Annotated in this window: 158 protein-coding genes and 1 pseudogene; 78 read left to right on the top strand and 81 right to left on the bottom strand. The window is 65.7% G+C overall.

All coding sequences use genetic code 11. The features are described 5' to 3' along the window. Nucleotides 1–519: 519 nt before the first annotated feature. Nucleotides 520–801, top strand: coding sequence for a hypothetical protein (locus ACF8LI_RS27295; RefSeq protein ID WP_392414600.1), 282 nt, complete (start codon nt 520–522; stop codon nt 799–801). A gap of 246 nt (nt 802–1,047) precedes the next feature. Here ACF8LI_RS27295 and ACF8LI_RS27290 read toward each other — a convergent pair whose 3' ends face one another. From ACF8LI_RS27290 to ACF8LI_RS27250, 9 genes are all read right to left on the bottom strand, one after another. Beyond that, nucleotides 1,048–1,803 carry a 5'-methylthioadenosine/adenosylhomocysteine nucleosidase gene (locus ACF8LI_RS27290; RefSeq protein WP_392414599.1) on the bottom strand — a complete coding sequence of 252 codons (756 nt, stop codon included), beginning with the start codon at nt 1,801–1,803 and terminating at the stop codon, nt 1,048–1,050. A 103-nt stretch (nt 1,804–1,906) separates the two neighbouring features. Further along, the gene (locus ACF8LI_RS27285; protein ID WP_034363548.1) at nt 1,907–2,704 is read right to left on the bottom strand and encodes an aspartate dehydrogenase; all 798 of its coding nucleotides are present in this window, start codon (nt 2,702–2,704) and stop codon (nt 1,907–1,909) included. A gap of 54 nt (nt 2,705–2,758) precedes the next feature. Further along, nucleotides 2,759–3,565, bottom strand: a complete 807-nt coding sequence (locus ACF8LI_RS27280) for an IclR family transcriptional regulator (RefSeq protein ID WP_392414598.1) — start codon at nt 3,563–3,565, stop codon at nt 2,759–2,761. A 22-nt stretch (nt 3,566–3,587) separates the two neighbouring features. After that, a complete protein-coding gene (locus ACF8LI_RS27275) occupies nt 3,588–4,418 on the bottom strand; it encodes an alpha/beta fold hydrolase (RefSeq protein ID WP_338498806.1) in 831 nt (276 codons plus the stop codon). A 188-nt stretch (nt 4,419–4,606) separates the two neighbouring features. Further along, complete coding sequence (locus ACF8LI_RS27270; protein ID WP_016449821.1) at nt 4,607–5,137, bottom strand: cupin domain-containing protein; 531 nt, start codon at nt 5,135–5,137, stop codon at nt 4,607–4,609. 199 nt (nt 5,138–5,336) lie between these two features. Continuing rightward, nucleotides 5,337–6,533, bottom strand: coding sequence for an MFS transporter (locus tag ACF8LI_RS27265; RefSeq protein ID WP_392414597.1), 1,197 nt, complete (start codon nt 6,531–6,533; stop codon nt 5,337–5,339). 22 nt (nt 6,534–6,555) lie between these two features. After that, entirely contained in the window at nt 6,556–7,440 is an 885-nt protein-coding gene (locus ACF8LI_RS27260; RefSeq protein ID WP_141830764.1) for an NAD(P)-dependent oxidoreductase, read from the bottom strand. 136 nt (nt 7,441–7,576) lie between these two features. Further along, nucleotides 7,577–8,167 carry a TetR/AcrR family transcriptional regulator gene (locus tag ACF8LI_RS27255; protein WP_013804518.1) on the bottom strand — a complete coding sequence of 197 codons (591 nt, stop codon included), beginning with the start codon at nt 8,165–8,167 and terminating at the stop codon, nt 7,577–7,579. Nucleotides 8,168–8,248: 81 nt separating this feature from the next. Continuing rightward, nucleotides 8,249–8,740: an Lrp/AsnC family transcriptional regulator gene (locus tag ACF8LI_RS27250; RefSeq protein WP_016449824.1), complete on the bottom strand. Its 492-nt coding sequence runs from the start codon at nt 8,738–8,740 to the stop codon at nt 8,249–8,251. A 143-nt stretch (nt 8,741–8,883) separates the two neighbouring features. Between ACF8LI_RS27250 and ACF8LI_RS27245 the strand changes: the two genes are divergently transcribed. Continuing rightward, nucleotides 8,884–10,329 (top strand): transporter, encoded by a 1,446-nt coding sequence (locus ACF8LI_RS27245; RefSeq protein WP_392414596.1) that lies wholly within the window; start codon nt 8,884–8,886, stop codon nt 10,327–10,329. A 235-nt stretch (nt 10,330–10,564) separates the two neighbouring features. Continuing rightward, nucleotides 10,565–12,016: a Fic family protein gene (locus tag ACF8LI_RS27240; RefSeq protein ID WP_392414595.1), complete on the top strand. Its 1,452-nt coding sequence runs from the start codon at nt 10,565–10,567 to the stop codon at nt 12,014–12,016. Nucleotides 12,017–12,076: 60 nt separating this feature from the next. Here the strand turns inward: ACF8LI_RS27240 and ACF8LI_RS27235 are convergent, their stop codons facing one another. Next, nucleotides 12,077–13,756 (bottom strand): long-chain-fatty-acid--CoA ligase, encoded by a 1,680-nt coding sequence (locus ACF8LI_RS27235; RefSeq protein ID WP_126311140.1) that lies wholly within the window; start codon nt 13,754–13,756, stop codon nt 12,077–12,079. A 158-nt stretch (nt 13,757–13,914) separates the two neighbouring features. After that, entirely contained in the window at nt 13,915–14,736 is an 822-nt protein-coding gene (dkgB, locus tag ACF8LI_RS27230; protein WP_392414594.1) for a 2,5-didehydrogluconate reductase DkgB, read from the bottom strand. Nucleotides 14,737–14,876: 140 nt separating this feature from the next. Here dkgB and ACF8LI_RS27225 point away from each other — a divergent pair, with 140 nt between their 5' ends. Beyond that, entirely contained in the window at nt 14,877–15,770 is an 894-nt protein-coding gene (locus tag ACF8LI_RS27225) for a LysR substrate-binding domain-containing protein (protein ID WP_392414593.1), read from the top strand. Nucleotides 15,771–15,871: 101 nt separating this feature from the next. On the opposite strand, the gene ACF8LI_RS27220 is transcribed toward ACF8LI_RS27225, so the two are convergent. The 3 genes from ACF8LI_RS27220 to tkt form a co-directional block, all read right to left on the bottom strand. Further along, the gene (locus ACF8LI_RS27220; RefSeq protein ID WP_209672472.1) at nt 15,872–16,231 is read right to left on the bottom strand and encodes a tRNA-binding protein; all 360 of its coding nucleotides are present in this window, start codon (nt 16,229–16,231) and stop codon (nt 15,872–15,874) included. Between the two features lie 151 nt (nt 16,232–16,382). Beyond that, a complete protein-coding gene (gene gap, locus ACF8LI_RS27215) occupies nt 16,383–17,384 on the bottom strand; it encodes a type I glyceraldehyde-3-phosphate dehydrogenase (RefSeq protein ID WP_012202871.1) in 1,002 nt (333 codons plus the stop codon). Between the two features lie 109 nt (nt 17,385–17,493). Then, a complete protein-coding gene (tkt, locus tag ACF8LI_RS27210; protein WP_016449833.1) occupies nt 17,494–19,539 on the bottom strand; it encodes a transketolase in 2,046 nt (681 codons plus the stop codon). A 117-nt stretch (nt 19,540–19,656) separates the two neighbouring features. Here tkt and ACF8LI_RS27205 point away from each other — a divergent pair, with 117 nt between their 5' ends. Together ACF8LI_RS27205 and ACF8LI_RS27200 are read left to right on the top strand one after the other, a co-directional pair. Next, nucleotides 19,657–20,445: an NDP-sugar synthase gene (locus ACF8LI_RS27205; RefSeq protein ID WP_392414592.1), complete on the top strand. Its 789-nt coding sequence runs from the start codon at nt 19,657–19,659 to the stop codon at nt 20,443–20,445. A gap of 132 nt (nt 20,446–20,577) precedes the next feature. Continuing rightward, on the top strand, nt 20,578–21,414 hold the full coding sequence (locus ACF8LI_RS27200; protein WP_392414591.1) for a TSUP family transporter: 837 nt from the start codon (nt 20,578–20,580) through the stop codon (nt 21,412–21,414). 58 nt (nt 21,415–21,472) lie between these two features. Here ACF8LI_RS27200 and fba read toward each other — a convergent pair whose 3' ends face one another. From fba to ACF8LI_RS27185, 3 genes are all read right to left on the bottom strand, one after another. Beyond that, the gene (gene fba / locus ACF8LI_RS27195) at nt 21,473–22,537 is read right to left on the bottom strand and encodes a class II fructose-bisphosphate aldolase (protein WP_013804528.1); all 1,065 of its coding nucleotides are present in this window, start codon (nt 22,535–22,537) and stop codon (nt 21,473–21,475) included. Between the two features lie 129 nt (nt 22,538–22,666). After that, nucleotides 22,667–24,052: a two-component sensor histidine kinase gene (locus ACF8LI_RS27190; RefSeq protein WP_016449836.1), complete on the bottom strand. Its 1,386-nt coding sequence runs from the start codon at nt 24,050–24,052 to the stop codon at nt 22,667–22,669. Beyond that, a complete protein-coding gene (locus ACF8LI_RS27185; protein ID WP_026062623.1) occupies nt 24,049–24,747 on the bottom strand; it encodes a response regulator transcription factor in 699 nt (232 codons plus the stop codon). Before ACF8LI_RS27185 ends, ACF8LI_RS27190 begins: the two co-directional genes overlap by 4 nt. Before the next feature lie 93 nt (nt 24,748–24,840). On the opposite strand from ACF8LI_RS27185, the gene ACF8LI_RS27180 reads away from it, so the two are divergent. Then, the gene (locus ACF8LI_RS27180) at nt 24,841–25,617 is read left to right on the top strand and encodes a phosphatase PAP2 family protein (protein ID WP_392414590.1); all 777 of its coding nucleotides are present in this window, start codon (nt 24,841–24,843) and stop codon (nt 25,615–25,617) included. Between the two features lie 12 nt (nt 25,618–25,629). Further along, nucleotides 25,630–26,214 (top strand): phosphatase PAP2 family protein, encoded by a 585-nt coding sequence (locus tag ACF8LI_RS27175; protein WP_392414589.1) that lies wholly within the window; start codon nt 25,630–25,632, stop codon nt 26,212–26,214. Nucleotides 26,215–26,352: 138 nt separating this feature from the next. Here the strand turns inward: ACF8LI_RS27175 and pyk are convergent, their stop codons facing one another. After that, entirely contained in the window at nt 26,353–27,789 is a 1,437-nt protein-coding gene (gene pyk, locus ACF8LI_RS27170) for a pyruvate kinase (protein WP_016449840.1), read from the bottom strand. A gap of 466 nt (nt 27,790–28,255) precedes the next feature. On the opposite strand from pyk, the gene ACF8LI_RS27165 reads away from it, so the two are divergent. Next, nucleotides 28,256–29,527 (top strand): TIGR03118 family protein, encoded by a 1,272-nt coding sequence (locus ACF8LI_RS27165; protein WP_392414588.1) that lies wholly within the window; start codon nt 28,256–28,258, stop codon nt 29,525–29,527. 39 nt (nt 29,528–29,566) lie between these two features. On the opposite strand, the gene ACF8LI_RS27160 is transcribed toward ACF8LI_RS27165, so the two are convergent. From ACF8LI_RS27160 to ACF8LI_RS27145, 4 genes are all read right to left on the bottom strand, one after another. Further along, on the bottom strand, nt 29,567–30,385 hold the full coding sequence (locus tag ACF8LI_RS27160) for a hypothetical protein (RefSeq protein ID WP_016449842.1): 819 nt from the start codon (nt 30,383–30,385) through the stop codon (nt 29,567–29,569). Then, a complete protein-coding gene (locus ACF8LI_RS27155; RefSeq protein WP_016452064.1) occupies nt 30,378–31,760 on the bottom strand; it encodes an aminopeptidase P N-terminal domain-containing protein in 1,383 nt (460 codons plus the stop codon). The genes ACF8LI_RS27160 and ACF8LI_RS27155 overlap by 8 nt, the downstream gene beginning before the upstream one ends. A gap of 100 nt (nt 31,761–31,860) precedes the next feature. Beyond that, a complete protein-coding gene (locus ACF8LI_RS27150) occupies nt 31,861–32,391 on the bottom strand; it encodes a rhodanese family protein (RefSeq protein WP_017404647.1) in 531 nt (176 codons plus the stop codon). A 25-nt stretch (nt 32,392–32,416) separates the two neighbouring features. After that, complete coding sequence (locus tag ACF8LI_RS27145; protein WP_047217864.1) at nt 32,417–32,734, bottom strand: helix-turn-helix transcriptional regulator; 318 nt, start codon at nt 32,732–32,734, stop codon at nt 32,417–32,419. An 81-nt stretch (nt 32,735–32,815) separates the two neighbouring features. Between ACF8LI_RS27145 and ACF8LI_RS27140 the strand changes: the two genes are divergently transcribed. Next, nucleotides 32,816–33,712 carry an MBL fold metallo-hydrolase gene (locus ACF8LI_RS27140; RefSeq protein ID WP_392414587.1) on the top strand — a complete coding sequence of 299 codons (897 nt, stop codon included), beginning with the start codon at nt 32,816–32,818 and terminating at the stop codon, nt 33,710–33,712. Between the two features lie 57 nt (nt 33,713–33,769). After that, nucleotides 33,770–34,180 carry an OsmC family protein gene (locus tag ACF8LI_RS27135; protein ID WP_047473446.1) on the top strand — a complete coding sequence of 137 codons (411 nt, stop codon included), beginning with the start codon at nt 33,770–33,772 and terminating at the stop codon, nt 34,178–34,180. A gap of 81 nt (nt 34,181–34,261) precedes the next feature. Here ACF8LI_RS27135 and ACF8LI_RS27130 read toward each other — a convergent pair whose 3' ends face one another. Then, nucleotides 34,262–34,558 carry a hypothetical protein gene (locus tag ACF8LI_RS27130; protein ID WP_016449848.1) on the bottom strand — a complete coding sequence of 99 codons (297 nt, stop codon included), beginning with the start codon at nt 34,556–34,558 and terminating at the stop codon, nt 34,262–34,264. A gap of 191 nt (nt 34,559–34,749) precedes the next feature. Between ACF8LI_RS27130 and ACF8LI_RS27125 the strand changes: the two genes are divergently transcribed. Then, nucleotides 34,750–35,688: a pirin family protein gene (locus ACF8LI_RS27125; protein ID WP_209672462.1), complete on the top strand. Its 939-nt coding sequence runs from the start codon at nt 34,750–34,752 to the stop codon at nt 35,686–35,688. 97 nt (nt 35,689–35,785) lie between these two features. Here the strand turns inward: ACF8LI_RS27125 and ACF8LI_RS27120 are convergent, their stop codons facing one another. Then, entirely contained in the window at nt 35,786–36,166 is a 381-nt protein-coding gene (locus ACF8LI_RS27120) for an HPF/RaiA family ribosome-associated protein (RefSeq protein WP_016449850.1), read from the bottom strand. A gap of 371 nt (nt 36,167–36,537) precedes the next feature. Between ACF8LI_RS27120 and ACF8LI_RS27115 the strand changes: the two genes are divergently transcribed. Next, nucleotides 36,538–37,419 (top strand): gamma-glutamyl-gamma-aminobutyrate hydrolase family protein, encoded by an 882-nt coding sequence (locus tag ACF8LI_RS27115; protein WP_012202849.1) that lies wholly within the window; start codon nt 36,538–36,540, stop codon nt 37,417–37,419. Here the strand turns inward: ACF8LI_RS27115 and ACF8LI_RS27110 are convergent. After that, a complete protein-coding gene (locus tag ACF8LI_RS27110; RefSeq protein WP_392414586.1) occupies nt 37,321–38,340 on the bottom strand; it encodes a LysR family transcriptional regulator in 1,020 nt (339 codons plus the stop codon). The two genes, ACF8LI_RS27115 and ACF8LI_RS27110, sit on opposite strands and share 99 nt — an antisense overlap. A 76-nt stretch (nt 38,341–38,416) precedes the next feature. Here ACF8LI_RS27110 and ACF8LI_RS27105 point away from each other — a divergent pair, with 76 nt between their 5' ends. Together ACF8LI_RS27105 and ACF8LI_RS27100 are read left to right on the top strand one after the other, a co-directional pair. Next, nucleotides 38,417–38,758 (top strand): protocatechuate 4,5-dioxygenase subunit alpha, encoded by a 342-nt coding sequence (locus ACF8LI_RS27105; protein ID WP_016449852.1) that lies wholly within the window; start codon nt 38,417–38,419, stop codon nt 38,756–38,758. 47 nt (nt 38,759–38,805) lie between these two features. Next, nucleotides 38,806–39,651 carry a class III extradiol dioxygenase family protein gene (locus tag ACF8LI_RS27100; protein ID WP_392414585.1) on the top strand — a complete coding sequence of 282 codons (846 nt, stop codon included), beginning with the start codon at nt 38,806–38,808 and terminating at the stop codon, nt 39,649–39,651. Nucleotides 39,652–39,738: 87 nt separating this feature from the next. On the opposite strand, the gene ACF8LI_RS27095 is transcribed toward ACF8LI_RS27100, so the two are convergent. Both ACF8LI_RS27095 and ACF8LI_RS27090 read right to left on the bottom strand, forming a co-directional pair. Continuing rightward, the gene (locus ACF8LI_RS27095; protein WP_034399899.1) at nt 39,739–40,209 is read right to left on the bottom strand and encodes a peptidylprolyl isomerase; all 471 of its coding nucleotides are present in this window, start codon (nt 40,207–40,209) and stop codon (nt 39,739–39,741) included. A gap of 111 nt (nt 40,210–40,320) precedes the next feature. Beyond that, on the bottom strand, nt 40,321–41,223 hold the full coding sequence (locus ACF8LI_RS27090; RefSeq protein WP_043825400.1) for a LysR family transcriptional regulator: 903 nt from the start codon (nt 41,221–41,223) through the stop codon (nt 40,321–40,323). Nucleotides 41,224–41,324: 101 nt separating this feature from the next. On the opposite strand from ACF8LI_RS27090, the gene ACF8LI_RS27085 reads away from it, so the two are divergent. Genes ACF8LI_RS27085 through ACF8LI_RS27075 form a run of 3 tightly spaced genes read left to right on the top strand, consistent with a single transcriptional unit; the run spans nt 41,325 to nt 44,218 of the window. Further along, nucleotides 41,325–42,350 carry a Bug family tripartite tricarboxylate transporter substrate binding protein gene (locus tag ACF8LI_RS27085; protein ID WP_392414584.1) on the top strand — a complete coding sequence of 342 codons (1,026 nt, stop codon included), beginning with the start codon at nt 41,325–41,327 and terminating at the stop codon, nt 42,348–42,350. A 16-nt stretch (nt 42,351–42,366) separates the two neighbouring features. Next, on the top strand, nt 42,367–43,749 hold the full coding sequence (locus tag ACF8LI_RS27080; RefSeq protein ID WP_392414583.1) for a lyase family protein: 1,383 nt from the start codon (nt 42,367–42,369) through the stop codon (nt 43,747–43,749). A gap of 16 nt (nt 43,750–43,765) precedes the next feature. Continuing rightward, on the top strand, nt 43,766–44,218 hold the full coding sequence (locus ACF8LI_RS27075; RefSeq protein ID WP_392414582.1) for a carboxymuconolactone decarboxylase family protein: 453 nt from the start codon (nt 43,766–43,768) through the stop codon (nt 44,216–44,218). A 16-nt stretch (nt 44,219–44,234) separates the two neighbouring features. Here ACF8LI_RS27075 and ACF8LI_RS27070 read toward each other — a convergent pair whose 3' ends face one another. From ACF8LI_RS27070 to ACF8LI_RS27060, 3 genes are all read right to left on the bottom strand, one after another. Beyond that, nucleotides 44,235–45,281, bottom strand: a complete 1,047-nt coding sequence (locus ACF8LI_RS27070) for a pirin family protein (protein ID WP_012202840.1) — start codon at nt 45,279–45,281, stop codon at nt 44,235–44,237. A 132-nt stretch (nt 45,282–45,413) separates the two neighbouring features. Beyond that, entirely contained in the window at nt 45,414–46,136 is a 723-nt protein-coding gene (locus tag ACF8LI_RS27065) for a glutathione S-transferase C-terminal domain-containing protein (RefSeq protein WP_013804547.1), read from the bottom strand. Between the two features lie 236 nt (nt 46,137–46,372). Continuing rightward, nucleotides 46,373–46,822 carry a DUF1439 domain-containing protein gene (locus ACF8LI_RS27060; protein WP_223275342.1) on the bottom strand — a complete coding sequence of 150 codons (450 nt, stop codon included), beginning with the start codon at nt 46,820–46,822 and terminating at the stop codon, nt 46,373–46,375. A 497-nt stretch (nt 46,823–47,319) separates the two neighbouring features. Between ACF8LI_RS27060 and yjjJ the strand changes: the two genes are divergently transcribed. Then, nucleotides 47,320–48,672: a type II toxin-antitoxin system HipA family toxin YjjJ gene (gene yjjJ / locus ACF8LI_RS27055; protein ID WP_392414581.1), complete on the top strand. Its 1,353-nt coding sequence runs from the start codon at nt 47,320–47,322 to the stop codon at nt 48,670–48,672. A gap of 200 nt (nt 48,673–48,872) precedes the next feature. Further along, nucleotides 48,873–49,520 carry a DUF924 family protein gene (locus tag ACF8LI_RS27050; RefSeq protein ID WP_392414580.1) on the top strand — a complete coding sequence of 216 codons (648 nt, stop codon included), beginning with the start codon at nt 48,873–48,875 and terminating at the stop codon, nt 49,518–49,520. 80 nt (nt 49,521–49,600) lie between these two features. Here the strand turns inward: ACF8LI_RS27050 and ACF8LI_RS27045 are convergent, their stop codons facing one another. The 3 genes from ACF8LI_RS27045 to ACF8LI_RS27035 all read right to left on the bottom strand — a co-directional run bounded on the left by ACF8LI_RS27045 (nt 49,601) and on the right by ACF8LI_RS27035 (nt 52,700). Next, a complete protein-coding gene (locus ACF8LI_RS27045) occupies nt 49,601–50,749 on the bottom strand; it encodes an acyltransferase (RefSeq protein ID WP_016449864.1) in 1,149 nt (382 codons plus the stop codon). A 494-nt stretch (nt 50,750–51,243) separates the two neighbouring features. Continuing rightward, nucleotides 51,244–52,092 carry a tRNA-uridine aminocarboxypropyltransferase gene (locus ACF8LI_RS27040; protein WP_392414579.1) on the bottom strand — a complete coding sequence of 283 codons (849 nt, stop codon included), beginning with the start codon at nt 52,090–52,092 and terminating at the stop codon, nt 51,244–51,246. After that, nucleotides 52,089–52,700: a class I SAM-dependent methyltransferase gene (locus ACF8LI_RS27035; RefSeq protein WP_016449866.1), complete on the bottom strand. Its 612-nt coding sequence runs from the start codon at nt 52,698–52,700 to the stop codon at nt 52,089–52,091. The genes ACF8LI_RS27040 and ACF8LI_RS27035 overlap by 4 nt, the downstream gene beginning before the upstream one ends. A 368-nt stretch (nt 52,701–53,068) precedes the next feature. On the opposite strand from ACF8LI_RS27035, the gene ACF8LI_RS27030 reads away from it, so the two are divergent. Together ACF8LI_RS27030 and ACF8LI_RS27025 are read left to right on the top strand one after the other, a co-directional pair. Beyond that, a complete protein-coding gene (locus ACF8LI_RS27030; RefSeq protein ID WP_016452080.1) occupies nt 53,069–53,710 on the top strand; it encodes a peptidoglycan recognition family protein in 642 nt (213 codons plus the stop codon). 32 nt (nt 53,711–53,742) lie between these two features. After that, nucleotides 53,743–54,144, top strand: coding sequence for a hypothetical protein (locus tag ACF8LI_RS27025; protein ID WP_016449868.1), 402 nt, complete (start codon nt 53,743–53,745; stop codon nt 54,142–54,144). A 139-nt stretch (nt 54,145–54,283) separates the two neighbouring features. On the opposite strand, the gene ACF8LI_RS27020 is transcribed toward ACF8LI_RS27025, so the two are convergent. Further along, nucleotides 54,284–54,670, bottom strand: a complete 387-nt coding sequence (locus tag ACF8LI_RS27020) for a VOC family protein (protein WP_012202828.1) — start codon at nt 54,668–54,670, stop codon at nt 54,284–54,286. A gap of 135 nt (nt 54,671–54,805) precedes the next feature. Between ACF8LI_RS27020 and sbcD the strand changes: the two genes are divergently transcribed. From sbcD to ACF8LI_RS27000, 4 genes are all read left to right on the top strand, one after another. Next, nucleotides 54,806–56,083, top strand: coding sequence for an exonuclease subunit SbcD (sbcD, locus tag ACF8LI_RS27015; protein ID WP_209672453.1), 1,278 nt, complete (start codon nt 54,806–54,808; stop codon nt 56,081–56,083). Beyond that, nucleotides 56,080–59,577, top strand: coding sequence for an AAA family ATPase (locus ACF8LI_RS27010; protein WP_392414578.1), 3,498 nt, complete (start codon nt 56,080–56,082; stop codon nt 59,575–59,577). Before sbcD ends, ACF8LI_RS27010 begins: the two co-directional genes overlap by 4 nt. A gap of 82 nt (nt 59,578–59,659) precedes the next feature. Then, a complete protein-coding gene (locus ACF8LI_RS27005) occupies nt 59,660–60,598 on the top strand; it encodes a GSU2403 family nucleotidyltransferase fold protein (protein WP_026062422.1) in 939 nt (312 codons plus the stop codon). Nucleotides 60,599–60,804: 206 nt separating this feature from the next. Then, nucleotides 60,805–61,413 (top strand): hypothetical protein, encoded by a 609-nt coding sequence (locus ACF8LI_RS27000; protein ID WP_392414577.1) that lies wholly within the window; start codon nt 60,805–60,807, stop codon nt 61,411–61,413. Nucleotides 61,414–61,515: 102 nt separating this feature from the next. Here the strand turns inward: ACF8LI_RS27000 and ACF8LI_RS26995 are convergent, their stop codons facing one another. The 3 genes from ACF8LI_RS26995 to ACF8LI_RS26985 all read right to left on the bottom strand — a co-directional run bounded on the left by ACF8LI_RS26995 (nt 61,516) and on the right by ACF8LI_RS26985 (nt 63,768). Continuing rightward, nucleotides 61,516–61,974, bottom strand: a complete 459-nt coding sequence (locus tag ACF8LI_RS26995; RefSeq protein ID WP_047217847.1) for an RDD family protein — start codon at nt 61,972–61,974, stop codon at nt 61,516–61,518. A gap of 113 nt (nt 61,975–62,087) precedes the next feature. Then, nucleotides 62,088–63,152, bottom strand: coding sequence for an asparaginase (locus tag ACF8LI_RS26990; RefSeq protein ID WP_392414576.1), 1,065 nt, complete (start codon nt 63,150–63,152; stop codon nt 62,088–62,090). A gap of 109 nt (nt 63,153–63,261) precedes the next feature. Then, nucleotides 63,262–63,768: a glutathione peroxidase gene (locus ACF8LI_RS26985; protein ID WP_013804566.1), complete on the bottom strand. Its 507-nt coding sequence runs from the start codon at nt 63,766–63,768 to the stop codon at nt 63,262–63,264. Between the two features lie 232 nt (nt 63,769–64,000). Here ACF8LI_RS26985 and ACF8LI_RS26980 point away from each other — a divergent pair, with 232 nt between their 5' ends. Together ACF8LI_RS26980 and ACF8LI_RS26975 are read left to right on the top strand one after the other, a co-directional pair. Further along, a complete protein-coding gene (locus tag ACF8LI_RS26980) occupies nt 64,001–64,570 on the top strand; it encodes a bacterioferritin (RefSeq protein ID WP_016449875.1) in 570 nt (189 codons plus the stop codon). Nucleotides 64,571–64,733: 163 nt separating this feature from the next. Continuing rightward, nucleotides 64,734–67,259 carry a penicillin-binding protein 1A gene (locus tag ACF8LI_RS26975; RefSeq protein WP_212645195.1) on the top strand — a complete coding sequence of 842 codons (2,526 nt, stop codon included), beginning with the start codon at nt 64,734–64,736 and terminating at the stop codon, nt 67,257–67,259. Between the two features lie 620 nt (nt 67,260–67,879). Here ACF8LI_RS26975 and ACF8LI_RS26970 read toward each other — a convergent pair. Next, nucleotides 67,880–68,659, bottom strand: a complete 780-nt coding sequence (locus ACF8LI_RS26970; protein WP_016449410.1) for a tyrosine-protein phosphatase — start codon at nt 68,657–68,659, stop codon at nt 67,880–67,882. Nucleotides 68,660–68,877: 218 nt separating this feature from the next. Further along, complete coding sequence (locus tag ACF8LI_RS26965) at nt 68,878–71,793, bottom strand: DNA topoisomerase III (protein WP_034368856.1); 2,916 nt, start codon at nt 71,791–71,793, stop codon at nt 68,878–68,880. A gap of 128 nt (nt 71,794–71,921) precedes the next feature. Here ACF8LI_RS26965 and ACF8LI_RS26960 point away from each other — a divergent pair, with 128 nt between their 5' ends. The 3 genes from ACF8LI_RS26960 to ACF8LI_RS26950 are packed head-to-tail and all read left to right on the top strand — an operon-like array spanning nt 71,922 to nt 74,165. Then, entirely contained in the window at nt 71,922–72,572 is a 651-nt protein-coding gene (locus ACF8LI_RS26960) for an SET domain-containing protein (protein ID WP_026062805.1), read from the top strand. Then, on the top strand, nt 72,569–73,399 hold the full coding sequence (locus ACF8LI_RS26955; protein ID WP_016449407.1) for a biotin--[acetyl-CoA-carboxylase] ligase: 831 nt from the start codon (nt 72,569–72,571) through the stop codon (nt 73,397–73,399). Before ACF8LI_RS26960 ends, ACF8LI_RS26955 begins: the two co-directional genes overlap by 4 nt. Before the next feature lie 34 nt (nt 73,400–73,433). Beyond that, nucleotides 73,434–74,165, top strand: a complete 732-nt coding sequence (locus tag ACF8LI_RS26950; RefSeq protein ID WP_047218929.1) for a hypothetical protein — start codon at nt 73,434–73,436, stop codon at nt 74,163–74,165. A gap of 74 nt (nt 74,166–74,239) precedes the next feature. Here ACF8LI_RS26950 and ACF8LI_RS26945 read toward each other — a convergent pair whose 3' ends face one another. Both ACF8LI_RS26945 and ACF8LI_RS26940 read right to left on the bottom strand, forming a co-directional pair. After that, nucleotides 74,240–75,172 carry an N-formylglutamate amidohydrolase gene (locus ACF8LI_RS26945; RefSeq protein ID WP_047218928.1) on the bottom strand — a complete coding sequence of 311 codons (933 nt, stop codon included), beginning with the start codon at nt 75,170–75,172 and terminating at the stop codon, nt 74,240–74,242. Between the two features lie 175 nt (nt 75,173–75,347). Further along, nucleotides 75,348–76,316, bottom strand: a complete 969-nt coding sequence (locus ACF8LI_RS26940) for a tripartite tricarboxylate transporter substrate binding protein (protein ID WP_026062916.1) — start codon at nt 76,314–76,316, stop codon at nt 75,348–75,350. A 109-nt stretch (nt 76,317–76,425) separates the two neighbouring features. Here ACF8LI_RS26940 and ACF8LI_RS26935 point away from each other — a divergent pair, with 109 nt between their 5' ends. Further along, complete coding sequence (locus tag ACF8LI_RS26935) at nt 76,426–77,406, top strand: LysR substrate-binding domain-containing protein (RefSeq protein WP_392414575.1); 981 nt, start codon at nt 76,426–76,428, stop codon at nt 77,404–77,406. On the opposite strand, the gene ACF8LI_RS26930 is transcribed toward ACF8LI_RS26935, so the two are convergent. The 3 genes from ACF8LI_RS26930 to ACF8LI_RS26920 form a co-directional block, all read right to left on the bottom strand. Beyond that, entirely contained in the window at nt 77,390–78,889 is a 1,500-nt protein-coding gene (locus ACF8LI_RS26930) for a sensor histidine kinase (RefSeq protein WP_392414574.1), read from the bottom strand. The two genes, ACF8LI_RS26935 and ACF8LI_RS26930, sit on opposite strands and share 17 nt — an antisense overlap. A gap of 95 nt (nt 78,890–78,984) precedes the next feature. Continuing rightward, nucleotides 78,985–79,659 (bottom strand): response regulator transcription factor, encoded by a 675-nt coding sequence (locus ACF8LI_RS26925; RefSeq protein ID WP_012202808.1) that lies wholly within the window; start codon nt 79,657–79,659, stop codon nt 78,985–78,987. A 100-nt stretch (nt 79,660–79,759) separates the two neighbouring features. Next, nucleotides 79,760–80,260, bottom strand: coding sequence for a MarR family winged helix-turn-helix transcriptional regulator (locus ACF8LI_RS26920; protein ID WP_016449401.1), 501 nt, complete (start codon nt 80,258–80,260; stop codon nt 79,760–79,762). 147 nt (nt 80,261–80,407) lie between these two features. Here ACF8LI_RS26920 and recA point away from each other — a divergent pair, with 147 nt between their 5' ends. Both recA and recX read left to right on the top strand, forming a co-directional pair. Then, complete coding sequence (gene recA / locus ACF8LI_RS26915; protein ID WP_016449400.1) at nt 80,408–81,511, top strand: recombinase RecA; 1,104 nt, start codon at nt 80,408–80,410, stop codon at nt 81,509–81,511. A 202-nt stretch (nt 81,512–81,713) separates the two neighbouring features. After that, nucleotides 81,714–82,193, top strand: coding sequence for a recombination regulator RecX (gene recX / locus ACF8LI_RS26910; RefSeq protein ID WP_016449399.1), 480 nt, complete (start codon nt 81,714–81,716; stop codon nt 82,191–82,193). On the opposite strand, the gene yddG is transcribed toward recX, so the two are convergent. From yddG to argC, 3 genes are read right to left on the bottom strand one after another with little or no spacing between them, the layout of a single operon-like run. After that, nucleotides 82,190–83,110, bottom strand: coding sequence for an aromatic amino acid DMT transporter YddG (yddG, locus tag ACF8LI_RS26905; protein ID WP_151019364.1), 921 nt, complete (start codon nt 83,108–83,110; stop codon nt 82,190–82,192). The genes recX and yddG overlap by 4 nt on opposite strands. Before the next feature lie 22 nt (nt 83,111–83,132). Next, a complete protein-coding gene (locus ACF8LI_RS26900) occupies nt 83,133–84,992 on the bottom strand; it encodes a hypothetical protein (protein ID WP_151019365.1) in 1,860 nt (619 codons plus the stop codon). 20 nt (nt 84,993–85,012) lie between these two features. Continuing rightward, nucleotides 85,013–85,945 carry an N-acetyl-gamma-glutamyl-phosphate reductase gene (gene argC, locus ACF8LI_RS26895; protein WP_017405114.1) on the bottom strand — a complete coding sequence of 311 codons (933 nt, stop codon included), beginning with the start codon at nt 85,943–85,945 and terminating at the stop codon, nt 85,013–85,015. A gap of 435 nt (nt 85,946–86,380) precedes the next feature. On the opposite strand from argC, the gene sucC reads away from it, so the two are divergent. The 10 genes from sucC (at nt 86,381) to ACF8LI_RS26845 (ending at nt 96,565) form a co-directional block, all read left to right on the top strand. Further along, entirely contained in the window at nt 86,381–87,541 is a 1,161-nt protein-coding gene (sucC, locus tag ACF8LI_RS26890) for an ADP-forming succinate--CoA ligase subunit beta (protein ID WP_016449395.1), read from the top strand. A 20-nt stretch (nt 87,542–87,561) separates the two neighbouring features. Continuing rightward, nucleotides 87,562–88,455 carry a succinate--CoA ligase subunit alpha gene (gene sucD / locus ACF8LI_RS26885; protein WP_016449394.1) on the top strand — a complete coding sequence of 298 codons (894 nt, stop codon included), beginning with the start codon at nt 87,562–87,564 and terminating at the stop codon, nt 88,453–88,455. Between the two features lie 165 nt (nt 88,456–88,620). After that, nucleotides 88,621–89,313 (top strand): TerC family protein, encoded by a 693-nt coding sequence (locus tag ACF8LI_RS26880; RefSeq protein ID WP_016449393.1) that lies wholly within the window; start codon nt 88,621–88,623, stop codon nt 89,311–89,313. A 294-nt stretch (nt 89,314–89,607) separates the two neighbouring features. Further along, on the top strand, nt 89,608–90,390 hold the full coding sequence (locus tag ACF8LI_RS26875) for a PP2C family serine/threonine-protein phosphatase (protein WP_017405117.1): 783 nt from the start codon (nt 89,608–89,610) through the stop codon (nt 90,388–90,390). A gap of 248 nt (nt 90,391–90,638) precedes the next feature. Continuing rightward, the gene (locus ACF8LI_RS26870) at nt 90,639–91,349 is read left to right on the top strand and encodes an FHA domain-containing protein (protein ID WP_017405118.1); all 711 of its coding nucleotides are present in this window, start codon (nt 90,639–90,641) and stop codon (nt 91,347–91,349) included. Nucleotides 91,350–91,572: 223 nt separating this feature from the next. Next, nucleotides 91,573–92,007, top strand: a complete 435-nt coding sequence (locus tag ACF8LI_RS26865; protein WP_338498913.1) for a pilin — start codon at nt 91,573–91,575, stop codon at nt 92,005–92,007. A gap of 95 nt (nt 92,008–92,102) precedes the next feature. Then, nucleotides 92,103–92,525 carry a pilin gene (locus tag ACF8LI_RS26860; protein ID WP_338498916.1) on the top strand — a complete coding sequence of 141 codons (423 nt, stop codon included), beginning with the start codon at nt 92,103–92,105 and terminating at the stop codon, nt 92,523–92,525. Nucleotides 92,526–92,569: 44 nt separating this feature from the next. Continuing rightward, complete coding sequence (locus ACF8LI_RS26855; RefSeq protein ID WP_392414573.1) at nt 92,570–94,603, top strand: hypothetical protein; 2,034 nt, start codon at nt 92,570–92,572, stop codon at nt 94,601–94,603. Then, entirely contained in the window at nt 94,600–95,481 is an 882-nt protein-coding gene (locus tag ACF8LI_RS26850; protein ID WP_338498922.1) for a glycosyltransferase family 2 protein, read from the top strand. Before ACF8LI_RS26855 ends, ACF8LI_RS26850 begins: the two co-directional genes overlap by 4 nt. 37 nt (nt 95,482–95,518) lie before the next feature. Continuing rightward, nucleotides 95,519–96,565, top strand: coding sequence for a glycosyltransferase family 2 protein (locus ACF8LI_RS26845; RefSeq protein ID WP_392414572.1), 1,047 nt, complete (start codon nt 95,519–95,521; stop codon nt 96,563–96,565). A gap of 4 nt (nt 96,566–96,569) precedes the next feature. Here ACF8LI_RS26845 and ACF8LI_RS26840 read toward each other — a convergent pair whose 3' ends face one another. The 12 genes from ACF8LI_RS26840 to moaC form a co-directional block, all read right to left on the bottom strand. Then, nucleotides 96,570–98,054 carry a lipopolysaccharide biosynthesis protein gene (locus ACF8LI_RS26840; RefSeq protein ID WP_392414571.1) on the bottom strand — a complete coding sequence of 495 codons (1,485 nt, stop codon included), beginning with the start codon at nt 98,052–98,054 and terminating at the stop codon, nt 96,570–96,572. A 17-nt stretch (nt 98,055–98,071) separates the two neighbouring features. Then, nucleotides 98,072–98,752, bottom strand: coding sequence for a cephalosporin hydroxylase family protein (locus ACF8LI_RS26835; RefSeq protein ID WP_392414570.1), 681 nt, complete (start codon nt 98,750–98,752; stop codon nt 98,072–98,074). A gap of 40 nt (nt 98,753–98,792) precedes the next feature. Beyond that, nucleotides 98,793–99,956 (bottom strand): class I SAM-dependent methyltransferase, encoded by a 1,164-nt coding sequence (locus tag ACF8LI_RS26830; RefSeq protein ID WP_392414569.1) that lies wholly within the window; start codon nt 99,954–99,956, stop codon nt 98,793–98,795. After that, entirely contained in the window at nt 99,949–100,839 is an 891-nt protein-coding gene (locus ACF8LI_RS26825) for an NAD(P)-dependent oxidoreductase (RefSeq protein ID WP_338498935.1), read from the bottom strand. Before ACF8LI_RS26825 ends, ACF8LI_RS26830 begins: the two co-directional genes overlap by 8 nt. Beyond that, complete coding sequence (locus tag ACF8LI_RS26820; RefSeq protein WP_392414601.1) at nt 100,836–102,080, bottom strand: class I SAM-dependent methyltransferase; 1,245 nt, start codon at nt 102,078–102,080, stop codon at nt 100,836–100,838. The genes ACF8LI_RS26825 and ACF8LI_RS26820 overlap by 4 nt, the downstream gene beginning before the upstream one ends. A gap of 2 nt (nt 102,081–102,082) precedes the next feature. Beyond that, a complete protein-coding gene (locus tag ACF8LI_RS26815) occupies nt 102,083–102,649 on the bottom strand; it encodes a dTDP-4-dehydrorhamnose 3,5-epimerase family protein (RefSeq protein WP_392414568.1) in 567 nt (188 codons plus the stop codon). Then, nucleotides 102,646–103,737 carry a CDP-glucose 4,6-dehydratase gene (rfbG, locus tag ACF8LI_RS26810; protein WP_392414567.1) on the bottom strand — a complete coding sequence of 364 codons (1,092 nt, stop codon included), beginning with the start codon at nt 103,735–103,737 and terminating at the stop codon, nt 102,646–102,648. Before rfbG ends, ACF8LI_RS26815 begins: the two co-directional genes overlap by 4 nt. Beyond that, nucleotides 103,719–104,489 carry a glucose-1-phosphate cytidylyltransferase gene (gene rfbF / locus ACF8LI_RS26805; protein WP_338498944.1) on the bottom strand — a complete coding sequence of 257 codons (771 nt, stop codon included), beginning with the start codon at nt 104,487–104,489 and terminating at the stop codon, nt 103,719–103,721. Before rfbF ends, rfbG begins: the two co-directional genes overlap by 19 nt. Nucleotides 104,490–104,502: 13 nt before the next feature. After that, nucleotides 104,503–105,519 (bottom strand): glycosyltransferase family 4 protein, encoded by a 1,017-nt coding sequence (locus ACF8LI_RS26800; RefSeq protein ID WP_392414566.1) that lies wholly within the window; start codon nt 105,517–105,519, stop codon nt 104,503–104,505. Between the two features lie 219 nt (nt 105,520–105,738). Next, complete coding sequence (locus ACF8LI_RS26795) at nt 105,739–106,920, bottom strand: glycosyltransferase family 4 protein (protein ID WP_392414565.1); 1,182 nt, start codon at nt 106,918–106,920, stop codon at nt 105,739–105,741. 375 nt (nt 106,921–107,295) lie between these two features. Next, on the bottom strand, nt 107,296–108,618 hold the full coding sequence (locus ACF8LI_RS26790; RefSeq protein WP_338498953.1) for a nucleotide sugar dehydrogenase: 1,323 nt from the start codon (nt 108,616–108,618) through the stop codon (nt 107,296–107,298). Nucleotides 108,619–108,731: 113 nt separating this feature from the next. Continuing rightward, complete coding sequence (gene moaC, locus ACF8LI_RS26785) at nt 108,732–109,208, bottom strand: cyclic pyranopterin monophosphate synthase MoaC (RefSeq protein ID WP_392414564.1); 477 nt, start codon at nt 109,206–109,208, stop codon at nt 108,732–108,734. A 152-nt stretch (nt 109,209–109,360) separates the two neighbouring features. Here moaC and ACF8LI_RS26780 point away from each other — a divergent pair, with 152 nt between their 5' ends. Continuing rightward, a complete protein-coding gene (locus tag ACF8LI_RS26780; protein WP_392414563.1) occupies nt 109,361–110,986 on the top strand; it encodes a M48 family metalloprotease in 1,626 nt (541 codons plus the stop codon). On the opposite strand, the gene ACF8LI_RS26775 is transcribed toward ACF8LI_RS26780, so the two are convergent. The 3 genes from ACF8LI_RS26775 to ACF8LI_RS26765 form a co-directional block, all read right to left on the bottom strand. Then, nucleotides 110,960–111,307 carry a phage holin family protein gene (locus ACF8LI_RS26775; protein ID WP_012202791.1) on the bottom strand — a complete coding sequence of 116 codons (348 nt, stop codon included), beginning with the start codon at nt 111,305–111,307 and terminating at the stop codon, nt 110,960–110,962. The two genes, ACF8LI_RS26780 and ACF8LI_RS26775, sit on opposite strands and share 27 nt — an antisense overlap. 152 nt (nt 111,308–111,459) lie before the next feature. After that, nucleotides 111,460–111,918: a hypothetical protein gene (locus ACF8LI_RS26770; RefSeq protein ID WP_016449386.1), complete on the bottom strand. Its 459-nt coding sequence runs from the start codon at nt 111,916–111,918 to the stop codon at nt 111,460–111,462. Nucleotides 111,919–112,052: 134 nt separating this feature from the next. After that, nucleotides 112,053–112,793 carry a TerC family protein gene (locus ACF8LI_RS26765; RefSeq protein WP_016449385.1) on the bottom strand — a complete coding sequence of 247 codons (741 nt, stop codon included), beginning with the start codon at nt 112,791–112,793 and terminating at the stop codon, nt 112,053–112,055. A gap of 508 nt (nt 112,794–113,301) precedes the next feature. Between ACF8LI_RS26765 and ACF8LI_RS26760 the strand changes: the two genes are divergently transcribed. The 3 genes from ACF8LI_RS26760 (at nt 113,302) to ACF8LI_RS26750 (ending at nt 114,800) form a co-directional block, all read left to right on the top strand. Beyond that, the gene (locus tag ACF8LI_RS26760) at nt 113,302–113,733 is read left to right on the top strand and encodes a DUF3717 domain-containing protein (protein ID WP_047474569.1); all 432 of its coding nucleotides are present in this window, start codon (nt 113,302–113,304) and stop codon (nt 113,731–113,733) included. Nucleotides 113,734–113,790: 57 nt separating this feature from the next. Beyond that, the gene (locus ACF8LI_RS26755; protein WP_016449383.1) at nt 113,791–113,970 is read left to right on the top strand and encodes a hypothetical protein; all 180 of its coding nucleotides are present in this window, start codon (nt 113,791–113,793) and stop codon (nt 113,968–113,970) included. 140 nt (nt 113,971–114,110) lie between these two features. After that, nucleotides 114,111–114,800: an N-acetyltransferase gene (locus ACF8LI_RS26750; RefSeq protein WP_392414562.1), complete on the top strand. Its 690-nt coding sequence runs from the start codon at nt 114,111–114,113 to the stop codon at nt 114,798–114,800. 29 nt (nt 114,801–114,829) lie between these two features. Here ACF8LI_RS26750 and ACF8LI_RS26745 read toward each other — a convergent pair whose 3' ends face one another. Next, a complete protein-coding gene (locus tag ACF8LI_RS26745) occupies nt 114,830–115,390 on the bottom strand; it encodes a YaeQ family protein (RefSeq protein ID WP_017404069.1) in 561 nt (186 codons plus the stop codon). Nucleotides 115,391–115,494: 104 nt separating this feature from the next. Continuing rightward, complete coding sequence (purB, locus tag ACF8LI_RS26740) at nt 115,495–116,874, bottom strand: adenylosuccinate lyase (protein WP_016449379.1); 1,380 nt, start codon at nt 116,872–116,874, stop codon at nt 115,495–115,497. 114 nt (nt 116,875–116,988) lie between these two features. Here purB and ACF8LI_RS26735 point away from each other — a divergent pair, with 114 nt between their 5' ends. Next, nucleotides 116,989–117,609, top strand: coding sequence for a glutathione S-transferase family protein (locus ACF8LI_RS26735; RefSeq protein WP_016449378.1), 621 nt, complete (start codon nt 116,989–116,991; stop codon nt 117,607–117,609). 352 nt (nt 117,610–117,961) lie between these two features. Here the strand turns inward: ACF8LI_RS26735 and glnE are convergent, their stop codons facing one another. Continuing rightward, a complete protein-coding gene (glnE, locus tag ACF8LI_RS26730) occupies nt 117,962–120,703 on the bottom strand; it encodes a bifunctional [glutamate--ammonia ligase]-adenylyl-L-tyrosine phosphorylase/[glutamate--ammonia-ligase] adenylyltransferase (RefSeq protein WP_016454244.1) in 2,742 nt (913 codons plus the stop codon). A gap of 133 nt (nt 120,704–120,836) precedes the next feature. Here glnE and ACF8LI_RS26725 point away from each other — a divergent pair, with 133 nt between their 5' ends. Genes ACF8LI_RS26725 through ACF8LI_RS26710 form a run of 4 tightly spaced genes read left to right on the top strand, consistent with a single transcriptional unit; the run spans nt 120,837 to nt 128,569 of the window. Next, the gene (locus tag ACF8LI_RS26725) at nt 120,837–124,973 is read left to right on the top strand and encodes a YhdP family protein (RefSeq protein WP_392414561.1); all 4,137 of its coding nucleotides are present in this window, start codon (nt 120,837–120,839) and stop codon (nt 124,971–124,973) included. Next, nucleotides 124,970–125,785, top strand: coding sequence for a carbon-nitrogen hydrolase family protein (locus ACF8LI_RS26720; protein WP_016454246.1), 816 nt, complete (start codon nt 124,970–124,972; stop codon nt 125,783–125,785). Before ACF8LI_RS26725 ends, ACF8LI_RS26720 begins: the two co-directional genes overlap by 4 nt. Beyond that, nucleotides 125,782–127,905 (top strand): nitrogen regulation protein NR(II), encoded by a 2,124-nt coding sequence (locus ACF8LI_RS26715; protein ID WP_392414560.1) that lies wholly within the window; start codon nt 125,782–125,784, stop codon nt 127,903–127,905. Before ACF8LI_RS26720 ends, ACF8LI_RS26715 begins: the two co-directional genes overlap by 4 nt. 34 nt (nt 127,906–127,939) lie before the next feature. Next, nucleotides 127,940–128,569 (top strand): response regulator transcription factor, encoded by a 630-nt coding sequence (locus ACF8LI_RS26710; protein WP_012202778.1) that lies wholly within the window; start codon nt 127,940–127,942, stop codon nt 128,567–128,569. Nucleotides 128,570–128,574: 5 nt separating this feature from the next. Here ACF8LI_RS26710 and ACF8LI_RS26705 read toward each other — a convergent pair whose 3' ends face one another. The 3 genes from ACF8LI_RS26705 to ACF8LI_RS26695 all read right to left on the bottom strand — a co-directional run bounded on the left by ACF8LI_RS26705 (nt 128,575) and on the right by ACF8LI_RS26695 (nt 130,999). Beyond that, on the bottom strand, nt 128,575–129,849 hold the full coding sequence (locus tag ACF8LI_RS26705) for an amino acid deaminase (protein WP_392414559.1): 1,275 nt from the start codon (nt 129,847–129,849) through the stop codon (nt 128,575–128,577). 105 nt (nt 129,850–129,954) lie between these two features. Next, nucleotides 129,955–130,683 (bottom strand): OmpA family protein, encoded by a 729-nt coding sequence (locus ACF8LI_RS26700; RefSeq protein WP_016449372.1) that lies wholly within the window; start codon nt 130,681–130,683, stop codon nt 129,955–129,957. A gap of 145 nt (nt 130,684–130,828) precedes the next feature. Further along, nucleotides 130,829–130,999 (bottom strand): hypothetical protein, encoded by a 171-nt coding sequence (locus tag ACF8LI_RS26695; RefSeq protein WP_016449371.1) that lies wholly within the window; start codon nt 130,997–130,999, stop codon nt 130,829–130,831. Here ACF8LI_RS26695 and ACF8LI_RS26690 point away from each other — a divergent pair. Further along, nucleotides 130,998–132,182 (top strand): murein transglycosylase A, encoded by a 1,185-nt coding sequence (locus tag ACF8LI_RS26690; RefSeq protein WP_392414558.1) that lies wholly within the window; start codon nt 130,998–131,000, stop codon nt 132,180–132,182. The genes ACF8LI_RS26695 and ACF8LI_RS26690 overlap by 2 nt on opposite strands. 207 nt (nt 132,183–132,389) lie before the next feature. Here ACF8LI_RS26690 and ACF8LI_RS26685 read toward each other — a convergent pair whose 3' ends face one another. Next, the gene (locus tag ACF8LI_RS26685; RefSeq protein ID WP_374006324.1) at nt 132,390–134,150 is read right to left on the bottom strand and encodes an MFS transporter; all 1,761 of its coding nucleotides are present in this window, start codon (nt 134,148–134,150) and stop codon (nt 132,390–132,392) included. A 159-nt stretch (nt 134,151–134,309) separates the two neighbouring features. Further along, on the bottom strand, nt 134,310–134,813 hold the full coding sequence (locus tag ACF8LI_RS26680; protein WP_016449368.1) for an Lrp/AsnC family transcriptional regulator: 504 nt from the start codon (nt 134,811–134,813) through the stop codon (nt 134,310–134,312). A 188-nt stretch (nt 134,814–135,001) separates the two neighbouring features. Between ACF8LI_RS26680 and ACF8LI_RS26675 the strand changes: the two genes are divergently transcribed. The 5 genes from ACF8LI_RS26675 to ACF8LI_RS26655 all read left to right on the top strand — a co-directional run bounded on the left by ACF8LI_RS26675 (nt 135,002) and on the right by ACF8LI_RS26655 (nt 144,689). Continuing rightward, a complete protein-coding gene (locus tag ACF8LI_RS26675; RefSeq protein ID WP_047328048.1) occupies nt 135,002–138,583 on the top strand; it encodes an indolepyruvate ferredoxin oxidoreductase family protein in 3,582 nt (1,193 codons plus the stop codon). Between the two features lie 332 nt (nt 138,584–138,915). Next, on the top strand, nt 138,916–139,251 hold the full coding sequence (gene yajC, locus ACF8LI_RS26670; protein ID WP_016449366.1) for a preprotein translocase subunit YajC: 336 nt from the start codon (nt 138,916–138,918) through the stop codon (nt 139,249–139,251). Between the two features lie 91 nt (nt 139,252–139,342). Then, on the top strand, nt 139,343–141,265 hold the full coding sequence (gene secD / locus ACF8LI_RS26665; protein WP_016454252.1) for a protein translocase subunit SecD: 1,923 nt from the start codon (nt 139,343–139,345) through the stop codon (nt 141,263–141,265). Between the two features lie 13 nt (nt 141,266–141,278). After that, nucleotides 141,279–142,229 carry a protein translocase subunit SecF gene (secF, locus tag ACF8LI_RS26660; protein ID WP_017404054.1) on the top strand — a complete coding sequence of 317 codons (951 nt, stop codon included), beginning with the start codon at nt 141,279–141,281 and terminating at the stop codon, nt 142,227–142,229. 39 nt (nt 142,230–142,268) lie between these two features. After that, the gene (locus ACF8LI_RS26655) at nt 142,269–144,689 is read left to right on the top strand and encodes a DUF1631 family protein (RefSeq protein WP_392414557.1); all 2,421 of its coding nucleotides are present in this window, start codon (nt 142,269–142,271) and stop codon (nt 144,687–144,689) included. A gap of 143 nt (nt 144,690–144,832) precedes the next feature. Here ACF8LI_RS26655 and dprA read toward each other — a convergent pair whose 3' ends face one another. Then, entirely contained in the window at nt 144,833–146,038 is a 1,206-nt protein-coding gene (gene dprA, locus ACF8LI_RS26650; RefSeq protein WP_392414556.1) for a DNA-processing protein DprA, read from the bottom strand. Nucleotides 146,039–146,063: 25 nt separating this feature from the next. Further along, the gene (locus ACF8LI_RS26645) at nt 146,064–147,269 is read right to left on the bottom strand and encodes a LysM peptidoglycan-binding domain-containing protein (RefSeq protein WP_392414555.1); all 1,206 of its coding nucleotides are present in this window, start codon (nt 147,267–147,269) and stop codon (nt 146,064–146,066) included. Nucleotides 147,270–147,468: 199 nt separating this feature from the next. Between ACF8LI_RS26645 and def the strand changes: the two genes are divergently transcribed. The 8 genes from def to ACF8LI_RS26605 all read left to right on the top strand — a co-directional run bounded on the left by def (nt 147,469) and on the right by ACF8LI_RS26605 (nt 153,368). Then, entirely contained in the window at nt 147,469–147,981 is a 513-nt protein-coding gene (gene def, locus ACF8LI_RS26640) for a peptide deformylase (protein ID WP_016449360.1), read from the top strand. Further along, nucleotides 147,978–148,511, top strand: a complete 534-nt coding sequence (locus ACF8LI_RS26635) for a hypothetical protein (protein WP_392414554.1) — start codon at nt 147,978–147,980, stop codon at nt 148,509–148,511. The genes def and ACF8LI_RS26635 overlap by 4 nt, the downstream gene beginning before the upstream one ends. A 36-nt stretch (nt 148,512–148,547) precedes the next feature. Further along, nucleotides 148,548–149,531 (top strand): methionyl-tRNA formyltransferase, encoded by a 984-nt coding sequence (gene fmt / locus ACF8LI_RS26630; RefSeq protein WP_126311108.1) that lies wholly within the window; start codon nt 148,548–148,550, stop codon nt 149,529–149,531. Further along, nucleotides 149,528–150,391: an AzlC family ABC transporter permease gene (locus ACF8LI_RS26625; protein ID WP_392414553.1), complete on the top strand. Its 864-nt coding sequence runs from the start codon at nt 149,528–149,530 to the stop codon at nt 150,389–150,391. Before fmt ends, ACF8LI_RS26625 begins: the two co-directional genes overlap by 4 nt. After that, entirely contained in the window at nt 150,391–150,726 is a 336-nt protein-coding gene (locus ACF8LI_RS26620; protein WP_012202761.1) for an AzlD domain-containing protein, read from the top strand. Before ACF8LI_RS26625 ends, ACF8LI_RS26620 begins: the two co-directional genes overlap by 1 nt. A 192-nt stretch (nt 150,727–150,918) precedes the next feature. After that, nucleotides 150,919–152,112: a phosphoglycerate kinase gene (locus ACF8LI_RS26615; RefSeq protein WP_026062985.1), complete on the top strand. Its 1,194-nt coding sequence runs from the start codon at nt 150,919–150,921 to the stop codon at nt 152,110–152,112. 120 nt (nt 152,113–152,232) lie between these two features. Beyond that, complete coding sequence (locus ACF8LI_RS26610) at nt 152,233–152,772, top strand: hypothetical protein (protein ID WP_016449355.1); 540 nt, start codon at nt 152,233–152,235, stop codon at nt 152,770–152,772. Then, entirely contained in the window at nt 152,769–153,368 is a 600-nt protein-coding gene (locus ACF8LI_RS26605; RefSeq protein ID WP_017407706.1) for a FlgO family outer membrane protein, read from the top strand. The genes ACF8LI_RS26610 and ACF8LI_RS26605 overlap by 4 nt, the downstream gene beginning before the upstream one ends. 74 nt (nt 153,369–153,442) lie before the next feature. On the opposite strand, the gene ACF8LI_RS26600 is transcribed toward ACF8LI_RS26605, so the two are convergent. Beyond that, the gene (locus ACF8LI_RS26600; RefSeq protein ID WP_026062986.1) at nt 153,443–154,324 is read right to left on the bottom strand and encodes a DMT family transporter; all 882 of its coding nucleotides are present in this window, start codon (nt 154,322–154,324) and stop codon (nt 153,443–153,445) included. A gap of 88 nt (nt 154,325–154,412) precedes the next feature. Between ACF8LI_RS26600 and pyrF the strand changes: the two genes are divergently transcribed. The 4 genes from pyrF to ACF8LI_RS26580 all read left to right on the top strand — a co-directional run bounded on the left by pyrF (nt 154,413) and on the right by ACF8LI_RS26580 (nt 158,290). Continuing rightward, nucleotides 154,413–155,240: an orotidine-5'-phosphate decarboxylase gene (gene pyrF / locus ACF8LI_RS26595; RefSeq protein WP_016449352.1), complete on the top strand. Its 828-nt coding sequence runs from the start codon at nt 154,413–154,415 to the stop codon at nt 155,238–155,240. Between the two features lie 20 nt (nt 155,241–155,260). Next, on the top strand, nt 155,261–156,166 hold the full coding sequence (locus tag ACF8LI_RS26590; RefSeq protein WP_392414552.1) for a LysR family transcriptional regulator: 906 nt from the start codon (nt 155,261–155,263) through the stop codon (nt 156,164–156,166). A gap of 155 nt (nt 156,167–156,321) precedes the next feature. Beyond that, entirely contained in the window at nt 156,322–157,305 is a 984-nt protein-coding gene (locus ACF8LI_RS26585; RefSeq protein WP_374006328.1) for a Bug family tripartite tricarboxylate transporter substrate binding protein, read from the top strand. 7 nt (nt 157,306–157,312) lie between these two features. Further along, entirely contained in the window at nt 157,313–158,290 is a 978-nt protein-coding gene (locus tag ACF8LI_RS26580; protein ID WP_392414551.1) for a succinylglutamate desuccinylase/aspartoacylase family protein, read from the top strand. A 21-nt stretch (nt 158,291–158,311) separates the two neighbouring features. On the opposite strand, the gene ACF8LI_RS26575 is transcribed toward ACF8LI_RS26580, so the two are convergent. Next, a complete protein-coding gene (locus ACF8LI_RS26575; RefSeq protein WP_043790914.1) occupies nt 158,312–159,466 on the bottom strand; it encodes an FAD-binding oxidoreductase in 1,155 nt (384 codons plus the stop codon). 8 nt (nt 159,467–159,474) lie between these two features. Then, nucleotides 159,475–162,582 carry an excinuclease ABC subunit UvrA gene (gene uvrA / locus ACF8LI_RS26570; protein ID WP_016449348.1) on the bottom strand — a complete coding sequence of 1,036 codons (3,108 nt, stop codon included), beginning with the start codon at nt 162,580–162,582 and terminating at the stop codon, nt 159,475–159,477. A 273-nt stretch (nt 162,583–162,855) separates the two neighbouring features. Here uvrA and ACF8LI_RS26565 point away from each other — a divergent pair, with 273 nt between their 5' ends. The 7 genes from ACF8LI_RS26565 (at nt 162,856) to ACF8LI_RS26535 (ending at nt 168,522) form a co-directional block, all read left to right on the top strand. Next, nucleotides 162,856–164,031, top strand: a complete 1,176-nt coding sequence (locus tag ACF8LI_RS26565; RefSeq protein ID WP_034348262.1) for an MFS transporter — start codon at nt 162,856–162,858, stop codon at nt 164,029–164,031. A gap of 159 nt (nt 164,032–164,190) precedes the next feature. Next, nucleotides 164,191–164,757 (top strand): single-stranded DNA-binding protein, encoded by a 567-nt coding sequence (gene ssb, locus ACF8LI_RS26560; RefSeq protein WP_016449346.1) that lies wholly within the window; start codon nt 164,191–164,193, stop codon nt 164,755–164,757. Between the two features lie 86 nt (nt 164,758–164,843). Beyond that, nucleotides 164,844–165,341, top strand: a complete 498-nt coding sequence (locus ACF8LI_RS26555; protein ID WP_392414550.1) for a hypothetical protein — start codon at nt 164,844–164,846, stop codon at nt 165,339–165,341. A gap of 55 nt (nt 165,342–165,396) precedes the next feature. Then, nucleotides 165,397–165,543, top strand: coding sequence for a hypothetical protein (locus ACF8LI_RS26550; RefSeq protein ID WP_289086934.1), 147 nt, complete (start codon nt 165,397–165,399; stop codon nt 165,541–165,543). A 124-nt stretch (nt 165,544–165,667) separates the two neighbouring features. Next, nucleotides 165,668–167,122 carry a SulP family inorganic anion transporter gene (locus ACF8LI_RS26545; RefSeq protein ID WP_227472475.1) on the top strand — a complete coding sequence of 485 codons (1,455 nt, stop codon included), beginning with the start codon at nt 165,668–165,670 and terminating at the stop codon, nt 167,120–167,122. A 396-nt stretch (nt 167,123–167,518) separates the two neighbouring features. Next, a complete protein-coding gene (locus ACF8LI_RS26540) occupies nt 167,519–167,827 on the top strand; it encodes a hypothetical protein (protein ID WP_392414549.1) in 309 nt (102 codons plus the stop codon). A 2-nt stretch (nt 167,828–167,829) separates the two neighbouring features. After that, nucleotides 167,830–168,522 (top strand): hypothetical protein, encoded by a 693-nt coding sequence (locus ACF8LI_RS26535; RefSeq protein ID WP_016449342.1) that lies wholly within the window; start codon nt 167,830–167,832, stop codon nt 168,520–168,522. 33 nt (nt 168,523–168,555) lie between these two features. Here ACF8LI_RS26535 and paaE read toward each other — a convergent pair whose 3' ends face one another. The 6 genes and pseudogenes from paaE to ACF8LI_RS26505 form a co-directional block, all read right to left on the bottom strand. Then, on the bottom strand, nt 168,556–169,653 hold the full coding sequence (gene paaE / locus ACF8LI_RS26530) for a 1,2-phenylacetyl-CoA epoxidase subunit PaaE (RefSeq protein ID WP_392414548.1): 1,098 nt from the start codon (nt 169,651–169,653) through the stop codon (nt 168,556–168,558). Further along, on the bottom strand, nt 169,650–170,219 hold the full coding sequence (gene paaD / locus ACF8LI_RS26525) for a 1,2-phenylacetyl-CoA epoxidase subunit PaaD (RefSeq protein WP_047218903.1): 570 nt from the start codon (nt 170,217–170,219) through the stop codon (nt 169,650–169,652). Before paaD ends, paaE begins: the two co-directional genes overlap by 4 nt. Continuing rightward, nucleotides 170,219–171,001, bottom strand: coding sequence for a 1,2-phenylacetyl-CoA epoxidase subunit PaaC (gene paaC, locus ACF8LI_RS26520; protein WP_392414547.1), 783 nt, complete (start codon nt 170,999–171,001; stop codon nt 170,219–170,221). The genes paaD and paaC overlap by 1 nt, the downstream gene beginning before the upstream one ends. 13 nt (nt 171,002–171,014) lie before the next feature. Then, nucleotides 171,015–171,320, bottom strand: a complete 306-nt coding sequence (gene paaB / locus ACF8LI_RS26515; protein ID WP_012202743.1) for a 1,2-phenylacetyl-CoA epoxidase subunit PaaB — start codon at nt 171,318–171,320, stop codon at nt 171,015–171,017. Further along, the gene (paaA, locus tag ACF8LI_RS26510; protein WP_012202742.1) at nt 171,317–172,339 is read right to left on the bottom strand and encodes a 1,2-phenylacetyl-CoA epoxidase subunit PaaA; all 1,023 of its coding nucleotides are present in this window, start codon (nt 172,337–172,339) and stop codon (nt 171,317–171,319) included. Before paaA ends, paaB begins: the two co-directional genes overlap by 4 nt. A gap of 45 nt (nt 172,340–172,384) precedes the next feature. Then, nucleotides 172,385–172,794: pseudogene (locus ACF8LI_RS26505) on the bottom strand (phenylacetate--CoA ligase); the annotation flags it as partial.

The following is a 172,794-nucleotide window of genomic DNA, read 5'->3' as shown; positions in this document are numbered from 1 at the left end:
CCGCGACCCCTGCGCTTGGCTCCGGGGCAACCTGCGTCGTGGCGGTTGCGGGGTTCGCTGCGGAACTCGCTGCGTTCACTGCGTGAACTCCGCTCAGACAACCGCAGCGAGTCAGTTGACGAAGCAGTCCTGTCCTTCGGCAGGACTGCAACCCCGCAACCACCACGCCGCAGGCGCGTTCATACGGGGAGTGGATGCGGGCCGTCGCTTCGCTCGGCCTGGGGTTTGAGGCAGGGTTGTGGAATGCCTCTATGATTTCGGTGGCCCCCTGTTCCGGGGCTGGTGCTTCAAAACACCTTCTCTCAAAGCGGTGCGGCCTCTCCGTTAACGAGGCCTTGTCACGTCTGAATCACTGGACAGTGGGCGCATGCCCACGTCCCTGCGGTTACGGGCGGGATGGGGCTACCCGTAAGGGCGTCCGCACGGCTTTGAGCGTGTTTTGAACATCCCGTCCACCTTCTTCGTGCGTCAAAACGCGGATTTGGTGGTTTCACGTCTCTCTCAAAGGAGCACGGAAACATGAGCGATCAACAGCATCCTCTGCCCGCCCACGCCAGCATCGAGCAACTGGCCCGCACCCTCTCCGAAACCAATAGCTGGGTCCGCGAGGGCTGCAATGAGATAGGGGCTCTGGCCCAACTGGCCCTAGCCAGCCTGCATGCGCCGGAGGACTACCAACGCCCGCAAGCCCTGGCCCACGCCCTGCGCACCATCCGCGACGCCGCCGAGTCCCTGACTGACTACGTGCAAGGCGAAGCCAGAGCCGCAGGCTGCGACGCCACGTACCGCGCCAGCACATAGCCAGGCCGAGCGCAGCGAAGGCTCCGGCTGTTGGCTGCCCCTCAGCCTCCCCCCTTCTGCCAACGCAGGTCGCCCGTAGCGAAGCGAAGGGTCGTGGGCAGTGCGGGGCGCGCTTCTTTACCTACTTTCTTATGGCCGGCACTCCGGTCGCGCGATAAGAAAGTAGGTCGGCCGCCGGGCCGAACCCCGGCCTCGAAAAACACCCCCCCCGGCAGGGTCAAAAAACGCCCCCACCAGCGTCAAAAATCAAACAGCAAGCCGCCGCAAAAACCCATCCACCACCCGCAACGCATACCGACTCGCCACCACCCTCACAAACTCCGCAAAGTCCACATGCGCACTGTCATCCGCCCGATCGGAAACCGTCCGCATGGCCGCAAACGGCACGCCATAGTCCAGGCAGGCCTGCGCCACGGCGGCGCCTTCCATCTCCACCGCCAGCACCTCATGCCCTGCAGCACGCAGGCCCTGCGCCAGGGCGCAAGAAGCGCTCGCCGTGCCCACGAACTGGTCACCGCTGGCAATCAGCCCCTGGTGCGCGCGCGGCGCCGTGGTGGCGTGGGCGGCGCGCAGGTCTTCGCCCGCCTCGGCCACGCAGGCCTGGGCAGCCGCCAGCAGCGCGGCGGTCATTTCAGGGTCGCAGGGCAGGCGCGTGCGTCCGTAGCCGGGCATTTCCCAGCGCGGGAAGATGGGCGAGGCGTCCAGGTCGTGCTGCAGGTATTCGTCGGCCACGACGACATCGCCCACGCGCACGCCTTCGCCCAGGCCGCCGGCGACGCCGGTGAAGGCGATGCGGCGCACGCCGAAGCGCTCGATCAGCGCCGTGGCCGTGGTGGCGGCCGCCACCTTGCCTATGCCCGACAGCGCGCAGACCACGTCGTGCCCGTGCAGGCGCCCGCGCCAGAACATGCGGCCGGCGTGGGCCGTGCCCTGGGCGTCGGACAGGGCATGGACCAGGCCTTCCTGTTCCTGCGGCAGGGCACTGAGGATGGCGATGGTCATGGTGGCTTCTCTTTCAACGGCACAGGGAAAAAGCAAAGGCGGCCCGGGGGCCGCCTGCGGGGCGAAAGCGCCCATTGTGCCGCGAGCCTGTGCCCGGCGCGGCTCAGATGGCGATGGCCGTGGCCTGGTTGAGCACGGCGCGCACCACGCTGTAGACGGTGAGGGCCGAGGTCTTGGGGTTGGCCGCCAGCGGCTTGCCGCGCATGGTCAATTCCATGGATCCGAAGGCGCCGCGCGCGGCCACATGGTGCACGTTCTCGTCCACGCCCGGGTCGGCGTACAGGCGCACCGTGGTGCGGTCCAGGCCCATGCCGGCCAGCGACAGGGTGGCGGCCACGTTGGCGTTCTTGGGGTAGAGCTGGGCGGCCTCGCGTGCGCTGCCTTCGAAGATGCAGAAGGCTTCCTTGAGGCTGGCGAGGTCGCAGCGCTGTTCTGCGGGCGTGCCGGTCCAGGCCAGGGGCGGCTTGCGGCCGGTGTAGACCACTTCATCCAGGCCGCCGATGCGCGCAGCGGCCAGCGCATCCACGCCGCCGATGGCACCCGACAGCAATTGCACCTGGGTGCCTCCGGCCTCGGCCGCCGCCTGCACGGCCTCGGCCATGCCCGGGGCGCTGAGTGCACCGATGGAGGCCACGACGGCAGGAATGCCGCGCCGCAGGGCGGGCAGCACATGCTCCTCGATGGCGGCATGGCCCGCGCACTCCACGATGAGGTCGGGCCGGTCTTCGGCCGCCAGCGAAGGCACGGCACGCGCCTGGGGCGCATGCAGGGCCAGGGTGGCGCGCACGGCGTCGGTCACTTCCGGCACAAGCACCCAGCCCACCTGCACGGCGGCATGTCCCTTGAGCAGTTCTAGCACGCTGGCGCCAATCGCACCGCAGCCAATCACAGCAATCTTCATCGTCATATCTTTCTGGGAAGGAATGCGCTGGCGGCCGGTGTGCCCACCATCCGTTCAGCGCAGAAAACCGGGATGCTGGGTGCGCAGGTGGCCGGCCAGCTCATCGGCGGCGGCACGTACCTGCTCCACCCAGTCGGCCATGCGGCCGGGAGCGATTTCGGTGAAGGCCACGGCCATGCCCAGGCCCGCCACGATGCGCCCCTGCGCATCGCGCACGGGCGCGGCGATACTGGAGACGCCGGGCTCGTAGAAGCCCTCGCCCATGGCGTAGCCGCGTTCATGGTCCTGCTGCAGCAACTGCAGCAACTGCTCCACGCTGCGCGGCGTGCTTTCCGAGAACTGGGGCAGTTCGCTGCCGCCGAACAGGGCGCGCAGCTGGTCCGCGTCCATGTCCTGCAGCAGTGCCCGGCCCAGCACGGTGGCATGGGCCGGCAGCCGCGAGCCCACGCGCACGGCACCCTGGAAGGCGCCGGCCGGCGCAATGCGCGCCACGTAGACCACGGAGGTGCCGTCCAGCAGCGCCAGGTTGGTGGTGAAGCCCAGCCGGTCGCACAGCGCCTGCAGCACGGGCTCGGCCAGTTGGGCCAGCGGCTGGGTGGACAGGTAGTCGTAGCCCAGGCGCAGCACGGCCAGGCCCAGCCGGTATTCGGTGCCCGAGCGTTGCAGATACCCCATGCCCTCCAGCGTCGTCAGCATCCGGAACACCGTGGACCGGGGCAGCGCCAGGGTGCGCGCCAAGTCGGGCGCGCTCCACACGGGCTGCGAAGGCGTGAAGCAGGCCAGCAGGCGCAGGCCGCGCTCCAGCGCGGGAACGGTGTAGCGGTCGTTGTCGGTGGAGAGGGTTTCGGAGGTATCGCTCATCGCAATTCGGGCAGGTAGGCCATCAGGTCAGCAGGGTGGCCAGCCTCTGTGCGACATCCGCAGGTTGTTCGACGACAGAGGCATGGCCGGCTGCCGCAAGCGTAACGTACCGCGCCCCCAGTCTTGCGGCCCAGGCCGCGCAGGCAGCCGGCGGCGTGACCACGTCGTGCTCTCCCACCCAGACCTCGACCGGCATGGCAAGGCGCCCCGCCGCCTGCCCCAGGTCGCTGCCGCACAGCAGTTCCACGGCCTGGGCGTAGCCTGCGGCATGCAGGCGCGCCGTGTTCCAGCGCACCCATTGGCGCACGGGCTCGGGCGCGGCGGGCGAGACCAGGCGCTGGTCGATGGCGGCGGCCAGGCCTTCGATGCCTTTTTCCTGCAGGGCCGCAAGACGGCCCTGGCGTACCTTGGCCTGCTGCTCGCCCATGCCGGGTGCGCCATAGCCGCCAGCGGGGCTGATCAGCACCAGTTGCTGCACGCGCCCGGCACCGGCCTGCACCGCCCAGGGCGTGCCCATGAGCGCACCCAGCGAGTGGCCCACCAGCAGGCAGCGGCGCACGCCCAGCGCCTGCAGCGACTGCTCCAGCACGCGGGCGTAGTCGGCGCCCGTGGGCGCGGCGGGTGCCAGCGGCGTGGAGCGGCCATAGCCGGGCGCGTCCCAGGCCAGCACGCGCGTGCGCGGCGCCAGCGCCAGGGCCACGTCCATCCAGGACGCGGCGCCCGAGCTGATGCCGTGCAGCATCACCACGGCAAAGTCCGAGGCCGTGTCGCCGGCCTCACGCCAGGCGACCTGGGCGCCCCCGGGCAGGGCGATGAGGTGTTCGGGAAACTGCGCCTGAAGGCGCTGCTCCATGCATGCTGTTACCGAGGGGGTCATTTCAGTTATCCATGGCGATGGCATGGCCCTTCAGCCATGAGACTGGCACGATCCACGCCAGGGACAGCAAGCGAGGGCCTGCGCCGGCTGCACCGCCCCGCCGCGAGGCTGTCGTCCCCCTTTCAAGGGGGAAGGCGCGAAGCGCCTCAGGGGGTGCTCCATTTCTAGCGTTTGATTTTTGCCAGAGGGTGCTCGGGCGGGTATGTGGGCGTGATGGGCTTCTTGGCACCCAGCATCACGCACATCAGCGCGTCTTCGTCGCCGATGTTGATTTCCTCGCGGTACACGCCGGGCGGCACGGAGACCACGTCGCGGTCGGTGAGGATGGTCTCGAAGCGCTGGCCGTCCTTCTCCAGCACGAGCTTGAGCTTGCCGCGGATCAGGAAGAAGACTTCCTCCACATCGGTATGCAGGTGCGATGGGCCTTCATTGCCGGCCGGGATGACCATGGTGGAGAAGGTGAAGTGCTCGGCCGGGATGGTGTTGCTGTCCGCAGCCACGCCCGTGCCGCCCGTGCCGATGTAGCGCATCTGGCCACGGCGGTACTTGGGATCGAAGTCGGCCTGGAACTTCAGCGCGTCGAAGTCGTACTTGCGCGTGGAAAACCGCGCCACGCGCGATTCCATCCATTGTTCGAAGCTGGAGCCTTCGGGCTGGTCCCAGGTGCGGGGCGTGTTCTGAGCGGATTCGGACATGTGTCTCTCCATCAACGTCGGTGGATCATGGCGGGGAAGGTGCCATTTGTTTTATCCATGAATCACAGTTCATGGGGTAAAACAATTATAGGAAGATTGATCGCACGCAACAAGGGCCACATGCGCAGCGGCATGTGGCCCCTTTGCTGCCCCGTCTGTTAGGGAACAGCGATGCGGGTGCAACAGCGATGGCCGTGCCTCAGGCAGCCATGCTGCGCCGCCCAGGCCGAAAGCCCGCCTGGCTGGCCGGCCAGACCACGGACAGGCAGGCCAGCGCCAACACCCCCAGCGCCCAGGGCAAGGCGCGGGCACCCAGCCAGCCCAGCAGCAGTCCGCCGGCCACGCCGCCGCTCGCCACGGCCAGGTTGAAGACCGTCACCAGCATGGACTGGGCCACGTCGGCGCCCTCGCCTGCCGCGTCGGCCAGCGCGGTCTGCAGCAGCGTGGGCGCGCCGCCAAAGCTCAGGCCCCAGGCCGCAACGCCGATCAGAACGGCCACGGCCGACTGCCCGGCCAGGCCCAGCACCAACGCAGACATGGCGAACAAGGCCAGGCTCAGCACGGTGAGTGCGCGCAGCCAGCGGTCCACCAGCAGGCCCGTGAGCCAGATGCCGGCAATGGCCGCAAGGCCGAACAGCAGCAGCACCACATCCACCCTTTGCCCCAGCCCTGCAGAGACCAGGAAAGGCGCGATGAAGGTGTAGAGCATGTTGTGTGCGAGCATCCAGCCGAACAGCGCCAGCAGCACGGGGCGCACGCCGGGCATGAGCAGGATGCGCGCCACGGGCAGGCGCTGCTGCGCCGTCTGCCCGGCGTAATCCGGCACACCCAGCCGCACCCAGGCCAGCAGCAGCAGGCACAACGCCGACAGCGCCCAGAACACGCCGCGCCAGTCGAACAGGCTGCCCAGCCAGGCGCCCAGCGGCACGCCGGCCGCCAGGGCCAACGGCTGGCCCACGCCCGCCACGGCCAGTGCACGCCCCTGCAGATGCGGCGGCACCATGCGCCGCGCATAGCCAGCCACCAGCCCCCAGATCACGCCCGCAGCCATGCCTGCGGCAAAGCGGGCGACCAGGGTCAGGCCGTAGTGGCCGGACAGCGCGGTGAGGCTGTTGAAAAGCAGCAGCCCGCCCACCGCCGCCATGAACAGCGGCCGGCGCCTGAGCCCGCGCGTGGCGGCCACGACGGGAATGGCGGCCAGTACCGAACCCAGCGCGTACAGCGTGACCATCTGGCCGGCCATGGCTTCGGACACTGCCAGTCCCGTGCCGATCTGCGGCAGCAGGCCGGCCGGCAGGGTCTCGGTCATGATGGCCAGAAAGCCTGCCATCGCCAGGGCCAGCAGCCTGCCCAGCGGCAGGCCCGTGTCGCCGGAGGTGTCCATGGGCTGGTTCATTGCCTTTTCCTTGCTGCGCATCTCAGGCATGGGAGGCTGGATGGGATGCCAGGTGGGATGCCGCCATGTCCTTGTCGCCATGCCCGGCGGCCAGCGCGCGCTCGAAGCGGCGCAGCCCGGCCTGGGCGCCATCCAGCAGCAGGCCTGCGCCGGCTGCGGCATCGGCCACCAGTTGCGCGTCCTTGACGGCATTGGCCACGGTGAAGCTGGCGTCGTAGCGGCCTGACAGCATGGCAGCGGCCTTGGCCTGGAAGAAGCCGCTGTCCATGGGCCCGCCCGTGACGGCATCGACCACCAGGGCCGGTTCTATGTCCAGCCCCTTGGCCAGCGCCAGGCTTTCGGCCAGGCCATGCGTGAGTGCGAAGGCCCAGTGGTTGAGCGCCAGCTTGAGCCGGCTGGCGGCGCCTGCCTGCTGCGCAATCCACAGGCTGCGTTTGCCGATGGCATCGAACACCGGCTGCGCCTGGCCGCGCTGCGCCAGCGGGCCTGCGGCCAGGATGACCAGCTGGCCCTGCTCGGCCGGCTGGCGCGTGCCCTGCACGGGGCAGTCGTAGAACACCAGGCCATGCCGATCGGCGAACTGCGCCAGCGGCGCGATGGCGTCCACACCCACCGTGCTCAGTTGCAGCCACAGTGTGCCCGGCTGCAATGCGGGCGCTGCAGCCTGCATGGCCTGCAGCACGGCCGGCCCGTCCTTGAGCACAGTGACGACGATGCGGGCGCCACGCACGGCGTCGGCCGCATCGCCACAGGCCTGAACGCCGTCGGCCGCAAGGGCCTGGGCCTTGGCGGCCGTCCGGTTCCAGGCGCGGACGGTGAAGCCCTTGCGTTGCAGGTTGCGCGCGACGGGCGCACCGATCAGGCCCGTGCCGAGCACGGCAATGGTGGTTTGAAGGTTTGAATGCATGGGAACTCCTGGGTGATGAGAGAGTGGAACAGACACGGAAAACTGAGATCCGCATTACTGGAACGATCATTCCAATTCAAGGAAAATAAAAACCCGCAACGGCACGACATGCGCGCGGCGGGTGGCGGGTGGCCGGCTATTGCGCCTGCAGCGCCATGTCGACCACGTCGACCACATCCATCAGGCACTGGCGGCGCTGCGGCGCGCTGCTGCCCTTGCCCAGCACGCGCAGGCCCTGCACGGTGTTCAGGACGAAGCGCGCCAGGGCGCGCGGCTTTTTGCTGTCGGTGATATCGCCTTCCTGCTGGCCGCGCAGGATGAGCTTTTCCAGCGCCTTTTGCAGGCGCTGGAAGTTGCCGGCCACCCTCTCGGCCACGGCCTCGTCATGGCCGGCCAGCTCCAGCGCGGCATTGGCGACCAGGCAGCCCCGGCGCCCGGCATCGCTCAATTCGTCCTGCACGATGCGCAGCAGCAGCTGCCGCACCAGGTCCCGGGCGCGTCCCGGGCCGGACAGCAGTTCCACGTTGGAGGTGGTCACGGCCTCATAGCGGCGCAGCGCATGCTGGAACAGCCCCTGCTTGTTCTCGAAGGTGCCGTACAGGCTGCTGCGCGACAGGCCCGTGCCGTCCACCAGGTCCTGCACCGAGGTGGCCGCGTAGCCGCGCTGCCAGAACACCTGCATGGCGGCGTCTGCGATGTCATCGGGGTCGAAGTCCTTGGTGCGCATGGTGGCTCATTGAATTGGAACGATCATTCCATTCAATGTAGGCGGCCGTTTGGCGGCTGTCAAGATTGCGCTAAATGGCCTTCACTCGCAGGGAATTTCCAGCCCGACCTTCACGCGGTCCAGCGCCACGATGGTCTTGAACCATTTGACGTTGGGGTTCTCGGCAAACAGGCGCCGCGCCAGGGCCTCGTACTCCTGCATGGTGGCCACGGTGAGGACGAGCACGAAGTCCACCTCGCCCGTGACGTAGTAGCACTGCTGGACCTCGGGCACGGCGAAGTGCGATTTCATGGCGTTGAGCGCATCGATGCTGGTGCGCTCGGTCATGACCTCCACGATGATGGTGATGGGCCGGCCCACGCGCGTGGGGTCCACGGTGGCGGCCTGGCCGGTGATCACGCCTTCGGCCTGCATGCGCTTGAGCCGGCGCTGCACGGCGGCCGTGGACAGGTTGACCTGCTCGGCCAGCAGGCGCAGCGGCACCGTGCTGTCGCGCTGGACGATGGCCAGGATGGCGCGGTCGAAGCCGTCCAGATCGGCCAGGTGTGCAGGGTGGGCGGTGTGCTTGGTCATGGGAAGCGAGGACTTTTGGAGGGTGAGAAATTTTCTCGCAAACACCCTCAATTCAGAGACCAAAAAACAGGTGCCGCGAAATAGTATTTCGTCGTTTTCCGCATCCAACGCATGCGGACCTGCCTGCCGAGAAATCCCATCCCATGGCCACCCTGCTCCACCTGTCTCCCGTGTTTCTTGTGATGTCCATGCTCATGGTTTTGCGCCGCCCGCCTGTGCAGGCGGCCATGGCCGGGGCGGCGCTGGTCGCCCTGCTGTGGCTGGTCGATGCCTGGATGGCGAAGGGCACCGCCGCTTCCGGCGCCGCCCTGGCCGCAGCGCGCGACACGGGCGTGCTGTTCCTGAGCACGGCCTTCGTGATCGTGCCGGGCCTGGGTTTCGTGATCCTCATCGAACGCATGGGCGTCAACCAGGCGCTGAGCCAGTGGGTGCGCTCGCTGGGCCTGGGGCCGGCCGATCAAGTGGTGTTCATCGTGCTGGGCCTGGCGCCGCTGCTGGAGGCGATGACGGGCTTTGGCGTGTCGCTGATCGCCACCGTGCCGCTGCTGCTGAGCCTGTTCGAGCGGCGCGCCGCACTGCGCATGGCGCTGGCGGGCATGGCCATCATGCCCTGGGGCACGCTGGGCCTGGCCACGGTGATCGGAGCCTCGCTGGCCCATGTGGATGCGGCGGCGCTGGCCGCTGTGTCCTCGCTGACCAGCGCGCCGGTGTTTCTGGTGCTGGGCGCCCTGTCCCTGCACCTGGCAGGCGAGCGCGGTGCGCGGGCCTGGCTGCTGCTGGGCGGCTTTGGCCTGCTGTTCGTGGGCGTGCTGCATGGCATCAGCCGCTGGCTGGGTCCCGAGGTGGCGGGCGTGGGCGCAGGCTTTGCGGTGGCGCTGGGCATGCTGGTACGCGCACTGCTGCTGCGCGGCACGGCCCAGGCGGCACCCGGCTGGCCGCGACAGGCCTGGCCGTATCTGGCGCTGGCCCTTGCCATCGTGCTGCTCAAGCTGCTGGCCCTGGCCACGCAGTGGGACCAGCGCTGGATCGTGCAGGGCGCCCAGGTGGCCTGGAAGCCGCTGGCCTCCCCGGGCGTGGCGCTGACCCTGGTGCTGGCCCTGCTGCTGGCGCGCGGGGCTGGCCGTGGCGTTGCCCTGGCTGGTGCACTGGCCGCCCGCGCCAAGCGCCCGCTGCTGACCATCTTCTTCTTCCTGGCGATGTCCCAGATGATGGTCAAGGCCGGTTTCCTGTCCGGCCTGGTGCAGATGCTGGCCGAACTGGCGCCTGCGGCCCTGGCGCCGATCGTGGCCGCCTTCGGTGCGCTGGCCGGCTACATGACGGGCTCCAACGTGGGCGGCAACGCGATCTTCATGCCCGCCATCGCCCTGCTGCCCGAGTCCTCGCGCCTGCTGCTGGCCGCCGTGCACAACAGCGCCGCCGGGCATGCGGCGCTGGGCTCTTTGTCCATCGTGATGCTGGTGCTGGGCCTGGCACGGACCACCGCGCAGGAAGAAGGCGAGCTGGTGCGCTTCGGCTTTGCGCTGGCGTGTGCCAATGCGGCTTTGGTGGCGTTGGCGGCTTTGGTTGTGGGTGGGATGGGGGTGGCTTGATACTCGTTAAACAGTATTTTCCCGTCAATAAATCCAATAATTTTGAGAATTTACGTCAATTCTGTCTGTTCATTTGCACAAGCTTCCAGTTTTCCGACAAGCCTTGTGCCTCGCCAATGCATGGATTATCGAAGTTTCGCGACATTTATTTAAGTAAATGCAATAATTTCCGTCAATCATCCAAGCGCTGGTCCACCAAACCATGAAGAAAACGTCAATCCTCGATGACACGCTTTTGCTCAACGCGGAGCTAACGGCTGCGCAGCAGCGAACGGTGCAGCGCCGGGTGGCAAACGGCGAGCTATTCCGGATTCGCGCGGGCGTGGCCACCTCCATCGGCAAAGAGTCGGAATGGCCTGCGCTGCTGAGCCGCAACCTCACGCGGATCGTGGCGGCATTTGCACCTCAAAGCGTGCTCAGCTTCAACACTTGGTTCACTGGCGGCCGCACGGTCCGTGGGGAAGTCCACCTGGTGGGAGAAGCGCGCAAGACGGTGAGGCTGCCCGGCCTGACCCTTCAGGTCTGGCAAGGGGCGCCTTGCCAACCCGGCGATGTGCCCATGAGCGGCCGCCCTGTCTACTTCGCTTCGCAAGAACGAGGGCTGCTGGAGAACCTGTGGCGCAATGTGGGCTCCAGGGCTGCCGGCAAGGCCGGAGTGGAAGAGAAGCTTCTGGAAATCTGCGATGCGCGGGGCGAGAAAGCGCTGAACCAGCTGCGAGACCAAGCTCGCGCGATTGCGCCTGCGCTGGGTCGCCAGGCAGAGATGGCAACGCTGGAGAACCTCATCGGAGCGATTTTGAGCACACGGTCACCCGCCCATCTTCTGACGGACAAGGCCAAGGCGCGCCGGGCAGTCCCGCCTTACGACAGCGACCGCATGGGCCTGTTCGAGACTCTGGCTGCGCATCTGCGCAGCACGGAATTTCCCCGCATTCCTTCGGTCGCACGCAGCGATGCCGCAAAACGCCATTTCGCCTTCCTGGAAAGCTACTTCTCCAACTTCATCGAAGGCACCGAGTTCGAAGTCTCTGAAGCACGCGGCTTCGTGCTGCAGGGCGTTCCCATCGAGCACAGGCCCCAGGACTCTCACGACATCATCGGGGTCTACGAGCAATGCCTGAGCCCCAGCTGGTCGACCCTGACCTTGCCGGCCGGCGAGCCCGTGCTGCAGCAATTGCAGGATCGCCATGCCTTGCAGATGAAGTACCGCCCCGAGGTCGCCCCAGGCGCTTTCAAGCTCAAGGCAAACCAGGCTGGCAACTCTGCCTTTGTGCTGCCCGGGCTCGTGCGCGGGACCCTGATCGAGGGCAGCAAGCTGCTTGCCAGCATTCCGGAAGGCTTGGCGCGTGCGCTGTTTTCCATGTTCCTGGTGGCCGAGGTCCACCCCTTCGACGACGGCAATGGCCGGCTGGCGCGTCTGGTCATGAACGCTGCGCTGACCTTGGTCGATGAATGCCGGATCATCATCCCGACGCTGTACCGGGAAACCTATCTGGACTGCCTGCGCCGCCTGACCAGAGAGGCCGACCCTGTGCCGTTCGTGAAGGCCATGACGCACATCCAAAGCTGGACCAGCCGCTTCGACTATGAAGACATGGACCAGGTCATCGCGGCGATGCAGTCGTGCAACGCCTTCGAGCGTTCGCTGACGCAATACAAGCTCAACATGCCTGCGTCACGCGAGTAAGAACTCCCAATGAAAAGAGGCGCCGCAGCGCCTCTTTGCAAACACGGCAAGCCGCCCGCGTTACTTGCTGTCGCGCAGCTCCCGGCGCAGGATCTTGCCAACCGGGGTCTTGGGCAGTTCGGTGCGGAACTCGATCACGCGGGGCCGCTTGTAGCCCGTGAGGTTGTCGTGGCAGAAATCGCGCACGGCCTGCTCGGTGAGGCTGTCGTCCCTGCGCACGATGACCAGCTTGACGGCCTCGCCGGTCTTCTCGTCGGGCACGCCGACCACGGCGCATTCGAGCACGCCGGGGCAGTTGGAGACCACGTCCTCCACTTCATTGGGATAGACGTTGAAGCCGCTGACCAGGACCATGTCCTTCTTGCGGTCCACGATCTTGAAGTAGCCGCGCTCGTCCATGGTGCCGATGTCGCCGGTGCGAAAGTAGCCGTCGGCGGTGAACACCTTGGCGGTTTCGTCGGGGCGCTGCCAGTAGGCGGCCATGACCTGCGGGCCCTTGATGGCGACCTCGCCGCGCTCGCCGATGGTGGTCACGTCGTTTCCTTCGTCATCGACGAGCTTCATCCAGGTGCTGGGCAGGGGCACGCCGATGGTGCCCGAGAACTCGGTGGAGGTGACGGGGTTGCAGCTGGCCGAGGGACTGGTCTCCGACAGGCCGTAGCCCTCGCAGATGGGACAGCCGGTCTTTTGCAGCCACAGCTGGGCCACGGCGCTTTGCACCGCCATGCCGCCGCCGACCGAGACCTTCAGGTGCGACCAGTCCACGGTGTTGAAGTCCGGGTGGTTGGCCAGGCCGTTGAACAGCGTGCTCACGGCCGGGAAGCTGTGAAAGCGCTGCGTGGACAGTTCCTTGAGCGTGGCCTTGAGGTCGCGCGGATTGGGAATCAGGATGGTTTTGCCGCCCGTGCGCATGGACAGCATCATGTTCACCGTGAAGGCGAAGATGTGGTACAGCGGCAGCGCGCAGATGCTGGTGGGCTGCTCGCCGGCCGGCACCTTGCCCATGGCGGGCTGGTTCCAGGCCTCGGACTGCAGCACGTTGGCGATGATGTTGCTGTGCAGCAGCACCGCGCCCTTGCTCACGCCCGTGGTGCCGCCCGTGTACTGCAGCAGGGCCATGTCGGAGGCCTGCAGCTGCGGCGCCTGGAAGGGCGAGCGCATGCCCTTGGCCAGCGCGTCGTTGAAGCGCACGGCCCCCGGCAGCGAGAACGGCGGCACCAGCTTCTTGACCTTGCGCACCACGTAATTGACGATGGCGCCCTTGAGCATGCCCAGCTGGTCGCCCATGGTGCACAGCACCATGTGCTGCACGGGCGTGGCGGCCTTGCAGGCCTGCAGCGTATGGGCGAAGTTCTCGATGATGACGATGGCCTTGGCGCCCGAGTCCTTGAGCTGGTGCTCCAGTTCGCGCGCCGTGTACAGCGGGTTTACGTTGACCACGACGAAACCGGCGCGCAGCACGGCGGCCACGGCCACGGGGTACTGGGGCACGTTGGGCATCATCAGCGCCACGCGGTCGCCGCGGGCCAGGCCCAGGCTCTGCAGATAGGCAGCGAAGGCGCGGCTTTGCGCATCGACCTGGGAGTAGGTCAGCTCCTTGCCCATGAAGGAATAGGCCACACGGTCCGCGTAGCGGCTGAAGGCCTCCTCCATCAGGGCCACCAGCGAAGGGTATTGGGAGGGATCGATGTCGGCGGGCACACCTGCCGGATAGGCACCCAGCCATGGGCGGTCACTCATGCTGCTTGTCTCCTGGTTGTCTCGACTAATCGTGCATTCTCATAAAAAGCACGGTCGTTCGATACTGTGATAACCCTAGTACTACCCCTAGGGTCCGCATTGCGTTGCTCCAGGTCAAAGCTCGCCGGGCCGCCCAGGCCCTCCGTCACGATCGCGGTTCAATCCCAGGCCGGAGCCAGCCCGTCTGGGCTGACCTGGCGGTCGCCGCGCTCCAGCGCGGCGATGCGCTGCATGTCTTCGGCGCCCAGCACCAGCTGGCAGCTGTCCAGGTTGGCCTGCAGGTGGGCGCGCTGGGTGGACGAGGGAATGACGGCATAGCCCATGGCCATGGCCCAGGCCAGCGCCACCTGGGCGGGCGTGGCGCCGTGGGCGGCGGCGATGTCGGCCAGCACGGGATCGGCCAGCAGCTTGCCGTAGCCCAGCGTCATGTACGAGGTGGTGTGAATGCCCTGCTGGCGTGCGAAGTCGGTGACGGCACGGTTTTGCAGATAGGGGCTCAGTTCGATCTGGTTGGTGGCGATGTTCGCGGCGCCCACGGCGGCAATGGATTGCTGCAGCAGCGCGATGTTGAAGTTGGACACGCCGATGTGGCGCGTCAGCCCCTGCTCCCTGGCGCGCATGAGGGCGCCCAGGCTGTCCTCCAGCGGCACGCTGCGCGAAGGCCAGTGGATCAGCGTCAGCTCCACATGGTCGGTGCGCAGGGCTTCAAGGCTGCGCTCCAGGCTGGGGATCAGCGCGTCGGCGGACAGGTTCTCGGTCCAGATCTTGGTGGTGAGGAACAGCTGATCGCGCGGCACGGCGCTGGCGGCGATGGCGGCCCCCACATCGGCCTCGTTGCCGTAGATCTGGGCGGTGTCGATGGCGCGGTAGCCTACTTCCAGGGCCTGGCCCACGGATTGGCGCACCACCTCATCCTTGAGGCGGAAGGTGCCCAGGCCGAAGGCGGGCACCACGGAAGCGAGAGAGGCAGTCGATGTCATGCAGGTCTTTCAAAAAGCAAATAAGGCGCGGAACCACGCCCCGAAGACTGCAGTCTGGCGGGTTAACGCTTGCAGATAAAGCCTGGTATCAGCAGAAAATATTTGACGCTGCAGCAACAATTGCGCCAAGCTGGCACCCCATGAAAACCACGCTGGACGAGTTGCAGGCCTTTCGCGCCGTGATCGACTGCGGCAGCATCACGGCGGCGGCCGAGCAGTTGGGACAGACCACCTCGGGCATCAGCCGCAGCCTGTCGCGCCTGGAGAAAAAGCTGGCCACCACCTTGGTGCGGCGCACCACGCGCAGCCTGGAGCTGACCGAGGAAGGGGCGCGCTTCCTGGCCCGCACGCGCGAGGTGCTGCAGGCCCTGGACGCGGCCGAGGAGGAACTGGCCGCGCGCCGTGAGGCGCCGGCCGGGCTGCTGCGCGTCAATGCGGCCTCGCCCTTCATGCTGCATGCCATCGTGCCGCTGGTGGGTGAGTTCCGCGCGCTCTATCCGCTGATCACGCTGGAGCTGAACACCGATGACCTGCACATCGACCTGCTGGCCCAGCGCACCGACATCGCCATCCGCATCGGCGAGCTGCGCGACTCCACGCTGCATGCGCGGCTGCTGTGCCACAGCCTGCTGCGCGTGCTGGCCAGCCCCGCCTACCTGCAGGCCCATGGCCCCGTGGCGAGCGTGGCCGCGCTGGCGCGCCACCAGCGCATCGGCAACAGCCAGGTGCCGGGCCTGAACCACTGGCCGCTGCGCACGCCCGAGGGCGGCGACCGCTGGGATTCCGCGCCCCAGCTCACGGCCTCCAGCGGCGAGACCATGCGCCAGCTGGCCCTGGCCGGCCAGGGCGTGGTCTGCCTGGCCGACTTCATGACCGTGCGAGACCGCGCCCAGGGCGAGCTGGTGCAGGTGCTGGCGCGCGAGACCTTGCAGCAGCGCCAGCCCATCCACGCCGTCTACTACCGCAACACGGCGCTGGCCGCGCGCATCACGGCCTTCCTGGACTTTCTCACGCAGCGCATGGCGGCAGGTTGAGAGGTGGCGTCGCATTCCGGCGCCGCCCCGGGAACGACTGGGAGGCAGCCGGCCGCATCGTCAAGGCGGCCGGCGCGCGCATCGAATAGTCCGCAAGGCCGTCACAGCAGCTTGGTGCCCAGCGGCACCTCGCGGTCGGGCACGCACAGCGCGACCTCGCCGTTCTCGTTGTGGAATCCCGTGACCAGGCATTCCGAGCGCATGGGACCGATCTGCTTGCTGGGAAAGTTCAGCACGGCCACCACCTGGCGGCCTATCAGTTCCTCGGGCCGGTACAGCGCCGTGATCTGGGCGCTGGACTTGCGCAGGCCCAGTTCGGGGCCGAAATCGACCTGCAGCACATAGGCCGGGCGGCGCGCCTCCTTGAACACCTGGGCGTCCACGATGCGGCCCACGCGCAGCTCCACCTTGAGGAAGTCGTCAAAGCCAATGGTCTCGTGCAATGCGGATGAAGTAATCATGCGGCCATGATGCCGCGCCGCCGGTGCCGGCTTTGTCGAGCAACGCTTGCAGTGCCGGGGCACACTGTCCGCCATGAAAAAGGCCGGCATCGCGTCCGATGCCGGCCTGGTGCGGGGCCCTCGACAGGCCCCGCAGGGGTTCGCGCCAGGATTACTTGGCGGCAACCACGCGCACCATTTCCAGGCACTTGTTGGAGTAGCCCCACTCGTTGTCGTACCAGGAAACGACCTTCACGAAGGTCTTGTCCAGGGCGATGCCGGCTTCGGCATCGAACACCGAGGTGCAGGACTCGCCACGGAAGTCCGTGGCCACGACCTTGTCTTCGGTGTAGCCCAGCACGCCCTTGAGCGCGCCTTGCGACTGGGCCTTCATTTCGGCGCAGATCTCTTCGTAGCTGGCTTCGCTGTTCAGCTCCACCGTCAGGTCGACCACCGACACGTCGGAGGTGGGCACGCGGAAGGACATGCCGGTCAGCTTCTTGTTGAGCTCGGGAATCACCACGCCCACGGCCTTGGCTGCGCCCGTGCTGGAGGGAATGATGTTTTCCAGGATGCCGCGGCCGCCGCGCCAGTCCTTGTTGCTGGGGCCGTCCACGGTCTTTTGGGTGGCGGTGGCAGCGTGCACGGTGGTCATCAGGCCGCGCTTGATGCCCCACTTGTCGTTGAGCACCTTGGCCACGGGAGCCAGGCAGTTGGTGGTGCAGGAGGCGTTGGAGATCACGTCCTGGCCAGCGTAGGTCTTGCAGTTCACGCCGAAGACGAACATCGGGGTGCTGTCCTTGGAAGGCGCGGACATGATGACCTTCTTGGCGCCGGCAGCCAGGTGCTTGCGTGCGGTCTCGTCGGTCAGGAACAGGCCGGTGGCCTCGATCACGATGTCGGCGCCGACTTCGTTCCACTTCAGGTTGGCGGGGTCGCGCTCCTGCGTCAGGCGGATGGTCTTGCCGTTGACGATCAGGTTGGAGCCCTCCACCGAGACCTCACCCTTGAAGCGGCCGTGCACGCTGTCGTACTTGAGCATGTAGGCCAGGTAGTCGGGCTCGAGCAGGTCGTTGATGCCCACGACTTCGATGTCGCTGAAGTTCTGCACGGCAGCGCGGAACACCATGCGGCCGATGCGGCCGAAGCCGTTGATACCGATCTTGATCGTCATATTTGCCTCTTGGATTGACGGATTGCGAAAAACGGAAAAACTGAAACGGTGAGGGCCAGGCCGGGCCTGGCGGGCGGCAAAAAGGGGCCACAGGCCCCTTCTCGCAGCTTTACTTGCCGGCGCGCTGCAGCGCAGCCTGCACGGTGTCGGCCACGTTCTCGGCCGTGAAGCCGAAGTGCTTGAACAGCACGGGCGCTGGAGCCGATTCGCCGTAGGTGTCGATGCCGACGACAGCGGCGCAGCCGTACTTCCACCAGAAGTCGGTCACGCCCATTTCCACGGCGATGCGCGGCAGGTTGGCCGGCAGCACCTGGCTCTTGTACTTGGCGTCCTGCTTGTCGAAGGTGGTGGTGCTGGGCATGGAGACCACGCGCACGGCGACCTTGCGCTCGGCCAGCAGCTTCTGGGCGGCCAGGGCCAGCTGCACTTCGGAGCCGGTGGCGATGATGACGGCCTGGGCCTTCTTGTTCAGGCCGACGGCCTTGGGCTCGGACAGCACGTAGGCGCCGCAGGCGATGTCGTCCAGCGCGTCTTCGGTCTTGGCTGCGTAGGCCAGGTTCTGGCGCGACAGCAGCAGGGCCGTGGGCTTGTTCTTCTGGCTCAGGGCCACGGTCCAGGCGACGGCGGTTTCCGTGGTGTCGGCAGGGCGCCAGACATCCAGGCCCGGGATCAGGCGCAGAGAGGCGGCGTGCTCGATGGACTGGTGGGTGGGGCCGTCTTCGCCCAGGCCGATGGAGTCGTGCGTGAAGACGTGGACCACGCGCTGCTTCATCAGCGCGGCCATGCGGATGGCGTTGCGGCTGTAGTCGCTGAAGGTCAGGAAGGTGCCTGCGTAGGGGATGTAGCCGCCATGCAGGGCGATGCCGTTCATGATGGCGGCCATGCCGAACTCGCGCACACCGTAGTTGATGTGGCGGCCGATCTTGCCGTCTTCGGTCAGGACCACGGCACCCTTGTCGTCCACGCGCAGCGAAGGCGTGCTCTTGGTGTTGGTCAGGTTGGAGCCGGTCAGGTCGGCCGAGCCGCCCAGCAGTTCGGGCAGGGCGGCGGTCAGGCCTTCCAGGGCCAGCTGGCTGGCCTTGCGGCTGGCCACGGTGGCGCCTGCGTCATGCGCGTCGGAGGCGATCTGCGCGGCGATCTCGCCGAAGTTGGCAGGCAGGTCACCGGCCATGCGGCGCTTGAATTCGGCAGCCAGTTCGGGGAAGGCCTTGGCGTAGGCGGCGAACTTCTTGTTCCAGGCCGCTTCGGCCTTGGCGCCGGCGGCCTTGGCATCCCAGTCGCCGTAGACGCTGGCGGGGATGTCGAAGGGGCCGTGCTCCCAGCCCAGGGCCGCGCGGGTCAGTGCGATTTCCTCGGCGCCCAGGGGCTCGCCGTGGGCCTTGGCCGTGTCCTGGCGGTTGGGCGAGCCCTTGCCGATGCTGGTCTTGCAGCAGATCAGCGTGGGCTTGTCGCTGCTCTTCTTGGCGGCAGCGATGGCGGCATCGATGGCCTGCACGTTGTGGCCGTCCACGTCGCGCACCACGTTCCAGCCATAGGCTTCGAAGCGGGCGGGCGTGTTGTCGATGAACCAGGGGGCGACCTTGCCGTCGATGGAGATGCCGTTGTCGTCGTACAGCGCCACCAGCTTGCCCAGCTTCCAGGCGCCGGCCAGGGCCGCGGCCTCGTGGCTGATGCCTTCCATCAGGCAGCCGTCACCCAGGAACACGTAGGTGTGGTGGTCGACGATGGCGTGGCCTGCGCGGTTGAACTCGGCAGCCAGCAGCTTTTCGGCCAGCGCGAAGCCCACGGCATTGGTGATGCCCTGGCCCAGCGGGCCGGTGGTGGTTTCCACGCCGGGGGTGATGCCCACTTCGGGGTGGCCGGCCGTCTTGCTGTGCAGCTGGCGGAAGTTCTTGAGCTCGTCGATCGGCAGCGCATAGCCCGTGAGGTGCAGCAGCGCGTAGATCAGCATGGAGCCGTGGCCGTTGGACAGGATGAAGCGGTCACGGTCAGCCCATTGCGGGTTGACGGGGTTGTGCTTGAGGTGACGGCTCCACAGTGCCACGGCCATGTCGGCCATGCCCATGGGGGCGCCGGGGTGGCCGGAGTTGGCTTGTTGAACGGCATCCATTGCGAGTGCGCGGATCGCATTCGCCATTTGTTGAGTGTTGGCCATCAGGGCGCTCCGTGAAGGAGGGGGTAATCAGAGTAAGCCGGCTATTTTAAAGGACGCGGGTTTTCGGCTCCCGCGCGCGGGGCAATGGCCGCTGGCAATGGTCTACAGTTGCGCTCCATGACCGCCTCGCCCATCCAGCCGTTCCCCGCCGCCAAGGCGCTTTTCCTCACCGAGCAGCCACCGGCCATGCTGCTGGCCGCAGGCCGTGGCGAGCGCATGCGGCCGCTGACCGACACCTGCCCCAAGCCGCTGCTGCAGGTGCAGGGCCGGCCGCTGCTGCAGCACCACCTGCAGGCCCTTGCGCAGGCCGGCGTGCGCCGCGCCGTGGTCAACACGGGCTGGCTGGGCGAGCAGATTCCCGCGCGCTTCGGGGAGCGCTTCGCGCCCGACACAGGTGGCGAGCCGCTGCATCTGGCCTATTCTCCCGAGCCCGAGCAGGCGCTGGAGACCGCAGGAGGCATTGCGCGCGCGTTGCCGCTTCTGGACACGGTGTTCTGGCTGGCGGCCGGCGATGTCTACGCGCCCGACTTCGATTTCCCGTTCGAGGCGGCCCGCGAATTTGCCGCCAGCGGACGGCTGGCCCATCTGTGGCTGGTGCCCAACCCCGAGCACCATCCGCGTGGCGACTTCGGCGTGGACGAACTGGGCCTGGCCTGCGACTGGCCCGAGGGCGATGCCCGCCCGCGCCAGACCTACGGCACCATTGCGCTGCTGCGCGCCGAGCTGTTTGCCGCGCCCTGGTGCGACATCCCGCCCGGCAACCCCGACGGTTGGCGCATGCCGCTGGTGGCGCTGCTGCGCCGGGCGATGGCCGCCGGCCAGGCGAGCGCCAGCCTGTATGCCGGGCGCTGGACCGACGTGGGCACGCCCGAGCGGCTGCAGCGGCTCAACACGCCAACCGCCTGAGACGTCGGACTGACACGCCGGCCTGGCACGTTGGCCTGGGGCGCCCGCTGGTGACTTCGCCGCCCGGGCAGGCGAAGGCGCTCCGTGTTAGCGTCGCCGGTTCGGCGCAGCGGCGCGCCAGAAAGCCTTTCGATGAGCGTGATCCAGTATGTGATGTTCCTGGCCCTGGTGGGCCTGGCGACGTTTTGCCAGAACCTGACGGGCTTTGCCTTCGGGCTGATCTTCGTGGGCGTGGCCGGTGCAACGCACCTGATGGGCATTGGCGATGCGGCCAACGTGGCCTGCCTGCTGTCCGTGGTCAACGGCGTGGCCTACCTGCGCGCCCACCGCCAGGTGCCGCAGTGGTCCCTGCTCAAGCCCATGCTGATCAGCAGCGTCATCGGCGTGATCGGCGGCGTGCTGCTGCTGCAGTGGCTCAGCGGCAATGCGCTGAGCGGGCTGCGCATGCTGCTGGGCCTGGCCATCGTGGCCTGCGCGCTGTTGCTGTTGCTGCAAAAGCAGGTCAACGCGCAGGTGTCGGGGCCGGTGTCGCTGTGGGTGGCCGGTGTGGCCTCGGGGCTGCTGGGCGGGCTGTTTGCCACGCCGGGCCCGCCCATGGTCTACCACCTGTACCGCCAGCCGCTGGACCGCCTGGTGGTGCGCCAGTGCCTGTTTGCCATGTTCCTCACCTGCGCGCTGCTGCGCCTGGCGATGGTGGCCTGGGAGGGCGAGATCACCGCCAGCGTGCTGCTGGCCGCAGCCCTGGCCTTTCCCGTGGTGACGGTGGTGACCTGGCTGCACATGCGCCATCCGCCCGCCCTGCCCAAGCGGCTGGTCGAATGGATGGTCTGCCTGCTGCTGGTGCTGTCGGGCACCAGCCTGCTGGTGTCGGGCTGGAACGCCAGCCACCCCCAGCCCGTGGTGCCCGATGACGAGATGGCCATGGCCGTGCCCCAGCGGTCCCAGGCTGCGGCCCCCGCGCCGCACTGACAACAAAAAAGCCCGCCGGGCGGACCGGCGGGCTTTTTTTGAAGGGGGAAGGAACCGATCAGTTCACGACCTGCTGCAGCGAACCGGCAGCGTACTTGGCGGCCATCTGCTCCAGCGTGTAGCCCTTGATCTTGGCGCCCTGGCCTTCGCAGCCGAACTCGATGTAGCGGGCCTTGCAGATCTGCTTGGCGGCTTCGCGGGCAGGCTTGAGCCATTCGCGGGCATCGAACTTCTCGGGGTTCTCGGCCAGGAACTTGCGCACGGCGCCGGTCATCGCCAGGCGGATGTCGGTGTCGATGTTGATCTTGCGCACGCCGTGCTTGATGGCTTCCTGGATTTCCTCGACGGGCACGCCGTAGGTTTCCTTCATGGCGCCGCCGTACTGGCGGATGATTTCCAGCAGTTCCTGGGGCACGGAGGAGGAGCCGTGCATGACCAGGTGGGTGTTGGGCAGGCGCGCGTGGATTTCCTTGACGCGCTGGATGGACAGGATGTCGCCCGTGGGCTTGCGCGTGAACTTGTAGGCGCCGTGGCTGGTGCCGATGGCAATGGCCAGCGCGTCCAGCTGCGTGGCCTTGACGAACTGGGCCGCTTCCTCGGGGTCGGTCAGCAGGGCCGAGTGGTCGAGCACGCCTTCGGCACCCACGCCGTCTTCCTCGCCGGCCATGCCGGTTTCCAGCGAGCCCAGGCAGCCGAGTTCACCTTCGACGGTGGCGCCCAGCTTGTGGGCCATTTCCACGACCTTGCGGGTCACGTCCACGTTGTATTCGAAGGAGGAAGGCGTCTTGCCGTCTTCCATCAGCGAGCCGTCCATCATCACCGAGCCGAAGCCCAGGTTCAGCGCGCCCTGGCAGATGGCGGGCGAGGTGCCGTGGTCCTGGTGCATGACCAGGGGGATGTGGGGATACTGCTCGGCGGCGGCCTGGATCAGGTGCTTGATGAAGGGCTCGCCGGCGTACTTGCGGGCGCCTGCGCTGGCCTGCAGGATGACGGGCGCGCCCACTTCGTCGGCGGCCGACATCACGGCTTGCACCTGCTCCAGGTTGTTGACGTTGAAGGCGGGAAGACCGTAGCCGTTTTCGGCAGCGTGGTCCAGCAGTTCGCGCATCGAAACGAGAGGCATGTGTAGGGTCCGTATCAAGTTGTTGAGAGGGGGATGCCCCTGCCGCATGGCGGCCGCCGCTGCGTCATGGGTTCGCTGCGGGGCTGCGGCCGGGGGATCGCGGCAGTAACCGCTTGGTAACTGGCGATTTTAACCAGCTGCCGCCAACCCTGTCCCGGGCATTCCCATGCGGTAGCAGGTCGTGAAGCCTTCGGGCGGCGCGGCCTCGCCAAAGCTTCCCTGGTGGGCGCGCAGCACGCGCGCCACGATCTCGTGGCCCAGGTGCAAGCTGTCCACGGGCGCTGCCGCGCGCTCTGCGCCGTCACGGCGGCCGTCGCTACGGCGGCCGTCATCGCAGACCTGCAGCCAGACCTCGCCATCCGGCCCCTGCCCGGCCTGCACCTCGATCTGCGTGCCGTGCGGTGTGTGCTTGAGGGCGTTTTCCACCAGGTTGCGCAGCGCCAGCTCCAGCAGCACGGCATTGCCCATCACGCCCAGTGCCTCAGGCGCCTGCACGGACAGGCTGCAGCCGCGCTGCCAGGCCGCCTGCGCATGGGCGGCCACCACCTGGCGGGCCAGCGCGGCCAGGTCCACGGGCACGGGCGGGTCGGCCAGCATGGCGCGTCCTGCGCGCGCCAGTGCCAGCAGCTGGCTGAGCACATGGCCGGCGTGCAGCGCGTCCTGGCCTATGCGCGCCAGCGCGGCGCGCTGGGCCGGGGCATCCATGGCGCCGGCCGGCGCATCGCCCAGGGCACGCGCCTGCAAGGCGATGGAGGCCAGCGGCGTGCGCAGTTCATGGGCCACTTCGTTGGCCAGGCTGCGCTCGCGTTCCAGCGCCTCCTGCTGGCGGTCCAGCAAGGTGTTGATGGAGTTCACCACGGGCATGAATTCCCGCAGCGCGTGGCGGTGCGAGACGCGCTCGGCCTGGGCCAGGTCCAGGCGCTCGACCTCGCGCGAGAGTTCGTTGAGCGGCCGCATGCCGCGTCGAATGGCCAGCCCCAGCGCCAGCGCGACCACAGGCAAAAGCCACAGGCCCGGCTCGATCATCTGGCCCGCGATGTCGTCGGCCAGTTCGTCGCGCTCCTGCAGCTCGATCATCACGCTGACCTTGCGTGCATGGTCGCGGCTCCACTGGGTGAAGCTGCGCCAGGCCCGATGCTCGGGACCCAGGCGCAGGGTGGCAAAGCCCTGCTCGGTGTCGAAGGCGGGCTCGGGCGCATCGCCCGTGCGCGAGATCAGCCGCCCCGCGCCATCCCACAGGGCCACGCTCAGCGACTGCTGGTAGTCGTGGGCCATGAGGCCGGGGGGCTCATGCACGGGCGTGGCTGCTCCCTGGCCTACGGCGCCTGCGACTTCCAGGTTGAGCACCAGCGCAGCGACGCCGGCCAGGTGGCCGTCGGTCAGCTCGTCTGCCTCGTGCACGCCGGTCTGGTAGCCCAGTGCCACGAAGCTGGCCCAGACCACGACCAGCGCGCCCAGCATCCAGGCCATCAGATGCCAGATCAGCGAGGGGCGGCGCTGCTGCGCGGTGCTCATGGGTTCTCCGCAGGAAGAAAGTAGCCCACGCCGCGCATGGTGACGATGCTGGCATTGCCCAGCTTCTTGCGCAGGTGGTGGATATGGACCTCGACGGCATTGCTTTCCACGGCCGTGCCCCAGCTGTAGAGGTGCTCTTCGATCTGCTGGCGCGAGAGCACGCGCCCGCGCGCCTGCAGCAGCACCCAGAGCACGGAGAACTCGCGCGGCGACATTTCCACCAGCTTTCCGTCGCGGCGCACGGTGCGCGCGGCCGGGTCGACCTCCAGCTCGCCATGGCGGATCACGGGTGCCGCCTGCCCGCCTGCGCGGCGCAGCATGGCGCGCAGCCGCGCCTCCAGCTCGTCGATGTCGAAGGGCTTGACCAGGTAGTCATCGGCACCCAGGTCCAGCCCGGCGATGCGCTCGCGCACCTGGTCGCGCGCGGTGAGGATGAGCACGGGCGTGTTGGGGTCCGGCAGGGCGTGGCTGTCGCCACCCGGGCGGCGCGGGCTCCGCAGGCGGCGCAGGATCTCGCTGCCATCGCCATCGGGCAGGCCCAGGTCCAGCAGCACGGCGTCGAAGCGCTCCATCTCCAGCGCATGCCAGGCATCGGCCACGGTGGAGCAGACGTCGACCGCATAGCGGCGCTGTTGCAGATTGGCCTGCAGGCCTGCGGCAATGCCCGCGTTGTCTTCGACGACCAGTATTCGCATGCGCGCATTGTGCAATGGCCGCTGCCGGCTGCGGCGCCAGACGATGGCCGCACGCCGGGGCATGCGTTAAGACGGGTTTAAGCCGCGCTTCTCATGCTGCCGGCCATGCCGACACCTGAACCCCGAGATTTTTCCGCCGCCCCTGCGCAGGGCCCCTCCTTCAAAAGCACCCTGCTGTGGACCCTGGCGGCGCTGGCCGTGGTCCTGGCCTGGGATGCCGGCGCCCTGGACCTGGCCATGGCCCGCTGGTTTGGCGACGCCGATGGCTTTGCGCTGCGTTCGGACTGGTTCTTCGTGAACATCGCCCACGAAGGCGCACGCCGCCTGGCCTGGCTGGTGGTGCTGGGCCTGACGCTGTGCGTCTGGCGGCCCATCGGCCCGCTGCGCCTGCTGCCTCACGGGCGGCGCGTGCAGCTGGTGGCGGGCATCTTGCTGTCGCTGGCCCTGATCTCGCTGCTCAAGTACACCAGCGCGACCAGCTGCCCCTGGGACCTGGCCGAGTTCGGCGGCGTGGCGCGCCACGTCTCGCACTGGTCGCTGGGCCTGGCCGACGGCGGGCCGGGCCGCTGCTTTCCCGCAGGCCACGCCTCGGCAGGCTTCGCCTTTCTGGCCGGCTATTTCGCGCTGCGCCGCCATGCACCCCGCGCAGCCTGGATCTGGCTGGCCGTCTCGCTGGCCGCAGGCCTGTCGATGGGCCTGGCCCAGCAGATGCGCGGCGCCCATTTCATGAGCCACACGCTGTGGACCGGCTGGCTGTGCTGGACGGCGGGCTGGCTCTTCGACCTGGCGGTCACGCGTGCGCTGCGCACCCGGGACAGCGCGCCTGACTCCCTGTGGCCCGCCGCCAGCCTTCCGCCTTCCACTCCCTGATCAAGCGTTGCCATGCTGCCCCTGGACCCCGCCCTGTTCACGCTGCTGAAGGCCAACGCGCAAACGCCCGCCATCTCGATCGAGGCGGCGCGCGCCATCTCCTCCTGGCTTCCCTCGCTGTGCGCCCTTCCCGTGATGGCCGGGTTGCTGCGCGGCTCGCCCGCCCTGCGCCGCACGCTGGTGCTGGCCCTGCTGTCCATGCTGGCCGCCTGGGCCGTGGCACGGCTGGTCCGCTGGGGCTTCCCCGCGCCGCGTCCTGCCCAGCTGGGCATGGGCGTGCAATGGGTGGAACACACGCTGCGGTCCAGCTTTCCGAGCATGCACGCCACGGGCGCCTTTGCCCTGGCCCAGGCGCTGACCCTGGGCTGCACGCTCCACCGCCGCTGGGTCATGGTGTCCGCCTGGTCGCTGGCCCTGGGCATGGGCTGGAGCCGCGTGCACCTGGGCGTGCACTTCCCGTCCGATGTGGTCGGCGGTGCCATCGTGGGCATCTGCAGCGCCACCCTGGTCTGGCATGCTGCGCTGTGGCGCCGCCTTGCCGTCATGCCCAACCTGCTGCCCTACAACGCACGAACCCACTCAGGCAGGCCCCAATAGACCATGGCGAAGGCATAGCGCACGGCACATAAAACTGGCGCCCCCCAGAACGAGGGACACCGAGCAAGGGCCGTCCCGCCGCGAGGGTGTCGTCCCCCCGCGTAGCGAGAGGGGGAAGGCGCGAAGCGCCTCAGGGGGTTAGTTCACACGACATATCTTCAGCATGTTCGTGCCACCGGGCTGGCCCATGGGCTCGCCGCAGGTGATGGCATAGACATCGCCGCTTTGCACGATGTTGCGCGCGCGCAGATGGCCTTCGGCCTGGTCCAGCGCGGTGTCGCGGTCGGCGCTGGTGTCCATGAGCAGGGGGCGCACGTTGCGGTACATGGCCATCTTGCGCTGCGTGGAGATCTTGGGCGTGAGCGCGTAGATGGGGATGTGGATGCGGTGGCGGCTCATCCACAGCGCGGTGGAGCCGCTGTCCGTCATGGCGACGATGGCCTTGGCGCCCAGGTGGTGGGCCGTGAACAGCGCGCCGATGGCGATCGACTGGTCGATGCGCGAGAACTGGCGGCCGGTGAACTCGGCATCGCTGTCCGGGTCTTCGGCCGCTTCCGCGGCGGCGCAGATCTTGGCCATTTCCTGCACGGTCTCCAGCGGGTACCTGCCGGCGGCGGTCTCGGCGCTGAGCATGACGGCGTCCGTGCCGTCCAGCACGGCGTTGGCCACGTCGCTGACCTCGGCGCGCGTGGGCACGGGGTTGGTGATCATGCTCTCCATCATCTGCGTGGCGGTGATCACGAACTTGTCCATGTCGCGCGCCATGCGGATCATCTTCTTTTGCAGCGCGGGCACGGCAGCGTTGCCCACTTCCACGGCCAGGTCGCCGCGCGCCACCATGATGCCGTCGGAGACATGCAGGATCTCTTCCAGGCGCGGAATGGCCTCGGCGCGCTCGATCTTGGCGATCAGGCCGGGCTTGTGGCCGTACTGGGCCGCAGCCACGTTGCACAGCTGGCGCGCCATCTCCATGTCGGTGGCGTTCTTGGGAAAGCTCACGGCCACGTAGTCGGCCTGGAAGCTCATGGCGGTCTTGATGTCCTCCATGTCCTTGGCCGTCAGCGCCGGGGCCGTCAGGCCGCCGCCCTGCTTGTTGATGCCCTTGTTGTTGGACAGCTCGCCGCCGAGCTTGACGGTGGTGTGCACCTCGTCGCCGCGCACATGGTCCACGGTGAGCACGATCAGGCCGTCGTTGAGCAGCAGCACGTCGCCGGGCTTCACGTCGCGCGGCAGTTCCTTGTAGTCCAGGCCCACGCCGTTGATGTCGCCGGGCTCGGTGCGCGACGCGTCGAGCACGAAGCGCGCGCCGGGCTCCAGCATGACCTTGCCTTCGGCGAACTTGCCGACGCGGATCTTGGGGCCCTGCAGGTCGGCCATGATGGCCACCTCGCGGCCTGCGCGCTGGGCCGCCTCGCGCACCATGGTGGCGCGGTCGATGTGGTCCTGCGCCTTGCCGTGGCTGAAATTCAGGCGCACCACGTTGACGCCTTCGCGCACCATCTGTTCCAGCAGTTGCGGGTCGCTGGAAGCGGGGCCCAGGGTGGCGACGATCTTGGTGGCACGGCTCACTTGCATGGAATGTCTCTCGCTCAGGGTTTGTAATCGGGTTTCAATTCTCACACGAATGCGGTTACATGAAGGCAACATTCCGGCATGCGGTGCGGGCCTGAAGACCCCGCGTCCCGAGCCTGCGCAAGGGGGCGGCCGGATGCCGTTGCCATCGCCGAACACTGCGGTGCACTGCCTTTGCCGCTATTGCTTTTGATGCTGCACGGCAGCATTTCCGGCAAAGGCGCTGTGCCATGCCGGCCTCCTGTGAAAGCAGTTTTGCCCGCCGCGTTCGCAATGCTCACCGCGCCGCAGGACACCACAGAATCAGACTGGTCCACATTGACGCGGCCCGCCCCTGCTTCCTAGCATCGCCTTCATATTCCTGTGGTCCACCCGGCCCGCAGGCCGCAGCCAGAACATACGGTTCCCCTTGGTTTCGCATGCTCAGCCAGTCCATCCACAGCTTTGCCATGCCACCAGGAAATCCACCATGCTTGACCGCAGACGCTTTGTTCTGACCACCCTGGCCTCCCCGGCGCTGACCGCCTGCGGCGCGGGTGGCGATGTTGCCGCCAACCGCTATGTCCAGACTCCCCTGCTCGCCAGCCATGCGCGCTACGGCGCGCGCTTCACGCAGCCCGGCTTCGTCAACGGCTGGGGCATCGCCATCCGCCCGGCCGGCGCGGGAGGCCATTTCTGGATTGGCGGCGGGGGCACGTCCTGGCAGTTCATCGGTGACGTGGCTCGCTCGGCCGATCCCGGGATGCGCGCCCTGCACCAGGACGGCCTGCGCGAAGTGGCCGTTCCGCGCTCCGATGCCCTGACCGGCGATGACAGTGCCGGCAAAGTCACCGGCGTGGTCTACAACGGTGCGCCCCTGGACCAGCAGCTGCTGCGGGTCCGGCAGCAGCCTGCCGCCGGACGCCTGCTCGAGGGCTCGGCCCGCTTCGTCTTCGTGACCGACAGCGGCAGCGTCAGCGCCTGGACGGAGCGCGATGCGCAGACGGGCGCCATCGTCCGGGTGGATGGCCCTGCGGTGGAAATGTTCAATGGCGCCGACCAGGGCATGGCTTTCTTCGGGGCCGCCATCCACACGGGCCGCTGGGACCGCGTGTGGATGGCCGACTTCGGCGCCCGGCCCCAGATCCGCACGCTGGACGCGCAGTGGCAACTGGTGCCCACCCAGGGCTTCGCCAACCCGTTCGCATCAGGCGCGGCAGGCGAGGCCCGGCCCGGTGATCCGGTGCCCTTCAACATCCAGGTCGTCAACGACGGCCGCCGCGACCGCGTGTTCGTGCTCTATGCGATCAGCCAGCCCGACCCGGACGATCCCCTGGCGTTCCATGCCGGCGAGGAGGATGCGCTGGACGCAGCCGCAGAAGCGGCCAGCGGCAACCGGCCTGCGCGCGGCAGGCTGGCCGAGTTCGACCTCGACGGCCGCCTGCTGCGCATCTATGAGGACGATGGACGCCTGAATGCGCCCTGGGGCGTGGCCATCGCTCCTGACGGCTTCGGCGCACTGGCGGGGCACCTGCTGGTCGGCAACTTCGGGGGAGAAGGCCGCATCTGTGCCTTCGACCTGTCCACGGGCCGCTATGTGGACGATCTGCGCGACGCGCAGCACCGCCCCGTGGCCATCCCCGGCCTGTGGGCCCTGCAGTTCGGCAACGGCGTGGCCCTGGGCGACAGCGACGCGCTCTACTTCGCCGCCGGCCCCGAGGACGAGACCGAGGGCCTGTTCGGCTCGCTGAGGCTTCTGTGACGCTTCATCCTGGCGGTGTCATTGCGCAGACGCCAGGCCTCACACCAGTCCGTGCGAGAGCAGGTAGGTGATGGCATGGGCCACCATGGCCGCCTCCAGGCCATAGCGCCAGAACAGGAAGCCGCCCACGGCGCCGTGGACGACCTCGAACAGCAGCAACTGCAGCACCAGCGCGTCCGACAGGCCGCCCCAGGTGCTCCAGGCCAGGGCCAGCTGCAGCATGCCCCACAGCAGGGCCGACAGCATGACGGACCACCAGCCCAGCGTCCATCCCGGGCGGCGGTCTGTGCGCCCGCTCAGCCGCCACAGCAGCCACATCACCAGCGTCATGCCGCCCAGCCGCATCACCAGCTCGGCCGTGATGCCCGCGTACAGCATCTTGGCGCCCAGCGGCATGGCGTAGACGGGGTCGATCAGGGTCAGGTCGTCGGGCCAGGCCAGGGCCAGGGTCACCAGCCAGGCCGCGCCGACCACGCCGCCGGCCAGCCCCGGCAGCGTGAGGTAGCGCACGGCGCGCTGGGGCGAACGCCCGGCCACCCAGGTGGTCAGCAGCGGTGCGGACAGGCCCAGCCGCGGCCCCAGCCACACGCCCACGCCCACGGGCAGGGCCAGCAGCGCGGCCATCACGCCAATGCCGGTGAGCGGCGTGACCAGCGGCTCCACGGGCAGGCCCAGCATGCGCATCCAGTCGGGCAGCACGAACCAGGCCATGGCCGCCACGCCGGGCAGCCCCAGCAGCCAGAGCACCGTGAAGATGCGCCAGCTCAGCCGGGGCAGTGCGGGTGCGGCATAGGCCGATGGGGCGGGCATGAGAGTGGACACGGGGCCGGTGGTGGGCAGGCTGGCGTTGTCAGTCACGCATCAAGGCTTCTATCTCGTCGGGCTCCACGGGCACGCCGCGCGTGATCAGCTCGCAGCCGGTCTCGGTGACGATGGCATCGTCCTCGATGCGGATGCCGATGTTGTGGAACTGCTCGGGCACGCCGGCCGCAGGGCGCACGTAGATGCCCGGCTCGATGGTGGTGCACATTCCCGGACGCAGGATGCGGCTGGGGCGGTTGGTGATGGTCTCGCCCGACAGCGGGTCCTTGCGCTCGTGCGACTGGCCCAGCTCCGAAGGCTCCACATAGCTGCCGCAGTCATGCACGTCCATGCCCAGCCAGTGGCCGGTGCGGTGCATGTAGAACTGGAAGAAGGCGCGCTGCTCGATCACGTCCTGGGCATTGCCATAGACCTTTTTGTCCAGCAGGCCCAGATCCAGCATGCCCTGCGCCAGCACGGCCACGGTGGCGTCGTGCGGATCGTTGAAGCGCGCGCCGGCCCGTGTGGCCGCCACGGCAGCCTTCTGGCTTTCCAGCACCAGCTCGTAGAGCGCGCGCTGCGGGCCGGTGAAGCGGCCATCGGCGGGGAAGGTGCGCGTGATGTCGCTGGCGTAGCCGTCGAGCTCGCAGCCGGCGTCGATCAGCACCAGTTCGCCCGCGCGCACGGGGGCCTTGTCGGCCTGGTAGTGCAGCACGCAGGCATTGGCGCCGGCGGCCACGATGGAGCCGTAGGCCACGTACTGCGAGCCCTGCTGGCGGAATTCATGCAGCAACTCGGCGTCCAGGTGGTATTCGCGCACCTCCTGGCCTGCGCGCAGCATGCGTGCCGAGCGCTGCATGGCGCGGATATGGGCCTGGGCGCTGATGGCGGCGGCGCGGCGCATGATGTCCTGCTCGTGGGCGTCCTTGACCAGGCGCATCTCGTCCAGCAGCGTGCACAGGTCGCCCTGCTCGGACGGGCACAGCGCGCCAAAGCGCACGCGTGCGCGCACCTGGCCCAGCCAGCCTTCCACGCGCACGGCCAGCCCTTCATGCGTGGCGAACGGATACCAGAGGCGGCCCCGGTTCTCCAGCAGGCGCGGCAGGCGCGTATCGATCTCGGCGCTGGAGAACGCCTGGCTCACGCCCAGCGTGGCCACGGCAGCCTCGGGGCCCAGGCGGATGCCGTCCCAGATTTCGCGCTCCAGGTCCTTGGGCTGGCAAAACAGCACGCTGGTGCCATCGGCGGCCAGTACCAGGCAGGCATTGGGCTCGGCAAAGCCGGTCAGGTAATAGAAATAGCTGTCGTGGCGGTACAGATAGCCGGTGTCCCGGTTGCGCTGGCGCTCGGGAGCGGTGGGAATGATGGCGATGCCGCCGGCGCCCAACTGGGCGGCCAAGCGTGCGCGGCGTTGGGCATAAACAGATGTCATGCAGCTATCGTACTGCCGTCCGGGGTTCTCCACAGTCCCCGGAACAGGGGAAGGAGGGGGGCAGCCGGCCGGCGTCAGGTGGACTTCAGCGCAGACACCGTCACTGCCCCAGGGCGCGCCGATTCCAGGGCGCCTTCATCAGCATGCGCGCCAGTCCGCAAAAGCCGGTGGCACCCGCCACGATCAGACCGCAGCCCACGAAGGCCGAAAGCAGGTGCCACCACGGTGAAACCGTGGCACCGAGCACGGCGCCCAGCAGTGCCAGCCCGCCCGCACCCAGTTGCACCTGGCGCTGCAGCTCCAGCGGCTGGCGGCTGTCGTGCAGCACGGGCAGGCCTTCGGCCTTCCAGGCGTCCAGGCCTCCGTCGAGCACATGGCCGGCACAGCCGGGCGGCAAGGCAGCCGCCAGGGCCTGGGCGTTGAGCCGCGTGCGGTTGCCGGAGCGGCAGTGAAAGACCACGGCGGCCGGCGCATCGCCCCAGGCCTGGGCGCCCAGGCGCTCCATGGGCATGCTGCGGGCGCCTGCCATGCGTTCGCGCGCATGTTCGTCGGGCGCGCGGATGTCGATGAGCCAGGCGCCTTGCGCCTGCAACTGGCGGGCGGCCTGGGCCGAGATGAGGGGAAGGGACATGGGACGACTCCTGGGGTGGGGGTTTTCAGGGACAGAAGATGCTCTTGAGTGCCGCCACCAGCTTTTGCGCATCGGGATCGGCGATGCGGTAGTACAGGGTCTGCGACTCGCGGCGGTAGGCGACCAGGCCCTCATCGCGCATGCGCGCCAGATGCTGGGACAGGGCCGACTGGCTCAGCGGGATGCGCTCCAGCAGCCCGCCCACCGACAGCTCGCCATGCTCGATCAGCAGGCACAGCACCAGCAGGCGCCTCTCGTTGCCCACGGCGCGCAGCAGGGCGGCGGCGCGCGCCGCACCCTGCTGCAGGAAAGCCTGTTCGGAGGAGAGGATGGGTTGGTTCATGATTAAGAAAAATCTAATTTAGCAAATTCTAATATACTTGCCGGCAGGCTGCACTGGAGCCATCGACAAAGGAGTGCTTTCATGACCTCGCCGCTGCGCATCGCGCCATTCTTCGACGAAGCCACCCATACCGTGACCTACCTGGTCTGGGATGCGAACACGGGCGAGGCCGCCGCCATCGACCCCGTGCTCGACTACGACCATGCCAGCGGCCAGGCCCACACCGGCTCGGCCGATGCCGTGCTGGCCGCCGCGCAGGCCCAGGGCCTGCGCCTGCGCTGGATCCTGGAAACCCATGCGCATGCCGACCACCTCAGCGCGGCCCCGTACCTGCGCGAGCGCACGGGCGCCCCGATCGCCGTGGGCGAGCACATCCGCGAGGTGCAGCGCATCTTCCGCCCCGTCTTCAACCTGCCCGCGTCCGGCGGCGACCAGCCCTTCGACCGGCTGCTGGCAGACGGCGACAGCCTGCCCCTGGGCGGGCTGCGCATCGAGGTGCTGCACACGCCCGGCCATACGCCCGCCTGCGTGTCCTACCGCATCGAGGACGCGGTCTTCGTGGGCGATACGCTGTTCATGCCCGACTACGGCACGGCGCGCGCCGACTTTCCGGGCGGCGATGCGCGCACGCTGTTCCGCTCCATCCAGCGCCTGCTGGCCCTGCCGCCCGCAACACGCCTGTTCATGTGCCATGACTACAAGGCGCCGGGCCGCGACCGCCACGCCTGGGAAACCACCGTGGCCGACCAACGTGCCGGCAACGTGCATGTGCACGCGGGCGTGGACGAGGCCAGCTTCGTGGCCATGCGCAACCGGCGCGACGCCACGCTGTCGGCGCCCGCCCTGCTGCTGCCCGCCATCCAGGTCAACATGCACGCAGGCCATTGGCCCGAGGCCGAGGCCAACGGCGTGCACTACCTCAAAATTCCGCTGCGCATGAAGCATCGGCCCCAGGCAGCGGACGCGAAGCAGGCGTAGAGTCGTCCGTTGGCTCCCCCACCCCTCTTGCGACACCCCCAGGACAAAGGACCTTCCATGATCCACAGCGCCCATGCCACCAGCACGGACACCCCCTATCGCGTCACGCTTGGCGACCCCCAAGGCCACAGCTGGCATGTGGACGAGCCCGCGGACAAGGGCGGCGGCGACACGGCGCCCAACCCCCTGCAGCTGCTGCTGTCGGCCCTGGGCGCCTGCACCACGGTCACGCTGCAGATGTATGCGGCGCGCAAGCAGTGGAAGCTGGAGCAGGTGGATGTGCAATTGCGCCTGAACCCCGAAGGCACGCCGGCCAGCGGCAATCTGATCGAACGCCAGATCACCCTGCAAGGCGACCTGGACGACGAACAGCGCCAGCGCCTGCTGCAGGTGGCCGAGGCCTGCCCCGTGCACAAGCTGCTGGCCGGCGAAGTGCGCATCCAGACCGCGCTGCAGTTGCCCGCCTGAGCGAAGGACTGGCCACCATGCAAAAGGCCCTGCGGCAGGTATGCCGCAGGGCCTTCGGAGTGGACGGGGACATGGCCGGCGTCAGGCTTCGCTGACCTCGATCTCCCCGGTATCGACATAGAGCTCGAACTCCCGCTTGGCCAGCGACACGGTGATCGGCTGATCCTCCTGGGTCCAGGACAGCACATAGCTTCCGATGGCCGTGGCCACCTGCACACGGGTGCCACGCGGAATGTCTTCCAGTTGGCCATCGCCTACCCGGTGCTGCACATTGCCGGTGACCGTGGCTTCGAATTTCTCGGGGAATCGCTGGACTTCCACGGCGCTCTGGACCGCCTCTTCAGCGGCTTCGGCGTGCGTCTGTACGGATGTATTCATGGCGTTTTCTCCTGTAAGAGTGAGGCCGGCGCCCGCCAAAAGGACGGGCGCCGGGCCGTTCCTCGAATGTAAACAATGTTCCTGAGAATGCGCTGTCAGCGAACAGGCCCAATATCTGCGATCCTGGTTTGCCTGCTGCGCCGAGCTGCACGACACTGGTGGCCTCCCCCACGAACCAGGCCGATCCGCCCATGTCCGACACGTCCCCACCCAACTCCCAGCCCCAGCACCTTCCCACCCGCACCGCCGACGTGGGCGGCATTCCCATCCAGCGCGCCATTCCGCAGCGCGCCCTGCGCAAGGTCGGTGCCTGGTGCTTTCTCGACCACGCCGGCCCCGCCGATCCCGCGCCGCCCGGCATGCAGGTCGGCCCGCATCCCCATATCGGCCTGCAGACCTTCACCTGGATGATCCGCGGCGAAGTGCTGCACCGCGACAGCCTGGGCAACACCCAGATCATCCGGCCCGGACAGGTCAATCTGATGACGGCAGGCCACGGCATCGCCCATTCCGAGGAAAGCCAGACGCCCTCGCACATCCACGCCGCCCAGCTGTGGATTGCGCTGCCCGAATCGCACCGCAACGGTCCGCCCCGCTTCCAGCACTACCCCGCGCTGCCCAGGACCACGGTGGGAGACTTCACGGCCACGGTGCTGGCCGGCGAGGCGCTGGGCCTGACGTCGCCCGCCGAGGTGCACACGCCCCTGATGAGCGTGGACCTGCATGCGGACAGCGCACGCAGCGCCAATGCCGTCGCCACGTTGCCGCTGCGCGCCGATTTCGAGCATGCCGTGCTCAGCCTGGAAGGCGACGTGCGCGTGAACGGCCAGCCGCTGCCGGTGGAGGAATTGCTCTACCTGCCCCTGGGCACGCCCTCGGTCGCCATCGAAGCGGCGCCCGGCAGCCGCCTGCTGGTCATTGGCGGCGAGCCCATGGATGAAGCCATCTTGCTGTGGTGGAACTTCGTGGCGCGCACGGGAGAGGAAATCGCCGAGGCCCGCGCGCAGTGGGAGGCCGAGACCCGGCAGCCCGCCACTGCGGCGCGCCGCTTCGGACCGCCGCTGGCTTCGCCCCTGGCGCCGCTGCATGCGCCTTCGCTGGACGGCGTGGTGCTGCGCGCCTCGCGCTGAAACGCGCCGTACCGCAGTCTTCGCGGCGATCGCTGCCCCAGCAAAAAGGCGCCCCGAAAGGGGCGCCTTGCCGTTGATGTTGCGGGAGTTTCGAGGGTCAGGCCGGGCTGGCCGCATCCACCTCGGTGCCATCTTCCACGCCGCGCACGCTCTCGCGGCCATGCTTGTCCTTGAGCTTGCCCAGATCGGTTTCCACCGCCCGCTTCAGCTTATCGATGGCGGCATTGAAGGCGTCCTTGACCTTCTCGGCCTCGGCGTTCACGGCGATCGGCGGGCGTCCATTGGCCCGGGTCTCCAGAACGCAGCGCTTGCCGGGAGCCCCCGAGGTCTTGAGCGCATCGACACCCGTGAGGAACACCTCCACGCGCACCACATAGTCCTTCAATCTCGCCAGCTTGGCGTTGATTTCTTCCTGCGCCCATTGCGCCAAGGACTCGCCACCCTGGATCGAATCGTCGGCATGAACCTGAACTTGCATGCATATCCTCCTAGTCGCCAAAAGCCGCACCACCGGCGCGGCGGGGTTGTCGGGGCCATTGATGAACTGGCGAAACCATCGTAACGCCATGCGGGCTGCCTGCACAGCAAGTCGCACCCTGCGTCGTCAGGTTTTTCGCACTGCAGCATCCGCAGTCCCCACCCTGCCTACAGGCTACACCCAGAGGGGCGACGCCGGGTTCAGCGCGCTGAAGAAGCTTGAGATGCCTCAAGACAACTCTTGCATTCACCTACACCTATTTGCGGTGATGGCCCTGCGCCGGTCGCGGGCGTTCAACCCCTTCCTACAGGTCGCAGGCACGATTGGGCTTACAACGTGACCATCAGGACTTTCCCCTTGCCCACCACCCCATGAGCCCACTTGCCTCACGCCGCCTCAAGATCGGCCTTTCGGCCTGTTTCTCCCATGCGGACCCGCAGCGTCCGCTTTTCACGGGCAAGACGCTGCAGTACGTGGAGCAATCGATAGCGCACTGGATCATGTCGGCCGGCGCCATGGTGGTGATGGTGCCCTGCCCCACAGGCGAGACCGCACGCGGCGACGTGACGCTGGAGCACTACGCCGAATGGCTGGATGGGGTGGTCATGCACGGCGGCGCCGATGTCTGGCCCGGCAGCTATGGCGAGGAACCCATGCGTCCCGAATGGCTGGGCGACCGCGTGCGCGACCTCTACGACCTGGCCGTGGTCGAGGCGTTTTCCCAGGCCGGCAAGCCCATCTTCGGCGTCTGCCGCGGTCTGCAGCTGATCAACGTGGCCTTCGGCGGAACGCTCTACCAGGACATCGAGACCCAGGTGCCCGGCTCGCAGCTGCACCGCAATCCCACCGAGTACGACCGCCACTACCACGACATCGCCATCGTGCCCGGCAGCCGGCTGGAGGCGCTGTATCCCACGCTGGACCGCGCACGCGTCAACAGCATCCACCACCAGGGCATCAAGGACGTGGCGCCAGAGTTCGATGTCGAAGCCTGGAGCCTGCCCGACCGCATCCCCGAGGCCATCTTCCGCAAGCCCGGCACGCTCAAGAGCTACATCGCGGCCACGCAGTGGCACCCCGAATTCCAGTTCCGCAACCCGGACACCAGCACGCTGGATGACAGCGTGCTGCTGCGCGACTTCCTGGCCGCCTGCTCACGCGCCCGCGTGAGCCCGGCCGTGAGCCACAGCCCCTTCCAGATCCGCAACCGCGCCGCGCGCCTGCTGCGCCGCGCCTTGCTTCGCAGGCATTGACGGCCCGGCGCCGCCAAGCGCCTGCGCCACCACCTGCTGCAACTGCCCGCGCAGCCACGCATGGGCGGGATCGGCCTGGTGGCGCGCGTGCCAGATCATGAACATGGGCAGCGGCGGGCAGTCCACGGGCACCGCAACGCTGGCCAGCGATGACAGGGCCGTGCGGCCCAGCAGCGATGGCGCCGTCGCCAGCAGCGGCGTGCCGCGCACGAAGGCGGCCAGCGCCGCAAAGCCCGGCACGCGCACGGCAAAGCGGCGCTCCAGCCCGCGCGCCTGCAGTTGCAGGTCCAGGTCCAGCGCCTGGCGGTCGGCATAGGCCACGGTGGCGTGGTCGGCATGCAGATAGTCGGCCAGGCTGGCCGGCGGCTGTCGCACGGCGCTGTCATAGAAGACGGCGTACTCATCGCTGAACAGGCGCTTTTGCACGATGTCCGTGGCATCGGGCGGGCGCGGGCTGATGGCCAGCAGGCAGGCGTCCGAGCGCAGCAGTTCGGCATCGGGCGCGCCGCTGTCGATCACGCGCAGCACCGTCCGGGGCGCGGCTGAGCGCAGGCGCCGGGCCAGCGCCGGCAGCAGCAGCTCGCGCTGCAGGTCGTTGGCGGCAATGGTGATCTCGGCACGCCAGTGCGCGGGGTCAAAGCTGGGCCCTCGGCCGAACTGCTGCATCTGCCGCAGCAGCTCGCGCGCAGGGTCCTGCAGCGCCAGTGCATGGGCCGTGGGCGCAATGCCCCGCCCCTGCCGCACGAACAATCGGTCGCCCGTGATGGCGCGCAGCTTGTCCAGCAGATGGCTGACGGCCGATTGCGTCACGCCCAGGCGCTGCGCCGCCGCCGTGACGCTGCCGGTCTCCAGCACGGCCAGCAGCAGTTGCAGCAGCCTGCCATCGAGCTGCGATCCATCGATTTGTCTCATGCGTTCCATGATTGGCCGCCGCTTTATCTTTGGCAACGCGCGCCGGACACTGCCGCTGATCCAACGCAAATACCGGAGACAAAACATGGCCGATCAGCCGCAGATTCCCGGCACCACCCTGTTCGACGGCAGGCAGGCCCGCAAGGGCTATGCGCTCAACAGCATGTGCTTTTCCTTCAACGAGCTGGCCAACCGCCAGGCCTTCCTGGCCGACGAAGAGGCCTATATGCGCAGCTACGGGCTGAACCAGGAGCAGGCCGAGGCCGTGCGCGCGCGCAACGTGCTGCAGATGATCGCGGCCGGCGGCAACGCTTACTACCTGGCCAAGCTGGCCGGCATCTTCCACCTGGACATGCAGGACATAGGCGCCCAGCAGACCGGCATGACCAAGGCCGAATTCCAGGCCCTGCTGCGCTCGCACGCCTGAGCCCCGCCGCAGCCCACACGCAAGACACAGCACAGGAGACACCCACCATGGCACATCTCATCGGCGGCCTCGGCACCTCGCACATTCCCGCCATCGGCAACGCCATCCACAAGGGCCTGCAGAACGAGCCGTACTGGAAGCCCTTCTTCGACGGCTTCCCGCCCATCCGCGAATGGCTGGCCGCCCAGCGCCCCGACGTGGTGGTGGTGTTCTACAACGACCACGGCCTGAACTTCTTCCTCGACAAGATGCCTACCTTCGCCGTGGGCGCGGCCGAGCGCTACTGCAACGCCGACGAAGGCTGGGGCATTCCCACGCTGGCACCGCTGCGCGGCCACGCGGAGCTGTCATGGCACCTGATCGAGTCCCTGGTGGGGGAGGACTTCGATGTGGTCAGCTGCCAGGAGATGCTGGTGGACCATGCCTGCACGCTGCCGCTCAAGCTGTTCTGGCCCGAGGGCGACTGCCCTGTGGCCGTCGTGCCGGTGTGCATCAACACCGTGCAGTTCCCGCTGCCCTCGGCGCGCCGCTGCTATGCGCTGGGCCAGGCCGTGGGCCGGGCCATCGCGCGCTGGAACAGCGACCAGCGCGTGGCCGTCATTGCCTCAGGGGGCCTGTCGCACCAGCTCGATGGCGAGCGCGCGGGCTTCATCAACAAGGCCTTCGACCTGCAGTTCCTTGAAAGCATGGCCACCAATCCCGAATGGGCCACGCAGTTCAGCGTGCATGAACTGGTGGAAAAGACCGGCACCCAGGGCGTGGAACTGCTGATGTGGCTGGCCATGCGCGGCGCCCTGTCAAGCGCCGCGCCCGGCGTGCGCCGCGTGCACGGCAACTACCACATACCGATCTCCAACACCGCCACGGCGCTGCTGGCGCTGGAGGCGGGCTAGTCGGAAAACACAAAGGCCGCCGGGCATGCCAGGCGGCCTTTGTGCTTTGCGGGGCCGTGCGGACCGGGCGTATCCCGGCCCTGCCTCTCAATGGTGGTGGCCGTGGCCGCCGTGCACGTGGCGGTGCTCGATTTCCTCGGGCTTGGCCGCGCGCACTTCGGTGACCTTGCAGGCAAAGTGCAGCGCCATGCCGGCCAGCGGGTGGTTGCCGTCCAGCAGCACCACGGGACCCTTGATCTTGACCACGTGGTAGATCTGGGGCTGGCCCTGGTCATCCGTGCCGCGCAGCTGGCCGCCGACCTTCACGCCGGGCGGGAACTCGCCCTTGGGAATGGTGCGCGTCAGGCTCTCGTCGCGCGCGCCGAAGGCGTCTTCCACGGCCAGGTCCACGGTCAGCGTGTCGCCCACGGCCTTGCCGTCCAGGGCGGCTTCCACCTTGGCGAAGATGTTGTCGTAGCCGCCGTGCAGATAGGCCACGTCGCCCTTGTCGAGCAGTTTGCCCAGCTTGTCGGTGATCTTGTAGTTGATGGTGACGGCGGTGTCTTTGGTGATGTTCATGGCAAAGGCCTTGGAAAACCGCAGCGCAGAAGGCGCGCCGCGCAAAGCTGCCATTGTCGGCGACCTGGGGCATTCCAGCGTCGCGGCCGTGGGTTCACCGGCCGCCCGACCTCAAGCCAGGCACTCGCGCGCGCATTCGAGCAGGCTGCGCGCCCAGCGCGCGCGGGCCGAGGTGTTGAGCCACAGCAGGCCCACCTTGCGCGCATCGGCGGGGCGGGAGCCGGCGCCGTCCGCAGCAGCGCCCTGCTCCGGCAGCGCCAGCACACGCACGTCGCGGCCCTGGGAGAGCACGGGGCCGATGTCGGGCACCAGGCCCACGCCCAGGCCCTGGTCCACCATCATGGCCACGGCCAGCACCGAGTTCAGTTCCATGCGCTCCAGCGGCGCAATGCCCTGGGCGCGCAGGTAGCGGTCGGCCAGCCGGCCACCGGCCAGGGAACGGTCGTAGCGCACCAGGGGCCGGGTGCGCAGCAGGGCCAGCGGGTCCTGCTGCGCATCGCGGGCGCGGCACAGCACGACCAAAGGCTCCTGGCGCAGCTCGGCCCAGCACACGGTCTTGGGCAGGTCGAACGAGGGTTGCAGGCAGATCAGCACGTCCAGCTCGGACTGGACCAGGGCCGTGTACAGCTCGGGCGTGAGGCCGGCGCGCACGCTGATGCGCACCTCGGCGTGGCGCGCCACGAAAGCCCGCATCACGGCGGGCACAAAGCCGTGCAGCGCCGTGTTCACGGTGCCCAGCCGCAGCTCGCCGCCGTCCGCGTCCGAGGCCACCCATTCGCGCAGGCCCTCGAAGTCCTGCAGCAGCTGGCGGCCGCGCTCGAACAGCCGCTCGCCCGCCTCGGTGGCGCGCACGCTGCGGCCATGGCGCACCAGCAGCGGCGCACCCAGCTCGCCTTCCAGCACGCGCATCTGCTGGGCAATGGCCGAGGGGCTCAGATCCAGCTGGCGAGCGGCTTCGGACATGGAGCCGGTGTCCACTACTCTCAAGAAATTGTGTATGTATCTCACGTCCATTTCACACATTTTCTTGAATCACAACGCAGATGCAACTGCTGTTTTCCCAGGCTGCGCTGCACCACACTGCGTGACAACGACTATTTCCAGGAGACAGACGCATGGATTCCCGGCCCACCGCTCAAACCTCTCAAACCGCTCAAACCTCTCAGAACTCTTTGCCGCGCCGGATGTGGCTGTCCGCCGCCGCCGCCGCGCTGGCCGCCTGTGCGCTGCCGGCCTGGGCCCAGAAGCGCGGCAGCCGCCTGGTGGTGCCGTTTGCGCCAGGCGGCGGCAACGATGTATTTGCGCGGCAGATGGCGCACGGCCTCAACGAGTCCTTCGGCTACGGGATGATCGTGGAGAACAAGGCCGGCGCGGGCGGCAACCTGGGCACGGAAGCCGTGGTGCGTGCGGCCGGCGACGGCGGCACCTGGCTGCTGGGCCATACGGGCACGGTGTCCATCAATCCCTCGCTGTACCCGGGCCTCAAGTTCAATGCGGCCACCGATCTGCAGCCGGTGGCCATGTTCGCCTCGTCGGCCCTGCTGCTGGTGGTGCCGGCTTCCTCGCCCGTGCGCAGCGTGGCCGACCTGGCCGAGCAGATGCGCAAGCGCAGCGGCGAGATGAACTACGCCTCCAGCGGCTCGGGCACGGGCGGCCACCTGACGGGCGAGATGTTCGCCCACGCGCTGGGCGCCAAGGCCATCCACGTGCCATACAAGGGCACGGCCCCGTCGCTGACCGACCTGGTGGGCGGCAATGTGGACTTCAGCTTTGGCGTGATTCCCGCGGCCATGGCCCTGGTGAAGGCCGGCAAGCTGCGCGCCCTGGCCGTGACTGGCGCCAAACGCCAGCCCCAGCTGCCCGACGTGCCCACGGTGGCCGAGTCCGGCGTGCGTGCGCTGGCCGACTTCGAGAGCTCGCTGACCTACGGCATCCTCGCGCCCAAGGGCACGCCTGCCGAGACGGTGCGCGCGCTGGGGCGCGACGTCCTCAAGGTGGCGTCTGCCGAATCCTTCCAGTCGCGCCTGGGCATCGAGGGCGCCGTGCCGCTGCTGGGCGATGGCGCGCAGTACGCGGCCCGCATCCAGGTGGAGAGCGCCAAGTGGGCCGCCGTGATCAAGGCCTCGGGCGCCACGGCCTGAGACCGGCAAGGACAGCATGTCATTGGTGAAGGACTATCTGGGCCCGGCCGACAGCGGCCACTGGTTTGCAGACGCGCGCTGGCTGGACGCGCTGCTGCGCTTCGAGAGCGCGCTGGCCCAGGCCCAGGCCGACTGCGGCCTGGTGCCGCGCCCGGCCGCCGAGGCCATTGCGCGCGCCTGCGCGCAGGCGCCGCTCACGTGCGAAGGCGTGGTGGAGCAGGCGCGCGCCAGCGGCGCGCTGGGCCTGGCTGTGGTGCGGCCGCTGCAGCAGTGGCTGCAGGCCCACGCCCCGGAAGGCCTGCCCTGGCTGCACTGGGGTGCGACCACGCAGGACGCCGTGGACACGGCGCAGGCCCTGCTCACGCAGCAGGCCCTGCAGGCGCTGCTGGCCGAGCTGGACGCGCTGCAGTCCGCACTGCAGGCCCTCGCCCGCACGCACGCGGCCACGCCCATGCTGGCGCGCAGCCTGCTGCAGCCCGCGCAGATCACCAGCTTCGGATTCAAGTGCGCGCAGTCGGCTGCCGCCGTGCAGCGCAGCATCGAACAGTTTGAACGGCTTGCCACCGCTGCGCTGTGCGTGCAATTGGGCGGCGCCGTGGGCAATGGCGCCGTGCTGGGAAGCCACCGTGCCGAGGTGGAGCAGGCACTGGCCCGGCGCCTGGGCCTGTCGGCCTGCGGCCGCAGCTGGCATACGCAGCGTGACGACTGGATGCGCCTGGCCATGGAAGCGGCTGTGTGCGGCGGCAGCCTGGCCAAGCTGGCCCGGGACTGGTCGCTGATGGCACAGTACGAGGTGGGCGAGATCGCCGAGGCGCCGCGCGGCAGCACCTCCAGCGCCATGCCGCACAAGCGCAATCCCGTGCACCTGATGCAGGCGGTGGCACAGGCCCAGGCCATCCCCCAACTCGCGGCCCTGCTGCTGGGCTGCATGGCCCAGGCCCATGAACGCGCGCTGGGCGAGTGGCAGGCCGAGGTCGCGCACTGGCCCGACCTGTGGCGCCATGTGCATGGCGCCGCCGCCGCATTGCGCCAGGCCGCGCAGTCGCTGCAGGTGCATCCGCAGCGCATGCTGGGCCATGTGCGGGGCCTGCACGGACTGGTGTTTTCAGAGGCCTGCGTGCACGCCATGGCGCACTGGACAGGCAAGCCCGAGGCCCTGGCCGCCGTGGAGCTGCTGGCCCCGCAGGCGCTGGAGCAGGGACGCGAGCTGCGCCTGCTGCTGGCCGAATGGGCCGCGCCCCGGCTGGACGCAGCAGCCCTGCAAGCGCTGCAAGATGCGCTGGCCCGGGCCTGCGACCCGGCACGCGCCGTGCAGGCATCGCATGATGCGTGCCTGGCGCTGCTGGCAGCGCCGCAGACCCACGCCAACGCCAACGCCAATGCCCATGCCCATGCCTGACACAGGACCCCCCGCCATGACCGAATCTTCCTCCGACGCCCTGCAGCGCGGCCTTGCCAACCGCCGCCGCGTGCTGGGTGATGAATGGGTGGACCAATCCGTGGCGCGCGCCAACGAACTGAATGTGGAGTTCCAGCGCATGATCACGGCCTATGCCTGGGACGGCATCTGGAGCCGCCCCGGCCTGGAGCGCCGCACGCGCCGCATCATGGTGCTGGCCATCACGGCCTCCATGGGCCGCTGGGAAGAGTTCGAGCTGCACATCCGCACAGGGCTGCTGGCCGACCCGGCCGATGCCGAGGCCGCGCCGCTGGACCTGGACACCATCCGCGAAGTGCTGCTGCAGACCGCCGTCTATGCCGGCGTGCCCGCAGGCAACACCGGCATGGCCATCACGCTGAAGATCCTCAAGGAGCTGGGGCGCACGCCCGCGCCGGCCAGCTTTCATCCACCCGCAGACACGGCCTGACGCGGCCTGACCGGACTCAGGCGGCCGGCGGCTGTTCCTCGGCCGCAGCGCCCGGGTAGCGCGCAAAGCGCCGGTTCTCTGCGCCATGCACCGGGTCCTGCTCGGCCCAGGGCCATCCGCCGAACTGGGTGCGCCGGTAGTCCTGCATGGCCTGCATGATTTCCTGCTGCGTGTTCATCACGAAGGGGCCGTACTGCGCCACGCTCTCGCCAATGGGGCGGCCCTGCAGCACCAGGCATTCCACGGCGTCGGCGCCGCTGTTGTGCAGCTCCCAGTCCTGCGTGGCATCCACATGCAGGGCCGCATGCTGGGCCAGGGCCGTGGGCCCGACCTGCAGTGCCTGGCCCGCAAAGAAATACAGCATGCGTTGCGTGTCCGCACCGGCTGCGCGCGGCAGCGTCCAGCGTGCGCCGGGCTCCAGGCGCAGCGTCCAGATGGCCACGTCGCCCTCGGGTTGCGAGGCCCAGGATTCGGGCGGCGGCGGCAGGGCGGCCGCCGTGCCGGGCAGGCTGCCTGCGACCACGGTGACCACGGTCCTGCGGCCTGCGGCGTCTGCGTGCTCCAGGCGCGGGATGCGCTCGTTCCAGAACATGGTGAAGTGCGGCTCCACCATCTTGGAGCGCGCAGGCAGGTTCAGCCAGATCTGGAACAGTTCCAGCGGATTGGGCGCGTCGCTGTTGAGCAGCGGGAACATCTCCGAATGCTGGATTCCCTTGCCGGCCGTGAGCCACTGCACGTCGCCGCCGCCAAAGCGCGCGGCCGCGCCCAGCGAATCGGAATGGTCGATCAGGCCCTTGCGCACCAGGGTCACGGTCTCGAAGCCGCGGTGCGGATGGCCGGGAAAGCCCGGCACGCCATCGCCGTGGTACATGGAAAAGCCGTCCTTGCGGCTGAAGTCGCTGCCCATCTGGCGGCCTTCCAGGTCCACGGCCTGCACGCCCAGGCGGCCATCGCTGGGCGGATAGGCATCGTCATGGTGGGCACAGAACAGGAAGGGGTCCATGGTGGGCCACAGCGGGCCCAGCGGCTGGCTCTGGAGGACGGGGGTGGTGGCTGCGGTCATCGTGGCTCCTGTGAGGCTGCGCCCGCAAGAAAAAAGGGGGCGCTGCATTCTCGGACAGATGCGGCCCCCGCGCCGGTTTTGAAAGCCACCATGGCTGGGACAGTGCGGCCCAGGAATGCAACGCCCGCCGGGTCAGTTGCGCGGCGGCGTCACCAGGCCCTTTTGCACGGCCGGGCGCGCCACGAAGGCGGCCAGCACGCGCTGCAGCTCGGGAAAGCGCTCCCAGCCCAGCAGTTCGGCCGCGTTGTAGCCCTGCTCCACCACCATGTTGCGCACCCAGGGCCACAGGGCGATGTCGGCAATGGTGAATTGCTCGCCCATCACCCAGGCGCGGCCTGCGAGGCGGCGCTCCAGCACACCCAGCAGGCGCACGGACTCGTTCACGTAGCGGTCGCGCGGGCGCTTGTCCTCGAAGTCCTTGCCCGCGAATTTGTGGAAGAAACCCAGCTGGCCGAACATGGGGCCGACGCCACCCATCTGGAACATCAGCCACTGCAGCGTTTCATAGCGCGCGGCCGGGTCGGCGGGCAGCAGCGGGCTGCCGGACTTCTCGGCCAGGTAGACCAGGATGGCGCCCGACTCGAACAGCGCCAGCGGCTTCCCGCCCGGACCCTGCGGGTCCAGGATGGCCGGGATCTTGTTGTTGGGAAAGGTGTCCACGAACTCGGGCGAGAGCTGGTCATTGCTCTCGAAGCCCACGCGGTGCGCCTCATACGGCAGGCCCATCTCCTCCAGAGCGATCGACACCTTGACGCCGTTGGGCGTGGGCAGGGAATACAGCTGGATGCGGTCCGGCTGCGTGGCCGGCCACTTGCGCGTGACGGAAAAGGCGGAAAGCGGATTCTGTGGAGTCATGGGGCACCTTGAAGGCTGGACGGGTTCGCCAAGAAATCGATGGCCGCTGCATCGTAGCGTTCGGCGCCCAGCCATGCTTGGCACGCCAAATAATGGCGGCCCGACCCTGCCGCCGGGTCATGACAACCCACGCAGATTGCATGGCCAGTCTCCCCGCTCGCCGCCATGCACCGGCTACCGAGGCGCTCGGATGGAGGCGCACGGCTGAACCGAGCACCGCCCGCACGGCGCAGCTCTCAGCGCGGCGCGACGGGCTTCTGGACCAGGGCCACGCTCAGGCCGTCCGGCGTCACCGTGATGGCGCCGGGCTCCATGTTCAGAGAGTCCATCAGGGCCAGGTCCTTGTCCTGCAGCTGGTAGAGCACGAGCTGGCCCAGCGCCTGCTCGGCCAGGGCGCTGGCGTACGTGGTGATCATGTCGCTCATGGCGGGGGCCAGGTCGTTGATGACCAGGCTGTTGACCTTGATCTGGTGGGCGCGCAGCGTGCGGTCCGTGGGCTCGTAGCGCAGCGCGAAGTCCAGGTTCAGATGGCCGCCATAGGCTTGCTTGAGCACGGGTCCCGACAGATCGGCCTGCAACACCGCATTGAGCGCGTTGCGCTCGGGCAGCAATCCCAGCACCGGCGAATGCAGCTTGAGCTGCAGCATGCCGGCCACGGGGAATTGCCGTGGAAAGCGCTGGGCCACCACCTCCTGCAGCCTTTGCCGCGAAATCGAGACATTTCCAGGCCCGGACTTTCCCGAACATCCGGTCGCAGCCAGGCTGCAGCCCGCGGCCAGGACCATCAACAAAAAGCGGCGATTCATCACGACAGCACAAGCCCCAGAAAGCCCGACACGAAACCCTGAAGCGCCATGCATGCCATACGCATGGCGCTATGTTTTTTGAGATCGGCATTGTCCCGCCAGGGGCTATTCCCTGTCCCTGCAGTGGGTGTTGCCCGGCACCTGCGCGAAGGCGCTTCACAGCGAGCGCCCATCAGACATAGGCAGTACCGCCACCCGTACGGAAACATCACCCAATCCTTCTGGCCGGCCCTCCCGCCCGCCCAGCTTTGCCGCGGCCTTGGGCACGGCCCTCCACCGGCGCATGAATCTATTCATATATTCATTCATTGTTTTGCATAAATCATTGATTTTTAATAAATTACCCCTTATTTTTATTCATTCATCAATTGATTCCCATGGCCTTGGAAGACCTCTCCACCCAGGTACTGGCGGCACTGCGCCGCCAGGGCGGTGCGCTGGCGGCGCGCGAGCTGCAGCAGATGCTGGGCGTGAGCCAGCCCACCGTGTCGCGCGCGCTGGCGCCGCTGATCCGGTCGGGCCAGGTGCGCAAGGTGGGTGCGGCGCGCACGCAGCGCTATGTGCTGCCGCGCCAGGTGGTGGGCGTGGGCGCCGAGGTGGCCATCATGCGCGTGGATACCGAAGGCCACGCATCGCCCTTCGGCCGCATGATCGCGCTGCACGGCGGCGGCTTCTGGGTGGACGAGGCCGATGGCCTCAGCGAGCAGCACGACGGCCTGCCCTGGTTCCTGGACGACATGCGGCCCCAGGGCTTCATCGGCCGCACGTTTGCGCACAGCCATCCCGAACTGCAGTTGGGCGGCGACCCGCGCCAATGGGGCGAGGACGACGTGCTGCGCGCCCTGGCCCGCTTCGGCGAGGACCTGCCGGGCAACCTCATCGTGGGCGAAGCCGCGTTCGAGCGCTTCCACACCCTGCCCGCCCGCGCGCTGCGCGCCGAGTCGCCGGCCGAGTATCCGCGCCTGGCCATGCAGGCCATGCAGGGCACGCATCCGGGCTCGTCGGCGGGCGGCGAGCAGCCCAAGTTCTGCTGCACCACGGCCGGGCGCAGCGTCATCGTCAAATTCTCCCCGGCAGGCGACGCGCCGGCCGAGCAGCGCATACGCGACCTGCTGGTCTGCGAGCATCTGGCGCTGCAGACCCTGGCCGAAGACGGCCTGCCCGCCGCGCGCACGCGGCTGTTCATTGATGGCGGCCGGGCCTTTCTCGAATCGGAGCGCTTCGATCGCAGCCAGCCCGAGCCGGGCTGCGCACCGCCGCCGGACCGCAACCCCGGACGCATAGGCATGGTCTCCCTGCAGGTGCTCAATGCCCAGTACGTGGGCGAGGTGGACAACTGGGCCGCCACGGCCAGCCGCCTGGCGGCGCGTGGCCTCATCACCGAGACCGATGCGCGCAGCCTGCGCCTGCTCGAGGCCTACGGCCAACTCATCGCCAACACCGACCGGCACTACGGCAACATCTCCTTCGTGCTGCCGCAGCCGCAGGGCGACTGGGCGCTGTCGCCCACCTACGACATGCTGCCCATGCTCTACATGCCCATCAATGGCGAGATCGTGGAGCGCGACTTCAGCGCCCAGCCCCCGCGCCCCACGGCCGCCACGCTGGCCGAATGGCCGCGCGCCCAGGCACTGGCGCGGCGCTTCTGGCGGGCCGTGGCGCAGGATGCGCGCATCTCCGGGGAATTCCGCAGTATTGCCGAAAGCAATCTTGATGCCCTTGCCGCCTGATTTCCAAGCACCTCCAATGGAATCAATGACGCCACCTGTTGATAACCAATAGAAATTCTCTTGAAAAATCTGTGCATATTGGTTGGAAAAACCTCTGCACAAACTGTTATCCATCTGCGGAGAACCGGCCATCCACAGCCTCGGCCCGCCACCGCCTGCACAATCGAAGCTTTCCTCATCCGACCAGACACGGGCCCCCGATGACCAGCATTGCACCCTCCTCCGCCGCAGCCCCCCGCATTGCCGACGTGCTCGGCTACTGGCTGGGCTCCACCCGCCCCGACAATGCAAGCGCCCTGGCCTGCAAGAACCTGTGGTTCATCAAGTCCGATGCCACCGACAACCAGATCCGCGAGCGCTTCGGTGCCCTGGTCGAAGACGCGCTGGCCGGCCGACTCGACGCCTGGGCCGGCACGGCGCTGGGCAGGCTGGCGCTGATCGTGCTGCTGGACCAGTTCACGCGCAACCTGTTCAGGGGCACGGCGCGCAGCTTTGCGGGCGACCCGCAGGCGCTGCAGCTGGCGCTGGACGGCATCGCCCAGGGCCATGACCGGCATGCCGACCTGCCCGCCGTGGCCCGCATCTTCTGCTACCTGCCGCTGGAGCATGCCGAGGACCTGGCCCTGCAGAACCGCAGCGTGGCCGCCTTCCAGGCACTGGCCGACCAGGCCGGTGACACTGGCGGCGAGGGCGTGCGCGAGTTCCTGGCCGGCACGCTGGACTACGCCCACCGGCACCGCGACGTCATCGTGCGCTATGGCCGCTTTCCGCATCGCAATGCCATCCTGGGCCGCACCAGCACGCCCGAGGAACTGCAGTACCTGTCCCAGCCCGGCGCAGGGTTCTGAGAGCGCAGCAGATCTCCTTCACCCACAAAAAAAGGGAACGTGCCAACGTTCCCTTTTTGCTTTCGGCGCCCTGCCGGCATTCAGGCCGGCTGCGCCTGCGGCTGGCGCTCGCCGCCCTTGCGCTCGCCATCACGCATGCGCAGCGCCCAGCGCTCGATGGTGTAGAAGGACAGCGCCGACAGCACCACCGAGATCGCCAGGCCCAGCACCACGACCACGGGCCACGAGAAGTCGGCGCGCAGATAGCGCACCACCGGGTAGTGCCAGAGATAGACGCCATAGGACAGGCGTCCCAGCTTCACCAGCATGGGCGACGACAGCATGTCGTAGACCAGGCCCGAGCCCTGGCTCACCGCCACCAGCAGCACAACGGCCGCGCACTCCACCACGGTGATGCCCCAGACCATGGCGTCCTGGTTGTCCCATTGCAGCGCCATCAACAGCGGCACGGCCAGCGGCACCCACATGGCGTGGTGCATGCGCGCCTTCAGCGCAGCGATGAAGTCCGGGCGCTCGATCATCAGCGCCGCCAGCAGCGCACCGGCGAACAGGCCCGAGGCGCGGGTATCGAAGCGGAAGAAGATCTCATAGAAGTGCTGACCCTGGTCCACCCAGTACACGCGCCACAGCCAGCTCAGCGCCCACAGCAGGGCAATCGGGCGCCACAGGCGGCCCGGCTTGGAAAAGCGCAGCAGAAGCACCAGCAGCGGCGGCCAGATCAGGTAGAAGTGCTCCTCCACCGACAGCGACCACATGTGCAGCAGCGTGTCCGGGCTGTCGAAGAAGGCGATGCCGTAGTCGGCCAGATAGAGGATGGAGACCAGCGCATCGGAGTAGATGTCGTTCAGGTCCGGCCACAGCATGGGCGCGAAGATGCAGTACGCGGCCAGAAACAGGGCCAGCGCCGGCATCAGGCGGAAGAAGCGGCGGCGGTAAAAGCGCCAGAAGCCGATGCGGCCCTCGGAATCGTTTTCCATCAGCAGCAGCGAAGTGATCAGATAGCCGCTGAGCACGAAAAACAGGTCGACCCCGAAGAACGCGCCATCAAACAGAGGCGCATGGGAGTGCGACAAGATCACCAACAGGATCGCCACGCCCCGCAGCCCGTCAAGGGCGGGGTTGTAGCGCAGTTTGAAATCCTTGACCACCAAAACCGGACACCTTTCCAACGCCGGAGCAATGGGCCCCGAGCCATGAACAAACCCCAAGAAAATGGAGCACGCGGCCATGGCGCAGCCGGCCCCGAAGGGTGCAACGCATGGTCCAGCGCGATAAGAGAGACGGCACGTCCCAAGGTTCCCGGCGGATGCGGTGAACAGCAATCCGCGTGCCGCGGTGCGGCGCGCCCTGAGGATGCGGGCCACCTCGACGGACAGCCCTGCGTGCACGAACAAGCCCCGCTTGAGCGGGGCCAGGCCGATGAATTTCAGCGAAATCCAATTCTAGCCATCACCGCCCGGGGACGAGGTTCGATGGACATTCAGCCCGGGATCCGATGCCCCCGCCCTGCCGTCCACCCGCCTTTCTTCGCACGCCGCGAGTATGGGAGGCGCCCTGCAGCCAGAACGTAACAGGAGGTTTGTGCTGGCGCCGCTGCACCCTGGCCCATTCCACCCCGTGAAGCCGCCGGCGCGCACCGGGCCTGGGCGATGGATGTGCCGTCAACAATTTGGAACAAAACGACGCCAATCCCAATGAACACAAGCGTTTACCGCTATCGTTTTTATTCTTCAGGCGTACAGCGGGATGAGACGGCGTCCTGCAGACCCCGGTGCGCGGCACTGTCTGCCTGCACCGGCTGCTGGTTCTTGGCGCGCAGATAGTGCTCGGTGAACAGCGCCAGGTAGCTCTCCAGCGCGCGGCCCGCGCGCCGGTCGCCCGCATCGCCCGTCAGCTCCAGGCACAGGGCGGCCACCTCGCTGGTGCAGAAGTGGTCTTCGCGCTGGGAGCGGCGCAGGCGGTACTGCGAGACCTGATCCGGGTGCAGGCTCAGCACCGGAAAGCGGTCCAGGTAAGGGCTCTTTCGGAACATCTTGCGCGCCTCGGGCCAGGTCGCATCCAGCAGGATGAACAGCGGGCGCCGCTCCTGGCCCGGCACGACCGCGGCCTGGGGCACCGGCAGCGTGTGCACCACGCGCTGCGGCGGCTGTACGAACTCGCCCGGAAACACCACATAGGGCTGCCACTGCGGATCGGCAAGCAGCGCCAGCAGGCCCGCATCGGCCTCGGTGCGCGCCCAGCCGAAGGCGTGCGTCTGCTCCACCACATCGGCGATCAGCCAGCCCGTGTTGCTGGGCTTGAGCGGCTCTGCATCGTGCATCAGCAGGCAAAAGCCTGCCCGCGTCGGCAGCATGGGCCGCAGCGCGCAGATGCAGTGCGAAGGCCGCAGCCGGCAACCCTCGCAGCGCTCACCACGCGGCCCGCCGCGCGACAGGAACGGCCGCGTGCTGCGCGCCAGCCGCTGCGTGCGCAGGCGCGACACCGCATGCGGCGCCACGCCCGAATCCACGCCACGCAAATAGGACAGGGGCACCGGAGACACCGGCGCCTGGGCAGGCAGCTCCATGCTCATCCCACGCTTTCCAGCTCGAACAGCGGCAGCTCGGCGCGGCGGCTCAGCCACACGCCGCCGCCCAGTTCCTTGAAATGCTCGGCCAGCCCGCGCCGGTACAGATCGGCCCGGTGGCGGAACAGGCGCGGATCGGTCAGATCCTCATCGATCACGCCGCGTTCGTAATCCTCGCGCGCCACTGCCTCCACATACAGGCCGCCTCGGCTCAACCGCCCCAGATTGGCCAGCGCGCGCTTGAGATCCGGCGGGCTCAGATAGGGCAGCACGCCCTGGCAGATCACCAGATCGAAGGGCTCTGCAGGATCATGCGCCGCATAGTCCACCACCGAGCCGCGCTCCCAGCCGAAGCGTCCGCACAGGTACTCGCTGAACTCCACGCCGTGGTAGCTGGCACCGGGGAAGTGGCGCTGCACCGCCTCGCGCCACAGACCGATGCCGCAGCCCACATCCAGCACGCGGCGCACCGGCACCCGCACATAGTTCAGATAGGAACACACGAAAGCGCCCAGCCGGTTCACATGCTCGGTGTCGACCACGCTGGTCTTCTTGTCGAAGTAGTAGCGCTGGTAGTACGCCTCGTCGAACCACTGGTCACTTGCTGATTGCACGCATTCTCCTTGGGGGTGAGCGCCCGGTGGGCGCGTTCGGGCGGGAGTATGGCGCAGAGGGCAGTGGGTATGGGAACGCGTGTTTTTTGCCCCTGCCGGGTGATGCTTTTTTCCGAGGCCGGGCCTGTCCGGTTGTCGACCAATTTCTTGATCGCCCGCATAAGCCAAGACAGTTGCTACTCCGCAAGACAGACTGATTTGCATATCAGATCACAACAACAGCCGCCCAAACATCTAAAAAACTGCGAGATATGACAAAAAGATCAGGATTGCATAATTTTACAAATTCAACCCAACCACTCAATACCCATCATGGCTAACATATCAACGGCAATTACGATATCCAGCAAAATACCAAATTAACACCCATGGGCCATCGGCAGGCCTACATCATTGGTACTAAAATGCTAATAATTGATAGAAATGGAATAGCAATCCACTCCCTTATAAAGCGAGCCATCGCACCCACCATTGAACGTGGTGAAATGAAGGAAATTCATGGCATCATTGTTCATCAAACTGGAGGATCGACAGCACAGTCTTCAATTGATAGTTACAAAAACCCATCAGCAAATGGAGCACATTTCCTGATAGAGAAAGATGGAACAATATATCAAACCGCTTCCCTTTACAAACAAACATGGCACATTGGCAAAATAAAAGCGCGTTGTTTACTGGAAAAGCGATGCACGCCAGTTGAATTAAAATCGTTACAACGCTTCAATCCAACCCAAGAGAACAAGCGCGAGATGCTGAAAAAGGTTCCAGCACGATTTCCGGCCAACCAAGACAGCATTGGCATTGAATTGGTAGGTGAAGCACTTCCTCGTGGCGGGAACATACCAGACGAAAAGAAAACTTATCAGGCCGTTACAAGCGAGCAGAACAATGCACTACAGTGGCTTATCGCGGAATTAACGCTGACACTAAGAATATCTATGAGCGAAGTTTTCAGGCACCCAGAAGTCTCTAGAAAAAATCCTACGGAAGCGATTTCAGCAAAATGGTGAGATCACTATTAACCTTACCCCTGCTAGTTGTTATGGCTAGCACCGCCTCCGCCGCCAATCAATGCACAAAAGGCTCAGAGTTCGAGCCGCCACTGTGCCCACTGATACTTCCCAAGATCAGCCAGATCACCATCCAGGAAAACGCGGCCAAATCGCCCGTCGAAAAAGACCCAGCGGTGAGTTGCGCCAACTTTGTCCTGACCATCTCCCAGGTGCGCCGTTATTTTCAACAGGCAAAAACCACCAACGAAAACGACGCACACTACACGCTAGACTGGTCGCCCTGCTATGCAAGCGGCGAAATCGCATTCAGCGATGGCAGCCGTGGAAGTTGGAGCATCAACCAGTTCCGGGGCGGTGCGCTGTTCCTGGAGGGCAGGGACAAGACGGTATTGCACTGCCCAAAATGCAAGTTCAAGCCATTTCAATGGTGATTGTTCTGGCGCGGCACCACGTTGGCCAATCGCAATAAAAACAGCCGAGTGCAGCTATGGCACATCGGCTATTTGCATTTTGGCGTTTCGACGTCAGGGCTCCAGCCCCGAAAAAACACCGTCCGGCACGGTCAGAAACTTAGGCCTTCGGCGGCCGATGCAACAGGCACAGCTTGTTGCCATCCAGATCCCGCACATAGGCCAGGTACAGCCGGCCACCGGGCGAAGCCTCGCGCCAGCCGGGCGGATCCTCGCAGGTCACGCCCCCGGCTGCCACGGCGGCGGCATGGGCCGCGTCGGCCTGCTCGGGCGACTGCGTCGCAAAGCCGATGGTCGCGCCATTGCCGTGGCAGGCGGCCTCGCCGTTGATCGGTGTGGAAATGGCAAACGTGCCGCCCGCGCTGCGGTAGAAATAGCGGTTCTTGTTGGCCATGCCCGGCGCAATGCCGAGCGCGCCCAGGAATGCGTCGTAGAACTGCTTGGATTTTTCGAGGTCGTTGACCCCGACCATGACGTGGCTGAACATGCCTGTGTCTCCTTGGTTGATGCGAACCGGGATGTTAGCTGCGGCAAGCCGTCCTGCTGTCACCCATGCGCGCCAGCGACCATACTGTCGCCCCCGCCAGAGCCGGCGGACATTGGACCCCGCGATACCGAAACCATGCGCCTTCTTCACACTTCCGACTGGCATCTGGGCCAGCACTTCATGGGCAAGAGCCGCCAGGCAGAGCATGCCGCGCTCATCGACTGGCTGCTGGAGCAGGTCGATGCCCAGGCGGTGGATGCCGTGCTCATCGCGGGCGATATCTTCGACACCGGCGCGCCGCCCAGCTATGCGCGCGAGCTGTACAGCCAGCTCGTGGTGCGCCTGCACGCGGCGGGCGTGGCCCTGCTGCTGCTGGGCGGCAACCATGACTCCGTGGCCACGCTGGCCGAAAGCCGCGAGCTGCTGGCCTGCCTGGACACCACCGTGGTGGCCGCCGTGGGCGAGACGGCCAGCCACGTGGTGGAGTTGCCGCTGCGGCGCCGGCCGGGCCAGCCTGCCATGCCTGGCTGCATCGTCTGCGCCCTGCCCTTCATGCGCCCGCGCGACGTGATGCTGAGCCAGGCGGGCCAAAGCGCCGAGCAAAAACAGCAGGCGCTGCAGGCCGCCATCGAGGCCTGCTACCGCAACGTGCACGACGCCGCCATCGCTCGCCGTGATGCGCTGGCCGCCACACGCGGCGAGCGCCTGCCCATCGTCGCCACGGGCCACCTCACCACCGTGGGCGCCAGCAGCAGCGAGTCCGTGCGCGAAATCTATGTGGGCTCGCTGGACGCCTTCCCCACCTCGGCCTTTCCGCCCGCCGACTACGTGGCCCTGGGCCACATCCACCAGCCGCAGAAAGTGGGCGGCCTGGAGCACATCCGCTACAGCGGCTCGCCCATTGCGCTGAGCTTTGACGAGGCCCGCCAGTCCAAGCAGATGCTGCTGGTGGACCTGGGCCCCGAAGGGCTGCAGGCCGTCACGCCGCTGCCCGTTCCCTGCTTTCAGCCCATGGCCTCGGTGGCAGGCAGCCTGACCGCCTTGCCGGATCTGATGCGCGCCACCGCCCAGGCCGGCAGCCCTGCACGGCCCGTGTGGTTGGAGGTGGTGGTGGAGCAGGACGACTACCTGCTCCAGCTCACCGACCGCGTGCAGGCCTTGGCCGACGAGCTGCCCGTGGAACTGCTGCGCGTGCGGCGCCAGCGCGGCCGGGCGGTGGCCGGCATGGCCGCCGCCGCTGGCGAGTCGCTGCACGAGATCAGCCCCGCCGACGTCTTCGAGCGCCGCCTGGCGCTGGAAGCACTGGAGCCTGGCATGGCCCAGGCCCTCACCCGGCGCTACCAGGAGGTGGTGGCCGGGCTTGATGCGCCCCACCCAGGCGCCGGCGAACACGGCGAGGAGGCCCGCGCATGAAGATCCTTACGCTGCGGCTCAAGAACCTCAACTCGCTCAAGGGCGAATGGCGCATCGACTTCACGCAGGCACCGTTCGCGGGCAACGGCCTGTTCGCCATCACCGGGGCCACGGGCGCGGGCAAGTCCACCCTGCTCGATGCCATCTGCCTGGCGCTGTACCACGAGACACCGCGCCTGAAGACCATCTCGGCATCCGCCAACGACCTCATGACGCGCCACACGGCCGACTGTCTGGCCGAGGTCGAATTCGAGGTCAAGGGACAGGTCTACCGCGCCTTCTGGAGCCAGCGCCGCGCACGCGACAGGGTGGATGGCGCGCTGCAGGCGCCCAAGGTGGAACTGGCCCGGGGCGACGGCAGCATCCTCAGCAGCCAGACGCGCGACAAGCTGGAGCAGACCGCCGCCATCACGGGGCTGGACTTCGATCGCTTCACCAAGTCCATGCTGCTGGCCCAGGGCGGCTTTGCGGCTTTTCTGCAAGCCAATGCCAATGAGCGCGCCGGCCTGCTGGAAGAGCTGACAGGCACCGAGATCTACGGCCTCATCTCGCAGAAAGTCTTCGAACGCGCCCGCGATGCGCGCCAGCGCCTGGACCAGCTCAAGGCCCAGGCCGATGGCGTGGAGTTGCTGACGCCCGAGGCGCGCGATGCCCTGCAGGCCCAGGCCGACAGCCTGGTGACGGAGCAGGCCACGCTGCAGGCCGACTACCTGCGCGCCCAGGCCCAGCACCAATGGCAGCAGCAACTGGCCCAGGCCACCCAGACACTGCAGTCCGCCCGCACCGGCTGCGCAGACGCCGCCCAGGCACTGGAGCAGGCCACGCCCGAACTGGAAAGACTGGCCAACGACGAGCCTGCTCAAGCGCTGCAGCCGCTGCACCAGGCCTGGCAGCGCAGCACCGCCGCCTGCGATGACAGCCGCCAGCAACTGCAGCAACTGCGCGAGCACGAACAGCAGACCCAGACCCGCCTGCTGCTGCAGCACCGCCATGCCCAGGCCCTGTCCGCCCGCCTGGCCCAGGCTGCGCAAGACACCCTGGCCCGCCAGCAGGCCGAGCACCAAACGCTGGAACAGTTCTGCACCCACCATGCAGCCCATGCCCTGCTGGGCGAGCGCCTGGGCAGCTGGCGCCAGCAGTTCAAGCTGCGCGCCAGCCAGCAACAGCAGGCGGCCCACCAGCAGCAGGCCCTGCGCAAGCTGGATGCCGAACAGGCCCGCATGGCGCAAAGCGTCGAAGCCGGCGCGGCCCAGGTCCAAGCCGCCACCGATGCCCAGGCCCGCGCCAGCGCCGCACTCCAGCACGCGCAGGACGAACAGGCGCAGCGCCTTCAAGGCAGCGGCGGCATGGCCGAGCTGCGCGCGCGCGAGCAGGCAGAGCAGGACCGCCTGCACCTGTGGCGCCAGGCAGAAACCCAGGCCGCGCAGCGCCGCGAACTTGCGCGCCAGCAACAGACACTGGCCCGGGAATTGCGCGAAGGAACAGCACTGGCGCAGCAGCAGACGGACACCTGGCAAGCCCTGCGCACGCGCTACATAGACGTGCGAGAACAGGTCCGTGACAAGCAAAAACTGCTGGCCCAGGAGCAGCGCATCCAAAGCCTGTCCGAGCACCGCCACGCCCTGCAGCCCGGCCAGCCCTGCCCGCTGTGCGGCGCGCAAGAGCACCCGGCCGTGGCCGCCTACGAAGCGCTGGACGCCTCGGCCACCGAAGCCGCGCTGCGCCGCAAGCAGGAGGAACTCGACGCCCTGCAAACCCAGGGCGAAACCGCCCGCGCCACGCTGGCCGCCACCACGGCCGCGCAGGCGGCGCGCCAGCGCCAGGCCGACGAACTGGAACAGGACATCGCACGCTGGCACGACACATGGAACGACACATGGCAGGGCCTCACGCAACCCCTGCAACTCGCGCCAGACAGTTGGCAACAGGCCGACACCCTCGCCGCATCGGCCCAGGCCTGCGCCCGGCAGCTGGACACGCTCAAGCGCGCCGTGCAGGCCGCCGAGCAAGGCGAGCAGGCCGTGCAACAGGCCAAGGACGCCGCCCAGCACAGCCGCCAGACACTGCAGACCGCGCAAGGCCAGCTTGCGCTGCAGCAGCAGGCCCTGGCCGACCACAGCGCACGCCGCGAAGAACTGCAGCAATCCATCGCCGGCCTGCAGGCCGAAGCCCAGGCGCTGAACGCGCAGTTGCAGGCTTCGCTCGGCGAGGCCGGCCACACCCTGCCCGACGACGCCCAGCCCTGGCTTGAAGCGCGCGAAGCCGAATGGCAGCACTGGCAGCAGGCCCGGCACGACCTGCAGCAACTGGCCCAATCGATGGCCTTGCAGCGCAAGGAATGCGAGGCGGCCGAGGCCGATGCGCAGCGCTGGAAAAAGCAGTCGGAAACACAGTGGGAGGCACAGTGCGAGGTGCAGAGAACGGCGCAGCACCATCCCGTCGATACGGCTGTGGCAGAGCCGCCTTCCCTGCCCTTGCCGCCCCTGGAACAGCTGCCGCAGGCCCTGGCCGAATGCGCCAGCGACATCGCCGCTCTCACGCGGCAGCAGGATGCCCTGCAAGGCCAGCAGCAACAGGCCCAGGCCACGCTGGCCCGCCAGCGCGAGGAAGCGGCCCAGGCCGAATCCGCATGGCAGGCCGCCCTGAGCACCAGTCCCTTTGCTGACGAGCCCGCCTACCTGCAGGCCCTGCTCCCCGCACCCGAACGCCAGCGCCTGGTCGCGCTGCGCCAGCAACTGCAGGCGGCACAACAGCGCGCTGCCACCCTGCTCGAAGCCGCACAGCGCGAGCACGCGCAACTGCAGGCCCAGGCCCTGACCGAGGCGGCGCCCGAAGAAATCCAGGCCCGCCTGCAAACGCTGGAGGAACGCCGCAACGCACTCAGCGAACAACTGGGCGGCGCCCGCACCCAGCTGGCCGACGACCAGCGCCGCCGCCAGGGCCAGCAGGCCCTGTTCGAGCGCATTACGGCCCAGGCCAGCGACAGCGAGCTGTGGCAGCACCTGGACGGCCTCATCGGCTCGGCCAAGGGGGACAAATACCGGCGCTTTGCCCAAGGCCTCACGCTGGACCACCTGCTGCACCTGGCCAACCTCCACCTGTCGCGCCTGCACGGCCGCTACCTGCTGCGCCGCAAGCCCGAGGGCGAGCTGGAACTGGACATCGTCGACAGCTGGCAGGGCGACACCCCGCGCGACACGCGCACGCTATCGGGCGGCGAGGCCTTCCTCGTCAGCCTGGCCCTGGCCCTGGCGCTGTCCGACCTGGTCAGCCACAAGACCTCCATCGACTCCCTGTTCCTCGACGAAGGCTTCGGCACGCTCGATGCCGACACGCTGGAGATCGCACTCACCGCGCTGGACCGGCTCAACGACAGCGGCAAGATGATCGGCATCATCAGCCACGTGGAGGCGCTCAAGGAACGCATCGCCGTGCAGGTGCGGGTGGAGAAAGGCGGTGGCGTGGGGCATTCGAGGCTGGTGGTTTCTTCGTGATCCGAAGCGTTTCAAAATCTCTTAGGCTGTTGTTTTTAAAAGAATTTCGGTATAAAAGAGAAATTCTCAAAAAAATACCGAAATGCAAGACCTCCAGCCATCAGCGGCCCGCCAGTACATAGACGCCGTATCCACCTTCGAAGCCCTGGAAGAAGCCCGGGATGAAGGGGCTCAAGTACGCGGTGGCATGTATTGGCATGCGGGTCCGGCGTCGTCTCCTCAATCCAGCTACCTGATCCGCACCACGCCTGCGGGCGCCGAAACCAGCCTCGGTCTTCGCACGCCGGAAACCGAAGCCATCTATGAACGCTTCATGCAGCGCAAACAGGAAAGCGCCGAGCGTTTGGCCGGGCTCAAGGCCGCATTGGCCCAGCACCAGCGACTGAATCGTGCGCTGCGCGTAGGCAGGGTGGACCCGCTGGTGGTGGAGCTGCTCAACCGTCTGTCGATCACCGGGCTGAGTCCGCACTTTCGCGTGGTAGGAACGCATGCGCTTTACGCGTACGAGGCAGCAGCCGGCTTGCGGCTACAGGCAGATGCCCTGGCCACGCGCGACATGGACCTGTTGTGGGATACCCGCAAGCGGCTGCAATTTGCCACGCAACTCGCCCGCGTAGACAGCTCCATGCTCGGCGTACTGAAGAAGGTGGACAGCACGTTCCGCCTGCGCAAAAGCCAGCTCTACACGGCCGTCAACAAAGACGGTTTTGAAGTGGACATCATCCGTCGCGAACGTGTGGCAGACGATCCCCACCCCATCAAACTCAGCGACGCCGAGGAAGACTTCTGGGTGGCCCAGGCCAGGCGTGCCAACGTGCTGCTGGATGCGCCACCGTTTTCAGCCGTCATCGTCGCCAGCAATGGAGCCATGGCGCGCATGCATACCGTCCACCCGGCAACCTTCGTCGCGTTCAAGCGATGGATGGCCGGCCTGCGCGAGCGAGAGGCCATCAAGCGCAGGCGGGATGTACTGCAAGCGGACGTGGTGCAAGCGCTGGTGGACGGGTACTTGCCTCTATGAGTGCTTTCGGATACGTCTGAGACCTGTGCAATGTGTGAGCAGGCAGGCCTGGGTTCAACGCACATATGGGAAGTCATTGCGTGCCACTGCTTTGCTCTGTTCTGCAGCTCAATACAGAACTGTCACCAAACTGCCTCCCAACGCCTGCACCATCCTGCGGGCACGGCCTGCGTGGCCGCCGTTCACTCCTTCTCAAGGACCGTTCCATGCAAGTGCGCTTTCCCAATCCCTTCGGCCTGGCCCTGCCCGACGCCCAGGCGGTGCGCGACTACCAGGCCGCGCAAGGCTTCTCCGACGCCTACGCGCAGTTCCTGATCACGCAGAACGGCCTGGACTTCGACCGGCTCGAAGCGGCGCCCGACCGCGAGGACTACCTGCAGGCCGACGACGAGACCGGCGACAACCACGCCTGGCTGCGCACCCTGCACCACTTCCGCGCAGGCTCGGAGCACTACGACGTGGAGGACCACCAGCGCGAGAACCTGTTTGCCGCGCACTTCATGGTCATTGGCCAAGACCCCGGCGGCAACCCCTTCGTGGAAGTGCTGCACGGCGCCTTCAAGGGCCGCATCGGCAGCCTGGACCATGAGCTGTTTGCGGGCTGCGAGGACCTGGAGCAGTTCCTCGAAGAAATGGAACTGAGCGGCTTTGCCGCCGCCAGCGTGGACGAACAGACCGACATGCTTTGCGACGAAGACCAGGGCCTGATCTGGTTCCACGCGCGCAGCCTGGACAGCTTCTTGCAGCAATGCGTGTTCTGCGACGAGGACGGCTCGGGCTTCGTGGTGGACGAGCCGGGGTTGGAAGAGGATTGAGCCACGGGGCGGGCCTTGCCCGCAACCTGGCAGACAGCCAGAAGGCGTTGAAGCAGGCCGAGGCACAAACGGCCAGCGCGCTGGAGCAGTGCGATATGGATATCAGTGGAACTTCACCGGCTGCACGCCCCGGTGCTTGGGCCTGACCACCACGGTGCCCGCAATCTTGTCGTGCCAGCCTTGCTTGCGCGGGTCAAAGGCCACCCAGATCAGCCCCAGGCACAGCGGGATGATGGACACGAAATAGGCTAGGTAGCGAATGACGGCCTGCCGTGTGCTCATGTCCGCGCCGGTCTGCGCGTCCACGATCCTGGCGGAGATGATCATCTTGCCCGGCGTCGCCTGTTTCTTGATCCAGAAGATGACGACGGCAATGGCAGGCAGCACCCAGGAGATGACGAAATCGGCCGGGCCGTGCAGCAGTTTTTCGGATTCCAGGTATTCCCATCCGTAGATGGAGATCAGGGCCGGCAGCATGAGCACGAGCAGGATCACGGTGTCGATCAGCGCGGCGCCGGTGCGGGCCCAGAAGCCTACGTATTCGAGATCGTCATCCTGCATGGTGCGCCCTGGTTGGCATATGGGGCTGCCAGTGTGCCACCTCGGTGCCCCGCCAGAAATGCCGCGCAAGGCCAGGGCCTGCGCGGCAGGGTTGCGGCGGCCTGTCGGTCGAACTAGCGATCGAATACTGCCTGCAGGTCCTTCTGCCCCGTCACGCCGGACTGCAGCGCCAGCATCAGCAGGATCCGTGCCTTGGGCGCGCGCAGATCGTCGGCCATGACGGCGCCGGCCTCGAACGAGGTCTTGCCGCCGCCCTCGAAGCCGTAGCTGGGCATGACGCGGCCGTTGTGCACGCGCGTGCTGACGACCACGGGCACGTTCTTCCCGATGGCGTACTTGGCGGCATCGAGCATGGCGACGTTCATGTTGCCCATGCCCAGGGCGTCGATGACGATGCCCTTGACGCCACGGTCCACCGCCTGGCGAACGGCCTGGCCGTTGGCGCCGCCGTACATGGGGAAGATTTCCACCTCGGGCATGGTCTGCGCCTGGATGGGCAGGTGCTGGTGGCGCGCGGGGGCGGAGGCGAAGCTGACGCGGTCCGGGTAGACCTCGCCCAGAAAGCCGAATTCACCCGAGCGGAAGGTCTCCACGTTGGCCGTGTGTGTCTTGGTAACGTAGCGCGCGGCGTTGATCTGGTTGTTCATGGCCAGCATGGCGCCCTTGTCGCGCGCCCTGGGGTCCACGGCGATGCGCACGGCGTTGAGCAGGTTGCGCGGGCCGTCGAAGTCGGACACCGAGGCATTGCGCTGCGCGCCGATGAGCACGACGGGCTTGGACGACTGCACGGTCAGGTCCAGCCAGAAGGCGGTTTCCTCCAGCGTGTCCGTGCCGTGCGAGACGATGGCGCCAGCCACCTCAGGGCGGGCCAGCGCGGCCTGTACGGCCTGGGTAAGCTGCACCCAGCGGGCCGGGTCCATGTAGTCGGAGGGCACGTTGGACAGGTTGTTGACCTGGATGCGCGCGTACTTGCCCACGTCGGGCACGGTGGCCAGCAGGTCGTCGCCCGAGATCGCGGGCACGGGCGCGTTCTTGACCGGGTCGATCTTCATGGCAATGGTGCCGCCCGTGGCGATGAACTGGACCACGGGCTTGTCCTGGGCGGCGGCGCTGGTAGCAATCATGGGCAGGGTGCAGGCAGTGAGCAGGGCGAGGGCGGTGCGGCGGAAGGCTTTCACGGGTGTTGTCTCCTTGTTGTGATGTCAAGGAGCATGCTAACCATGGCGTGCGGCCGGCCCGCGCTGCCGGCCCTGCGTGAAACCCTGATGGACAGGCGCGGTCAGCGCATCAAAGCGCCAGCGCGGCCTCGATGTCCGTGGACAGCTTGGCCGGCGCATCCTGCGGCGCATAGCGGCGGATGACCTGGCCGTCGCGGCCGACGAGGAATTTGGTGAAGTTCCACTTGATGGCCTTGGTGCCCAGCACGCCCGGCGCCTCGGCCGTGAGCCAGCGGTACAGCGGGTGGGCGTTGGCGCCGTTGACGTCGATCTTGCCCATGAGCGGGAAGCGCACGCCAAAGTTCAGGTCGCAGAAACTGGCGATTTCCGATTCGCTGCCCTTTTCCTGGGAACCGAACTGGTTGCACGGAAAGCCCAGCACCACCAGGCCGCGCTCGCCGTACTGCTCATGCAGCGCCTGCAGTCCCGCGTACTGCGGAGTGAAGCCGCAGGCGCTGGCGGTGTTGACGATGAGCAGCACCTTGCCGCGGTAGTCCGACAGGGGGACGGCCTGGCCCGTGATGGAGGTGGCCTCGAAGTCGTAGGCCGAGCGGGGCGCGGCGGCGGTGTCATTCATGCGGTGCTCCTGGAGTGGAGCATCCATGGTAGCGCCGGGACACCCGGGGGCGCGCTGGCCGGGCATGGGGATGCGGACTTGTCTCACAGACAGCAGGCGGCCAAAAACTTACCTTGGAAGGCAACAGGCGGGCACAGCGGCCCGCCTGGTCCCGTTTCGCTGGCAGGTGTTTACAAGCCGCATAGGCGCATGCCTGCCGTAGTTTCCGTCCCACGATGAAGAGACCACCTGTATGAACACCAACAGCACCCCCACGAAGCAAGCCAAATCCAACCCCGGCAACGGCCACCTGGCGCTGGACCCCAAGGCCCTGGAGGCTGCCAAGCGCAGCCTGGACGATGGCGCCGTGACCCCGCATTTCGGGCCCTGGCGCGAGGACATCATCAAGCTGCTCAATGACTCGCTGGCCACCGAGCTGGTGTGCGTGATGCGCTACAAGCGCCATCACTTCACCGCCGTGGGCCTGGCCTCGCCGGCCATCGCCGACGAGTTCCTGGTCCATGCCAACGAGGAAATGGCCCACGCCGACAAGCTGGCCCAGCGCATCGTGCAGCTGGGCGGCGAGCCCGACTTCAACCCCCAGACGCTGACCCAGCGCAGCCATGCCGACTACAACGGCGAGACGGACCTGAAGGCCATGATCCGCACCAACCTGATCGCCGAGCGCGTGGCCATCGAGGCCTACAGCCAGATGATCGACCTGATCGGCGACAAGGACCCGACCACGCGCCGGCTGATCGAATCCATCCTGGAGCAGGAGCAGGAGCATGCGGACGAGCTGTCCGACTGGCTGGAGAAATAAGCACTTCCCGCCAGTACACGCCAGCCCGACAATACCGGGGCTTGGCCCATAGGCAAGGCACCCCGCGCGAGCGGGGTGCCGTTTTTTTGGGCATTCTCTAGCCTTCGCGGAATGGTCCCGCCCTATCGGCCCTGATGTCCTGTCATCAGGGCCGTCTTGCAATATGCGCTTTTCTTTCAATGACTTGAAGCTGCCCGACGCTGTGCTCGCAGCCTGGCAAAGGCTGCTGGCCAGCCGCATCGGCCAGCGCGTGGCGGCCCTGCCCTGGTGGCACCGCTGGCCCACCCGGCGCGAATGGCTGCTGTTCGCCGCTGCGCTGCCGCTGCTGTTCGCGCTGTATGTGCTGGCCCTGATCCCGTTCACGCCCGGCATCCGCGACATACGCAAGGCCAAGCTGGAGCAGCCAGCCCAGATCATGAGCGCGGATGGCAAGCAGCTCGCGCAGTTCAAGCGCAGCAACCGGCAGTGGGTGAAGCTCGACGAGATGTCGCCCTCGGTGATCAAGGCGCTGATCGCCACCGAGGACCACCGCTTCTACGAGCACCACGGCATGGACTGGCGCCGCACGCTGGGCTCGGTGGTGCACACGCTGCGCGGCGATCCGCAGGGCGGCTCCACCCTCACCCAGCAGCTCGCACGCAACCTGTACCCGACCGAAATCGGCCGCGCGCCCACGCTCAACCGCAAGCTCAAGGAGGCGATCACGGCCTTCAAGATCGAGGCGCTCTACACCAAGGACGAGATCCTCGAGACCTATCTGAACACCGTGCCCTTCCTCTACAACGCCTTCGGCATAGAGATGGCGGCGCGCACCTATTTCGACAAGCCGGCCGCGCGGCTGACGGTGCTGGAAAGCGCCACGCTGGTGGGCATGCTCAAGGGCACGAGCTACTACAACCCCGTGCTCAACCCCGACCGCGCGCTGTACCGCCGCAACACGGTGCTGTCGCAAATGGTCAAGCGCGGCGTGCTGCAGGAGGCCGAGTTCGCCCAGCTCAAGAAGCGCCCCATGCGCATCAACTTCGAGCGCCAGGAAGAGCCCCTGGGCATGGCGCCGCACTTCGCGCAGCATCTGCGCAAGTGGCTGATCGACTGGGCCGACCGCAACGACTACAACATCTACACCGATGGCCTGGTGGTGCACACCACCATCGACTCGCGCCTGCAGAACTGGGCCAACCAGGCCGTGGCGCGCCAGACGCGCACGCTGCAGGGCGTGGCCAATGGCGCCTGGAGCCAGCGCGACGGCTGGAACGCCTCCAACCCGCTGGTGCAGCAACTCGTGCGAGAGACCCCCGCCTGGCGTGCCGCGCGCAAACGCGCGGACAGCCAAGGCAAGGACAAGGCAACGGACAAGGACAGCGAGGAAGATACCCTCAAGGCCCTGCTGGCCGACAAGGCCTTCATGAAGCAGCTGCGCGAGGACAAGACCCGCGTGCAGGCAGGCTTCGTGGCGCTGAACCCGGCCACCTCCGAAGTGCTGGCATGGGTAGGCAGCCGCGACTTCACGCAGGACGCCTACGACCACGTGCAGCAGGCACGGCGCCAGCCCGGCTCCACCTTCAAGCCCTTTGTCTATGGCGCCGCGCTGCAGCAGGGCGCCACCCCCGACGACAAGCGCGTGGACAGCCCCGTGGAAATCCAGCTGGCCGGCGGCGAAGTCTGGCGCCCCACCGACGCCACGCCCCCCACGGGCCGCGAGATGACGCTGCGCGACGCCCTGGCCTACTCCAAGAACACCATCACCGCCGAAGTCATGCAGTCCGTGGGTCCCGCCCGCGTGGCACGCCTGGCCCGCGCCCTGGGCGTGCGCCAGAGCCCGCTGGACGAGGTTCCCGCCCTGGCCCTGGGCAGCAGCCCGGTGTCACTGCTGGAGATGGTCAACGCCTATGCCAGCCTGGCCCACGGTGGCCGCTGGCTGCCACCCATGATGGTCACGCGCATCGAGGACGCCGACGGCAAGGTCATCGCCGAGTTCAGCCCGCCCAAGCCCGAGCGCGCGCTGGACGAAGGCCACGCCTACGCCCTGGTGGACATGCTGCGCGCCGTGGTGGACAAAGGCACGGCCGTGGCCGTGCGCCAGCGCTACGGCATCCACGCCGACGTGGCCGGCAAGACCGGCACCACCCAGGGCAATGCCGATGGCTGGTTCATCCTCATGCACCCGGAAATCGTCACCGGCGCCTGGGCCGGCTTCAACGACGCGCGCATCACCCTGCGCAGCGACCGCTGGGGCCAGGGCTCGCGCAGCGCCCTGCCCATGGTGGGAGACTTCATGTCCCGCGCCCTGCGCAGCCCCGTCATCGACGCCAAGGCCCGCTTCGAGCCACCCGAACAAAGCCACTGGTGGTCCGACATGGTCGGCCGCCTGCGCGAACGCATGCAGGGCTGGTGGGCCGACCAGCAGCCGCCCGCACAGCCCGGCCAACCCGCCACCCCGGAGCCGGCTCCGACCCCTGAACCCGCACCCGAGCCCACGGAGCCACCCGGCCCGGGCCTGTCGCCCGGCGAGGAAATCATAGAAAGCACCCCCGCCCTGCCCGCCCCCAACATCCCCCTCACCCAGGGCACGCTGGGCCCCACGGACCAGCGCGCAGTGCAGGAAGCCACCCCCGCCACGCCCGCCCTGCCCGGCGGCGAAGACGCCCCCGCAGGCACCGGCGTGGTGATCACGCCGATCCAGCCCTGACCCGGCTGGCTGTTGGCTGTTGGCTGTTCCCCAGCCTCCCCCCCTTCTGCCCACGCCTGCGTTGGGCGGGATGCGGGGTGGCAAGCCTGCCGAAGGACAGGCTTGCTTCGTTGTCTAGCTCGCCGTGAGTTTTGAGTGAAGCGCGCAGCGCGCAACGAGTTTCACGGCGCACCCCGCATCCCGCACAACGCAGGTCGCCCGCAGCGAAGCGAAGGGTCGTGGGCAGTGGGGCGCGCTTCTTTGCCTACTTTCTTATCGCGCGATAAGAAAGTAGGTCGGCCGCCGGGCCGAAACCCGGCCTCGAAAAACAACCACCCGGCAGGGACAAATCCAGCGAAAGAACCAAAGCACAAAGAGTCACCGCGAAGTCCGCGTATGACTCACATTGGCATCCACAGTCCCAAACACCGTCACCCCACTGCCACTGGACGCCTGGCTCCCCGCAACATCCCCAGGCACCCCGCCCGCACAGCCAGCCAGCCCCACACTCAGGGCCACCAGCACCATCGCGGCCAGCTCACGCATGCCGTATTTCATCGCAATCTCCTTGAACTCCGGCGCAACCGACCGGCACAGCCCATGTTAGCCGCGCCACCCTGCCGCCCCGTGAGCGAAGGTAATCACCCTTCGAGGTAAAGCGCGGCCAGCCGCTCGCGTGCCGCACTGTCGATGCCCAGCGCATCCCGCAGATACCCTTCCATCCCCCCGAAGTCGGCCCGCACCATGTCGGTGGCGGCCGCAAGGTAGGAGGCCTGCACGCGCCACAGCACATCCATCACTTCGGCTGGCATGGGGGCGAAGGTGGTAGCGGGCCGCTGGTAGAGCTGGTTGGTCAGCAGGTAGTCCTGCATCACGGTGTCCTCGTCCACGCCCAGCGCGGTGAGCAGCAAGGCGGCAGCCCAGCCCGTGCGGTCCTTGCCGGCCGTGCAGTGGAAGACCAGCGGATCCTGGCTGTCCAGCAGCAGCTGGAACAACTGTGCAAAGCGCGGTGCGTAGGCGTGCACGAAGCTGCGGTAGGTGTCCTGCATCAGCTCCTCGGCATGGGCGGCCGTGAGGTCGTTGCCTGCGGCGATCAGGGCACTGGCGCGCTGCACCACGGTGGGCTCGACGATGAGCGCATGGCGGGCAATGCCCGGCCATTCGTAGGCCAGGTGGGCGCTTTCCATCTTGCCCCGGAAGTCCGCGCTGCGCGCGAGCTTCAGGCCCTGCAGCACGTCCAGGTCCGCTGCGCTGAGGCCAGCCAGGTGGTCTGCACGGAACAGCGTGCGCCAGCGCACGCGCCGGCCATCCAGGCCCGCGTAGCCACCGAGGTCTCGGAAGTTGGAGGCGCCGTCCAGGCGGATGGAGCGCGAGGGCGCCGGGGAGGAAGCAGCGGCGGCAGCTGCTGCCGGGGTGAGCATTTCGGTATCCATGCCCGCTAGATTAGCCCAAGCATGTGTTGCCCCCATGTCAGGCCGGCGACCCGCTGGCGTAGAGCTCAAACACTGCCCTCAAAACTGGCGCGCCCCAAAGCCAGGGACACCGAGGAAGGGCCTAAGCCGGCCGCGCCGCCCCGCACCGAGGGTGTCGTCCCCCTCCCTCGCGGAGCGAGTAAAGAGGGGGAAGGCGCGTAAGCGCCTCAGGGGGTGAGATGTTTCCCCACGATGCCGGCCAGCTCGAACATGTTCACGCTGTCCTTGCCGAAGACGGGCCGCAGCTTGTCGTCGGCGCGGATGACACGCTTGTCCTTGGGGTCCTGCAGGTTCTGGGCCTTGACGTATTCCCACAGCTTCTTGACCACCTCGGTTCGCGCCACCGTGCCTTCGCCGATGACGGCGGCCAGGGCCGCGCTGGGCTGCAACGTGCCGGCGGCCGGCTTGCGCGCAGTCTTGGTGGCGGTCTTTGCCGTGGTCTTGGCCGCGGCCTTCTTGGCAGGTGCCTTCTTGGCCGGCGCGCTCTTGGCGGCCGCTGTCTTGCGCGGCGGGTATTTGCTGTCGCGCTGCTCGAACTCGAAGTTCACCTTGCCGGCCGCGCCGTCCCACACCAGGAAGGCCTTGAAGCTGCGCCGCGTGCGGTTGGAGACGAACTTGTCCAGCAGGTCGGTCTTGCCGGTCTGCAGCAGCTTTTGCATCTGCTCGCGCTCTATGGGCTGCTGCAGGATGATCTGCCCGCTCTTGAAGTCGCAGCTGGGCGTGGCCTGGGCCAGCGTGGGCACGGCCTTGGCGCAGACGTAGTTGCTGCCGTGCTCGAAGACGGGCGCGCCGCACTTGGGGCAGGGGCCCAGCGATTGCTGGCTGGCGAAGTCCACCAGCTCGCCCGTGTCTTCGGAAGCGGCGTCGTCGCCGAAGTCGAACTCGAGCTTGTAGTTGCCGCCTTCCTCATCGTGCACGATGGTGACCTCGGCCACGAAGGGCCAGCCTGCCTTGGAGCGAAAGCCGTCCAGAGGGCCCAGGCGGCGGTCGCGCAGCAGTTGCTCGGCCTCGGCCGTCTCGAAGGTGCGGCCTGCAGGCGACTTGGTGAACGAGAAGCCGCAGCCCGCGCCCTGGCCGTCGCTGCCCGTGCAGCCGTAGCGGCGGTAGTTCTCCTTGACCACGCCGCCGCAGTTGGGGCAAGGCGTGGACAGGGTGGCGTAGTCGCCGGGCACGGTGTCTCGGTCGTATTCCTTGGCCTTCTTGACCAGCTTTTCCGTCATGGACTGGATCTGCTGCATGAAGGCATCGCGCGAGAGCTGGCCCTTTTCCATCTGGGCCAGCTTGTATTCCCATTCACCGGTGAGGTCGGCGCGCGAGAGCTCTTCCACGCCCAGGCCGCGCAGCAGCGTCATGAGCTGGAAGGCCTTGGCCGTGGGAATCAGCTCGCGGCCTTCGCGCAGCATGTACTTTTCGGTCAGCAGGCCTTCGATGATGGCCGCGCGCGTGGCAGGCGTGCCCAGGCCCTTTTCCTGCATGGCCTCGCGCAGCTCGTCGTCCTCGACCTGCTTGCCGGCGCTTTCCATGGCGCCCAGCAGCGTGGCTTCGGAGTAGCGCGCGGGCGGCTTGGTCTTGAGGCCCTTGGGATCGACCTGGCCGGCGCGCGGCTGCTCGCCGGGCTGCACCGCGACCAGGGGCTGGCCCTTGTCGCCGTCCTTGCCGCCTTCGACCTCGTTGGCGGCCTCCTTGCCGTAGATGGCCAGCCAACCGGGCTTGACCAGGATCTTGCCTTCGGTCTTGAAGCTGTGCTGCTCGACCTTGCTGATGCGCGTGGTCACCTGGTGCTCGGCACTCGGGAAGAACACGGCCATGAAGCGGCGCACGACGAGGTCATAGAGCTTTTGCTCGGCCTCGGACAGGCCGCTGGGCGCCTGCGTGGTCGGGATGATGGCAAAGTGATCCGACACCTTGCTGTTGTCGAAGATGCGCTTGGTCGGGCGCACATAGTTCTCGTCCAGCGCCTGCTGGGCAAAGGGCGCCAGGTGGCGCATGCCGCTGCCGGCCAGCATGGCGAAGGTCTGGTGCGCCACGGGCACGTAGTCCTCGGGCAGGGCGCGCGAGTCGGTACGCGGGTAGGTCAGGGCCTTGTGGCGCTCGTACAGGCTTTGCGCCAGCGCCAGCGTGGTCTTGGCCGAGAAGCCGAACTTGCCGTTGGCCTCGCGCTGCAGGCTGGTCAGGTCGAACAGCAGCGGGCTGGCCTGGGACGTGGGCTTGGACTCCTCGGTGACCTGGGCTGGCTTGCCGCGCACGGCGTCGGCGATGGCCTGGGCGTCGCGCTGGTTCCAGATGCGGTCGGCGCGGGCTTCCGCATCCTCGCTCTTCTTCCATTGGGGATCGAACCACTTGCCCAGGTACTGGCCGGCCTGAGCGTCGAAGGCGGCATGCACTTCCCAGTAGTCGCGGCTGACGAACTTGCGGATCTTTTCCTCGCGCTCCACCACCAGGGACAGCGTGGGCGTCTGCACGCGGCCCACGGTGGTCAGGAAGAAGCCGCCGTCGCGCGAATTGAAGGCCGTCATGGCGCGCGTGCCGTTGATGCCCACCAGCCAGTCGGCCTCGGAGCGGCTGCGCGCCGCGCTGGCAAGGCCCTGCATCTGGCTGTCGCTGCGCAGGTTCTGGAAGCCGTCGCGGATGGCCTGCGGCGTCATGGACTGCAGCCACAGGCGCTTGACCGGCTTGCCCAGGCCCTTGCCGTCCGGCTTGGCGCCTGCAGCGTACTGCTCGATCAGGCGGAAGATCAGCTCACCCTCGCGGCCCGCGTCGCAGGCGTTGATGAGTTCGGTGACGTCCTTGCGCTTGGCCAGCTTGACCACGGCATTGAGCCGGCTCTTGGTCTTGTCCACGGGCTTGAGGTCGAAATACGGCGGGATCACCGGCAGGTTGGCAAAACTCCATTTGCCGCGCTTGACGTCGAATTCCTCGGGCGCCTGGATTTCCACCAGGTGGCCCACGGCGCTGGTCACGACGTAGTGCTCGCTCTCGAAGTATTCATCGTGCTTGTCGAATTTGCCCGCCACCGGAGTCAACGCGCGGACGATGTCCTGCGCGACCGAAGGCTTCTCAGCAATCACCAGGGTCTTTGTCATTGTGTGTACTCGTCATTCCCCGCAGGAGCTGCATGTCGCATGCCTGCGCTTCTACAATCCATGGCTCACGCGTGTACGTACGTGTACGCGCACGCGCATGTGTGCCTATTCAAGTTATCAGAGAAAACATGCCCCGCACAGCTTTGGCCCCTTCCGGCGGCCGCCGTATCCAGACCCGCCGCTCGGGTGTCCATGGCAAGGGCGTCTTCGCCGTGCAGGATCTTGCCGAAGGCGAGGTCCTTGTCGAGTACGTAGGGGAAATCGTCAGCTGGCAGGAAGCCCAGGACAGGCACCCGCACGACCCCAGCCAGCCCAACCATACCTTCTACTTCCACATCGACGAAGACCGCGTGATCGATGCCAACTACGGCGGCAATTCCTCGCGCTGGATCAACCACAGCTGCGCGCCCAACTGCTACACCGACGAGCGCGATGGCCGCATCTTCATCGTCGCACTGCGCAACATCGCCGCCGGCGAGGAGCTGAGCTACGACTACGGCCTGATCATCGACGAACCCTACACCAGGAAGCTGAAGGCCGAGTATCCCTGCTGGTGCGGTGCGGCCACCTGCCGCGGCACGCTGCTGGCGCCCAAGCGCGGCTGGCGCCCGCCCATGCCCGGCGATGCGTTGCCGGCCGGCGCAAAGCCGAAATCGGAAAAGTCTGAAAAGGCAAAGCGGCCCCAAAAACAGCAGGCCCAAGCGCCAAAGCCTTTGGGCAAACCCACCCAAAAGCCGAAGAAGAAATCCGGCACATCCTCGACAAAGGCGGGCGCATGATGGCTTCGTCCCCCATCCACTGGCCTGCGGAGTCGCTGTGGCAGGCCATCGAGCCGCAACTGCCGGGCTTTTCCGTGGAGATCGTGCCCAGCATCGGCTCGACCAATACCGAGCTGATGGCACGCGCCCGCGATGGCCGCAACGAACCCGTGCTGCTGGTGACCGAAGTGCAGACCGCCGGCCGGGGCCGGCTGGGCCGCCAGTGGACCAGCGGCGTGGGCGATTCGCTGACCTTCTCGCTGGGCATGCCGCTGGCGCCTGCCGACTGGTCCGGCCTGTCGCTGGCCGTGGGCCTGAGCGTGGCGCAAAGCCTGCAGCCGCAATTGCCCGCCCCGGGCTCGCAGCGCCCGCGCATCGGCCTCAAATGGCCCAACGACCTGTGGATCGACGGCGACCGCAAGCTCGGCGGCATCCTGATCGAGACCGCCAGCTTTGTCGGCAGCGCCGCGCATGAGCCCGGCACGCCGCGCTACGTGGTCGTGGGCATCGGCCTGAATGTGCGCCCCCGCCCCGGCGACGGCATGCGCACGCCGCCGGCCAGCCTGCTGGAACTGGACGAGCGCCTGGACGCGCCCACCGCCCTGGCCTGCGTGCTGCCGGGACTGGTGTCCGACATCCAGGCCTTTGCCGCCCAGGGCTTTGCGCCGCTGGTGGACCGCTTTGCACAGCGCGACCTGCTGCGCGGGCGCGCCGTCAATCTCAGCGACGGCGAAAGCGGCATGGCCGAAGGCGTGGGCCGCGATGGCGCGCTGCTGGTGCGCACGGCGCGCGGCCTGCAGGCCATCACCAGCTCGGAAATCAGCGTGCGGCCGGCTGCTGTAGGCTAGAGCGATTGATGCACTAGGCCCGCCGAGAAACGACATGCTGCGAATTGCCTTTCTGCTGCTGGTGCTGGCCAATGCCGGCTACTACCTCTGGAGCCACGGCCAGCTCCAGGCCCTGGGCCTGGCCCCCCCGTCCACGACCGAGCCCGAGCGCCTGGCCCAGCAGGTGCGCCCCGAGGCGCTGAGCCTGCTGAGCGTGGACAACGCATCCACCACGCCCTCGCCGGCCGCCGCCCCGTCCACGCCAGCGCCGGCCCCCACCCCGGCAGGCGGCGAGGAGCCCGCCCCTGCACCCAGGCCCGCCCAGGCTGCAGGCCAGCCCACCAGCTGCCTGGTGGCCACGGGCATCGAAGACCGCCATGCCGAGGCGCTGCGCCGCGGCCTCATCGCCCAGGTCGCCAGCGACCAATGGGACCTGAGCAGCACGCACCAGCCGGGCCGCTGGATGGTTTACATGGGCAAGTTCCCCGACGCCGAATTCCTGGAACGCAAGCGCGCCGAACTGCGCGCCCGCAAGATCGATTTCGACCGTGCGGGCGGCGCGCTGGAGCCGGGCCTGTCGCTGGGCCGCTTTTCCACCGAGGAAGCGGCCACGCGCGAGCTGACCAACTTCGCGCGCCAGGGCGTGCGCACGGCCCGCGTGGTGCAGGAGCGTCCCGACATCACGCTCTACACCCTGCGCCTGCCCCAGGCCACGGCCGCACTGCGCAGCCAGGTCGAGGCCATGGGCGGCAAGGCCTTCGAGGGCAAGCCGTTCAAACCCTGCTGAACCCGTTGGGCATGCCATGCGAAAAGGCCCGCGATCACAGGATCGCGGGCCTTTTTCATTTCAGCCGCCGCGGGTCAGAGCGCGCGCGGGTCGGTGGCCATGAGCTGCTCGACCAAGACCTTCAGATCGGTGGTCAGGCGCAGGTAGCCGGCCTGGTCCAGTTCCAGGGTCTGCTCGTTCATGTAGAGCTTGCGGTTGATCTCGATCTGGATGCTGTGGCGGTGCTCGGCAGGCTTGCCGTAGCGGCGCACCAGCTCCACGCCCTTGTAGGGATGGTTGTAGTCCACGCTGTAGCCGCGCTCGCGCAGGAAGGCGCAGATGCGCTCGGACAGCGCGGGGCTGGCCGTGCTGCCGTCGCGGTCGCCGATGACGAAGTCGGCATGCACCAGGCCCGGGTGCAGCGTGGCATGGCTGGCGGCGACGGAAGGCATGGAATGGCAGTTGATGTGGATGCTGTAGCCATGGCGTGCATGGGCCGCGTCAATGGCGCGCTCCACGGCGGCGTGGTAGGGCTTCCAGCAGCGCTCGATGCGCTGCAGCAGCTCGGAGGCCGGCAACTGGCGGTCGTAGATGGGCACGCCCTCGTCGGTGAACTTCCAGATCAGGCCCTTGCCCAGGCGCACCTTCTGCAGCACGACCTGGTCGGTGGTGACGGGCAGCGGCCAGTCGCCTTCGATCATGGTGGTGTCGATCTCGGTGGTGTCGCGGTTGGCATCCAGGTAGATGCGCGGGAAATGCGCCTCCACCCAGCCCACGCCCATGCCTGGCGCAAAGGCATAGATCTTCTCCACATGCGTGTCCTCGGCCTGGCGCAGCGTGGCCAGCGGCAGGCAGGAGCCGAAGTCCTGCGGGTAGACCGTGCCGCTGTGCGGCGAGTCCAGCACCACGGCGCTGGTGCCGGCCACGCTGGTCACCATGGGCTGCGCGGCATCGGCCGCGCCGGAGCCTGCCGCACCGGGCAGGGATTGCAGGAAGTTCTGACTGATCAGTCGCAGGACGGGATGCATGAGGAAGTGGTCTATCTCGGTTACGCATTGCACCGCTGCGCTGCGGCCAGCCCGCCATGAAACTGGCGCGTCCCAGGCCAGGGACGCCGAGCAAGGGCCGCCCCGCAGCGAGGGCGTCGTCCCCCTCCCGCGAAGCGAGAGAGGGGGAAGGCGCGAAGCGCCTCAGGGGGAGCCTTTAATCCAGCTGGATCTGGGCCGTGGCGGCAATCTTCTTCATCTTGGCCACTTCGCTGGCGATCTGCTTGGTGAAAGCATCGCTGCTGGTGCCGGAGATGTACAGGCCCTGGGCAGCCATGCGCTTTTGCACGGCCGGGTCCTTGAGCGCGGCCGCGATGGCCTTTTGCACGCGGGCGATCTGCTCGGGCGGCGTGCTCTTGGGGGCCACGAGGCCGAACCAGGAAGGATCGTTCAGGTCGGCGTGGCCGGCTTCGGCATAGGTCTGCACATCGGGCAGCACGTCCAGGCGCTCATGCCAGGACACGGCCAGGGCCTTGACCTTGCCGCCCTTGATGTGGGGCAGCGAGGACGCGACCTGGTCGAAATACACGGGCACCTGGCCGCCGAGCACGTCGTTGATGGCCGGGCCTGCACCACGGTAGGGAATGTGCTGCATCTCGGTGCCCGTGCTCTTCATGAACTGGGCGCCCCACATGTGGCCGATGGTGCCGTTGCCGGGCGTGGCGAAGCTGACCTTGCCGGGGTTGGCCTTCAGGTACTTCACGAACTCGGCAAAGTTGTTGGCAGGCACCAGCTTGGGGTTGATCACGATCACGCCGGGCGCCTTGACGATCTCGGTCACGCCGACAAAGTCGTTGATGGCGTCATAGGGCAGCTTCTTGAACACGGCGGGGTTCACGCCATGGGTGGACAGCGTGGCAATGCCGAAGGTCACGCCGTCGGTGGCACGTGCCACTTCGGCCATGCCGATGGAGCCGCCGGCGCCGGCCTTGTTCTCGATCACCACCGCCTGGCCGCCCAGCAACTTGGGCAGCACGTCCTGCATGTTGCGCGGGACCATGTCGGTGGAGCCACCAGCAGGGAACGGAACGACGATGCGCAGGGGACGGGTGGTTTCCTGGGCGAAGGACATTCCAGGAACGACAGAAGAAGCGGCGATGGAAGCAAGGAAATGGCGTCGTTGCATAGGATCTTTCTTACAAACAAGGTCAGATTAAAAGAAATCTGCTCACAAAAAAAGCAAATACTGTGCCTGTTAATATTCCGAACAGGAATAGTTTCATCATATCCCTGTCATGAGTTTGCGCCGCCTCAACCCGCCCATACATCTGCTGCGCGCCTTCTCCACCGTGGTGCGCTTCGGAGGTGTCTCGCGCGCGGCCGAAGCCTTGCACTTGACGCAAAGCGCAGTCAGCAAGCAGATCCAGGAGCTGGAGAAGTGGGTGGGCGTGCCGCTGTTCGAACGCGAGCGCAAGCGCTTGAGCCTGACGCCTGCGGGCGAACGCTACGAGCGCGCCGTGCGCGCCCTGCTGGGCCAGCTGGAGGCGGCCACCCTCGAACTCATCACCAGCGATGACAGCCGAGGCGCGCTGCACCTGTCATCGCTGCCGACTTTCGCGGCCAAGTGGCTGATCCCCAGGCTGCCCCAGTTTCAGCAGCGCTATCCACAGATCACGCTGCACTTTGTACCCTACGTACACAGCTACCAATTTGACAGTCCGGGGCTGGACTGCGCAATTTTGTTTGGCGACGGGCACTGGAATGGCGCGCATGCCCACTATCTGGTGGGCCGCCAGGTGGCGCTGATCGCACCGCCGCGCGGCGCGGGCCCCGAGGCACGCATCACCACCCCACAGGACGTGGCGCGCTGCACCCGGCTGCGCCACGTGACCATTGCCGACGCCTGGGCGCGCTGGAGCGAGGCCCACGGCATCCACGGCATAAGCCCGCTGGCGGGCCCGCAGTTCGACCAGTTCCAGACCATCATCCGCGCCGTGATGGCGGGCATGGGCATCGCCCTGGTGCCACGCTGCCTGGTGCTTGACGAGCTTGCCGCCGGCCTGGTGAACGAGCCCCTGCCCCAGCACGGCTACCAGAGCGCCCTGGGCTACTGGCTGTGCTATCCGGCCGACCGTGCCAACCATGGCACGCTGGGCATCTTCCGCAACTGGTTGGTGGACCATGCGGCGCAGACACCGGGACGGGTGGCGATGGCCCCTGTAGCCCCCGATGCCCCTGCGGCAGCCGGTCAGGCGCCACCTATGCCGCAGGCTTAGGCGGCGGCGGCGAGCGCAGTGCCGTGAAGCGCACGCTGAAGCGTGCGCCCGGTGGCTGCTGGCCCGGATGCGCATCCTCCAGCACCACCTGCCCGCCATGCTGGCGCGCAATCTCCAGCACGATGGGCAGGCCCAGGCCCGAGCCATCGGCCTCCGAGCCCAGCACGCGGTAGAACGGCTGGAACACCAGCTCGCGTTCGGCCTCGGGCACGCCCGGCCCCGAATCCTCCACCTGCAGCAGCAGGACCTGACCAAAAGGATCGGCCAGCACACGCACGGTGACCATGCCCGGCCGGCTGCTGGTGGAAGGCGTGTAGTTGATGGCGTTGTCCACGAGGTTGCGCACCAGCTCGGTCAGCAGCGTGGCATTGCCCTGCAGCCAGACGCCGGCGGCCGAGGACTCGGCGCCGTCATAGCCCAGGTCCACATGCTTGTCCATGGCGCGCGGCAGGCAGTCGCGCACCACGTCGGTGACGATGCGCACCAGGTTGCACGGCTGCATGGCCAGGCCCCGCCCCAGGCCCGCGCTCTCGGCACGCGCCAGCGCCAGCAACTGGTTGACGGTGTGCGTGGCACGGATGCTGGAGCGCGCGATCTGGGCCAGGGACTGACGCAGCTCGCCCGTACTCACGCCTTCGCGCTGGGCCAGTTCGGCCTGCATGCGCAGCCCGGCCAGCGGCGTCTTGAGCTGGTGGGCCGCGTCGGCCAGGAAGCGCTTTTGCGTGGCCAGCGAGTCGCCCAGGCGGCCCAGCAGGTCATTGACCGAATCCACCAGCGGCACGACTTCCAGCGGCACGTCCTTGTGGTTGATGGGCGAAAGGTCCTCGGGCCGGCGCGCGCGGATGCGCTCCTCCAGCCGGTGCAGCGGCTTGATGCCGCGCGCCAGCGCCAGCCACACCAGCAGCGCGGCCAGCGGCAGGATGACGAACTGCGGCAGCATCACGCCCTTGATGATTTCCGTGGCCAGCACGCTGCGCTTTTCGCGCGTCTCGGCCACCTGAACCAGGGCCTGCGGTTCGCCCGGCAGGGGCATGCGCACCCAGACATGGGCCACGCGCAAATCGATGCCGCGAAATTCCGCATCGCGCAGCTGCACGGTGCCGCCGGACGGCAAGCCTGGAGGCGCCGCGCCAGTCAGAGCCTCGTCGGGCTCGGACGGCGGCGGCAGGTCGCGCTCGCCGGCCAGGTATTCGCCCTTCACGCCCAGCACCTGGAAATACACGGTGTCCGACTCGTCGGCACGCAGGATCTCGCTGGCCGACTGCGGCAGGTTGAACAGCACCTTGCCGTGCTGCACCATCACCAGTTGGGCCAGCGCCTGGGCGTTGTATTCCAGCGCGCGGTCGAAGGGCTTGTTGGCCAGGCCCTGGGCCACCAGCCAGGTCAGCGCCAGGCTCACGGGCCACAGCAGCAGCAGCGGCGTGAGCATCCAGTCAAGGATCTCGCCGAACAGGGAGCGCTGTTCACGCTGGAAGATTTTCATCGGCGGGCAGCCCCTTACGGCGGGTTCACGGCCCCGCGGCAACCACCACTATGCGCAGGCAAGCCAACCCGGGCCTGACAGCCACGGCAGCGGCCTCAGGACGCGATCTTCTCAAGGCAGTAGCCCAGGCCGCGCACGGTGGCGATGCGGATGGGGCCGCGCTCTATCTTCTTGCGCAGCCGGTGGATGTAGACCTCGATGGCGTTGTTGCTGACTTCGTCGCCCCACTCGCACAGGCGCTCGACCAACTGGTCCTTGCTGACCAGCCGGCCGGCCCGCTGCAGCAGCACTTCCAGCAGGCCCAGCTCGCGCGCCGACAGCTCGACCATCTTGCCGTCGATGGTGGCCACGCGGCCGGCCTGGTCGTAGACCAGCGGGCCGTGCTTGATGGTGCTGCTGGCGCCGCCCATGCCGCGCCGCGTGAGGGCGCGCACGCGCGCCTCCAGCTCGGACAGCGCAAACGGCTTGGCCATGTAGTCGTCGGCACCATAGTCCAGCCCCTGCACGCGCTCCTCCACGCTGTCGGCCGCCGTGAGGATGAGCACCGGCAGCGCATCGCCGCGGCCGCGCAGCTTCTTGAGCACTTCGAGACCGTGCATCTTGGGCAGGCCCAGGTCCAGGATCAGCAAATCGAATTCGCTGCTGGTCATCAGCGCGGTGTCGGCCTCGCTGCCATTGGCCACATGGCTGACCACGGCGCCCGAGCCGCGCAGGCTGCGCAGCAGGCCATCGGCCAGGACCTGGTCGTCTTCGGCAATCAGAATGCGCATGGGGGATGTCTCCTGTAATGCAGGCGCGCTCTGGGAGTTGGAAATGCGCGCCTTTAATTCCCAGGATTCTAGGATGTGCCCCGCAGTGCGGGCAGGGACCTTACCCGAGTGAGCCGCCGCCCGCGTAGGCCTCCAGCCCCAGCGCCACCACGGTGGCGATGTCGTCGCCGACTTCCTCGCGGAATTCGGCCTCGGCCTGGGAGACGGCGTCATGGAAAGCCTGCAGCCAGGCCAAGCCCGCTGGCGTGAAGCGGATGCGGCGCGCGCGCGCATCGCGCTCGTCGCTCTCGCGCGTGACCAGGCCCCAGGCCTCGCACTGGGCCACCAGGTCGCCCATGGACTGCTTGGTCATGCCTGCGCGCTCTGCCAGGTCCGTCAGCCGGTCGCCAGCCAGCGACAGATGCCGCGTGATGTGGATATGGGCCGCCCCCACCTTGTCGCGCGCAGCGAGGTTGGACAGTGCCAGCGGCACCTCCACATCGCGCGCCATGAGCTGCAGCACACGCGCGTCGAACCGCCGCATGGCATGGCCGAGCAGGCGGCCCAGGTGGGTCTGGCGCCAGGCGTCGGCGGGCGGCGTGACGGGGGAAAGCTCACTCATGGATGCATTGTGGAGGCAAATCCAACAAGTCAGGAAAACTGACTAAAAACACCAACAAATCAAGACAGCAAGCCCATAAACTACTGTTCAAGCATCCAGCCTGAATGCAAATACAGAGCTGAATCCATACCCAACCCAGGAGTCCGCATGAACACCGCCGTCACCACCGCCAACAGTGAAAAAGCCAAGGCCCTGCAGGCCGCACTCGCCCAGATCGAAAAGCAGTTCGGCAAGGGCACGATCATGCGCCTGGGTGAAGGCGAAGCCATCCAGGACATCCAGGTCGTCTCCACCGGCTCGCTGGGCCTGGACATCGCCCTGGGTGTGGGCGGCCTGCCCCGTGGCCGCGTGATCGAGATCTACGGCCCTGAATCCTCGGGCAAGACCACGCTGACGCTGCAGGTCATCGCCGAAATGCAAAAGCAGGGCGGCACCTGCGCCTTCATCGACGCAGAACACGCGCTGGACACCAGCTATGCCCAGAAGCTGGGCGTGAACCTCAACGAAGTGCTGATCAGCCAGCCCGACACCGGCGAGCAGGCCCTGGAAATCGTGGACAGCCTGGTGCGCTCGGGCGCCGTGGACATGATCGTCGTGGACTCGGTGGCCGCACTAACACCGCGCGCCGAAATCGAAGGCGAGATGGGCGACCAGCTGCCCGGCCTGCAGGCCCGCCTGATGAGCCAGGCGCTGCGCAAGCTGACCTCCACCATCAAGAAGACCAATTGCATGGTCATCTTCATCAACCAGATCCGCATGAAGATCGGCGTGATGTTCGGCAGCCCCGAAACCACCACGGGCGGCAATGCGCTGAAGTTCTACGCCTCGGTCCGCCTGGACATCCGCCGCACCGGCACCATCAAGAAGGGCGACGAAGCCATCGGCAACGAAACCAAGGTCAAGGTCGTCAAGAACAAGGTCTCGCCCCCGTTCAAGACCGCCGAGTTCGACATCCTCTTCGGCGAAGGCATCTCGCGCGAAGGTGAAATCCTGGACATGGGCGTCAACGCCAAGATCCTCGACAAGTCGGGGGCCTGGTACGCCTACAACGGCGAGAAGATCGGCCAGGGTCGCGACAACGCCCGCGAATTCCTGCGCGAGAACAGCGGCCTGGCCGTGGAGATCGAGAACAAGGTGCGCGACAGCCTGGGCATCGCCCTGCTGCCTACGGCCGGTGGCGATGCCCCCGAAGCCAAGGCCGCCAAGGGCGCCAAGGCCAAGGCCGACAAGGACGGCGTGATCGAAGCCTGAGCGGCCTGACCCCTCACTGCAGGCGCCGCCGCGCCTGCACACACTGTGTTTGCCATCTTGGCGCAGGCTCATGTCTGCGCCTTTTTTATCGCCGGGACGCCCCAAGGCAAAAAAGCGGCCCCCTTGGGGGGCAGCGGACCTTGCGCAGCAAGGGGAGCGTGGGGGCCTTTTTTATTCGGGATGATTCAGGAGACATTGCCGCATGGGATTCGCCAAGCTGTCGCTCAAGGGCCGGGCGCTCAAGCTGCTGGGCCAGCGCGAACATTCACGGCTGGAGCTGGAACGCAAGCTCGCCCCCCATGTGGAGGAAGGCGAGGACCTGGGCGCCATGCTCGACGCGCTGGAGCAGCGCGGCTTCATCAGCGCCGAGCGCGTGGCCGAGTCCGTGCTGCATCGCAAGGCCGCGCGCTTTGGCACATCGCGCGTGGTGCAGGAGCTGCGCAGCAAGGGGCTGGACGATGGCTTGGTGCGCGCCGCCGCAGAACAATTGCGCGCCACCGAACTGCAGCGCGCCCATGCCGTATGGCGCCAGCGCTTCGGCACACCGCCGGCCACCCCACAGGAACGCCTCAAGCAGATGCGCTTTCTGGCCGCGCGCGGCTTTGGCGGAGAAATAGCGAGCAAGGTGTTGCGCGGGCGCAGCGAAGACTGGGATGACGGAGCTGCAGACGAAGGCAACTAATCCACGCGCCGGGTTGCGCCCCAGCACACCAGCGACCCCACGGTCACCAGCGCCACGCCCTGCCAGAAGCCCCAGCCCGGCTGCACCTGCAGCCAGGCACTGGCCAGCAAGGCAGAGAACACGGGCGTGAAGTACGAGGCCGCCGCCATCACGGCCAGATGCCCGTGCTGTATGCCGTGCTCCCAGCAGCTGTAGCCCATGGCCGTGAGCCCGCCCACGGCCAGCAGCTGCAGCACCGCGGTGCCTGACCAGTGCATGCCGCCTTCGCCACCCAGCCACAACCACTTGATCCACAGCGCCAGCGCAGTCCAGATCAGGAACAACCCCACGGCATTGTGCCCCCCACCCCAGCGCCGAGCAGCCAGCGAATAGCAGGGCCACAGCAGGGCCGCGCCAAAGGCGAGTCCATAGGCCAGCGGATTGGCCAGTATGTGGTCTGCCATGTCATGCATCTGCAGGGACTCGCCGCCCAGCACGCGCGTCAGCCCCCACAGGCACAGCAGCACGCCGGGCCACAGCCACCAGCGCGCATGCTGCTGGCGCAGCAGCACGGCCAAGACGATGGTCAGGCTGGGCCACAGGTAATTGATCAGCCCCAGCTCCAGCGCCTGGGCGCGGTCCTGCGCCAGACCGATCGCCAGCGACAGACAGATTTCATAGACCGCAAACAGCAGCCCGCAGCCCCAGAAATAGGCCGGGTGCATGGTTCGCCATTGCGAAGGCCTGGGCAGGCCGCGCACGGCGGCCACGCACAAGGCGCTGACCGTATAGAGCATGGCAGCGCCGCCCACGGCGCCCAGCGGCTCGGCCACCGAGCGCATCAGGCCCACGGTGCAGCTCCAGCACACCACGGCCAGCAGGCCGATGGCGGTGGCCCGGCCTGCGGCTGCAGGGGAACTGCTGTGCGCTGAAGACATGGAAAAGGCAGCGCGCGGCAGGTCAGTGCGGCTGCAGCACCTGGCGCAGCGAGCGGTAAAGCGCGTCCGAGCCGTGCGCGCGGTTGTCCGCATCGAAGGAGAACTCGTTGCTGGACTGCGTGCCGGTCGCGTCCTCGGGACGCGCCTCCATGAAGAAGGACAGGAAGCGCGCGCCCTGGCGGCGGTGCATGGTCAGCACTTTCTCCAGCCGCTGCGGCGACAGTGCCACCAGCGGATGGAACTCCGTCACGCCATAGGCCGTGTGGCCATAGCGGCGCAGCATCTGGCCGACCAGCGGGCCGTAGGTGTCTTCGCCATACAGGCTGACACCCAGGGACAGCCCCGGCATGCGCTGCAGGCTGCGCTCCACGGCGTAGCGGCTGGCGTCCCAGCTCGGATTCGCATGGGGGTTGAGCTGGTGAGCAAAGCGAGGCACCCGGCCCAGGCAGCCGTGCCCGATGTGCTCGGAAAAGCCCTGGATGTAGTCGGCCACCTGCTGCTCGCGAAAATCGTTCCAGTCCGTCACCAGCGGGTTGTAGAACAGCGCCAGCCGGTCCTGCGGGCTGTCCACCCAGAACTCCACACCATCGGGCAGCTTGCCGAAGTCAGGCAAGGCCTCGGCGGCATGGGGCCTGGGCTCGCCCTGGTGGCGGTCCATCACGGCGATCTGGCGCGTGGCCAGCAGGCCCAGGCTGCGCCCGCCGGCCTGCAGCACCACGTCGATGCGGTGCAGGCCCTCGCCCAGCGCCGGATAGCGGATGTCGGCACGCCAGCCCACATCGGGCGTGAGGAAATCAGGCTTGGCCTGGGCCACATCCTGGCGGTGCATGTGCACGGGGGCGTGCGAGTAGGGGCGCCCGTCCACGAAGACGGCCACGGCCAGTTGCTTTTGCAGCTTCGCGTCGGGCGAGTGGACCCAGCCGGACACCGGGACCGTGCCAGCCGCATAGCTGTCGATGTGCTGGAAGAAGTTCTGCAGCGGCTCGCTGCGGATATTGCGCGACGGAGGCTCCACCGCATCGAAGCTGGCGAACTCCGACTTCAGATGGGCATTGAGCCGCGCAATGTCGCCATAGCGCTGGCGCAGGAATGCATGGAAGCCCGCCACGGATGCAGGGCTGTAGTCGGTGACCGCATAGCCTTCGGCCGCGAACCCCATGCCGGCCTCGAAACCCGGGAACAGCTGGTGCGTCTCGCCCAGCACGGTGAGCGCACGCAGCGGATGCATGGCGGCATCGCCCGCAGCGCACATGCGCTCGGCCAGGGCATCGACCACCAGCTTGCGCACGCGCGTGATTTCATTGTCCTGCCGCGCAACCGACCACGGGAAGATGCGCGCGCCCAGATAGGTGTCCAGCGGCAGCGGCCCCTTGGGCGTCCAGGCCAGATTGGCGGGATCGGCGGCCAGGCGCTCCTCGGCCTGGGAGTGGACCTCGAAATGCGTGGCAAACAGGTAGAGCACCACGGGCCGCTGCGCCTGCGCCACCGTGCGCACCACGCGGTCCAGCGCCTCGCCCCGGACTTCCCAGGCCCGGCCGTTCCACTGCACATAGCGCAGCAGAGGCACGCTGAGCGTATAGCCCAGCTCCAGCCCCTCGCCCTGCGGACGGCCCAAGCGCTGCAGCGTGGCTTTCACCATTTCCGCGGCCGAGCCCTGAGGGCCCAGGCAACTGGCAGGCACCTGCTGGAATTCCTTGGGAAAATCCTCGCGCAGCCCGTCCTGCACCAGGCAGGCTTCCATATTGCCCAGCAGCGGACTCAGCAGCAGGCGCGATGAGGAAGGCAATGCCGGCCGCAGCTTCCAGGCGAACACAACGATCAGCAGACACAGCACGGCCAGGGCCAGTACATGGCCCCAGACCGGACCGCGCCGGCCCGGCAAGGACGGGGGCGCGGGGGGCCTCACAGACCCAGCATGATCTGCAGGTTCTGCACGGCGGCGCCGCTGGCGCCCTTGCCCAGGTTGTCCAGACGGGCGATCAGCACGGCCTGGCGGTACTGCTCATTGGCGAACACACGCAGCTCCAGCTTGTTCGTGTCGGTCAGCGTATCGGCAGCCAGCTTCATGTCTTCGGTGGGCGGCAGCACCGACACCCATTGCTCGGGCGTGTTGGTCGCCGCGTAGTGGGCGGCCAGCGCATCGTGCAGATCGGCGGCCTTGGGCGCGCCCGGCAGCAGGTCCAGATGCAGGGGCAGCTGCACCAGCATGCCCTGGCGGAAATTGCCCACGGCAGGAATGAAGACCGGGCGGCGCGTCATGCCCGTGTAGTGCAGGATTTCGGGAATGTGCTTGTGCGACAGGCCCAGCGCATAGGCCTCGTAAGGCGCGGCCGTGCCGGCCTCGTAGGCTTCGATCATGCTGCGGCCGCCGCCCGAGTAGCCGGACACCGAGGGCAGGCTCAGCGCGTAGTCGGCTGGAATGAGGCCTGCCGCCACCAGCGGGTGCAGCAGTGCGATGGCGCCCGTGGCATAGCAGCCGGGGTTGGCCACGCGCGTGGCAGCCTTGACGGCGTCCAGCTGGCCCTTGCGCAGCTCGGGAAAGCCGTAGACCCAGCCCGGCGCCACGCGGTGGGCGGTGGAGGCATCGATGATCTTGATGGCGCGGCCGGTCTCGGCCTCGATGGCGTCGACCATGGCCACGGTTTCGCGCGCAGCGTCGTCATGCAGGCACAGGATGACCAGGTCCACGCCGGCGATCAGCGCACGCTTGGCAGCAGGATCCTTTCGCAGCTCGGGCGCAATGCTGACCAGCTCCACGCCGGACAGATCGACCAGACGCTCACGGATCTGCAGCCCTGTCGTGCCTGCTTCGCCATCGATAAAGACTTTTGCCATCGCTGTATTTCTCCTGCTGCGCGGCCCTCCTGGAGCCGCTGCGGCACCATTGCCGCGTTCCAGCTGCGGATTCTCACCGAAACCGGGTCCCCCTGCGCCCGTTGTCGCAAAACGGTTGGCAGCGGCGATCCAGGGCCGCTGACATGCGCCTGTTACAAACGGCGGGCAGGGCCGCCTGCAGATCCTCTATAAGACAAAAGAGCTGTGGCGTCTGGAGGAAATGTCGGGAAACCGTCTTTTCCCTGACATATCAATGCATTGCACAGTTCCTGGCATGCTGCTTGGCCCGCAGGAAATTGTGGATTCTGCGCATGGGGGCGTGTCGGATGGCGCAGTGCAGCATGGTACATTCGGCGATTGCCAGGTCACTCCGCCTTGAGGCAGCACCCCAGGGCTACCGGGTCAATCCCCCCCTATTTGTTTGAGAGAGACATCATGAAGATTCATGAATACCAAGGCAAGGACATCTTGCGTCAGTTTGGTGTGCCTGTACCTCGCGGTATCCCTGCGTTCACAGTGCAAGAGGCCGTCGAGGCCGCCCAGAAGCTCGGCGGCCCCGTGTGGGTCGTGAAGGCCCAGATCCACGCTGGTGGTCGCGGCAAGGGCGGCGGCGTGAAGGTTGCCAAGAGCATCGACGACGTCAAGGCACTGGCTGGCCAGATCCTGGGCATGCAGCTGGTCACGCACCAGACTGGCCCCGAAGGCCAGAAGGTCCGCCGCCTGTACATCGAAGACGGCGCCGACATCCAGAAGGAATACTACCTGTCGTGCGTGACCGATCGCGCCACGCAGAAGGTGGCCTTCATCGCTTCCAGCGAAGGCGGCATGGACATCGAGGAAGTGGCCCACTCCACGCCCGAGAAGATCATCACCATCTTCGTCGATCCCCTGGTCGGTCTGACCCAGGCCCAGGGCGAAGAGCTGGCCAAGGGCATCGGCATGCCTGCCGACTCCACTGCCCAGTTCATCGACATCTGCCAGAAGCTCTACAAGTGCTACATGGACACGGATGCCTCGCTGGTCGAGATCAACCCCCTGAACCGTGACAGCAAGGGCAATGTCATTGCCCTGGACGCCAAGTTCAACTTCGACGCCAACGCCCTGTTCCGCCTGCCCGAAATCGTGGCACTGCGCGACCTGGACGAAGAAGATCCCGCCGAAGTCGAAGCCTCCAAGTTCGATCTGGCCTACATCTCGCTGGACGGCAACATCGGCTGCCTGGTCAACGGTGCCGGCCTGGCCATGGCCACCATGGACACCATCAAGCTGTTCGGCGGCGAGCCGGCCAACTTCCTGGACGTGGGCGGCGGCGCCACCCCCGAGAAGGTCACCGAAGCCTTCAAGATCATGCTGAAGAACCCCAAGGTCGAAGGCATTCTGGTCAACATCTTCGGCGGCATCATGAAGTGCGACACCATCGCCACCGGCGTGATCACTGCCTGCAAGGCCGTGAACCTGCAAGTGCCCCTCGTCGTGCGCATGAAGGGCACGAACGAAGAACTGGGCAAGAAGATGCTGGCCGAGTCCGGCCTGCCCATCATCAGCGCCGACACCATGGCCGAAGCGGCCACGAAGATCGTCGAAGCCGTCAAGTAAGCAGGCCCGGAGAACACACCATGTCTATCTACATCAATAAAGACACCAAGGTCATCACCCAAGGCATCACGGGCAAGACGGGCCAGTTCCACACGGAAAAATGCATCGAGTACGCGAACGGCAAGAACTGCTTCGTGGCCGGTGTGAACCCCAAGAAGGCCGGCGAAAAGATCTTCGACGTGCCAATCTACGCCTCCGTCAAGGAAGCCGCACAAGGCACGGGCGCCACGGTCTCCGTGATCTACGTTCCCCCCGCAGGCGCTGCCGCCGCGATCTGGGAAGCCGTGGAAGCCGACCTGGACCTGGCCATCTGCATCACCGAAGGCATCCCCGTCCGTGACATGCTGGAAGTGCGCAACAAGATGCGCGCCAAGGAAGCTGCAGGCGGCAAGCGCACCCTGCTGCTGGGCCCCAACTGCCCCGGCCTGATCACGCCCGACGAGATCAAGATCGGCATCATGCCCGGCCACATCCACAAGAAGGGCCGCGTCGGCGTGGTCAGCCGCTCCGGCACACTGACCTACGAAGCCGTGGCACAGCTGACCGAACTGGGCATTGGCCAGTCGTCGGCCGTGGGCATCGGCGGTGACCCGATCAACGGCCTCAAGCACATCGACGTGATGAAGGCCTTCAACGACGATCCCGACACCGACGCCGTCATCATGATCGGCGAAATCGGCGGTCCCGACGAAGCCGAAGCTGCCCGCTGGTGCAAGGACAACATGAAGAAGCCGATCGTCGGCTTCATCGCGGGTGTCACCGCCCCTCCCGGCAAGCGCATGGGCCACGCCGGCGCGCTGATCTCCGGCGGTGCCGACACGGCCGACGCCAAGCTGGCCATCATGGAAGAGTGCGGTTTCGTCATCACCCGCAATCCCTCCGAAATGGGCCGCCTGCTCAAGGGCCTGATCTAAGCGGCACCGGTTCTGCGTGACATCCAGGGTTCGCTCCAGGAAGAAATTACGCAGAATTACGAATCGGTAAGGCGGCAAGTCCGCCCTACACTGACGACTCCAAAAAAGAAAAAGCGCCAGAGGCTACCGCCCTGGCGCTTTTCAACTCATAACAGCGGAGAAACCATGGAATACCTGCAAAGCGCCGATTTCTGGATCGGCCTGTTGAAGATCGTCTGGATCAACATCATCCTGTCTGGCGACAACGCCGTCGTCATCGCCCTCGCAGCACGCTCGCTGCCTCCCGCACAGCAAAAGAAAGCCGTCATGTTCGGCTCCGGCGCCGCCGTGGTGCTGCGGATCATCCTGACCGTGGTCGCGGCCAAGCTACTGGAGCTGTCGTTCCTGCAGATCGTGGGCGGCTGCCTGCTGCTGTGGATCGGCCTGCAGCTGCTGACCGGCGAAGAAGATGATGAAGGCGAATCCAAGGGCCATGGCAGCATGATGGTCGCCATCCGCACCATCCTGATCGCCGACCTGGTGATGAGCCTGGACAACGTGATCGCCGTGGCCGCCACTGCGCAGGGCAACATGGTCCTGCTGATCCTGGGCCTGGCCATCAGCATCCCGCTGGTGATCTTCGGCTCCACGCTGATGATCAAGCTCATGGAGCGCTTCCCCGTCATCATCACGCTGGGCGCCGCCCTGATCGGCTGGGTCGGCGGAGAAACCATCGTCAACGACCGCCTGCTGCACGGCTACGCCATCAGCCACCCCTGGCTGCACTATGTGGCGGCCGCAGCCGGCGCCGTGCTGGTCGTGGGCATTGGCAAGTTCCTGCAGGCGCGCTCCGGCGCAAAGCACGCAGCCCAGGCCTGACGCTGCCGCAGGCAGCACCTTCGCCGCATCACGAACGCACTGCCCCGGCAGTGCGTTTTTGCTTTGTGAGGACCCATCTTGATGTGGCGTCAAGCTGACGAGCCGTTGCGCCCGCGCATTCCGGGCACTTGCGCGCACTGTTTTCATTTACGCTGTGCACCGGTCTTCACCATTGCATCTGCACACCAGGGACTGATGGCACCACCGCCGAATCCGTCCTTTGCCACCATGCCCAGCGCCCCCCAAATCCCGGACCAACCCACCCGGCAGGAAGCTCCTGCCCAGTACTGCGCCATGGTTGCACGCACCGATGTGGGCCGGCGCCGTGACAACAACGAGGACGCCGTCACCATCCATCCCAGCGCCCAGCCCTGGCCCATTGCCGTGCTGGCCGATGGCATGGGCGGCTACAACGCCGGCGAAGTCGCCAGCGCCATGGCCATCAGCCTGGTATCCGTGGCGCTGCAAAGCACCACCACCGAGGCGCCTGTGGCCAACACGCCGCAGGCCCGCCAGGAATTGCAGCAGTCACTTGCCAATGCCCTGAACCTGGCCAACGCCGCCATCCTCACCGCCGCCCAGGAAACACCCGGCTGCCGCGGCATGGGCACCACCGTCATCGCAGCCGCTTTGCTGCCCGGCCTGCTGATGCTGGCCCACCTCGGCGACTCGCGGGCCTATGGATGGCGCGATGGACAACTGCTGCGCCTGACCCGGGACCACACCTGGCTCCAGGAAGAAATCGATGCAGGCCGCATCCAGGACCACGAAGCCCGGCAATCCGGCCTGGGCCACCTGCTCACCCAGGCCCTGGGCGTGACCCAGGACGTCACACCCGACTTCAATGAATGGCCGCTGCAGCCTGGCGACCGCATCCTGCTGTGCTCCGACGGCCTAACCGACATGCTCGATGACGACGCCATTGCCGCACTGTTCAAGCAGTCCAGCCCGCTGCCCGTGCTGCTGACCTCGCTGCTCACGGCCGCCAATGAAGCAGGCGGAAACGACAACATCAGCGCAGCGCTCATCGAACTCCAGGCCAATCCGCCCTCTACCGCCTGCGCTGCCATCGATTGAGCCCAGACAGAGCGCAGGGATCGACGGCAGAACCCATCCGATGGACGCGCTTGCGTGCGCAGAAACCCCAGGTTCCAATTGTCAAAAATGATTGCGCACCCAACAATCGGTCAAAGACAAGCCATAGCCTGTATCAAATACGATGACGGACTCCGGCGTGCCCGGGCCGCAGACATAATAGTTGGATAGACCCCAGCTCCGGATCACCCAGTGCAGTGCAAGCCGGGCATAACAAAGGAATTTTGAGCATGCCGACCCTGGTCATCTCCATCGACGGCGCCGTCATCAAGGAAGTGCAGCTGACCAAGGAGCGCACCACGCTGGGACGCCGCCCCTACAACGACATCGTCATCGACAACCTCGCGGTCAGCGGGGAGCATGCCGTGCTCAGCATCGTCGACGGTGCCGTCATCATCGAAGACCTGCGCAGCACCAATGGCACCTATGTCAACGGCCAGCCCATACTGCGCCAGACCCTGAACCACGGCGACCTGCTGGACATCGGCAAGTACAAGATCCGCTTCGTGCAGCAGCAGGTCAGCGCCTCCTCGCGCTCGGCACTGGCGGCCATTGCCGCAGCAGTGGAGGCAACCCGCCCAGCCCCCTTGGCGGAAGACCTGCCATCGCAGTTCAGCACCCAGACCCCCTCAGGCTTCGACCACACCCTGCCGCCTTCGATGGCCGGCCTGGCCACACGCCAGGCTGCCATCCGCATGCTCAACGGCAACGCCGCCGGCCGCGAAGTCCCGCTGGTCAAAGTCGTCACTACCCTGGGCAAGCCCGGCGTGGCCGTCGCCTCCATCACCCAGAAGCACCACGGCTTCGTGCTCGCCCAGCTGGAAGGTGACGCCCTCAGCCTCAAGCTCAACGGCCAGGAAATCGGCCGCCGCCCCATGCCACTGCAGCACGGAGACACGGTGGAGCTGGCAGGCACGCAGATGCAGTTCCTGGTGGCGTAAGGAACCAGCTCGACCCCGCCGCCAAGCTTCGCGTGACGTCTGTAGCAAGCGCACGATCTCTGACAAAAACGTCACAACAAGTGGATCAATTTGTCAGAGAATGGCGTCCAACCGTGTCAGTTGCAACCAAACCATACATAGACTTGGACCTTGGCCCCCCTGGAGCGACTGGCACGGCTCTTGCTCAGTAGAGCATGCAATCAACCCCTATGAGGAGAAGTTCATGAAGCGTTCCATCCAGCAAGGTTTTACCTTGATCGAATTGATGATCGTTGTGGCGATCATCGGCATTTTGGCAGCCGTTGCGCTGCCGGCTTATCAGGATTACACGAAGCGTGCCCGCGTTTCGGAAGCCCTGTCGCTGATGAGCGGCGCGAAGGCCTCGGTGACCGAGTACTATTCTACAAACAACACATGGCCTAGCAACAATGCGTCTGCAGGCTTGGCCCCCGCAACCTCCATCAATGGCGGTAGCGTGCTTAGCGTCACTGTGACAGGTAGCAAGATCACTGCCGTGGTTCGGACCAATATCGAATCGGGCAGCAAGAAGGTGGTCCTCAAGGGTACGGCAACGTCTGGCGGAGTGACTTGGAGCTGCAAGAACGCCATTTCCGGCACCGATGTGAACGCCAAGTTCCTGCCAAGCGAATGCCGCTAAACTGAATATATAAGCAGTCACCCGTAGAGGTGGCTTGGTTACACTCCTAGCGCATCACCCAAAGTGGAGATGCGCTTTTTTTTTGGGGGGCGCAGATGGCCAAAGGTTTCACATTGATAGAGCTAATGATTGTTTTGGCAATCTTTGGCGTACTGGCAGCCATTGCGCTGCCAAATTATCAGAACTATGCCTCTCGCGCCAGGGTGACAGAGGCGCTCAACCTGATGGCCGGCGCAAAAATATCGGTAACAGAATACCGGCTCAGCCGAAATTCATGGCCCTCCAATAATACAGACGTGGGTTTGGCCCAACCCACCTCCATAAAAGGCTCCAGCGTCCAGTCAGTACAGGTCAATGGCAGCGTGATCACGGCGATCATGCGCAGCCTTGCGGTTCCTGGCGGAGGAGTGGTTGTTTTGAAGGGGAGCAACACGGGAGACTCAATGACCTGGCGATGCAACCCCTCTGTTGGAACGACCATTCAGACAATATTTCTTCCATCAGAGTGCCGTCAATAGAAATAAATCTAAAATACCCATACATGCAGAGCTATTGACTAATAATGGAAATCAACAAATTCTTGCTGAATCACAAGAGAAATCCAGAAGACATAAATGGGCGCCTTCTGGCAGCATGGATGGCAATATTATTTGCCATATTTTTCGTCTATATCCAGGGGCTTGACGGGTCATTCATATTTGATGACTTTCCAAACATAGTAGACAGTGATCAGCTGGTGCTGAAGAATCTTTCACCAGCAGAATTATGGCGCGCAGCATTTTCAGGAGATGCGGGCCCACTACGACGACCTGTGCCCGTTCTCAGCTTTGCCTTGAACATCTACTTCAGCGGGCCTGATCCATGGTATTTCAAGCTGACCAATATATTTGTGCATCTTTCCTGCACGATTGCCATCGGACTCTTGGTCTCCCGGTTTCTGCGAGCCTGGAATTTACAGCAAACCGCCGGATCAGCTTCTGAACCTGACCATAGGGCATGGGCTTGGGGTGGCTGGCTGGCTGCGTCCATCTGGGGTCTGCATCCGCTCAATCTGACCAGCGTGCTCTATGTGGTGCAACGCATGACGAGTCTCGCCGCACTTTTTGGCCTGCTGGCCGTTGCAATATACATAGAGGCGCGCTCTCGCAGCGCTTTCATTCCTCCCATTTCGAACACATCGAGATCAGGAATTCATCACTATGCGAGTGTCGTGGTTTTGCTTGTCCTGTCATGCCTGAGCAAGGAAAGTGGGCTTCTTTTTATTCCGTTGATCATTCTATGTGAATTTTTTCTTTTTAATTTCAAAAAGTGTGGATCAAGCATCACGGTGCTCGGTCAATCGCTGCAGCGCTGGGCCATTTATGCAGTTATCTTGGTTGCCGTTTGCATCCTCATCTGGATCACTCCAAGAATACTGGATACAACGCGCATTCCATATCGGGATTTTTCCACTCCCGATCGTCTCTTGACGCAGAGCAGAGTACTTGTTTTTTATCTCAGTGAATTTTTCATCCCCCAAATTTCAAAAATGTCTCTATATCATGATGATATAGAGATATCCCGCTCATTCTGGCAACCGCTGACGACAGCATTGGCGATAAGCTTTATATCGATCGTAAGTTTGAGTCTATTCAAGTTACGAAAAAATTTCCCTATCCTTCTATTCTCTTGGCTCTGGTTTTTGATCTGCCATAGCCTGGAATCCAGCATTTTTCCGTTGGAACTTGTGCATGAGCACAGAAACTATTTCGCGACCGCAGGATTCTGCATCGCCTTCGCATATTTCTCGATTCCATTTTTTGTCAAGGCGGGTAATAAAATATGGATCATCGCACATACCCTCATTATCCTTCTAGGATCGTCAACAGCAATTCGCGCACTGGAATGGTCATCGCCTCTGGTGTTGGCCACCATGGAAGCATCAAGGCATCCATTATCCATGCGAGCCAACTACCAATTAGGCAGTGAATTAATATTCGCCGCTGACCATGCAATAGACAAGCGGTCTTTGCTGGCACAAGCCAAAACCGCTTTTGAAGCGGCTGCAGCCTCTCGCAGCGACTCTGTGTCTTCGTATTTCGGTCTGCTTGCGGTAAAATTTGCCTTGGCTAAAGAAGAAGGAGCAGACGCCGATGTACAGGACATCGTAGACTCACTGATTTTTCGGCTGAAAAACAGTCCCGCAGAGGCTGCTATTCCGGCACATATTGCAGCGCTCTCCCACTGCCTGCTGAGTGGTCCGTGCAGCCTCCAGGACATGGATGCCCTCGCACTGATCACGGCCCCTATTGAGAACCCATCCATGTCCCCCTCCGCAAAGGGTGAAGTCCTCAAGATGGCGGCAGAGTATGCCATTGCCCGCGCCAATGACTGGGAATTGGCTCAAACCATGGTCGAAGACGCCCTGAACCACTCAGATGTACCCAGCACACGTATTGTTTATGCGCAGGTGCTACGCAATAGGGGAGATTTCCAGGCATCCAGACTACAACTCGAAATCGCTAAGAGTATGGATGGTTTTGGGCGATACACTTCCGCAATCGCACGGGAAAATCTACTGTTGAAACAATCCACCTCCGAAGAGAAAGCACAATGACAAACCTTGTATCTAAGACTGATCTGGCTCAGGTCAGCATTGTTCTTCCTGCCAAGAATGAAGTGGATGCAGTCGGTCAGACAGTAGCCAAGATAAGGCAACAGTTTCCAGAAATCCAGATTCTGGTCGTGGACGATGGCTCTTCGGATGGAACAGCACAAACAGCCATATCTGCAGGGGCGCAGGTAGTCCAGCATCCATACAGCAAGGGCAACGGTGCTGCAATCAAAACTGGAGCTCGTGCAGCCGCAGGAGAAATCATTGTATTTATGGACGCCGATGGGCAGCACGACCCAGCGGATATTCCGCGTTTGCTTGAAAAAATGCACCAAGGCCATGACATGGTGGTTGGCGCTCGTCAAAAAGGCTCTCAGGCAAGCGTTGGGCGAGGACTTGCAAATGGTCTTTACAACCGTCTTGCAAGCTGGATGACGGGACATCCAATAGCTGACCTGACGTCCGGATTTCGTGCGGTAAGAACGACCAAGTTCCGCGAGTTCCTGTATCTCCTACCCAACGGCTTCTCATACCCCACGACATCCACAATGGCATTCTTTAGGGCAGGCTATTCTGTAGCCTATTTACCGATACATGCATCTCAGCGCATAGGAAAAAGTCATATTCATTTACTAAAAGATGGAACCAGATTTCTATTGATTATTTTCAAGATAGGAACGCTATTTTCACCTCTTAAAATATTCGCCCCAATCGCGTCAATCATGTTTACTTTGGCATCTGGCTGGTATCTATACACTTACTTGAGTGGCAATCGATTCACCAATATGAGTGCACTACTCTATTCTGGAAGTGTACTGATATTTCTGCTCGGCCTCATCTCGGAGCAAATCACCGCCCTCATGTACAAAGACAGCAAGTGACCACCATACCGCATGACGTCAAAGCCCAGGAGACTACGTGGGAAAAAAGCTACCAATTCCGCAAATAACCACGGTCATACCCACCTATAAAAGACCAGATAAGCTCAGACGCGCCATTGTCAGTGCGGCCGAGCAAGGGGACGTCGTCACTAAAGTAGCTGTCTTCGACAATCACTCTCTGGATGAAACCGAGAATGTCGTAAATGAAATTCAACAGACATATTCTCAGATAATTTATCATTGCCACCCCGAAAATATAGGAGCCCTGGGAAATTTCATCCATGGAGTTGGCACAGTCGATACTCCATTTTTTTCCATTCTTTCTGATGACGACTATCTTCTGCCGGGCTTCTACCGACGGGCCATAGATGACTTGAACAATCATCCAGAGGCGATGTTATGGGTGGGCCTGGGATTGCACTTTGATGAGTCGAAAAACATCATTGACGCCAGGGTTCAGCGCTGGCCCAAAGAAGGGATTTATACACCACCAGAGGCTGCCTATTGCATAGTCGGTGGATTACTTCCTGTCTGGACAAGTATTGTTTTCCGCCGAGAAATCCTGGATGACACAGGATTCATAGATGCGAGCATGCTGGGCGTAATGGACTATGAATTTTTATTAAGACTTTCCCTTCAATATCCATTGATACTCAGGAAATATCCCAGCGCGGCCTTCTTCATCTCACAAGATACATATAGCGGCTCTCAGCCACTTTCGTCATTTTGGCCCGGCTGGAAAAAGATGCTTAAGAGTCTGGAATATTATTCCGGCATATCCAAAATGCATCATGATAATCTATCAAGAATGCTCAGGCACAGTAGTGAAAAAATGCTTTTCCGCCGAGGGGTCAATGCAATTGTACACAGAAAGTATGATTTTGCGAAAGACGCATCTACAGCACTCAAGGAGGATTGTGGAAAACTCCTTACCTCATCCCTGCTCAGGGCAGCGACAATCATGTGCGAGCATTCCAATTTTGCTCATAGAATATTTTCGCGCATCTACCGAACTCTCGAGAAGCGATTGATCAATTCAAGGCGTCATCTGCAGGATGATTTTGGTCATCTTCTGGACAAATGATGAATCAACCATTTACCGACCATTTAATCCATAAAAAATAGAGAAATCCCACAGAGAGCAGACTAATAAGAACAATTACTGGCAATGCAATCGAATTTCCCATCAATTGCAAAAGAAATGGAAATACCATCCCAACGAAGCATACAACTGCCACTGAAAATATACTTGGCAAAATGATATCCGCAACGTACCATTTCATCATCTCTCCTCTCAGTATTTTCCTATGCATCAGAAAAATACCCAGGCTGACATAGGTCAAGTTCAGCAGAGGCCACGCACATGCTGCACCCAGCGCACCATATCTATCCGCCAAGTACCATATCATTGGCACCAGCCAAATAATCGAAAATACATTGAGCAGTAGCGATAGCCTCGTTTGTCCATAAGCCAGTTGTATAGCATATGGGAGATTCATGATCCCATTCAAGGCGGAGCCGAGCACTAAAAGCACAAAGACTTGCGCATTGCTGGCCGCAAAAAATTCGTCCCCCGTCCAAAGCGTCAATATTCCTTCCGCGTAGAGAACCATGATGGCAGCCAAAGTGGAAACAACCAATGCCAGAATTCTATTGCTTCTATGGTATAGGCCTGTTAGATCCTCGATCTTCCCTTGCGCCACAAGGCGGCTGTAGCGTGGATAAAGTGCGGAGAAGAATGGAGTGAACACACGCGACAATGCTCCAGCAGCCGTTGCCACCAGAAAGTAGTGCCCAAATGCATCCAAGGGCAGAATCCGCGCCAGTACGATGCGATCAGCCTGAGCCAATACAAAAGACACACATGCGATTCCGAGCATACCCAGCGCAAATTTCCTTATGCTGAAAGCGATGCTACGTTGGAATCGCGCATGTTGGACAGGAATCGGCAGTTTATGAAAGAAAATGACTCGCGCGACTGCAGTCTGAAGAGCTGCAATGAATACTTGCCACCACGCGAAAGTTTCTATGCTTGAATCCGTGAATACCAACAAAGGTATCACGGCTATCCAACGCAACGAACTGAATACTATCTGTATGACATTTTGTGATATTTGACACTCCAGCCCCGCCAAGCCTCCCGCATAAAAAGAAGAAGGCCATTGCAACGCAATGGCCAATGCCAATATTGAAATAACATAAGACACCTCGCTTTGGCTCATATCTACAGGCTTGAGCCAATACGCGGAAATCATATGTCCGATGATTGGCGCAGCCATCAAGGTCAGCACGCACAATGGGAGAAACAAGCACTCCAATGTGCGGACCGTATCGCGTGCAGATTGTGCGGATGTTTCAGCTGGATCATGCCGCGCCAGCTCACGATTCAAGGTGGTGGCCATACCTGCATCCAAGGTATACCAAAGCGCCTGAAGACTGATGTATACACCCACAAGGCCATACGCTTCTCCACCCATCACTCTCAGATAGACCGGCATGAAAAGGACACCAAGAAGCGCTGTCCAGACCTGCCCGGCCAGATTTGCAATGATATTGTGATGAAGTTTCGTCACCGAATTAGATTTGAATTTTATTTCGTTCTGCGCAAATATCCATCCGGAGCAACTGTAATTCGAATCTTGGACTCGATATCACGGTCAATCTCGAAATTATCATTTTCCTTCAAAAATTCGTGAACGGCAGTTTTGGGATTGTCTCCTACGCCCCAAGGCCTATCCGGAAAGGAGCCGGGTTGCAGATCTTCCACAACGGTGTCGAAAACGACGCAATACCCCCCCTCGCTAACCAGTGGCGCATATGCACGTAACTCAGCCAGCACATGGGCGTGGGTGTGATTGGAATCTAGCACGACGATGACGCGCTTATCCTCCGCCTGCTTTCGCACCTGATCGATAATATGTTGATCAATGCTGGATCCCTCTATCATCCGAATACGCTTGAACATACTGTGATTTTCTATCTCAACCCTGTTGTGGAGACGTATATCGATATCTATCCCCAGAACCTCACCATGTCCTACGAGCTCACACAACGAAGCATAGTAGATCAGTGAGCCCCCATGCGCTATTCCTGTTTCTATAATCAAATCAGGCTTCACTCTCCAAATTATTTCTTGCATGGCAAGCATATCCTGGGGATATTGAATAATCGGCCGCCCCATCCATGAGAAGTTGTAGGAGTATCTATCTTCAATGCTTTTGCTCATCCATTCTCTAGAGAGCTCCTGCATATTTTTCTCAATCGAATCCATTACTCACCTCTAAATTAAAAATTTTCCAGAAATACAGATTTTACAGAAGCACCAGCTTGGTATCTATACACTCATCCGTCAGGATTCTCTTATTCTCATCCATATAGTTTGGATTCATCACCACGGCATAAGCAACATGACGGTCCTTGAGATTTTTAGGACTTACAACGGGATGCCCTGTCCCCGAAATAAAAAATCCTTGTTTACCAGGATTCAAATCAACGATACAGTCAATCAACTTCTGTTGAGGGTCAATTAAATTGGCCAACGTAACGCCCTTGGCTCCCGCTCCCCATAGCGCGATGGATCCAGAGCTTTTCATTCCCGTTATTTTCTCCTGAAAATTCAGAATCGAATTCTTTTCCTGAAGTGAAAATTCTCTTGCAAGCTCCACTATCCTCTCAGAGGAAAATACCACCGGCACCGAGGCTCCAGTACCAACTCCTTCAATCCAGAGATATTGCTCACCAAATACCTTACCAACGCTTTCGACATGAAATCCCACACGTTGAAAAGCCGTCGTCAGTGAATTTGCGGTGAACAAGGAGCAATGTTCATAAAAGAAGTCCCAAAGCACTCCATTTTTAAGAATCCACTCGACGCATGGCGTTTCGAAGAAGATTTTTGCTCTTGGTGAGCCTGCAAGTGCCTTCCCCACAGATTGCAGCAATCCGACTGGATTTCGCACATGTTCAATCACATGCCTGCATATGATGACGTCGGCAGTCACGTCCGTGCAACTTTCGTCATAGAAGCATTTGCGGAACTGTATTCGGCCATCCAAGTCAGTATCAGGACCCACATAGCTTGGGTCAAATCCATAGCCTTTGTTATTGGCACCAGGATAGTCGATCAGCTTTTTAAGAAATTGCCCTCGACCACAGCCCACTTCAACAATAACCGAATCTCTAACATCATTCTCGTTGACCAGCTTTTTGACAATTTCATCCAAGTACGAATTAAAATGCTCGGAGCATGTTTGATTATTATCGTAGCTTGGCCCATAACTCAGCAATTTTTCATCAAAGCTTCGGTTGAAAACAAAACCACAGGATGGGCAAACGCACATGTCTAAAATTCCTCGAGTACCCAAGCGTGCGGATTCACTCGATGGAAAGATGATGTTTTGATGCACGGGAACGCCTGTTCTTTTCAGAAAGCCGATCACCTCACTGCTTCCACACAACATGCATTCCTTATTCATTTTCGCCCTGCCTTTCTTTGCATATGTCTCTCAGCCCCTGCTGCAAATCAACCGCAGGACGCCAACCGGTTGCCAACAAACGTCTATTGCAGCCAATGAGCAAATCAACCGTTTGCAGATCTTTTTCCTGCAAATCGAGCATGCAATCCGGATTCGCATTGAGTATTTTTGCCAACTCGACCACAACATCTTCCAGCGCCACAGGGCTTCCTGAACAAATATTGTATGCTCCTGAAAAATCCTGCCCAAGCAGAGTGACCATTGCACTAGCAACATCAGAGACATGAAGAAAATCCCTGTATGCTTTTGCTTTGATCTCAAAGGCGTCACGCCGCCCTTGGAACACATCAATCAACGACGGAATAAGACGATCTGGACTTTCGCCTATACCAAACGGATAAAATATACGCCCCCAGACACATGAAACCCCATATTCAAAGCATATCTTCTCGGCGATTCGCCTCGTGACATCTTTTGCAACTCCATAGGTGGTTGAAGGTTCAAGAGGTGTCGCAGCTTCCCTGCAATAACCAGAACTCCAGTCATATTCTGCACATGTGCCAGAAACGATTATTCTTCTTCCACCAGAAACACAAAATGCCTCCACCATCTTGGTAGTAGCATCAACCCATCTCCAGTTCTCTGGCGACGTCCAGAACTTCAAATGTTCGACATACCAAGCCAGATGAATAAAATGTGTTATCTCATTCTCCGAGAATATTTTTTTCCAATCATTTTCTGCCAACAGATCTACATGATGGAAGCAATCAGCGCCATCAGGACGGGTCCGCCCCACAGCAATCGTATCTATCCCACGATGCTGCAGTTCACGCAAAACATGCCGACCAATAAATCCGCCGCCCCCAGTTATCAGAACTCTCATATTTGCATGTTTTCGAGGATTCTCAAAGCAGGTACAGCAACAGCAAAGCGACCACCCCATTCCCGCACATAGTCAAGCTGCGTCACTATTTCATCTTTCAAATTCCAAGGCAGAATCATCACTATATCTGGGCGATCCTCTCGCAATCGCGACTCATCCACAATAGGAATACGACTGCCAGGCATATAGAAACCTTGCTTTGATGGATTCTTATCTACTACATAGGCCAACATATCTGCACGTACACCTGCAAAATTCAGCAAGGTATTTCCCTTTGCCGCAGCTCCATATGCGACCACCCTCTGGCCAATTAATTTTGCTTGCAACAAGAATGCAAGCAATTCATCTTTGATACGAAGAGCTTGGTCCTGGAAATTTCTATAAAAATCCGAGCTGCGCATCCCTGCCATATCTTCTCGTTCTTGCATAATAGAGACTGCGGCTTCCATATTGAATGGAGTAGGCGAATCACTTCTCTGCGCGAAAACACGAAGACTGCCACCATGAGTAGGCAGTTCCTGGACGTCAAATATCCGCAGGCCATTTTCCGAGAAAATGCGCTGCACTGCCGTGAGTGAAAGATAGGAAAAATGCTCGTGATACAGTGTATCGAACTGGGCCTGCTGAACGAGTTGCAGTAAGTGTGGGAATTCAAAAGTTGCGACACCTGCTGGTTTGAGCAACAGGGAAAATCCGGCCACGAAATCATTAATATCGGGCACATGCGCCAGTACATTGTTGGCGACCATGAGATCAGCTGCATGGCCTTTCCCATGCAACTCCAGAGCCAACTCGCGACCAAAAAAACTTTCCACAACCTGCAGGCCCTTGGCTCGGGCTGCTGCTGCTGTGCTCGCAGTCGGCTCAACCCCAAGACAGGGAATACCTAGTTCTGCCACATACTGAAGCAGATAGCCATCGTTGGATGCAATCTCCACCACGTGGCTGGTTTTTCCAAGGCCGAAACGATCGCGCATAGTATTCGTATACCGGCGCGCATGGTCGAGCCAGCTTCTGGAAAAGGAACTGAAGTAAGCATAGTTCGCGTCAAACAGTTCATGGGCCTGCGCAAAATCTTCAGTCTGCACAAGCCAGCAGCGTTCACACACGAGAACACGCAGCGGGTACCACCGCTCAGGCTCTTGCAAAGCTGCTGTGCTCAGGTAGGCATTGGAAGGAGGTGAGGTCCCCAAGTCAGCCAGAGGAAGGGAAACCAATGCGTCACAGTGACGGCAGCGCATGCTCACAATACAATTCCTTCAAAATCTGCGCCAAGAGGCGGGTGGCTGGCATCTCGGGCCGAACGCTCCCGTACGGGCAACGGCCAAGCAATCGACAGGCTTGGGTCCAGGGCATCGGCCCCAGCCTCGTGTTCAGGAGAATGTGGGACAGAGTGCAGATAGACCAGCTCACTGCCTTGCTCCAGCGCCTGAAAGCCATGTGCAAATCCAGGGGGGATTAACAAAGCCACTTGATTAGCGGCGGACAGACACTCTGCATGCCACTTCAGGAACGTGGGTGAACCGCAGCGCAAGTCCACCACCACATCCCACACGGCCCCGCGCAAGCAGTTCACCAGTTTGGCCTCCGCCATGGGAGCGCACTGCCAGTGCATTCCGCGCAACGTTCCAACGTTCTCAGTTTGGGTATGAGTGATCTGAGCGATCGGCCAGGTCCAGCCCGCATGGGCGAGCTCCTGTCGGCAAAACATGCGTGCCAGAAATCCGCGTTCATCGCCACGACGCTGACGCTGGATGCGCATTACTCCCGAAAGAGGTGTGGCAGATACAACAAAGCGCGAGGCGGTCATGGGTAAGAAATGGCATCTGTGGCCATGAATGCTTCAATATCCGCATCGCACAACGCGCGCGCACATGCTCCCGTACTCAACGCCTTGTACCAACGCATGGTACGCAGTATGGATGCCTTCAGTTGCCACCGAGGCACAATACCGAGACACTCGCGCGCAAGCGCCGTCTCCAAAGCCAGAAGACCCGCTTCATGGGGGCCCGAAGTCTCGTCTCCATAGGAGACTGCAGCTGATGGATAGGTACTGCGAGCAATCTCCACGACCGCCCGGACAGAGGCTGCATCCTGAGGTGAGGGGCCGAAATTGTAGGCTCCGGCGAGAGCGCCATCGTGCCATAGGACCTGGGCCAAGCAAAGATAGGCGGCCAAGGGCTCGAGTACATGCTGCCATGGTCGCGTGGCCTGGGGCCGCCGGATCATCAATGGCTGCCCCGCCTCCCAGGCACGTACAGCGTCGGGCAATAGTCGGTCTGCGGCCCAATCCCCTCCTCCAATCACGTTGCCCGCACGGGCCGTGGCAACGGCAACCCCTAGATCCGCCATAAAAGCCTGTCGATAACTGGCAACCACCAATTCCGCAGCAGCTTTGCTTGCACTGTAGGGATCATGACCTCCCAATGCGTCCTCTTCCCGATAGGGATAGGCCCATTCCCGGTTGCGGTATACCTTGTCCGTAGTCACCACTACAGCAACGCGCACGCCTCCTGACGTTCGCACGGCTTCAAGTAAATGAACGGAGCCCATGACATTGGTGGCGAATGTATCCACGGGTGCAATGTAGCCAGGCCGAACCAAGGCCTGCGCGGCCAGATGGAGCACAATTTCAGGCCGCGCACCGCGTACGACATCGGCCAAGGCCCGGGCATCACGGATGTCGCATAAATGGCTCTCTGCCATGCCTTGCTCCACGCCTGCCAGGGTGTAGAGCGCAGGCGTTGTTGCAGCAGGCAGCGATACGCCTGTGACATGCGCACCCAGACGCTGCAGCCACAATGCCAGCCACGCTCCCTTGAAGCCGGTATGGCCCGTCAACAGCACGCGCTTGCCACGCCAGAAATCGGCGCAGGGGATCATCGCCAAATTTTCCATGGGGGCGCTCCCGTTTCCCAGAGTTGCTCCAGCTTGATCTTGTCACGCAGCGTGTCCATCGGCTGCCAGAACCCGGCGTGACGGTAAGCCGATAGCTGGCCTTCCTGGGCGAGGCGCTCCAGTGGCCCTCGTTCCCAGATGTCATCATCGCCGGCAATGTAGTCAAGTACCTGGGGCTCCAGTACAAAGAAGCCGCCATTGACCCATGTGCCATCGCCTTGCGGCTTCTCCGTGAAGCTGGTGATACGCTGTCCATCCAGATCCAGCGCTCCAAAGCGGCCTGGCGGCTGAACGGCACAGACCGTGGCCAACGTGCCGCAGCTGTCATGGAAGGTGATTTGCGCTCTGATGTCGACGTTGGCAACACCATCTCCATAAGTAAAGCAAAACCGCTCCCCCCGTAGATAAGACGCGACGCGCTTGAGACGCCCACCCGTCTGTGTGTGTTCCCCTGTATCCACCAACGTAACGCGCCACGGCTCGGCGTGTCGTGAATGCACTTCCATTCGGTTGTGCTCCATGTCGAACGTCACATCCGACATATGGAGAAAATAGTTGGCAAAGTATTCCTTGATCAAGTACCCCTTGTATCCACAACAAATCACGAAATCACTGATGCCATGTGAGGCATATATTTTCATGATGTGCCAAAGAACAGGCCGTCCTCCAATTTCGATCATAGGTTTTGGACGAACACCTGTTTCTTCGCTGATGCGGGTACCCAGCCCCCCGGCCAAAATTACTGCCTTCATTTAGCACCACCTTTTATTTCAAAACATCTCTGTATAAAGAAATGTATTTATCCAGCATTTTCTGAACAGAAAATTTCTCAACCGCGACTTTTCTCGAATTTACAGAGAATCTAGAGTACATTTCTGATTGCGAGGCAAGTTGACGAATACTATCAACAAATCCTTGGATATCGTCCACACCGGCGAGCAAACCTGTTTCCCCATGTCTCACCAGTTCTTTTAGCGATGAGCCACAAGCCGCCACTACAGGAAGTCCGCAGGCCATGGCCTCCAATACAGACAAAGGCAACCCCTCACTTCGCGAAGGAAACAGTAAGGCATCAGCCTGCTGCATAGCCAACACGACCTCGTTAGCGCCGTGGAGACGACCTATATCGTGCATATTAGGACATAACCGCCTCTTATCGGCCATTGACGTAAGCCCGCCGGTAAATGCCAGCTCATAATCTTCACCCAGAATTCGCATAATAGGCGCCAGCAAATCCACTCCCTTGAGTAATTTCCAGCTTCCAATATAAAGTAGCCTGAACGGCCGGCATCCACTTCGCTGCAAACCTGGAATAAACAGGGATGTGTCTACACCGTTGTGAATGACACGAATAGGACAATTCAACAGCGCAGTAACTGCTGCATCCTCGGCAAATTTGCTTACAGCCACCACTTGATTTGCAGCACCCATGTTGGCTCGTTCAATCTTCCCAATCCAATGTCGATGATAAAAGGATCGCAGATTTCCTTTATAACGGATTGCATCAGGATGATGAATGGAATGATGCAATGTTGCAACCACTGGAAGATGCTGCGGAAGAAACTTAGGATGCAACCAAGTATTAACGTGAGCAATATTGGCCCAGTCTGGCGGTCGAGGAATATTTACAGACCAAGGAGCGTACTCTGCTCGCAGCGGCAGCCAAGTAATCTCCGCGCGCAAACCATTTTCCCGCAGGCCTTTTGCAAGCGCTTCAGTAAATACATCAGTACCAGTTCCTGCACGCACGGTAGGCAGCCAAACAGCGGGCTCTTTCTTCATGATTCTGAAACACGCTCTCTGTAGTCGAAAGTCCCCTCCGGGGAGTTATCGATATAATCAAAAAATGCAGTGAGAATTTCTAGCAATTCACATATCCCAAACATTACTTCGACATATTTATCACATTCAGAAATATTCTGAAAATCGATTTAAAGCGGCAATTATTTTCAACACGACATCAGATCTATGAAATAGTATTAGATACTATCTATAGCCTTTTTATCTTGCACGATCTTCTGGCAAATCCCCCAGTCTCAACGCAACATTCATTTTTGCACCGAATTCCGCCCATTCAAACTGACGCGCAAAGCTCTTGCATTCCTCGCGACAAGACCCATTCTCAGGAGATCGTCTCAATATATTCAAAACTGTCTTTATCATCCCGTCATAGTCATCAGGAGGCAAAAGTTCACCGGACCGACCTACAGCCACAGCATCTATCACACCTCCATTGGCGAATGCGACTGTCGGAACCCCATGAGCCGCAGCTTCGATAGCCACCATACCAAAGCCCTCTGGATCATTTGGAATATTTCTTATTGGAAATATATGCAGCGAAGCACACTCAAATGCGGTCGCTAACTCTGCCTCACTCACCGAACCTAATAATCGAATATTTTTTTCAACTTTTCCTGCTCGCGCAATATCCACAATACTCTGCGGCGTCTGCAGATCTGCGCCAAGTGCATTTGAAGGCGTTTCACCAATAATCACCAAAACTGTATGAGGGTGGACATGCACAATGCCAGGCAAAGAATTTTGAACAAACTCTCTCAACCCTTTCCGGGACGTGAGCCTCCCAACAGAGATCAGCACACTTTTCCCCTCTAGCCCATACTTCCCCAAGAAGAGCTGCTTTGCCTCCAGAGAAACAGATTGCTTGGGTAAGCTAACTCCAGGGTATACGGTATGAATTCTATCCTCTGTGACATTTGCAGAAATTGCCAATCTTCGAGTAACAGAGCTATTGACTATGATCGTATCCATACGCCTAATGAATGGAAGCCAAGCGCATTGATAGATCGGATGCTTTACCGTTATATCTAGACCATGAACATAGGCTGTACAACGGGCCTTGGCCACTTTAGCCCCAAAGTACGCTGCAGGAGCTGTGAGTCCACTTCCCGCCAAAACCAGGTCGGGTCGCCACTCTTTGGCTATTCGTACTGTATTTATGGCAGATAAAAACAAAAACTTCCATAATGGACGCAATGCCACTTCTGTGAACGTAACGCCCTTAGGACCTTGAGTCGCAGAGCCTTCTGGCCCGATGATATGCACTTCGGCAAGACGCGAAAGCTCCTCCGCCATATGCCAATTTAACCGTTCCATCCCACCTACCAGCGGAGGCAAATTGCGAGTAACGACCAGTACGCGTGGGCGACGATTGGAAGAAGACACTGATGACATCTATATTTACCCCTTAGCAACCCCCGCAGCAAGTCTTTTATTTCCAGATTGCTCTTATAAACCATCTAAATTTTTTGCAACTCTATTTCTAAAATCCTCATTTACCTGCTGGATACGACGATCTTTAAATTTTCGTCTTGATTTTATATACACAAAAAAATACATCATAACCAATAGGCCGGCCCACACTCTCGAAATCAGCCACAGCTCTAGGCGCAAGCAGTACGCATTTGAAAATAAATTGATGCACGTATCTTCATCTCGTTGACCAGTCCAATGGTGACACGAAGGTGGATTTTCTCCAGCAGCTTAGTCATTTCAGTCGCCTTGGTGCTGCTGAGAGGCACCATGATCATGCATTTTTCACTAGGCAAGAATAATATTCTTGGCGCTCTTCACGCGGCCACGTGTATCCACAAATATCTGCGCACTCTTCTCCAGAAGAGGATAGTCAAACCCATCATGATCTGTCGCCAGCAACACACAGTCATAACTCGCCACGGATTGCTCATTCAAAGATATAGAACGCAAGTCAAAATAATAGTCACGCTTACGTGGAAACACCGGCACATGCGGATCACTGTAATCAACATGTGCACCCTTGGCCTGCAGCAAGTCCATGATCTCCACGGCTGGCGATTCCCTCGTATCATCAATATTCTTCTTGTAGGCCAGCCCCAGCACCAATATACGGCTCCCCTTGATGGCTTTCCCGTGCTCATTGAGTGCATCGGCGACCTTGCCTACCACCCAGTGCGGCATGTAGTGGTTGATCTCCCCGGCCAGCTCGATGAAGCGCGTATTCACGCCATATTCACGCGCCTTCCATGTCAGGTAGAAGGGATCGATGGGAATGCAGTGGCCGCCGAGGCCGGGGCCGGGTCGATAGGGAACAAAGCCGAAGGGCTTGGTGGCAGCTGCATCAATGACTTCATGGATGTTGATGCCCATCTTGTCCGCCACGATCTTCATCTCGTTGACCAAGCCGATGTTGACGCTGCGGTGGATGTTCTCCAGCAGCTTGGTCATTTCAGCCGCCTTGGTGCTGCTGACGGGCACCATGGTCTGGATGGCATGTTGGTACAGCGCCATGCCCAGTTCCAGGCAGCTGGCAGTGCACCCTCCGATCACCTTGGGGATGTCCTTGGTACCGTAGTTCGGGTTGCCAGGGTCTTCGCGCTCCGGAGAGAACACCAGAGCGCAATTGGCGCCAGGCTCCAGTCCACGGCTGCGCAGGCGCGGTGCCAGCACTTCGTCCGTCGTGCCGGGCCAGGTTGTGCTCTCCAGGCTCAGCAGCTGACCTTCACGCATGTGAGGCAGCGCCGCTTCCACCGTGTTAATGATGAAGCTCAGGTCGGGCTCGCGGTGAACGTTCAGGGGCGTGGGCACGCAGATGATCAGGGCATCGATTGCTTCTGTCCGTGCAAAGTCAGTGGTGGCCTCGAATCCCTGTTCAAGCGCACGTCCGATCTGCTGGGGAGTGATTCGCTCTATATAACTGCCGCCTTCGCCAAGCGTTCGGACCTTGGCCTCGTCAATATCAAAGCCCACGACCTTGATTCCGACCTCGGCGAAGCGAAGGGCCAGAGGTAGGCCCACATAGCCCAGACCGTAGATACCCACACGGACTGAGCCATGGGAGATTTTTTCCTTGAGGCGCGCGAGGCCCCCCGGGTTGCCAGCATGCATTGGTGTTTCCCTCTGATTTCTTGTCGTTCTCTGTCACGGACATCCCGCGACCTTCCAGCAGTTATTGTGAACCGGCCTTTCTTTCTCTGGTACCGGCAATCGCACGACAGACGCTACTGCGCCACAAAGCTCCCCGTCTTGCCTCCGTGCTTCTCCAGCACCCTGATTCCCTCCATCACCATGCCCTTGTCCACAGCCTTGCACATGTCATAGACCGTGAGCAAGGCCACCTGCACGGCCGTGAGCGCCTCCATCTCCACCCCGGTCGGACCAACGGTCTCCACGGTGGCAAGACAGCGGACGGACGACGTTTCGGGCAGCAACTCAAACTCCACTGCCACCCGCGTCAACGCCAGCGGATGGCACAGCGGTATCAGGTCACTGGTCTTCTTGGCAGCCATGATGGCGGCGATGCGCGCGATGCCCAGCACGTCGCCCTTCTTGGCCGTGCCGCTCTGGATGATGGCCAGGGTTTCGGGCTGCATGGTGATGCTGCCCTCGGCGACCGCGATGCGGTGGGTTGCAGGCTTGGCGCCGACATCGACCATGTGGGCTTGGCCCTGGGCATCGAAGTGGGTGAGGGAAGACATGGAAACTCCTGAAAATGCACTGGCCGGCCCACGGCTGTCCTGACACGCTGGTCGAACCCGCCATGAACGTTCGGCGAACCGAGGCATCATAGTGGGGTGTTCCACCGCCCCGTGACTATGCACGGGCCCGGCCCCTTGGTTCTTACCTGCCCATGCGCCCATCACGCCTGAAGACACGTATCGCCGTTGGCCTGCAGCTGCTGGCGGCCTCTCTCACTATCGCAACGCATGCACCCGCACAGGCCCAGTTGCGCCTGCCCACCTTGGGCGATGGCGCAGCCACGACTACCAGTGACGAGCGGCGCCTGGGTGACCGCATCATCCGCTCGCTGTACCGCGATCCGGACTACATCGACGATGCGGTACTGCAGGAGTATGTGGAAGGCATCTGGCAGCACCTGGTCGATGCGGCGCGCACGCGTGGCGAGCTGTCGGACGAGCTGGAAGAGCGCTTTGCCTGGGAGATCCTGCTGGGGCGGGACCGCTCGGTCAACGCCTTTGCGCTGCCCGGCGGCTATCTGGGAGTGCACCTGGGACTGATCGGAGTGGTCAGCACGCGCGACGAGCTGGCGTCGGTGCTGGCGCATGAGCTGAGCCACGTCACGCAGCGCCACATTGCGCGGCTCATTGCCCAGCAGGGCAAGCAGACGCCGCTGATGATCGGCTCGATGATCCTGGGCGCCCTGGCCGCCAGCCGCAGCCCGGATGCCGCCATGGCGATGATGATGGGCGGCCAGGCGCTGGCCGTGCAGAACCAGCTGAACTTCTCTCGCGACATGGAGCGCGAGGCCGACCGCATGGGTTATGGCTTGATGGCGCCTGCGGGCTTTGCGCCTCAGGGCTTTGTCACCATGTTCGACAAACTGCAGCAGGCCAATCGGCTCAATGACAACGGCAGCTGGCCCTATCTGCGCAGCCATCCGCTGACCACGGAGCGCATGGCCGACATGCATTCGCGCCTGCCGCGTGGCGTTGCGCCTGCGCCAGCACCATCCCTGGAACACGTGATGATGGCCGCACGGGCCCGCGTGCTGTCGCGCCCCGGCGTGGATGTGCTGCGCCAGTGGGCCGAGCAGCCGCGCTCCACCAGCTTTGGCAGCCAAACCCAAACCCAGCAGGTGGCGCAGCTATATGCCGCCACGCTGAGCGCCGTGCAATTGCGCGATTGGGCCGAAGCGCGGGAAATGTCCGGGCGGCTTCAAGTGGCAACCGCCGCAGATGCCGGCGCCCAGCGGCAGGCCAGGCTGCTGCAGGCCGAACTGGAGCTGACGGCCGGCAAGCCCGGCGCCGCGTTGCAGGCGTTGCCACCGCTCTACCTGCCGGCAGCTGCGCCTGCCCAGGCCAATCCCACGGAATCCATCCCCGCCAAGACAACGGAAAGCGGCCCCAGTCTGGCCACCGTCAATGTGGTCGAAAGCCGCGCGGTGCGCCGGCCCGAGCTGCTGATGCGCACACAGATCCTGCTGCGCGAGCAGGGCGCCGCCAGCATGGCAGGCCCGCTGCAGACCTGGGTGACGGACCACCCGCGCGATGCCAGCGCCTGGCAACTGCTGGCCCAGGTTCAGCGCTCTCAGGGCCAGGAGCTGCGCGCCCTGCGCGCCGAGGCCGAGGCCCAGGTCGCGCACTACGACTATGCGGCCGCGGTGGATCGCTTCAAGGCAGCGCAGGAACTGGCCCGCAAGGGCGGGCCCAAGGTGGATTTCATTGAAGCCTCCATCGTGGACACGCGGCTGCGTGCCGTGGAGGAGCTGCTAAGGGAACAGGCGCGCGAGAAGTGACTCGATGGCCAGGCCCAGCAGCGAGTAGATGAGCGCGCCCAGCATGGCCGCCCAGAAGCCCGCGACATGAAAGCCGCTGAGCAGGCCCGAGGCTGCCCAGAACATCAGTCCGTTGACCACGAAGAGAAACAGCCCGACCGTCACGATGGTCACGGGCAGCGTCAGCACCACGAGGATGGGCCGCAGCACCGCGTTGAGCAGGCCGATGACCAGCGCCGCGATCATGGCCGAGCTGAAGCTGTTGACCTGCACGCCGCCATAGAGATAGGCCACGACCAGCAGGGCACCGGCGCTGAGCAGCCATTTGATCAGGATTTTCATGCGGGCAGCATAGCAGCAGCCGGCAGATCCGGGTTGAGGCGGCGCACTGGGAACCGTGGACCGGAGAACTCCATGAAAAACGGCATCCCGTTTTCCGGGATGCCGTCCTGACAGTGATCGCCTGACCAGAGCAGCCAGGCAGATGCCAGCCTTTAGACCATCGCTTCCTCGAACACCAGGCCCATCAGCGCGCCGATGGCCGCCAGCGTTCCCGGAAGATTCCAGCGCCGGCCCAGCGGGGCTGCAGGCGCCACGGCTGGGGCCGTGGCTTCCTGCTTGGGGCGGCGCGCATCGACGATCTGGGCCGCGCCATGCTCCTGCTGGAGCTGGGCCACCAGTTCGGCCAGCGGCCCCTTGGCCAGCACCGGCGTGATTCGGCCTGCACTGTCACCGAACACCGGCAGCAACTGGGCAAACAGCTTGTCGGCCCACTTGCCGCGCCAGCTTTCGCGTGCGCTGTGGCTCACCCATTTGCTGACACGGTGGGTTATGCGCGGTGCGCAGGCCACCAGCAACCAGTGCGAGGACTGGGCCTGCGGCGAGGCGGCCAGGGCCTGGACCAGAGGCAGGGCGTAGGAAGCGTCATCCACGTAGACGATGATGGGGTTCAAAGCAAGTCCTTGTCGAACTGGGTTTGCGGGGTGGGACAGGCGGGCGGTCAAAGCCGCCCTTGCACTGGATTGTCGCGAATCGGCGCGGGAGGCCAGACAGGCCAACCCGGCGCCAACCTCAACTTTTCAGGAAATCAAGCTCCGTGGGCATCCGCCTTGGGAGCAGGACGGCGCGAAGCGATGTACTTGCCCAGTGCCAGCACCAGCAGGGCTCCGAACACGCTGGCACCGTACTTGAGCATGTCGGTCTGGGGCAGCTTGACCATCCAGTCCCACTTCTCCGTATTGGCGAAGACGGGGTCGGTGACCAGCATGCCGCCGGCAATCCAGCCCAGCAGCATGCCGCCGGCCACGATGATGATGGGGAAGCGCTCCATCAGCTTGATCACGAGCTGCGAGCCCCAGACGATGATGGGGATGGAGATCAACAGACCCAGCACGACCAGCAGCAGCTGGTGCTCGCCCGAGCTCTGTGCGGCGCCGGCGATGGCGATCACGTTGTCCACGCTCATCACCAGATCGGCGACGATGATGGTCTTGATGGCCGCCAGCAGCTTGTCGCTGCCCTGGATGTTGTCATGGCCATCTTCATCAGGTGCAATCAGCTTGATACCGATCCACACCAGCAGCAGTGCGCCGACAAACTTCAGGAAGGGCAGCGCCAGCAGCGTCATCGCGAAGGCGATCAGGATGACGCGCAGGATGATGGCGCCAGCCGTGCCCCAGATGATGCCCTTCTTGCGCTGCGCGGGCGGCAGCTTGCGGCAGGCCAGCGCGATCACGACCGCGTTGTCCCCGCCCAGCAGGATGTCGATGATGATGATTTGGCCCAGGGCCACCCAGAACGGGGCGTGAGTCAGAAAGTCCAAGTCCATAAGGTCCTCGCTGTTGAGTACGGCCGGCGGAAACTCCTCCCTCCTGGAGAAACACCCACCAGCACAGAAAGACCGATGCGACGACACAGCGCCTACCCGGGCAAGGACATGCCTGGCTCAGGGGAGAACACCTTGATCGACCGTCATCAGGTCCATCAAAGGTCTTGCTCGGCTGCGGTATGCACCGCAGCCCGGAAGGCCGGAAGCTTGCGCTTCGTATTGACGACCATTCCGATGCCGGCGCGGTGGCTTTGCAACCACCCCTGCCGGCAGAGAGCTACTCCCCTTCGAACCTGCGGATTGCAACACAAAGCCGCTGCGGCACGCAAGTGAAAAAACCCTTCAATTCCACGGAAAGCACAAGCAACACATCCCGCACTCCTTTTATACATCTGCCCCCAACGCTTCACTATTCATAGCAACCCTGAAGCTGATGGAGTGTTGCAGCAGTGCCCGGCCGAGGACTGGCATGCGCCTTATCATCGCTGTCCCTTCCCCTTGCCCGTCCATGACCGCACTGCACATCACCGATATCGAAGCCGCCATCAACTACTGGCGAGAGCGCCACCCGTCCCCGGATGGTGTGCTGCTGCAGCCCGAAGTACGGGCCCTGGCCGAGGTGTACGCGCTGATGATCTTCTGGCATGAGACCGAAGTGCAGGTTGAGGGCTTTCCCTCGCACGCCATGGCAGCCTGGCTGGCCTGGTACGACACGACCCCCGATACGCCCTGCATCGCCATCTGCTCCACCAGCCAGGGCGACGAGAAATGCAAGGGTTGTGGCCGCAGCTTCGACGAAGTGCAGATGTGGACCGCCATGGAGCCACCACAGAAGCGTGCCGTATGGCGCAGGATCACGACAGAAGGCGACTCCTGGCGCTTTACCCGCTATGCAGAGCGTGCGGCCGAGCGCGCGGACATATCGCGCAAACCCAGCTGATTGCCGTATATCGCACCGAACCAGTGCGATGTTGCAGGCGGCCTAACATCAGCCCCCATGCTGCAGACCGCCGCTTCCAGCCACCGCCGCCCCCGCCCCTGCATGCGCCTCACGGCAAGTGATGCGGGGAGCACGCGCGTGCCGGCCGGCAAGGCCTGGCCTGCCACGGCCGCTCGCCTGCGCGAGCGCGATGCAGCGCGGCTGAACATCGGCCCCAGACAGGCCGCACGGTCTTGATGCGCTGCCCTGCGCGGAACCGGGCAGCGTCGCTTCACTGAATCCGCTCTTCTTGCGCCGCCTTCACCTTGAAACTGAAGGCGGTTGGATTTTCACGCGTCTGCCGGGCCACAAGGCCTGCCGACAAAGCGAGCTTTGCCGTGACCTGTCTAGCCTTTGCCCCAGCCGGGCCCTCGTTTTCCACCCTCTGGCGCCATCTGCGTGATGCCGTGGCGCATCGCGCCTCGGCCCGCTTGCGGCCGCACCACGTCACCGAACTGCGCATCGACGTGATGCAGCCGCTGGTGGAGGGCGAGCTCGAAGCCATTCATGAGCGCCTGTACCAGCCCGGCAACAAGCTGCACGGCCTGGAGCGACGTCCGCTTCACGATCCGCAGTTCCAGCTGCACTGGCGGGAGGCCGACGGCGAATGGTTTGCCTACGTGGAGGATATGGAGCGGCGCTGCCTGGCCGGCTACACGGTGTTCAATCGCCTGGTCGAAGTGGACAAGCGCACCGACCGCCGCGTGCGCTCGCCCCATTCGCGCTTTGCGCCGGACTACCAGCGGCGCGGCATCGCCAGCGCCGTCTACCGCAGCGTGCTCGATACGGGCACCTGCCTCGTCAGCGGCGCACGCCAGTCGCCGGGTGCCCACGGCCTGTGGAACCATCTGGCGCGCAGCTATGACGGCCGCTATGTGGGCATCACGGAGAGCAAGTCGCTGATCCATCTGGGCTGCAATGTGCCCGACGATGTCATGGACCGGCTGTCCACTCGCCGCATGCTGCTGGGCGCGGGCTGGACGGTGAAGTCCTTCGCCCAAGCCGTCCGGATGCAGTTGCCTGCCTGACACAGTGGCTTGCTTGGGCCAGTGCCCGGCTACTTCCAGCGCAGCGGCTCGATGAAGACGGTGCCCAGATTGCTGCTGAGCGTCAATGCGCCTTCCTGGATGGTGGCCTGCAATTGCATGCTGCGCTCGGCCAGCTCCGCCAGCGACTGGGAGGTTTCGGAGGGAATCCGCCAGACCTGCAGCTTGTTCAGTCGTGCCAGCTTGCCTTCCAGGCCTTTCCACCAGACTTCCGCCGCATGGTGGAAGGCGTAGAGCACTACGGCATCGGACTTGTTGCATGCCTTGGCGATGGGCTTTTCCTCGGGCTGGCCGACCTCGATCCACAGGCGCTTGGCTCCCGTGAAGTCGGTCAGCGAGACATCGGGATCCTCGGGATCGGACAGGCCCGCGCCAAAGGCCAGCGTGCCGTCGCCGTTGCACATGTCGCTGAGCTGGTGGGCATTGAGGGCCAGGGCCACAAGGCGCACCATCATGCGCTCGTCCGTTTCGCTGGGATGGCGAGCCAGGGTCAGCGCATGGTCGGCGTAGTAGCCGTGGTCAATGTCGGCGATGGACAGGTTCGCCTTGAAGATGGTGGATTTGAGGGCCATGGGACAGAACCTATCAAAAACAAGAGCTGCCGCAGCAAGCCTGTGCTTGCATCGGCAGCCCTGAATGGTTGAAGCGCGCCCTTCATGGCGCGGCAAAGGATGGATTAAACGCGGCGCGCCAGCTCGGCCGCCTTGCCCACATAGGAGGCAGGCGTCATGGCCAGCAGGCGGTCCTTGTCGGCCTGGGGGATTTCCAGGCCGTTGATCAGGCGGTGCAGGTCTTCGGCCTGCACGGTCTTGCCGCGCGTGACTTCCTTGAGCTTTTCGTAGGCGCCCTGCACGCCGTAGCGGCGCATCACGGTCTGGATGGGCTCGGCCAGGACTTCCCAGGCGTTGTCCAGGTCTTCCTGCAGGCGCTCTTCGTTGAGTTCGAGCTTGTTCAGGCCGGTCATCAGCGAGCTGTAGGCCAACGTGGCATAGCCCATGGCCACGCCGATGTTGCGCAGCACGGTCGAATCGGTCAGGTCACGCTGCCAGCGCGAGATGGGCAGCTTTTCGGCCAGGTGCTTGAGCAGGGCGTTGGCCAAGCCCAGGTTGCCTTCGGCATTCTCGAAGTCGATGGGATTGACCTTGTGCGGCATGGTCGAGGAGCCGATCTCGCCGGCCTTCAGGCGCTGCTTGAAGTAGCCCAGGGACACATAGCCCCAGACATCGCGCGAGAAGTCGATGAGGATGGTGTTGGCGCGCGCGATGGCGTCGAACAGCTCGGCCATGTAGTCATGCGGCTCGATCTGGATCGAGTAGGGCTGGAAGCTCAGGCCCAGACCCTGGGGCTCGGGCGACTCGATCACGTTCTTGCTGAAGGCTTCCCAGTCGAACTCGGGCCAGGCGGAAAGGTGGGCGTTGTAGTTGCCGACGGCGCCGTTCATCTTGGCCAGGAGCTTGACCTCGGCGATGCGGGCAGAGGCCTTTTCCAGGCGCACCAGCACGTTGGCGATTTCCTTGCCCACGGTGGTGGGGCTGGCGGTCTGGCCGTGCGTGCGGCTGAGCATGGGCACGGCGGCATAGGCATGGGCCATCTCGCGCAGCTTGGCCGTGATGCCGGAGATTGCGGGCAGCAGCACGCTGTCGCGGCCGGCACGCAGTTGCAGCGCGTGGCTGGTGTTGTTGATGTCTTCGCTGGTGCATGCAAAGTGCACGAATTCGGCGGCCTTGAGCAGCTCGGGACGGCCGTCGAACTTGCCCTTGATCCAGTACTCCACGGCCTTGACGTCGTGGTTGGTGGTCTTTTCGATGTCCTTGATGGCCACGGCATCGGCCTCGGAGAAGTTCTTCACCAGGTCCTGCAGATAGACGCGCGCGCCTTCGGACAGGGGCTTGAACTCGGCAAAGCCGGCATCCGACAGGGCGATGAACCAGGTCACCTCCACCTGCACGCGGCGGTGCATGTATCCCATCTCGCTCATGATCGGGCGCAGAGGAGACAGTTTGGCGGCGTAGCGGCCGTCGAGCGGGGACAGGGCGGAGATGTGCGGCAGATTCATGGGCCGTGATTGTAGGTGCGCGCGGCAAAAACGGGGGCCGAGGGGGAGATCGCCGGGCAGCGCATAGAATCTGCTGCCCGCCCATGGGCCGCCTCTTCGCCACGGAAAATTGCCATGAAACTGATAGGTTCCTCCACCAGCGCCTACGTACGCAAGGTACGCGTCGTACTGGCAGAGAAAAGGCTCGACTATCAGTTCGTCGAGGAAAACCCCTGGAGCCGCGAGCTGTCGCCCGGCACCGGCAACCCGCTGGGCAAGGTGCCGCGCCTGGTCATGGACGGCAGCGATGCCATGTTCGACTCGCGCGTGATCGTCGAATATCTGGACACACTTTCCCCGGTAGGCAAGCTGATTCCCGGCACGGGGCGCGAGCGCGCCGAGATCAAGACCTGGGAAGCACTGGCCGATGGCCTGCTGGATGCCGGGGCGCTGGCCCGCCTCGAAGCCACCTGGGATGGCCGCAGCGAAGAACAGCGCTGCCAGGCATGGATAGACCGCCAGCTTGCCAAGGTGCGGGCTGCACTGAACGTGATGTCCCAGGGCCTGGGCGACAAGCCGTATTGCTGCGGCATCCACTTCACCCTGGCCGACGTGTGCGTGGGCTGCGCCCTGGGCTGGCTGGACTTTCGCTTTCCCGAGCTGGACTGGCGCGCCGACCACCCCAATCTGGCCGCACTGCAGGCCAAGCTGGCCGAGCGTGCCAGTTTTGCAGCCACGCGCCCTCCCCAGCCCTGACGCCGCACCAGCCCGGGAATGCAAAAAGGCCACCCGATGGGTGGCCTTTTTGCTGGCATAAAAAAGTTGCGAAGCATCCCGAAACGAATAAAGAGAGGGAGGGAGGAGAAGCGCTTCGGGCGGAACAGTTCAGGACTGTGGCCCCAGAGGCTTCGCAACGTGAAATTCGGTCTGGATACTCTCTCTCAACAAGCTGTTCAATAGATGAGCTACTTTTGCAGAAGTTCCAGGGGTCGTGGGCAGGAAAAATGTAACATTTTGAGGATGCCCGCGATCCTGCTGTAGGCCAATTTCCACGGATGCTGAAGTGAAGGCGTTCGCAGCCGCAAGCCGCCTTCTTTGCTTCACATCGTCAAGCCGCAACGGCGTTGGCGAAAACCGCATCCCACAAGGCCTTGACGGGCGCACTCAGCGGCTCGGCCTGCCCTGGCACCAGCTGTGCCGAGCGCTCATCCAGCCGTGCCACGTGCTGCAGGCGGCGCAGCTCGCGGTAGGCCCGGGCCGCCTGCTGGCCTACGCCGGCCGGGATCAATCCTGCCTGTTCGGCGCGCTGCAGCAATGCGATATTGCCGAGGTTGGCCATCAGTTCCGGGTGCGAGGCCGATTGGGAGAGCACGAGGTACTGGACCGCGAATTCCACATCGACCATGCCGCCCGGGCTGTGCTTGACGTCGAACAGGCCGCCGCGCACCGGATGGGCGCCGCGCACGCGTTCGCGCATGGCGACGATTTCGTCGCGCAGCGCCGAGGGGTCGCGAGGCGCGGTGATCACAGCCTCGCGCACGGCATCGAAGCGGGCCTGCAGATCGTCACTGCCCAGCACGAAGCGCGCCCGCGTCATGGCCTGGTGCTCCCAGGTCCACGCCGTGTTGCTGCCGCGCTGCTGCTGGTAGTTGGCATAGGAGGCGAAGCTGGTCACCAGCAGGCCCGAGTTGCCGTTGGGGCGCAGCGCGGTGTCGATCTCGAACAGGTCGCCCTCGCCCGTCTTGACGGCCAGCCAGTTGATGAGCTTGCGCACAAAGGCGGCATAGATCTCGGAGGCGTGTTCGTCTTCGTCATCGAAGACGAAGACGATGTCCAGGTCGCTGCCGTAGCCCAGCTCCTTTCCGCCCAGCTTGCCGTAGCCGATGATGGCGAACTGCGGCGACTCGCGGTGGCGGTTCTTGAGCCGGCTCCAGCACCAGCTGGCCGTCACCCGCAGCACGCAGTCGGCCAGTGCGCTGAGATCGTCCGCCACCTGCTCGACCGTGATGCGGCCTTCGATATCGCGCGCCAGCGTGCGAAAGACCTCGGCATGGTGGGCGCGGCGCAGCAGGTTCAGCAGGGTTTCGTCATCGTCCTCGCCCGTGGCCTGCAGCGCGGCCAGGCGCAGGGCCAGCTCATGCTCGAAGTCCATGGGCGAGAAACGCTCGCCCAGCATGGCTTCGTTGGCCAGCTCGTCGATCACGCCCGGGTGCTGCTGCAGGTAGCGCGCGGGCCAGCGTGCCGCGCCCAGCAGGTCCAGCAGCCGCTCGTGCACGGCGGGGCGCTCCAGCAGCAGGGCCAGATAGCTTTCACGGCGCAGCAGCGGCTCCAGCCAGTTCAGAAAGCGCAGCGCGGCGTCTTCGGGCACGCTGCGCTCGGCCACCCATTGCGCCGTGCGCTGCACGAGTCGAAACAGCCGGCCGCGCGCCTCGTCGCGCAGGTTGGCGATGCGGGCATTGCCGCGCCAGTCGGCCACATGGGCGGCCAGGGCTGGCGGCAACTGCTCCATGAGGCCGTCTATCTCGCGCGGCGTGCCCTGGGCGGGGCTGCGCGCGCCGTTGCAACGGCCCGAGCCGCACTGGGGCTGGGCCGAGCCGCCCAGCAGGGTGTCGAATTCCTCGGCCACCTTTTCACGATGGGCATCGAGCTGGTGCAAAAAGGCGCAGGCATCGGCAAAGCCCATGGTGCGCGCAATCCATTCCAGGTCATCGTCGCGGGTGGGCAGCACATGGGTCTGCTGGTCGTCCAGGTACTGGATACGGTGCTCGACACGGCGCAAAAAGGTGTAGGCCGAGCCCAGGGCGTCGGCCACTTCCTGGCTCATGAGGCCGGCGCGCGCCAGGCGGCCCAGCGCCTCCAGCGTGGGGCGGCAGCGCAGTTCGGGGAACTGACCGCCACGCACCACCTGCAGCAGCTGCACGGTGAATTCGATCTCGCGGATGCCGCCGCGCGAGAGCTTGACGTCATTGGAGCGGCCCGGATGGCCCGCGCTGCGCCGCGCCGCATGCTCGCGGATCTGGCGGTGCAGCGAGCGCAGCGCATCAAAGACCGCGTAGTCCAGGTAGCGGCGAAAGACAAAGGGCAGGACCACGGCACGCAGCGCCTGCACCTGCTGGGAGCGCACGCAGTCCATGGGCGCCACGACGCGGCTCTTGAGCCAGGCAAAGCGCTCCCACTCGCGTCCATGGGTCTGCAGATACTCCTCCAGCGAGGCCAGCGAGACGGCCGAAGGCCCCGAGTTCCCGTTGGGACGCAGCGCCAGGTCCACGCGGAAGACAAAGCCGTGCTCGGTGGTGTCGCCGATCAGGCCGTAGATGCCCTTGACCACGCGCGCGAAGTACTCGTGGTTGGAGATCACCCCGCGCCCATCGGGCAGGCCGGCGGTGTCGCCGTCCTGCTCGTAGACGTAGATCAGGTCGATGTCGCTGGAGACGTTGAGCTCGCGTGCGCCCAGCTTGCCCATGCCGATGATCCACAGCTGCACTGGCCGGCCGTCGGGGCCTTGGGGCGCGCCATGGCGCGCGTCGAGCTCAGCGCGCGCCTGGATGCAGGCGCGCTCCAGCGCCAGCTCGGCCAGCTCGGTCACGGCGCGCGTGACCACGGCCAGCGGCGCCTGCTGCTCGCAGTCGAGCACCATGGTGCGCTCCATGACCAGCTGGCGCAGCACACGCAGCGCAGCCGACAGATCCAGGCCACGCTCCAGCAGTGCCGCCAGGGCCTGCTCCATGGACGCGCGCTCGGGCGGACCCGGCGGCAAAAGGCTCAGCTCGTCGCCATAGCGACGGTGCAGCCGTTGGTGAAAACGGGAATAGGCGGCCTGTGCGGGGACATTCAAGGCCGTACCTGCCATTGCGTGAACTGAGGATTGCATACGGAACGCGAAAGAAGCGGCCACTCACGCGCAGAGGGATTGCAGCAACCCTTGGTTACCGCCCAGGCCCTGAGGGCGCCGGTCATAATTCCCGTCATAGCTGATGCCGCCGATGATCGAACCGAAACCGCACCCCACACGCCTGACCCGTTGGATGGCCGGCCTTGCGCGGTGGTCACTGGGGCTGGTCCTGGCCTTCTGGCTGGTCCTCGCCTCCGTGTGGGGGGTGCTCCATGGCTGGATTGTGCCGCGAATCGGCGAATGGCGTCCTCAGCTGGAATCCCTGGCCTCACGCACGCTGGGCCTACCGGTTCGCATAGGCAGCATCACGGCCCGCAGCGAGGGATTGGTCCCCCGCTTCGAGCTGGGCGACGTGGTGGTGCAAGACCCCGAACATTCGGCAGACGCCCTGCGCCTGCCCAGCGTGGTGGTCGCCGTTTCGGCACGCTCGCTGATGCGCCTGGGCGTGGAACAGATCTACATAGACCGTCCTGAACTCGTGGTGCGCCGCGCGGCCGATGGCCGAGTCTTCGTGGCCGGCATCGAGATCAGCCCTTCGGCCGGCGGGGACAATTCCGCCGCCGACTGGCTGTTTTCGCAGACCGAACTGGCGCTGCGCGGCGGCAGCCTGCTGTGGTTGGACGAACTGCGCCAGGCTCCGCCGCTGGCCTTGCGCGATGTGGACCTGGTGCTGCGCAACAAGGGCTGGGGCCACGGACTGCGCCTGGATGCCACGCCGCCCGAAGGCTGGGGCGAGCGCTTCATGCTGACCGGCCTGTTCCGCGAGCCGCTGCTGTCCACGCACGAGGGCAACTGGCGCCGCTGGAGCGGCCAGGCCCATGCGATGTTCACGCAGATCGACCTGTCCCAGCTCGGCCAGTACATAGACACCTCTGGCTTGCGCCTGCAGCAGGGCCGGGGCGCGCTGCGCGCCTGGATAGACCTGCGCCAGGGCCAGCCCGTGGGCGCCATGGCCGACGTGGCCGTGAACGCGCTGCAGCTGCAGTGGCGCGAAGACCTGCAGCCGCTGAAGCTGCAGGCCGTGACGGGCAGGCTGAGCGTGCAACACCAGGACGGCTGGCGCTTCGCTGCGCAGAATCTGGAATTTTCCACGGGCGATGGCCTGCACTGGCCGGCTGGCAATCTGCGCGCGCGCTACAACCCCGCCGGCGCCAGCACGCAGGGGGCGCTGGGTGAGCACGGCGAGTTCCAGGCCGATGGCATTGACCTGGCCATCCTCACCCAGTTGGGCCAGCGCCTGCCGCTTCCAGAGCAGGTGCAGCAGCACCTGGCCGATCTGGCACCGGCCGGCCGTCTGCACCAGTTCCAGGGAAGCTGGCGCGGCCCGCTGGAGTCCTTGCAGCAGTACAAGGCCAGTGGCGAACTGCAGCAACTGTCGATCAACGGCGTGGCATCGTCCGAAGGCCCCGCGGCGCCGGGCATGCCCGGCCTCAAGGGCCTGAACGCGCGCTTCTCGCTGGACCAGGACGGCGGCCAGGCCCAGCTGGAGATGGAGGGCACAGAGCAGCGGCCGGCGTCGCTGTCGTTCCCCGGCGTGTTCGAGGAGCCCGAGATCCCGCTGCACCGCCTGCAGGCCAGCCTGCGCTGGCAACTGCGCGGCCAGGCCATCAGCGTGCAGGTGCCCAGCCTGCGCTTTGCCAATGACGACACCGAAGGCGAGGCCCGCGCGCAATGGCATACCGGCGACGGCAGCGACAGGCAGCCGCGCTTTCCCGGCGTGCTGGACCTGCAGGGCCAGCTGCGCAACGCCGATGGCACGCGCGTGCACCGCTACCTGCCGCTGGAGATTCCCGCCGACGCGCGCCACTATGTGCGCGAGGCCATACACGCCGGGCGCGCGAGCACGGTGAACTTCAAGGTGCGCGGCAACCTGGACCACGTACCCGCCGACAAGCCCAGCCAGGGCGAGTTCCACATCGCGGCCAAGCTGCATGACGTGCACTATGAATATGTGCCGCCCCATCTGCTCACGCATGGCGAGGCGCACTGGCCGGCCCTGGTCGATCTGTCCGGCGAGCTGGTGTTTGACCGCTCCTCCATGGCCGTGCGCAATGCGCGCGGCCAGTTCGCCGGCTATCCGCAGCTGCAGATGCGCGACATCCAGGCCAGCATTCCCAACCTGGCCCACACCGAGGTGGCCGTCACCGCCAAGGGCCAGGGCCCGCTGGCCGACATGCTGGGGGTGGTGAAGACCTCGGCCCTGTCGGCGCTGACCGGGCACGTACTGGACGGCAGCGAGGCTACGGGCGCCGCGCAACTGGCCCTGCAACTGCAATTGCCCATCGACCATCTGGACCGCAGCAAGGTGTCCGGGCAGGTCACGCTGGCGGGCAACTCGCTGCAGCTCGATGACGAGACACCGCACCTGAGCCAGCTGCGTGGCGCCGTCAAATTCTCCGACACCGGCTTCTCGCTGGTGGGCTTGCAGGCGCGGGCCCTGGGCGGTGAGCTGCGTGCCGATGGCGGCATGCAGGCGCTGGCGCGCAATGCGCCAGCCACCGAATCGTCCGTCAAGGTGCGGGTGCAGGGCACGGCCACGGCACAGGGGCTGCGCGATGCCAGGGAACTGGGCTGGGTGGCCGACCTGGCCCGCCATGCCGAGGGCCAGTCGCCCTATTCCCTGCTGCTGAAGGTGCGCCGTGGCACGCCCGAAATCCAGGTCCAGTCCAGCCTGCAGGGCATGCGCATCAACCTGCCGGCTCCGCTGGGCAAGGCCGCCGAGTCCATCCAGCCGTTGGCCGTGAGCCACCAGCTCGCGCCCGCCAGCTTCGCCGCGCCCGATGCCCCGCTGCGCGACCAGATCAGCGTGCAACTGGGCGACACGGGCTCGGTCTTCTATGAGCGCGACATCAGTGGCAAGCACAGCCGCGTGCTGCACGGCAGCATCCTCATCGGCCAGGAAGCGGGCACCGCCCCCACTTCGGGCCAGGGCGTGCAGGCCCATGTGCAGTTGCCGCTCTTCAATATCGACGACTGGCTGGCGCTGGCGCCGCAGTCCAACGGCGCCAGGCCAGAGCCCGCCGACGCCGCCACGGACCCTGCGCGCGAATACCTTCCCGATCGGCTGAGCCTGCGCGTCAAGCAACTGCAGGCCAAGGGGCGGCAGCTGCACGATGTGGTGGCGGGCATTTCGCGCGATGGTGGCTCGTGGCACAGCAACCTCACCTCCCAGGAGCTGGATGGCTATGTGGGCTTTCGCGAAGGCACGGACGCCCAGCCCGAAGGGCAACTGGTCGCCCGGCTGTCCCGCCTGACGGTGCCGGAGGCCAAGTCCGAACGCGTAGACGCCCTGTTCAACGAAGGGCCGCGCCAGCTGCCGGCGCTGCAGATCGTGGTGGACGACATGCACCTGTCGGGCCATGCGCTGGGCCGCCTGGAGGTCGAGGCCCGCAACCGCCCCGTGCCCGGCAACGCGGCGGCACGCGAATGGCAGCTGTCGCGCTTCAACATTTCCACGCCCGAGGCCACGCTGACGGCCAACGGCCAGTGGCGCCTGCCCCAGGGGCAGTCCGAGCATCCGGGGCGCAGCCAGCTGCAGTTCCAGCTGGACCTGCGCGACGTGGGCAAGCTGCTCACGCGCTTTGACATGCCCGGCGTGGTGGGCAATGGCAAGGGGAGCCTGCAGGGCTCGGCGGGATGGACGGGCTCGCCCATCACGCCCGATTTCCGCAGCCTCTCGGGCTCCATGCACCTGGATGTGCAGACCGGCCAGTTCCTCAAGGCCGAACCGGGCCTGGCCAAGCTGCTGAGCGTGCTCAGCCTGCAGGCGCTGCCACGCCGGCTGACGCTGGATTTCCGCGATGTCTTCAGCAACGGCTTTGCCTTCGACTTCATGCGCGGTGATGTGCAGATCACCGATGGCGTGGCGCGCACCAACAACATGCAGATGAAGGGCGTCAACGCCGCCGTGCTGATGGAAGGCACGGCAGACCTGGTCCAGGAGACGCAGAATCTGCACGTGGTGGTGGTGCCAGAGATCAACGCGATGACCGCCTCCCTGGTGGCCACGGCCATCAACCCCGTGATCGGCCTGGGCAGCTTTCTGGCGCAGGTGCTGCTGCGGGGCCCGCTGATTGCAGCAGCCACCAAGGAATTCCGCATCGACGGCAGCTGGGATGATCCCCAGGTCACTGCCTTGCCGCGCCGCCGGGCCGCCCCGCCCTCTGACACACCGTCGCGCACGCCCTCCACCGCCACCGAGTCAGCCCCTTCAGGAGAGAACCCATGAAAATCGCAGCCCTGCAAATGGTGTCGGAACCCGATGTGCGCGCCAACCTCGACCAGGCCATGGCCCTGCTGCGCCAGGCGCGCGAGCAGGGAGCCGAACTCGCGGCCCTGCCCGAATACTTCTGTGCCATGGGCCTGCGCGATACCGACAAGCTGGCCTACCGCGAGAGCTTCGGCCAAGGCCCCATCCAGGACTTCCTGGGCCGCGCCGCGCGCGAGCTGCAGCTGTGGATCGTCGGCGGCACCCTGCCCCTGGTGGCCGATGACGATGCCCACGTGCTCAACAGCTCGCTGGTGTTCTCGCCCCAGGGCGAATGCGTGGCGCGCTACGACAAGATCCACCTGTTCCACTACGACAACGGCCGCGAGCGCTACACGGAGGCCGCCGTGGTCCAGGCCGGCCACACGCCCGTGACCTGCGACATCACCTCGCGCGAGGGCGAGTCCTGGCGCCTGGGCCTGAGCGTGTGCTACGACCTGCGCTTTCCCGAGCTGTACCGCCGACTGGCCGAGCAGGGTGCCGACCTGCTGCTGGTGCCCGCCGCCTTCACCCACATCACGGGCCTGGCCCACTGGGAGGTGCTGCTGCGCGCCCGCGCCATCGAAAACCAGGCCTACCTGCTGGCGCCCGCCCAGGGCGGCCACCATGAGAACGGCCGCCGCACCTGGGGCCACAGCCTGCTGGCCGACCCCTGGGGCATGGTGCTGGCGCAGCAGGCCGAGGGTGCCGGCGTGGTGCTGGGCGAGATCAAGCGCGAGCGCCTGGCGCATGTGCGCCGCCAGTTGCCGGCCCTGGAGCACCGCGTCCTGTGAATCCGCTGCACCTGTCCACGCCCGCCCCTGCCGAAGGCCGCTGGCCCTGGCGCCGCTGGCGCACTGCCTGGCGGCGCTGGTCGCTGTGGAGCCTGCTGGTCGCTTTGGTGGCCAGCATGCTCATCACCATGGTCTGGCTGGCCGGACGCTATGAGGCCTCCCAGGTCCAGGACAAGCTGGAGCGCGACACCGCCAATGCCGTGGCCGACATACGCGCCGCCCTCAACCGCAACCTGCAGGACCTGCAGGCGCTGAACGCGCCCGACAACGACCCTGCCGAGTGGAAGACCCGCGCCGCCGAGCTGCTGCAGGTGCGCCGCGAGCTGATGCGCATCGAATGGCGCGATGCGGGCCTGCAGATCCGCTCCCATGCCGAGACGCCCTACCGCAACGTGCAGTGGGAAGACCAGCTGCGCACGCAAAACACCCATCCGGAGGCCGTGCTGACCTGCACCCACGCGCGCCGCCTCAACGGCCCGGCCTACTCGCCCAGCTACTTCCAGCTGCTGGCCGAAGGCCTGGGCACGGAGATGATGGAGGTCTGCCTGCCATTGACGCAAAGCGGCCACATCATCGGCTTTGTCATCGGCACCTACAGCCTGCAAAGCCTGCTGATCACCCAGGTCAGCAAGAACCTGCCGCGCACCCAGGAAGTGTCCTTCACCGAGCCGGACGGCACGCGCCTGGCCCTGCTGGGCGCCTCCTGGCGCGGCACGCGCATGTTCACGGCGCAGCAGCTGCTGGACCTGCCGGGCAGCACCCTGGTGCTGCGCATGGACAGTTGGCACCGCGCGCCCAGCGTATTCCCCAACGTGCTCACGGCCCTGGTGACGCTGATGTCCATCGCCCTGGTGTCCGTGGTCGCCGTGCTGGTGCGCGACAACCGCCGACGCCTGCGCGCCGAGCGCGATCTGGGCGATGCGCTGGCCTTTCGCAAGGCCATGGAGGACTCGCTGGTCACGGGCCTGCGCGCGCGCGATCTGCAGGGCCGCATCAGCTATGTGAACCCGGCCTTCTGCAGCATGGTGGGCTTCACGGCCGAGGAACTGCTGGGACTGAGCATTGCGCCCTACTGGCCGCCCGAGCGCGCCGAGATCTACGCGCGCCGGCGCGACAGCCGCCTGTCCGGCAACGCCCCGCCGCCGCGCGAGGGCCATGAAAGCATCTTCATGCGCAAGGACGGAACGCGCTTTCCGGTGTTGATCTTCGAGGCGCCGCTGATCAATGCCCAGGGCCAGCACACCGGCTGGATGAGTGCCTTCATCGACATCAGCGAGCAAAAGCGCATGGAAGAGATCTCACGCGCCTCGCAGGAGCGCCTGCAGGCCACGGCCCGCCTGGCCACGGTGGGCGAGATGGCCTCGCTGCTGAGCCATGAACTCACCCAGCCGCTGGTGGCCATCTCCAGCTACGCCACGGGATCGCTGAACATGCTGGGGAGCGACGATGGCACGGGCACGGACACGGGCACAGGTGCAGGTGCGGGCAGCGCCATCTCGGACCATGAAGCCCGGCTGCGCCAGCAACTGCAGGACCTGCGCATGGCCATGGAGCGCATCAGCTTCCAGGCCGACCGCGCAGGCCGCGTGATCAAGAGCGTGCGCGATTTCGTGCGGCGGCGCGACCAGTCCCGCGAAGTCATAGGCGCCGCCGAACTCATAGACGCCGTGCTGCCGCTGATCAGCCTGCAGGCACGCAACCTGGGCGTGCGCGTGACCACCGACATCGAGCCCGGCCTCCCGCCCGTGCTGTGCGATCCGACCATGATCGAGCAGGTGCTGCTCAACCTGGCGCGCAACGGCATGCAGGCCATGGACTCGCCCGAGACCATGGAGCGCGAGCTGCAGCTGCGCGTGCGCCGTGCGGCCGCCAGCACGCGCCGCAGCTGGGTGGAGTTCGCCGTCATCGACTGCGGCACCGGCATTCCCCAGCATGTGGCGGAGCAACTGTTCACGCCCTTTTTCACCACGCGCAACGAGGGCATGGGCCTGGGCCTGAGCCTGTGCCGTACCGTGGTCGAGCAGCATGGCGGCCACCTGCAGCACAGCCCCCACAGCCCGCGCGGGACCGTCTTCGCCTTCACGCTGCCGGCGCACAGCCCTGCGCAGGTGCAGGCATAGATGGCACCAATGGAACAAATGGAACAATAGGCCCATGGAACCTGTACCCGACGCCACCGTCTACATCGTCGACGACGACACCGATGTCCGCGAAGCGCTGGCCTGGCTGCTGCGCTCGCGCCGCCTGCTCAGCGAATGCTATGACAGCGCAGAGGCCTTCGACGCCATGCTGCAGTCGCGCCCACCGCCACGCAATCCCTGCTGCCTGCTGCTGGACATGCGCATGGGCGGCATGAGCGGGCTGGCGCTGTTCAACCTCATGCTGGAACGCAACCAGATCGCAGGCATGCCCGTGATCTTCCTGACCGGCCATGCCGACGTGCCCACGGCCGTGGACACCGTCAAGCGCGGCGCCTTCGACTTCTGCGAGAAGCCTTTCTCGGACAATGCCCTCGTGGACCGCATCGAACAGGCGCTGGAACTGTCGGCCCAGCACCAGGCCGAAACCCGTGCGCGCGAAGCCGTGCGTGCACGCTTCAACGAGCTGACGGAGCGCGAGCGCGACGTGATGCGCCTGGTGGTCGAGGGCATTCCCAACAAGCTCATCGCCGACCAGCTGGACATCAGCGTGCGCACCGTCGAGGTCCACCGCGCGCGCGTCTTCGACAAGATGCAGGTCAAGTCGGCCGTTGAACTGGCCAACCTGCTGCGCACACACGGCTGACCCCTTCAGAAATACGTGGCAATCACGTCCACCACGTCATAGCGGTCATTGACGACGGCCAACTGCCGCCATTTGTCAAAGGTCAGGCAGGGGTGGGAGATGTCGAAGGCCAGCATGTCGCCTATGCGCAGGCCATCGTCCTCGGCCACCTTCAGGAAAGCATGCTGGTCCATCATGGCCGTGACCTCCCAATGGGGCGGTGTGGCCACCGGCGCGGCATCGCCGGGGCGGTAGCGCAGAGCGGGCCGGGGAGGCACAGCCTCGAAGGCGGTATCGCGCTTGCCCAGCGCCACGATGGCGCGGCCGGGCTCGGGCAGCGACTGCACATAGGCCCAGACCTGCAGCGCAGGCTGCAGGCTGGCACGCATCTGCTGCGCCACGGGATTGGTCTGGTCGATGCGCCGCTGCGCTGCCTGGTAGATGCCCGCGTCATGCGTGAGATAGCAGCCCGGGCGCAGCACCAGATCCAGCGGACCGCCAATGTCGGCCTTGCCGAACTCCTGGGCCACCACGTCATACCAGGCCGAGCCGGCGCCGGTGAGCACGGCCGGGCTGCGCTGCAGCCGGCCCTCGCCCGCCAGCCGCTGGAGCCAGTCCACGGCGCGCCGCAGCAGGGTGCGGATGGGTTCTTCTTCCTTGAGGACGCCCTCGTAGACCTCGATCCCGGCCAGTCGCACGCCGGCACCGGCCCGGACCAGCGCGTCCAGCAGCGGCTGCATCTGCGCATCGGAGCGAACGCCCGTGCGCCCGCCGGGCGGGCCCAGTTCGATCAGCACCTGCACGGACCGGCCCGCTGCGCCAAAAAAGGCGGCCAGCTGCTCGACCTGCTCGGCACAATCGACCAGGCAGAAGAACTCGAAGCCGGGATCGGCCAGCAGCTCGGCCACGGCCGCCATGTTGCGCCGGCCGATCAACTGGTTGGCCATGAGCACGCGGCGCACGCCATGGGCATGGGCCACGCACGTCTGCTGAGCGGTGGCCAGCGTGATGCCCCAGGCGCCCGCGTCGATCTGCTGGCGGAACAGGCGGGGCGCCATGGTCGTCTTTCCGTGGGGCGCGAGCTGGGCGCCGTAGGCATCCACAAAGCGCTGCATCCAGGCCAGGTTGTGCGACAGGCGCGACTGCGACAGCACAGCCACAGGCAAACTCAAGTCTTCCCGCAGCAGATTCCAGCCCTGCGCGGCAGCGTCCTGCGGCGCGCAGGGGGCGGACAGCGCGCCCAGGCCCTTGTCGAGCGGGCTGACCACGTCGGCCGCGCCCGCTGTGCTTGCTTCACTCATACGACTCCCCATTGATGGATGGGAGCCAGCATAGGGCAATGCCGGTGCCCGCCCACGCAAAAACGCCCCGCGTTGCGGGGCGTTGCATCTGGCACAGAGCCCGGGTCAGCGGGGCTGCTGGTACTGGGGCTGGTATTGCGGCTGCTGGTACTGCGGCTGCTGTTGATACTGGGGCTGCTGCTGGTGCTGCTGCGGGATCTCGCCCACGAAGATTTCCACGCGGCGGTTCATGGCACGGCCGCTGGCCGAGTCGTTGGAAGCCACGGGCTGGTGCGAGCCACGGCCTTCGGTGGCGATGCGGGCGCCCGAGACGCCTCGCATGGTCAGGTAGTTGCGCGTGCTGTTGGCGCGGTCCAGCGACAGCGGGTTGTTGATGGCATCCGAGCCGGTGCTGTCGGTGTGGCCGATGATGCGCACCTCGGCATTGGGGTTGTTGCGCAGGCCCTCGGCGAAGCGGTCCAGGATGGGAGCGAAGTTGCCCTTGATGTCGGAACGGTTGGTATCGAACGAGATGTCGCTGGGAATGTCGAGCTTGAGCTGGTTGTCAGCCGTCTGGCTCACGTTCACGCCCGTACCCTGGGTGGCCTGCTCCATCTCGCGCTTTTGCTTTTCCATGTTCTGCGACCAGATGTAGGTGCCCAGTGCGCCCACGCCAGCGCCGATCACGGCACCCGTGCCGGCCCTGCCGCCGGTGACGGCGCCCAGCACGGCGCCGGCTGCAGCGCCCACGCCAGCGCCCGTGGCCGTGCGGCGCTGGGTGTCGCTCATGTTCGCGCAGCCGGAGATGAACAGTGCGGCCGCCGTTGCGGCGGCCAGAACGATGTGCTTGCGCATTGGAAACTCCTTTTGAATCTTGGGAACGCACCGTGCGGTAGCGCCAGGGTCCCCATTGTGGAAAGCAGGCTGCGCACAGCCTATCAGTGCGGGCAGGGCATACCCGTAGGACGGCGCCCGCTCCGCGAGGCCGCCTCCACGGCCGTCACGGGCCGCTGCGATCCTGCCCGGGAGAGGGTTTGTCTGGAGACGGATGCGAATCCCGTGGCGTGTCCACGGGCAACTCGCCCTTGCGGCGTCCGGAGAACATGGTCCACCACACAATAGCGACCAGAATCACCAAGGCCAGCAGTGCTTCGAGCAAAATCAACCCCATGAATTTCCACCTCCTGCGCCATGCCGCGATGGCGCTGATTGTAGGGACGCTGGTCGCCTGCACGACCACCACCAAGCCGGTCTACGACCCCTCGCCCGTACCCGATCTGCAGCCGGGCGGCTCTCCCGCCGTCACGCCCAGGCCCCCGCTGGTCACCAACACGCCCACCAAGAGCCGCTGGATCGCGGCCGACTGGAGCGAATTGCCCGGCCTGCAGGAGGACGCGCTGCACGAGGCCTGGAATGCCTGGCTCAAGAACTGCGAACGACCCAGTTCGGTCTTCGCAGGCCTGTGCCGCGATGTGCGCCAGCTGAGCATCGCCACGGGCGACGAGCAGCGCGCCTGGCTCATGGCCAATCTGCAACCCTACCGCATCGAGGCGCTGGGCGGCGGCCCGGACGGCATGCTGACCGCCTACTACGAGCCGCTTTTCGAGGCGCGGCGCCTGCCCGGCGACGGATTCAACGTGCCGCTGTACAAGACGCCGGCCGGCGCCGGCTTCGGCAGCCGCAAGCCCTGGTTCTCGCGCCAGCAGATCGAGACCCTGCCAGAGGCCCAGGCGGCCCTGGCAGGCCGCGCCATCGCCTGGCTGCGCGACCCCGTCGATGCGATGGTGCTGCACATCCAGGGATCGGGGCGCCTGAACATCACCGAGCCTACAGGCGCGCAACGCACGATCCGCGTCGCCTTTGCGGGCACCAATGACCAGCCCTACAAGAGCGTGGGCCGCTGGCTGCTGGACCAGGGACTGGTGCGCGACGCCACCTGGCCCGGCATCAGCGCCTGGGTGGCCGCCAACCCCGGCCGCGTCAATGAAATGCTGTGGAGCAACCCGCGCTACGTCTTCTTCCGCGAGGAGCCGCTGGAAGGCCTGGACCTGCAGTTCGGCCCCAAGGGCGCCCAGGGCGTGGCCCTGACGCCAGGCCGCTCCATCGCCGTGGACAAGCAGAGCATCCCCTACGGCACACCGGTCTGGCTGTCCACATCCGGGCCCACCGTGGCCCTGAACCGCCTGGTATTCGCCCAGGACACCGGCAGCGCCATCGTCGGCGCCGTGCGTGCCGACTACTTCATGGGCTGGGGCCCCGAAGCCGGCGACCTGGCCGGCCGCATCAAGCAGAACCTGCGCCTGTGGGCCTTCTGGCCGCGCAGCCTTGCCAGCCAGGCGCCGCACTTGAGGTGACCCCCTGAGCGGCTACGCCGCTTCCCGCTTTGGGGTGCGCCGGTTTTATCCTTTGCGCCAAGGCTCGCCCCGCATGGCACAAGACCAGCGCAGACACACCTCTATCCACCGTCCCACGCTCTGGCGCGGCCCAACGCCAGGGGCGCCAAGCAAGAGCCGCCTCGCGGCGAGGGCGCCGTCCCCCTCAGGGGGAAGGCGCGCAGCGCCTCAGGGGGTATCAAAATACCTCGTGACGCGCGGCGGTTCCTTGCCCTTGTGATACGCCAGCTTGCGGTCGCGCAGCGCCACGTCGGCGGCGGTGACGCGGTCGAAGCGGCGAAGGTGCTCGGTCCATGACTCGTCGATGATCTGCTCCACGTAGCGCTCCGGGTGGCTCATGCTGTGCAGCAGGCTCCAGCCCAGCGCGCCCTGGCGCATGCGGCTGCGGCGGCTTTCCTGCATGAGGGCGCGGAAGGCCTCGGCCTGGGTGGGGTCGATCTGGTACTCGATGGTGACGACCACGCGGCCGGCTTCCGGGATGTTGACCTCGGGGCGCTGGAAGGCCTTGGAGGGGCTCAGGTCCTCCTCGATCTGGCGGTCGCGCACCAGGCGCTGCACCAGCAGCATGCAGGCCACGCCGCTGGCGGCCGCCACCATGAGGCTGCCGCGCACGCCCACCATGCTGGCCACCTGTCCCCAGAGCGCGGCGCCTGCCGCCGTGCCGCCCATGATGGACATCTGGTAGATGGACATGCCGCGCGCCCGCACCCAGTTGGGCAGGGCCATCTGGGCCGAAACGCCCAGCACGTTGGCCGTGGAGATCAGCGCCATGCCGGCAAGCATCATGGCCGGCACCGCCATGTAGACATTGGGCGACAGGGCCACGGCCAGCGTGGCCAGCGCATGCACGGCAGAGCCCGACCGAATCAGCCTTTCCTTGGACATGGCCTGGCGCAGGCGCGGCAGGAACATGGCGCCCACGATGGCGCCCGCCCCCATGGAGGCCAGCAGCAGCGTGAAGGTCTCGGCGCCGCCCCCGCCCTCGGTCGGGCCGTGCAGGCGCTGTGCCACCAGGGGCAGCAGGGCCATCACCGCCGTGCACTGCAGGAAGAAACACACCGTGCGCGCCAGCACCGCATGCATGCGCGGCGACTCGCGCACGAACTGCAGGCCCACGCGCATGGCCGAGGGCAGGCGCTCGCGGCCCAGCGGGTTGGCCACGTGGCGGCGCTTCCAGCGGATCAGCACGATGCCCGAGATGACGGACAGCACGGCATTGAGCACGAACACCCAGGCACTGCCCAGGCTGGCGATGATGGCGCCCGCCACCAGGGGTCCGATGATGCGCGAGGCGTTCATGGCCACCGCGTTCAGCGCCATGGCCGAGGGCAGGTGGTGCTTGGGCACGAGTTCGGGAATCAGCGCCGAGAACACCGGCCAGCGCATGGCCAGGCCGATGCCGTTGGCAAAGGTCAGCACCAGCAGCCAGTGCGCCGTCATCCGGCCCGAGAGCACGAACAGGCACAGCACCAGGGCCACGGCCGCCACCCAGAACTGGGTAACGATGAAGTAGCGGCGCCGGTCCAGGATGTCGGCCAGCGCGCCGCTGGGCAGGCCCAGCAGGAAGACGGGCAGCGTGGAGGCCGATTGCACCAGGGCCACGAGCACGGGCGAGGTGGTCAGCGAGGTCATGAGCCAGGCCGCCGCCACATCGTTCATCCACATGCAGGTATTGGCCGCCATCCAGATCAGCCAGAGCATGCGGAAGGTGGGGCCGGACAGCGGCGCCCAGACGCCCTGCTGGGCCTGGGCCGTCTTCTGGCCTTCGGCCTCGGCGGCCGCCCTGTCGGCAGCGGCCATGCCGGACGGGTCCTCGAGCAGGGTGCCCGGCGCCCCCGCGCCCGAGGGCTCGGCCGGGGGCTGGGTGGAAGGCTCGGTTTCTGAGGCGGGTGGCTGGGCGGGGTCTGGTGTTGATTGTTCTGCGGCCATGTGTCCCGATTCTCGGGCCAAACGCAGGGTGGCGCCAGAAATGGTTGCCTTACTAATAACCACGATCACCACCTTGTACGACAACCGTTTTTCGCTCCTGTTACAGGAGCACACTGTCGCTTCGGCGCGACCTTCATAGGCCAGTCCGCCGGCCTGCGGCTACTGGCCAGGCAGTCCCTGGCCCGCCATGGGTCCCAGCTGGGACAGCGGCAGCGCATGGCTGGACTTGATCTCGCCCAGCGAGAAACTGGTCTGCATGTCCTTCACGTTGGGCAGGTTCAGCAGCGTGTTGCGCGCGAACTGCGCAAAGCTGTCCAGATCGCGCGCCACCACCTGCAGCTCGAAGGTGCCGGTGCCGCTGATGTAGTGGCAGGTGACCACCTCGGGCAGCTTGCGGATGGCGTCCTCCATCTCCAGCGTCAGCGTGCCGGCCGTGCGCACGGCATCGAGCCGCACGAAGGCCAGCACGCCCAGGCCGATCTTGTGGCGGTCGATGTCGGCGTGGTAGCCGCGGATGAAGCCCGCTTCTTCCAGCGCCCGCACGCGGCGCCAGCACGGCGCGGCCGACAGGCCCACGCGCTGGGCCAGCTCGGCATTGGTCAAGCGTGCGTCGGCCTGCAGGTGGCCGAGGATGGCAATGTCGAATTTGTCCAAAGTTTGCACAAAACACCGTTTTCAAGAAAGATCCTTGCTCAGGATACTTGAAACAGCGCAAAGAAAGCAAAGACCTATCAGACGAGCACGAATACACTGAAAAAAGGCGATTTGGTTCAGACAACGAGTGCCGTGCATGCCTCCTTCCCGTTCCGGGCAGGACATGACAGGGCGCCGACCATCGATGGAGACAAGCCATGAATGCCCCACTGCCCGAAGACGTGCGCCGCGCCCTGGAGACGGTCACTCTTGACGACAAATACGCTCTGCAGCACGGCCGTGCGTTCATGAGCGGAGTCCAGGCCCTTGTGCGCCTGCCCATGCTGCAGCGCCAGCGCGACGCTGCAGCGGGCCTGAATACCGCAGGCTTCATCAGCGGCTACCGGGGCTCCCCGCTGGGCGGCTATGACCAGGCGCTATGGGCGGCGAAAAAGCACCTCGAATCCAACAACATCGTCTTCCAGCCCGGCGTCAATGAAGAGCTGGGCGCCACGGCCGTCTGGGGCACGCAGCAACTGGATCTCTATCCCGAGACCAAGAAGTTCGACGGCGTCTTCGGCCTGTGGTACGGCAAGGGCCCGGGCGTGGACCGATGCTCCGACGTGTTCAAGCACGCCAACATGGCGGGCACGGCCCGGCATGGCGGCGTGATCGCGCTGGCCGGCGACGACCACATCAGCAAGAGCAGCACGGCCGCCCACCAGAGCGACCACATCTTCAAGGCCTGCGGCACGCCGGTGTTCTTTCCCAGCAATGTGCAGGACATCCTGGACATGGGCCTGCATGCCTTTGCCATGAGCCGCTTCTCGGGCCTGTGGTCGGGCATGAAGACCATCCAGGAGGTGGTCGAGTCCTCGGCCAGCGTGTCGGTGGAGCCAGACCGCGTGAACATCATCCTGCCCGAGGACTTCCAGATGCCGCCCGGCGGCCTGCACATCCGCTGGCCCGATGCGCCGCTGGAGCAGGAGCAGCGGCTGATGAACTACAAGTGGTATGCGGCCCTGGCCTATGTGCGCGCCAACCGGCTCAACCACAACGTGATCGAGGGCCCCAACGACCGCTTCGGCCTGATCGCCAGCGGAAAGGCCTACAACGACATGCGCCAGGCCCTGGCCGACCTGGGCCTGGACGACGACACCTGCCGCCAGCTGGGCATACGCGTGCACAAGGTCAACGTGGTCTGGCCGCTGGAGGCCACCATCACGCGCGACTTCGCGCGCGGCCTGCAGGAAATCCTGGTGGTGGAGGAAAAGCGCCAGGTCATCGAATACCAGATCAAGGAAGAGCTGTACAACTGGCGCTCCGACGTGCGGCCCAACGTGGTCGGCAAGTTCAGCGACGAACACGGCGGCGAATGGTCGGTGCCCAATCCCAGCCAGGATTGGCTGCTGCGCCCCAATGCGGACCTGACGCCGGCCCTCATCGCGCGCGCCATCGTCCAGCGCCTGACCAAGATCGGCGTGCCCGAACACATCGCCCAGCGCATGCACGAGCGCATTGCCGTGCTGGACGCCCGCGAGGCCGCGCTCAAGGTGGCCCAGAGCCAGCCCACGGGCGACCGCGTGCCATGGTTTTGCAGCGGCTGCCCGCACAACACCAGCACCCGCGTGCCCGAGGGCAGCCGCGCCGTGGCCGGCATCGGCTGCCACTACATGACGGTGTGGATGGACCGCTCCACCAGCACCTTCACGCAGATGGGCGGCGAGGGCGTGACCTGGGTGGGCCAGGCGCCCTTCACCAAGGACGCCCATGTCTTTGCCAACCTGGGCGACGGCACCTACTTCCACAGCGGCCTGCTGGCGATACGCCAGAGCATCGCGGCCGGCGTGAACATCACCTACAAGCTGCTGTACAACGACGCCGTGGCCATGACGGGCGGCCAGCGCGTGGGCGAGCGGCCCGAGGGCCATTCGGTGCTGCAGATCATGAACAGCCTCAAGTCCGAGGGCGTGGCCAAACTGGTCATCGTCACCGACGAGCCCGCCAAGTACGACGGCGTGGCGCTGGCCGAGGGCGTGACCGTGCACCACCGCGACGAGCTGGACCGCATCCAGCGCGAGTTCCGCACCCTCAAGGGCTGCACGGCCATCATCTACGACCAGACCTGCGCCACCGAAAAGCGCCGCCGCCGCAAACGCGGCACGCTGGCCACGCCCGACAAGACCGTGGTCATCAACGAGCTGGTCTGCGAGGGCTGCGGCGACTGCTCGGTGCAGTCCAACTGCCTGTCGGTCGAGCCGGTGGAGACCGAGTTCGGCCGCAAGCGCCGCATCAACCAGAACACCTGCAACAAGGACTACTCCTGCGTGAAGGGCTTTTGCCCCAGCTTCGTCACCATCGAAGGCGGCCAGCTCAAGAAGCCCAAGAAGGAGAAAAAGGGCGACCTGTCCATGCTGCCCGCCATCCCGGAGCCCGTGCTGCCGGTGGCCGAGCAGGCCTGGGGCATCGTCGTGGCCGGCGTCGGCGGCACGGGGGTGATCACCATCGGCTCGCTGCTGGGCATGGCGGCCCACCTGGAGGGCAAGGGCGTGATCACCCAGGATGCGGCCGGCCTGGCGCAAAAGGGCGGCTCCACCTGGAGCCACATCCAGATCGCAAACCGCCCCGAAGCCATCTACACCACCAAGGTGGACATGGCCAAGGCCGATCTGGTGATCGGCTGCGACCCCATCGTCACGGCCACGCCGACCACCATGTCCGTGATGCAGCCGGGCCGCACCTTCGTGGCGCTCAACAGCCACGGCTCGCCCACGGCAGCCTTCGTCACCAACCCTGACTGGCAGGCACCGGACGACCGCTGCGCCAGCGCCCTGGCCCAGGCCGTGGGCCCCGAGCTGCTGGGCAGCTTCGACGCCGAGCAGGTGGCCGTGCAGCTGCTGGGCGACAGCATCTACACCAACCCGCTGATCCTGGGCTACGCCTGGCAAAAGGGCCGCGTGCCGCTGTCGCATGCGGCGCTGATGCGTGCCATCGAACTCAACGGCGTGCAGGCCGACAACAACAAGGCCGCCTTCGAGTGGGGCCGCCGCTGCGCCCATGACCTGGCTGCCGTGCGCGCCCTGTTCCAGACGGCCCAGGTGATCCAGTTCGTCAAGAAGCCTTCGCTGACCGAGATGGTGGCCAAGCGCGTGGACTTCCTCACGGCCTACCAGAACGCCGCCTATGCGGCCGAGTACCAGGCCTTCGTGGACAAGGTCCATGCCGCCGAGCGCGCCGTGGCGGGCTCGGGTACGCGCCTGTCGCAAGCCGTGGCCCGCTATCTGTTCAAACTCATGGCCTACAAGGATGAGTACGAGGTCGCGCGCCTGCACACCGATGCGGCCTTCAGCCAGCGCATCGCCAGCATGTTCGAGGGCGACTACCGCGTGGTCCACCACCTGGCGCCGCCGTCGTCGGCCGCCAAGGACGAGCAGGGCCATCTGGTCAAGAAGTCCTACGGTCCCTGGATGCGCAAGGCCATGCAGGTGCTGGCGAAGATGAAGGGCCTGCGCGGCACGGCGCTGGACCCCTTCGGCCGCACGCAGGAGCGCCGCACCGAGCGCGCACTGATCCAGGAATACCGCCAGTGCATAGAAGGACTGCTGTCCGAGCTCACGCCCGAGCGCCTGGCGCTGGCCGTGGAGATCGCCAGCATTCCCGAGGACATCCGCGGCTACGGCCACGTCAAGGAGCGCAACCTGGCTGCGGCCCGCACCAAGTGGAAGGCGCTGATGGCACGCTGGAACGCCCCGTCACGGGGTGCGGGCAGCACGGGACAGCCCGCAGTCGGCGTGGCCTGAAACCACACGGACAGCCCCGCCACAGGGGTGTCCTGTAAGATCGCGGCCGCCGCCCGTACCGTGAGGTGCGGGCGGCGCGGTTGCCTCCGGGGCCGCTTCAAGTGCCGTCACGCCGGGCGCAAAAACCACGAAAAACCGCGCTCCGCCCCTTTAAAAACGGCAGATGGCCGCCAGTTGCAGCCATCGTCGCCGAAAAACCCGCAGCAGCCAGATCCTGGCAGCCCATGTGGGTCAGGGCTGACGCATACAATGCTCCGTTCTCCTGCGCGGGCCCGTGCATATCGGCGTGCGCAGCGACCCTTTTTCGACCTTCCAATCCTGGAGTCTTGCCCGTGTTTATTTCTTCCGCTTTTGCCCAGACCGCACCCGCAGCAGCAGCCTCCGGTGGCGACTTCATGTCGCAGTTGATGGGCATGGCGCCTCTGGCGCTGATGTTCGTGGTGCTGTACTTCGTGATGATCCGTCCGCAGATGAAGCGCCAGAAGGAGCATCGCTCCATGATCGAGGCACTGGCCAAGGGTGACGAAGTGGCAACGGCCGGCGGCATCATCGGCCGCGTGACGCGCATGTCCGAGCAATTCCTGCACATCGAGATCGCCTCGGGTGTGGAAGTCCAGATCCAGCGCAGCGCTGTCGTCCAGGTGCTGCCCAAGGACACGCTGAAGTAAGCGCTGTCCCTGTCTTGCGGGTGTGCGGACCGCGCAGGCGGCAGCACACCCTTTTGTGCGTTGCTGTCTACAAAGAGCGAAGAGCGCGATCATGAACCGATATCCGGTCTGGAAGTACGCGATCATCGTGATCGCGCTGCTGGTAGGGGTGCTCTACACCCTGCCCAATTTTTTCGGTGAGGCGCCTGCGGTGCAGGTCTCCTCGGCCAAGGCCACCATCAAGGTGGACAACGCCGTGCTGCAGAAAGTCGAAGAGGCCTTGAAGGCTGCCGATGTCAAGCCCGACGTCCTGTCCATCGAAGGCACCTCGGTGCGCGCGCGCTTCAACACGCCCGACGAGCAGCTCAAGGCCAAGGACGTGATCCAGAAGGCCCTGATCCCCGATGCCAACGACCCGGCCTACATCGTGGCCCTGAACCTGGTGTCGCGCTCGCCGCAATGGCTCACGGCCGTCGGCGCCAAGCCCATGTACCTGGGGCTGGATCTGCGCGGTGGCGTGCACTTCATGCTGCAGGTGGACATGGCCGCCGCCCTGACCAAGAAGGCCGACTCCTTTGCCGGCGACCTGCGCAGCTCGCTGCGCGACAAGAACATCCGCCACGGCGGCGTCTCGCGCAACGGCAACACCGTCGAGATCCGCGTGCGCGACGAAGCCATGCTCACGGCCGCGCGCAACCTGGTCTCCGACCAGTTCCCCGATCTGGCGGCCACCTCCGAGCCGGATGGCGCAGGCTTCAAGCTGCTGGCCTCCATCAAGCCCGAAGCCCTGCGCAAGGTGCAGGAGCAGGCGCTCAAGCAGAACATCGTCACCCTGCACAACCGTATCAACGAGCTGGGCGTGGCCGAGCCCGTGATCCAGCAGCAGGGCCTGGACCGCATCATCGTGCAACTGCCCGGCGTGCAGGACACGGCCAAGGCCAAGGACATCCTGGGCCGCACGGCCACGCTGGAAGTGCGCCTGGTCGACGAATCCTCCGAGGCGCGCGGCGCCGAACTGGGTTCGGGCCCCGTGCCCTTCGGCTCCGAGCGATACCTGGACCGCAACGCCCAGGCCGTGATCGTGCAAAAGCAGGTCGTGCTGACCGGCGAGAACCTCACCGACGCACAGCCCGGCTTCGACAGCCAGACCCAGGAGCCCACGGTCAACCTGGTGCTGGATGCCAAGGGCGCACGCATCTTCAAGGACATCACGCGCGAGAACGTGGGCAAGCGCATGGCCATCATCCTGTTCGAAAAGGGCAAGGGCGAGGTCGTGACGGCTCCCGTGATCCGCACCGAGATCGGCGGCGGACGCGTGCAGATCTCGGGCCGCATGACCACGGCGGAAGCCAACGACACGGCCCTGCTGCTGCGCGCCGGCTCGCTGGCCGCGCCCATGGAGATCATCGAGGAATACACCATCGGCCCCAGCCTGGGCGCCGACAACATCAACCGCGGCATCCACTCCGTGGTCTGGGGCCTGGTGGCCATCGCGGCCTTCATGTGCGTGTACTACCTGCTGTTCGGCGTGATCTCCACGGTGGCGCTGTCGGTCAACGTGCTGCTGCTGCTGGCCATCCTGTCCATGCTGCAGGCCACGCTGACCCTGCCCGGCATCGCCGCCATGGCGCTGGCGCTGGGCGTGGCCATCGACTCCAACGTGCTGATCAACGAGCGCATCCGCGAGGAACTGCGCGGCGGCGCGTCGCCGCAGGCGGCCATCCATGCGGGCTACGAGAACGCCTGGCACACCATCCTGGACTCGAACGTGACCACGCTGATCGCGGGCCTGGCGCTGCTGGCCTTCGGCTCCGGCCCGGTGCGCGGCTTCGCCGTGGTGCACTGCATCGGCATCCTGACCAGCATGTTCTCGGCCGTGTTCTTCTCGCGCGGCCTGGTCAACCTCTGGTACGGCCGCCGCAAGAAGCTCAAGAGCATTTCCATCGGCCAGGTCTGGAAGCCTGAAGACACCAGCCAGCTGCGCTCGGTGACGGCCAAGGGATCCAGCGTCGCCGATTCCGGCGCCAACAACTGAAAGGGGGAAGACCATGGAGTTCTTCCGCATCCGCAAAGACATCCCCTTCATGAAGTACGCGTTGATCCTCAACGCGGTGTCCTTCATCACCTTCGCGCTGGCCGTGTTCTTCCTGCTCACCCGCGGCCTGCACCTGTCCGTGGAATTCACGGGCGGCACCGTGATGGAGGTGGCCTATACCCAGCCCGCCAACATTGCCAAGGTGCGCGACACGGTCGCCGGCCTCGGCTACGCCGATGTCACGGTGCAGAACTTCGGCACATCGCGCGACGTGATGATCCGCCTGCCCGTGCAAAAGGACGTGACCTCGGCCCAGCAAAGCGAGCAAGTACTCACGGCACTCAAGAAGGAAGACGCCGAAGTCACGCTGCGCCGCACCGAGTTCGTGGGCCCGCAGGTGGGTGACGAGCTCATGCACAACGGCCTGATGGCCCTGGGCTTCGTGGTGCTGGGCATCGTGATCTACCTGGCCATGCGCTTCGAGTGGAAGTTCGGCGTGGCCGCCGTGATCGCCAACCTGCACGACGTGATCATCATCCTGGGCTTCTTCGCGTTCTTCCAATGGGAGTTCTCGCTGTCGGTGCTGGCCGGCGTGCTGGCCGTGCTGGGCTACTCGGTCAACGAGTCGGTCGTGATCTTCGACCGTATCCGCGAAGCCTTCCGCAAGTTCCGCAAGCTCAGCACCACCGAGGTGATCGACCACGCCATCACCAGCACCATGAGCCGCACCATCATCACCCACGCCTCCACCGAGGCCATGGTGCTGTCCATGTTCTTCTTCGGCGGTCCCAGCCTGCACTACTTCGCGCTGGCGCTGACCATCGGCATCCTGTTCGGCATCTATTCCTCAGTCTTCGTGGCCGCCGCCATCGCCATGTGGCTGGGCGTCAAGCGCGAGGATCTGATCAAGGCGCCCAAGGCTTCCTCGGACCCCAACGACCCCAACGCCGGCGCCACCGTGTAAGCGGATGTTTTAGCCCTGGACCGGCTTACACTCCCGGGCATGCCCTCCCTGCCCCACCCTTCCAACGCGCCTGCTGGCCCCCAGTCCTCCCTGGGCCAGCAGGCGCGTTTGCATTGGGTGCGAGGACTGTGCAAGGGCCTGCCCGGCGTGGCTCAGCAGCTGCTGGCGCAGATGGAGCAACAGGCCCAGGCCGTGGGCACGCAGCGCGAAATGCAGGAACGGCGTGAAGCCTGGGGCAACTACCGCCAGCACCAGAACGCCTGGCTGAACGCCAGCATGCAGGCCCTGCAAGGCGCGCTGCAGCCGGCCAAAGCCGCGCCTGCCGCCGTGCCGCAGCGCGGCGCGCTGCAGTTCGAGTTGCTCAGCGACGATGTGGTGGAGAACAAGATCCTGGCCTCCCGCATGGCCCTGGCCATGGGAGAGACCGCAGCGCCGGCCTTCGACACGCTGCGTCTGCGCATGCAGTTCATCGAGGGCCGCGAGCTGCCCTCGGACGACATCCTGCGTACCGAAACCGTGTGCCGGCACCTGGTCGAGCAATGGCTGGCCACGGGCCTGCAGCGCGGTGATCTGCAGCGCGTGCTGGACCTGCTGCAGACGGCCCTGGCGCCCGTGCTGGTGACCGAGTACCAGGCCGCCCATGTGCTGCTGGACGGCCAGGGCGTCACCCGCTCGCAGGACGTGGCCATGCGCGTGCGGCGCACCGAGGCAGGCAACTCCACGCGCGCCATGGGCCTGGGCCAGACCGCCGCGCCACCTGCTGCGGCCTCGCAGCATGCCACTGCATCACAGCATTCCTCGGCCTATGCGCCCACGCAGATGGGCGGCGTGCCCGGCGCTGCCGCCTACCCGCCTGACGCCGCCGCGCCCCATGGCCAGATGCCGGCGATGCCCGCCATGCCCGTAGGCCTGACAACCCTTTCGCGCGCACGCCACCGCGCCCAGGAAGTCGTGGGCCAGTTGCGCCGCCTGCTCATGCAGCCGGGCGTGGGCGTGCAGGGCCTGGTGCCCGGTGTGGGCGCAGGCATGCCCCAGGCGCCCGCATCGGCCGCGCTGACCCAGGCCTTGCTGGAGCAGCGCGTGGTGGCCCAGACGCAGTACCAGCAGATGCTGGCCCAGGGCCTGACCACGCTGCACATCGATGTCAGCCCGGCTGCCATCGGCCAGTTGGTCGGGCAGGTGCGCGAACGTTCGGCCGACCTCAAGCGCAAGGCCACCACCTCGGGCGAAAAGGCCACCATCGAGATCGTGGCCCTGATGTTCCAGGCCATCCTGACCGAGGACCGCATCCCGCCCTCGGTGCGCGTCTGGTTTGCCCGGCTGCAGGTGCCCGTGCTGCGCGTGGCACTGGCCGAGCCGGAATTCTTCAGCAACCTGCGCCATCCGGCCCGGCTGCTGATCGATCGCCTGGGCTCCTGCGTGATGGGATTCGACGCCTCCAGCATCAGCGGCAGCGCGCTGGAGTCCGAGATCCGGCGCATCGTCCAGGTCATCGAGCAATACCCCGAAACGGGCCAGAAAGTGTTCGTGCTGGTGCTGCGCGAGTTCGAGGATTTCCTGGCGCGCTACCTGACCCAGTCGCAGGACAAGGCCAAGATCGTCACCGTGGCCCAGCAGGTGGAGCAAAAGGAAACCCTGGCCATCCAATACACGATCGAGCTGCGCCACCTGCTCACCGACATGCCGGTGCGCAAGGAGATCCGCGAGTTCCTGTTCAAGACCTGGACCGAGGTGCTGGCCCTGGCCGCCGTGCGCCACGGCGCCAAGGACGCGCGCACCATGCGCTTCAAGCAGGCCGCCAGCGAACTGGTCTGGGCCGCCAGCGCCAAGCCCACGCGCCAGGAACGCTCGCGCGTGATCCAGACGCTGCCGACGCTTTTGCAGACCCTGCGCGAAGGACTGGCCCTGATCGGTGTCACGGGCGACGCCCAGTCCACGCGCATCAAGCTGGTCACCGACACGCTGGCCGAGGCCTTTGTCTCCAAGACCGCGACCATCGCCCCGGCCCGCATTGAGGCCATGGCGCAGCGGCTGGCCCATCTGGAGCAGTACATCAATGAAGACGGCATGCTCGACGAGGACATGCCGCTGTCGCCCGAGAACATCGAGATGATCCTGGGCGTGGACACTGCCGGCCTCAACGTCATCCCGAGCACGAACACGGCCGTGGAGCCGGTGATGCTGGAATGGGCGGCCTCTCTGGAGACGGGCCGCTGGTTCACCCTGGACCACAACGGCGCGCGCATCCAGGTGCAATACACCTGGCGCAGCCGCCGCAAGCAACTGCACCTGTTCGCCGCGCTCGATGGCACCTGCCACCTGCTGCAGCTGCGGCGCATGGCCTCCTACCTGCAGTCCGGCCTGCTGGCCGTGCATGATGAGGAGGCGCTCACCGTGCGCGCGACGCGGGATGCGCTGCAGAAGATTCAGGCGAACCCTGAAAGGCTAAGCTCCCCCTGAGGCGCTACGCGCCTTCCCCCCGGGGCACGGCGCCTCTCTACCCGCTTCGCGGGGGAGGGGGACGATGCCATCGGCTAGGCGCCCCCACCGCGAGGCGGCTCTTGCTCGGCATCTCCCGCTTGGGGACGCGCCAGTTTTTGAGATCAGGCCTGGGCCAGGCGCTGGAACAGGCCGCCGGGCAGGCGTTCCACGCGGCCTTCCAGTTCCAGCTCCAGCAGGCGGGCCTGCAGGGCTGCGGCGTCCATGCCTGTGCGGTCCATGAGCTCGTCCAGCGACAGCGGGTCGTGGGCCAGGGCGCGCAGGGTGGCGTCGCTCTCAGGGTCCTGGGCGGACTGGACAGCTACCGCTGCCGATACAGGCTTGGGAAGCGGCAGGCGCGCGGCCGTGCCCTGCAGCTCATCGAGCACGTCCTGCGCCGTTTCCACGAGCTTGGCGCCCTGGCGCAACAGCGCATGGCAGCCGCGCGACTGGGGCGCGTGGATGGAGCCAGGAATGGCAAAGACTTCGCGGCCCTGTTCGCTGGCCAGCCTGGCCGTGATCAGCGAGCCCGACTGCAGGGCCGCCTCGACCACCAGCGTGCCCTGGGACAGGCCCGCGATGATGCGGTTGCGCTGTGGAAAGTGCGCGGCCATGGGGCCGGTGCCCAGCGGATATTCGCTGACGATCAGCCCGTGGCTGGCCACTTCGCGGGCCAGGGCGGCATGGCGCCGCGGGTAGACCTGGTCCAGGCCCGTGCCGACGACGGCAATGGTGACGGGAGCACCCAGTCCGCCCAGGCGTGGCGCCGCGCGCAGCGCGCCTTCATGGGCCGCGCCATCCACGCCTTGCGCCAGTCCGGAGACGATGCACAGGCCGGCCTCGGCCAGCGCCTGCGCCATGGCACGCGCGTTGGCCGCGCCCTGGACCGTCGGCCCGCGGCTGCCGACCATGGCCAGGGACTGTGGATAGGGGAACCAGGGGCCAGAACCTGTCATGCAGCGCTCGCTGCCCTGCACATGCAGCAGCAGCGGCGGATCTTCGGTCTGCAGCAGCGCCTGCGGATACTGGGGATGGCCCAGCACGAGCACGGCGTGCAATTGACCGGACGCGGGCTTGTCCAGCCATTGCGCCGTGGCCGCTACAAGCTGGTCCAGGCGCTGGGGCACCGTCTGCAGGGCATGGGACTGTGCGGCGGTCACCAGTCCGTGCCAGGCGGCCGGCGGGCCGCTCCAGATGTCCTGCGCACCACCGCAGGCCGCCAACAGACGCCGGGCCGTGGTGCGGCCCACACCGGGCGTCAGCAGCAGCCGGAGCCAGGCAAAGAGTTCGTCAGGAGCCAACCGGTCCGTGGACTGCAGGGCGGCCGCCATGGCGCTGCCGGCAGGCCGTGGTGGCTCAAGGAGCCGGCGAGGTCAGGCTGTCGCCGACCTCGACACCGCGCCGCGCCTCCAGGATCAGCGCGTAGGAGACGCGATCGAAGGTCCGGAACACCATGGCATGGCCGTTGTGTTCGTCGGGCAGTTGCACCTCTTCCTTTTTCTCGCCCGTCTTGTCCACGATGCGTGCGCCGCGGCGTATCAGCTCCAGCACCGTGCCCACGTCCATGCCGTCCTGCGTGCCCTTGTTGATGGCAATGACCTGGTTGTTGGCCGCCCAGCGCACGGCCTGATCACCGTACAGGGAAACCACATGGGCCTTCACTGCCTGTTGCGGCGCGTGGGGCGCGTAGTTCATGTAGCTGCGCTCGGGCGCGGGCAGCAGGCGGTCGCCGGCGCGCATTTCGGTCTTGGAACGCGACAGGTCCACCGTGGCGGGAGAGTTCTGCTGGTGCTTTTCGCCCTTGCTGTCGACGATCTCCAGCGTGGTCTCGCCCTCGATGAGATCGGCCAGGCCCAGGTACTTGGCCTCATAGCCCAGCACCTCGCCGGAGATGGGATCCTTGAGCGCCACGGCATCGCGGAAGACGCGGTACTGGCGCGGCAGGCCGTCGCCCTTGCGCAGCGGCGCCTCGGCGGTGCCGCGTGCATAGGCGCGGTCGCCGCTGGCCATGAGCACGCGCTCGTCCGTGGTGGCGATCAGGCGTGGCGCGCGCAGTAGCGTTTCGGCATCGACGACCAGGGGCTCGGCCAGGAAGGGCTCGATCAGATGGGGCTGCAGCGTGGGCAGGGCCGCCTGGGCCAGGGATTCGCTGCGCGTGCTCGGAGTGATGCGGACCACGCCGGGCTCTCCGACATCGCCCATGGGGCGGGCCGTGCTCAGGCGGGCGTAGCCGTCACGCTTGTCCAGGTACAGCACCTGGCCCGGATAGATGAGATGGGGATTGGCGATGGCCTGCATGTTCATGCCCCACAGCTCGGGCCAGCGCCAGGGACGGCGCAGGAACATGCCGGAGATGCCCCACAGCGTGTCGCCGCGCTTGACGGTGTAGCTGTCGGGCGCATCGGGCGCCAGCTCACCCACGGGAACGCCCTGCTGCGCCACCTGCTGGGCTGCCGAGCGCTGCGATGGCGTCACCGGATACTGCTGCGCGTGGGCCGCCGCACACGCGGCGATCAGGGCCGAGGCAACAGTCCAGGTACGAGCTGTGGCGAATGCAGTCATGGAATTCCTCTTCTTGTGTCTGACACAGCGTCCCTCCTAGGCACTGCGGCACGGCCGATCTTGTCATGAACGGCCATACAGGTCTTACAAATCAGCAAAGATTCTGCGTGCAAGGCCATGAGAGGGCAACGCTTATTGCGTCGTCCCGCTGCGCCCAGGCAGAAAAGTGGCGAAAATAACGACATTCACCGACCACGCCATGTCCATTCTGCCCATTCTTTGCTATCCCGACCCCCGCCTGCACACCGTCGCCAAGCCGGTCGCCAAGGTCGATGACCGCATTCGCCAACTGGTCCAGGACATGTACGCCACCATGTATGACGCCCAGGGCGTGGGACTGGCCGCCACCCAGGTGAATGTGCATGAACGCGTGGTCGTGGTCGATGTCTCCGAAGGCCGCGACGAGCCCTTTGCGCTGATCAACCCCGAGCTGCTCTGGGCCAGCGACGAGAAGCAATTGGGCGAGGAAGGCTGTCTGTCCGTGCCCGGCATCTACGACGGTGTCGAGCGCTCCACGGCCATCAAGGTCAAGGCGCTGGACGAGAACGGCAACGAACGCATCATCGAGGCCGAAGGCTTCAAGGCCATCTGCATCCAGCACGAGATGGACCATCTGATGGGCAAGGTCTTCGTCGAATACCTGTCGCCGCTCAAGCGCAACCGCATCAAGACCAAGCTGCTCAAGCAGCAGAAACAGGCAGAACGCGCATGACCCGCCTGCCAGCGCTTCGCTTCATGCCGCGCTGGAAGATGGACGGCGCGGGCCTCGTTGCCTGGGCGCTGCTGGCCCTGTCCCTGCTGCTGGCGGGCTGCACCGTACCCGAGTGGCAAAAGCCCGGCACGCCACGGGCCGACATCGAGCGCTCCATGGGCCGCCCGACCCTGAGCCTGCCGCTGGACGGCGGCGGCACGCGCCTGGTCTACAGCTGGCAGCCTGCAGGCCAGCAGGTCTATCACATGGATTTCGACGCCAGCCAGCGCCTGGTGCGCGTGGAGCAGGCGCTCACCATCGAACGCTTCCACGCCCTGCGCAATGGCGAGGACACCCGGGAAAGCGTGCGTCAGCTCTTCGGCCCGCCTGCGCTGATCGAGAGGGTCTACAGTTTCAACGGCGACATCTGGACCTACCGTATCCTGGAAAATGGCATTCGCCGCCAGGCCCATGTGCATATCGACCCCGCCGGCGTGGTGCGCCGCGTGATGTTCACCGACGAAGTGTTCAATGACGACGATCGGCGTTGAGCCTGCACACCGTCCCCACCGTCCCTACTGGATTGCATGAGAGTCATTTTTGCCGGCACGCCCGAGTTCGCGCGCGTTGCCCTTGAACGCCTGCTCGCCGCGGGCTTCACCGTCCCCCTGGTGCTGACCCAGCCCGACCGTCCTGCCGGGCGCGGCATGAAGCTGCAGGCCTCGCCCGTCAAGCAGTGCGCGCTGGAGCATGGCATTGCCGTGGCCCAGCCGCGCAGCCTGCGCCTGGACGGCAAATACCCCGAAGAGGCCGCCGCCGCCCGCGCCGCCATCGAAGCGGCCCAGGCCGATGTCATGGTCGTGGCCGCCTACGGGCTGATCCTGCCGCAGTGGGTGCTCGATACGCCTCCGCGCGGCTGCCTGAACATCCACGCCAGCCTGCTGCCGCGCTGGCGCGGCGCCGCCCCCATCCACCGCGCCATCGAGGCCGGCGATGCCGAGACCGGCGTCACCATCATGCAGATGGATGCGGGCCTGGACACGGGCGACATGTGCCTGATCGAGCGCCTGCCCATCACCGCCGACGACACCACGGCCAGCCTGCACGACAAGCTGGCCGACCTGGGCGGGCGCCTCATCGTCGAGGCGCTGGAGATGAGCGCCTGCGGCGGCCTGCCGCGCACGCCCCAGCCTGCCGAAGGCGTGAACTACGCGCACAAGATCGAAAAGGCCGAAAGCCAGATCGACTGGCGCCAGGATGCCGAGGCCATTGCCCGTCGCCTGCGCGCCTTCAACCCCTTCCCGGGTGGCGCCACGCAGTACGGCGATGAAGCCATCAAGGTCTGGGAGGCTCACGCCGACCCCGCCGCCGCCGTGGCGGCGGCAGTGCCCGGCACCGTGCTGTCCGCAGGCGCCGACGGCGTGCGCGTGGCCTGCGGCCAGGGCGTGCTGTGCATGACGCTGCTGCAGCGCGCGGGCGGCAAGCGGCTGGCGGCAGGCGATTTCCTGCGCGGCTTCGATCTGCCTGAAGGAGCCATCCTGGACGGTGCTGCCAGCGGCGGCACGCCATGAACCTGCAGCCCCTGGTGGAGCGCGCACGCGGCATTGCGCGCGATCCCGCCTTCATGACCGGCGTGCGCGACATGTCGGGCACGGCGCTGGGCATCGGCGCCTGGGGCCTGGTCACGGGCGTGGCCATGATCAAGAGCGGCATGTCCCTGCCCCTGGCGCTGTTCATGGGCCTGCTGGTCTATGCCGGCAGTGCCCAGCTGGCGGTGCTTCCGCTGATGGCCGTGGGCGCGCCCATGTGGGTGGTCTGGTTCACGGCCATCTGCGTGAACCTGCGCTTCGTCATCCTCAGCAGCATGTGGCGCAGCTACTTTGCCCACCTGCGCCTGCGCCACCGCCTGGCCATCGCCTATTTCAGCGGCGACGTGATCTTCGTGGGCTTCATGAAGCGCTACCCCGATGCCCGGCCCCAGCCCGAGCAGTTGCCCTATTTCTGGGGTGCCGCCTCGACCAACTGGCTGGCCTGGCAGATCCCGTCCACGTTGGGCATCCTGCTGGCCGACCAGGTGCCCCTGTCCTGGGGCCTGGGCTTTGCGGGCGTGCTGGCCCTGATGGGCGTGCTGCTGTCCATGCTCAACGACCGTGCCACCTGGGTGGCAGGCGTGGTTGCAGCCAGCGCGGCCGTGGCGGCCTTTGCGCTGCCGCTCAAGCTCAATATCCTCGTGGCCATCGCGGCAGCCGTGGCCGCAGGCCTGCTGGCGGAATCGCTGCAGCAGCGCCTGCGCGCACTGCAGGCGCCTGAAAAAGGGGAGCCAGGCCCGGTGATTGTCCCGCCCGATACAGCACATGGCGAGCGCCATGCCCGGCTGCCGCTGGACGAAGACGCCCGGCCCGTGCAAACCAAGGAAAAGGAAACGCTCTGATGGATCTGTCCTGGCTGTGGCCCTGGCTGGCCTGCGTGGGCCTGGCGGCCATCACGCTGTTCACACGCGCCTTCTTCCTGATTCCAGAACGCGAGGTGCCCTTGCCGCAATGGCTCAAGCGCGGCCTCAAGTACGCGCCGCTGGCGGCCCTGGCGGCCGTGATTGCGCCCGAGATCGTGATGACCAACGGCCGGCTGATCTCCACCGTGGTCGATGCGCGCCTGCCGGCCCTGGCTTGCGCGGTCATGTATTTTTTTTACAAGCGCAGCATCATGGGAACGATCGCTCTTGGCATGGCGGTCTATCTGCCACTGCATATCGGCCTGGGCTGGTAGGCGCAGCGCGGCCGAGAGCGGCCGAGAGCGCCCGGCTGCCCGGCTGAAACCGGATTACAGGCGCTCCCGATGCCCCGGATCGCCGGAGCGGCCGCCCGCTGCCAGGGCGGGCACGCCGCCTACAATGGCCGCGCTTTACCTCTTTTTCGTTTCAATTCCATGGCGATCGCCACCGATCGCAACGCCGCCGTCATGAACATTCTCCGTTTCTCCGATCTGTGCGCCCAGGGCAAGGCCCAGGGCCAGCGCGTCTTCATCCGCGCCGACCTCAACGTGCCCCTGAACGATGCTGGCGAGATCACCGAGGACACGCGCGTGCGCGCCTCCGTGCCCGCCATCGAGATGGCACTGAAGGCCGGCGCCGCCGTGATGGTGACCAGCCACCTGGGCCGCCCCACCGAAGGCGAGTTCAAGCCCGCCGATTCGCTGGCGCCCGTGGCCCGCCGCCTGGGCGAGCTGCTGGGCCGCGAAGTGCCCCTGGTCGCCGACTGGGTGGACGGCGTGCAGGTGGCGCCCGGCCAGGTCGTGCTGCTGGAGAACTGCCGCGTGAACGTGGGCGAGAAGAAGAACAAGGAAGAACTGGCCCGCAAGCTGGCCGCGCTGTGCGACATCTTCGTGCACGACGCCTTCGGCACTGCCCACCGTGCCGAGGGAACCACCTACGGCATCGCCCAGTTCGCGCCCATTGCCTGCGCGGGACCGCTGCTGTCGGCCGAGATCGACGCCATCACCAAGGCCCTGGCCAACCCGCGCCGCCCGCTGGCCGCCATCGTGGCCGGCTCCAAGGTCTCGACCAAGCTGACCATCCTGCAGTCGCTTGCCAAGAACGTGGACCAGCTCATCGTGGGCGGCGGCATTGCCAACACCTTCATGCTGGCGGCGGGCCTGAAGATCGGCAAGAGCCTGGCCGAGGCCGACCTGGTCGGCGAGGCCCGCGCCGTGATCGACGCCATGGCCGCACGCGGCGCCGAGGTGCCGATTCCCACCGACGTGGTGGTCTCCAAGACCTTTGCGGCCGACGCGCCCGCCACCGTCAAGAAGGCCACCGAAGTGGCTGACGACGACATGATCCTGGACATCGGCCCCGAGACTGCCGCCCGCCTGGCCGAGCAACTGCGCAAGGCCGGCACCATCGTCTGGAACGGCCCCATGGGCGTGTTCGAGTTCGACCAGTTCGCCAACGGCACCAAGGTCGTGGCCCAGGCGATTGCCGAGTCCGACGCCTTCAGCATCGCCGGTGGCGGCGATACCCTGGCCGCCATCGCCAAGTACGGCATCGAGGACAAGGTCGGCTACATCTCCACGGGCGGCGGCGCCTTCCTGGAAGTGCTGGAAGGCAAGACCCTGCCTGCCTTCGAGATCCTGCAAAAGCGCGCCAACGGCTGAGCACGGCAACATCCGGATACGGGGCACTTTCTTGTCAGTGCCTCGCGGCGAAGCCACAATCGACACTTTGCGCAGCTGCAGCAATCCGCCGCAGCGCGCCCCCGCACCGAGGAGAAATCCATGCGATCGTTCAAATCCGCCGGCGGCCTGGCCCTGGCGGGCCTCTGCCTGGCCCTGGCGGGCTGCGTCAATGCACCGATGACCAGCTACTTCGAAGCCACGGCCCAGCCCAAGATCGGCGCTGCCGGCCACTGGGACTCCGTGGCCAACGATGTCGTCGCCAAGACGCTGGAGACACTGCAAAAGACCGGCATCGAGCGCACCACGCCGGTCCACGTGGCCCTGCCGGCCGAGCCCAGCCCGTTCGACAAGGGCTTTCGTGAGCTGATCATCACCAAGCTCGTGCAAAGCGGCGTGACCGTCATGCTGCAACCGGCCCAGGCCCAGCTGCAGGTGAGCTACGGCGCCCAGGTCGTGCGCCACGGCAAGCGCCTGCCCAACCCCGAACTCGTGCTGACGACGACGGTGGTGCGCAACAACCAGTACCTGGCGCGCAAGACCGACGTCTACTACCTCGAAAAGAGCGACGCCGTGCTGTTCACGGCCGAGGATGAGCGCCCCGAATTCCCCACCAAGAACCTGAAGGTGGTGGGCCAATGACGCTGCGCACGCCCCTCCTGCCGGCCGCGCTGGCTGCGGCAGCCCTGCTGTCCGCCTGCGCCGTGCCCGCCCCCGCGCCTTCGCCCGAGTTCTCGGCCGCACGCCGTGGCGAGCCCACCTACCAGTCGGCCGCAGCCAACCCCTTCATCGCCAGCAGCCGCGCTGCCGTGGACGAGCTGGTCAAGGGCCTGAACACCGAGGAACTGGGCGAGGCGCCCGTGCTCGTGGCCACCGTGGTCAACGTCAACGACCTGACGCGCTCGGCCCCGCTGGGCCGCACGCTCAGCGAGCTGTACGCCTCCCAGCTGTCCGCCAAGGGCTACAACGTCAAGGAGCTGAAGCTGCGCGGCGATGTGTACGTCAAGGAAGGCACGGGCGAGCTGCTGCTGTCGCGCGAGATCAAGGACATCGCCCGCAACCACAATGCGGCCCTGGTCCTGGTGGGCACGTACTCGGCGGCTGCCAAGTACACCTATGTGAGCCTGAAGCTGGTTCGCACCGACGACAGCCGCATCGTGCGCAGCCACGACTACGCGCTGCCCAACAACATCGACATCCAGCGCCTGCTGGGCGCCCCGGCCACGGCGCAACGCTGAGGCCCTGCAGCCTGACTGCGCCCGTGTGCGCAGTCAGGCTGCATCTTCTTCTCCCGACCTTCTCCTGCTTGCCCTCAGCGGCCGCGCGCCGGCCACAGCACCGAGGCAATGGCCACCACCATCAGCGCCACGGCCGTCCAGTCCTGCCAGTGCAGCACCTCGCCCAGCCACCAGGCGCCGCTGAACACGCCCAGCACGGGGATCATCATCACGCTCAGCGTGGACGCCACGGGCGGCAGGCTGCGCGCCAGGAAGAACCAGACCGTCTGGCCAAAGCCCAGCACCAGCACGCCGTTGAAGACGATGGCGCCCGTGGCCTGGGCATCGGGCCAGTGCCACAGGTGGCGCTCGAAGACGAAGGCCAGCACCGTGAGCGTCAGCGCGGTCAGCGCCACCATCCACAGCGTCATCGTCAGCAGGGGCACGGGCACCTCGGCGCGGCGCAGCTTCTGCGTGCCGAAGGCCCAGCTCAGCGCGGCGGCCAGCATCAGGCCCACGCCGATGGGGCGGCTGCCCAGGGCGCCGACCTCGTGCCACAGCAGCAGGAGCACGCCCGCCAAGGCCGCCGCCACACCCGCCCAGGCACGCGGCGCCAGCCGGTCATGGAAGAACAGGCTGCCCAGCACGGCCGAAAAGATGGGCATGGTGTAGCCCAGGATGGCCGCCCGCCCGCTGGACAGCATGGGGATGGCAATGATGATCAGGCTGTTCCACAGCACCATGTTGAACAGCGTCAGCTGCGCCAGCCGGGGCCAACAGGCGCGCGGCACGGCCAGCGGCAGGCGGCGCCAGACCACGAAGGCCGCCAGGATGGGCAGCCCCACCCACATCGAGGCCATGCGGAAACTCAGCGGCGGGAAATGCTGCACGCCCAGCTTCATCACCGGCCAATTGATGCCCCAGATCAGGGTCAGCGCGATCAGCAAAAGGATTTGTCGGGCGGTGAAGGCAGGCATAGGCCGCCGATTGTGCCCATGGGCCGCCAAACCCGCTGGATGCCCGGCGACAGGCCCCGGGAAGGGCCGATCGCTAAAATCGCGCCCCATGACCTTTCTCGACATGCTGCGCAATGCCACCGCCCAGAACCAATCCATGCTGTGCGTGGGCCTGGACCCCGAACCCAGCCGCTTTCCTGCGGCCATGCGCGGCGATGCAAGCAAAATCTACGAATTCTGCGCCGCCATCGTCGAGGCCACGGCCGACCTGGTGAACTCCTTCAAGCCCCAGATCGCCTACTTCGCGGCCCACCGCGCCGAAGACCAGCTGGAAAAGCTCATGGCCCACATGCGCGCCGTCGCGCCCCATGTGCCCATCATCCTGGACGCCAAGCGCGGCGACATCGGCTCCACCGCCGAGCAGTACGCCAAGGAAGCCTTCGAGCGCTATGGCGCCGACGCCGTGACCCTGTCGCCCTTCATGGGCTTCGACTCCATCACGCCCTACCTGCAGTACGAGGGCAAGGGCGCCTTCCTGCTGTGCCGCACCTCCAACCCCGGCGGTGACGACCTGCAGGCCCAGCGCCTGGCCGACCTGCCGGGCCAGCCCCACCTGTTCGAGCATGTGGCGCGCCTGGCGCAAGGCCCCTGGAACACCAACGGCCAGCTCGGCCTGGTGGTGGGCGCCACGCGCCCGCAGGAGATCGAACGCGTGCGTGAATTCGCGCCCTCGCTGCCGCTGCTGATTCCCGGCGTGGGTGCCCAGGGGGGCGATGCCGTGGCCACGGTCAAGGCGGCGCGCATCGGCGGCGGCCCCATCATCATCAATTCCTCGCGTGCGGTGCTCTATGCATCGCAGGGCGACGACTTCGCTGCCGCCGCGCGCACCGCCGCCCAGGCCACGCGCCAGACGCTGCAAGACGCAGCCGCTGCCTGAGACGGCAGGGAAGCCCGGCCATGCAAGGCAAATGGCTGGAAGACTTCCTGCTGCTGGCCCAGGAGCGCAGCTTCACGCGCGCGGCCGAGCTGCGCCATGTCACCCATCCGGCCTTCGGGCGGCGCATCCGCGCGCTGGAGGCCTGGGCCGGCACGCCCCTGGTCGAGCCCGGCGGCGGCCCCGTGCGGCTGACGCCGGCCGGCGAAGCCTTCCGCGATACGGCCGAGCAACTGGTGCGCATGCTGGCCCAGTCGCATGATGAACTGCAGGCCGTGGCCGGGCGCCAGGCCCGCGTGATCACCCTGGCCACGGGGCGCACGCTGGCGCGCACCATCGTAGCCGACTGGCTGACGCGCCACGGCAGCGTGCTGCAGACGGCCGAGCTGCGCGTGGTCACACGCACGCTGGACGAGACCGTGGCCATGCTGCAGCGCGGCGAAGTCAGCTTCACGCTGGTCTACCACCACGCCGCCATTGGCGTGCGCCTGGACGGCCGCCAGTTCAGCTACCTGACGGTGATGCAGGACAGGCTGGTGCCCGTGGCCCGCGCCGATGCCCGGGGCCGTCCGATGTACGAGCTGTCGGCCAGCCACCAGCCCGTCGCTCCCGTGCCCTACCTCGCCTTCTCCCACAGCATGGCCCTGGGCCGGCTGGTGGAAGACCACCTGGCCCGGCATCCGCTGGCGCCGCGCCTGCGCCGCTGCGTGGACTGCGACTCGGCCGACGCCCACTACGAATACGTGCTGCGCGGCCTGGGCCTGGCCTGGATGCCGTGGTCCATGGTGCGCGGCGACTGCCAAGCCGGCCGCCTGGCCGTGGCCGGCGACCCGGGCCTGGAAGTGCACTTCGACGTGCGCCTGTACCGTCCCAAGCGCCACCTGGGCCCCGCGGCCGAGCAGTTCTGGAGCGACATCACGGGCGCCTGACGGGTGCATGCATGCGCCCTCCTGGTGCAAACCCGCACCGCGCTGTGGAACAAGCGGGTTTTGGTGCTGCAACGGCTCCGCCTCGTGCCGAATCAGCACCAAATGCCTGGGTAGTCCTTCGCACAATCAATCTCATACATTTCAGGAATAACCCCATGCCCAGCAACTCCCTCCTGCGCCGCACCTCCCTGGCCTGCGGCCTGCTGATCGCCGCCACCGGCAGCGCCTTCGCCGACGACGCCGCCAGCTACCCCAACCGCGCCATCACCATGATCGTGGGCTACCCCGCCGGCGGCAGCACCGACCTGGTGGGCCGCTTCGTGGCCGATGGCCTGGCCTCGCGCCTGGGCCAGCCCGTGGTGGTGGAAAACCTGGGCGGCGCAGGCGGCGCCATCGGCGCGCAAAAGGCCGTCAAGGCCACGCCCGACGGCTACACGCTGTTCGTGGGTGCCAACAACGAGCTGGCCATCGCCCGGCTGATCAACAAGAGCATCAAGTACTCCATCGGCGACTTCACGCCCATCGGCATGATCGGCTCCCAGCCCATGGTGCTGGTGGCCTCGCAGAAGGCCGGCGTGAAGACCGCCGCCGAGTTCAGCGCCCTGGTGGCCAAGAACCCGGGCAAGTTCAGCTACGGCAGCTCGGGCGTGGGCACGGCACTGCACCTGGCCGGTGAAATGATCAAGGAGCAGGGCAAGCTGCACATGACCCACATCCCCTACCGCGGCGTGGCGCCCCTGACCACGGACCTGGTGGGCAACAACATCGAGTTCGGCATGTTCGTGCTGTCCTCGGGCCTGCCCCAGATCCGCGCGGGCAAGGTCATCGCCCTGGGCACGACGGAGGCCAAGCGCTCGGCCATCACGCCCGACATCCCGGCCCTGTCCGAGCTGCCCCAGTACAAGAATGTGGACATCAACGTCTGGTTCGCGCTGATGGCACCCAAGGGCCTGCCCGCACCCGTGGCCGCCAAGGTCAAGAAGGCGCTGGACGAGACCATGGCCTCGCCCGAGTTCCGCAAGAAGATGGAAGAGTCGGGCTCGGTCGTGGCCGATCCCAAGACCGATGCCGGCAAGTACATCAACGCCGAGATCGCCAAGTACACAAAAATCGTCCAATTTGCCCACATCGAGAACTGAGCCAGCCATGGACGCTTTGCGATTTGACCTTCCCCTGCCCGACCTGAGCGCCTGGCGCGCGGGCAATACCGGTACCGAGGGCGTGTGGCAATTCGACTCGGGACGCCCGGGCCGCCACGTGATGATTTCCGCGCTGGTGCACGGCAACGAGATCTGCGGCGCCTGGGCCGTGTCCGGGCTGCTTCAGGCCCTGCACAACGGCCTGGCGCTGGACAACGGCCGCCTGACCCTGGTGCTGGCCAACCTCGATGCCTTCGACCGCTTCGACGCGGCCAGCCACGATGCCTCGCGCTTCGTGGACGAGGACATGAACCGCCAGTGGATAGACGCACGCATCGACGAGGGCAGCACCCGCGAACGCCGCCGCGCCGCCGCGCTGCGCCCCTTCGTGCAGCAGGCCGACTGGCTGCTGGACCTGCATTCCATGCACGAGCCCTCGGCCCCGCTGCTGCTGACCGGCATGCAGCCGCGCAACCGCGATCTGGCACGCCAGATGGGCGCGCCGGCGAACATCGTCGTGGATGCCGGCCACAAGGACGGCACGCGGCTGCGCGACTACGGGCGCTTCGGCCTGCCCGACGCCGAGGCCGGCGACTCGCGCTCGCTGCTGATCGAATGCGGCTTCCATGGCGATCTGGCCAGCCGCGACGTGGCGCACGACCAATGCCTGCGTTTCCTCGAAGTGGCCGCCATCTTCGACAACGGCGCGCTGCACGCCGCCCTGCCCGGCTGGAAGCAGGCCGACGCACCGACCCAGTGGGCGCTGGAAGTCACGGCGCCCGTGGTGGCCAAGAGCAGCGGATTTCGCTTCACGGCGCCGTTCACGGGACTGGAGCGCTTCGAGAAGGCCGGCACGGTGATCGGCGACAACGATGGCGAGCCGGTGATCACGCCCTATGGCGACTGCGTGCTGGTCATGCCCTCGGTGCGCCAGGCGCGCGCGGGCGTGACCGTGGTGCGCTTTGCGCGGCGCTCGCCGCTCTGAGCGGCACGCTTCAACCGAACCTCAGCCGCGCTGGCAGCGCGCAGGCGACAGCCGTTCAGGCTGCACGCCCTGCGCGGCCAGGCGTGCATCCAGCGGCTCGCCGCACAGCAGGTTGCGCGCCAGCAGGCTGTAGCCGAAGGCGCTCTGTATGCCGTAGCCGCCCTGGGCGGCCACCCAGAAAAAGCCCGGCAGCGGCGCAGGCGAGGCATCCCAGCCAATGGCCATCTCGCCGTCGGCCACAAAGCTGCGCAGCCCGGCCCAGGTGTGGGAGGGGCGGCGAATCTGCAGCGTGGTCACTTCCTCGATGCGCCAGATGCCCGTGGCCACGTCCAGTTCCTCGGGCGCCACGTCCTGCGGCGCCACGGGGTCGGCGTTGGCGGGCGAGCCCAGCAGCTGGCCTGCATCGGGCTTGAAGTAAAAGCCCTCGTCGGCGCTGATCACGGCGGGCCAGTGCGCGGCGTCCATGCCTTCGGGCACGGCAAAGGTGAAGGCACTGCGCCGCTTGGGCACCAGGCCGATGGGCGCTGCGCCCGCCAGTGCGCCCAGCGCATCGGCCCAGGCGCCGGCCGCGTTGACCACGCAGCGCGCGCGCACCTGGCTGCCGTCGGCCAGGTCCACGGTCCAGACACCGCCGTCCTGCGCCAGCGCGCGGACCTCGGCGCTGCAGCGCAGCTCGCCGCCGCACTGGCGCAGGCCGCGCAGGAATCCCTGGTGCAGGCCATGCACGTCGATGTCGCGCGCGCCGTCGTCCGCAAAGCCATCGACCAGCAGCGCGGTGTTCAGGCAGGGCACCAGGGCCTTGAGTTCATCGGGGCCCAGGCGCCGCGCCTGGGGCGAGTGCAGGAGCGCCTCGGCATGGGCGGCATCGAGCAGGTCCTTCTGCGCGGCCGTGCCCACATAGAGCACGCCGCGCGGCGCCAGGATGGGCGCCTGCACAAAGCCTTGCGGCGGCTGCTCGTAGAAGGCGCGGCTGGCGCGCGTCAGCGCCTGGACCTGCAGCGGGCCATAGTGCTCCTCATACAACGCGGCCGAGCGGCCCGTGCTGTGGTAGCCGGGCTGGGATTCGCGCTCCAGCACCAGCACCGAGGCGCCGCCATCGCGCGCCAGCTGCCAGGCCACCGAGGCACCGGCCATGCCCGCGCCCACCACCACGAAATCAAGGATGCTGCTGTCCATGGCCGGCCTCACTGTGCTTTCCGGCGACCAGCCTTGGCCGCTGCAGGAGCCGACACCGACGCTGCCTCCAGATAGGGCCGCAGGTAGCGCCCCGTATGGCTGGCCGGGTTGGCCGCCACGTCCTCGGGCGTGCCCGTGGCCACCACCTGGCCGCCGCCCGAGCCGCCTTCGGGGCCCATGTCGATGATCCAGTCGGCCGTCTTGATCACGTCCAGGTTGTGCTCGATGACCACGATGGTGTTGCCCGCATCGCGCAGCTGCTGCAGCACCTTGAGCAGCAGGGCGATGTCGGCGAAGTGCAGGCCCGTCGTGGGCTCGTCCAGGATGTAGAGCGTGCGCCCCGTGTCGCGCTTGGACAGCTCCTGGGCCAGCTTGACGCGCTGCGCCTCGCCGCCCGACAGCGTGGTCGCGCTCTGGCCCAGCCGGATATAGGACAGGCCCACGTCCAGCAGGGTCTGCAGCTTGCGGGCGATGGTGGGCACGTCCTTGAAGAAGGCATGGGCGTCCTCCACCGTCATCTCCAGGATCTGGGAGATGTTGCGGCCCTTCCACTGCACCTCCAGCGTCTCGCGGTTGTAGCGCTGGCCGTTGCAGATGTCGCAGGGCACGTAGACATCGGGCAGGAAGTGCATCTCCACCTTGACCACGCCGTCGCCCTGGCAGGCCTCGCAGCGGCCGCCGGCCACGTTGAAGGAGAAGCGCCCGGGGCCGTAGCCGCGCTCCTTGGCGGTGTTGGTCTCGGCCATCAGGTCGCGGATGGGCGTGAACAGGCCCGTGTAGGTGGCCGGGTTGCTGCGCGGCGTGCGGCCTATGGGCGACTGGTCCACATTGATGACCTTGTCGAAATAGCCCATGCCGATGATGTCGTCGTGCGGCGCGGCCTCGCCGCCGGCGCGGTGGATCTGGCGCGCGGCCTCGGTATAGAGCGTGTCGTTGACCAGGGTGCTCTTGCCCGAGCCCGAGACGCCGGTCACGCAGGTCAGCAGGCCCACGGGAAAGTCCGCCGTCACGCCCTTGAGGTTGTGGCCGCGCGCGCCCACCACGCGCAGGGCCTGCAGTTGCGGCGCAGCCGCACCGGCCTCGGCCGGATGCTGGCCCGTGCGTGCGGGGAAGCCCTTGGCAGGAGACCGGACCTCGCCCTCGGCCGGCGCCTCGACCACGGGCTGCCAGGGCGTGCGCCGCGCAGGCACTTCGATGCGCTGGGTGCCCGCCAGGTAGCGGCCCGTGGGCGAATCGGGGTTGGCGCGCACCTCTTCGTAGCTGCCCTGGGCCATGACGCGGCCGCCATGCACGCCCGCGCCCGGCCCCAGGTCGATGATCTGGTCGGCCGCACGCATCATGTCCTCGTCGTGCTCGACCACGATGACGCTGTTGCCGATGTCGCGCAGGTGCTGCAGCGTGCCGATGAGCTTGTCGTTGTCGCGCTGGTGCAATCCGATGCTGGGCTCGTCCAGCACATACATCACGCCCGTCAGGCCGCTGCCGATCTGGCTGGCCAGGCGGATGCGCTGGGCCTCGCCGCCCGACAGCGTGTCGGCCCCGCGCTCCAGGCTCAGGTAGCTCAGGCCCACGTCGTTGAGGAACAGCAGGCGCGAGGCGATCTCGCGCACCACCTTGCCCGCGATCTCGGCCTTGGCGCCCGACAGCTGCAGGGACGCGCACCAGGCATGGGCCTCGGCCAGCGTGGCGTGGCCCACCTCGTAGATGGCGCGGGCCTGCTCGCCCTCGCCGATGCGCACGAAGCGCGCCTCGCGGCGCAGCCGCGTGCCGCCGCAGTCGGGGCAGACGGCGACGCTGCGCAGCCGCGCCAGGTCGTCGCGCACCACGCTGGACTCGGTCTCGCGCCAGCGCCGCGTGATGTTGGGGATGATGCCCTCGAAGGGGTGGCTCTTGACCAGGGTCTCGCCCTTGCGCGCACCGCTGTCGAAGACATAGGTGAAGGGCATTTCCTCCTCGCCCGAGCCCCACAGCATCACGTTGCGCACCTTCTCGGGCAGCTCCTCGAAGGGCAGCTCCACATCGGCGCCATAGTGGCGCGCCACGCTCTCCAGCATGGAGAAGTAGTAGCCGTTGCGCCGGTCCCAGCCCTTGACGGCGCCGCTGGCCAGGCTCAGCGTGGGAAAGGCCACCACGCGCTCGGGATCGAAGGACTCCGTGCAGCCCAGGCCGTCGCAGCCCGGGCAGGCGCCCATGGGCGAGTTGAACGAGAACAGGCGCGGCTCCAGCTCGGGCAGCGAATAGCTGCACAGCGGGCAGGCGAACTTGGCGCTGAAGAGGTGTTCCTTGCCGCTGTCCATCTCCAGGGCGATCACGCGGCCGCCGGCGTCGGCGCCACCCGCGCGCAGGGCGGCCTCGAAGCTCTCGGCCAGGCGCTGCTGGGCGTCGGCGCGCACCTTGAGGCGGTCGATCACCACGTCGATGTCGTGGCGCTCGTTCTTCTCCAGCGCGGGCAGGGAATGGGACTCGTGGATCTTGCCGTCGATGCGAAAGCGCACATAGCCCTGGGCCTGCATCTGCGCGAACAGCTCGGCGAACTCGCCCTTCTTGTTGCGCGCCAGCGGCCCCAGCACCATGAGGCGCGTGTCCTCGGGCAGGGCCAGGGCCGCATCCACCATCTGGCTGATGGTCTGGGACTGCAGCGGCAGGTTGTGGTCGGGGCAGTAGGGCGTGCCGGCGCGTGCGAACAGCAGGCGCAGGTAGTCGTTGATCTCGGTCACCGTGCCCACGGTGGAGCGCGGGTTGTGGCTGGTGGCCTTCTGCTCGATGCTGATGGCGGGCGACAGGCCCTCGATCAGGTCCACATCGGGCTTGTCCAGCCGCCCCAGGAACTGGCGCGCATAGGCCGACAGGCTCTCCACATAGCGGCGCTGGCCCTCGGCGTACAGGGTGTCGAAGGCCAGGCTGGACTTGCCCGAGCCCGACAGCCCGGTGATCACCACCAGCCGGTTGCGCGGAATGTCCAGGTCGATGTTCTTGAGGTTGTGCGTGCGCGCACCGCGGATGGCGATGCGTGACTGCGCCAGCGCCTGGCCGAGGTAGCGGCCGTCGGGCTGGGAGCGGGAGTCGGCGGCCCGGTCCAGGCCGCCGTCTTCGGAAATCGTGTGGGAACCAGGCATCGGGAAAACCCCTGCGAAGGCGAACCCGCCATGATAGGTCAGAACCCGTGCCACCGCATGGCGGCTCGGTCTGCGGGGCGGCTGGGCCTTCTGCGGCGCCCCTTCACAAAACTGTCTTGCACTGCCTTGCATAACCCAGCCACCCCGCAGCGCCGGCCTATGGGCGAGAATGGCGGATTGCTTGCCCCCACAACAGTGCACCCCGTGCTCGATTCCCCCACACCCGTCCACGGCGCCCAGGCGCCAGCCCCCTCCTCGGCCGCATCGGGCCGCATGACCTCGCAGGAACGCCGATCCAGCGCCAGCCTGGCGCTGATCTTTGCGCTGCGCATGCTGGGCCTGTTCCTGGTGCTGCCGGTGTTCGCGCTGGAGGCGCGCAAATACCCGGGCGGGGATGATCCGGCCATGATCGGCCTGGCCATGGGCCTGTACGGGCTCACCCAGGCCGTGTTCCAGCTGCCCCTGGGCCTGGCTTCGGACCGGTTCGGGCGCAAGCGCGTCATCGTCGCCGGGCTGCTGGTCTTTGCCGCGGGCAGCCTGCTGGCGGCCACGGCCGACTCACTGCTGGGCCTGATGTGGGGCCGGGGCCTGCAGGGCGCGGGCGCCGTCTCGGCCGCCGTGACCGCGCTGCTGGCCGACCTCACGCGCGACAGCGTGCGCACCAAGGCCATGGCCATGGTGGGCGGCAGCATCGGCCTCATGTTCGCGCTGGCCCTGGTGCTCAGCCCCCTGCTGGCGGCCTGGGGCGGGCTGCCCGGCATCTTCGGCCTGACCTGCGCCCTGGCGCTGGCGGGCATTGCCGTCGTGCTCTGGGTCGTCCCGCCCGAGCCAGCGCGCCACGCCGACCAGCCGCGCGGCCGCATGGCCGAGCTGTGGCGCCACGGCGACCTGGTGCGGCTGAACCTGGGCGTGTTCGTGCTGCACACCGTGCAGATGTCCATGTGGGTGGCCGTGCCCGCCATGCTGGTGCAGGCAGGCCTGGACAAGCAGGCGCACTGGCATGTCTACCTGCCGGCCGTGGTGCTGTCCTTCGCCGCCATGGGCGGCCTGTTCGCCATGGAGCGGCGCGGGCGCCTGCGCGCGGCCCTGCTGGGCGCCATCGCCCTGATCACCCTCGTGCAGATCGGCCTGGGCCTGCTGGCGGCCGGCGGCACGCAGCCGCCGCTGTGGGCCATGGCCGTGCTGATGTTCGTGTTCTTCTGCGGCTTCAACGCGCTGGAGGCCACCCAGCCCAGCCTGGTCTCTCGCATGGCCCCGGCCCCGCTGCGCGGCGCGGCGCTGGGCGCCTACAACACGCTGCAATCGCTGGGCCTGTTCGCAGGCGGCGCGCTGGGCGGCGCCGTCGCCAAATGGGCCGGCATGCCGGGCCTGTTCACCCTGACGAGCGTCCTGGCCGTGCTGTGGCTGGTCGTCACCTGGCCGCTGCGCCCCGTGGGCCGCCACGGCTGAACGGCAGTTTTCCGACGGTTACAAACTGCTGCAGCCAGCCGCTGCACCGGCATATCCGCCCCCTGCCAACGGCGGACGGCTTGCGGCACAATGGCGCGTCTGGCCCGGGATCCATCCTTCTATGCCCGGGCCACTTCTCTCTGTAAAGGTATTTCACTCATGGCATCCGTCAACAAGGTCATCATCGTCGGCAACCTCGGGCGCGACCCCGAAATGCGCACCTTCCCGAGTGGCGACCAGGTGGCCAACGTGACCATCGCCACCACCGACCGCTGGCGCGACAAGAACACGGGCGAGAACAAGGAAGCCACCGAGTGGCACCGCGTGGTCTTCAACGGCCGCCTGGCCGAAATCGTGGGCCAGTACCTGCGCAAGGGCAGCCAGGTCTATGTCGAAGGCAGCCTGCGCACGCGCAAGTGGACCGACCAGGCCTCCGGCCAGGAACGCTACGCCACCGAAATCCGCGCCGACACCATGCAGATGCTGGGCAGCCGCCAAGGCGGCGGCGGTGGCCAGCAAGGCGGCGGCTATGGCGATGAAGGCTATGGCGACAGCGGCTACGACGCCCCTCCCCAGCAGCAACAGCGCCGCCCGGCCCCTGCCCCCATGGCAGCGCCCGCACCGCGCCAGGCGCCTGCCCAGCGCCCCGCTCCCGCACCCATGGCACCCCCGCCCCAGCGCGCGGCCTCGGGCTTTGACGACATGGATGACGACATTCCGTTCTGATTCGGACCATCAAGGTTCTTGAGCATCCAGACCCGCTTTCCCCGGAAAGCGGGTTTTGTTTTTCCAGGCGCCCGACGACAAATCCCATGCTCCTGCCGCGTGCCAGAACCCTGTTGTGGAGTCTTGTCCTGTGCCTGCCGCTGGCCGTGTTCGGCTGGCTGGCTGCAACCCTGTGCCTGATCTCGCAAGAGGACTACACGCCCGAGCCCGGCAGCTTCACCTACTACATCGGCATCTCGTCCCTGGTGCGCCATGCGCCGCTGGTGGGCGCGCTGGGCAAGGCGGAGTACTTCGGCAGCGTGGGCGACGGCAACAAGCCGCCACACGGCCTGGTGTCCTATGACGTGGAGTTCGCAAGCATTGGCCCCGCCACGCACGCCTTCGATGCCTACCTGCTCGGCAAAGGCTATTCCCGGACTGCGGACGACGAAACGCCCGGCCCCTCCTACGGCATGGGGCGGCGCGTTCGCCATGCCAGGTACACGGCGTCTTCGGGCCAAGTCGTCTACGTGGAAGTGGTGCAGGCCTCGTCGGCCGAGCAAGGCCCTGTGCGCTACCGCGCCACCATGGCGCACTACGACTGATTGCGGCCAGGGGCCCATCCCGCGGCAGGCAGCACCCCCTCGTACAATCGCGCCCGTGATTTCAATCCACCGGCACCGTCAACCCGAGGCTCGCCAAGCGCGCAGCCGCGATGCCGCACGCCTTCACAGCTTCACGCTGGCCCGCATCGCGCGCGGCTCGCAGAGCCGGCGCTCGGGCTGCACCCGCCTGGCGCCGCCGTAGCACGGTCGAACCGTACAAGCCGCCAGGTTGTTTCGGGCATCGCCCGACGCCCGGCATGTTCATTCCCGTCTACAAAATCCTGCCCCGCCCTGTCACATCCAGCGCGGCGGGGCTGGCCATTTCCATGTCGAAACACCCCCATCCCTTTCGCGCCGAGTGGGCGCCCAGCATTCCGCGCGAGCTCATGGCCGGCGCCGTGGCCACCTTTGCGCTGATCCCCGAGGTCATCGCCTTCTCCTTCGTGGCCGGGGTCGATCCTGCCGTCGGCCTGTTCGCCTCCTTCATCATCAGCATCGTCATCGCCTTCACGGGCGCGCGCCCGGCCATGGTGTCGGCGGCTGCGGGCTCGGTCGCCCTGGTGGCCGCTCCGCTGGTGCATGCCCATGGCGTGCAGTATCTTTTTGCGGCCGGCATTCTTGCGGGGGCCGTGCAGATCCTGTTCGGCCTGCTGCGCCTGGGCGTGCTGATGCGCTATGTATCGGGCTCGGTGCGCACGGGCTTCGTCAATGCGCTGGCCATCCTGATCTTCTCGGCCCAGATGCCGCACCTGATCGGCGCCAATGCCGCCACCTGGGCCATGGTGGGCGCCGGCCTGCTGATCATCTACGGCCTGCCCCGGCTGACCACGGCCGTGCCCTCGCCCCTGGTCTGCATCGTGGTGCTGACGGTGGCGGCGAATTGGCTGGACCTGCCCCTGAAGACGGTCGCCGACCTGGGCCTGCTGCCGGACGGCCTGCCCAGCTTCGGGCTGCCGCAGGTGCCGTGGTCGCTGGAGACGCTGCGCCTGATCGCCCTGCCCGCGCTGGCGATCGCCATGGTGGGATTGCTGGAGTCCATGATGACGGCCAGCGTGGTCGATGAACTCACGGACACGCCCAGCTCCAAGAACCGCGAGTGCAGCGGCATCGGCGTGGCCAACATCGCAGCCAGCCTGTTCGGCGGCATTGCCGGCTGCGCCATGATCGGCCAGACCGTGGGCAATGTGCGCTACGGCGGCCGGGGCCGGCTGTCCACGCTGTTCGCGGGCGCCTTCCTGCTCATCCTGATGGTGCTGCTCAAGCCCTGGGTGTCGCAGGTGCCGGTGGCGGCGCTGGTGGCCATCATGGTAATGGTGTCGGCCTCCACGCTGGACTGGGGATCGGCCCGCGCCCTGCTCAGGCACCCCAAGCTGTCCAGCGCCGTAATGCTGGCCACCGTGGTGGTCACCGTGGCCACGGACAACCTGGCCGCCGGCGTGGGCGTCGGCGTGCTGCTCAGCGGGGTGTTCTTCACCTTCAAGGTCTCAAGGCTGCTGTCCGTCGAGAAGACGCAGGACGGCGCAGGCCTGACCTACCGCGTCTCGGGCCAGGTCTTCTTTGCCTCGGCCGATCAGCTGGTCGATGCCTTCGACGTGCGGGACATCGAAGGCCGGCCCGTGCGCATCGAACTGACCAACGCCCATTTCTGGGACATCACGGCCGTCAATGCGCTGGACAAGGTTTGCCAGCGCCTGCGCAAGCACGGCAGCACGGTCGAGGTGACGGGCCTGAACGAACACGGCCGGGCACTGGTGTCGCGGCTGGATATCGGCATCGAGTAGGAAACCTGCCCCGGGCATGGTTTCCCTGCGCTGGCAGACCGCTTGCTTTCCTGGGGCAGACGCGGTCTGCTCTTTCGCAAAGAGAAATCCGTCAAATATCGAATGGGTCATTCAGAAAATTCTCTATTTCAAAGAGTTACTCTTTTGAAATAAAGATTTCAGCCCGCTCATTTAGGATCTGGACCGCTGTCACCTCCCCGAACCCGTTCCATCTCTTCCATGCGACTCAGATCCGTTATCTTGGGCCTTGTCCTCCTGGTCTTTGCCGCATCCGCATCCTGGTTGGCCGTGTATGGGTTTCTCATCTCCCAGGAGGACTACTCGCCTGAGCGGGGATCGCTCAGATATTACGTAGGCATCTCTTCCCTGATACGCAATGCGCCAGCGACAGGGACGATGGCGCAGCCCACCTACTTCGGCTCCGTCGGTGATGGCAACAAGCCACCGCAGTCCGAGATGACCTTCGAGACCAGCGCCAAGGACATCACCGAGGCCACTGCGGCCCTCACCAGCTACCTGCGCCAGAAGGATTTCCACCAGAGATCCATCGATGCCGGAAATGCCGCCGCATCGTTTGTCCCCGAGGGAGAGCGCCTTGTCCAATACGCGCAATACGCGTCATCGGCCGGCGAAGTTGCCGTACTGGCGGTCACCCAGGCAATCGCAACAGACCTGTGCAAGGTCACGCTCACCCATTACGACTGAACATGTCCAGCAGATCCCACATACCCCGAAGACTCATCTATACCTGCAACTGCGGATGGATTGACCTGGGCCACCTCCAATCGGTCGAGAGCCATCGCAATCGCTACGCCAGTGCGGCCTATCTCTGGAAAGACATACTGCATGAGCGTGGCATCGGGATTCCCGGTCACTCCGACAGCCATCTGATTCAATACAAGCAATCCATGGGGCGCTTTGGCCTGACCCAGGAATTTGCCAAGTTCTATCTCGTCAAGAAAGGCCTGTCTCTTTCAGCGAAGCGCTCCGTGGCCCTGGCCATATTCATGGAGGTTTCCATGGGCTTCGAGAGCCTGCAGGCATCCATGTCGCTCCTCACAGACAGTGGATTCAGCCAGGAAGACCTGGTTTCCAACCTGATTGGCTTCTACATGGTCGTGCACGGGGCACTGGACTGGAAGAACCTGTGCAAGCCGGTTTCCACCGAGGCATCGCTGGCCGTCTGGGATGCCAACGGTCCCGTGGGAAGCCATAAAAACAAAGTCTTCCAGCCGCAGTTCCACGCCTGCGAGGAATGCAAGAGCAAGCACCATGTGCAGCTGCCGCGCTTTCCTTCCGCGTTTCAGTCCATACAGCCCGCATCCAAGGGTCTGCATTTCATCGAAGCATCTGATGGGCTGCCAGTGCCAAAGCACATGCTTTCGACACTGTTTCCCTGAGTCTTCCTGCCCTGCGCCAGAACACAGGCGCCCTCACCGCTCATCGAACGACAGCACCACGCGCTCGGTCAGCGGATGCGCCTGGCAGGTCAGCACGAAGCCGCAGGCGACCTCGTTCTTGTCGAGGGCGAAGTTGCGCTCCATGCGCACTTCGCCCTCGACCACCTTGGCGCGGCAGGTGCCGCAGACGCCCGAGGTGCAGGAATAGGGCACTTCCAGCCCGGCCGAGGAGGCCGCGTCCAGGATGCTGGCCTGGCCGCGCGTGAAGGGGATCTCGCGCGAGAGGCCGTCGCGCACCAGGGTGATGCGGGCGGTGGCGGCGTCGCCGGGCTGGGCCTCGTGCACCACGGCGCCCACCGTGCCCTGGCCTGCGGCCGGCAGGGCCACGCCGAAGCGCTCGATGTGGATGCGCTCCTCGGGCACGCCGGCGGCCAGCAGGGCGGCCTCGGCCTCGTCGTTCATCTGGAAGGGGCCGCAGATGTAGACATGGTCGATGTGCGCGGCCGGCACCACGCCCTGCAGGAATTCGGCGATCTTGGTTCGGTCCATCACGCCCATGTTCAGCGGCAGGTCGGTGTGTTCGTCCGAGAACACATGCTGCAGCGACAGCCGCGACATGTAGCGGTTCTTGAGGTCCTCGATCTCCTCCTTGAACATGGTGGACTGCAGCTGGCGGTTGCCGTAGATCAGCGTGAAGCGGCTGGCGGGCTCGCGCGCCAGCACGGTCTTCATGATGGACAGGATGGGCGTGATGCCGCTGCCGCCGGCGATGCCCACATGGTGGCGCGCGGCCCCGGGCTCGATGGGCACGAAGAAGCGGCCCTGGGGCGCCATGACCTGCAGCGTGTCGCCGGGGCGCAGATGCTCGTTGATCCAGTTGGAGAACTGGCCGCCGCGCACCTTGCGCACGCCCACGCGCAGCTCGCCGTCATCCACGCCTGCGCAGATGGAGTAGCTGCGGCGCAGGTCCTGGCCGTCGATCTGGTGGCGCAGGGTGAGGTACTGGCCCTGGGTGAACCCGAAGACCTCGCGCAGCGCGGGCGGCACGTCGAAGGAGACGACCACGGCCTCGGCCGTGTCGGGCGCAATGCTGCGCACGCGCAGCGGGTGGAACATCGTGGTCGTGGTCATATCGGCTTGAAGTGTTCGAAGGGTTCGCGGCAGTCCAGGCAGCGGTGCAGGGCCTTGCAGGCCGTGGCGCCAAAGGCCGAAAGCCGCTCGGTGTGCACGCTGCCGCAGTGCGGGCAGGCAACGGGCTCGGGCACGGCAATGCCCTGGCGGCGGCGCACCAGGCGGATGGGCGAAGTGCCCTCCGGCAGGCCGGCGTCGCCACAGCGCCCGGGGGGCGCGATGCCGTATTCGCGCAGCTTGCGCCGGCCGTCGTCGCTGATCCAGTCCGTGGTCCAGGCCGGGGCGCGGCGCAGCACGGCGCGCGCGGGGCCCAGGCCTGCGGCCTCGATGGCATCGAGCACGCTGCGCTCTATGACCTCGGTGGCCGGGCAGCCCGAGTAGGTGGGCGTGAGCACGATCTCCATGCCCTGGCCTTCGGGCAGGGCATGGACCTCGCGCACGATGCCCAGCTCGCAGACCGAGATCACGGGCACCTCGGGATCGGGCACGTCCTGCAGCGCGGCCCAGGCCAGGCGCTCGCGCTCGGCCGAGGCGGATGTGACGGCCACAAGCCGTGCGGCAGCCATCACCACACCCCGCCCGGATAGGCGCGCTGCAGGTGCTGCATCTCGGCCAGGATGAAGCCCATGTGCTCGCTGTGCACGCCGTTGCGGCCCGTGCTGCGGAAGGCGGATTCGGCCGGCATGTCCAGCGTGGCCTCCTGCAGCAGGGCGGCCATTTCGGCCTGCCAGGGCTCGCGCAGCTCGGACCAGGCCGGGCCCAGGCCGCTGGCGCGTGCGGCAGCGTCCGTGGCGTCGTCGGTGAACAGCTCGGCCGCATAGCGCCACAGCTGGGCCAGCGCCGCCTCCATGCGCTGGCGCGATTCCTCGGTGCCGTCGCCCAGGCGCACCACCCAGTCGCCCGCGTGCTGCTCGTGGTAGCGCGCCTCCTTGAGCGCCTTGGCGGCGATGGCGGCCAGCTCGGCGTCGCGGGAGTGCACCAGGCGCTCCCACATCAGGCGCAGCCAGGTGGCAGCCATGGCGTTGCGCAGCACGGTGAAGGCGAAGTCGCCGCGCGGCAGCTCGGCCAGCGTGGCGTTGAAGTAGTCGCGCTCGTCGCGCAGAAAGGCGAGCTGGTCCTCGTCGTGCGCGCGGCCTTCGAGCTGGCCGGCGCGCGTGAGCAGCGCACGCGCCTGGCCGACCAGGTCCAGCGCCATGTTGGTCATGGCGATGTCCTCTTCGAGGATGGGCGCGTGGCCGCACCACTGGCCCAGGCGCTGGGCCAGGATCAGGCAGGTATCGCCCAGGCGCAGCAGGTACTGCACCTCGGGCCGGGCGTCGATGGCGATGGAGGAGGCGGAGGCGTTCATGGCAGCTCCCCGCTCACATGTGGTCCACCGAGGGCGGCAGCTGGTAGAAGGTCGGATGGCGGTAGACCTTGTCCTGGGCCGGGTCGAAGAACATGTCCTTGTCGCCGGGGTCGCTGGCCACGATCTGGTCCGAGCGCACCACCCAGACGCTCACGCCCTCCTGGCGCCGCGTGTAGACATCGCGCGCCATCTGCAGCGCCATCTGCGGGTCGGCCGCATGCAGGCTGCCGCAGTGCTTGTGGTCCAGGCCGGCCTTGCTGCGGACGAAGACTTCCCACAGCGGCCATTCGTTGGTGATGTTCTGTTCGACGGCGGTCATGCGGCCTCCTTGCGGGTCTGGTTTCTCTGTGTCTGCTTGCGGGCATGGGCCAGGGCGGCCTCGCGCACCCAGGCGCCTTCGTCCCAGGCCTTGACGCGGGCGCCCAGGCGCTCGCGGTTGCAGGGGCCGTCTCCGGCGATCACGCGCCAGAACTCGTCCCAGTCGATGGGGCCATGGTCATGGGCCTGGCGGGCCTCGTTCCATTTCAGGTCGGGATCGGGCAGGGTGACGCCCAGCACCTTGGCCTGGTCCACCGTGGCGTCGATGAACTTCTGGCGCAGCGCGTCGTTGGAGATGCGCTTGATGCCCCAGCGCATGGACTGCGCGCTGTTGGGCGACTGGTCGTCGGGCGGGCCGAACATCATGATGGACGGCCACCACCAGCGGTTGACGGCGTCCTGCACCATGGCCTTCTGCGCCTCGGTGCCCTGCTGCATCATGGTCAGCAGCGCCTCGTAGCCCTGGCGCTGGTGAAAGCTCTCCTCGCGGCAGATACGCACCATGGCACGCGCATAGGGCGCATAGGAGCAGCGGCAGATGGGCACCTGGTTCATGATGGCCGCGCCGTCCACCAGCCAGCCGATGGTGCCCATGTCGGCCCAGGTCAGCGTGGGGTAGTTGAAGATGGAGCTGTACTTGGCCTTGCCCGTGTGCAGCGCGTGCAGCATCTGGTCGCGGCTGCTGCCCAGCGTCTCGGCGGCCGCGTAGAGGTACAGGCCATGGCCGCCCTCGTCCTGCACCTTGGCCAGCAGGATGGCCTTGCGCTTGAGGGTGGGCGCGCGGCTGATCCAGTTGCCCTCGGGCAGCATGCCGACGATCTCGCTGTGCGCATGCTGGCTGATCTGGCGCAGCAGCGTCTTGCGGTAGTTGTCGGGCATCCAGTCCTTGGCCTCGATGAATTCGCCGGCATCGATGCGCTCGTCAAAGCGCTGCTGCAGGCGCATTTCGTCGGCCGAGCGCACGGCCTTGCCGCCATCGCCCGCTTCCTTGCCCATGGTGTCCATGGCCTGGGTATACATGTGCGATCTCCTTGAATGAAATGGTTGACGACGGCCGGCGGTGCCTCAACGCGGCCGCCTGTCGTACACGCGCCGGGCCTTGCCGGTCTGCGTGCGCTCGATGGTGTCGGGATCGAAGACGCGCACCGCCGTGGAAATGCCCACCAGGGTCTTGATGCGCTGCTGCACCCACTGCGCGATCTCGCCGCGCTCGGCATCGCCCAGGCCGCGCCGCTGCGGCTGCAGCTCGCAGTGCACCTCGACGGTGTCCAGCAGGCCTTCACGGCTGATGTGCATCTGGTACAGGCCCGTGAGGCTGGCATTGGCCAGCACGATTTCCTCGATCTGGGTCGGAAAGACGTTGACGCCGCGGATGATCATCATGTCGTCGCTGCGCCCCACGATCTTGCCCATGCGCCGGAAGCTGCGCGAAGTCGGCGCCAGCAGCCGCGTCAGGTCCCGCGTGCGGTAACGAA

Origin of the sequence: Delftia sp. WSY_12, assembly GCF_043104645.1 — a bacterium.
GTDB classification, from domain to species: Bacteria; Pseudomonadota; Gammaproteobacteria; order Burkholderiales; family Burkholderiaceae_C; genus Comamonas; species Comamonas tsuruhatensis.
The sequence above is the reverse complement of the archived record's forward strand: the minus strand, read 5'-3'. Positions and strand labels throughout refer to the sequence as shown.

Excerpts from the sequence above, each read along its gene's own strand:
- ACF8LI_RS27065 (WP_013804547.1), bottom strand. The coding sequence starts at position 46,136 with ATGACTCCACAGAATCCGCTTTCCGCCTTTTCCGTCACGCGCAAGTGG.
- ACF8LI_RS27265 (WP_392414597.1), bottom strand. The coding sequence starts at position 6,533 with ATGAACCAGCCCATGGACACCTCCGGCGACACGGGCCTGCCGCTGGGC.
- ACF8LI_RS27140 (WP_392414587.1), top strand. The coding sequence starts at position 32,816 with ATGACCTCGCCGCTGCGCATCGCGCCATTCTTCGACGAAGCCACCCAT.
- ACF8LI_RS27090 (WP_043825400.1), bottom strand. The coding sequence starts at position 41,223 with ATGGACGTGAGATACATACACAATTTCTTGAGAGTAGTGGACACCGGC.
- ACF8LI_RS26865 (WP_338498913.1), top strand. The coding sequence starts at position 91,573 with ATGAAGCGTTCCATCCAGCAAGGTTTTACCTTGATCGAATTGATGATC.
- ACF8LI_RS27025 (WP_016449868.1), top strand. The coding sequence starts at position 53,743 with ATGGCTAGCACCGCCTCCGCCGCCAATCAATGCACAAAAGGCTCAGAG.
- ACF8LI_RS27200 (WP_392414591.1), top strand. The coding sequence starts at position 20,578 with ATGAGCGTGATCCAGTATGTGATGTTCCTGGCCCTGGTGGGCCTGGCG.
- ACF8LI_RS27105 (WP_016449852.1), top strand. The coding sequence starts at position 38,417 with ATGGCCGATCAGCCGCAGATTCCCGGCACCACCCTGTTCGACGGCAGG.
- sbcD (WP_209672453.1), top strand. The coding sequence starts at position 54,806 with ATGCGCCTTCTTCACACTTCCGACTGGCATCTGGGCCAGCACTTCATG.
- ACF8LI_RS26605 (WP_017407706.1), top strand. The coding sequence starts at position 152,769 with ATGACGCTGCGCACGCCCCTCCTGCCGGCCGCGCTGGCTGCGGCAGCC.
- ACF8LI_RS26725 (WP_392414561.1), top strand. The coding sequence starts at position 120,837 with ATGATCGAACCGAAACCGCACCCCACACGCCTGACCCGTTGGATGGCC.
- ACF8LI_RS27000 (WP_392414577.1), top strand. The coding sequence starts at position 60,805 with ATGCAAGTGCGCTTTCCCAATCCCTTCGGCCTGGCCCTGCCCGACGCC.
- moaC (WP_392414564.1), bottom strand. The coding sequence starts at position 109,208 with ATGTCTTCCCTCACCCACTTCGATGCCCAGGGCCAAGCCCACATGGTC.
- ACF8LI_RS26790 (WP_338498953.1), bottom strand. The coding sequence starts at position 108,618 with ATGCATGCTGGCAACCCGGGGGGCCTCGCGCGCCTCAAGGAAAAAATC.
- ACF8LI_RS26935 (WP_392414575.1), top strand. The coding sequence starts at position 76,426 with ATGAGTTTGCGCCGCCTCAACCCGCCCATACATCTGCTGCGCGCCTTC.
- ACF8LI_RS27110 (WP_392414586.1), bottom strand. The coding sequence starts at position 38,340 with ATGGAACGCATGAGACAAATCGATGGATCGCAGCTCGATGGCAGGCTG.
- paaA (WP_012202742.1), bottom strand. The coding sequence starts at position 172,339 with ATGTATACCCAGGCCATGGACACCATGGGCAAGGAAGCGGGCGATGGC.
- ACF8LI_RS26690 (WP_392414558.1), top strand. The coding sequence starts at position 130,998 with ATGAATTTCCACCTCCTGCGCCATGCCGCGATGGCGCTGATTGTAGGG.
- ACF8LI_RS26555 (WP_392414550.1), top strand. The coding sequence starts at position 164,844 with ATGCTCCTGCCGCGTGCCAGAACCCTGTTGTGGAGTCTTGTCCTGTGC.
- ACF8LI_RS26590 (WP_392414552.1), top strand. The coding sequence starts at position 155,261 with ATGCAAGGCAAATGGCTGGAAGACTTCCTGCTGCTGGCCCAGGAGCGC.
- paaD (WP_047218903.1), bottom strand. The coding sequence starts at position 170,219 with ATGGCTGCCGCACGGCTTGTGGCCGTCACATCCGCCTCGGCCGAGCGC.
- def (WP_016449360.1), top strand. The coding sequence starts at position 147,469 with ATGTCCATTCTGCCCATTCTTTGCTATCCCGACCCCCGCCTGCACACC.
- dprA (WP_392414556.1), bottom strand. The coding sequence starts at position 146,038 with ATGGCGGCCGCCCTGCAGTCCACGGACCGGTTGGCTCCTGACGAACTC.
- secF (WP_017404054.1), top strand. The coding sequence starts at position 141,279 with ATGGAGTTCTTCCGCATCCGCAAAGACATCCCCTTCATGAAGTACGCG.
- ACF8LI_RS27205 (WP_392414592.1), top strand. The coding sequence starts at position 19,657 with ATGACCGCCTCGCCCATCCAGCCGTTCCCCGCCGCCAAGGCGCTTTTC.
- ACF8LI_RS26540 (WP_392414549.1), top strand. The coding sequence starts at position 167,519 with ATGGCGCAGCCCACCTACTTCGGCTCCGTCGGTGATGGCAACAAGCCA.
- ACF8LI_RS27120 (WP_016449850.1), bottom strand. The coding sequence starts at position 36,166 with ATGCAAGTTCAGGTTCATGCCGACGATTCGATCCAGGGTGGCGAGTCC.
- rfbG (WP_392414567.1), bottom strand. The coding sequence starts at position 103,737 with ATGGAAAATTTGGCGATGATCCCCTGCGCCGATTTCTGGCGTGGCAAG.
- ACF8LI_RS26655 (WP_392414557.1), top strand. The coding sequence starts at position 142,269 with ATGCCCTCCCTGCCCCACCCTTCCAACGCGCCTGCTGGCCCCCAGTCC.
- ACF8LI_RS27020 (WP_012202828.1), bottom strand. The coding sequence starts at position 54,670 with ATGTTCAGCCACGTCATGGTCGGGGTCAACGACCTCGAAAAATCCAAG.
- ACF8LI_RS26860 (WP_338498916.1), top strand. The coding sequence starts at position 92,103 with ATGGCCAAAGGTTTCACATTGATAGAGCTAATGATTGTTTTGGCAATC.
- ACF8LI_RS26960 (WP_026062805.1), top strand. The coding sequence starts at position 71,922 with ATGCCCCGCACAGCTTTGGCCCCTTCCGGCGGCCGCCGTATCCAGACC.
- ACF8LI_RS26575 (WP_043790914.1), bottom strand. The coding sequence starts at position 159,466 with ATGGACAGCAGCATCCTTGATTTCGTGGTGGTGGGCGCGGGCATGGCC.
- ACF8LI_RS26610 (WP_016449355.1), top strand. The coding sequence starts at position 152,233 with ATGCGATCGTTCAAATCCGCCGGCGGCCTGGCCCTGGCGGGCCTCTGC.
- ACF8LI_RS26825 (WP_338498935.1), bottom strand. The coding sequence starts at position 100,839 with ATGAGAGTTCTGATAACTGGGGGCGGCGGATTTATTGGTCGGCATGTT.
- ACF8LI_RS27235 (WP_126311140.1), bottom strand. The coding sequence starts at position 13,756 with ATGAGTGACCGCCCATGGCTGGGTGCCTATCCGGCAGGTGTGCCCGCC.
- ACF8LI_RS26925 (WP_012202808.1), bottom strand. The coding sequence starts at position 79,659 with ATGCGCATTCTGATTGCCGAAGACGACCAGGTCCTGGCCGATGGCCTG.
- ACF8LI_RS26945 (WP_047218928.1), bottom strand. The coding sequence starts at position 75,172 with ATGCATCCCGTCCTGCGACTGATCAGTCAGAACTTCCTGCAATCCCTG.
- ACF8LI_RS27080 (WP_392414583.1), top strand. The coding sequence starts at position 42,367 with ATGTCATTGGTGAAGGACTATCTGGGCCCGGCCGACAGCGGCCACTGG.
- ACF8LI_RS27115 (WP_012202849.1), top strand. The coding sequence starts at position 36,538 with ATGAGCCCACTTGCCTCACGCCGCCTCAAGATCGGCCTTTCGGCCTGT.
- ACF8LI_RS26815 (WP_392414568.1), bottom strand. The coding sequence starts at position 102,649 with ATGACCGCCTCGCGCTTTGTTGTATCTGCCACACCTCTTTCGGGAGTA.
- purB (WP_016449379.1), bottom strand. The coding sequence starts at position 116,874 with ATGAATCTGCCGCACATCTCCGCCCTGTCCCCGCTCGACGGCCGCTAC.
- rfbF (WP_338498944.1), bottom strand. The coding sequence starts at position 104,489 with ATGAAGGCAGTAATTTTGGCCGGGGGGCTGGGTACCCGCATCAGCGAA.
- ACF8LI_RS27245 (WP_392414596.1), top strand. The coding sequence starts at position 8,884 with ATGGCCACCCTGCTCCACCTGTCTCCCGTGTTTCTTGTGATGTCCATG.
- ACF8LI_RS27260 (WP_141830764.1), bottom strand. The coding sequence starts at position 7,440 with ATGCATTCAAACCTTCAAACCACCATTGCCGTGCTCGGCACGGGCCTG.
- ACF8LI_RS26830 (WP_392414569.1), bottom strand. The coding sequence starts at position 99,956 with ATGAATAAGGAATGCATGTTGTGTGGAAGCAGTGAGGTGATCGGCTTT.
- ACF8LI_RS27005 (WP_026062422.1), top strand. The coding sequence starts at position 59,660 with ATGCAAGACCTCCAGCCATCAGCGGCCCGCCAGTACATAGACGCCGTA.
- sucD (WP_016449394.1), top strand. The coding sequence starts at position 87,562 with ATGTCTATCTACATCAATAAAGACACCAAGGTCATCACCCAAGGCATC.
- ACF8LI_RS26565 (WP_034348262.1), top strand. The coding sequence starts at position 162,856 with ATGACCTCGCAGGAACGCCGATCCAGCGCCAGCCTGGCGCTGATCTTT.
- ACF8LI_RS26685 (WP_374006324.1), bottom strand. The coding sequence starts at position 134,150 with ATGGCCGCAGAACAATCAACACCAGACCCCGCCCAGCCACCCGCCTCA.
- ACF8LI_RS26625 (WP_392414553.1), top strand. The coding sequence starts at position 149,528 with ATGAACCTGCAGCCCCTGGTGGAGCGCGCACGCGGCATTGCGCGCGAT.
- ACF8LI_RS26970 (WP_016449410.1), bottom strand. The coding sequence starts at position 68,659 with ATGCTCACCCCGGCAGCAGCTGCCGCCGCTGCTTCCTCCCCGGCGCCC.
- gap (WP_012202871.1), bottom strand. The coding sequence starts at position 17,384 with ATGACGATCAAGATCGGTATCAACGGCTTCGGCCGCATCGGCCGCATG.
- ACF8LI_RS27125 (WP_209672462.1), top strand. The coding sequence starts at position 34,750 with ATGTCCGACACGTCCCCACCCAACTCCCAGCCCCAGCACCTTCCCACC.
- ACF8LI_RS26760 (WP_047474569.1), top strand. The coding sequence starts at position 113,302 with ATGACCGCACTGCACATCACCGATATCGAAGCCGCCATCAACTACTGG.
- ACF8LI_RS26775 (WP_012202791.1), bottom strand. The coding sequence starts at position 111,307 with ATGAAAATCCTGATCAAATGGCTGCTCAGCGCCGGTGCCCTGCTGGTC.
- ACF8LI_RS26635 (WP_392414554.1), top strand. The coding sequence starts at position 147,978 with ATGACCCGCCTGCCAGCGCTTCGCTTCATGCCGCGCTGGAAGATGGAC.
- ACF8LI_RS26800 (WP_392414566.1), bottom strand. The coding sequence starts at position 105,519 with ATGAAGAAAGAGCCCGCTGTTTGGCTGCCTACCGTGCGTGCAGGAACT.
- ACF8LI_RS27075 (WP_392414582.1), top strand. The coding sequence starts at position 43,766 with ATGACCGAATCTTCCTCCGACGCCCTGCAGCGCGGCCTTGCCAACCGC.
- ACF8LI_RS27085 (WP_392414584.1), top strand. The coding sequence starts at position 41,325 with ATGGATTCCCGGCCCACCGCTCAAACCTCTCAAACCGCTCAAACCTCT.
- ACF8LI_RS26780 (WP_392414563.1), top strand. The coding sequence starts at position 109,361 with ATGCGCCCATCACGCCTGAAGACACGTATCGCCGTTGGCCTGCAGCTG.
- fba (WP_013804528.1), bottom strand. The coding sequence starts at position 22,537 with ATGCCTCTCGTTTCGATGCGCGAACTGCTGGACCACGCTGCCGAAAAC.
- ACF8LI_RS26850 (WP_338498922.1), top strand. The coding sequence starts at position 94,600 with ATGACAAACCTTGTATCTAAGACTGATCTGGCTCAGGTCAGCATTGTT.
- ACF8LI_RS27190 (WP_016449836.1), bottom strand. The coding sequence starts at position 24,052 with ATGAGCACCGCGCAGCAGCGCCGCCCCTCGCTGATCTGGCATCTGATG.
- ACF8LI_RS27050 (WP_392414580.1), top strand. The coding sequence starts at position 48,873 with ATGACCAGCATTGCACCCTCCTCCGCCGCAGCCCCCCGCATTGCCGAC.
- ACF8LI_RS27010 (WP_392414578.1), top strand. The coding sequence starts at position 56,080 with ATGAAGATCCTTACGCTGCGGCTCAAGAACCTCAACTCGCTCAAGGGC.
- ACF8LI_RS26965 (WP_034368856.1), bottom strand. The coding sequence starts at position 71,793 with ATGACAAAGACCCTGGTGATTGCTGAGAAGCCTTCGGTCGCGCAGGAC.
- yjjJ (WP_392414581.1), top strand. The coding sequence starts at position 47,320 with ATGGCCTTGGAAGACCTCTCCACCCAGGTACTGGCGGCACTGCGCCGC.
- paaB (WP_012202743.1), bottom strand. The coding sequence starts at position 171,320 with ATGACCGCCGTCGAACAGAACATCACCAACGAATGGCCGCTGTGGGAA.
- ACF8LI_RS26940 (WP_026062916.1), bottom strand. The coding sequence starts at position 76,316 with ATGCAACGACGCCATTTCCTTGCTTCCATCGCCGCTTCTTCTGTCGTT.
- ACF8LI_RS27180 (WP_392414590.1), top strand. The coding sequence starts at position 24,841 with ATGCTGCCGGCCATGCCGACACCTGAACCCCGAGATTTTTCCGCCGCC.
- ACF8LI_RS27150 (WP_017404647.1), bottom strand. The coding sequence starts at position 32,391 with ATGTCCCTTCCCCTCATCTCGGCCCAGGCCGCCCGCCAGTTGCAGGCG.
- ACF8LI_RS26700 (WP_016449372.1), bottom strand. The coding sequence starts at position 130,683 with ATGCGCAAGCACATCGTTCTGGCCGCCGCAACGGCGGCCGCACTGTTC.
- ACF8LI_RS27255 (WP_013804518.1), bottom strand. The coding sequence starts at position 8,167 with ATGCGCACCAAGGACTTCGACCCCGATGACATCGCAGACGCCGCCATG.
- ACF8LI_RS27030 (WP_016452080.1), top strand. The coding sequence starts at position 53,069 with ATGGGCCATCGGCAGGCCTACATCATTGGTACTAAAATGCTAATAATT.
- ACF8LI_RS26710 (WP_012202778.1), top strand. The coding sequence starts at position 127,940 with ATGGAACCTGTACCCGACGCCACCGTCTACATCGTCGACGACGACACC.
- ACF8LI_RS27275 (WP_338498806.1), bottom strand. The coding sequence starts at position 4,418 with ATGGAGCAGCGCCTTCAGGCGCAGTTTCCCGAACACCTCATCGCCCTG.
- ACF8LI_RS26545 (WP_227472475.1), top strand. The coding sequence starts at position 165,668 with ATGTCGAAACACCCCCATCCCTTTCGCGCCGAGTGGGCGCCCAGCATT.
- ACF8LI_RS26600 (WP_026062986.1), bottom strand. The coding sequence starts at position 154,324 with ATGCCTGCCTTCACCGCCCGACAAATCCTTTTGCTGATCGCGCTGACC.
- ACF8LI_RS26875 (WP_017405117.1), top strand. The coding sequence starts at position 89,608 with ATGGTTGCACGCACCGATGTGGGCCGGCGCCGTGACAACAACGAGGAC.
- ACF8LI_RS26920 (WP_016449401.1), bottom strand. The coding sequence starts at position 80,260 with ATGAGTGAGCTTTCCCCCGTCACGCCGCCCGCCGACGCCTGGCGCCAG.
- ACF8LI_RS27285 (WP_034363548.1), bottom strand. The coding sequence starts at position 2,704 with ATGAAGATTGCTGTGATTGGCTGCGGTGCGATTGGCGCCAGCGTGCTA.
- ACF8LI_RS26980 (WP_016449875.1), top strand. The coding sequence starts at position 64,001 with ATGAACACCAACAGCACCCCCACGAAGCAAGCCAAATCCAACCCCGGC.
- yddG (WP_151019364.1), bottom strand. The coding sequence starts at position 83,110 with ATGTCTTCAGCGCACAGCAGTTCCCCTGCAGCCGCAGGCCGGGCCACC.
- ACF8LI_RS26985 (WP_013804566.1), bottom strand. The coding sequence starts at position 63,768 with ATGAATGACACCGCCGCCGCGCCCCGCTCGGCCTACGACTTCGAGGCC.
- ACF8LI_RS26645 (WP_392414555.1), bottom strand. The coding sequence starts at position 147,269 with ATGACTGCATTCGCCACAGCTCGTACCTGGACTGTTGCCTCGGCCCTG.
- argC (WP_017405114.1), bottom strand. The coding sequence starts at position 85,945 with ATGGCAAAAGTCTTTATCGATGGCGAAGCAGGCACGACAGGGCTGCAG.
- recX (WP_016449399.1), top strand. The coding sequence starts at position 81,714 with ATGGGATTCGCCAAGCTGTCGCTCAAGGGCCGGGCGCTCAAGCTGCTG.
- paaC (WP_392414547.1), bottom strand. The coding sequence starts at position 171,001 with ATGAACGCCTCCGCCTCCTCCATCGCCATCGACGCCCGGCCCGAGGTG.
- ACF8LI_RS27135 (WP_047473446.1), top strand. The coding sequence starts at position 33,770 with ATGATCCACAGCGCCCATGCCACCAGCACGGACACCCCCTATCGCGTC.
- ACF8LI_RS26705 (WP_392414559.1), bottom strand. The coding sequence starts at position 129,849 with ATGAGTGAAGCAAGCACAGCGGGCGCGGCCGACGTGGTCAGCCCGCTC.
- ACF8LI_RS27225 (WP_392414593.1), top strand. The coding sequence starts at position 14,877 with ATGAAAACCACGCTGGACGAGTTGCAGGCCTTTCGCGCCGTGATCGAC.
- ACF8LI_RS27045 (WP_016449864.1), bottom strand. The coding sequence starts at position 50,749 with ATGGCCGCGTGCTCCATTTTCTTGGGGTTTGTTCATGGCTCGGGGCCC.
- ACF8LI_RS26615 (WP_026062985.1), top strand. The coding sequence starts at position 150,919 with ATGAACATTCTCCGTTTCTCCGATCTGTGCGCCCAGGGCAAGGCCCAG.
- ACF8LI_RS27185 (WP_026062623.1), bottom strand. The coding sequence starts at position 24,747 with ATGCGAATACTGGTCGTCGAAGACAACGCGGGCATTGCCGCAGGCCTG.
- ACF8LI_RS26755 (WP_016449383.1), top strand. The coding sequence starts at position 113,791 with ATGCTGCAGACCGCCGCTTCCAGCCACCGCCGCCCCCGCCCCTGCATG.
- ACF8LI_RS27280 (WP_392414598.1), bottom strand. The coding sequence starts at position 3,565 with ATGAGCGATACCTCCGAAACCCTCTCCACCGACAACGACCGCTACACC.
- ACF8LI_RS27095 (WP_034399899.1), bottom strand. The coding sequence starts at position 40,209 with ATGAACATCACCAAAGACACCGCCGTCACCATCAACTACAAGATCACC.
- ssb (WP_016449346.1), top strand. The coding sequence starts at position 164,191 with ATGGCATCCGTCAACAAGGTCATCATCGTCGGCAACCTCGGGCGCGAC.
- ACF8LI_RS26720 (WP_016454246.1), top strand. The coding sequence starts at position 124,970 with ATGAAAATCGCAGCCCTGCAAATGGTGTCGGAACCCGATGTGCGCGCC.
- ACF8LI_RS27145 (WP_047217864.1), bottom strand. The coding sequence starts at position 32,734 with ATGAACCAACCCATCCTCTCCTCCGAACAGGCTTTCCTGCAGCAGGGT.
- uvrA (WP_016449348.1), bottom strand. The coding sequence starts at position 162,582 with ATGCCTGGTTCCCACACGATTTCCGAAGACGGCGGCCTGGACCGGGCC.
- tkt (WP_016449833.1), bottom strand. The coding sequence starts at position 19,539 with ATGGCCAACACTCAACAAATGGCGAATGCGATCCGCGCACTCGCAATG.
- ACF8LI_RS27165 (WP_392414588.1), top strand. The coding sequence starts at position 28,256 with ATGCTTGACCGCAGACGCTTTGTTCTGACCACCCTGGCCTCCCCGGCG.
- ACF8LI_RS27100 (WP_392414585.1), top strand. The coding sequence starts at position 38,806 with ATGGCACATCTCATCGGCGGCCTCGGCACCTCGCACATTCCCGCCATC.
- ACF8LI_RS26580 (WP_392414551.1), top strand. The coding sequence starts at position 157,313 with ATGGACGCTTTGCGATTTGACCTTCCCCTGCCCGACCTGAGCGCCTGG.
- ACF8LI_RS26870 (WP_017405118.1), top strand. The coding sequence starts at position 90,639 with ATGCCGACCCTGGTCATCTCCATCGACGGCGCCGTCATCAAGGAAGTG.
- ACF8LI_RS27295 (WP_392414600.1), top strand. The coding sequence starts at position 520 with ATGAGCGATCAACAGCATCCTCTGCCCGCCCACGCCAGCATCGAGCAA.
- recA (WP_016449400.1), top strand. The coding sequence starts at position 80,408 with ATGAACACCGCCGTCACCACCGCCAACAGTGAAAAAGCCAAGGCCCTG.
- ACF8LI_RS26955 (WP_016449407.1), top strand. The coding sequence starts at position 72,569 with ATGATGGCTTCGTCCCCCATCCACTGGCCTGCGGAGTCGCTGTGGCAG.
- ACF8LI_RS26930 (WP_392414574.1), bottom strand. The coding sequence starts at position 78,889 with ATGAAAATCTTCCAGCGTGAACAGCGCTCCCTGTTCGGCGAGATCCTT.
- ACF8LI_RS27040 (WP_392414579.1), bottom strand. The coding sequence starts at position 52,092 with ATGAGCATGGAGCTGCCTGCCCAGGCGCCGGTGTCTCCGGTGCCCCTG.
- ACF8LI_RS26950 (WP_047218929.1), top strand. The coding sequence starts at position 73,434 with ATGCTGCGAATTGCCTTTCTGCTGCTGGTGCTGGCCAATGCCGGCTAC.
- ACF8LI_RS26745 (WP_017404069.1), bottom strand. The coding sequence starts at position 115,390 with ATGGCCCTCAAATCCACCATCTTCAAGGCGAACCTGTCCATCGCCGAC.
- ACF8LI_RS26880 (WP_016449393.1), top strand. The coding sequence starts at position 88,621 with ATGGAATACCTGCAAAGCGCCGATTTCTGGATCGGCCTGTTGAAGATC.
- ACF8LI_RS26620 (WP_012202761.1), top strand. The coding sequence starts at position 150,391 with ATGGATCTGTCCTGGCTGTGGCCCTGGCTGGCCTGCGTGGGCCTGGCG.
- secD (WP_016454252.1), top strand. The coding sequence starts at position 139,343 with ATGAACCGATATCCGGTCTGGAAGTACGCGATCATCGTGATCGCGCTG.
- ACF8LI_RS27290 (WP_392414599.1), bottom strand. The coding sequence starts at position 1,803 with ATGACCATCGCCATCCTCAGTGCCCTGCCGCAGGAACAGGAAGGCCTG.
- ACF8LI_RS27250 (WP_016449824.1), bottom strand. The coding sequence starts at position 8,740 with ATGACCAAGCACACCGCCCACCCTGCACACCTGGCCGATCTGGACGGC.
- ACF8LI_RS26585 (WP_374006328.1), top strand. The coding sequence starts at position 156,322 with ATGCCCAGCAACTCCCTCCTGCGCCGCACCTCCCTGGCCTGCGGCCTG.
- fmt (WP_126311108.1), top strand. The coding sequence starts at position 148,548 with ATGAGAGTCATTTTTGCCGGCACGCCCGAGTTCGCGCGCGTTGCCCTT.
- ACF8LI_RS27070 (WP_012202840.1), bottom strand. The coding sequence starts at position 45,281 with ATGACCGCAGCCACCACCCCCGTCCTCCAGAGCCAGCCGCTGGGCCCG.
- ACF8LI_RS27130 (WP_016449848.1), bottom strand. The coding sequence starts at position 34,558 with ATGAATACATCCGTACAGACGCACGCCGAAGCCGCTGAAGAGGCGGTC.
- dkgB (WP_392414594.1), bottom strand. The coding sequence starts at position 14,736 with ATGACATCGACTGCCTCTCTCGCTTCCGTGGTGCCCGCCTTCGGCCTG.
- ACF8LI_RS26735 (WP_016449378.1), top strand. The coding sequence starts at position 116,989 with ATGAAACTGATAGGTTCCTCCACCAGCGCCTACGTACGCAAGGTACGC.
- ACF8LI_RS26975 (WP_212645195.1), top strand. The coding sequence starts at position 64,734 with ATGCGCTTTTCTTTCAATGACTTGAAGCTGCCCGACGCTGTGCTCGCA.
- ACF8LI_RS27155 (WP_016452064.1), bottom strand. The coding sequence starts at position 31,760 with ATGACATCTGTTTATGCCCAACGCCGCGCACGCTTGGCCGCCCAGTTG.
- ACF8LI_RS26855 (WP_392414573.1), top strand. The coding sequence starts at position 92,570 with ATGGAAATCAACAAATTCTTGCTGAATCACAAGAGAAATCCAGAAGAC.
- ACF8LI_RS26820 (WP_392414601.1), bottom strand. The coding sequence starts at position 102,080 with ATGCGCTGCCGTCACTGTGACGCATTGGTTTCCCTTCCTCTGGCTGAC.
- ACF8LI_RS26675 (WP_047328048.1), top strand. The coding sequence starts at position 135,002 with ATGAATGCCCCACTGCCCGAAGACGTGCGCCGCGCCCTGGAGACGGTC.
- sucC (WP_016449395.1), top strand. The coding sequence starts at position 86,381 with ATGAAGATTCATGAATACCAAGGCAAGGACATCTTGCGTCAGTTTGGT.
- paaE (WP_392414548.1), bottom strand. The coding sequence starts at position 169,653 with ATGACCACGACCACGATGTTCCACCCGCTGCGCGTGCGCAGCATTGCG.
- glnE (WP_016454244.1), bottom strand. The coding sequence starts at position 120,703 with ATGGCAGGTACGGCCTTGAATGTCCCCGCACAGGCCGCCTATTCCCGT.
- ACF8LI_RS26695 (WP_016449371.1), bottom strand. The coding sequence starts at position 130,999 with ATGGGGTTGATTTTGCTCGAAGCACTGCTGGCCTTGGTGATTCTGGTC.
- ACF8LI_RS26835 (WP_392414570.1), bottom strand. The coding sequence starts at position 98,752 with ATGGATTCGATTGAGAAAAATATGCAGGAGCTCTCTAGAGAATGGATG.
- pyk (WP_016449840.1), bottom strand. The coding sequence starts at position 27,789 with ATGCAAGTGAGCCGTGCCACCAAGATCGTCGCCACCCTGGGCCCCGCT.
- ACF8LI_RS26765 (WP_016449385.1), bottom strand. The coding sequence starts at position 112,793 with ATGGACTTGGACTTTCTGACTCACGCCCCGTTCTGGGTGGCCCTGGGC.
- ACF8LI_RS27270 (WP_016449821.1), bottom strand. The coding sequence starts at position 5,137 with ATGTCCGAATCCGCTCAGAACACGCCCCGCACCTGGGACCAGCCCGAA.
- ACF8LI_RS27220 (WP_209672472.1), bottom strand. The coding sequence starts at position 16,231 with ATGATTACTTCATCCGCATTGCACGAGACCATTGGCTTTGACGACTTC.
- ACF8LI_RS26995 (WP_047217847.1), bottom strand. The coding sequence starts at position 61,974 with ATGCAGGATGACGATCTCGAATACGTAGGCTTCTGGGCCCGCACCGGC.
- ACF8LI_RS26535 (WP_016449342.1), top strand. The coding sequence starts at position 167,830 with ATGTCCAGCAGATCCCACATACCCCGAAGACTCATCTATACCTGCAAC.
- ACF8LI_RS27175 (WP_392414589.1), top strand. The coding sequence starts at position 25,630 with ATGCTGCCCCTGGACCCCGCCCTGTTCACGCTGCTGAAGGCCAACGCG.
- pyrF (WP_016449352.1), top strand. The coding sequence starts at position 154,413 with ATGACCTTTCTCGACATGCTGCGCAATGCCACCGCCCAGAACCAATCC.